The organism is Synechococcus sp. MIT S9451 (assembly GCF_047304725.1).
Classification (GTDB): domain Bacteria; phylum Cyanobacteriota; class Cyanobacteriia; order PCC-6307; family Cyanobiaceae; genus Synechococcus_C.
The window spans coordinates 948,495-1,179,180 of record NZ_CP138971.1 but is presented as its reverse complement, the minus strand read 5'-3'; the positions used below and the strand labels follow the sequence as shown (position 1 = coordinate 1,179,180).

Genomic DNA, 230,686 nt, shown 5'->3' with positions numbered 1-230,686 from the left:
AGTGGTTCAAGTCGGCGCCATTATCGACGCACACATCCGCAAAGGCAGGGTTGGTAAGGTCCAGCCATGCGGCTGTTCTCACCGTTCAACTGGTTGCGACCACGCAAGGCCCAGGCCCGATGTCGCACAGCGCTGTCCAGTCAGACCTCCCTGGATGCAGCCGTGAAGGAGGTCAGCACCGCTCTCGGACCGGCCAAAGCTGACCTGGCCCTGGTGTTTGTCTCCAGTGATTTCGCCAGTGATCTCCCTCGACTGCAGCCACTCCTTCAGGAGCGACTGCAGTCGGAGCACTGGCTGGGTTGCATCGGCGGCGGTGTCGTCGGCACCAACAGCAAAGGCAAAGCCTGCGAACTGGAACAAACACCCGCCCTGAGTGTCACCCTGCTCAACCTGCCTGGGGCGGTGCTTCAACCCTTTGCGGTCACAACCGACACCCTGCCCGATCTAGACGGATCCAATCAGCAGTGGCAGCAATGGCTTGGACTGGATCCTGCGGCGCTGCGGTCGCTCATCATCCTGATTGACCCGAGCAGCTCGAGCATCAACGACATGATGAGCGGCCTCGACTACGCCTTCCCCTCCGCTCCCTGCCTGGGAGGAATTGCCGCTCCTCATGCAGCACCCCATGGCTCTCTTCTGCAGGGACAGGCCGTGAGGAGTGGAGCCGTTGGCATTGCCATTGGCGGGGACTGGACGCTGGAACCGGCGGTAGCGCAGGGCTGCAAACCAATCGGCCCAGTGTTCTCAATCGAGCAAGCTGAACGGAACGTGCTGCTCGAACTCAGTCATAACCAGAAACGCGACACGCCTGTTGCCTGCCTGCAGCGGGTTCTTGCCGAGCTCAATGACGAGGAACGCGAACTGGTGAAAGACTCCCTCTTCCTGGGCATCGAAAGAGGTGCTCTGCTGATGGGAGCCAGCACTTCCCCAGAACCACGCAGTGCCTTCCTGGTGCGCAACCTGATCGGCGTCGATCCCCGAAACGGAGCAGTCGCGGTTGCCGAAAGGATCCGGGTCGGACAGAACGTTCAGTTTCAACTACGGGAAGCAGAAGCCTCCCGCAGAGAGGCCCGCCAGCTGCTCTGCGAGGCCCGAGAACGTTGTGATCAACAGCCACTGTTCGGCCTACTGTTCGCCTGCCTCGGGAGGGGGGAAGGCCTCTTTGGCAGCAAAAACGGGGATGTTGGGATCGCCCGTTCCGTCATCGCAGACCTACCGATCGCGGGTGCCTTCTGCAACGGCGAAGTTGGCCCTTTGGCCGGGAGCACCCACCTGCATGGATACACCGCCTGCTGGGGACTCCTGCGTCACGCCCCCCTGGCAACCTCAGAGGCTGATCCACCACCCTCTGCCTGATCTTGCGCCAGCACGTCAATCCCCTCAGCCGGTTTTTCCAGCTGCCCCGGGAGCTGCCCGGGCCGGATGCGCTGTTTGACGATCCGAGCAGACCCATCCACCTCGACATCGGCTCTGCCAGGGGCCAGTTCTTGCTAGCCCTGGCGGAAACCCAGCCACACTGGAATCACCTTGGCGTCGAAATCCGCAGGCCCCTTGTGGATGCAGCCCAACGCGATCGGGAGGCCAGGGAGCTGCACAACCTCCATTTCCTCTTCTGCAACGCCAACGTGAGCATGGAGGGCTGGATGGAGGCGCTACCAGCCGATCGTCTCCAGCGCGTGTCGATTCAATTCCCTGACCCGTGGTTCAAGAAACGGCACCAGAAAAGGCGGGTGCTGCAACCCTCCCTGCTGCTCGCCATCGCCTCCGCACTCCAGCAGGGCCGCGAACTGTTCATCCAGAGCGATGTCCTCGAGGTGATCAAGCCGATGGTGGCTCTCACCGAACTGAGTGGATGCTTTGCGCGCCCCAAGGAGGACACCCGTCCCTGGCGAGGGGCTAATCCGCTACCCGTGCCAACAGAACGAGAGCGTTACGTGTTGGAGCAGCAGCTGCCGGTGTACCGGGTGTTGTTCCGCCGCAACAACACGCCACTGCCATCCGTTGCAGAACTCGAACAATCCTGGGAACGGGTTGATAATTCAGCGGACACCACACCCTCCCCGTGATGGCTGACGCTGATGGCTGATGCGGTTGCCACACCTCCGTTATTGCTGCGCTGGCAGGGATGGCTCCCCTGCTCGAGCGGCCAGCAGAAGCGCCTACAGGCCACCGCCTGCCTGGTGCTGATGGCTCTGCTGGCCACTTTGCCCGTGATCAGCCGCACGGGTCTCAGCCTGGTGGTGATGGCCTGTGGTGCCCTCTGGCTGCTCTGGGCCCTCATCACCCCGCCCGGTCGACTTGGTGCGATCAGCGGCTGGATGCTGCTCTACCTGGCCATTGCCGTTCTGACCACAGGGTTTTCGCCTGTGCCCATCGCAGCTGCAAAGGGCCTGATCAAGCTCCTCAGCTATCTCGGGGTCTATGCCCTGATGCGCCAACTCCTGCAGGCGCGTCCGATTTGGTGGGATCGTCTCGTGGCAGCGCTGCTCAGCGGCAGTTTGCTCAGCAGTGTGCTGGCCCTGCGTCAGCTGTACGGACCGACCGAAGAACTCGCCGGCTGGGCTGACCCCAATTCCGTTGCCGAAGGCACGATTCGCATCTATGGCCCCCTCGGCAATCCCAATTTGCTGGCGGGTTATCTGGTGCCGATCCTGCCCATCGCCCTGGTGGCCCTACTGCGTTGGCGCACCTGGGGGCAACGGCTGTTCGCCGGCACGTCCCTAATTCTGGGAACGGGCGCGACGCTGTTCAGCTACAGCCGCGGCGGCTGGCTGGGAATGGTGGCGGCCCTCGGCCTTGTGCTCCTGCTCCTGCTGCTGCGGGGCATCCGCCATTGGCCGCCGCTCTGGCGGCGGCTCCTTCCTCTTGGCCTGCTCATGCTGGCAATCGCCCTAACTGCCGTAGCTGCAACCCAGGTGGAACCAATTCGCACCCGCGTCGCCAGCCTGCTGGCAGGTCGTGGCGATAGCTCCAACAACTTCCGGATCAACGTCTGGATGGCCTCGATCGAAATGGTTCAGGACCGCCCCTGGCTCGGCATTGGCCCTGGCAATAACGCCTTCAACAGCATCTACCCCCTCTATCAGCAGCCGCGATTCAATGCCCTCAGCGCCTACTCAGTACCTCTCGAGATCCTCGTAGAAACAGGAATTCCAGGCCTCATCGCCAGCCTTGGTTTACTTATGAGCAGTCTGCGCCGCGGCCTCATCGGGCTCGGAGGTGAAGGGCTGCTCAACTTGCCACGGCTGGCGAGCCTTGCCGCCATCGCTGGCTTGGTGGTGCAAGGCGCCACAGACACGATCTTCTTTCGGCCGGAAGTGCAGATCGTTGGCTTGTTCTGCCTCGCCACCCTGGCCCAACCCGTCACAACCGCTAACGAAACAACCCTCATCGACGCAAGGGAACAACCATGCTGATCGCCGGATTCGATGCCGGTCAAACCCACACCCGCTGCCGCCTACAACGCTGGCTCTGCAACCCTGAACCAGGGGCCGATGCAGGTGCTGGACCAATCGTTGGCGAAGGCGAGGGGAGTGGGGTCTGCCACCTCGCTGCCGACGGTGGCGAAGCCGCCTTTCAAGCCGCGATTCGCTCCAGCCTGAACGCTGCTCTCACAGAAGCCGCCCTGCCCCAAACCACCCCGATCAAGGCAGCCGTCGTTGGCGCCAGCGGCATCGAACAGGGCACGGCCCTGCAACAACGCGGGCATGCGTTGCTCTGCCAAGCCCTCCAACTCGACCCGGCCATGGCCCTTGTGAACGGCGACGAACGCACGGCCCTGCATGCCGCCTTTCCCCGTTCAGCAGGGATTGTGCTGATCAGCGGCACCGGCATGATTTGCCTTGGCCGCAATGCCGAGGGGCGAGAACACCGCAGCGGAGGCTGGGGCTGGCGGCTCGACGGCGCCGGATCGGCCTATGACATCGGCCATCAGGGCCTACAGCTGAGCCTGCGCATGGCCGATGGTCGTTTACCCAAGACCCGATTACTGGACCAACTCTGGACAGCTCTGGGGTGCAGCAGCCCCGAAGCGATCAAAACACTGGCAGCAGGCCAGGAGATGGGCGTGGCTGCCATAGCCCGCTTAGCCCCGCTGGTGGAAGCGGAGGCCCAGGCTGGCGACACACAAGCCCTGCAAGTACTCGATCACTCGGCCATGGCGTTGGCAGAAGCGGTGGCGGCGGTCGCCAAAGCTCTAGACCTTCCCTCGGCATCGATCAGTGCCCAGGGAGGCGCGATTACTCATCTTCATTTGCTCCGCAACCTGGTGGAGCAACACCTCACGGCCAAGCTGCCCCACTGGCAATGGGCCAGGAGCGACGGCGATGCCTGCGACGGTGCTCTGAGCCTGGCCCTAGGGCTACTCAGGCCGCATTGAGATGCTGATCAGCAGCAACGGCGAGACGCTCAGTCCAGAGGTCCACACTGGCTTGCTCTGCCGCCTCAACCATCACTCTCAACAGGGGTTCAGTGCCGCTGGCCCGTACCAAAACTCGCCCCTGATCAGCCATCGCTTCCTCTGCTTCACGCACGAGCGCATGCAAAGGCTCACAGCGATCCCAATGTTTGCGACGGCTCAGATCAGGCACCCGCACGTTCACCAACTTTTGCGGATAAGGCTGGAAACTTTGATCCAATAACTCGGCCAGGCTGAGCTCCCGCTGCTGGCAGAGGTTGGCGATCTGCAGAGCGGTGAGCACCCCATCGCCTGCCAGACCATGGGCCGAAGAGAGGATGTGACCCGATTGCTCACCGCCAAGGGCGGCGCCAGAGCTCACCATCGCCGCATGCACGTGCTGATCGCCCACAGCAGTGCGTTGGAGAACACCGCCTCGCGCCTGCCAGGCCCGTTCGAAGCCAAGATTTGACATCACTGTGGCCACGAGAAGCTGATCAGGCAGAGCCCCCTGATCCTGCAGTGCTGATCCCCAGAGATAGAGCACGTGGTCTCCATCAACCACCCGACCCTGACCATCCACAGCCAACATGCGGTCGGCATCGCCATCAAAGGCAAAGCCCATGGCGGCACCACTGGTCATCACCGCCTCCCGCAATGGCTCGAGATGGGTTGACCCGCAACCAACATTGATGCGGGTGCCATCCGGTTCTCCGTGCAGCACCGCGAGATCAGCACCAAGAGCCTGAAACACCTCCGCACCGAGAGCCGTGGCCGATCCCCAACAGAGATCCAGAACCAGCTTCACCCCCTTGAGTCCCTGCCCAGGCACGCTGGCCAACAAACCATCCCGGTAATGCTGGAGCAGTTCCGGCCGGTGGTGGGCGGGTGCACAGGCCGGCTCCACCTCGGCTGGAGCGGAGGTGGCTGACGCACCGCGCAGTCCTGACTCAATCGCCTGCTGCAACTCAGGGCGCACCTTGTTGCCATCCGCACCAAACACCTTGATGCCATTGTCATGTGGCGGGTTATGGCTGGCAGACACCATCAAGCCACCGGCGGCACCGCATCGACGGATCAAGTGGGGCACCGCCGGGGTAGCGCACAGTCCCAAGGTCCAAACCTCACGCCCCGCAGCGGTGAGACCGGCCGTGAGCGCCGACACCACCATGGCGCCACTGCAGCGTGAATCCATTCCGATCAACACCGGACCCTGCCGCGGGAACACGCGGCCGCACCAATAGCCCACCTGAAGCGCCAAAGCGGGCGTGATCGCAGAACCCACCCGTCCACGCAGACCATCAGTGCCGAAGGCCGCCTGGGAGGGATGGTGGGGCATCCCCAGGGGCGGAGTGGCGTGGTCGGCCATCAGGTCGCAGTTGAGAGAGCTGGAGGTTAATCCGCTTCCAGGCGTCTCACCGCCAGCGCTTCGCGGCCAGCAGCAATCCCGCCAGCTCCAGCACTGCCCAGACAGCGATGAGCACCACCACCCAGCCGGGTAGCCACAGCAGAGGCCACATCCATCGCCCCCCCCAAATCAAAAGCAAGAGCAACCACGCCAGTGCAATGCGTCGGCGCTGGAACTGTCCCGGATGCGACTCTCGCTTCACCCTCGCCATGCCAGAGGTCATGCCTCAGCAACAGAATGCCAGCAGTTCGCGCCGGCGGCTTGACTGAGCGTACTTCCCGCGGCCTGCTGCTACTCGGCGGCACAGTGATCGGCAGCGTGGGGCTGATCCTGGCCGGTCAGCAGCTGCTGCGACACCAGCACACCGTGCTCACCCCTGCCGCCAGCGAGGCAGTGCTGTGGAAGAACTACCGATGGTCATGGGATCCCGGCCAACGGCGCGAAGCCGCCTTGCTGCTAGCGACCGCCGATCAAGACTCTCAAAGGCGCCGGCAACGGTTACTGCAGGGACAGGCCTGGGGATCGGCACCGATTGCCGCTGCTGTCCTGCAACAACAAGCCAGTACGGCAAGCCAACTAGGCGACCTTGATCGCGCCAAGTCTCGCTGGCAGGCACTGGTGCTGCTCTTCCCTGACAGCCCGCTCAGTGCGGATGCTGCCTATCACCTCTCCAGGACAAACCCTGACCTCACACAACACCTGCTGAAGCAGCATCCAGCCCATCCCGCCAGCCTTGAACGTGCTGTGGAAACCAAGCAGGCGCTTCATCTAGCGCGCTGGGGCCCAGGCCACCATGGCGCCGGGGGGGTAATCCGTGAGGCCTGCCTCCTGAGCACCACTGCCGCAGCCCTCAGCAACGACGAGCGTCAGTTACTGGCCAGGGCCCTGGCGACCCTCGGGGATGGACAGGCAAGCCTCGACTGCCTGCAGGGAGCGCCCCCTCAACCCGCCACTGCCCTGAGCATCGGCCGAGCCTTGCTGCAGGGCACGCAAGAACAGCGGTCCAAGGGGGAACGCTTACTGGTGGCACTGACCCATAGCAGTGCCAATCCTGTTGGTGCCACTGGCCTCGAGGCGGCACGCCTCCTGAGCGAGCCGTTGTACCCGGAGGCAACGCTGCTAGCCCAACTGCCGCAATCGTTGCGCGATCAGTCCGCCGATATCGCAACAGCTGAGGTGCGCCTGGGGAAGCGCAAGGCTGCCTCTGTCTTCCAACGATGGCCGAAGCATCCAGCCAGTTGGCAGCTGCAGTGGGACCTAGCACGAGCGGAACTCTTGGCTGGTCGTTGGCAGCAGGCAGAAGGCTGGCTGCAGGCACTGGCCACCACCGTGCTGCCGGAACCGCTTGCAGCACGGCAGCGCTTTTGGCTCGGGCTCAGCCTTGCCAAGCAAGGGCGTGCTGCGGAGGCCAAACGCCAATGGCAAACGCTACTGAAACAGCATCCTCCGGGGTACTACACGTGGCGAGCCTCAGCCCGGCTTGGGCAAGACACGCTTCCCGGCCTGAATCAACCTGCTGAGGTCATGTTGAACTCTGGTGATCGGGACACAAGCCCTCCGAGCTTGAAATGGCGCCCTCTCAAAAGCGACGACGCCTTAGTCAACAACCTATGGCGACTGGGCATGGCGAAGGAGGCATGGGAAAGCTGGCGCAGCCGTCATGCCAGCCGCCTGGATCCCACCTCACTCAGCCCTGCACCCGATCACGCCGAGAGGATCACGACAGGACGCCTACGCCTCGCTGTCGGAGACCACTGGGGTGGGCTCGACACTCTTTGGCGCACGAGCCTGCGTCTCGTGGGTGAAAGCTGCAACACGCGCTGGACACTGCATCATCTCCAACATCCGCGTCCGTTCGCCGCTGTCTTTGCGGCGGCTGCGCACGAAGAAAACGTGCACGAAGCCCTGCTGCGAGCGATCGCCAAACAGGAATCCCGCTATTCACCCGGGGTGCGTTCGGTTGTGGGGGCCCAAGGGTTAATGCAACTGATGCCCGCCACAGCAACCGAATTGGCCGGACGCAAGCTCAATGACAAGGAGCTGAAGGATCCGAAGGCCAACTCCAGACTCGGAGCCCGCTACTTAGGCCAACTGTTGGACCAGTGGCAAGGCAACCCCTGGCTCACGGTGGCGAGCTACAACGCCGGTCCAGGCGCCGCCGGAGGTTGGCGCAGCGACGAACTAGAGCAGGACCCGGAACTCTGGAGTGAACGAATCCCCTACCCGGAAACGAGGATCTACACCAAAAAAGTGCTGGGCAACCTCTGGGCCTACCTGCAGAGCAACCAGGCCGCCTGCGCGCCGCGACACGCTGACACCGCAAACGATTGACCTGGGGGGATCTGTTTCAGATTCAGAAACTGATCGACGCTGAAGCCGCCAGTGGCCAAAGCGGGCTCGACAAGGAATGGCCCAGCCAGATCCCAGCCAGCACAATCATCGCCATCCAGAACGCCATCACGACAGGCGGCGGCACCACCCTGATTCGGGTGAGATCCAAACGAGCCAAAAGCACAGCTGAGGCAAGAATCAGCACATCAGCAAGCAACTTCAGCTGCAAGACATACAAACCACCTGTAATCACCAAAAGCAAGGTGACCACGAGGCTGAAGACCCTGCTAGAGGCCATCAGCATCGAGATTTGACGAAGCAGCAAATCCGGCATGGTGCAAATGATCACCACCACCAGAGACTGGACCACCTCCACCGTCCAATAGATCTGAGGATCCAGGCCTTCCCCTTGAATCAGCTCCTGTTGGAACACGGTCCAGTGGTGGCCCATCACCGTCGCTACCCCGAACAGGAGGAGCACCAATGGCGCACGAAAAGGCAGCAGCAAAAATCTCAGCAGCGGCATCGGCAGTCGCGCTTGATCAAACGCTAGCAACGCCGTTCACGAGAGCCTGCCAGAGTGACGTCCGTCTCTGAAGTTCGGCATGACCGGTCAGTCCGCGTCCGCGAGCCTGAGCGCACTGCAAAAGATCCTGCTTGTCATTAGCGCTGTGTTGTTGGCGGTGGTGCTCTTTTTGCTGCGCAATGGCATGTCGGCGGAATCACCGATGGATCAACTCGCGCGGCGATCACTTTCGCCGGAAGTGGCTCTGAGCAATCAAGCTCCAACCATGCTCGAGTTTTATGCCGACTGGTGCGAGGCCTGCCGGGAGATGGCACCAGCGATGCTGGACACCGAACGACGCACCAGCGGACGGATGGATGTGGTGCTGATCAATATCGACAACCCCCAATGGCAAGACTTGATTGACCGCTATGAGGTCAACGGCATTCCTCAGTTGAATCTGTTCGACGCCGATGGGGAGCTCCGCGGCAGATCGCTTGGTGTGCGCACACCCGCCGAACTTGAAGCCCTCAGCACAGCACTGATCGAAGCAACACCCCTGCCGCAGTTCTCAGGGATCGGCAGCATTAGCGCCCTAGAACCTGTCGATTCAATTGCTACAGCCACATCCGGCAGTGCCGGGCCTCGCAGCCACGGCTGAAAGAAACGGCCATGATCGGCCAAGACCCGTTTATTTCATTCCCATCCGCCATGGATCCTCGCTTCCGGGTCGACTTGATCGCCGCCACACCCAACCCTCAGCAGTGTGTGTATGCCGGCATGCATCAGGACTACAGCGAAGGCTTCGTGGCCGGGGATCGAGACCAGTGGCCGGATGAACGCCGTGCTGGCGAAGTTTGTGTGAAACGGCTCCTCGCTGGGGAACGTGGCCATTACGGCCCACTCGAACATGCCCAGATCGTGCTGAACGTGGGCTGGTTTCCCCATTCAGTGATGCAGCAGGCCCGCACCCACCGGGTAGGCGTGAGTTTCGACGTTCAATCCATGCGCTACACCGGCGATCGAATCTGCCGTGCAGCCAACGGTGAACTGGACCTCGAGGAAGTGTTCTACCTACGCCCCTTAGGCACCTACAGCGATCGGCAAGGCAAGAAATATGCCTACAGCGAGGAGCAACGAGCACAGGACCTCCAACTCTGTCGCCAGGGAGCTGAGCGCTATCGCGACCTGCTGCAGGGCGGATTTGCCGAGGAGCATGCCCGTGGAATCCTTCCCTTCGACTACCGCCAGCACTTTGTTGTGAGCTTCAGTCTTCGGGCTTTCCTTCACTTCATGGATCTGAGAGCCAAGCTCGATGCCCAGCAAGAAATCCGTGAGTTGTGCGATCTGATGTGGCCGCACTTGCAGCAATGGGCTCCGGAGTTCGCGGCCTGGTACGAAAAAACCCGATTACACAAGGCCAGACTGGCTCCCTGAAGGGGAGAGCCTTCAGACCTTTGCCAACGTCACCCTCTCAGGCTGGTGCTGATACTTGCCCTGCCGATCGCTGTAGGTGGTGTCGCAGGGGTCGCCTTCAAAGAACAACAGCTGACAGATGCCTTCGTTGGCATAGATGCGGCAATCCGCTCCGGAGCTATTGCTGAATTCCAGGGTGAGATGCCCCTCCCAACTGGCTTCAGCAGGAGTGGTATTCACGATGATGCCGAGCCGCGCATAGGTGCTCTTGCCAAGGCAAATCACCGTGATATTCGGCGGCACCTTCATCTTCTCGAGGGCAACACCAAGCCCATAGGAATGAGCCGGAAGGATGAAATAGGCGCCGTCTTCGTCGTGATGAAGCTCAGTCGGTTCAAGATTGGCTGGGTTGAACCGCTTGGGGTTCATCACCGTGCCAGGCACATGCTTAAAGATCAGAAATTCCTGGGGCGAGAGACGAAGGTCATAGCCATAGGAGGAACAGCCAAAACTGAGCACAGGGCTCTTCCGCTGTTCAGGGTCGAGATGGCGCACCAACCCTGACTGAAACGGCTCAAGCATGCCGCCAGAAGCCTGCTCGGTGATCCAGCGATCGTTCTTGAGCATTAGAAACCTCGACGCAATTCGGTGACCTGATCGGCCATGTCCATCAGGGAGTCTGGAATGGATGGGCCCGTCACGATCACATCCATAGAGCCAGGCCGCTGGTCGAGCGTGCTGCGAACCTCCTGTTCATCCAGGTAACCCAAAGCAACAGCAAGACCCAACTCATCCAGCACCAGATGATCCAGATCGCCTGCGAGCAGATGCTGCCGACACTCAACCCATAGGGCCTCCACAGCGGCCCTGACATCCGGGCTCTGATCGGCAGCGGGATCGGCCAGGCAGCAGGCCAAATCAGGGCGAAGCCACTGCAGCCGACCACAGAGGGTGAGGCGACGCTCCGGACCCTGGGCCACACCACCCTTCAGAAACTGCACCACCATGACGCGACTGCCGAGCCCAGCTGAGCGAAGCGCCTGACTGAGAACAGTGGCAAAACTGCCGCGATAAGGAGCGGTGTGGACTTGCAGCTCCCCTTCTGGTGAAACCAGATGCAAGGGTGGCCGCGGCGCGGGCAAAGGCAGCGGATGAAGCCCTGCACGCTCCAGAGTCCGATGATCCGCCAATCGGGAATCACCGGGACGATGGCTAGTGCTGAGGCTCGCTGTCATCAAGTTCTCGCGCGTCCGGGAGTATCCCGCTGAATTCAAACCTAGCGCCGCCGGCCAGGTTTACAAGCACTCTGACACTATCCCTGGTGTAAAGGTCCGCAGCGTCCCTCTCGCCCTGCCCGCACAAGACGCAGGTAGCGAGCTGGCCACCTGCCAGGCTCAAGCCACCCCCCTCTCCCCAGGCTCTGGCCATGACAGCTCCTACCAGCCATGGCGGCAACACCGAGCGTGCCGATGGCCGCACAGCCGCTGATCTGCGCCCGTTCTCAATCAGTTGGGATCCGATGGGCTTTGCCCTCAGTTCGCTGATTGTCCACACCGGAGAGACCGCCGTGCTTTGCAGCATCTGCCACCAGGAGGGCGTACCCCGCTGGCGAAAAGGTGAGGGAAAAGGCTGGTTGAGCGCGGAATACCGCCTGTTGCCAGGGTCTACCCCTGAACGCCAGAAGCGAGAGCTGATGAAACTCTCGGGCCGCACCCAGGAGATTCAGCGCCTGATCGGTCGCAGCTTGCGCGCCTGCATCGACATGGAAGCGCTTGGGGAAAACACGCTGCTGATCGATTGCGACGTGATTCAGGCTGATGCCGGAACCCGTACCGCATCGATCACAGGGGCCTGGGTCGCCCTCCAACATGCCTGCAACAAACTTCTGGAGACAGGGCTGGTGCAGCGACAGCCCATCACCCAACAAGTGGCCGCCGTTTCCGTCGGCCTTCTCGCAGGAAACGGTCTTCTCGACCTCGACTACAGCGAAGACTGCCGAGCGGATGTGGACATGAACGTGGTGATGGCTAGCAGCGGCAATCTGTTAGAGATTCAAGGCACAGCGGAAGGTGCGTCCTTCAGCCGGCAACAGCTCAATCAGCTGCTCGACCTTGCCGAACCGGGCCTGACCCAATTGATGGCAGCACAACGACTGGCGCTGAACGAGCGCTGAATTCCGTACCTGTTGCTACACGAGTCGACAAAGTTCATCCTTAACTTCTGGAGATCAGCAGTGTCTTCATGCCTGGAGTCATGCACGGTTTCAGCCGTACCGTCTCTCCACTTACAGGGCCGGTGAACCTCGCCAACGCCTCCGAGCAGAAGCCACGCACTTTGATGGACGTGATCCGTGGCCTTGATGGCGCCTCCACGGAAATGGTTGAGCGGGGCAAAACAATTTTCTTCCCGGGCGATCCTGCCGAACGTGTTTATCTGATCCGCCGAGGTGCAGTACGCCTCTCTCGGGTCTATGAGTCCGGCGAAGAGATCACGGTGGCACTGCTAAGGGAAAACAGCCTGTTTGGCGTCCTCTCCCTGCTGACTGGCCATCGCTCCGACCGGTTTTATCACTCAGTCGCCTTCACCAGGGTGGAAATGATCACCGCTCCAGCCGGGTCAGTACGCCAGGCGATCGAAGCCGACTCTGGCGTCGGCCTGCTGCTACTGCAGGGGCTTTCGAGCCGCATCCTGCAAACGGAGACCATGATCGAGACATTGACCCATCGGGACATGTCCTCCCGCCTGGTCAGCTTCTTGCTCGTTCTCTGCCGTGATTTTGGTGTTCCCAGCGATCGTGGTATCACCATCGACCTACGCCTATCTCATCAGGCGATCGCCGAAGCCATTGGCTCCACACGGGTAACGATCACACGGTTGCTGGGCGATCTGCGCAATTCAGGACTGGTTGAGATCGACCGCAAAAAGATCACAGTGCTCGATCCAATCGCCCTAGCGAAGAAATTCAGCTAGGGATTCAAAGGGTGAGAATGACTGTCGGTTGGCAAGGTCACCCCCCAACCACTAAGGAACGTTGACCGGCTGGCTGCTGATTCTCACTCTGCTCGTACTTGGTGGCGTACTCGCCACCCTGGGCGATCGTCTTGGCTCACGTGTCGGCAAAGCACGTCTGAGCCTGCTGGGTCTGAGGCCGCGCAGCACTGCCGTTGTGATCACAGTGTTGACCGGCAGCCTGATCTCCGCACTGTCACTGGGATTGATGCTGCTGGTCAGCAGACAGCTGCGCGTAGGACTGTTCGAACTGAATGCATTACAGGAGAAATTACGCTCAAGTCGCAAGGAACTGGAGCGCAGTCGTGATGCGCAGGCTGGAGCAACCAGGGAAGTGAAACAAGCCCAGGCGGAACGACAACGGGCCCGTCAAGAACTCGCCACCGCCCAGGCCAAAGCTGATGCGCTGAGAAAAACTCTGGTGCCCCTGCAACAGCAGCGGCAGAGACTGGAGGCCGAGCGTCAGCGCCTCAGTCGCGATGTGCAGGCTCGTGATGCCGAAATCCAACGCACAGAACAAGAACTGAACGATGTGCGCGAGCGCATCAACAAAGGGGAAGCAGAACTGCGGGAACTCGAGAAACAACGCCTTGCGCTGCGGCTTGGCAATGTGGTTCTCAGCAGCGGCCAGCCACTGGCCACCGCAACCCTTCGCCTCGACAATCCTGGACAGGCGAAGCAAGTGATCGATCAGCTGCTAAGAGAAGCCAATCAACAGGCCTATCAAAGAGTGCTGCCTGGCGAGAGTCCTGATCGCCAGATCCTTCTTGTTCCCCGCAACGACATTGAAGGCGTGGAATCCACCATCAAAAAACCGGGCACCTGGGTGGTGAACATTCGCTCGGCAGCCAATGTGCTTTTGGGCGAGAAAGTTGTTTACGCCTTCCCTGAGGTGCGGCCCAACACCACTGTGGTCGAACGAGATGCAGTGCTCGCCCGCACGGCCTTGGAGCGATCCGAAACCGACGCTGAAGCGATTCGCAACCGCCTCAACCTGCTGCTCGCATCGGCTCTGGCCGAAGCCCAGCGGCGAGGATCGCTCGTGCAGGGCCTGCAGTTCGACGCAAACGCCCTCAATCAGCTCGGCAGCACACTGCTCAGTCGTGCCCCCTCAAGGGTCGAACTTCGCGTGCTGGCATTGCGTCGCAGCGACACTGCAGATCCTGTGATGGTGACCATTGAACCGATGGGAGAGATCCCCCAGCCCAGAAGCAATGACCGCCGCTAATCCGTGTAGCGGTCTTGTCGTCGCCATCGACCCTGGTCGAAGCAAATGCGGCCTAGTTCTGGCCGATTGCACCAGAGGACATGTCCTCGATGCTCTCGTCATGGCAACGGAGCAGACCGTTGAGCAGCTCAATCAATGGCACCAACGCATGCACCTCTCCTCTCTGGTGCTTGGCAACGGAACATCCAGCAGCGGCTTGGATCAGCAGCTGCAGCATCTGGCCCCCATCGTGCGGGTGAATGAGGCCGGTACAACCCTCAGAGCAAGGGATCGGTACTGGCAGATCTGGCCAGCTCGAGGATGGAGGCGATTGCTGCCGCATGGCCTGCGTCTTCCACCATGCGAACTGGATGCCATTGCAGCCCTTGTTCTCCTGGAGGATCACCTTGGCCAGCAGCTCGAGTGGCCAAGACCACCATCAAGAGGGCCTGGCTTCAGAAACGTGACCGAACGGTGAAGGTGTAATCACCTCCTGCTTCAAGGTGGTAGTCAGCCTTCACCAAAAAGCGCAGCAACGCGTCCTGAATCAAGGCCCTTCCAAGCGAGGGTTCAACCGTCAGTTCTCCACGATCGAAAGACCAGCAGAACTGCCAGGAGAATCCTCCGGCACTCACCTCTCCCTCCAGGCACTTCTCCTGAAAGCTCTGACGCAGAACTCTCAGATGAGCATTCGTCACAGGAAGTGGCGTCATCCCTGCTCCTCCGTTGCGAGCTGCAAGCCATTGAGATGATTGCCAGCGCGATCGAGCCCCTGCTTCTGAATCAGAACGAGACCACGCAAGACCTCTTCAAGCACCTCGTCAAGCAGGGTCTGTTCCGCCTGATGAAAGCTGCCAAGAACGTGAGATACGGTGCGGGCCCGCCGCTCCTCCGCCGAGCGACCGGGAGCTCCGATACCGATCCGAAGGCGAGCAAAATCCTGAGTGCCGAGATGCTGAATCGTGCTTTTCAAACCGTTGTGGCCTCCAGCACTGCCCTTGGCACGCAGGCGCAATCGTCCCAGAGGTAGATCCATGTCATCCACGAGGACAAGCACCTGATCGACAGAGAGATCAAACCAATCGAGAGCTGCACGAATCGATCGTCCGCTCTCATTCATGTAGGTCTGAGGCATGAGTAGCCGCAGTCGGTTACTGCCTAACCCCACCTCCGCCAACTCCCCCTGGAGCTTGGTCATGGTGCGGAAGCGTACGTTCTCGCGCTGAGCCCAGGTCTCCAGAGCCATGAAACCAACGTTGTGCCGCGTGCCGGCATAACGCTTCCCCGGATTTCCGAGCCCCACCACTAAGCGGAGATCACCGCTTTGCATCACCCCTCTGACGACGGTGGCAAGGAGGACTGAACCACATCAGCGCCGTCCTCACTGGACTGGGACTGAGACAATCCGGTGTCGCCAGACGACTCTGAAGCATCCGAGGCTGTGACCTCAGGCTCAGCCATGGCTTTGTTGATCTCGCGTTCAAATTCCTTGGACGCTGACTGGAATCCCTTGAGCGTTTTACCAAGGGTGCGACCCAGCTCGGGAAGGCGTTTTGGCCCAAACACAAGCAGGGCCACAGCACCAATCACGGCCATCTCAGGAAGGCCGACCCCGAAAACGTTCATGAATCAGCTTCAGCCGAGGCCGTTCCAGTTGACGTTGATGCCCTCAAGAATCAGGGACTTGTTGTACAGCTGCAAGATCACGAGCAGGAACACAAGGAAAAGGGACATAAAAATGCCCATCACCGGTGTCGTTCCCCAGCCCGGCACCACCTTGCCGTACTCGGAGTTCAGGGGACGGAGGAGATCTCCCAGACGAGTGCGTTGAGCCATGGCAGCGCTTGGGTCTCGGGTGAGGTTAAGTCTCGGTACTGTAAAGGTCATGGCCCTGATTCAGGCCGAACCTGTCGAGAGATGTGATGGAAACCTCTTCACCAGCCCTATCCGTTGCCATTGGCGTACTGGCTGTCTTGCTCGGCCTGACCGGGTTCGGGGTTTACACCGCCTTCGGACCACCGTCCAAAAAACTGGACGATCCCTTTGATGATCACGAAGACTGATTCACCGGCTCAACGGTCTCGTCGTCAGGCGAAAGCTCCAGTTCCACCAGTTCGCCTGGCCTGAGAGTGATCGAGGCAGCCGGCTCCTCGTGCCGTCGCATCACAGTCCAGCCTTGCGGGTACCAGGTTTGGCGTCGGGCGCCAGGGTTGTGCACTCTGATCGTCAATCTGGAAGGGTCGCCCTCCGCTCGATCGAGTGGAGTGAGGACGGCCACAGGCACCAGCCCGACTGGGAGCGACGGCAACAAGACAGTCGGATCGGCCAATGATGAGGGCCGACACCAGCCGGGTTCGCGAAAAGCGATCGCCGCCTGAGGGATGCCATCCCTGCACCAGCCTGCAGGCGTTGGCATCAGTGCCACGCGCTGGCGATGCCAGCCACGGTCCGCACCAGGGTCAGGCCAGGTCGGACCTCGAAGCAGTGAGACACCCAAACGCCCCGGCTCGGCATCCACCCCCTGAGGGCCATCGAGGAGCAGCGCCAAGCCACCTCCTGGGGCCGCAGCCTCACTTGCACACCATGAAATCACTGGCACTTCCCATCGCACCCGCTCTCGAGGTGTGCAAGGCCTGGCTGGGCGTTCGATCACTCCGCCACTGGTGTCCGCCGCCCAGCGCACAGCGGACTGCGCCAAGGGGATCTCCAGCCTGAGCAACTCATGGGTCTGCTTCCAGTGCACACTGCAGGTGAGCTCCAGCCAGGGGCTGTCCGCCCTGAGCTGACAATCAAGCCGAATCCGACTGTGACCGGCACGAGCACGCACGAGCACCCGTGCCACCAGGGGGCCCGCCTCAACCAGCTGAAACGAGGCCGATTCCCACTCCACAGGCAACGGATGATCGCGGTAATCGGCTGCAAGATCCCAGGCATCCCAGAACTCGCCCTGATCTCGAAAACGTCGCAACGCGATTGGCCCCAGCAACTGCGGCACTCCTGCACCATCCCAAAGCTGATGCACTCCTTGCGCACCGAGTTCCGCAGACAAGCGGCCGTTGGTCAGCCGAAAGCCTCCGGTCGAGATGGATTCGACCTGCACAGCTCCCCGCACAACCCCCTGAGGGGCATCGACTTTGAATCGACATTCCAATGGCAACGCCGCCACCCCCTGGAGCACCGGCAGCTGCACCCATGTACCGCCAGACACCGCAGGCTGAATGGGCAATGGCTGCCCCATGGCAGCCCATCCTGCATGCGGCAACCGCAGCACCGGAGACCACCGTGCCAAGGGCTGAAGGCCCACCCATGCCCAGCCCTTGCCATCCACGCCACCATCCCCCAGAAGCTGGGCGAGATGTTGATCACGCTGTGCTGAAGCCTGGCGGCGATCCTGGCGCCACAGCGATTCGGCCTGGTCGAACACCTCCGGGATGGAGGTTCCAGGAAGGATGTCATGGAACTGCTGGAACAGCAGCGTGCGCCAATCCGCCGAGGCAGCTGGTCGAGCCGCACTGCGGCGACGAAGCAGCGCCGCCGTCAGATCCACCTCCCGCAGCAGACGCTCCAAGCTTCGGTTGTGGCGTTTCTGATCCGGTCGACTGGTTGAACATCCCCGATGAAGATCGAGATAGAGCTCATCACGCCAAACCGGCAAAGTCGCCGCCATCGGCTCCAGCTCCGCCAAAAAGTCGCGAACCGTGGAGGCAGACCGATGCGTCACCTGGGGGTGGCCATCCCATAGCTCCATCTGCTCGAGCATTTCCACAGTGGGGCCGCCGCCGTGATCTCCCACGCCTGGTGTCCAAAGCGCATGATTCAGCCCTGTGGCAGCGCCAAAGGCTCGATGTTCAGCCTGGATCGCAGCCGGATCGGCGTCAGTGCCGATCGGCGGCAGCATCAAGGCGAGTAGCTCAGCGCCACCGCGGCTACGCCAACGGAACAGACGATGGGGGAAGGGCTCACTGGCATTCCAGGCGAGCTTATGGGTGCAGAACCAGCGCACTCCCTCCGCCACGGCCACCGCCGGCACACCCGCTGCGAAGCCAAAGCTGTCGGGTAACCACGCCAGTTGATGCCGCCATTCAGGGAAGGCCCGACGGCTGTATCTCTGTCCGAGACAGAACTGTTGCCACAGAGATGCCGTGCTGACAAGCACGCAATCAGTCTCCACCCAAGGGCCGTTGATGGGTTCCCAACGCCCAGCAATGCTGGCCGCACGAATCCGTGCCCACAACGCCGGCCGAAAGCGCTCCATCCATTGATAGAGAGCGGGTGTGGAATGGGCAAAGCGCAATTCCGGGAAGCGCTCCATCAAATCAAGCGCCGAACGGAAGGTCCGTTCCGCCGCTTGCCAGGTATCCGCGACTGGCCAGAGCCAGGCCAGGTCAAGGTGTGCATGGCCAATCCAATGCAGCACTCCTGCAGGGGCAGGAGTGTTGAGAAGCACAGCCGCAACGGCCTCAGACGCCTGGGAGGACAGAGGATCCAGCTCCAACAATGCCTCAGGCAAGTCCGCAAGGGACGGGAGCGCCAAATCCAGCGCTTCGGGCAGAAGCAGCTGCGCTGCGTCATGAGCAGGCCGCAGCGGTTCACGCACCACCTGACTGGTGATCAGCGCGCCGTCGTCATGACAGGGACTGCGCAATTCCAGCAGGATCTCAAGCGGCGTCCCCTGACGCCAGGACGAGGGGAGCGGCCAGCGGCAGCGCGTATCAAACAGGTCTCCCTCGTGCACCAGCACCCCATCCACCCAAAGGCGCACCTGATCAGCCCACCAACTGAGCACCAAACGTTCGCGGCACTGCTCACCAGTGCGCCAGGCCTGCGGACAGATCAATTGAAGCGTGAGCCGGCGCCAGAGGCCTCCCCTAGGCCAGATCAACAAACCACGTTTAACCCAGTCAGGGCGGTGCATTTGACCCCACGGGTCATCAAGGGCAGGACCCCGGCCTGGATCCTCCATTCGACGCCACTGCGGCAGCAGATCCAGACGCGAGCGACTGCGAAACGTTTCAATCCACTCCGATCGCCGGGCCTGGAGACGGTTCTGCATCGTGTCTAGCAAACATTGCCCCATAAGATGATGACGCTGTCCCAGACGCCGGTCGGTCTCCATGCTTGCCCTCAAGATTTCCGTGTACTCGGTCGTCTTCTTCTTCCTTGGGATCTTCGTGTTTGGCTTCTTGGCTAGCGATCCCAGCCGCACACCTAGCCGCAAGGATCTCGAAGACTGACTCTGGCTGATCTGATCCAGGCTGTCGGTCACGCGCAGCACTGGTCAGCACCAGAGCATTCCAGCGATCTCACCATGGCAAGATCAGCGGCCTCAGGAGAGATCGCTTGCCAGGTCGATTCGCCCAGCCCCAACGCCATCAACTGATTGCGATCGGGTCACTTGGGCTGTCTGCGGCTCTGGCACTCACGAGCGGCGAGAAGGCTCTGGCCCAAAGCGAAGACATTCGTAGGCCATCAACCACTGGCCAGGTCAGTCAGTCAGCAGCGTCGCAGACGCCGCCCCTTGAGATTCAGCTCAGAGCAGATCAGCAGCGGTTCGACGGCGAACGTGACCTGTTTGTGGCCGAGGGCAACGTCAGTGCCCAAATCAATGGTGGACTGCTTCAGGCTGACAGAATTGAATTCGATTCAAATTTCAGTACCTTCGCGGCACAAGGCCGTGTGCGCTACCGCAGGGGTGCTCAATATTTCCAGGCCAGCACGCTTCGCTTCAGCCTGATTCAGAACGAAGGCATCCTTGAGGACGTCTATGGCGTTCTCGATCTCGACAGCGCCGCAATCGACCTCAATCCCACGAGCCCATCGGCACAAGGTGCTGCCGTTCGTTCCATCCGACCACTGCCAGTGTTGGAGAGCTCGGGGCTGGGATTTCCAACAGCGTTGCAGATCGAGCTGTCCGGCAGGACCGCTGAACGGATCAGCCCGCAAGGGGATACTGGTGAGTTCTGGACGCAGGAGCTTCCTGGCTCTGGGGACTGGGTCGTTCCAGGGCCGGTGCATGCCGAATCTGCCACCCATCTGGGCATGGCCTGTCCACCTGTTCTCCCCCCGATTCCTCAATGGCATCCCCATCCCTGGGCTGCCACTGCCTGGGGTGGCCAAAGCATCGACTCCAACTTTGGCGACACCTTTCTCTTCAATGGACGCATGCGTCCGGAATATCTGCTCGGTGTAACCCTGCAGAAACGAATCTGGAAAGCGGGCCCCCTAGCGATCGAACTCGAGGGCAATCTCTTCGGCCATCAGGCCTATCAACAGCCAGGAGGTGAATTTAATCAAGCGGTTCCCTATGCGGACACACCAGGGCAACAGTTCGGTGAAGGCATTCTCGGCATTGGGGCCAGACTTTGGCTCCAGCCTTGGCTGAGCTTCGGAGTGGTGGAAGGCGTCAGCTACTTCACAGCAGCCAGTAACTATGAACGCACCTACCGCGAAAACTACGCGCAGCTGCTCAACTATCTCGGCTTTGAGCTCGAGGCCGCAGTCTCGAAACAGCTCTCACTGGTAGGACGCATTCACCACCGATCAGGCGCCTTCGGCACCTACAGCGGTGTGCGAGAAGGCAGCAATGCCTACCTCATCGGTGCGCGTTACCGCTGGGGGCGAGATCGCGCTGCTGCAGCACAAAGCGAGGTGCCACCACCACTGGGTTGTCCAGACCCAGACCGCGCAAACCGCAGGCCCTCTCAAACCCTCAACCAGGAGCTCGAGGCCATCACACTGGATGGTGCGGGTACGCGGGTCACTGCAGGACACTCCTCTACCCAGCCGGAGCCCATCGCACAGACCCGATACTCCAGCCTCTCGCCATCGGAGCAAGAAGCGCTTCGTGCCAGCGCCATTGCCGCAATTGACCAACGAATCAGCAGCATCCAGATCCAACAATCCCTCACGATCGAACGGCGTCTCGGTGTCCCCGGCGGAGGCCAGAGGAAGCAGCAGACCCGCGAGCAAACCATCGAGGAAGAAAACGATTACGGCGGCATGAAACCCACCCAACTGAAACAGCTCGGACGCACGCAGCTGGTGACAGGTGAAATCAGCCGCTGGCGGATCCAGGCCAGCAAGATCCGCCTCACACCGGAAGGCTGGACCGCTGACCGCATGGGCTTCACCAACGATCCCTTCACCCCTGCCCAGACCCGCATTGACGCCGAAGATGTGGTCGCCAGACAGGAGCCCAACGGCGACATCCTGATCAAGGCGCGCCGGAACAGGCTGATCGTGGAAGAGCGGCTACCCATCAACGTCAGCCGCACCCAACGCATCCAGAAGCAAGAAGAAGTGGATAACCGCTGGGTGGTGGGGATTGACAACGATGACCGCGATGGCTTCTTCATCGGCCGCAACCTCAAGCCGATCAAACTCAGCAATGACTACCAATTGGATCTGCAACCGCAGCTTCTGGTGCAGCGGGCAATCGATGGTCAGACCGACAGTTACGTGGCTCCTGGCAGTGCAGTCGACAGCGGCAAAGTGGAGCAAGCGATCACGGCAGGCGATGCCTTTGGCCTTGAAGCCGAGCTCTCGGGTCAGCTGTGGGGATGGCAAACATCCTTGAACGCCGACATCAGCAGCTTGAATCCCTCCAACTTCGCGAATGCAAGCCGCTACTGGGGAGAACTGAAAAACCGCTTCAACCTGCCTGTCGTTGGCAACTTAAAGACACGCATGTTTGGCGCTTACCGCTACCGCACATGGAATGGATCCCTTGGCCAAACCGACGTGTATTCAGCCTTTGGCGGATTCGCTGAACAGAAAGGGGACTGGAACTGGGGCCAACTCACCAACACGTTCCTCTGGCGCATGGGCGTCGGCAACTATCAGGCGGAAACGTTTGAGAGCGAAAACCTTGCGGATCTGTGGCGCGCCAATATCTATGCCTCCCTCAACAGCAGCTATCCACTCTGGCGAGGTCAACCTGCAGCGCTCACACCTGAAGCGGCCTATCGCTACTCGCCAGTCGCCATCGTCCCTGGCCTCACGCTCAACAGCTATGTCAACACCCTGCTAGCGGCGTACGGCAACGGCACGCAACAGAACACCCTCTCGCTGAGTGGTGGCCCCACCCTGACCCTGGGGACCTTCAGCAAGCCATTCCTGGATTACACCCAGGTGTCGGTGATCGGTGGCGGCACCCTCAAACAGGGATCCAGTCCGTTTGATTTCGATCAGGCGGTCGACCTCGGCACGATTGGCATGGGTGTCACCCAGCAACTGGCCGGTCCCTTGATCATCAACGCCGGCCTGGCCCTAAACGTCAACCCGAATTCGGCGTACTACGGCAACGTGATCAACTCCAACCTTGAGCTGCGCTGGCAGCGGCGTTCCTACGACTTCGGTTTCTACTACAACCCTTATGAAGGGATCGGCGGCTTCCGATTCCGCCTGCATGACTTCAACTTCACGGGAACCGGGGTGCCCTTTGTTCCCTACACACCGACGAACCTGAACAACCCCGACAAGGGCCTGTTCTGATCAAGGCTCCATTCTCAGCCGCTCAATCAGGTCCACCGCCATAAATCAAGTGGCTACCGGTGAGGTCCGAGCCGGCGTACTGCATGCCATCGGTTTTCACTCCAGGGGCATAGGCATTGATCACCACCGCCTCCCGGAGATCAGCGCGACGCAGATCCGCTCCAGTGAGTTCAGCATTGCTGAGAACGGCCCTTTGCAGATTGGCACCATCCAAACGAGCCCCACTGAGGTCCGCTCCCTCCAGATTTGCACCTTCAAGGCGGGCACCACGCAGATCAGCATCACGAAGATCCACTCCAATCAAATGGGCACCGCCCAAATCCACCCCTCGCAGATCACACCCACGACAGTCACCTGTGGACTGAAGACGCACCACCGGATCGACCTTGATCGGAATCGGCTCCGCCGCCCGCAACGGGACAACCGTGCCAAGACTCAAAGCGAGCAACCCAGTCAGGGAATAAAAGGTGGGGAACAGTGGAAAGCCCATCAGCCGGATGCCTCTTCTTCATTCATAGACACTGAGGCAAGTGTCCGCAGCCCAGCTGACTTAAAAGCCGTTCAGATACGGGAGCGCAGCCATGGTTTGCTTCAGCTCAGCATCGCGGGCCACCAACTGAGAGGTGGCATCCCAGCGACCGCTCAGCAACATCTCGAGCGCTCCAGACTCAAAGCCAACAGCCCACTCTCCAGCCGCTTCACTGCGGCACTGACAGGTCTGCAGATCCAGGCTCCAAGATGCCGTGGCATCTGCTGAAACTGCTGCCTGCAGCTGCTTGATCTGATCAGAGCTCGCCGTAGCGCAAGGAATGCCAAGAGCCAGGCAGTTGCCGTGGAAGATCTCAGCAAAACTCACACCCACGAGCGCACGAATACCCCAGCGCATCAAGGCTTGAGGGGCATGCTCCCGGCTCGAACCACAACCGAAATTCCCATTGACCACAAGGATCGATGCTCCGACATGAGCTGCCTGATCAAAGGGATGGTCCCCAGCAAGCTCCTGACGATCATCAGCGAAGGCCTGGGAGCCAAGGGCATCAAAACTGACGCATTTGAGGAAACGGGCCGGAATGATCCGATCGGTATCGATGTCATCGCCACGCAGGGCAAAGGCCCGTCCATTGACGCTGGTGATCGTTCCCTGGGGGAAAGGGCCGGACTGGGTCATGGCTGACGTGGAAGAACAAAGAAGAAACGAACAACAGAAACGCAGCGCGGATGCATTCAGCCGTCGGCAGGAGCAAGGTTGCGCACATCGGTGACCGCACCATGGATGGCTGCTGCCGCAACCATGGCCGGGCTCATCAGCAGGGTGCGGCCAGTGGCTGATCCTTGTCGGCCTTTGAAGTTGCGGTTACTGGAACTGGCACTGATCTGACGACCTTCCAGCCGATCGGGATTCATGGCCAGGCACATCGAACATCCCGGCTCCCGCCAATCAAATCCGGCGGCGCGAAACACCTGATCAAGCCCCTCAGCTTCCGCCGCACGGGCCACCTGTTCCGAACCCGGCACCACAAAGGCCTTGATACCATCTGCGACTTGGCGACCACGAGCCACATCGGCAGCTGCCTGGAGATCGCTTAAGCGGCCATTGGTGCAACTGCCAATAAAACAGACATCCACGGGGACTCCAGCGATCGCAGACCCCGGGGCCAGATCCATATAGCGGTAGGCCTCCTCGGCAATCGGCCGATCTGCTGGATCCATTTGCTCGGTGGTGGGCACCGTCTCATCCACACCGATGCCCTGGCCTGGCGTGATACCCCAGGTCACGATCGGAGCGATCGCTGCGGCATCAAACCGCACCTCATCATCAAAGCGGGCATCAGCATCGGAAGCCAAAGAGCGCCACCACTGAACCGCCCGATCCCAAGCTTCACCCTCAGGTGCCTCCGGCCGACCAGCGAGGTAGTCGAAGGTGACTTGATCAGGGTTGACGTACCCGCATCGAGCGCCACCCTCGATGGCCATATTGCAGAGGGTCATGCGCTCTTCCATCGACAAAGCCTCGATCGCAGGCCCGGCGAACTCATACGCATGGCCCACCCCAGCCTTAACGCCGAGAGTGCGAATCACGTGCAAGATCAGATCCTTGGCAAACACCCCAGGGCTGAGCCTGTTTTCGAACCAAAGACGGCGCACCTTCAGCTTGTTCATCGCCAAGCTCTGGCTGGCCAACACATCACGCACCTGACTGGTGCCAATCCCGAAAGCGATGGCACCGAAGGCGCCATGGGTGGATGTATGTGAGTCACCGCAGGCGACCGTCATCCCAGGCTGGGTGAGGCCCAGTTCCGGGGCGATCACATGCACAATCCCTTGGCGGCCGCTACCCAGCCCATACAGGGTGATGCCATGGCGAGCGCAGTTGCGCTCCAGGGTGCTGAGCATCTCTTCCGCCAGGGAATCGGCGAACGGCCTTGCCTGACTCGTCGTGGGCACAATGTGATCCACCGTGGCCACGGTGCGCTCCGGACAACGCACGGGAAGGCCCTTGTCGTCCAGAGCCGCAAACGCCTGGGGGCTGGTGACCTCATGGATTAGGTGCAATCCGATCAGCAGCTGGGTGGGCCCACCAGGGAGATCCGCAACGCTGTGCAGATCCCAGACCTTGTCGTAAAGCGTGCCGCTGCTCATTCCGGCCAAGTGATCAGCCGCTCACCCTAAGCCGCAGCCTCAACCTGATGGAGAGTGCATGAAGAGACGCAGCCGCAGACGATCAAGCGCTTCGCCAACACTGAGACGACGAACCCAGTCGCGACCTCGCGTCTCTCCAAAACGGCAAGCACTGCTGATACAGCCATCCGGACCAGCCACTGCAATATGAACCAACCCCACAGGCTTGTCATCGCTGCCACCACCAGGGCCCGCAATCCCAGTGATTCCTAGGCCCCAATCAGCCCCTGTACAGCGGCGTACTCCTTCAGCCATCGCCGCTGCCACAGGGTCACTGACGGCGCCATGGCGATTCAACAGCTCTGCTGGAACGCGCAACAGCGACTGCTTGACCGCATTGGCATAGGCGATGACCCCCCCGAGCACAACCTCGGAAGAGCCCGGGACTGCTGTCAGTGCAGACCCCAGACCGCCTCCGCTGCAGGACTCCGCCACCGCAACGGTCTGTCCTCGCTGGCGCAGCAATTGGAGGACCACTGACGCGAGGCTGTCAGCATCAGTCCCAAAACAGTGATCACCAGTGCGACGACGTAGCTCCACCTCCAACGGCTCTAGAAGCCTGCGTCCTGCTTCAGGGTTGTCCGCGCAGGCAGTGAGTCTCAGCATCACCTCCCCACCACCGGCATAGGGCGCAACGGTGGGATTGGTGCCTGCGAGCAAATCATCGATCTGTTCAGCCAGGCTGGATTCACCAATCCCCCAGAAATGCAGAAGGCGACTGGTGAAGACCCCCTGAGTCAGTCCAGCCTGCTGCAACCAGGGAACTGCGGTGGCAGTCCACATGGCCCGCATTTCACTCGGCACCCCAGGAAACGTGAGCAGGGTGAACTGCTCCTGAGGTGACCAGATCATCCCTGGTGCAGTGCCAGTGGGGTTGGGCAACACCGTGGCACCCCTTGGGAGCAGAGCCTGTCGGCGAGTACTGAGGGACGGTTGACGACCACGACTGCGAGCCTTGGCGGTGATGTCAGCCCACACCTCCGGACGCTCCTCGAGCGGCACCTCAAACGCGGAGGCAATCGCCTCAGTGGTGAGATCGTCGGGTGTCGGTCCCAGACCACCGGTGGTAATGAGCACCCTGGAGCGCGTTGACGCTTCGCGCACGAAAGCAATCACCCTGTCGCGGTTATCCCCCAACACGGACTGGCGATAGTGCGGAAGACCAAGACCAGCGAGCTGCTCGCCAAGCCAACGGGCATTGCCATTGAGAATGTTCCCCAACAGCAACTCAGTGCCAACGCAGAGCAACTCGACACCTTGACCCGTTGCGGCATCAGCCGCACCCTCAGCCATGGTTGTGATGACAGGCTGCGAGGTTCTTGTCTGCATGGGCTCTTCGGCGTGCAGCCTTCCGAGCCGATTCTTCCATCTGACGACGACGCATCACCACGACGGTGGCCACCAAAATCGCCGTCGCTAAAGCCAACCAGAGAAAGCGGAGTTCAACGTTGGCCACCACCATTGCAAGAGCAGCCAACCATTGCGTGAAGACGTAAATGAGCAAAACCGTGCGTCGATGACTGAACCCCGCACGTAACAAGCGGTGATGCAGGTGGCGCCGATCTGGATAAAAGGGGGAATGGCCATCACTCAGCCGCCCCATGATCACGGCAGACATATCCGCTAGGGGCAGAGACAGGATCAGCAATGGCAGCAGAAGACTGACGGTAGTGAGGCCTTTGGCGGGGCCAACGATGCTGACGGCAGCCAGAGTGAAGCCAAGGAAATAGGAGCCACCATCGCCCATAAAGATGCGGGCGGGATTGAAGTTGTGGCGCAAGAAACCGAAGCAGCATCCCGCCAGGGCCGCCGCCAGCAAGCCAGCTGCCGCCTGGTTAAGCGAGAAACTCACCGAAAGCAGACCAACCGCTGCAATACCGGCCACTCCGGCAGCAAGGCCGTCAAGGCCATCCAGCCAGTTGATTGCATTGGTAATACCCACCAGCCAGATCACCGTTGCAGCGAGGCTGAAGAGTTCGGGCAAAACGATGACCGAGGCAGACCCACTCAGCCAGGGGAGGTCAATCGCACCGATGCGCACCCCCTGGGACCACACCACCATGGCCACGGTGATCTGGCCTGCGAGGCGCGGCCAGGGGGAAAGAGCGAACAAATCATCGGCCAGTCCGATGAAGAAAAAGCAGAGAGATCCGGCCAGCGTCGTCCAGATCAATTGGTCACGATCGGGGGCTAGCAGGCCAAAACCGCCAATCCCCCAGATGACGGCCAACGCAGCGCAGAAGCCCAAGACCATGCCCACACCACCCAGGCGCACCATCGGGGTGGAGTGCTGTTTACGCGGATCGGGTTGATCAATCAGCCCCAGTTGCAGACCAAGTCGTCGCACCAAGGGAACGACCAACGTCGTGATCCCTGCCGCGATCATCAGCGTGATCACGGCCACGGCGAGAGGGCTGCTCGCGAGGATCACAGAAGACTCCGGAGGCGGATCACCCAGATCGGATGAGATGGTTCCAATCTAGGCAAGCCAACCACATCGTTCCAGCCACCGCTAGGACAGTCAGGCAAGCGCCGGCACAGGCGAAGGATTGAGATACAGCGGGAAGCGCCGGCAAAGGTCGAGGACCCTCTCACGGCAACGACTTTGCACAGCATCGTCTTCGGGGTTGAGCAGCCGGTCTGCAATCACATCAGCCACCTCAGCGAAGGCGTCAGCATCAAATCCGCGGGTGGTGAGGGCTGCGGTTCCGAGCCGCAGACCACTGGTGACGAAGGGCGACTCAGGATCAAACGGCACGGTGTTCTTGTTGGCGGTGATATTGACATCACTCACCAGCAGATCGGCCACCTTGCCCGTCATACCGATGCTGCGCAGATCAAGCAGCACAAGATGGTTATCGGTGCCATCGCTGACCACATCGATGCCACGAGCCTGAATGCGCTGAGCGAGAGCCTGGGCATTCGCCACGACCTGAAGGCTGTAGGCCTTGAAGTCAGCCTGTAAGGCCTCACCAAAGGCCACAGCCTTGGCCGCGATTACGTGCTCAAGCGGACCACCCTGGGTGCCAGGGAAGACGGCCTTGTCGAAACGCTTGGCGAAGTCGGCATCGCGACAGAGGATCAAGCCACCGCGAGGCCCCCGCAAGGTTTTGTGGGTGGTCGTTGTCACCACATCACAGTGAGGCAAAGGACTGGGGTGCACTCCTGCAGCCACGAGCCCCGCGATGTGGGCCATATCAGCCAGCAAGAAGGCACCCACTTCATCGGCGATGGCTCGGAAGGCAGGGAAATCGATCGTGCGTGGGTAAGCGGAATAGCCGCAAACGATCAGCTTCGGTTTGTGCTCAAGCGCAAGTTGCCGGACCCGCTCCATGTCCAGGCGCTGGGTTGATTGATCAACTCCGTACTGCACCACGTTGAACCACTTACCGCTCACGTTCACGGGCGATCCGTGGGTGAGGTGCCCGCCATGGCTGAGGTCCATACCCATGATCGTGTCGCCAGGCTTCAGCAGCGCCAGAAAGACGGCGAAGTTGGCCTGGGCACCGCTGTGAGGCTGAACGTTGGCCCAGGCGGCACCAAAGAGCTGCTTGGCCCGCTCGATCGCCAGCTCCTCGATGGCATCCACGTGCTCACAGCCGCCGTAGTAACGCTTGTGGGGAAGGCCTTCGGCATATTTGTTGGTGAGAACCGAGCCCTGGGCCTGCATCACGGCACGAGAGGCAAAGTTCTCGGAAGCGATCAGCTCCAGGTGCGTTTCCTGACGGTTCTGCTCCTGAGCAATCAGGGCAGCGATCGCGGGATCGGCATCCACCAGAGCGGCATTGATCGGAGCGGAAGCGCTGTCTGACATCGGAGGAGGCCTGCTGTTGATGAATCGTAGGAAATGACTTCCAACGAATTGATTGCAAAAAAAAAACTGCCCTTGCGGACAGCTTTCAAGCGCGCCTGGAGAGATTCGAACTCCCGACCCTCTGATCCGTAGTCAGATGCTCTAATCCGCTGAGCTACAAGCGCTTGAGTCCGACTATCTGAGCTCATCGAGGCACCCGACGTCAACCATGCCTGCGGCCCTGTCGCATCAGCGGAGCTCCCAGGCGCTCGAAGCGAGCGCCACAATCAATGCATTGCACAGGCGCTGCTCCATGCCCATCCGCTGGTACGGCCCGGCCAATCCGGAGGATCCGATCTACCGGCACTTCAGCCGGATTGTGAATCTCACCCTGCACGCAGGTGTCTTTGCCGCCATCAACAGCGGGCTCTGGTTCGTGCAGGGCATGCGTCACCCTTGGGGGCATCTTGCTTGGTTCACAGACATCTGGTTCACGCTGTTGGTGGTGCAATTAATCACCGTGATTGCCCAACGACCCGGCCGAACAGAACCAGTGGCCACCACCCCTACGCATCCTCCACAACGCGATCAGCCATGAGCCTCGATGCTGCTGCCCTACGCGATCTGACCACCGCGCTCAGCGATCGTCTTTACCTACAAGTCGCCGGATGGCATCTCTATCTCGGCGATGCGGGCCTAGCGGAGGCTCTAGCGATCGAATGCAGCGCCCGACTGGATCAAGGTGCAGGGATTGCTGCCCGCCAAGCGCTCGAAGCCCTACAGGTTCCGATGGGTGGCGGCAGCACCAAACTTCCGCTGGCGCGTCTGATTCCTGCTGTACAGCTTCATGATCTCGAGGAGATCCTGGAGGAGCACTGCCGATAAGGTTGCTGCCAACCCGGACGTTCCCGTGCTGATCATCGAGGTCACTAATGCCCGCGAGGTGATGCGCCAACGCATCGGCAAGCTCGGAGAGCGCCTGATCGGCAAAGTTGTTGATTCCGAAGCTCAGGTGGAGAAAGCATTGATTCAGGAGCTCGAAAACGCTTTCAAGGAATTCGGGATTGAGGCCCGCATCTTGTCCGTGCAGGGGCCTCAAGTGGTGGGGCGACAGCAACTTGAGCTGCCCATCCAAGTGCGGGAAGACCGCAACGTCATTCTCAACGACGACTAAATCGGCGCGTGACGGTGCTTGTGATTTGGGCCACTTCCGGCACATCAAAGGCACGACCCAGAGCGAAGAAGACCAGACAACTCGCCGCCGTCGACAAGCCCACCTGGAACAGACGCCCCACCAAATCGTGGGGCCAGGCAATCAGAGCACTCAGTGCCCATGCTGCTGCACCTGAAAGCCCAGCAGACACCAACAGGGACAGCCCATCCATGGCCCAGTTCCGCAGGGGTAAAACCTGAAGTCGCGACTGCAACGCCAACAGCAGTGCGATGCAGGTGATCAGATTGATCGCCACCGTCGCAAGCACCAGACCCGGAGCACCGAGATTGAACGGAAGCTGAGGGCCCCAAGGCGTCGGGCCACCCACGAGAACCCAGTCGAACAAAACATTCATGCCGATCCCCGCCATGGAGAGACGGAAAGGTGTGGTGCCATCGCCCAAGGCGTAAAAAACACGCACGAGCACATCGCGGCCGAGATAGGCCGGCATGCCGACGCCATACGCCATCAGCAGTCCGGTGACCAACTGCACGGCCTGGGCATCGAAAGCACCACGTTCGTAAACCAGCGCCACGATTGGCCCACCGAGAGCCACAAACAGCGCGCCCAGAGGAAGCATGCTGGCCGTCGAAAGCATCAGTCCCTGACGGATGCGTGCCACCAGAGCGGGGCGATCCTCTGCGGCCGTCAACCTGGCAAAGGTGGGTAGGAGCGGCACCAGCAGAGCATTGGAGATCAAACCCAATGGGGTCTGCACCAGCAGATTGGCGTAGCCCAGACCAGCCGCCGCACCGAGAATTCCAGAGGCGAAGAACAGATCAGTGAACACATTGATCTGCAACATGCCCGAGGAGAGGGTGGCAGGGCCCATCACCTGCCAGACCTCACGCACCCCGGGATGGCGCCAGTCCCAGACGAAATGGAGCCGAGCCAACCCATGCTTCATCAACGCCGGGAGCTGGAGTAACCACTGGGAAAAGGCACCAACCAGGGTGGCGAGGGCCAACACCACTCCCCCCCGGATCGCGAACTCGGGCAATGCAATCGAGTCACCGAGCTGCCACCAGAGCAAACCAACGCCGAGAATCAAGGCCAGGCTTGACATCAATGGCGAAATCGCCGGGATCCAGAACTCATCAGCAGCATTGAGGGATCCAAAGCCGAGGCCGATCAAACCGGCCAGCAGAGCCATCGGTGCCATCACTTGCAGCTGAAGGACGGCGTTGTGGTGCAGCTCTGGAGGCAGTCCCGGCCCCACCAGGGTGATCAGCGGGTCGGCCGCAAGCACCAGTGCGAGGGTCACCACCAGCAACACAGCACTCACCATCGAGTTGAGCGTGGCGAGAATATGGGCACCCTCCTGCCGAGGGCGACGACTCAGAACGCTCACCATCGCACTGTGAAAGGGCCCATTGATGCCGCCGAGCAGGATGAGCAGAAATCCCGGCAGCACGTAGGCGTAGTTGTAGGCGTCATAGGCAGCCCCAACGCCGAAAGCAGCAGCAATCACCAGTTGTCGGGCGAGGCCACCCACCTTGCTGAGCAAGGTGCCATAGGTCACCACCAGAGCGATGCGCTTGAGGGATCTCGCCATGGAGGGACCGCAGGCAGTGAAGAGTCGGGCGGCATTCTCGGCCGCCTGGGGCTGAGCGGCACAGGCCAGGGGCCACCATGGCCACCATCCCCGGACTCTTCAGCTCACACCCATGGCGGATTTACCCCTCCTTCAGTTCGAGGCCTTACATGAAGGGGTACTGCTCAAGCGCTACAAACGCTTCCTGGCGGATGTTCGCCTGGATGACGGCACAGAGGTCACAGCCCATTGCGCCAACACCGGACCCATGACTGGCGTGCTCCTGCCAGGCCAAAGGGTGCGACTGCGCCATGCCCCATCCCCAACCCGAAAACTGGCCTGGACCTGGGAGCAAGCAGAAGTGCCTGGAGCGGACGGGAAAGAGTGCTGGGTTGGCATCAATACCGCACTCCCCAATCGACTAATCCGCGCCGCGATCGAAGCCGGCTGCCTCGATGCGCAGCTTGGCGAGATCGGCTCCATCCGCGCGGAAGTGCCCTATGGCAAGAACAAGAAGAGCCGCATCGACCTACTGCTCCAGCCGGCGGAACAGGCCGTTGATCAACGCCCGATTTACTTGGAGGTGAAAAACACCACCTGGTGCGAAGGTTCCCTGGCCCTCTTCCCGGACACCATCACCGAACGGGGGCAGAAGCATCTGCAAGAGCTAATCGACGTACTGCCCAGCGCACGGGCTGTTCTGGTGCCCTGTTTAAGCAGGCCGGATCTGACCTGCTTTGCTCCAGGCGATCGCGCAGATCCACGCTACGGCGAACTCTTTCGTGAGGCCCTTGATGCCGGCGTCGAGGTGCTGCCCTGCTGCTTCCGTTTTGAACGCGATCAGGTGAGCTGGCTGGGCTTAAGACCCGTGAAACGGCAGCAACCCAGCTAGAACCAGGGCTGTAGCGAATGTAACAATATGCACCTTTTGCAAATTCGGTAGCCAAAGACACTTGAAAAAAGTTCGCTAACGAGCATTTTTGATTTAGCGGTGGACCAAAACCACCGGCTTTGCAGCCCTGCTTTTCATTTATGACAACTGCTCTGCAGCCGCCATCGAGGCGGAGCAAGACGCGTCTCCAGGAGGCCAGCCTCCTGGATGGCCCCATGCTCCTCCTCCGCAGCATCCGCGGCTTTAGCTCCGATCGCTCCCGCCTCTGGCTGGCAACCGTTCCCCTCGCCCTACTAGGGCTAGGCATTTTCAATCTTTCCGTCCGAGCCGAAAGCGTCGGCCTCAGTGACCTCACAGGTGCACAAGCAGCGAAGTTCCTCGCTGACAACCTGTGGCTGCTGATCGCAGCAGTGCTTGTGATCTTCATGAATGCCGGCTTCGCCATGGTCGAAGCCGGCATGTGCCGTCAGAAAAACGCCGTCAACATTCTTGCGAAAAATCTGTTTGTTTTCGCACTGGCCGTCACCGCTTATTGGGTTGTCGGTTATTCCCTGATGTATGGGGATTCCATCGTTAGCGGTTGGCTTTCCTTCAAAGGATTCTTCTTCGACTGGAGTGCAGCTGATGCCTTGGCATGTGCCGCAAACCCTGATCCAGCAAAGGATTGTGTGCAGTTGGTGCCATCCATCGACTTCCTCTTCCAGGCTGCTTTTGCTGGTACTGCCGCAACGATTGTTTCCGGACTCGTGGCTGAACGCGTCAAGTTCGGTGAATTCGTGGTCTTCGCAATTGTGCTGACGGGTGTGATCTACCCCATCTCTGGCTCCTGGGAATGGAACAGTGGTTGGCTGAACGAAATTGGGGCCAGGGATGCTGATGGAGCCGTGATTCGACCCTTCATCGATTTTGCAGGCTCTTCAATCGTTCACTCAGTTGGGGCCTGGGCAGGGCTGGTTGGAGCCATGCTCCTCGGCCCTCGCATTGGCAAATTTGTTAGTGGCCGTCCCCAGGCCATCCCAGGCCACAACATGGCCATTGCCACTCTTGGAGCTCTGATCCTTTGGATCGGCTGGTATGGATTCAATCCAGGCTCCCAACTCGGCATGGATGAATGGGTGCCCTATGTGGCAGTCACCACCACCCTCGCGGCGGCAGGCGGTGCCATCGGCGCCACGCTTATCTCCACACTCACGTCGGGTAAGCCAGACCTGACGATGATCATCAACGGCATCTTGGCTGGTCTCGTCAGCATCACCGCAGGTTGCGCCAACCTCACCTGGGTTGGCTCCTGGCTTGCCGGTTTAATCGGAGGCATCATTGTTGTTTTCGCAGTCGCCGCACTCGATTCCGCCGGAATCGATGACCCGGTCGGAGCCTTCTCCGTACACGGTGTCTGTGGTGTTTGGGGAACTCTCGTCATTGGTCTCTGGGGCTACGACATCCAGGAGAGTGGCGATGCGCTCGGACTGTTCAACGGCGGAGGTATCGACCAGCTTGGAATCCAAGCCCTTGGCGCCGGTGCCTACGCACTTTGGGCCCTAGTGACCTGCTGGATCGCCTGGTCAGTGATCGGTGCCCTATTCGGTGGCATCCGCGTTACTGAAGCCGAAGAAACCGAAGGCCTTGACATCGGTGAGCACGGCATGGAGGCCTATCCAGACTTCGCCACCACCAACAACTAGACAGCCACTCTTGGCTGAACGCAACAAACCAGGTCCGGCCATCAGGTCGGACTTTTTTATTGGGCAGTGATGGCCAAACCATCCGCAACAACGACCCCTGTCACGTCAGACAGCCGGAGCTGCCCATAGAGTCATGCCACTGCTTTGCCGGATATGGATACCCACGCCTTCAAGCGTTCTCTGCACCATTCCGACCGCTACAACCGCCGAGGCTTCGGACGCGCCGACGAGGTCGCCGGCAGCCTGGAGCAGGCTTATCAGAGCAGCCTGATCGGCTCCATCCGTGATAACGACTATCGCCTCAGCCATGGACGCCTGAAAGTTCGTTTAGCAGAAGCCTTCGGCTTCTGCTGGGGCGTGGAACGGGCCGTGGCGATGGCCTACGAGACCCGCAAGCACTATCCCCATGAGCGGATCTGGATCACCAACGAGATCATTCACAACCCATCTGTGAACGACCACCTCCGTGAGATGAACGTGGAGTTCATCGCAGTCGACCAAGGCGTGAAGGACTTCTCCGGTGTCGACTGCGGCGATGTGGTGATCCTTCCCGCTTTCGGGGCAACGGTGCAGGAGATGCAACTGCTCAACGAGCGAGGGTGCCACATCGTTGACACCACTTGCCCCTGGGTCTCGAAGGTGTGGAACACGGTGGAGAAGCACAAGAAGCACACCTGCACCTCGATCATTCACGGCAAGGTGAAGCATGAGGAAACCCTTGCCACCAGCTCCTTTGCCGGCACCTATCTAGTCGTGCTCGACCTCAAGGAAGCGCAGATGGTGGCCGACTACATCCTTGGCAACGGCGACCGCGAGGCCTTCATGGCCAAATTCGCCAACGCCTGTTCCCAGGGATTCGATCCTGATCGCGACCTTGAACGACTGGGCGTGGCGAACCAGACAACAATGCTCAAAAGTGAAACCGAGGAAATCGGGCGCTTGTTCGAACGCACGATGCTGCGCAAATACGGCCCCGCCGACCTCAACGATCACTTCCTGGCCTTCAACACCATCTGCGATGCCACCCAGGAACGCCAGGACGCAATGTTCTCGCTGGTGGATGAGCCCCTCGACCTGATGGTGGTGATTGGTGGTTACAACTCCTCCAATACCACTCACCTCCAGGAGATTGCCATCAGCCGCGGCATCCGCTCCTTCCATATCGACACCCCGGAACGGATCGGAGCCGACAACAGCATCGAGCACAAGCCCCTGGACGAGGAAGAAGAGCTCAGAAGGGAAGACAACTTCCTTCCCTCCGGCCCTGTGACCGTCGGTATTACCTCTGGCGCCTCCACACCTGATCGCGTTGTGGAACACGTGATTCAGCGACTGATCGCGCTGAGCGAAATCTGACCCTGGGCACCTTTACATTGGTTGACACGCGGGGACCCTCCCCGGAAAGGGACCGCGATTCGTGCTGCTCTTGACGAGACATCCAGCTGACAGCCTGCGACATAGCAAGGACCCACAGGTCCGCTGCTACAGCAGTCATTTCTCCGATCAGATGGAGATGCGCGCCCCTATGGCCCAGGTCAGTTCGTACCTGGATCGTCATGAGGGCTGGTTCAGGCGTTGTGCCAAGCCGATGGAGGTCGAGGTGCTTGATCCACAGGCCTACGCCCTACGGCTCGGCCGCTTCGGCAACTTTGGCTTCGAAGTGGAGCCGACCATCGGCCTTCGACTTCTTCCCCAGCAACAGGGAACCTATGCCATCGCCACGGTGCCTGTTCCCGGCAGCGGCGATGGCCTCAATGCCCTCTACGACGTTGACTTTCAGGCCTCATTGCGACTTGAAGACACCGCCATCAGCAAGGCGGAACAGCCTGCGGCAGCTTCAGAGGTCTCGACGAATGTGAGCTGGGATCTTGATCTTTCTGTCTGGATCAAGCTCCCCAAAGTGATCACATTGCTTCCAGACGGTCTGGTGCAATCGAGCGGTGATCATCTTCTACGCCAGATCGTGCGCCAGATCTCCCGACGGCTGACTTGGAAAGTGCAGGAGGACTTCCACGCCACCCATCATCTGGTCTGTCCACCACGAAAAAGGGCGGCGTTTTAAACGCCGCCCAAAGTTGCCAAGGCTCTCTGCCTAGGTCAGCTGTTCGTCCAGATCTTGTTCACGATTTGCAGCCCACTCACGACCTGCCAGAGGAAGAGCGTGAGCATGCCCATATTGAGACCAACATGAACCTTGCGGGCAATCACATTGCCACGTTGCATCAGGGGTGACAGTGAGGCAGCTCCAGCAATCATTCCCGTCATCGCCAGGCCCACCAAGAGATGAGGGCCAACAAACAGTTTGCCGTTATTGAGGTAGGTGACGGCCATGCCTCCAAGGCTGCCAAACACCATCAACGCCAGCAGCATGCTGCCCCAGAAATAGTGACGCTGGGCAAACTTGCCGGGCAGCAGAGCCTTTCGCTGCTCAGCAGTGCCAGTGCGTACCTTCTTGGTCTTGATGCCAAGAAACATGGCATAGCCACCCATGGCAAGAAGCAGCCCCATCAGAAGTGGATGGACGAAGTTGAGGCTGAAAGGAAGAGTGGCCAGCATCGAGAGAAGCAGTTGCGTGGAAGGAATTTAGAACTGCACCCAACCCGTCGCTGACCAACACGGTCCAGCTGAAACCTGATTCAGTGAAGAAAATGCCGCCGACCGGTGAGCATCATCGCCAGCCCCAGTTCATCGCAAGCCTTAATCGAGTCGGCATCGCGCATGCTGCCGCCGGGATGAATCACCGCGGAGATGCCATGGCTGGCAGCGAGACGCACGGTGTCATCAAACGGGAAGAAGCCGTCGCTGGCGAGCACCGCATTGTTGGCTTGCTCCCCTGCAGCCTCAAGGGCCAACCGGGCTGAACCAACCCGATTCATCTGGCCGGCACCAACACCAAGGCTTTGACCCCCACGCGCCACCACAATTGCGTTTGAACGCACATGACGGACCAGCTGCCAGGCGAATTGAAGGTCAGCTTTTTCCTGCTCTGTGGGCTGGCGCTGAGTCGGCACCGTCCAAGTGGCGGGATCAATCGGCTGATCGTCGAGATCCTGGACAAGCACGCCACCCAGGATGCTGCGCAGGTGATCATGACCAGCCGCATCAATCGCGGCGGACGACAGCTCCAGCAGGCGCAAATTGGCCTTGGCGGACAGCACCTCGCGAGCCTCCGCAGTGAAGCCTGGGGCCACGACACACTCCAAGAAGAGACTGGTGAGCTCACGAGCCGCCTCCGCATCCACCTCCCCATTGATGGCAACAATGCCACCGAAAGCACTGACCCTGTCTGCATCGAGGGCGCGTTTGAGGGCATGAGCGACCCCATCGCCCACGGCAACACCGCAGGGATTGGTGTGCTTCACCACAACCGCTGCTGGCTGCTGGGCAGGATGACGACCATCGACACCAAAGCCGAATTCGCGCACTGTCGCCAGTGATGCCTCAAGGTCGAGCAAGTTATTGGTGCTCAGCTCCTTGCCCTGCAATTGGAGCGCACCACCCCAACCCTGGTTGGGCTGGCTGTACCAACGAGCCTTCTGATGGGGATTTTCGCCATAACGCAACGTCTGGCGCAGAGGCACGGCATCAAGCCAGGGAGCTGACTCAACATCCATCTGTCCAGCCATCCAGACACTGATCGCCGTGTCGTAAGCAGCAGTGTGCTGGAAAGCTTCGAGCGCCAACTGTCGGCGCATTGGAGCGGGCACACCCCCTCCTGAGTTCTGAAGAGCGTCCAGCACACGCTCGTACTGATCGGGGCTGGTCAGCACTGCCACATCGGCATGGTTCTTGGCCGCAGCCCGCACCATGGTCGGTCCGCCGATGTCGATGTTCTCGATCGCCTGATCCCAGGTCACATCCGGGCGGGCAACCGTCTCCCTGAAGGGGTAGAGGTTGACCACCACCAAATCGATCAGAGGGATCTGTTGCTGCTCAAGATCCTGACGATGGGCGGCATCATCGCGCTTGGCAAGGATGCCGCCATGCACACGCGGATGCAGGGTTTTGACTCGTCCGCCAAGGATTTCAGGCGCACTGGTGTAGTCCGCCACCTTGGTCACAGGCAACCCCGCGTCCTGAAGCACCTTTGCAGTGCCACCGCTGGAGAGCAGCTGAAAGCCATGCTGATGGTGCAACGCCTCAGCCAAAGGAACCAGGCCGGTTTTGTCAGAGACGCTCAGCAGGGCGAACGGAGCCATGGAATCGGGGCAAAATCAGGCCTGAGCCAACCTACGCAGCAACGCTCCAGCTCCCCTCATGCCCTTGGCCACCACCACCGCGCTCCGGCAGCAGCCGAGAGCTGACGCACAAGCCCGACTGGTGCTGCTCCACGGCTGGGGAGCAGATGCCGATGACCTACTGATCCTTGGGGAAGCCCTGGCGCGGCAGACGAGAACAGCTCTTGATGTGGTGGCCCTGCCCGCACCTGAGCTCCATCCCCAGGGCATGGGTCGTCAGTGGTATGGCCTTTTCCCTGCAGAATGGGAGGCTGTGCCCGCAGCACAGGAGCACCTCAAGGCCAGACTGCTCGAGCTGGCCAACGATGGCATCCCCCTTCAAGCAACAGTGGTGCTTGGGTTTTCCCAGGGAGCCGCCATGGCCCTAGCCACCGGCACCACTCTCCCCTTGGCCGGATTAATTGCTTGCAGCGGCTATCCCCATCCCAACTGGAACCCGCCAATCCAGCGTCCACCTGTGCTGCTCATTCACGGCCTTCAAGACGAGGTGGTACCGGCCTCAGCGGTTGATGAGCTCTCAAGACGCCTGGCCAAGAGCCAAGCTGAGCTGAACCTCGAGACCTTCAACGGGGGGCATACCATCCCCGAAAGGGTCTTTCCAACCATCTGCAAAACAATCGACACCTGGCTAAAAACTCCAGGTGTCGACGCTTGATGACCGCTGAAGGCGTCAGCGACCGGACTTAAACGAAGGCGTACTCGTACTCTTCCATTTCTTCCCAGTCATCGGAGGCCAGTTCAAGACCTTCGAACATCACCTCTTCGCCAACCTTGTCGACGATGGAGCGCAATGAGGGGAAGAGGAAGTGGTTCTCTTCGGCGTACTGGGCGCTGAACAAGCCCTTCTCACCCCAGAAGAAATGATCCGTGGTGTGCTCGTTACGGCGCACACGCAGGAGCGCAGGCGCGCTGATGCAGCTTTCAGCGATATAGCGTCGGGCTGCCGTCACCGGCTTGTGCTCGCCCGTCTCAAGATGAAAGGTGGCCACATGGGCCAAAACCCGCTGACCTGCCAGGCGGCGGCGACTAATGCGCTTGCGCTTCTTGGACATAAGACGATGACCCCCGGAGCGAGGGCAAGAGAAAGAGCAGGGAGGGACAGAACTGTCCAAACGTCAGCAGCAGAGGCGGCTAGAGGGAACTGAGTGAACTCAGCGCCGCACCAGAGCACGCATCACTATTCAGTCAACCGGAGTTGACGCAGACAGAGATGGTTAGTGGTCAAACTCTGCTGTAGCCTTGGCTGCAAGAAATGTGCAACCAAAAACTGGGCCCGATGACGTTTCGCACACGCCTTAGGGCGTTGCGATGTCTGTCGATCATCAGATCTTAAGACTTTTTCCCAATTTTTCAAGTCCCTGGGCAAAGCAGACCTTCAGGTCGTCTGTATGAAGGGGCACGATCGATGCCATGCCACTGTCGGAACGCTTCCTGCAACTGGCGCAGCAACAGCTCGAGAGCTTCGCTGCTGTGAATGCGCTGTCCCGTTTGGTTCTGTATGCAGCCCAAGGGCAGGAGGGCGAGAGCGCCAGCTTGGAGATGGTGCAGCAATGGCCCACAAGCGCCACATCCTTACCACCAGCCGAAGCCGATCCCAGCCTTCGCATACCGAGCCCTGAACGGCGCTGGTATCCCCTGCGCAACGGCAATCTTCTGCTCGGGGCCCTTCGAGCCGAAGCCATTCACGACCAGGCCTGGACAACCGATCTGGATCAACGCCTCCAGGCCAGTGCCAGCGCCATGGCCCAGTGCCTGAGCCTGGACGTCGAGCGAAGCCGTCTGATGGAGCAGCTCGAGCAACAGCGTCAGCAACTGAATCTGATGGTGCATCAGCTTCGCAATCCGCTTGCCGCTCTCCGCACCTACGCCCAACTGCTGCTGCGCCGGCTTGATCCCGACAGTCACCACAGGGCGCTGGTCGAAAATCTGCTGCAGGAACAAGGGCAATTGGATCGCTACATCTCCGCCCTCGACCGGATTGGCAACCCCGATGTACGCCTCGCCAGCAGCGGCAGCACTCCACTGCTGCTGCCTCCAGTGCTCCCCGACCACCCCGCAATCAGCCTTCAGACGCTGGTGGCGCCCCTGGCGGAACGCGCCGCCGCCACGGCCGCATTGCAGGGGCGTGACTGGCATGGACCGATGCAGTGGCCGGCATGGATGCAAGAACCCAGACCGGCTGCCGATGCAGTCGTGGCCGAGATCCTGGCCAACCTGATGGAAAATGCATTCCGTTACAGCCCATCCGGAGCAGCACTCGGGCTCAAAATTCTTGAGAAGGGTCTCTGCCTTTGGGACGAGGGAGACCCGATCCCTGAGCATGAACGGCAAGCGATTTTTAGCCGGGGCGTCCGAGGCAGCCGCAGCAAGGACCGCAGCGGCAGCGGAATCGGTCTGGCCCTCGCACGCCAACTCGCGGAGGAACGGGGCGGGAACCTTGTGCTAGCCGACAGCCCAGCCGCAGTCGATCCCCAATTACCAGCGAAAGGCAATGCCTTTGTGCTCACCCTGCCGCGCCATCCAGCAGAGGGAGAAGCACAGCAAGAGCCACCAAGGTGAAGCTCTCGGTCCACACAACCGATGCTCCGTAGCTGTCTCCGGTATGGCCACCAAGCCTGCGGCCGAGACATTCAGCCACAACTCCACTGATCACCACACCCACCGCCATCGTTAAAGCGATCAGAAGCCCCAACGGCTGAGCCAAAGCAAAGGTGAGCGCAAGGGTGATGGACGCCACGATCAGGGCAGGCACCCACTCCCTCAGGCCACGGGCCCTGGCCCGATGAAAGCCCGCCGTTCCATCCGGCCGCAGGTAGCGAAACCGCTGCAGGGCCCATAGCGGTGAGCATCTCCCCCAGAAACCAGCACTAAGCAACACCACAGGGATCCACGCCGGCAGGCGATCCGCAAGAGACCACAACGCAGCAACCTGCAGGATCAAGACCAAGGCAAACGCCTGGACGCCGCTGGCACCGACCCGACTGTCTTCCATCGCCTCCAAACATCGAGACGGACCGGCAGCCAAACCATCGGCACTATCCATCACCCCATCGACGTGCAACCCGCCGGTGATCCAAACCCCAACGCTGATCACGAGCAACACGGAAGCCGCCACAGGCCAGGCCAGAGCCTGCAGGAGAAGCCATACAGCAACCTGCAGCGCTGCAATCACGAGGCCAATCCAAGGGGCAAAGCGGGCGATGCGTTCAAATCCAGGAGCCACACCAGGCCAACCGGGCAACACGGAATAGAAGACCCAGGCCCCGGAAAGATCGCGCAACCAGCCAGGAGCGCTCGGCATCGACATGAGCGGCCACGCCGCAGCAGGAGATCCCGCTCACCGTAGGGTCAGGCATGGCCCCGGATTGGCCCGTGTTCCGCTTTCAGATCGACGCACACTGCAGCAACACCAAAGCGCGCTGCGGTTGTTTTCAAACGCCCCATGGCCCCGTCTCCACCCCGCGGTTCATGCCGGTCGGCACTTTGGGAACCGTCAAAGGAGTGACGAGCGCGCAACTGGCTGAGACAGGAGCGCAGATGGTGCTTTCCAACACCTATCACCTGCATCTACAGCCTGGTGAGCAGGTGGTGGCTGAAGCCGGCGGCCTCCACCGCTTTATGGGCTGGGATGGCCCGATGCTCACTGATTCAGGAGGGTTCCAAGTCTTCAGCCTGGCGGACCTCAACCGCATCGACGATCACGGCGTGGATTTCCGCAATCCCAGGGATGGAAGCCGCATCCTGCTCACACCGGAGCGCTCGATGGAGATCCAGATGGCCCTGGGGGCCGATGTGGCCATGGCATTCGACCAGTGCCCCCCTTATCCAGCTACCGAGAACGACGTGGAGGAGGCCTGCCGCCGAACCCATGCCTGGCTTGAGCGTTGTGCCACCGCTCACACCAAAACCGATCAAGCCCTGTTCGGGATTGTGCAAGGAGGCTGCTACCCCCATCTGCGCGAACAAAGTGCCCGTTCCATTGCCAGCTTCGACCTGCCCGGCATCGCTATTGGCGGGGTGAGTGTGGGGGAGCCGGTTGAAGACATGCATCGAATCGTCCGCCAAGTGACCCCCCTGCTGCCCAGCGACCGTCCCCGCTATCTGATGGGGATTGGCACACTCCCGGAGATGGCGATCGCTGTTGCAAACGGCATTGATCTGTTCGACTGCGTTCTACCGACACGCCTCGGTCGCCATGGCACCGCCCTGGTGAACGGCGAGCGCTGGAATCTGCGTAATGCCCGCTTCCGCCATGACCACACGCCCCTGGATCCAAGTTGCAGCTGCCCGGCCTGTCAAGGCCATACCCGGGCCTACCTGCACCATCTGATCCGCAGTGAAGAACTGCTGGGACTGACGCTGCTGAGCTTGCACAACCTCACCCACTTGATCCGCTTCACCACCGCCATGGGCCAAGCGATCCGCGAAGGCTGTTTTTCAGAGGATTTCGCTCCCTGGGATCCGAACTCTCCCGCCCATCACACGTGGTAGCGTCCGCTGAACGACGTTTTACATCGCCGGGATGGCCGCCACCACACTCGATCTGCTGGCCCAACTGCCCGAGGCTTATCAGGCCTTCGGTCCGCTGGTCGACATCCTGCCGATCATTCCTCTGTTGTTCCTGCTTCTCGCCTTCGTTTGGCAGGCCTCCGTGGGCTTCCGCTGATCAAGGCCCGAACAGAACGAAGACTTGAGATCCTCTCCGAGGCCCCAGAAGCCTTGTAGAGCACAGGTTTTATTTGGAGTGCAGCGATCGGCATTGATTGGCAAGCCCAGTCAACGACGACGCAACACTGCAAATGCAAAGGCAGGCAGGGACAACATCCGTCTCCAGCGACTCGGTTCCTGCACCAAGCGATAAAGCCATTCCACTTGGAAGCGGCTCATCCATTGTGGTGCCCTCTGCTTGACTCCGGCCCACACATCAAAACTGCCTCCTACGCCCATCCACAATCCAGGCTGCCCTTGACGCACCCGCTGTGACCAGGTTTCTTGGCGCGGTACGCCGAGGGCAAGCAGCACGAGGTCCGGAGCCTGAGCCCTGAGATTGGCTTCCAGTTTTGGCCAATCCGCAGCTGATTGGTAACCATGCTCTGCGATCACAACGTGCAGCTCCGGCAGTTCCCGGGCCAAACAATCGCGCAGACGGCCCATCACCTCCGGAGTGGCACCGATCAGCGCCACTCTCCAGCCATGACTCTGGGCATCGCTGAGCAGGGCACGAGCCAGCTCAATCCCGGGACTGCGGCGCACCTTGACACCCTGGCGAGCCAGAGCCCAAACCACTCCCGCACCATCTGGAATCACCAGCTCAGCATCAGCAATCGCAGCGCCCAGAGAGGGGTTGGACCTGGCCAACATCGTCATCTCAGCATTCAGGGTCACGATCTGACCACCTCCTCGAGCGTGCAGGCCAATGGCAGCGCTACGCACGTCTGCACAGGCATCCACCCCAATCCCCAGCACATGGCAACGGCGTTGATCAGAAGGATCGAGATTGACAGTGCCCATCCAGGTCGAGCCAAGAGAGGAGAATTTAGGTCCGGTCGGCCAGGAGGTCATGGTTCGGACGCAACCCACCCCCTTCGATCTCAATCAAGAAAAGCAGCGAAGGCAGCTGCTCCACAGCCTGGATCAATCAATTGAGCGGGTGGTCCTGAGCCGACAGCATCCGGTCACCGGTCTGCTGCCCGCAAGCACCGCTCACACCGTCCATGGCAACTATGGCGATGCTTGGGTCCGCGACTGCGTTTATTCCATCCAGTGCGTCTGGGGCCTGGCCCTCGCCCACCGGCGCCTCGAGGGGGTTGCCACAGCACGCTCCTGGGAGCTGGAGCAACGGGTTCTGGCACTGATGCGGGGCCTGCTCAACGCCATGATGCGCCAGGCCCACAAAGTTGAGCGTTTCAAAAAAAGCCTCCATCCGCTTGACGCCCTTCACGCCAAGTACGACACAGCCACCGGTGACACGGTGGTACCTGATAACGGCTGGGGGCACCTGCAACTGGATGCCACATCGCTGTTTCTGCTCCAACTGGCGCAACTCACCCGGAGCGGGCTGACGGTGGTGCGTAGCCGCCATGAAGCGGACTTCATCCAAAACCTGGTGTATTACGTCGCCAGGGCTTACCGCATTCCCGACTACGGCATTTGGGAGCGCGGCGACAAAGGCAATCACGGCTTACCCGAACGCAACGCCAGCTCGATCGGGATGGCCAAAGCGGCGCTGGAGGCCCTGGAGGCCCTCGATCTGTTCGGCACCAACGGTGACGGCAGCGTGGTTGTGCAGATCCCCCAGGGTTCATTGGTGCGTCTGCGCCGCGCACTGCAAGGGCTGCTCCCTCGTGAGTCGGCAAGCAAAGAATCTGATAGTGCTTGCCTCTCTGTGGTGGGCTACCCCGCCTGGGCGATCGAAGACCGGCAGCTGGTAGCCCGCACCTGCGACCGAATCCGCCGTGATCTCGGCGGACCCTATGGCTACAAACGCTTCCGCCGTGATGGTCACCAGACCGTGGTGGAAGACATCAGCCGTCTCCATTACGAGCGGGAGGAACTAGCCACCTTTGAGGGGATCGAATCGGAATGGCCCCTGTTCCTGGCCTACGAACTCATCACCGCCTGCTGTGAAGAACGCTGGGATGAGGCCAGGCAATGGCAGCAGCGGCTCCAACCGCTGGCCGTCGAGCACAACGGCGAGCGGCTTTATCCAGAGCTCTATGTGGTGCCAAAGGACGCTCTCAGCGCTGAACGTCGGCAAGCTGGAAGTCAACAGCGACACGCGAACGCCAACGTGCCGCTGTTGTGGACCCAAAGCCTCGCCTGGCTAGGGGAGATGTTGCTGGCAGGTCTGCTGCTGCCCGAAGACCTAGACCCCTGCGGGCGGAGGCTGCCGGCTGCGCTTGGCGCAGATCGGGTGTTGGTGACACTGGTGGCCAGCAACTCCAACCAGGCCAACATCCTCAGAGGTCGAGGCCTCCCAGTGTCTGACACAGGCTCAGGAGAGGTAACAGTGCAGCCATCGGCAGCCCTCAAACAACGGCTGCGCCCAATCGGTGCCAATCCAAGCCTCGGTCTCACTGGTCATCCACCGGTACGGACGGAATCGGCGGTCACCGCCCGTTTCTATCGGCAAGGGCAAAACCAGATGGTCTTCCCCCCCTCCGTACTGGAGGAGGACACGTTCTATCTCACGGATGACCCAAATCATCTGGTGGAAACCGTGTTGAACGAGCTCCACCTCCTGCAGCGTCACTGGCGAGGTGCAGGGGCTCCTCTGCTGGTGATCCCAATCTCGGAAACGGTGTTCTCAAGAGCACCGGAGACCGTGCTGGCCCTCGCAGAACGGTTGTGCACTGGAGAAATCGATGGCATCGCCGTGCACTATGCACACCTTGACGACCTGGCCAGTCAGGGCCAATGGGTCGATTTATCGGATCAGCGGCGCGGTACCTGCGCTGACCCTGCGGACCATGACCAGAGCACTGACCCGACACGCTTGTTGCAGGACTCAACCGATCTGGGCGATCTCACTGCCGCGCAGGAGCAAGAACTCGATGACATCTCTCCAGCCGAACTATGCGAACGCCTCTGGAGCAGTGCCTCCCTGCGCGAGCAAGCCGAAGTGCTCGAACAGCTGAACATTCGTCTCGGCGATGGGGCCCAACTACAGGGACCACAGGGCAGCAGCGTCACACTGCTTGCCCTGGTGGAGGAGATCTATCGCCGAGGTCTGCAACAACAAGACTGGAATGTGGTCAGACGCTGCGCGGGCGTGCTCGGTCTGGTGCACCCCCAGCTAGAGGACGCACTGATCGACCTGCTTGCCCGCCAGAAAACTGTTGTGGTGGGGCGCAACTACACCGCCGACTCGAGCCTCAGTCGCCCAGTCGGCAGTGGAACAATTGCGGGGCTCATTCGCCGTACCTGTGGCAGTGATGCCCGCGAAAGCAGCCTGCAACAAGAACTTTTACTGGCACTGGATGGCCTGGCCAGACGCCAACCCCAGCTGCTGAGCGGCACTCTCACCCTGCAACTGGGACAAATGCTGTTGCTGCTGACCTCCGAACTGGCCGCTGAACGACACTGCAGCCAAGACGAAGGCTTCGAGGCTCTCTGCAGCGAGCCTCCCCACGCCATCGGGCTACGCCTTCGGGCCGTGCTCAGCGACCTTGAGCACGCCCGAGCATCGTTGAAACGCAACGAACAGCTTCATCTCAGCGGCACGGTGCAATGGGCCGTCCCAGCCCCTATGGAAGAGCAACCCAGTGGTGGAGACTGGCTCCAGCATCGAATCCGACTCGGATCACTGCAGCGCGTACCCAAAGACTTCCATGCAGGAATCTGGTCACTGCTGCAACATTGCCGCGGCCTCGTCATCGGCGACAAGCTTGAACGGCGCAATCGACTGACCAGTGCACTGCTACTGGAGAAAACACCTGGCGAGCGAAATTTTGCCGTTCAAATCGAGCATCTACTCGGCAGAATCAGCGCACCGGAATACCGACAACTCTGCAGCGAATGCTTGTTGTCACTGATGGCCTTCACCGCCACCAATCCAAACGTTCGCTTCGACGATGACATTGCTCTCGATGTCGTGATCGGACATGCGGTGCGTGTCGGCTGGGGACTCACCCACCCCGAGCAAGACGTTGCCAGTTACTCCGAGCACAAGGCGGCTGCATGGGCTCAGTTCTATCGCGCCTCACCAGCGCAGTGTCGCCACTGGCAGATTGCTGCTCTTCGGGACTTGGCGGAACTGGAAGGCCTGGTCTGAACAGAGCGGAAGAGGTCAGATCGGATCGTTCAGAGGCACACCGATGCCTGGATGCTCAACGGCATGCTCGATCAGATCCGCCAGCCTCAAGGCTCTGGATGCCTGTTGACCATCAACAGCAGGCGTTTCCCTGCCTCGCACGCACTGAAGGAAGTGCTCAAGCTCGGCATACAGGGGCTCGATGGAGGTGGTACTCACCTCCTCGATGAAACCATCATTCCGATACAACAGCTCGCCATGGTCAGCCGAGTACCACTCGTGGGCACGGCGATGAATGTGGAGGTTGTGATTGAGGAAGTCAGTCTCCACAAGGCTTGCGCGGCAATGGGCACTCAAGCTGCGGATTTTGCGATGACTCATTTTGCTAGCCGTGAGGCTCGCCACCACACCGTTCGCAAAACCGAGTGTGGCGTTCACATAATCAATCGGGCCCTCAGCACTGCGGCCACCCGCGGCAGCGAGGCTGACCACAGGGGCCTGAGCAAGCTCTAAGACCAGGTCGAGATCATGGATCATCAGATCGAGAACCACCGACACATCGTTGGCCCGGTCGGCATGGGGACTATGCCGACGCGCCTCCAAAACAACCACCTCCTCATTGGCAACCACCTTGATCAGTTCGCGGAAGGCAGGGTTGAAACGCTCGATATGCCCCACCTGCAGCAAACGCCCGTTCCTGCTGGCAGCAGCGATCAAGGCCGATGCCTCCTCTTGGCTCGCCGCAATCGGCTTCTCGATCAGCACATGCAGGCCGGCATCGAGACAGGCGAGGCCAACGGCATGGTGCAGCAGCGTTGGTACAGCGATGCAAACCGCCTCAACCTCAGAGAGCATCTCGCGGTAATCGGCAAACCAACCGCAGCCGAACTGCTCTTTTGCCAGCTGGCCGCGGTCGGGGTCAGGGTCGGCGACCCCAACGAGCTCAGCATCTTTGAGCAGGCTCAGCACGCGAGCGTGATGCCAGCCCATGTTGCCAATTCCGATCACACCAACCTTCACCGGCACCATTGGTTCGGTCATGGGCAGGCGAAAGGGATCCGGCCAATTATCCCTGATTGCTCTTGATCAGACGAACTGAACACAGCTGTTAGGCATCGGAGATCTCAGGATTGTGGTCATCAGAAGCGGTGGGAGAGCCTTCTGGGCAGATCAACAACACACGGCCAATGCGGGGTCCGTCCATCGCCACGATCTCAAATTGCAGCCCGTGATGTCGCAGTGCTTCTCCTTCTGCAGGGATGTGTTGCAGCCGCTCCAGCAAAAAACCGGCAAGGGTGTGGTGCTCCGTGGCCTCGGGCAATTCAAGTCCCAGCTGACGATTGAGCTCAAAGATCTCCAAGTCCCCAGCCACCAGCCAGCTACCAGGGCTGTTCATCAAGGGCTGGAGATCCGGAATCTCCGAATCCGGCTCCGGCTCCTCCCCAACGATCTCACCGGTGAGGTCCGCTGCCGTCACCAGCCCCTCAGTACCACCGTGTTCATCCACCACCAGAAGCAAGGGGTGGCCATTACGGATCAGGGCCAGCAGCTCCGCCAGGGTGCTGGTTTCGAGGACACGTTCGGCAGGAAGTAGGTAAGGCTCGAGTGGCGAAGCCTCATCCAGCAGCCCGCCAGCAATCGGTTCGGCAAGCAAGCGCAGATCAAGGACTCCCCGCACGTCATCAAGCGATTGGCCAATCACCGGGAAGCGGGCATGACGGGTGCGGTGCACCGCCTCCATCAGCTCAGCAAAACGCACATCCACAGGAAGCGTGACCATGCCCGAACGAGGCACCATCACCTCCCGCACCTGGGTATCGCGCAACGCGAAAACCCCTTCAAGAATGTTGCGTTCGTCCGGCCGCAGGCCGGTGACATCGCCACTTTCGATCAGGGTTTCCAATTCACCCGCAGTCAGCGGTGAACCGAGGGAATCCCAGCGCGCTGGCAGGCCCATCAGTCTCAGCACTAAGGAGGCCAACGCCTCCAAAAGCGAGAGAATCGGCCTCAGCACCCGCATCACTGCCTCCAGAACCGGTGCCAAGATCAGCGCCGCCCGTTCCGGACGGCTAAGCACCCAGGCACGGGGCAACAAGCCCGCCACCAACGTGGCCAAGAGGGTGAGGAACAGGAACCAGACCAAAGTCCACCACCGGCTTGGCAGCGTCTGCTGAGGCCACCAATGCCACGCAAATCCACTGCCGGCCCAGCCGAGAGCGACCAGGGAGAGCGTGGCTCCGAGCTGACACATCAGCAGGGCCCGCCGCATGCGGCGCTGCAGGCGATGCACCGCATGAGCACCTGCCACGCCCTGCTCATCCAGCACCCGAACCCGACTGGTGCGCAAGCGCAGAAGAGATACCTCGACCGCTGCAAAGAACGCAGGCATCACCAACAAAACCAGCAGAAGCAGGATGCGCATCAGTTGGGGTGAATGGGGGTCGCGAGGATCGAACTCGCCTTAGGCGAATTATGAGTTCGCTGCATTCACCAGATTGCTAGACCCCCTTGGCATGAGGATTTACCACAGGCCGCGCACCGGGGGGCCAATGGTTTCACTGGGGAGGAGGTCCAGGTCCACCATCACCGTCTCAGTGGTGACTTCCTCCTCACTAGCCAGGCTGCTATCAAAACCACTTGAGATATCGACAGTGCGCCAAGGAATCGGCTTGCTCTGCTCCTCCAACAAGGACTCTGTGGTGTTTTGCAGAGCAGAGCCATCCCAGATGATCGTTTGATCCGGGAATCCGAAACCCATCAGGCGATTGCCCTCCGGACCGGCCATTGCGATGCCGAGCAGGTCTGTGACCTGATGGATCACATCCACGCCGCGGGCAAAGGGAGAAGTCCAGGTATAAAAACGGCGATCCATCATCGTGTCCGTACGCTCCACTGGCGCGCAGCGAGTGATTTCTACCGGCAGAGCAGGCCCGGAGGCTTGTATGGCAGTAGGCGCTTCAAGGCTGGTGGTACAGACCACAGGACGGGCGACCACCTGTCGCGCAGGATTCGTCACAGCCAACACCAACAACACAAGCGAAGAGTGAAGAAGGCGCGACACAACCCAGGACCCAGCTGAGCGCAAACTAGGCAGAAGATCCGTCCCGGACCAGTCCCCCTATGAGCCGCGACAACCTGTTGAACCGACTAGCAGCCGAGTGCTACCGCCATGGCGCCTTCACGCTCGCCTCCGGCCGCAACAGTGACCATTACGTGAACTGCAAACCAGTTGCTCTGAGTGGAACTGGCCTAGCCCTACTCAGCCCTGCCATGCTCGCTTGCGTGGAGCCTGACGCGGTCGCCGTTGGAGGACTCACCTTGGGGGCAGATCCATTGGTGAGCGGAGTGGCGATGGCTGCAGCTCAAGCTGGCCGCAGCTTGGATGCCTTGATTGTGCGCAAGCAGGCCAAAGGCCATGGCACCGGCGCATGGCTGGAAGGTCCTTTACCCCCCGCAGGCGCCCGGGTCACCGTGCTGGAAGACGTGGTGACTACCGGAGGATCGTCGATTCAAGCGGTGAATCAACTCAAACAAGCCGGCTATGTCGTGGCACGGGTGGTCACGATCGTTGACAGGGAAGAAGGCGGCCAACAAGCCATGGAAGCCGCTGGGCTGGAATTGGTCAGCTTGTTCAAACTGAGCGAAATCGCAGCCCGTGCCAAGGAGCTGAAGCCATGAACGATGGCGCACAAGCACTGCTCTGGGATGCCAGCTTCCCCTCTCTGCGCCTGAAAGGAGGCGGCAGTCGTCAGTTCTTGCATGGACAAACCAGTGCTGCGATTCAGCAGGCCCCCGACCATCAGCTCATCCGCAGCTGCTGGCTCACGGCTACAGGCAGGGTGCAAGCTCTCCTGGAGGTGCGCCTCGATCCAGAGGGCGCCGATGTGTTGGTTCTCTGCGGCGATGCAGAAGCCCTGCTCACTGGCTTCGATCGAGTGATCTTTCCCGCCGATCGCGTCAAGATCACCCAGTCAGGTCAACGGCGGCGGCTGCAACGACTCTGCCCTGCACACCAACCCCCACAGTGGGATCAGGAAGTCCTCTGGCTTGAGGGCACATCCCTACCCTCAGATTGGGAGAGCCTGAATTTGGCCAACCCAGACCAACTCGAGCACTGGCGTCTCAACCTTGGGCTGCCCTTCAGCAAGCAGGAGTTGAACGGCGACACCAATCCTCTGGAGCTTGGCCTCGGCGACTGGGTGAGCCTGGATAAAGGCTGCTATCTCGGCCAGGAGACCATCGCCAAGCTGGCATCCCGCGATGGCGTGAAACAAAAGCTGCGTTGCTGGACCGTTCAACCCTCCGAGGCCCTAGCCACCTCCCCAGCAATCGGAGACACCCTTCTGCACAAAGGCGATCGAGCAGGAACCATCACCTCTGCCGTTCAAGAGGGCAGCAGCTGGCGAGGACTGGCTTTAATTCGACGTGGCGCCTTACAACAGCCATCGCTTGAGCTATCGACCGGAAGCCAAGCCGTGCGCTTACAGGAACCGCCAGCCTTCCAAGAGTGCGGGAGTGCACAAACCAGCTAATTTTTTTGTCTCAAAATAGACAAAATTCCTGACTAGCGCCATAGTTCCGGCGAGTAATCCAACGACATCCATGGGACCGATTGAGGCGTTCACCACTGCATGGCGGAAATCCTTCACCTACGGCGGCAAAGCAACGCGATCTGAGTACTGGTGGTTCGCCCTGCTTGACACGATTATTTATTTGATCCTCCTGATCATCGGCACCACCATTTTCGCCAACACGGAAAATGGCATCCTCCTAGGCGTGGCCATGATCTATGCCATTGCCCAAATCTTTCCGTCCCTCTCAATCACCGTTCGCCGTCTTCGCGACAGCGGCAAGGAGTGGGTCTGGATTTTCATCAACTTGGTGCCCTTTATTGGCGGCTTCTGGTTTCTTTATCTTCTGGTGCAGCCCAGCGTGGTCGGCTGACGCCAACCCAGCTTGACCACAGAGATTGACCACTGAATATGCGAAGGGGCTCCACAGCCCCTTTTTTCATCTCTCCGACGCACCGGTGACGTCCGATCTCTCCTCATGGTTGTCTTGCTCCAACAACCATGAGGCCACCGCCCATGTCGCCAGGCAGTCATCTTCGTTGTAAGTAAAAATCCAGCGCAAGGTTTGGTGATGTCCGCGATCGAGAGGGCCGGATCCCCGCCACTGCCGCCACCACAGCAGCGCCCTGGCTCCGTCCACACTGCGTTGACGCCACTGAAAACCGCGCCATGCGGCGACGGACTTAAGGCCATAACTGTTGAGCGGTAATCGCCAGTGATGCCGCACCCGGGCATGCACATCCACTAACCGATGTTTATAGCTCTCTAACTGGCGATCACTAGCCCCCTGACGCTGCGCCATGCGTTTCAAAGCCAGCGATTCGGTCTCGCCGTAATGAAGAATCGGCCAGTCGGCGTAAGAAGCCAGCAAACGGCGCAACCTCAGCCAAGAACGCTTCTCACCATGTTCCTGAAGCACCAGAAGTGGGTGATAGCGGGCTCGACCAAGGTCCCAGCGGCCTGACTGGTCACGCGGCAGACAAACAAAACCATGCAGGAAGTCATCGCGAGCATCGGGATCCGACTCGATGTCGTAAAGCAGCACCCCTGGCGCCATCGCCAGCTCGGGAAGACTCGAAGCCTGATCAAGTCGCTCCACCAGACCATCACGTTGGGCCCGGGCTTGGACGACCAACGGAAGTGCCACCGCACCGTGCTGTTCGCCGTAGCGCTCGAGCTGAGTGGCCAACACCGCAGGATCGGCCGCCGCCAAGTCCTTGAGGCCATGGATCCCTAACTCCTGGAGCATCTCGCGGCGTTTCGCCCCGATTCCACTCACTTCGCTGAGATGACCTTCGGACGCTGCCTCGGCATTGCAGAGGCCTCTCCAGCTACAGAGTGTGCATTTGCGTCGATCGGCCGCTAGCGGAGGCGGATCCAAACGCTGTAAATCAGCCGCCAACTTGACCAATGCTTCATCCAACTGGCGCTGAAGGGCTGCATTGAGGGGTAGCCGTTCCTTCTCCAACCGTCGCCCAGCTCCTGCAACCGCGAGAGCCTCTCCCACCGGCGACTGCTGCAAATCCGCGAGCAATTGTCCACCCAGGGCAAGGGGGAGACGATGTTCACGGGTGAGCCTCCGTCCCTGACGAGCAAGCACTGGGCGATAGGCGAAGTCTCCCCAGCGACTGCTCCCGGCCACCCGTTCCAGCAGCGGCGGATGCGCCTCCAGGGGAAGGCCATCGGGCCCCTCTCCTGTCAAACGCACACCCACCACACCAGGAGCCCCCTCGGCCAAGCCGGAAAGCCCCGCTGCGGGTTTCCTCGGCAGCAACGCCACAAAACTGCGTTGTTGATCGTCGAGCTGGAGGGTGCGATGGGCGGTGTAGATCCTGGCGTGGGAATCACCATGCCGATCCAGCCAGGCCCGACGCCGGCAACGCACCCAGCTGCGCAACAGGCGATCAGTGAGTGGCTTGTCAGCAAAAGGGGTGTCACCCATCGCCCGACGTTACGGCGGCCCGCTGCTAGATCCTGAATCGAACGCCTGCTTCCCTCCAGCCGTCCATGGCTTCAGCTCCCCTACCTCTCGCTGCCTCGCCAATCCAGTTCGGCACCGACGGATGGCGGGGGATCCTCGGGGTCGACATCACTGTGGAACGCCTGCTGATGGTTGCTGCCGCATCAGCTCAGGAACTGGCGCATCGCGCTCCGCCTAGTAACGCGAGTGAAACGGTGGTGATCGGATACGACCGCCGCTTCCTTGCACCAGAACTGGCCGAGGCCATTGCCTCAGCAGTACGCGGCTGCGGCCTCAAACCGCTACTCAGCTCCACCGCCGTGCCCACCCCGGCCTGCAGCTCGGCAGTCGTGGAACGCCAAGCCCTCGGGGCACTGGTGATTACTGCCAGCCACAACCCACCGGAATGGTTGGGACTGAAGATCAAAGGCCCGTTTGGAGGGTCTGTGGAGGGTGACTTCACCACAGCAGTGGAGAAGCGCCTGGCGGCGGGAGGCATCACCGCAGCCAGCCAAGGTGATACGGAGCGATTTGACGCCAGAGCGGAGCATCTCGCATCGCTGCGAACCAAAGTCGACCTTGATGGCCTCCGCCGCGGCCTTGATGCCATGAACCTGAAGGTCATTGTTGATCCCATGCATGGCTCTGCCGCCGGCTGTATGGCCGAGCTGCTCGGTGGCCCGGATGGACCAGTCCGTGAAATCCGCAGCAGCCGCGACCCCCTGTTCGGCGGCAACCCACCTGAGCCTCTCGCCTCTTATTTGCAGGAATTGATCGCCACGGTGAAGGAGACGAGCGCGAGCGGTTCTCCAGCTGTGGGCCTGGTATTTGACGGCGACGGCGACCGCATTGCTGCCGTTAATGAGCAGGGGCACTTCTGCAGTACGCAACAACTGATGCCTCTCTTGATCGACCATCTAGCGCGTGCACGGCAACTTCCCGGCTCAGTCGTGAAAACAGTGAGCGGTTCAGACCTGATGCGTCTAGTCGCTGAAGACCTTGAGCGTGAGGTACTGGAACTGCCTGTGGGCTTCAAATACATCGCCTCCCAGATGCTGAACGGAGAGGTGTTGATCGGCGGCGAAGAATCGGGTGGCGTGGGCTTCGGCATGCATCTACCTGAACGGGATGCCCTGTTTGCGGCCCTACTGGTGCTCGAAGCGCTTGTCGAAGGGGGCAAACCGCTGGGCGCCAGAGTGACGTCGCTCCAGGATCGCTGCGGTGGCGCCAGCCATTACGACCGGGTGGACCTGCGCCTGGCCGACATGGCCTCCCGCCACCGCCTCGAGACACTGCTGTCGCAGAACCCGCCCAAGGAGGTTGCCGGCATCCCGGTGCAAGAGGTGATAACCATCGACGGCGTGAAGCTGCGGCTCGGCCCCAGCCACTGGCTCATGCTCCGATTCTCCGGCACCGAACCACTGCTGCGTCTGTACTGCGAAGCGCCCAGCTCCGAACAAGTCGAGACGGTGCTCGCCTGGGCCAAGAGCTTCGCCACCGCGATCTGAACCCGTCTCCGCAACTCTCCCTTTCGCCACGATGAGACCTCGCACCCTGGTCATCGCCAGCGGCAATGCCGGCAAGATCCGTGAATTCGCCCGCCTGCTGGCCCATCTACCTCTGAGCCTGACGCCCCAGCCCAGGGACATGGATGTGGAGGAAACCGGCACCAGCTTCAGCGAAAATGCCAGGATCAAAGCCATTGCCGTGGCCGCTGCAACCGACCATTGGGCTCTGGCCGATGATTCGGGATTAAGCGTGGAAGCCCTCGGAGGCGCTCCTGGCGTTTACTCCGCGCGCTATGCCGACACAGATGAAGCACGGATCACCCGCCTGCTCTTGGAGTTGGGCGCGAGCAAAAACCGTGAGGCGCACTTCAGTGCTGCCCTCTGCATCGCCGCCCCCGATGGCTGCGTGCTGGCCGAAGTCGAGGGCCGTTGCCTAGGACGCATCACCCAGGAACCACGGGGTGAAGACGGCTTTGGATACGACCCAATCTTCGAAGCAACCGGTACCGATCTGACCTTTGCCGAGATGCCGTCAGACACCAAAGAGCGCCTCAGCCATCGCGGCCTTGCCTTCATGCAGCTGGAACCAAAGCTGCGCGAGCTTCTTAAGGTTGTGTAGCGAGTCAGACCTGGGCAGCGCTGTACCGTGCAATCTGACGCTGACGAGGTCGATGGCCATCGCCATGACCACGGGTTACAGCGCACAGACCGAAGGAGCTCTGCTCTGCATCGAAGCTGCTTCGGACTGGGCCTTGACTTGTGTGGATTCCCTGGCTGCCCAAAACAGCCACGTGCTAATCGACTACGGAGCTGCCGATGGTGGCACCGCTGTTGGTCTCTGGAACCAGATTCTGGATCGCCTGCATGCCAACCAGCCGGATGCACATCTGACGCTGATCGGCAATGACCTGCCCAGCAACGACAACGTGGCCTTGGCGGAAAACTTGGCCCTCCAGATTCCCCGGTCCCCGAAACCGACCGTCTTAGTGAGTGCTCGCAGTTTCTATGAGCCCTCCGTCGCTCCAGACACGGTGAGTTTCGGATTCTCCGCCACAGCGATGCACTGGCTGAGCGCATCTCCAGGTCCGCTCAATACCCATACCCATGTGCTTGCCTCCGGCGATAGCGAAGCCTTGGAACGCTTCACTGCCCAAGCGCTGAAGGACTGGAACTACGTCCTTGAACTGCGCAGCCGCGAGCTCAAGGTGGGAGGGCGACTGTTAACCGTGAATCTTTCACGCGATGAACAGGGTCGCTATCTGGGGCACAACGGAGGGGAAACCCGCAATGTGCACGACCAGCTCCATCAGATCTGGCGCGGCATGGCCGACGAAGGACTGATTAGCGAGGAGCATTACCGCAATGGCACCGTCAACAACTTCTACAAGTCACCGACGGAGTTCATGGCTCCGCTCAAAGATGAGTCTTCACCGGCATACCGCAACGGTCTTCGCCTAGTGGATGAGCGGACGGCCTATGTGAAGTGCCCCTATCGCCGCCGCTGGAACGAGGACGGTGACACAGCCACGTTCGCTGCAGGACTGATGGCCACGATCCGCAGTTGGAGCCGTCACAGCTTTGCTTCCGCCGCAGGCGATCAAGCTGCAGACACGGTCTATCAACGCCTGCAGGAGCGAATTGCTTCTGCGCCGAGCGAGTGGAGTCTCGATTACGTCGAGCACCACCAAATGATGGAACGGGTGGGCTGATGGGCAGCACCACAAATCACACGCCGCCGGTGACGGTTCTGGCGGAACACGTCTCCGACCATCTCTCTGTCTTTGTGGTGGGCGAAGCCACGGATGCCAAGAGGCCGGCGAATGGTGGGCTTCGGCTGCTCAATTACCCGAGCGATGAAGCCTGCATCGCTGATGGACAGCGCCTGGCTGGTCTGATGACCCACAAACACGATCTCTACGGCACCGGTTTCGCAGGCGGGAAGATCGTTGCTCGCGCCTCCGACCCAGCAGCTGTGAAGGAGGAATTGATCAGCGTCACCGCAGAGCTTCTCGAATCTCTGGATGGGGCAATGATCACAGGCTGTGATCTCAACACCAGCCTCGAGGACATGGAGCGTCTGACCGCTTTGACACCCCATGTCCTGGCAGCGGTGGGCAGTCCGGTGGATGCCAGCGCTGCCACTGCCCACGGCACCCTTGGTGCTGTGGAAGCCGTGCTGGGCAACAAACTGGAAGATGCTGAACCAGGGCGTGCCCTGGTTCACGGCTGCGGCGCGGTGGGCGGCACGGTCGCCCGCACTTTGGTGGACCACGGCTGGACAGTGTTCACCGTTGATCTGAGCCGGGAGCGAGCGGGCTTCAAAGGCGCAACACCTCTTCCCAACGATTGTCCTTGGTGGGAACTGGAGCTGGATCTGTTGCTGCCCTGCTCGATCTCAGGCCTGATAGATGCCTCGATCACCGCGGCGCTGCGGACCAAGGCGGTGGTCCCTGCCGCCAATGCACCCTTCCAGGATCCCCAGCTGGCCGAAAGTCTGAGGGAACGTGACATTCCGGTTTTGCCCGACCCTCTGGTTAATGCGGGGGCCGTGATTGCCGACTCCATTGAACGCTTCTCGCCTGAAGCCTGGAAAGGCGCCGGTGCTGAGGACGTTTACACATTCGTTAGGGATGAAGTGCGCCAACGCGCCAGCAAGTATCTGAACCAACGCGATCAAGGCCTGTCTGTGGGAGCTGCCCTGAATGAAGTGGCTGCAGCCCCCCGCACGGAGCCCATCGGTCTCAGCTTCGGAGAAACGGAATGACCAGTCCTGCCTCCATTCCAGCTCAGACGTCTGTCGTCATCGTTGGCGGTGGCATGGCAGGCCTGAGCTGCGCGGCTTCCCTTGCGCGCAGTGGCATCACCGATGTGGTGTTGGTTGAGGCCCAGACCCTGGCCCATGCCAAAGCCAGCAGCTTCGGCGAAACCCGGATGTTCCGCGAGATGTACTCCGACCCGGTACTCTGCCGTCTCGCCCAGGAAGCGAACAGGCTCTGGCGAGAGGAAGAAACCCACGCCGGCGAGACACTGCGCCAAACCCACGGATTGCTCTTCTACGGCGAAAGCTGGGATGAGGAAACGATCGAGGGATCGATCCCTGGGGCGCGCAGGGTGATGGATGACCAGGGCATTCCTTACGAAGCACTCAATGCGGCAGAAATTGCAGCCCGCTTCCCGCTGAAACCCAAAGCGGAGTTCACCGGCCTGTTTGAGCCCACCGCGGGTGCAGTGCGCAGCGACAAAGTGATCGCCCATTGGATTCGCACCGCCCGCAACGCGGGTCATCAGCTGATCGAACACAGCCCAGTCAGCAGCATTGATGCTGATGGCGGCGGCGTCCGCCTAGAGAATGGCCATCACATCGCAGCCGGCCAGGTCGTGGTGGCTTGCGGAATCTGGAGCCAGTTGCTGCTCGCCCCCCTCGGTCTTGCTCCCAAGCTCGAGATCTGGCCGATGCTCTGGGCCCACTACACGGTGGATCCAAACCTCGCCGACCGTTACCCGCAATGGTTCTGCTTCCAGCAGGAGCGTGGCGATGACGGCGGGCTGTATTACGGCTTTCCCGTCTTGAGCCGAACAGAGGATGGCAGGCCAAGGATCAAAAGCGGGATCGATTGGGCACCGAAAGAGCTGCGCGTGGTTGAACCCAACGCCATGAGCAGCGAACCACCGCCACGACTGGTCGAGCTGCTGGACCATTTCCTGTTTAACAACCTCGAAGGCGTGCAGGAACGCGTTGAAACGGTGATCAGCCCGTACTCCATGACCAGCGATGTGAACTTCGTGCTGGATCGTCTCACCCCGAAACTGAGCCTGTTCGCAGGGGGGTCGGGGCAATCCTTCAAATTCGCACCACTCATCGGTGACTCACTCGCCCGACTAGCCCGTGGCGAACAACCAGCTGTGGATCTGAGCTGCTGGAGCCACCAACGTCAGGCAGTGCGCCCCTAAATCCACGTCCGCGCCACGCTCCCTCCCCAGAAATCCATGTCGCAATCCCCCCCTTCCCCTCGCCCCTGGTGGCGCCAACCACCGCTGTGGGTGGGAGCAGGCCCATTGCTGGTGTTCCTGGTGGTGTCAGCCATCGACCTGGCCCTGGCCAAAAAGTTCACCGATCAGGGCCAAGCACTGATCAGCACACTGCTCGGTGGACTCTGGCAGTGGATGGTGCTGCTGCTGTTCCTGATCGCGCTGGCCATCGCAGTGAGCCCTGTGGGGAAGCTCAGACTGGGGGGTGAGAACGCAAAACCAAGTTTCAAGTTCTTTGACTGGTGTGCAGTCTTGATCTGCACCCTGCTCGCCGGCGGTGGCGTGTTCTGGTCAGCAGCCGAACCGCTGTTTCACTACCTCACCCCTTCCCCTCTGTTCCAAGCAGCAGGGATTGAGGGGAAAACGGCTGCGGCCGTGGATCCAGCCCTGGCCGTGAGTTTTCTGCACTGGGGATTCCTCGCCTGGGCCCTGGTCGCCACCACCACCACCATCACCTTCTCGATTCTGGAGCGGCGTGGTGAACCTCTTCGCCCCCGCACCCTTTTGGTCACTGTGCTGCCAAGGGGGTGGGTGGACGGACCTATCGGCGATCTCGCCGATGGCCTTTCCGTGGTCGCAGCCATCGCCGGCACCGTTGGGCCGCTTGGGTTTCTCTCCCTTCAGCTCAGCGATGCTGCCGGCAAACTGCCATGGCTCACCAACAGTGCTGGTCTGCAATCGCTCGTGGTGGTCCTACTCACTGCCGTGTTCGCCACGTCAACCGTCAGCGGCATTCAGAAAGGCATCAAATGGCTGTCGGAGCTCAACGTATGGCTCACCATCGCCCTGGCGGCTGGGCTGCTGCTTCTGGGCCCTGGACTTTGGCTGATCCAACACTTCTTCAGCGCACTGCTGAGCAATGTGGTTCATCTCCCCCAGATGGCCCTCCTTCCTCGCAATGCCCAAACTGGCGAATGGCTCAACTGGTGGACGATCTTCTACTGGGGCTGGTTCCTCGGCTACGCACCCCTGATGGGCCTGTTCACCGCCGGGGTGAGCCGTGGACGCAGCATCCGAGAATTGGTGCTTGCGGTCGCCATTCTCTGCCCACTGGTCACCAATCTCTGGTTCACGCTGGTGGGTGGAACAGGCATGTATCTAGACCTGAACGGTGCTGACATCACCAGTGCACTTGAGAGCAACGGCATCAATGCCGCTGCATCCACATTGCTGACGATCCTCAGCCAGCTTCCGCTGTCGGGACTCCTGATTCCAATTGGTCTGTTGCTGGTGGTGCTGTTCATGTGCACCAGCGCCGACTCGATGAGCTATGCCGCAGCCATGGTGGTGAGCGGCCGGGATGAACCCCCAGCACCACTCCGCCTTTTCTGGGCTCTGATGATCGGCAGCCTCACGCTGGTGCTTCTTCGGGTCGGGTCCAGCCTGACCGATCCCACCTCCATCAACGCTCTTCAGGCCTTCATTGTGATTGCTGCGGTTCCTGTCACACCGCTTGTGCTCGCGACGCTATGGACGGCCCCACGGTTGGCTTGGAAAGAAGCGCAGCGCAGCGGTCAAGACAGATCTTGAACAACCGATGGCCTGAACACCAGCCCCAAAGCGATTGCAACGCCAAACAAGGCCAGCAGGCCATAGACCATCAGCACAGGCATCACATCGCCTGGGGCTGATGCCTGCAGGATCAACCCAGAGACAATCGCCATCACCCCACCCATCACCGTGCCTGTCGTGTTCACGATCGCCACTGTGAAAGCGGTGTGACCCTGCGGAGCCCCTTCTTCTGCCAATGGGAAGGCGAGCACTGCAGCACCTAGCCCCAAACCCAGACAGAGAGCGGACGCCCCCAGCGGCGCAGTCGCATGGTTGGGCAGCTGCAATAGAGCCAGAAGAGCCAAACCATTCAAAACGGTGCCTGTCAGGAGCACCCGCCCCCGACGCAGCGCACAGCTGCCGAGATATCCCGACAGCACCATGCCTAAGGCGATCCCCAGGGACATCGTCAGTGACATCCATTGCATGCGCTCACCGCTCCAACCACGCAGACCAGAAATCAATCCGTATTGGGCAAGACCGAAGACAAACCCACCGCCCCACGCATAAATGAGACAAGCGCGGATGACTTGGCCAACAGCTGTGGGGGTCCACGGAACAGCACTCTGCGAGCGGTGTCGATCAGGAGCACACACCAGAACCGTCCTGCCTTGCGTCAAGACAATCACAGGCACAACCACCAACACCGCCAACAACAGCGCCTGAACGATCACCAGATGCCTCCAGGCAGCCGACGGCAAAACCAACGGCACAAAGGCGGCGAAAGCAGCCCCCCACCCCAGCAGGCTGTCCGTGAGCCCCATCGCCAACGGGAAACGCTTCGCTGGCAGCGTCTTACGGGCGATCAGCGCTGAGGCAGGAAAAGCCACCGCACAGGCCATCCCCATCCCCATTCGGCTGAGCATCAGACCGGGCAAATCGTGACTGAAGGCAAAGGCCACACTGAATCCAGAGGCCAGCAGGGCAGCCATCCACAACCAACGGTCCAGGCGTCCCTGATCGAGAAGGCGACCCACAGGAATCTGCAGCAATCCATAGGGCACGAGAAAGCTGCCAGCAATCAACGAAACCCGACTCACCGACAAGCCCAGATCACGCCCGAGTGACTGCTCATAAAACTGAAAACTGGTCTCTGACCAGACCAACCAAGCGACAAACAACAAGCTCGTGAGCCAAAGCAAGCGATCGCGCATCCAACACACCTAGGGGTAGCCCCATTGTGTGAATCAGGTTCAGCTCAGGCAGTACGAGAGATCAAGGCTGAGCGTCTGGCTTGGCTTGGGCGCCTCATCAGGGTTGTAACCCTCACTGGCCTGGCGCGAGGCCATGGCCATCGGCTGGGCACCAAACCCTCGCTGATCAATTCGCAGCAAATCAACCCGCCGCAGGCCAAGGGCGTTGGCCGTGAGCTCGGCCCGTCCACGCCCGTTCTGCAAAGCCTGCTCCAACAACTGACCAGCCAGTGACGTGTTGCCACTGCTCGATGCGAGGGAGAGCATCCCCTGCAAACGCACCCCTTCAAGCCGAGCAGCGGTCTGAATCAGGGCGTCGTAACGATGGCGGCTCACGTCACCGCTGATGCTGGTGCTAGCCCGTTCGACACGGCGCCCAGCGCCACCACCACCAATGCGGTCATGACGGGGAGCGGGAATCGTGAGCCGGCCCATCGCCAACGGCTTGATCTCCCGACGAGCCTGATCAACCCGCTGATTGAGCAAGTTCATCGCTGCACTCTTGGTGCTGGCCTCCGCCTCCAGACGCAGCGAAAAGCGAAACCGATCACTCACAGCAGTGCCGCGTTCAAGCACCTTGATCTGGAGAAGGGTGCCGTTGCAAACGCGCTCCGCAGCCATCATCGGCGCCACAGGCAACATCTGCAGCCCAAGCCCAAGCGGAGCCAATAAAGCCCATCCAGCACAAGCACCCAGCGTGCTTCGAGACACGGCAGAGAGTGGACAGAAGCTCAGCATCGTCATCGAGAACGATCAGACCACATCCCCATGCTGGAGAACCCAGGCCAAACAATCCTGCTCAACCGTGACCGGGCTGCGTCAAACCATGACTAGGCACCCAGCTGCCATGCAAACCATGAGGGATCGCCAGGGGAAGCTCCAGCACGGCCTGCTCTTGGAGGTCGTCAGCCCTGAGAATCACTAGATCAGTGGCTTGGCGGGCACCGTTCCAAACAGGAACCAGCACCCAACCGTCGTCTTCCTTTGCACTGCCTGGGCGGGGCACCATGATCGGCTCACTCACAAACCCGCGCGGCGCGGCACTCCATCGCTGCGTTTCTCCGGTGTGAACATCCCGCTTTTGAATGGCCTGCAGGGGATCATTGCCCTGCTCCCGCTCCGCCACCGCCATCCAGGCGAAGCGTGCAGGCAGGCCTTGATGGTCGGGATGCACCATTGCGAACTCACAGCAACGGTCTCCAAGCAGCTCAGTGCTGCACTGACCACTCGGGAGATCGATGCGACACCGCTTCAACAGGCCGGCAGGAATGCTGTCGAAATCCACCTCACGGAAATCCACCTCCGGCCCAATCGAGGGGAAATCGCTGTAGTGGATGCTGTCGATCAGCAGAGCATCGTTCTCCTCCCAGGCGTTGACATGGTGAAAGACAAACCCTTCGGGCGCAGGCACCAGACGGGGAGGCTCTCCGGCATAAGCCCCTGACTCCCGCGGCACCAACCAGAACATCGCTTGGCCGCCGGTCTTGGAGGCTAAGCACTGCGCTGCACCCTTCTGGCCCATCACGAAAGGCAGAGGATTGAACGCCACGGCGTTCTGCAAAAACACTGCCCAGTTCGGCGTGATGGCGAAATCGTGGAGGAAGGCAAAACCGTTGAAGCTGTCGCGGCGATCACAGAGCAGATCTCCGGCCCGGATGGCCGCCGAGGGATCGTCTTGAGTGGCGAACTCCATCAAACGGATGGTGCTTCGAGGCCCGGTGCTCACCCCAAACGTGACCATGCGCGGACTGCCGTGATGACCGGGATCAAAGCGGGGGTGGGCACTGAAGGCCTCGCCCTGACTCAGCACCCCATCGAGCAGCGACAGCCCACGTGTCTCAAGGCTTTCAGGGTCTAGCGCGTGGGGTTCGGCCGCCTCCCAGAGGGCGAGGAGCTGATCGCCCAATCGCACCACATGGGTATTGGCAATGTTCTTGAGGCGCAGATCGAATGCATTGGCCAGTGCACCACCTGGCTTCTGAGTGCCGAAAACGCCCCGATAGAGAAAGCGACCGGCCTGCTCTTCCTCCTTCCAGCCTTTGGTGCGCACGAAGCGGTTGCTGCAGTGGGCTTCGCCGGCACCAAACTGGATCGCGGTGATCATGCCGTCGCCATCAAAGGGGTGATGCACGGAATGACCATCCCGTTCAAGCCGACCCGGCCCGTTGCGGTAAAGACAGCCATCGAGTTCAACCGGGACACTCCCGCTGGCCACCTGCACCCTCTCCCGCGTGAGCTCCTGCTCAACGTTGCGGAAGGCGCTGGCCCAGTCAGCCCTATTGAAACGGGCGGTGGCAGGAGCAACAGTCACAACGGCACGAGCATCAAGGCATTCATCCTCTCGTAACGGACTATGAAGCGTGGGCGTTAGCTCCCCGCCTGCTCCAGCACCCCCTTGCTGCTTGGCACTGCCCCTGCCCGACGAGGATCGATCTCGGTGGCGAGACGCAGGGCTCGGGCAAAGGCCTTGAAAGAAGCCTCCACGATGTGATGCGAATTCACTCCATCCAGCTGACGGATGTGCAAGGTGAGACCTGAATTGTTCACCACAGCCACAAAGAACTCCTTCACCAGCTCGGTGTCGTATGAGCCAATCTTCTGGGTCGGGATGTCCAGTCCGAAGCTGAGGTGGGGCCTGCCTGAACAATCCAGTGCCACTTGCACCAAGGCCTCGTCCAACGGGGCGACGAAATGTCCGAATCGATGGATGCCGCGGCGATCACCAAGGGCTTGGGACAGAGCCTGGCCCACAGCGATGCCCACATCCTCATTGGTGTGATGGTCATCAATATGCGTGTCTCCAGTGGCAGCAATCTCCAGGTCAATCAACCCATGGCTACTGATCTGGTGGAGCATGTGATCCAGGAAAGGCACACCAGTCGAGGCCGTGCAGCGTCCATTGCCGTCGAGGCCAAGCCTGACGCGCACATCAGTTTCACCGGTGACGCGATGGACTTCACCTGTGCGCATGGCCCTCTGCGCCCGAAGCGCATGATCAGTCAGTACTGACTGATCATGCCGAACAGAGCAAAAGGCACCAGCCTCCTTCAGCCGATGCCTGCTCGCTGGCAACGCATCACATGCCGTTAATGCAGTAGCCGGAGTCGACGTAGATGGTCTGGCCAGAGATCCCGCTAGCAAGATCGCTGAGCAGGAAGGCAGCGGTGCCACCCACCTCCATCTGAGTGACGGTGCGACGCAGAGGAGCTTTCTCCTCCACGTTGTGAATCATGTCGAGGATGCCGCCGATGGCCGAACTTGCGAGGGTGCGGATCGGGCCAGCACTGATGGCATTGACTCGAACTTGCTTCTCGGGACCCAGCTCCGCCGCCAGATAACGCACGGAGGCTTCCAAAGCCGCCTTAGCCACACCCATGACGTTGTAGTTCGGGATGGCCCGCTCAGAGCCCAAGTAGGAGAGCGTGATCACACCAGCTTTCTCACTGAACAGCGGCTTGGCATAGGCACAAAGAGGAGCCAGGGAGTAGGCGCTGATCTCCAGAGCACGGGCAAAGCCTGCAGCCGTGGTGGCGCTGTAATCACCGATCAACTCCTCCTTCCCCGCAAAGGCAAGGCAATGCACCAGCCCGTCCAGCTGGCCCCACTTCTCCTTGATCTCAGCGAACACCGTTTCCATTTGGTCAGCGTCCTGCACATTCAGTGGCAGAAAGAGGCTGGGCTCAAGCGGAGCGGTGAGCTCACGCACCTTCGCCTCGAAACGACCCTTGTCATCCGGCAGATAGGTGATGCCCAACTCGGCACCAGCGGCCTTGAGCTGCTGGGCGATCCCCCAGGCAATCGAACGGTTGTTGGCAATACCTGTGACGAGGATCTTCTTGCCGGTGAGATCGAGAAGCATCGAGCCGTGCCCGCGGGATAACAATTCGGGTGATTCTCCCCCACACTGCGACCATTCGCGCTTTCAACTGCAGAACGACAGAGTGAAAGCCAGTGTCAGGTGGATGACCCGGTGACCCAGCTGCCCGCTCCACCACCCCTGAACTGGGCAGTTGCAGAGGACGACCTGCCCCGGAAGTTCCCTAACCGAGACCTGTTCGCACAACATCTTGAGCAGCTGTTTCCGCAGACCGAAGGAGGCCTCAGCCCACTCCGCGGCGGACGTGATGCAGCCGAACAGCAGCTGGAACGGATGAATGCCAAGCGTTATGGGCGCAGCCGAAACCATCTCGATGGCGCCGTCACCCAGCTGTCGCCATACATCCGTCACGGCGTTCTCAGCCTTGCGGAAGTGCGTGAGGCGGTTTTTGACCAACTGCGCCAGCGCCGCCAGCAGCGCGAAGACGGAGCGACGCTGATCAAGGAGCTGGGCTGGCGGGATTTTTGGCAGCGGATGTGGACTGGCCTAGGTGATCAGATCAACGACAACCAAGAGGAACTCAACACCGGCCACGATCCGAACTCTTATGGCCGAAACGTGCCGGACGACATCCGCACAGGACGGACCGGACTGGCCTGTATGGATCGGTTCCAAGCAGACTTGGTTGAAACAGGCTGGCTGCACAACCACGCCCGGCTATGGCTTGCGGCCTACGTGGTGCACTGGCGACGGGTGCACTGGAAAGCAGGGGCCGACTGGTTCCTTAGGCATCTGTTGGATGGCGATCCAGCCAGCAACCACCTGAGTTGGCAATGGGTAGCCAGCAGCTTCAGCCACAAGCCCTATTTCTATAACCGCGAAAACTTGGAGCGATACAGCCAGGGCCGGTTCTGCACGGATTGCCCCAGCGCGGGCTGTTGTCCGTTTGAAGGCAGCTACGCACAACTCGAGAACCAGCTCTTTGCCACCCCAGCCGCCAGCCGCGACACCGGCGGAACGCATGGGAGGGGGCGAGGCGCCACCTTTGCCCGGCCCTCAGCCGCCACCGCCCGCCCAAAACGCTGACGCCACCATGCCCTTTCAACGTCCCGTCCTCTGGGTGCATGACGAGGCCCTTGGCCCCCGCAACCCAGCCCTGCTCGCCTGGCCCCAAGCCCCGGCCCTGTTCGTGTTCGACAGTGGCTGGATCCGGGAAGCCAGCATCAGCCGCAAACGCGTCGGCTTCCTCTATGAGAGCGCCCTGGCCCTGCCGCTGAGTCTTCGCAAAGGCGATGTCGCAGCCGAAGTGATGGCCTTCGCCAAGCGCCACAAGGCTGATGGCGTGGTGAGCAGCACCCCTGTCGATCCCCGTCTGGAGCGGATCGCCGATGCCATTGACGAGCAGCTCCCCCTCGAACTGCTCGATCCCGAACCCTTTGTGGCACTCCCGCGCCCACCCCGCCTCGGGCGATTCAGCCGTTACTGGCGTGAAGCTGAATCCGTGGTCTGGGAGGGATTTGTAAGCAGCGCCTCCTGACGCGCCTTCTCCTCAGCTGGATCGGTGAGCAGGTGGTACTCCTCTAGCGCCGGCAAGTGCAGAGGCTTCACGTCTGAAGCCTGGCGCGGAGGTTCGATCCAAAGCCAACGAGCCTGGGGCTCGCGTGCCATGCACAACGCCTTGAGCTGTTCCTCTAGGGCACTGCGCACATCCTTGCGACCCACAGCTGCAAAGAACTCCTGCCTTGTTGCCACACCTGACGAGAACGGATGGCTGCCATTGCCGTTAAACAGCCGCGCTGGATCGACCAACCAGCGCGGCTTGCAGACAGCCCTGTCGGTTGTATCCGTCTCGAGATAGAGATGGATGCCGTAGCCATCAGGCTGGTTGACCACCGCCAGTCCGTCGTGAGCTTGATGGCGTTGCAGCGGGAACACCTTCCAGGCAGGACGGGGCTCAGAGCTGTTGCAGGCAGTGAGCGCCAGCATCACCCCAGCCCCGAACAGCAAGGACGCCATGCGCATAGGGACGGCCACACCGGGTTGGGTTGGCGGGGTGATGCGCTGCACAGCCACGACACGACTCCAGCAGATTCCGGCCCATCCTGAGGGCAAAGCGCCGCCGTTTCATGGTTCTGACACCCTCCACCATGCTTCCACTCGCCAGTGCAATGCCGGCGTTCGCCCTGCCGGTGGCCGCAGGCACGGGGAGCGATGGGCTGATCAAGAGCAGCGATCTACCACAGCGTCCGGTGCTGCTGATGTTGCTGTGCAGTCACTGCCCGTTCGTGAAGCACATCGAAGCAGAACTGACCCGAATCGAACAGGACTACGGCCAGCAAGTGAGCCTGCTTGGGGTGGCCAGCAACAGCTGGATCACCCATCCCCAGGACGGAGCTGATGCGCTGGCAGACCAAGCCCGAAGGAACCACTGGCACTTTCCCTATCTGCTCGACCAAAAGCAGACTCTGGCGAAAGCCCTCCAAGCCGCCTGCACGCCCGAGTTCTATCTGTTCGCTCCAGATCACAAGGGAATCGAGACCCTGCGCTACCGAGGCCAATTGGATGCAAGCCGACCGGGCAATGACCGGGCTCTGGATGGCCACGACCTACGCGCCGCCCTGGATGCCGTGCTGAAAGGGAACGCTCCCAATCCGGAACAACACCCTTCGCTCGGCTGCAACATCAAGTGGCACCCTGGCGAGGAGCCCCAATGGTTTAGGTAGACGGCTTAAGGTTTCCCGCATGCAGGTGCCTCCCTTCAGTCTCAGTCAGCAGCTCGCCGATCTGAGGCCAGAGCTGGATGACGCCATTCTGCGCGTGTTGCACAGCGGCCAATACATCGGCGGCGGTGAGATCCAGAAGTTTGAAACCGACTTCTCAACCTGCGTGAGCACAGCTCATAGCGTGGGATGCAACAGCGGCACCGACGCCCTGATCCTTGCCCTGCGTGGCCTCGGCATCGGAGCAGGCGATCAAGTGATCACCGCCTCCTTCAGCTTTTTTGCCACCGCTGAGGCAATCAGTGCGGTTGGTGCCACCCCGGTGTTCGTGGATGTGGATCCCGTCACCTATCTGATTGATCTCACCAAGATCGAAGCCGCCATTACGCCGAACACCAAAGCGCTAATGCCCGTGCACCTCTTCGGCCGGCCGGTCGATATGGAGGCGCTGATGGCGATCGCTCAACGCCACAGCCTCCAGGTGGTTGAGGATTGTGCCCAAGCGACAGGTGCCTGCTGGAACGGCAAACCGGTGGGCAGCTGGGGCGATGCGGGCTGCTTCAGCTTCTTCCCCACCAAGAACCTGGGCGGAGCAGGCGATGGCGGCGCCGTCACTTGCGATGACGATGGTCTTGCTCAGCGCATTCGCGAACTGGCTGTGCATGGCATGCCTCGCCGCTACCTCCACACTGAACTTGGCTACAACAGCAGGCTTGATGCCCTGCAGGCAGCGGTGCTCAACGTCAAGCTGCCCCATCTGCGCACTTGGGTGGATAAGCGGGCTGCGATTGCCTCGCGCTACATCAAGGCGCTAGCAGACCTACCAGGCTTGGAATTACCCGATCCTGCCGCTGATCCTGCCGTGGGCCATGGCTGGAATCAATTTGTGGTGCGCGTCAATCTCAGCCCAGAGGCGCAGCAAACCGAGGCCGCTCTTGGCAGTAATGCAGCCAACAACTTTGGACTGCCCAGTAGCCATCGACGGGATTGGCTCAAGCAAAGCCTGCAAGAGCAAGGTGTGAACACGATCATCTACTACCCGATTCCAATCCACCGTCAGCCCGCCTATGTCGACCTCGGGCTTGCACCTGGCAGCCTGCCCATCACCGAACAGCTCTGTAGTGAAGTGCTGAGCTTGCCGATCTTCCCAGAACTGAGCGTGGAACAGCAGGATCGTGTCATCAGGGTGGTGAAGCGTCTTCTCAGCAGCAGCACACAAGAGCGCATGGTGGCCTGAGCTGCATCACCATTTCTGAAAAATCCCAAACCATCCGCCGTCAAGCGAGACCAATCATCTGTGGGCAGGACAGGAGCCCAATCAACGCACCGGCCATCGACTGAAAACAAAGGATGCGGCTCGTTGACTGAATCTTCAGACGGTTGTGTGGTGCTCCACCACCCCGATGTATGACGCACGAAAACAGGCTGTGAGCAAGATCACAGCCCGCCTCGATCTTGATCATCAAGTGCAATCAACAAATCGGAAAAGCTGAGTTCATCCAGAGGCCAGACCCCACTCCGGTCTCCAACGTTCTCACCTCCTCCCATGCTTGAGTTCAACCTCGACGGCGATCTCTTCACCGGTTTTGACGCCAGCAATGCTTATCAGCGCGTCGCTGGCGGAGACCCCTCCGCCTACGGCCTCTCCCAACAGAACAACGGCCAAGCAGGTTCTGCCTCCGATCCTCTAAGCGCCCAGGATCCGATCTCCGCTTTGGCAGACGACGATCAGAACCAACAAGCCGCCACACTCAAGCCCCATCGCCCTGCACTCTGGAACCAGGGCACACCCAGCCAGCACCACACCAGCCAGCCAGCAGGCGTTGCCGCTGATCCCTCCCAGGCCGATCAAGGCAGCGATCGCCAGCAAGACAACAGCGATCCAGCCCAGATCGATCAACTCACCGGTGGCCATCAAGACGGCCGCGCCATCGCGAGCGCACAACAGCCAGCCAGCGCTGAGCGACTTGAGCTCGATCCAGCCCATCCAGCTGATCTCAACACCGCACCACCGCAGCTCGATCCACTCACCGGAGACACGGAGGATGCGTCTTTTGGCTTCATTCCACTGCCAAGCGTCTTTGAGATTGATCCGGATTTCCTCTCCTATCTCGGCGAACGCGCGGAGGTGAACAACCTGCTCGCAGAAGACCGCTTTGATCGCGATCAATCCACCGGCACCGAAACCCACTACAACTTCACTTGGGGCAGCGGCTTCTCCGCCAATGAGGGCAGCGACTACGACGTCACCGACAGCTTCAACAATGCAGCTGACATCGGCACCGTCGCCTATCGCGATGACCAGCAGGTAATCGGCACCGTTGGTTACAGCAGCGGTAGGACTCGTGACTACAACGATTTCTTCTCCTTCCATGCCGGCAAAGCCGGCAACTTTGACCTCTCCCTCACCGGCCTCTCCGCCAATGTTGGCCTCGCTCTCTATGACGAAGCCGGCTCACTGGTCACCTGGTCGAACAAATCAGGAACCCAGAATGAAAACATCAGCACCTTCCTGAATGAAGGCCACTACACCAGCCGCATTTACAGCTACAACAGCTCAGCTTGGAACAACAACGGCGCAACAGCCTTCAATCTCAACATCAGCCGTCAAGCCGATTGCTTTGAACAGCTCACCAACGATTTAATTGATGACAACAGCGTTAAAAATGCCACGCTCAACTCAATCAAATTCGATAACAAATTCAGCCGCAATGACATCATTGGTATTCTCAAAAGTGCTGGAGATTACGGCTCTGTCACCGGCACCGAGCTAACCGATCTGCGCGAATTCTGGAACACCTTCAACTGCACCATGCGCGCCGACCTCTCGGTGCTGTCTGAGAAAGTGCTGTTCCACGACGACAGCAATGCCTGGTACACCGGTTACGACAGCATCCGCGATGATCTCGGCGATCTAGAAGCCGGCTCCAGCACCCAGGATCTCAATCTGCTGATTGGCAAACATATGCTGGGCACTGATAGGCCCATGATCCACAGCGACGTTGAGGGCAACGTGGTCGGCACCTACACCCAAGCTGCTGGGAGCCTGGAGATCGATGGTTTTGACGCCAGCGATATCGATCAGGGAGCGACAGGGTCCTGTTATTTCCTCTCCGCTCTTGCCGGCACGGCCAATGACAAACCTGAGCTCATTGAAGACATGTTCACCGACAACGGTGATGGCACCTACAGCGTTCGCGTCTACACCAACGGCAAGGTCGACTATGTCACCGTCGACAGCATGATGGCCACATCAGCCACAGGCCGCTACATCTATGCCAACTCAGGCAGCGACGGAGGAAACCAAAATATCGTTGCCGACGACAATGAACTCTGGGTCGCCCTTGCCGAGAAGGCTTACGCCCAAGTGAACGAGTCAGGCCGCATCAGCCAAAACGGGCGCAACTCCTACGCAGGAATCAATGGCGGCAACTCTGCAACTGCAATCACCCACATCACAGGGTTGAGCGCGACTTCGGAGGCCGTAAACCTCAGCGGATTTGGCGGTGTCAGCGAAGCTGAACTGATCAGCTATGTGAATGGCAATCGAGTCGTGACCGTCCGAGGTTTCAACGGTTTGGCGACAGGCTCTGGGAGCGGACCCACAAACATCAGCTCTGGCGTGCAAAGCCATGCATACTCGATTGTGGGCTATGACGATACAACCCAGCGATTTGACATTCGCAATCCCTGGGACAATCAACACCTCAGCCTGACCCACGCTCAGCTGAGACAACTCGGCGCCGACATTCGCTACTCCCTGAGCTGAATCATCACACAAAATCAATACTTCGAGAAGAGGCCTGATAGGCCTCTTTTTTCTCATCAATGACCTTGACCTAAGCATGCAAGCAACAACCATGCAGACGGATTTTATAGGCACGAAACTGTGTCCATTCCTAGACAACACCTTGAGCAAGACAAAACTAGGGTCTGTGAGCAAGATCACAGCCCGCCTCGATCTTGATCATCAAGTGCAATCAACAAATCGGAAAAGCTGAGTTCATCCAGAGGCCAGACCCCACTCCGGTCTCCAACGTTCTCACCTCCTCCCATGCTTGAGTTCAACCTCGACGGCGATCTCTTCACCGGTTTTGACGCCAGCAATGCTTATCAGCGCGTCGCTGGCGGAGACCCCTCCGCCTACGGCCTCTCCCAACAGAACAACGGCCAACCAGGTTCTGCCTCCGATCCTCTAAGCGCCCAGGATCCGATCTCCGCTTTGGCAGACGACGATCAGAACCAACAAGCCGCCACACTCAAGCCCCATCGCCCTGCACTCTGGAACCAGGGCACACCCAGCCAGCACCACACCAGCCAGCCAGCAGGCGTTGCCGCTGATCCCTCCCAGGCCGATCAAGGCAGCGATCGCCAGCAAGACAACAGCGATCCAGCCCAGATCGATCAACTCACCGGTGGCCATCAAGACGGCCGCGCTATCACGAGCGCACAACAGCCAGCCAGCGCTGAGCGACTTGAGCTCGATCCAGCCCATCCAGCTGATCTCAACACCGCACCACCTCAGCTCGATCCACTCACCGGAGACACGGAGGAAGGCTTCTTTGGCTTCAGGCCACTGCCACGCATCTCCTTCCCCACCATTGATCCAGACGTGCTCTCCTTCTTGGGAGAACGCGCGGAGGTGAACAACCTGCTCGCAGAAGACCGCTTTGATCGCGATCAATCCACCGGCACCGAAACCCACTACAACTTCACTTGGGGCAGCGGCTTCTCCGCCAATGAGGGCAGCGGCTACGACGTCACCGACAGCTTCAACAATGCAGCTGACATCGGCACCGTCGCCTATCGCGATGACAAGCAGGTAATCGGCACCGTTGGTTACAGCAGCGGTAGGACTCGTGACTACAACGATTTCTTCTCCTTCCATGCCGGCAAAGCCGGCAACTTTGACCTCTCCCTCACCGGTCTCTCCGCCAATGTTGGCCTCGCTCTCTATGACGAGGCCGGCTCACTGGTCACCTGGTCGAACAAGTGGGGAACCCAGGATGAAAACATCAGCACCTTCCTGAATGAAGGCCACTACACCAGCCGCATTTACAGCTACAACAGCTCAGCTTGGAACAACAACGGTGCCACTGGTTTCAACCTCAACATCAGCCGTGAAGCCGATTGCTTTGAACAACTCACCAACGACTTGATTGATGACAGCAGCGTTAAAAATGCCACGCTCAACTCAATCAAATTTGATAACGAATTCAGCCGCAATGACATCATTGGCATTCTCAAAAGTGCTGGCGATTACGGCTCTGTGAATGGCACCGAGCTAACCGATCTGCGCGAATTCTGGAACACCTTCAACTGCACCATGCGCGCCGACCTCTCGGTGCTGTCTGAGAAAGTGCTGTTCCACGACGACAGCAACGCCTGGTACACCGGTTACGACAGCATCGTCAATGATCTCGGCGATCTAAAAGCCGGCTCCAGCACCCAGGATCTCAATCTGCTGATTGGCAAACACATGCTGGGCACCGACAGACCCATGATCCACAACGACGATGAAGGCAACGTGGCCGGCACCTACACAAAAGCCGCTGGCAGCCTCTTTGTGGATGGTGTTGACGCCAGCGATATTGATCAGGGAGCGACAGGATCCTGTTATTTCCTCTCCGCTCTTGCCGGCACGGCCAATAACAAATCCGAGCTGATTGAGGAGATGTTCACTGCTAATGGCGATGGCACCTACAGCGTTCGCTTTCATACCGACGGCAAGGTCGACTATGTCACCGTCGACAGCAAGATGGCCACATCAGCCACGGGCCAATACATCTACGCCGATGCCGGCGATGGCACCGCAACCGATGCCGTGGTGGCAGACAACAATGAACTCTGGGTCGCCCTTGCTGAAAAGGCCTATGCCCAGATCAATGAATCTGGTCGCATCGGACAGGAAAACACCAACCGCTACGGCATTGCAGGCAACGAAGGCATCAGCTGGGGATCACGGCGAAAGGCCCTTGAGCATGTCACCGGTCTCTCTGCAACCTGGAGCACTCTCAACGCTTCTGGCGTCAATGGCGTCAGCTCCGCAGAACTCCAAGCCTTGGTCAATGGCGACAACGTCGTCACCGTGGGCTGGGGCGGCCATGCTCGCAGCATCGTCGGCTACGACGCGATCACAGGGGACTACGACATTCGCAACCCCTACGACGAGAACCACTCCTCGCTGACCCATGCAGAACTCATCGACCTAGGCGCTTCTGTCAGCTGGACCAACAGCTGAATCACGCAATCACCCCAACACAACCAACACAAAGGTGGCTACGGCCACCTTTTCATGGATGCCGAACGTGATGCACACCTCACTATTCTTCCTCATCCCCATCTTCTTTCCCATCCCTCTAATCACCATGCACAAACCACCCCAATGTCCCTCAGGAATCATTCATTCCGAGCTCAGACTGTGGGTGAATCCGGTTCCTCGCAGCCCTGGCGGCGCCTTACCCCACGGCCACTCAAATCCGCAGAAGCCGCGTAACACCAGCCACACCCATATCGCGAATGTAGAGCTCAGGCTACACAACACAACAACCGCTACGCACCAGGTAAAAGTTGTGAAAGCAGCCTGGAACCAATCGAGCCAACGCCAGGAATTCCGCTGGTCTAAACAGCCCGACCTCAGCCCTCTAAACCGATACAACACGATCGAACATCTCCCCTTGATTCTTTCCGAAAAAGCACCGATTGAAGTAGAGCTAGAACTCACAATTGATGGGCAAATTTGCACACTCAAAGGGTCAACAAATGTACCGCAACAAGAACCATGAAACGAAACACCTCAGGAGCGAATGGTGGCATAAAGCCCCTTGAATCGTGCCTGCTGCTGCTTGTGATCCACCAGCGGCTCGGGATAACCACGGCGCTCCAAGGCAGCAATCTGACCACTGAGTAGATCCTTGGTGTTCACATGCCTCAACTCCGGCAACCACTGGCGGATGTAATCAGCTTCAGCATCAAACTTGGAGGCCTGGGTGGACGGATTAAAGATGCGCAGGGGCTTTGGATCCATACCGCTACTCGCGCTCCACTGCCATCCGCCATTGTTGGCGGCCAGATCGCCATCCACCTCGAGTTCCATGAAGGCGCGCTCACCCCAGCGCCAATCACAAATCAGGTCTTTAACCAGATAAGAGGCCACGATCATGCGGCAGCGGTTGTGCATCCAGCCGCTCTGATTCAACTGACGCATGGCCGCATCAATCATCGGCATGCCGGTCTGACCCGTCTTCCAAGCCTCAAACCAGTCGTTGTTGTTCTGCCACGGGAAACGAGTCCACTGCTCGCGGTAAGGCCCCTGTTCCAGCTCCGGGAAATGGAACAACGCCTGCTGGTAAAACTCCCGCCAGCCCAGCTCCTGCTCCCACACCATGATCGCCTGGCGCTGCTCATCACTGCGGGCCATCTCTTTCATCTCCTGGGCCGCGCACCAGGCCTGGCGCGGGCTCACCGTGCCCACACTCAGCGCTGCACTGAGAGAGGACGTTCCCTCGACCCCAGGGAAATTGCGATCGGGTTCATAGGCCAGCAACGGTCCGTCCACAAAAGTGGCCAGCTGTTGCGCTGCTGCTGCCTCACCTGGCCGGCAGGGGCAAAGTTCCATGCCGCCGAAACCGTGCTCGGCCCGCAACCGCTCCAGCTCACCATGGCCGTAAGCGCATAAACGACCCAGCTCACCTTCCCCGCTGGTGAGCGCCTCGAGGGTGTCTGAGTCCAGGTCGCTTAATCCAACGGGGGCTTCAACGGTGCTGGGTTGTCTGCGCTCAACCTGTCCGCGCCAATTGCGCAGAAAAGGGCCATACACCCTGTAGGGGTCACCGCCTCCAGTCTTGATCAGCTCCGGGGCCACCAGGAGCTGATCCCAATCCACCAAAAGCTTGCGACCATCGGCCTGTAAAGCCTTGGCAACCTTTCGGTCACGAGCACGGGCATAGGGCTCCACATCCCGGCTCCACACCACCGTTGGGGCATCAAGCAGCGACGCCAAACGTGGCAGGAGCTCGACCGGATCTCCTGCAACCACCAACAGCCTGCTGCCGGCCTCTCGCCAACGCTGCTGCAGCTCGATCAGGGTTTCAATCAAAAACCACAGCCGAGCCGGAGCCATCGGCGGCAGTTGCTGCGGAGGGGTGATGAGCAATGGATCAAGCACATACACCCCAGTGACCGCAGGCCCCAGTGCAACAGCAGCCTGCAGGCCAGTGTTGTCAGCCAGACGCAGATCGCGACGGTGCCAGAACAAGGTGCGAGGTGATGACATCAACAAAGCAGAAGCAAGAGAGCCCCGATCAACACGATTCCTGCAGGATCAACAGGCAGGCCACAAGCAGAGGGTGACGCGCGCGATCCCGCTTAGAGCCCCAGCAATTGCTTGGCCCTGAACCAGGCCGTGACGCTCTTGCCATCCAGCCATTCCTCACCAGAGGCCAGTCGTGCATCCAACTCGGCCGGGCTCATCAGCACCACTTCAAGATCCTCATCGTCATCCCCAGCCGGAGGATTTTCAAGAGGACTCAGCTCCCTGGCCAGAAAGCAGTGGATCACCTCATCGGAATAGCCAGGACAGGGCAACATTGGCCCAAGCACGTCCCAGCGAGCAGCGCTGTAACCCGCCTCCTCGCCAAGCTCCCGCTGCATCGACTCCAGCGGATCTTCACCCTCTTCAAGGGTCCCGGCGGGGAACTCCAGCAAACGAGCCTGCACAGCAAAGCGGTACTGACGCAGCAACACCACCTGGCCATCAGCCGTGATCGGCACTGCCAGTGAGGCCCCGGGGTGGCGAATGATCCCGAAGGTGCCCTCAACCCCCATCGGAAGACGGATACGGTTGCACTCGAAGCGAATCTTGCGCGAGTCGAGTGCATCAATGGTCTCCAACAACTGGGAGGGTTCTGGGGGCGGCAAAGGCGCCATGGGCTCGCGGGGCATTGCTTAGGCCCAGCATGACGGTTGAGCAGCAGGATCGTTAGTGCAACATCGATCCTGCTGCGTTGGTGGGACTTTGCATTGTTGATGGCATCAGCACCCCGTGGCCTTCCCCGTCTGCTGCAGATCAAACTGCTGAAAGACCTTGCGCAGGAAGCCGGGTGGCGCCATCTGGTCTTACTGGGCTTGCTCAGCAGCATCAGCAGCCTGCTCGACATTGCCGGCCTCGGATTGGCGGTGACACTGCTGCTGGGATCTGGGTCTGCGGCCGCTGCATCACTACCGCTCGCCATCAGCCTGTCCTTGCCAGCAAGTCTGGCGCTGCTGGTGGGTCTGATCCTCCTGCGCGGTCTGATGCAAACACGCGTTGCCATCAGCCGAGAACGGTTGCGCTCCGGTTTCACCGATCGCCTGCGCCATCAACTCCTTCACCAGGTGTTCACCGCCTCCTCGTCGCAACTCGACCGACTTGGGCGTGGTGCCCTGCTCGCCCTCTTGATGGGCGACATCAACCGCACCACCCTCAGCCTGGACCAGGCCGTACGCCTGGTCCAGGCCCTTCTGGCCATGGTGATTTACCTCGCCAGCGTGTTACTCATTGGCCGCAGCGCTGCCTGGCCACTGCTGTTGGCGTTGCTGGCAACAGCAACAGCAGCGCTGCTACAACGCTCGGACAGCTGGGGACTAGGCCGCATCCAGAGCCGCCTCAATGCAGCGCTGCAGCGCACCGTGGGGGACAGCCTGCATGGTCTTAAAGCAGTACGCGCAGCAGCAGCGGAAGCCTGGCTCCTGGAGCGCTTCAGCAAGGAGACCGCACAAGGCCGCTGGCTTCTGAAAGAACGGGTGCGACGTCGAGCCGGCTACAACGCTTGGCGCGACACGCTGGTCGTGGCGATTGCGGGTCTGTGGATGCTCCTCCAAGGAGACGCGCTGACTGCGAAGGTGCTCACCACAACGCTGGTGCTCGCCTATCGGGCCGGCTCCTCCCTCAGCAACGTGGTCCAGGCCAGACGGCTCTGCCTTGGCAATCTGCCCGGATATGAAGCCCTATGCCAGCGGAGGCAACAGCTGCGACCCATCCCTCGACTGGAAGGCGAAAACACCCTGTCAGACCGTGACCTTGCCAGGCTGGGGCAGGCGCCATGGACAGCATTGCGATGGCAAGTGATGCCAACGGCTTCTGCCGCCGTGACCTCTCTCAGCCTGAAGCCGAACAGACTGATTGCCATCACTGGGCCCTCTGGCTGCGGCAAGACCAGCCTGCTCGATCAACTCTGCGGATTATTAAGCGAAGAGCACAGCGCCTGGGAGTTGGTCTGCAACACGGAGAGTTGGCACCTCTCCGGCCCAGCCGGTGCCGTGCAAATGCACCAATTGATTGGCTACGCACCGCAACATGCTGTGCTGTTTGAAGCCAGCTTGCGCGACAACCTGCTGCTGGGTGGAGAGCAGTCGAAAACAGTGATCGAAACCTGGCTGCAACGGCTTGGCCTGAGCCATCTACTGCTGCGCGAAGGCGGTCTGGATGCTCCCATGAGCCTGGCACAGGATCCCTTCTCCGGCGGTGAGATTCATCGGCTCGGCCTCCTACGCGCCTGGCTGCGGGATCGACCGGTGGAGGTGCTCGATGAACCGACTGCATTTCTGGATACCGCTGCTGCAGAGAGCGTGCGTGCGGTCATCCAGGAAAGGACGCAAGGCCGACTGGTTCTGGTGAGCACCCATGATCCACAGCTGCTTCAACAAGCCGATCAGGTGATTGCGCTCAACCACTCCAAAAGCAGTCCAAGTCACCCATCTGGCTCAGCAGCCATCCTTTGAGCACCGCTGGATTCAGACCGTCCAGTCGACGGATGACTGCATCGCCGCCAACAAAGGCTCCATCACGAAGGCACGCAGATGCATCCGAGGGTGGGGCAAGACCAAGCGCGGATGCTCAAGGCGTAGTTCATCCCAGAACAACAAGTCGAGGTCAAGCGTGCGCGGGCCCCAGCGCTGCTCCCGAACGCGATCACGCCCGAACTGCCGTTCCAGCGCATGGAGCGACACCAACAGCTCCAGGGCTGCATCCTGGTGCGGCACTCGGTTCAGACCCCGCACGATGACCACCGCATTGAGATACATCGGTTGTTGAAGCGGACCGCCCACCGGTGCCGTTTCGAGCAACGGTGACCAGCGGTAGTGCAAGGCTTCACCAGCCCAATCAGCAAGCAACTGCTCCAAGAGAGGACGCACTGCAAGCAGGGTCTGACGCGGATCCCCGACAGAGCTGGGCAGGTTTGCACCGAGGGCCACTGCCAAGCAACGGGGTTGATCAGCGAGACTGGCGCTCACGCAAGGACCTGGAAACGTTCATGGTGTCAGGAGGGGTGGCAGCAGCGGGTGGTGTGGCCAACAGTGCCGCCCAAGATCAGGCCAGCCGTGCCTTCCCACTGGCGGCGATCACCGGCCACGGCTCCCTCAAGCTCGCCCTGCTGCTGGCGGCCGTGGATCCGGCGCTCGGTGGTGTGATCATTGCAGGGGGTCGCGGCACGGGCAAATCCGTACTGGCACGCGGGCTCCATGCCCTTCTGCCGCCGATCGACGTGCTGGATGTGGAAGGCACAGCTGGCCGCAATCTCGATCCCCTACGGCCTGAGGAATGGGGCGCAGAGGAAGACGCAACCGCTGCCAATCTGCCCACCAAGGTGCTGCCAGCCCCTTTCATCCAGGTGCCGCTGGGCATCACGGAAGACCGACTCGTTGGCGCCGTCGACGTGACGGCCTCCTTGGCCAGCGGCAGTGCCGTGTTCCAGCCTGGCCTGCTGGCGGAAGCCCACAGAGGCGTGCTCTATGTCGATGAGCTCAACCTGCTTGATGACGGCATCGTCAACCTGATGCTGGCGGCCGTCGGCAGCGGCGAAAACCAGGTGGAACGCGAAGGCCTCAGCCTCAGCCACCCCTGCCGACCGCTCCTGATCGCGACCTACAACCCGGAAGAAGGTGCCGTACGCGACCACTTACTCGACCGCTTTGCGATCGCCCTCTCCGCCGACCAGCTGGTAAGCACAGAACAGCGTGTGGAGATCACCGAGGCCGTGCTCTCCCATGGCCAGTGCAGCCGCAGCTTCGCCGACAAGTGGGGGGAGGAAACCGAAGCACTTGCCACCCAGCTGTTGCTGGCGCGCCAATGGCTGCCGGATGTCCAGATCAGCACCGAACAGATTCAGTACCTGGTCACCGAAGCCATCCGCGGCGGCGTTGAGGGGCACCGCTCCGAGCTCTATGCGGTGCGCGTGGCCAAAGCCCATGCCGCTCTGAGCGGCCGAGACCGAGTGGAAGCCGACGACCTGCAAGTGGCCGTGCGCCTGGTGATCGCGCCAAGGGCCCTGCAACTGCCGCCCCAGGACGAGCAAATGGAACCTCCACCTCCGGAAGATCAACCGCCCCCGCCGCCGCCCCAGGGCGAGGAGTCGCCTGAGGACCAAGAGCCGCCGGACGACAACCAGGACGACAGTGAGGACGAACAGGACAACGACGAAGACGACACTCCAGACGACGAGCCCCCACCGTCGATTCCTGAAGAGTTCATGCTTGACCCGGAAGCTGTCGCGATCGATCCCGATCTGCTGCTGTTCTCATCGGCCAAGGCCAAGAGCGGCAATAGCGGCAGCCGATCGGTGGTTTTGAGTGATAGCCGCGGCCGCTACGTCAAACCGATCCTGCCCCGTGGCCCTGTCCGCCGCATCGCCGTCGACGCCACGCTGAGGGCAGCGGCGCCCTATCAGAAAGCACGGCGAGCCCGCCAGCCGGATCGCACGGTGATCGTGGAGGAATCGGATCTGCGCGCCAAGCTGCTGCAGCGTCAATCCGGGGCTCTCGTGATCTTTCTGGTGGATGCCAGTGGCTCGATGGCCCTCAACCGAATGCAAAGCGCAAAGGGAGCTGTGATCCGTTTGCTCACTGAGGCCTACGAGAACCGCGACGAAGTGGCCCTGATCCCTTTCCGCGGCGACCAGGCCGAAGTTCTGCTGCCACCCACCCGCTCAATCACCGCTGCACGCCGACGCCTGGAATCGATGCCCTGCGGCGGCGGCTCACCCCTGGCCCATGGCCTCACTCAGGCTGCCAGAGTCGGTGCCAACGCCCTGGCAACAAGCGATCTCGGTCAAGTGGTTGTGGTCGCCATCACAGATGGCCGCGGCAACGTCCCCCTCAGCACCTCTCTTGGCCAGCCTGCACTTGAGGGAGACGAGAAACCCGACCTCAAGCAGGAAGTGCTGGATGTGGCCGCCCGCTACCGAATGCTGGGCATCAAGCTTCTGGTGATCGACACCGAGCGAAAATTCATCGGCAGCGGCATGGGCAAAGACCTGGCCGAGGCTGCTGGTGGTAAGTACGTTCAACTGCCGAAGGCCAGCGATCAGGCGATTGCCGCCATTGCCATGGACGCCATCAACACCGTGACTTGAGACCTGAGCCTTTCGGAGCTCTCTCTGGCCCCGAGGCAACAATCAAAATCTCAAGCCAACGACAGGTTGTCGATTCGGAACAACAACACCATCAGCGCTCCCCCAGCACTCAGGGCTTACTGGTCTCGGCCGGATAGAGCTCCTGAAAAAAAGCACCCAGACCGATCGCCACATCCCGCACCGCCTTGATGAACTTCGGGTCGTCAGTGAGCTGCTCAATGTCCCCGCCAACAGCATCGAAGCGCTGCGTCAACGAACGGGCGTTCGAGACAGTTTGCTTGAGCTCCGAAACAGTTTTGGGGTTATCGAGTGCCGCTGACAAGTTGTTGATATGAGCAGCAGCCTCAACCGCCTCTGCCGTGGCCAGATTGAGGTTGGTGATCGTTGGCGCTGCCCGCTCGAGTTCATCTCCCAACTGACCGAGCACCGTCTTGGCCTCCTTGGCGACAGCATCGAATTCCTTGGAGGAATTCACCAGGCTGGAGACCAACTTCTGGTCTTCGGCTTCTTGGAGCAAACGTTGCATCGAAGCCGTCACCGTGTCGAGACTTGCACCTGCCTCGCCGCGAATCGTCGTGCCTGCACACAGCACCTTGCCCCCTCTGCACTGATCAGATTTCGGACCAGGCGTGGTCGCAGAGAGCAACGCGGCATTACCGCCACTAATCAAATTCACCTGAGCATCACCTCCCAACAACGAGCCTGAAGCCACCGTTGCCGTCACGGGGGTAGGAAGACGGAGATCTTCCTGATTGATTTCCAACACAACCTTGACGGCAGCTGGAGTGACTTTCACTTCCTGCACCACACCGACCACGATGCCGCGATAGGTGACAGGCGAACGCTCGGCCAGACCACCGGCATTGGCGAATTCCGCAGTGACCGTCCAAGTTTCAGCGCCGAGGCTATAGCCGCGAAGCCAAAGCATGGTGCCGGTGAACCCCACCAACGCTCCAACGAGGGAGAATCCGACAATCGCTTCACGGACACTGCGACGCATAGCAATCAGTGATCAGTGGGTTGCATCGGCCCGTGCAGGTTACCGGTCCTGAACTGTTGGACGTAAGGGTTATCGCTACGGCGGTACTCGTCGATCGATCCATCCCAGCGAAACTGACCGCCGTACAGCAGTACGACACGCTCAGCCGTGCGCTCAATCGTGCTGTGAACATGGCTCACCACAACCGAACAGCCGTTAGCAACAGCAGTGGTCTTCACAATCAGATCCTCAATCCGGGTGCAAGCAACAGGATCGAGACCGGCCGTGGGCTCGTCGTAGAGCATCAGCGGCATGGCCTCCGCATCCCGATCGGGATCATCCACAAGAGCCCGGGCAAAGCTGACGCGTTTCTGCATGCCACCGCTGAGCTGACCAGGGAATTGGTCTGCCACATCGTGCAGGCCCACCGCTTCCAGACAGGCCATCACCCGTTCGCGAATCTGACTGGGCTTAAAGCGCCCGAGCCGCATCAATAAAAAGCCGACGTTCTCCTCCACTGTGAGCGACGCCAAGAGCGCCGGGTTCTGGAACACCAGGCGCACATCCTTGGGATAACGCTGATCCAGGCGCAAATAATCCTGAGGCTCGCCGAACAATCGCAGCTCCCCAGCCGTGGGCAACTGCAGACCAGCCAATAAGCGCAACACCGTTGATTTGCCTGCGCCAGAGGGGCCAACAACCGCAAGCCGCTGTCCAGGCTCCATCCTCAAATCAACCTGATCGAGCACGGGCCGCGCTCCCCACTGCATCGTGAGTTTGCGCATCTCCACCACGGGATGGTGCGCTGAAGAAGTTGAGCTGGCCGTCAGGCTTTGCACGCGAAGAAGAAAACGGTGCTTGAGCCCCATCCTGCATGCTTTTGCAAGGGGGGTGATGGATCCTGGCCACTTCCGTACAGTTCAGGAAGCCCTGCCGATGCCGCCCAGCTGTTGAGCTCGCCTAACCCTTCATCACGGCCCAGGATGAGGCGCAGCAGCCGCACAGACAGGCTGCGTGGGCTGCAATCAGAACGGCAACGCGCTCTGATGAACCGGTCGCGCCGGGCCGTGCGCTGGCTACAACCAGGTCTGGTGGTGAAGCGCTGGCTGCTCACCTCCAGTGTTGGGCTGATGCTGGCATTGCTGGGTGCAGCAGTGTGGGCTGACCTGCAGCCGATTTACTGGATGCTGTGGGCCATCCAGGAATCACTGGGCTGGATCACGCGAGTCCTGCCGCGCGAAGTGACGGGTCCCCTTGTCGTGCTTATTGGCATCGGCCTGCTCTTATGGGGCCAGAGCCGCAGCTTCGGGTCAATTCAGCAAGCCCTTGCGCCCGAGAAAGACACGGTGCTGGTGGATGCGCTGCGGGCCAAAAGCCGACTTAACCGCGGCCCGAACATTGTTGCCATTGGTGGCGGCACAGGCCTTTCCACCCTGCTCAGCGGGCTGAAGCGCTACAGCTCGAATATCACGGCCATCGTCACCGTGGCCGATGACGGCGGCAGCAGCGGTGTGCTGCGCCGGGAACTGGGCGTGCAGCCACCCGGCGACATCCGCAACTGTCTTGCCGCCCTCTCGACCGAGGAACCACTGCTCACCCGCCTGTTCCAATATCGATTTTCGGCAGGCGGGGGCCTAGAAGGCCACAGCTTCGGGAACCTATTCCTTTCGGCACTCACAGCGATCACCGGCAGCCTGGAAACAGCCATCACCGCGTCCAGTCGCGTTTTGGCCGTTCAAGGTCAAGTCGTGCCAGCGACCAACGTGGATGTGCGCCTCTGGGCCGAACTGGAAAACGGCCAACGCATCGAAGGGGAGTCGGCCATTGGCCATGCACCAAGCCCAATCGTGCGGCTGGGTTGCCTACCGGAACAACCACCGGCCCTACCGCGAGCCCTCGAAGCCATTGCCCATGCGGATCTGATCCTGCTCGGCCCCGGCAGCCTCTACACCTCGCTCCTTCCCAACCTGCTTGTGCCCGAACTGGTGACGGCCATTCAGCGCAGCAGGGCTCCTCGTCTGTACATCTGCAATCTGATGACACAACCAGGCGAAACCGACGGGCTGGATGTGAGCGGCCACCTGCGAGCCATCGAAGCCCAGCTCGCAAGCCTCGGGGTGAGCAAACGCTTGTTCACGGCAGTGCTGGCTCAAGAAGACTTACCCGAATCACCCCTGATTACCCACTACCGATCCCGGGGAGCGGAACCCGTGCTGTGCAATCGCCGGGCACTGCAGACAGAGGGCTACGAGGTGATGGAAGCGCCACTTCAAGGCAGCCGGCCCACCGCCACGCTGCGCCATGACCCCCGCAGCCTGGCGCTTGGGGTGATGCGCTTCTACCGCAAACAAAAGTCCGACAAGCAAGCAGGACAAGGTCAATAAAAACGACCCGGCCCAAAAACAAGCGAGTGAACTAAACCGAAAAAACCTGCAAGAAAAAAGGGGGCAATGCGAATCACACCTGAAGCCCAAAGAGACCAAAAAGAAAACACCAGCCCCCCCTCAGACCCTGCCAAAAACTCTCGTGCCTTCTAGGCAAGAAGGATACAAGAAGAAGGAATACAGCGGCTGGGAGGAGATCAACACCTATCAATCACCCATTTCGCCCCTACCACAATCAATACTTAAATGATGATTTTACCGTAGCTATTTCTATCAACGAGTCCAGAGTATCAACGAGCTGCGAGTACTCTCCCTCTGCCGGCTCGAAAACATTCTCAACCAAGCAATCAAGTCGAACCCAATCAATAGGCGTCCTGCATTTCGTAAAAGTCAGGCTGCACATAATCCTTGCGCAGAGGCCAGCCCTTCCAATCCTCTGGCATCAATAAGCGCTTGGGATGGGGATGGCCATCAAAACGAATGCCAAACATGTCGAAGGTTTCACGCTCCTGCCAATCCGCGCCACGGAAGAGGCCGTAAAGCGTGGGCAGATGAGGCTCGCCTTCGCGGGACAGGAACACCTTGAGCCGCACTTCACGCACCTGGTCAACATTGCCCTCCACCACTTCGGCCATCGCCACCAAGTGATAAAAACAGACAAGCCGTTGCCCCGGACCTTCGTCGTAACCGCCCTGGCACTGGAGATAGTCGAATCCATACCCTTTCAAGGCTGCAGCAATCACAGGCAGAAACATCGGTTCAATCCCGATGGTTTCCACACCAACATGATCAGCTGGCAACAGCTCATGCTCGAAGCCTTGTTGCTGCAGCCACAAACTCACAGGGCCACGTTCGGGCGCAGCTGGAAGCTGGCTCTCTTCAGACGTGCTCGCGGCGGAAGACTTAGGCGTTTCACTCATGGCAGTAGCGCTCAGGAGGCAGAAGAGTCAGTCGAAGGCGATTCCGCAGGGGCGGACGCAGGGGTGGAGAGCGCTGGCATGGGGAGACCTGCGCCGGGCTGCAAGGCTGCAATTTGCGTTTCAGCTTGCAGGTATGCCCCGGTCACGATCGGCTCAACCGGCTTCATGGCATGTTTCACCGTGCAATAGCGATGCGTTTGCTCCAACTGGCGCCGATCACTCACTGACTCATTCGAAACTTTTTTGCGCAACTTGATCACCGCATCAAAGATCGCTTCCGGCCGAGGCGGGCACCCAGGCAGATAAAGATCCACGGGGATCAGCTTGTCAACACCGCGGACCGCCGTCGTGGAGTCGGCGCTGAACATGCCACCGGTAATCGTGCATGCCCCCATCGCAATCACATATTTGGGTTCTGGCATTTGCTCATAGAGCCGGACCAGAGCAGGAGCCATTTTCATCGTCACCGTTCCGGCCACGATCAGAAGGTCCGCCTGACGGGGTGAACTGCGAGGCACCAGACCGAACCGGTCAAAGTCAAAACGGGAGCCAATCAGGGCCGCAAATTCAATGAAGCAACAAGCTGTGCCATACAACAAAGGCCAAAGGCTGCTCAGTCGGGCCCAGTTATGCAGGTCATCAAGGCTGGTGAGAATGACGTTCTCACTCAGATCAGACGTAACAGCGGGAGCTGACTCAGCGGCTCCAGCCACAGGGCCACAGCTTGCAGCCCGCAGATCACGAACAGCTGAGATTGAAGGGGACGTTGATTCAGGCATCAGTCAGCTCCACTCAAGGGCGCCTTTGCGCCAGGCATAGGCCAGCGCCACCAGCAGGATGGCAATAAAAATGAGGGCCTCGATAAAGGCCAACAAACCAAGGCGATGGAATGCCACGGCCCATGGATACAGGAAGACGGTCTCAACATCGAAGATGACGAAGACCAGCGCAAACATGTAGTAGCGGATGTTGAACTGAATCCAGGCACCACCGATGGGCTCCATCCCCGATTCGTAGGTGATCTCACGCTCACCTTGCTGACTGCGAGGAGCGAGAAGCTTGTTGGTGATCAACGCCAACACTGGCACCGCTGCTGCAATCAGCAGAAAGCCCAGAAAGGCGTCGTAACCCGGCAGCGCAAACATGAATGAGCCCGACCTAAGCGTCAGTCTGGCATTCGCCTCCACCTGACTGCCGCCCCCGATAGAGTCTCCTGACCCAGAGAAGCAGCAGTGAGCGACGAGATTTCTGGACCCAAGGCTGCTGCTCCGGCTGAGGCATCCGGCACAGAAGCTGAGATGGTCAGCACAAGGGTGACTGCCACTGAGTCATCGACCACCGAGTCTTCAACCGCCGCCGAAGCATCGACCACCGATCCGCGCACCCATCGCTTTGAGTGTCGCAGCTGTGGCTATGTGTACGACCCCGCCGAAGGGGTGAAAAAGCTTGGAATCGATTCGGGCACAGCCTTTGAAGACCTCGACGCCATTCGTTTCCGCTGTCCGGTGTGCCGCAGCAAGGTGGGCGCCTTCCGAGATATTGGCCCTTCCACGAAGCCCAGCGGATTCGAGGAAAACCTCAATTACGGCCTTGGGGTCAATCGCCTCACACCAGGTCAGAAAAATGTGCTGATCTTCGGCAGCATGGCTCTGGCCTTTGCCTTTTTCCTGTCCCTTTATTCCCTGCGCTGATCGCATCACTGCCATCCAGCCTGCACTCCTGTTGTTCCCCATGAAGCGCCTGTTCAAACCCTTGATCCAGCTGCTGCTGGTGGCCTGCCTCGGCCTTGGCCTCGGAAGTTGCGTAGCAACACGTCTGGCAGCGGCGGAGACCAGCCCCTGGCAGGCCATTGCGCTCGACACCCAGTCCAATCCCCTGGATGTGGCGTTCACGGACGCCAACCACGGCTTCCTTGTCGGCAGCAACCGCATGATCCTGGAGACCCAAGACGGGGGTGAGAGCTGGAGCGAACGCAGCCTTGACCTGCCTGAAGAAGAGAACTTCCGACTGATCAGCATCGATTTCGATGGTCAGGACGGCTGGCTCGCTGGTCAGCCGGGCCTGCTGATGCACACCAGCGATGGCGGCAGCAACTGGACCCGACTCTTTCTTGACACCAAACTCCCAGGTGAGCCTTATCTGATTACCGCCCTTGGCCGTAATCAGGCTGAACTCGCCACCAACGTTGGGGCTGTTTATCAAACCTCTGACGGAGGCGGCAGCTGGGATGCCGAAGTCAGCGACGCCGCTGGAGCGGTCAGAGATTTGCGCCGCAGTGACGATGGCCGCTACATGAGCGTCAGCAGCTTGGGCAACTTTTACGCCAGCTGGGATCCCGGTCAGCCCGTCTGGCAGGTGCATCAACGGGTGAGCAGCCAACGCCTGCAGAGCATCGGGTATCAGCCAGACGGCCACCTTTGGATGCTGGCCCGGGGTGCGCAAATCCGTCTGAATGATGACGCCGACAACTACGAGAGCTGGGGCAAGCCCATCGTGCCAATCACGAATGGATACGGCTATCTCGATCTGACCTGGACTCCAGATGGCGCCATCTGGGCTGCCGGTGGCAACGGCACTCTGCTGGTCAGCAACGACGGTGGGCAGAGCTGGCAGAGGGACCCTGTGGGCGCAAAGCAGCCCAGCAACTTCACTCGCTTCGCGATGGTGGATGGGAAAGGTTTCGTGCTTGGCGAGCGAGGCATTCTGCTGCGCTGGGTGGGCTGATCCAACACCACCCAGCCCACAACTCTGTGTAACCAACAGAGGCAAGAGGCCCCGAGGATCGGACCCAGCCCTTAGGATCACCAAGCTGATACGCCCGAAGCCATGGCTGCCGGCTCCACCGGGGAACGCCCGTTTTTTGAGATCATCACCAGCATCCGCTACTGGGTGATCCACGCTGTGACACTGCCTGCGATTTTCCTCGCCGGCTTCCTGTTCGTGTCCACTGGCCTGGCCTACGACGCCTTTGGAACTCCTCGACCTGATGCTTATTTTCAGGCGAGCGAGAGCAAAGCTCCTGTTGTGAGCCAGCGATACGAAGGCAAGTCCCAACTCGACGTTCGCCTGAAATAAATCATGACGCAGTCCCCTGCCACCTCCACGCCGCGCAACTATCCGATTTTCACGGTACGTTGGCTGGCCCTTCACACCCTGGGCGTGCCTACGGTGTTTTTCCTTGGCGCCCTTGCTGCCATGCAGTTTATTCGCCGCTGATCACCTCACAGATCTGAGACACCAATGGAGCGCAACAACAATCCGAACAGCCTTCCTGTTGAGCTGAACCGCACCAGCCTGTATCTGGGCCTGTTGTTCATCTTCACCTGCGGGATTCTGTTCTCCAGCTACTTCTTCAACTGAGGAACTGATTCATGAGCGGCAAAAAATCCAATCTTCCTGACGGTCGCATTCCTGATCGCCTTCCAGATGGTCGTCCTGCGGTTGCATGGCGATCTCGCTGGACCGAAGGAACTCTTCCTCTTTGGCTAGTGGCCACAGCTGGAGGGATGGCTGTTCTTTTCGTCGTCGGCCTCTTTTTCTACGGTTCCTACACCGGGGTCGGTTCCGCCTGATTCATTGAGCGCAGACTGTCAAACATTGCGCATCCAACCCCCCAGTGCTGTTTCAGCCTGGGGGTTTTTGATGGGGGAGCGTTTTATGCGTATCCCGCATCGCCTAGGAAGCTCACCGTAGCGATGCACACTCTGGGAACCCTTAAGCCATACATTTAGAGAAGGCAGACCAGTGGATTCAATGGTTGATGCATCGACAGGTTCAATGCAAGCTTCAACCTCCGCACCAACCCAGCACCCCAAGCGCCGGCCCAAGAGCCGGCCCAAGCGGCGTGAACTGTTTTGCCCCGCCCATCCGGAGCAGCGCGTCGAAGGAAACGGCAAAAAATACTTTCTGCACCTGCTGCAGCCTGAGCAACTGCAGCAGCGGGGCATGTCGGCCAAGCGGGCCCGCTTGGTGATCAACGCTTATCCAGTGTTTGTACTGAGCGATGAGTGGTTGGAAGAGTTGTTTTGTCCAAAGTGCGGTTGCAGCCATTGGTGCCACATCACTAGGCACGACCGGGTGTCCCACAGCGTGCGCTGGGCGCCGCGGGATCTCTGGGAACAAGTCGCACACGTTGACCCCAGCGTGGCGAACCCCACCGTGAGTGAATACACGCGAAGGGAGGCACGGCGCCATCAACGCAAACGTGCGGATGGAAAACGTTTTTACGACTGAGCCTCAGAGCGCATAGAAACTCCGGTACCAATCAGCAAAGCGCTGAACCCCAGTTTCAATCGGTGTTGAGGGGCGGAAACCGACCCACTCCTCGAGTGCGGTGGTCTTGGCAGCAGTGGCCACCACATCTCCAGGCTGCATCGGCTGAAACTCCTTGATCGCATCGCGACCCAGAGCCTGCTCCATAACTTCGATAAAACGCAGCAGTTCAGTGGGCTGACTGTTGCCGATGTTGAACACCCGATGGGGTGCCGCCGCCGTCGCCGGATCAGGGGCATGGGGGTCGAAGTGAGGATTGCTAGTCGCCGGCTTATCGCAGCAGCGCACCACCCCTTCCACAATGTCATCGATATAAGTGAAATCCCGCTGCATCTTGCCGTGGTTAAACACACGGATCGGCTGACCCGCCAAGATCGCCTTAGCAAACAGCATCGGTGCCATATCGGGCCGGCCCCAGGGGCCATACACCGTGAAGAAGCGCAGACCGGTGGCCGGTAGACCGTAGAGATGGCTGTAAGTGTGAGCCATCAGCTCGTTGGCCTTTTTGCTAGCCGCATAGAGACTCACCGGGTGATTCACAGCCTGCCGCTCATCAAACGGCAAGTTGCGATTGCCGCCATAGACGGAGCTGCTTGAGGCATACACCAAGTTCTCCACACTGTGGTGACGACATCCTTCAAGGATGTGCCCGAAGCCCACAAGGTTGCTCTGGATGTAGGCCGCTGGGTTCTCAAGTGAATAACGCACACCAGCCTGAGCCGCCAAATTGACCACCACCCTGGGCTGTTCAGTCGCAAAGAGACCGAGAAGAGACTCTCCGTCTTCCAGAGCCAGGCATTCAAAGCGCCAGGCCTCAGCTGGAGCCATCGCCTTGATCTGGGCCAGCCTTGCCTGCTTCAGGGCCGGGTCGTAATAGGTGTTGAGGTTATCGATGCCAATCACACGATCGCCGCGTTCCAGCAGGCGCTGGCAGAGAGCGGCTCCGATAAAACCGGCTGCACCGGTGACCAGAATCGGACGGGAGGAAGACAAGGGCATCAGACCAACTGCTGAGAGTGAAAACGATCAGGCCTCAGACTCCACACCACCATCGCCCAAGCGCCAGAGCTTCAGGCCAGCAGCGGCGACGACTGCGGGGTCCACGACTGAGCGAGCATCAAATATCCAGGCAGGCTGGCGCAGAAGTGGGGCCAGAACGGTCCAATCGAGCTGGCGGTACTGCTGCCACTCGGTGAGAATCAGCACCGCATCGGCACCAGCAATGGTGGAAGCCTCATCGGCCCCTTTCCACCACGTGCCCTCGCCGCTGAGAGCGGCCCGGGACGGACCGGCGGCAGGGTCTGGAGCTGCACTCGCGGGGAGATGCAGATCGCGGGCGATCTGCTCCGGATCAACTTTGGGATCGTGAATCGCCAGCTGAGCCCCCTCCTCAAGCAGATCGCGACAGATACGGATCGCCGGTGCCTCGCGTGTGTCGTTCGTATCAGCCTTGAACGCAAAGCCAAGCACAGCAAGACGCTTGCCCGTCACCGTTCCGAACAGTTTCTGAACCACTAAACGAGAGATGCGGTGTTGCTGCCAGGTGTTCAAAGCGACCACGCTCTGCCAGTAATCAGCAACGTCTGGCAAGCCGAAATGGCGACAGAGGTAGACCAAATTGAGGATGTCTTTCTGAAAGCAGCTGCCACCAAAACCAGGACCGGCCTGGAGGAACTTGGGGCCGATTCTGCTATCTGTGCCGATCGCCCGCGCCACTTCGCGCACATCCGCACCGGTGGCCTCACAGAACGCCGCGATCGAATTGATCGAGCTGATGCGTTGGGCCAAGAAGGCATTGGCAGTGAGCTTGGAGAGCTCACTGCTCCAGAGATTGGTGCGCAGAATCTTGTCTTGGGGAACCCAGTGGGCATACACCGAAGCAAGCGCATTAATGGCTGCGGGTTCTTCTCCGCCGATCAGCACCCTGTCAGGGACCTCCAGATCACTAATGGCTGTGCCTTCCGCCAGAAATTCAGGGTTGGACAACACCGAGAAGCTGCGTGCTGCGTCACCTCCACCCTGAGCTGCGCTCAGGATCTCTTTGATCGCCTGGGCTGTTCGTACCGGAAGGGTGCTTTTCTCCACCACGATCGTGTGCCCCTGAGCCACCTTGGCCACCTGGCGAGCACAAGCCTCCACCCAGCGCAAGTCACTGGCCTGGCCAGCACCTAACCCCTTGGTTTTCGTGGGCGTGTTCACGGAAATGAACACCATGTCAGCCTTGGCGATGGCATCATCCACCGCCGTGGAGAAGGTGAGATTGCGACCGCGGGCCCTGCCGACCACCGCATCCAAACCAGGCTCATACACCGGCAACTGACTCAGATCCTGGTCGTTCCATGCCGCAATCCGCTGCTCATTGAGATCCACCACGGTGACCTGAAGATCTGGGCAGCGGTCGGCGATGACGGCCATGGTCGGCCCGCCGACATAACCGGCTCCGATGCAGCAAATTGAGCTGATTGCAAACACGGACATTCAGAGATCCTGAGGGGTATGAAGCGTGGAAAGGATGGGTCCGCTGATGCTGGAACCCTGTTGAGTCATGGTCGTGGTGACATCTGCTCCAATCGGCACCGAGCTTGACAGAGACGATTGCAAGCCGGTCCGACGATGGATCTCAGATGGATTGAACTTGGCCCTCAAAAGAGACCAATCAACATCATGGACATCATCAGGCACCGGACGTCCAAGAGCCTGATAAGCCCAGCTGTAGTGGGCAGTGAAGACCACACTGGGCAGATGAGTGCCTGCAAGGACAAGTCCGTAATCGTTGATCGCTTCACGAATAAAGCGATCACAGATCGGGCCTAAATACGGTGGCATCATCCCCCAAAGCGACAAAACACGGAAGGCCGAGGGATAAAAGACGTAGCAGGAGGTGTCGATATGGCGATGGGCAAGATCCTCTTCCGGCACGCCCCGAATGACAGTGCCATCAGGGAGGGCACACTCTCTGCCCATGGCCAGCACATCCGCCTTGGGATGGCGCTGTCTCAGCGCCATCACCGTGTTGAGGTGCCAGGGCTGAAACCAGTTATCAGCGTCGAGAAACAGAATGGGCCAGTAGCCCTGATTGATCGCCGAGATCGCGCCAAGACATCGGGGCGTGTTGCCGTTGTCGCCATGGGCCTGGGGCAGGACGATGTGATCCACATTCCAGCCAGCCAGCTCAGGGCGTGGATGACCATCCGCGACCATCACATGTCGGAGTGGCCAATCTCCCTTTTGCTCCTGACAGCTGCGATGACAGCGCTCGAGTACAGCAAGCGATTCCTTGTAATAGGGCGTGATAACGGCTGCGCCACGAGTACCAATCACTGCGCTGCAAGCGTCGGTCTGTGAAACGTTGCTGGCAGATGTCATCCCCTTCTCCTGCTCACCCCTACGTCCCCACCACCGGATCAGGCATCACTCCGGTTTGAAGAACGTCGACCAGTGGGCTTAGATCGTTGAGGCTCCAATCCTGCTGCTGCTCGTCCCCAGCATCCGGTGAAGCTGACTTCAGTGCTTTGAGCCGCACCACACGGCGTTCGGCCTCCTCATCCCCAATCACCAAGGCAAAGGCGGCGCCACTGCGGTCAGCTCGCTTGAACTGCTTGCCAAAGGCCGAGCCTGATTCATCACGCTGAACGGCCAAGCCGGCTCGTCGCAACTGCCTGCAGAGGACGAGGGCCTGGCGCTGAGCCTGTTCTCCACGATTCACCACATACACATCAGGGGAAGCCTCCTTCACGAGGCGGGCGGCACGACCGCTGGGGTTCGCGGTTGCCGCAGCCTCAAGCACCAAGAGCAGCCGTTCCATCCCCAAGGCCCAGCCAATCGCCGGGGTGGTGGCACCACCGAGCTGCTGCACCAGACCGTCGTAACGGCCACCACCACAGACGGTGGCCTGAGCACCGAGTTGATCGCTGGTGATCTCAAACGCGGTGTGGCCGTAGTAATCGAGACCACGCACAAGGCGAGGGTTCACGGCATAAGGAATCGAAAGATCATCGAGCCCCTGCAGCACAGCCTGATGGCGACTGAGACTTTCAGCAGCGAGGCTCTGCTCCAACATCGGAGCGTCCTGGAGTAGCTCGCGCGTCTGGGGATGCTTGCTGTCGAGAATACGAAGAGGGTTGGTGCTCAGCCGTTGCTGGGAATCAGCATCCAGCAGATCCTGGCGCTGCTCCAACCACGACACAAGGCGGCTGCGATAGACCTGGCGATCCTCCGGCGTACCGAGCGTGTTGATCTCAAGAGCCAAACCATCGACGCCCAGATCAGCAAGCAGATCCCAAGCGAGGGCGATCACTTCTGCATCGCTGAACGCTGAGGTCACCCCAAGCCATTCCACACCGATCTGATGGAACTGGCGTTGCCGGCCGGCCTGGGGCCGCTCATAACGAAACATCGGGCCGCTGTACCAAAGGCGCTGCGATCCCTGCGCAAGTAAACCGTGCTGCAGCGCCGCCCGCACCACTGAGGCCGTCCCCTCAGGCCGCAAGGTGCAGGACCGGTCTCCACGATCCTGAAAGGTGTACATCTCCTTGCCGACAACGTCGGTGGCTTCGCCGATGCCACGAGCGAACAACTCGGTGACTTCCAGCATCGGGGTTCGGATCTCTCGGCATCCCCAGCGCTGAAAATGCTGACGAGCCAAGGATTCAACCGCCTGCCAGCGGCAGGTCTGCTCCGGAAGCAGATCAACCATGCCGCGCAGGCTTTGCAGTTGCGTCATGGACACGGAGGAAGAACCAAAGTCAGTTTGCAGGGGAGCTGTCCGCTCCTTTACGCCGGGGCGATCGGCTTGGTTTTGCCGCAGGCTTGGCCTTGGCAGTTTTCGCTGCGGGTTTGGCCTTGGCCATCTTGGCTGCTGCCGTCTTGACCGCCGCAGGCTTGGCTGTGCTGCTCTTCCGGACTGGTTGTGCCGAGGAGGCAGCAACGGCTCCATCCGGCTCGGATGCCGATGATGTGGATGTGGAGGCAGACGGAGCACTCAAGGGTGAGGTCGTCGCTGTCGCGGCTGGAGCCGCCGTGAGCTGAGCACTCAGACGAGCGAGCAGATCGGCCTGGGAGGCTTCCGAGAAGGCATAGCTGCCCACATGGGTAAGAGCGAAGCGCTTGGAAATAAAAATTCGGCCCCCCAGTTCACGCCAGCGATTACAGAACAGCCAGTCTTCGCTCATAAATACTTTTTCGCCAAACAACCCGCACTCAAAGAAGGCATAAAGGTGTTCATTGATCGAGGGATCCAGACCACAATCATCGGTGTATTTAAGATCAGGCATCGCCTCGGCCATGCGACTAAACACCTCCCGCTTCAGCAAGAGGAAACCGGTGCCAATGCGTTCCACTTCTGCCTTGCCATCATCGGCCTCTCCATCCTTAATCGGATTGATCACATAATCGATTGGCAAACTTTTCTTGGGATAACCACCACCGATTACATCCACATCCTCTTGAAGCAGCATCAAGATGTAGTCAGGATCAAAGCCAATATCCGCATCCAGAAACATCAAATGGGTCGCACGGGGATTATGCATTGCCCTGGCCACCAGTGCATTTCGCCCCCTTGGAATCAGGCTTTCATTCACAAGCGTGTCCAGGCTCCACTCCAGACCCAACTGCGGAGCTCTGGCAATAAATCGCACAAAACTGGTAAAGGTGACTTCCGAAATCTGACCGCCATAACAGGGAATCAGAAAATGGATATGCACGCGATCATTGCCAAAGCCCACTGATCCTATGGGGATTTTGCAGAAGCAATGCCAGGATCTTCATCATTGCCTCTGCCTGTAACAGCATGGCCCTTCAGGATCTGGAGTCCTTCCTCGCCACAGTGGATCAGAATCCCGATCTGCAAGAGCAGCTCAGCCAGCTCGATCTCCAAGGGGTGCTAAAACTTGCCGCCGATAAGGGTTTTCAGCTCCGAGCAGCCGATCTTTTGCGTGCGCAAGCCGAGCAGATCCTGGCCATGAGTGATGACGAGCTGGATCTACTTGTGGAAGGGGGTTTGGACGACCTATTCGATATGAACGATTTCCAGGCCTATTTAGAACGCACTTGAGTTGCTAGGAACAGCGCCGCTGCAAGATAGCCCTCAGGGTCGGGGGCCAAGCTACCTTCCATCCGTCCCTTCCAAAGCCAGTGCACGTCTGCATCGGGGTCCAACTGGTCCGGTTGCGGTAGCTGCATCACCAACAGATCACGGAAATCCTCAGGGCGACGAATCAGAGTTGCCATTACGGCGTCTCCCTGCTGCTGTTCAGCAACAGTTCCGTGGCGTATCAGCAACAAGGCGCGGTTGAAGGCCTGGCAGCGCTCCGCATGCAACGGGGGCAAAGCCCTCTCGACAGCCGGGGACAATGACTGTTGGAGACAGGCCTTCACCACACCCCGAGGCAAGCTCCCCCGAGGCATGAGACTGAAAATCAAGCCATCAAGAGGCCACCAGTAACTGCGAAATCGGCCCTCGTTTAAACGATCACGTAAATGCTGTAAGGCAGCACCGGATTTAGGCATGCTGGGATCGGCAGCCCAGTTGATCAGCACACAGTCATGGGGAGCACACCACGCCGCCATCTCTACAGGCTGTCGCTGGATAAATGCCGCGATCGGCTGCGGATCTGAGTAAGTGCTGATGCCGACATCACGGCTCCAGCCTGATGCCAGAAAACGATCCAGTGAAGCCGATGACGGTCGTTGAAGAGACAGCAGGCAGCGGCGCAACCAAATGGAGCTGTCGAGATCAGCTGGTGTGACTCGGCTATAGCCAACAGGTTGAGGAGCTTGCAGCAAGGGCTCCAATGCATCGCGCTGCCTGGCATAAGCCTCCATGAGCTGCGGCTCATCCCGCCATTGCGCGAGCAAGGCGAGGCAAGCCAGCGGCACCCATTGATCAGAACGCCCAGGACTGAGTGCAAAACCAAACCATCCATCGGTCGCTTGGCTCAGCCACTGAATGGCATGGTCGACGGGTGAACTTCCTCTAGCCCGTTCAGGTACAGCAACCGATGCCGCTTGCGTTGTCTTCGCAGCTGTCACCATGACGCCCAGATAGGCCTTGTGATCGACAAGCTGCCCCTCTTCCACCACCAGCTTCTGGTGACTCAGACCACCACGCAGTGCGAGCTGCTGCGAGCCATACGCCACCGACGGCACATGCACGGAGGCTTGCATGAGCGCCTTGAGACGTGTCGGCGGTATCAAGGCTGGATGGGGCGTCCAGGCCGGCCATTGATCAACATCGGCCGGGATCTCGCCGGGGTAGCCAATGATTGTGTGGTCCTGGCGATAGCGCGGAAACACCTCCAGGCAGTAGCGGTTTGCAACCACTTGACGACTATCGAGAGCCAATGCCAGCGGGAATGCTTCCAAACCAGCCCCCAGAGGCGGCTCGAAGCCAAGCGCAGCCAGCAAAGCCTGAGGGTCCGTCACCCCAAAGAGGAAGCGCCAACCACCCTGCAAAGGATCGAGATCGATCCCTAGCTGATCAGCCCCAGCCTGTGGGATCTGCTGAAGTGACTGCCACCAGGCATCGGAGGGCAACGGCAGACGCTGCTGCAAGCGTGAACCCAATCGGCCATACAGGGATTCCAACTGCTGGCGCAACTCGTCAAGCCTGAGAGGCCGGCGTGTGTGGCGAAACAATAAAAAGGGCTGACCGCCCTGGCGCCGCAGTGGTTGGGTGTATTCAAGCCAGGTTTCCCGATCAAACAGATCCTGCGACTGAATGAACGGCTGGAGATCCTCCACCGTGAGCCCTGAGGCAAACGTGCCATCAGCACGAACGAGCGGCTGAAGCAAAGCAGACCAACGCTGCAGACGACCGCTCAATAGCCATGCCGCCATGTGCGGACGGCGACGCAAACCGCGACTCGAGAGCTCCAGCCCAATCGCAGGTGCATCGACAGGGGTGAGGCCCTGCAGAAACTGACGCTGCACAGCGGATGGAGCCAATGGGGCCAACATCGCCTCGATCAAGGAGTCATCGGTCCAGAACGTGTCCCAGCTCGGACGCATGCACAACTCCACACCAAGGGCGACATGATGGCAGCCACCACCGGAGAAGACCATGCCCCGGGCCGCCCATACCCCCTCAGCCTGCGGTGGCCTTCAGGGCATCGCCCATCGCTTTTGCGGCCAAGACAAGATCAACAGAGTCGCTGCACTGCTGGCTTCACCTTCTGGAAGAGAGAACAACAACGCGAGCACATCAGGGCTGGAGACCAGCGTTTTGGAGTACGGCCAACATTGGGATTTTCGCGAAAATCTGTGGAGGCAGAGTCCAGAACTGGAATGCTGGCTACTGGAGGAAGAGCCGGCCCAACTGGCCGCCAATCTCCTCAACAGCGACAAAATCTGGTTGCTGCGCGATCAGACCTATTTCAAACCGCCTGGCAGTGAGCACACCCCCTGGCATCAAGACGCTCTATTTATTCCTGTTGAAGGCTGTGACTTCCTGACCCTCTGGATCCCAATCACACCAATTGTCAACCAAAGCGATTCACCACTCGAATACTGGCAACCGCCACATCCCAGTTGCCATTTTCTGCAAGGCGGCAGTGCAATCGACAGTTTTCATGGTTACCAACAAGTCTGGCAACGGGAGGATTGGCAACACATCAGCACCCTGGGACTTCAACCAGGTGACTGTAGTTACCACGATGGCTGGACCCTGCACGGGAGCGAAGGGCAGCATGCAGACGTCGACCGCCTGGCATTTGTAGCGGTCTACGGCTGCGGCGAAGGCACTCTGAGCCTTTCTCCCTCCATGGGCCATGCTCCATCGTCTCTACGCAGTCAGGTACAACTGCTCCGGCAAGGCCTGCATCAGTCTTGTTTCCAAGGGTTGATGGAAGGAGATCCCGTTCCCGGCCATCACAATCCTTGGATCCGATGCCACCCAAATAGAACATTGCCCATACACTCAACCGATCGTGTCTCTGCAGAGAACTGATGAGCGACTTCATGCCCTCTCACATGGAAGATCAGAACCAGGAAGAAACTTCAGGCCAGGATCAAGTCACGAACGAAGACCAACAAACCCTCACCCTTGATGGTCGTGTTTATGCCATGAACGCTCTGCCTGCAGAAGCGATCAATGCACTGAACGATCTGATCCGATCTGAAAATGAGCTGAACGAGCATCGTTTCCGCATGCGTCAGCTTTCAGCTGCACAACAAACGCTCACCGCTGCCATTGGCCAGATCATCCAAGCCGCAGGAATTGAGCCAATTTCAGAAGTGGAAGTCGCTCAGTCTGAAGAAGCAGAAGCTGCCTGATCGGCAGGTTGATCGATCGGTGAAGCGATCGTGAGATTGCGTGCATCCTCACCCGACTCTTGGGTGAGGAACTGCACCATCTCCTGAAGTGAATAGGCCTTGAGCACAGTGGGTGATTGCGCATCCTGGTTACTGCGATTCACCAGCAGCGCCATCGATGTAAACGTGAAAGCGCAAGGAACAATGGTGGACGACTTCCCATCTTGCGTCTGGGTGATCCGCACCAAAGGGTCTGGACAGATCACATAGGGCTGCTGTTGAGCCAGACTGCGAGCCTGCTCAAGGGCAACCCCTTGCTGCAGCTGCAGACCTACAACAGCTGGGATTTGAGCTGGGTCAGGTACGTAGGCCTTGGTCAAACTTGCGTCGCTTTCCCGAGCCGTGAGGAAGGCAGCCTCGAATTGGGTCAAGGCCAACGGAGCAACACGAAACTCGCCCTTTTCACCTGTGCGTTGACGCCATTGCTGAGCAAAGAGATCAGCAGCGAGGGTCGAAAAAAATGCAACCATGCCGGCCTGCTTGAGCGGCTTTAGCTCTCCCGCTTCTGTCACGGGCGTCAACACAGTGACCGTTCGAAATTTGGCATCGACAGCATCAGGCTCGAGAGCCCTCGCGCAGGGAGCGAACAAAGACGCACAGGCCAGAGCAAGGGCGATTGCGAACGAGCGAGTTGCCATGTCAGATGCACAGATAAGGGGATTCAAGCAGTGATATGGACCAGTGATGACAACTGGCCGGAAATGATCAAAAAGCAGTTGTCGCAAAAGATGAGCGTACCTAACCTTTACCGGCTTGCTGTCTTTCGTGAAACGCCGCACCTCGTCTGCAATAGCCCTGCTACCTGCTTTCCTTCTGATGGCAGGACGGACGACGAGTGTGCTTGCCCAAACCCAGAACGTAGGTTCTGGGTCTTACAACTCACCTCCTTCGCAGCCCTTACTCCAAGGAAGCGGTGGCCAAGGCTCGCAACCAAGCTATGACCCATGGAGCACCACGGGGCGCACGGGTGGCACGGGTGGGCAAGGGCCCAATATCACCCAGACCGTTACAGGCTCCTATAGCTCACAAGTTGGATCGAAATCGGTTGGTGGCAAGGGCGGTACCGGCGGCGGTTCGATTGGCAACGGTGGCGCTGGTGGCACAGGTGGCTCCCCCGGCAATGTTCAAGTCACCTTTGCGAGCGGTGGCTCTGTCTCGATCAATACGTCTAGCAATAGCAATCTTTCTGGTGTTCAAGCATCGGCAATTTCGGGAGATGGCGGTAACGGAGCAGGAGCAGGTCTGGCAAGTGGTGGGCCTGGTGGAGCCGGCGGCAGCTCCGTCAACCAAAGCGTAGGGATCACCATTCAAAGCGGTGCCAGTGTTTCTGTCACAAACCGCTCGGGCGGCGACAGTGCTGGTGCCATTGGCGTGTTGTCTCAAAGCACCGGAGGCGTCGGAGGCGACGGAGGTAGCGGTACCTTCGGCTCAGGCGGAACTGGAGGCACTGGAGGTGTTTCAGGCCTCGCCACCGGTAGCAATGCCGGCAGCATCAGCGTGTCCAACAGCGGCAAGGCTGGCGGAGCTGGCATCCTGGTTCAATCCGTTGGCGGCCAGGGAGGCAAGGCAGGATCAGGTGGTGTGATTGTCACCTTTGGAGGCCTTGGTGGCACGGGCGGCGCTGCTGGCAATGTTCAGGCCAGCAACACCGGATCAATCGCGACGGTTGGGGCCAATATGCCTGGCATCAACGCCCAAAGCGTTGGTGGTGGTGGTGGTGCCGTACCTGCACAAATTTCCTTTGTCAGTCTTGGTGCTGCGCAAGGTGGGGCTGGCGGAGCCGGTGGCTCAGCCGAAGCCTCGATGTCGGCTGGCTCAATCACCACCAGTGGGAACAACTCTCAAGGCATCATCGTTCAATCCATCGGTGGCGGTGGTGGCGCGATCGGCACCAGCGCTGCTGCCATCAACCTCGGTGCCTCCTCTGAAGCAGGGGCTGGCGGCAATGCAGGCAATGCAACCGTCAATTTCACGGGTGGAACCATCACCACTGGCACCAGCGGGGACGCAATCCTGTCCTCAGGCATCCTGGTGCAAAGCATCGGTGGTGGCGGCGGTAGCGCAGGCACAAGCTATGGACTGATCAGTTTTGGAGCCAAAGGTGGACCAGGAGGCAATGCTGGAGTGGCGACTGCCAACCTGAGTGGCGGCTCAATCAACACATTCCAGGATTACGCGCCTGGTGTGATTGTTCAGTCCATTGGTGGCGGTGGCGGTAACGGTGGTGATGCCAGTTCCGCAGGACCTATCTCCGTCTCCGTTGGTGGAGATGGTGCGTCTGGAGGCGTGGGTGGTACAGCTGTCGTTAATTCACCCTCAGGAGCAGCTCCTGTCACGATCAAAACCGCTGGCTTCAGCGCGCCTGGCATTCTTGTGCAGTCCGTTGGTGGTGGTGGTGGCAACGGCGGCAGCTCAAGCAGCGGAGCGATCGGTGTAGGCATCAGCGTGGGTGTCGCCATTGGCGGCAAAGGCGGTTCAGGTGCCGTTGGAGGCACTGTGAGCGTTGGCGAAAGCGGCAATCCATTCAATGCCAATATCACTACAACTGGTGACTACGCCGCTGGTATTAGTGCAACCAGCATCGGCGGTGGTGGCGGCTCTGGCGGTAGCGCCAAGTCTGTCTCCGGTAGCGGCGGACTGAGTGTTTCCGTCGGTGTTGGAGGTGAAGGTGGCACTGGAGCGAATGCTGGAACTGTCAACCTCAATATGGGTGGCACGATCAGCACCGAAGGCTTTCAATCCCCAGGAATCAACGTGGCCAGCATCGGCGGCGGTGGTGGATCTGGAGGATCCAGCCTCAGCATGGCAGCGGGTACTGCATCAATTGCACCATCCATTGGCGGCAGCGGTAGTGGCGGAGGAGAAGGCAACACAGCGTCCGCAACATTTAGTGGCACGATCACCACGAAAGGCCTGTATTCGCCAGGCGTCAGCATTACCAGCATTGGCGGTGGTGGTGGTGCCGGAGGGAGCTCACTTTCGGCAACCGCATCACTCACTATTAGCGCCAGCGTTGCCTTAGGAGGGCAAGGAGCCAGTGGCGGGTCAGCCGGAACTGCTACTGGAAATATCAGTGGTGACATCTCTACCCACCAAAGTTTCTCGCCGGGCATCATCATCCAATCGATTGGAGGAGGAGGTGGTGCGGGCGGCAGCGCAATCTCTGGCGCAGTGAGTGCCAATCCGATTGGTAGTGCATCAGCAGCTGTGGGAGTTGGCGGCAGCGGCGGGGGTGCGGGAGATGGCCGTTCCGTCAACTTGACTTACGGCAGCGGATCGATCAAAACAGGCCTGGATAATTCCACGAACACGCCCGTTGATTTCTCGCCTGGAATCCTGGCGCAATCGATTGGAGGTGGCGGTGGTGCCGGTGGCTCTTCAACCACAGCCAGCGCCGCTGTGGGTGGTGCAGCAGGGGTGAGCGCCAACTTTGCGATTGGCGGCTCCGGTGGACGAGGTGGAAGCGCTGGGAGTGTGACTGTTGTCGCCAATCTTTCCGGCGACGATGTGATTGAAACGAAGGGCAAATTATCTCAAGGTATTTTCGCCCAATCCGTGGGTGGTGGCGGCGGCCAAGGCGGCTCCACCATCAATGCTCAACTTTCAGGAGGTGGATCGGCAGGCGTCAACATGGGTGGCTCCGTTGGCGCCATTGGAGGTGGCGGTGGTAACTCCGGATCCGTTTCAGTAACAACCACTGGCGGACAAATATCGACTTATCAAATTCAATCTGCCGGCATTTTTGCCCAATCTGTCGGTGGCGGCGGTGGCTCTGGCGGTGGAGCTCTCACCATTCAGGCTGGCGGTGGTGGAGCGGCTGGGGTGAATGCCGCAGCAACCATTGGTGGTGAAGGCGGTGAAGGTGGAAGTGCAGGAGCAGTGACAGTCACTTCTGGCAGTTCAATCATTACTAGAGAATTTCTCTCCTATGGCATTTTTGCCCAGTCCGTCGGTGGTGGCGGTGGCAGTGGTGGTAATGCAGTCACGGGTCAGGTAGCCCTAGGTGGCACTGCTGGGGTGAATGCAGGCGCCACGCTTGGCGGCAAAGGCAGTGGAGGAGGCAGCGGCAAGGACGTCACCGTCACCTCAACCGGCGACTTCATCCAAACGCTGGGTTCAAGCTATGCGTCAGCGATCTTTGCCCAGTCGCTTGGCGGAGGTGGCGGCACTGGTGGTTCATCCATGAACATCCAGGCCGCCGGAGGTGGCACTGCTGGAGTCAATGCTTCCGCAGTTCTTGGCGGCAGCGGCGGTCGAGGTGGCAGCGGTGGGAATGTAAAAGTAACCAACAGCTCAACATTGAGCACCCAAGGCGAAAATTCACCAGCCATCTTTGCTCAATCCGTTGGTGGTAGTGGAGGCAATGGCGGTAATGCGATCTCAGGGACGCTCGGATTTGGTGGAACTGCTTCAGTCTCAGCAGGAGCAACCATTGGTGGGGAAGCTGGATCTGGAGCTTCTGCAGGCAACGTCACCATCGTCAACACGGGTGCCTCAATCACCACAACCGAAGACAGTTCAGCTGGCATTTTTGCCCAATCCATTGGCGGCAGCGGCGGCAATGGCGGCAGTGCAATCAGCGCCACTCTGAACGGTTCCGGTACAGCTTCTGTCGGCCTTAGCGCAACAATCGGCGGCAAAGCAGGAAGCGGTGGAACCTCTGGCGACGTCAGCATTACCAACAGTGCAACGATCGAGACCGGATCGATCAACATCGAAACCCAAGAATTAACCGGCAACTATGGCTATGGCATCTATGCCCAATCGGTGGGTGGTGGTGGTGGTGCTGGTGGAAGCTCTCTGACTGCGGCTGTCTCAGGAGGAGGGAAAGCAGCAGTCACTGCAGGCGTCAATATTGGTGGGGCAGGCGGCTCAGGAAACAGCGCTGGATCGGTCTATGTCAAAAACACTGGTGTAAAAATCACCACACGAGGTGATTTTGCCACTGGAATTCTTGCTCAATCCATTGGCGGTGGTGGTGGAGCTGGTGGAACTTCTCTGAGCTTGAGTGGTGCTGCAGGCAGCAATGCAGTCAGTGCAGGTGTGAACCTCGGCGGCAGTGGAGGAACTGGAGGCACAGCAAGTGATGTCACAGTGATCAACGCGGCTGCGATTACGACTGGCACCAATCTTCTCGATCAGCTTTATGGCAACAATTCCTATGGCATTTACGCCCAATCTGTTGGCGGTGGCGGTGGAGCTGGTGGAGAAGCAATCACTGGACAAGTCAGTCTTTCCAAAGGTGTAAGTGCCAATGTTGGCGTCAGCCTCGGAGGATCTGGGGGTTCAGGCAACACTGGCGGCAATGTGTCGGTCAGCAACACCGGGAACATCCAAACGATTGGCAATAACAGTGCTGCCATTTATGCCCAATCTCTTGGCGGTGGTGGCGGATCCGGCGGTCGTGTGATCAACGCTCAGCTAGCCGGTTCCACTGGCGGGCCTTCCGTCAATGCCGGCGCCAGTGTTGGCGGTAGTGGAGGCACGGGCGGCAACTCTGGAAATGTCACGATCACCAACAGCGGAACCATCACAACCGGGACGCTGTTCGACGGTGAAATTTATGGCGACTTTGCCTACGGATTGTTTGCCCAATCGGTTGGTGGCGGTGGTGGTGCCGGAGGTAGCACCATCAACGGACAACTTGGAGCGAGCGCAAAAACATCTGTCAGTGCTGGAGTCAGCATTGGCGGAAGCGGCGCAGCTGGTGGTTCAGCAGGCAATGTCATCGTTACGAATACTGCGAGCTCGATTCGCACCTATGGGGATCATGCCAGTGGCATCGTCGCCCAATCCATTGGCGGTGGCGGTGGAAGCGGTGGCAGCACACTGAACATTCAGGCCACAGGCAGCACCGGAAAATCCGTCAGTGTCGGAGGGAGTGTCAGCCTCGGTGGCGAGGGTGGAGCCGGGAGCAGTGGTGGCAATGTCACGGTGACTTCAAGCGGAGACATCACCACGGGTGTCGTTGATGGGAATTCTGTGATCAGTGGTGATTTTGCCTATGGATTGCTGGCCCAATCCGTTGGCGGTGGTGGTGGTACGGGTGGTTCCACTAGCAATTATTCAGCCACAGTTTCTAAATCAGGAAGCCCCATTACTCTGGGCGCAAACATTGCTGGTTCAGGCGGCGAAGGTGGTCGTTCGGGCAATGTCATCGTCAATATTTCTGGAAACATCACCACTGTTGGCGCGTTGGCGCCAGGTGTTTTGGCGCAATCGGTGGGTGGAGGTGGTGGTGCTGGAGGCAGCTCCGAATCGCTTTCAGCCAACGCTTCACTCAAGGGTGACAAGACCATTCAAGGCAGCGCCAGCGTTGGCCTTGGTGGCAAAGGTGGTAGTGGCGGAGTGTCTGGGAATGTCACCGTCAATCCCGACACAACTGGAAGGAGCCTGACTATTTCCACCAGAGGGCATCTGTCCAAAGGCTTTGTTGCACAGTCAATCGGTGGGGGTGGTGGTACAGGTGGTGGTGCCAGTAGTACCAGCTACAACAAAAGCAAATCGAAGTATTCGTTTGGAGCAGCCGCTAACGCCTCAGGAGAAGGTGGAACTGGTGGCAATTCAGGCATCGTGACGGTTGGCAGCAGTGCATCGAACCCTCTGAGGCTGACAATCACAACCAAAGGTGATAGTGCAGAAGGCTTCCTCGCACAATCGGTCGGTGGTGGTGGTGGCACTGGCGGCGGCGCAAGCACCAACAATCAAGGTGGCGCCGTCAATGCCGCTTTCGCCATGGGAGCGAAAGGCGGTGCCGGTGGTAACGCCAACAATGTGATTGTTAATACCATCTCTACGATTACAACAAGCGGTTCAAATTCTCGCGGTTTTATCGCCCAATCCATTGGTGGTGGTGGTGGCACCGGTGGCAGCACAGTTTCTCAATCTGAATCAAGCGCACCAGATAGCAAAGATTCCAAATCCTCAACCTTCAGCCTTGGCGCATCAGCGGCAACAGGAGGAAGTGGAGGCGCTGGCGGTAGTGCTGGTGATGTTGATGTTTCCTTTGGCGGCTCGGTCACCACAAGTGGTGCGGCTGCTGATGGTATCTACGTGCAGTCCGTCGGCGGCGGTGGTGGTATTGGTGGCTCCACAATCAGCAGTGCTTCCGCATCAGGCGGTAATAAGTTTTCTGGCTCCCTTTCTGTCGCACTAGGCGGAAATGGTGGGGCAGGAGGAAGTGGAGGTGATGTCAGCTTCACGGCAATTTCGCCGATCACAATCATCACGAAGGGAGATTCATCAACAGGCATGACGCTGCAAAGCCTCGGTGGAGGCGGCGGCAATGCTGGCGAAGTCAAGTCAGATACAACGACGACATCAGCGGCCAATTCCTCATTCAACTTTGGTGCCTCAGCATCAGTTGGTGGGCAAGGTGGCAGCGGGGGAAGTGGTGGCGACGTCAACCTCGGTAGTGCCACAGACATTGCTGATCTCACGATTCAAACCAGCGGCGACAATGCCACCGCACTGTTTATTCAATCCCTCGGTGGAGGCGGTGGCGTTGGGTCCAATACCAATGCTGGTTCCTCTGGAGGCAACCTCTCCGTGTCGTTTGGCATGGGTGGATCCGGGGGCAACGGTGGTAATGCCGGCGATGTTTCCCTTTATGCCAACGGCACCTTCCAGACGACAGGACACTCATCGCATGGTGTGCTGATCCAAGCCATTGGTGGCGGTGGTGGACAAGGCGGCTCCGTCACCTCCAATGCCTCAGCGGATGCAACCGAAGCGAATTCGAAGTTTGCCCTTGGCGCTTCAGTCGGTGTAGCTGGCAAAGGTGGTGCCGGAGGATCGACCGGGGACGTCAGCGGCTCGATCGCAGGCTCGATCGTGACCCAAGGCGATAACTCCTATGGCTTCTTTGCCCAATCGGTTGGTGGCGGTGGTGGTGCCGGAGGCTCCGTCACAAACTCGTCGAAAGCCTCAGGCAATGTGAAATTTGCAGCCTCGGCCACCTTTGGCATGGGCGGTAAGGGTGGTTCCGGTGGATCTGGCCGCAACGTCTCCTTCCAAGTCCCCAACACCCTCACCATCTCCACCGGCAACGTCTCCCTTAACAGCGGCACCGGTTCCCACGGTCTCCTCCTCCAATCCATCGGTGGTGGTGGTGGACAAGGTGGCTCCATCATCGGCAGCAATGTCGCTACATCGGCCTCCAACGCCTCCTTCTCCTTTGGTGGTTCCGGTGCCGCTGGTGGTGCTGGTGGTGCTGGCGGCTCCGGTGGGTCCGTCACCCTTGGCTCCTCCTCGCAAATCGCTGATCTCGTCGTTCAGACCCGCGGTGATAACGCCAATGCCGTCTTCCTCCAGTCCATTGGTGGTGGTGGTGGTACCGGTGGGTCCGTCAACAACGCCGCATCAGGTGGCAACCTCTCCGCCACATTCGCCATGGGTGGTTCCGGTGGTTCCGGTGGTTCCGCAAGTGCCGTCAACTTCTACGGCAAAGGCACATACATCACCACAGGTACCTCCTCCTACGGCGTTCTCCTCCAGTCCATCGGCGGTGGTGGTGGACAAGGTGGTTCCGTCACCTCCAATGCCTCATCGGATGCCAAGTCCGCCAACTCCAACTTCTCCTTTGGTGCTACCGCTGGTGTCGGTGCCGATGGTGGCGGTGGTGGCCAAGCCGGTGCCGTAACAGGTTCCATCGCTGGTGCCATCACCACCGTTGGTGATGGATCCATCGGCTTCTTTGCCCAATCCGTTGGTGGTGGTGGTGGTGCCGGTGGCTCCGTCACCAATTCAGCCTCCTCCTCTGGCAACGTCAAAGTTGCAGCCTCCGCCACCTTTGGCATGGGCGGTCAGGGCGGACGTGGTGGCTCAGGTCGCAACGTCTCCTTCCAAGTCCCAGACACCCTCACCATCTCCACCGGCAACGTCTCGCTTAACAGCGGCACCGGTTCCCACGGTCTCCTCCTCCAATCCATCGGTGGTGGTGGTGGTACCGGTGGTTCGATCATCGGCAGCAATGTCGCTACATCGGCCTCCAACGCCTCCTTCTCCTTTGGTGGTTCCGGTGCCGCTGGTGGTGCTGGTGGTGCTGGCGGCTCCGGTGGGTCCGTCACCCTTGGCTCCTCCTCGCAAATCGCTGATCTCGTTGTTCAGACCCGCGGTGATAACGCCAATGCCATCTTCCTCCAGTCCATTGGTGGTGGTGGTGGTGCCGGTGGGTCCGTCAACAACGCCGCATCAGGTGGCAACCTCTCCGCCACATTCGCCATGGGTGGTTCCGGTGGCTCCGGTGGTTCCGCAAGTGCCGTCAACTTCTACGGCAAAGGCACATACATCACCACAGGCACCTCCTCCTACGGCGTTCTCCTCCAGTCCATTGGTGGTGGTGGTGGACAAGGTGGTTCCGTCACCTCCAATGCCTCATCGGATGCCAAGTCCGCCAACTCCAACTTCTCCTTTGGTGCTACCGCTGGTGTCGGTGCCGATGGTGGCGGTGGTGGCCAAGCCGGTGCCGTAACAGGTTCCATCGCTGGTGCCATCACCACCGTTGGTGATGGATCCATCGGCTTCTTTGCCCAATCCGTTGGTGGTGGTGGTGGTGCCGGTGGCTCCGTCACCAATTCAGCCTCCTCCTCTGGCAACGTCAAAGTTGCAGCCTCCGCCACCTTTGGCATGGGCGGTAAGGGCGGACGTGGTGGCTCAGGTCAGGCCGTCTCCTTCCAAGTCCCCAACACCCTCACCGTCTCCACGACAGGTACCGGTGCTCAAGGCATCCTTCTCCAGTCCATTGGTGGTGGTGGTGGACAAGGTGGTTCCATCATCGGCAGCAATGTCGCTACATCGGCCTCCAACGCCTCCTTCTCCTTTGGTGGTTCCGGTGCCGCTGGTGGTGCTGGTGGTGCCGGTGGCTCCGGTGGGTCCGTCACCCTCGGCTCCGCTCGACAAATCGCTGATCTCGTCGTTCAGACCCGCGGTGATAACGCCAATGCCGTCTTCCTCCAGTCCATCGGTGGCGGTGGTGGTGCCGGTGGTTCCGTCAACAACGCCGCATCAGGTGGCAACCTCTCCGCCACATTCGCCATGGGTGGTTCCGGTGGTTCCGGTGGTTCCGCAAGTGCCGTCAACTTCTACGGCAAAGGCACATACATCACCACAGGTACCTCCTCCTACGGCGTTCTCCTCCAGTCCATTGGTGGTGGTGGTGGACAAGGTGGTTCCGTCACCTCCAATGCCTCATCGGATGCCAAGTCCGCCAACTCCAACTTCTCCTTTGGTGCTACCGCTGGTGTTGGTGCCGATGGTGGCGGTGGTGGCCAAGCCGGTGCCGTAACAGGTTCCATCGCTGGTGCCATCACCACCGTTGGTGATGGATCCATCGGCTTCTTTGCCCAATCCGTTGGTGGTGGTGGTGGTGCCGGTGGCTCCGTCACCAATTCAGCCTCCTCCTCTGGCAACGTCAAAGTTGCAGCCTCCGCCACCTTTGGCATGGGCGGTAAGGGCGGACGTGGTGGCTCAGGTCAGGCCGTCTCCTTCCAAGTCCCCAACACCCTCACCATCTCTACCGGCAACGTCTCCCTTAACAGCGGCACCGGTTCCCACGGTCTCCTCCTCCAATCCATCGGTGGTGGTGGTGGTACCGGTGGTTCGATCATCGGCAGCAATGTCGCTACATCGGCCTCCAACGCCTCCTTCTCCTTTGGTGGTTCCGGTGCCGCTGGTGGTGCTGGTGGTGCCGGTGGCTCCGGTGGGTCCGTCACCCTCGGCTCCGCTCGACAAATCGCTGATCTCGTCGTTCAGACCCGCGGTGATAACGCCAATGCCGTCTTCCTCCAGTCCATCGGTGGCGGTGGTGGTGCCGGTGGTTCCGTCAACAACGCCGCATCAGGTGGCAACCTCTCCGCCACATTCGCCATGGGTGGTTCCGGTGGCTCCGGTGGTTCCGCAAGTGCCGTCAACTTCTACGGCAAAGGCACATACATCACCACAGGTACCTCCTCCTACGGCGTTCTCCTCCAGTCCATTGGTGGTGGTGGTGGACAAGGTGGTTCCGTCACCTCCAATGCCTCATCGGATGCCAAGTCCGCCAACTCCAACTTCTCCTTTGGTGCTACCGCTGGCGTCGGTGCCGATGGTGGCGGTGGTGGCCAAGCCGGTGCCGTAACAGGTTCCATCGCTGGTGCCATCACCACCGTTGGTGATGGATCCATCGGCTTCTTTGCCCAATCCGTTGGTGGTGGTGGTGGTGCCGGTGGCTCCGTCACCAATTCAGCCTCCTCCTCCGGCAACGTCAAAGTTGCAGCCTCCGCCACCTTTGGCATGGGCGGTAAGGGCGGACGTGGTGGCTCAGGTCAGGCCGTCTCCTTCCAAGTCCCCAACACCCTCACCATCTCTACCGGCAACGTCTCCCTTAACAGCGGCACCGGTTCCCACGGTCTCCTCCTCCAATCCATCGGTGGTGGTGGTGGTACCGGTGGTTCGATCATCGGCAGCAATGTCGCTACATCGGCCTCCAACGCCTCCTTCTCCTTTGGTGGTTCCGGTGCCGCTGGTGGTGCTGGTGGTGCTGGCGGCTCCGGTGGGTCCGTCACCCTCGGCTCCGCTCGACAAATCGCTGATCTCGTCGTTCAGACCCGCGGTGATAACGCCAATGCCGTCTTCCTCCAGTCCATCGGTGGCGGTGGTGGTGCCGGTGGGTCCGTCAACAACGCCGCATCAGGTGGCAACCTCTCCGCCACATTCGCCATGGGTGGTTCCGGTGGTTCCGGTGGTTCCGCAAGTGCCGTCAACTTCTACGGCAAAGGCACATACATCACCACAGGTACCTCCTCCTACGGCGTTCTCCTCCAGTCCATCGGCGGTGGTGGTGGACAAGGTGGTTCCGTCACCTCCAATGCCTCATCGGATGCCAAGTCCGCCAACTCCAACTTCTCCTTTGGTGCTACCGCTGGTGTCGGTGCCGATGGTGGCGGTGGTGGCCAAGCCGGTGCCGTAACAGGTTCCATCGCTGGTGCCATCACCACCGTTGGTGATGGATCCATCGGCTTCTTTGCCCAATCCGTTGGTGGTGGTGGTGGTGCCGGTGGCTCCGTCACCAATTCAGCCTCCTCCTCCGGCAACGTCAAAGTTGCAGCCTCCGCCACCTTTGGCATGGGCGGTAAGGGCGGACGTGGTGGCTCAGGTCAGGCCGTCTCCTTCCAAGTCCCCAACACCCTCACCATCTCCACCGGCAACGTCTCCCTTAACAGCGGCACCGGTTCCCACGGTCTCCTCCTCCAATCCATCGGTGGTGGTGGTGGTACCGGTGGTTCGATCATCGGCAGCAATGTCGCTACATCGGCCTCCAACGCCTCCTTCTCCTTTGGTGGTTCCGGTGCCGCTGGTGGTGCTGGTGGTGCTGGCGGCTCCGGTGGGTCCGTCACCCTTGGCTCCTCCTCGCAAATCGCTGATCTCGTCGTTCAGACCCGCGGTGATAACGCCAATGCCGTCTTCCTCCAGTCCATCGGTGGCGGTGGTGGTGCCGGTGGTTCCGTCAACAACGCCGCATCAGGTGGCAACCTCTCCGCCACATTCGCCATGGGTGGTTCCGGTGGTTCCGGTGGTTCCGCAAGTGCCGTCAACTTCTACGGCAAAGGCACATACATCACCACAGGTACCTCCTCCTACGGCGTTCTCCTCCAGTCCATTGGTGGTGGTGGTGGACAAGGTGGTTCCGTCACCTCCAATGCCTCATCGGATGCCAAGTCCGCCAACTCCAACTTCTCCTTTGGTGCTACCGCTGGTGTTGGTGCCGATGGTGGCGGTGGTGGCCAAGCCGGTGCCGTAACAGGTTCCATCGCTGGTGCCATCACCACCGTTGGTGATGGATCCATCGGCTTCTTTGCCCAATCCGTTGGTGGTGGTGGTGGTGCCGGTGGCTCCGTCACCAATTCAGCCTCCTCCTCTGGCAACGTCAAAGTTGCAGCCTCCGCCACCTTTGGCATGGGCGGTAAGGGCGGACGTGGTGGCTCAGGTCAGGCCGTCTCCTTCCAAGTCCCCAACACCCTCACCATCTCTACCGGCAACGTCTCCCTTAACAGCGGCACCGGTTCCCACGGTCTCCTCCTCCAATCCATCGGTGGTGGTGGTGGTACCGGTGGTTCGATCATCGGCAGCAATGTCGCTACATCGGCCTCCAACGCCTCCTTCTCCTTTGGTGGTTCCGGTGCCGCTGGTGGTGCTGGTGGTGCCGGTGGCTCCGGTGGGTCCGTCACCCTCGGCTCCGCTCGACAAATCGCTGATCTCGTCGTTCAGACCCGCGGTGATAACGCCAATGCCGTCTTCCTCCAGTCCATTGGTGGTGGTGGTGGTACCGGTGGTTCCGTCAACAACGCCGCATCAGGTGGCAACCTCTCCGCCACATTCGCCATGGGTGGTTCCGGTGGTTCCGGTGGTTCCGCAAGTGCCGTCAACTTCTACGGCAAAGGCACATACATCACCACAGGTACCTCCTCCTACGGCGTTCTCCTCCAGTCCATTGGTGGTGGTGGTGGACAAGGTGGTTCCGTCACCTCCAATGCCTCATCGGATGCCAAGTCCGCCAACTCCAACTTCTCCTTTGGTGCTACCGCTGGTGTTGGTGCCGATGGTGGCGGTGGTGGCCAAGCCGGTGCCGTAACAGGTTCCATCGCTGGTGCCATCACCACCGTTGGTGATGGATCCATCGGCTTCTTTGCCCAATCCGTTGGTGGTGGTGGTGGTGCCGGTGGCTCCGTCACCAATTCAGCCTCCTCCTCTGGCAACGTCAAAGTTGCAGCCTCCGCCACCTTTGGCATGGGCGGTAAGGGCGGACGTGGTGGCTCAGGTCAGGCCGTCTCCTTCCAAGTCCCCAACACCCTCACCATCTCTACCGGCAACGTCTCCCTTAACAGCGGCACCGGTTCCCACGGTCTCCTCCTCCAATCCATCGGTGGTGGTGGTGGTACCGGTGGTTCGATCATCGGCAGCAATGTCGCTACATCGGCCTCCAACGCCTCCTTCTCCTTTGGTGGTTCCGGTGCCGCTGGTGGTGCTGGTGGTGCCGGTGGCTCCGGTGGGTCCGTCACCCTCGGCTCCGCTCGACAAATCGCTGATCTCGTCGTTCAGACCCGCGGTGATAACGCCAATGCCGTCTTCCTCCAGTCCATCGGTGGCGGTGGTGGTGCCGGTGGTTCCGTCAACAACGCCGCATCAGGTGGCAACCTCTCCGCCACATTCGCCATGGGTGGTTCCGGTGGTGATGGTGGTGCGGGGGGCATCGTCTCGGCCTATCTGAAGGGCACATACATCACCCAGGGCGACGTCTCCTACGGCGTTCTCCTCCAGTCCATCGGTGGTGGTGGTGGACAAGGTGGTTCCGTCACCTCCAATGCTTCCGCTGATGCAACCTCAGCCAATTCCACTTTTGCGTTAGGCGCATCCGCTCCTATTGGTGGAGATGGTGGTGGTGGCTCATGGGGGCAAACAGTCCGAGGCAGTCTCTCTGGTGGGATTCAGACCTCCGGCGAAAACTCGATCGGCTTCTTTGCCCAATCCGTCGGTGGTGGTGGTGGTGTTGGCGGCTCCGTCACCAATTCAGCCTCCGCTTCCGGCAGTTCAAAACTTGAGGCTTCCACCTCCGTCGCCATGGGTGGTGCCGGTGGCACCGGAGGCTCCGGAGGCCAGGTGAATATCTCGGTACCGAGCAAACTGACGGTGATCACCGGCAACACCACGACTGGTGAAGGAGCAGGTGCTCATGGTCTCCTCCTCCAATCCATTGGTGGTGGTGGTGGTCAGAGCGGCTCGGTGTTGAGCAGTAATGTCGCGACCACTTCATCAAACTCCTCCTTCTCACTGGGTGCCTCAGCGGCACTCACGCGTCAGGGCGGTAATGGTGGTAGCGCCTCCTCAGTGACCCTCGGCTCTGCCGGACAGCTGGCCGATCTGACTGTTCAGACTGGTGGTCACGGGGCCCATGCCGTCTTCCTCCAGTCCGTTGGTGGTGGTGGTGGTGCCGCAGGTTCCATCAACAACTCTGCCTCCAGTGGCAATGTGTCGGCTTCAATGGGCATGGGTGGTGCAGGTGGAACCGGCGGCCGCGCTGGAGATGTTGACCTCTACGCCAACGGCAGCATCACCACAGCAGGGGAGAATGCATACGGCGTCCTGCTCCAGTCCATTGGAGGTGGGGGCGGTCAAGGCGGTTCGATCACCGCCAATGCATCCCCTTCTGCAACAGACGCCAACTCCAACTTCTCCTTTGGTGCAGACGGCACCAAAGCCGGGGATGGCGGCGCTGGCGGGCAAGCAGGTGAAGTCACCGCTCGCCTCTCTGGAAACATCGTCACCACAGGTACCCAGTCCACAGGTGTCTTCCTCCAGTCCGTTGGTGGTGGTGGTGGCGCCGGTGGCTCGATCACCAACACCGCGACCAATAGCGGCAACGCCACTTACTCCGCTTCCGCAACCTTTGCGATGGGCGGCAAAGGCGGTGGCGGATCCACAGCAGGCGACGTGTCTCTCACAACCAATCGCGCGAAAACCCTGCGCGTCTCCACCACTGGGGAGTCAGCCAAAGGCATCCTGCTCCAGTCCATCGGTGGAGGTGGTGGCCAGGGTGGTTCCATCCATAACAAAGCCGCGAACAGCACCACCAAGGCCACGCTTGGTGGATTAGCAGCCGGTGTCTCCGGCGGTGGCGGTGGCGGTGGTAACAGCGGCTCCGTCAGCCTGAACGCCGATGACCTCATCATCACTACCACTGGTAACAACGCCATCGCTCTGATGGCTCAGTCCATCGGCGGTGGCGGCGGTAGCGCTGGCAGCAACGTCAATAACGTTCAAGGTGGTGACGTCAGCGTCAACGTTGGCATCGGTGCCAGCGGTGGTGATGGCGGCAATAGCGGTGCTGTGTCGATCAACATCCAAGACGGCACCATCCTCACGTCTGGCGATAACGCCACTGCCCTTTACATCCAATCCGTGGGCGGTGGCGGTGGTAGCTCCAGCAGCTTTGTTGGCGGCACCTCCTCCTCCAAGATCTCCCTCAACGGAACCATCGGCGGCTCCGGTGGTTCCGGCGGCAACAGCGGCAGCGTCTCCATTACGAACGCCGCCGATATTCAAACCACAGGCGCCAACGCCATTGCCATCTACGCCCAGTCCGTCGGTGGTGGTGGTGGTGAAGCCTCCCTCGCCACGCCTTCATCCGCAGAAGGCAACACCATCAGCGGCACCCTCCAGGTCGGTGGCACCGCCGGTGGCGGCGGCAGTGCCGGCAATGTCTCCGTCACGAACAAAGGCATCGTCATCACCAAGGGGAGCCAATCCCATGGTGTCTTCTCCCAATCGGTTGGCGGCGGTGGCGGTCGTATCAGCATCGCCACCCCAAGCGCCAGCGCAGGCACTGATGCCTCTATCAGCTTTGGTGGTTCCGGCGGCGACGGTGGTAATGCCAGCAACGTCTCCGTCACTAACTCCGGGGTCATCGATGTCAGCGGCAATGCTGCCTACGGCATCTATGCCCAGTCTGTCGGTGGTGGTGGTGGCTCCCTCTCCAGCACTGCTGCCATGAGTGCATCTCTCGGCGGATCCGGCGGCTCCGGCGGTAACTCCGGCAACATCACCATCACCAACAACGCTGGTGCTGACATCGTCACCCGTGGTGACAACGGTATCGGTGTCTTTGCCCTCGCCATCGGCGGTGGTGGTGGCGACATCGGCAGCAGCCAAGACTCCCTCAGCCTCGGTGCATCCGGTGGTATAGGCGGCAGTGCGGGCAACGTCACACTCACCAATGCCGGCAATATCACCACCTATGGCACCGGCTCCTATGGCGTCGTCGCGAAATCCATCGGTGGCGGAGGCGGACGCGCCACCGCCAACATCAATCAAGGCACCCTCAGCCTCGGCGGCTCTGGCGGTTCAGGTGGTGGCTCAGGCAAAGTCACCCTGCGCAACAGCGGCAACATCCTCACCTTTGGCAGCTCGTCGATCCCCGTCTATCTCCACAGCGTCGCTGGTGGTGGTGGTGATGTCCAATCTGGCTTTGGCAACGCCACCCTCGGCAGCAATGGCGCCACCGGTCGCTCTGGGAAAACCGAACTCTTCAACACCGGCACCCTCCAATCCAACTCGGAGTTCTCCCCCGCGATCCTCTATCAGGCCATCGGTGGTGGTGGTGGTTCCGCGGACAGCGCTAAGGGCACCGTCCAAATCGGTTCAAGCAATGCCGCTGGGCTCCAATCCGCCCAGGCCATGGGCTTACGCAACGAAGGCAGCCTCATCACCCTCGCCCGCTATTCCCCCGCGATCTTCGCCCAGTCCATCGGTGGTGGGGGTGGTCGCATCGCCCAGACCTCTGGTGGCTCGGTCACCATCGGCAGCATTGATGCCGCAGCCTCTGCCGACCTCTCTGGCGGGGACATCAGGATCAATAACTTAGGAAAAGTCCTCTCAACCAAAGGCGATTACAGCCAGGCACTTTCGGCTCAATCCATCGGTGGTGGTGGTGGTTGGGTCGGACCCGTCGAAGGGAATCTGATCCTCGGCGCTCAAACCAGTGCTGCGCCCATGGATGGCGGTGACATTACAGTGACGAGCCGCTCTGTGATCACCACCACCGGCAACACCTCACCAGGCATCAGCCTCCAGTCCATCGGTGGTGGTGGTGCCTACACAGGGCAAGTTGACGGTTCCGCTCAGTTCGGCAGCAGCAGCAGCTCCGGTAGGCAAAACGCAGGCAAGGTCTCCCTAACCAACTCCGGCTCTGTTCAAACCAGCGGCAACTTCAGCCCTCTGATCAACGTTCAATCCATCGGCGGCGGTGGCGGCCGTGCTGGCGACATCGGCACCACTCTCAACCTCGGTGCGGTCAACCTCATCGGCGCATCCGCCAATGGTGGTGCTGTCACCGTGCGCAACAGCGCAAAACTGCTGATCAGCAAAGGGCTCAGCTCACCCGCTCTCCTTGCCCAATCCATCGGTGGTGGTGGTGGTGCCAGCGCTGAAGTCACAGGCAACGTGACGATGGGTGCCAGCGGCACCGGCAGCGCCAACGCTGGTGCTGTGAACGTCACCAGCTCCAGCCTCATCCAGACCACCGGTAACAATTCCATCGGTCTGCTTGCCCAATCCATTGGTGGTGGCGGTGGTGTGGCTGGTCTCTCCGTCGGTGATGCCGTCATCCTCGGCGGCTCCCTCGTGGGCAACGCCTCCGGTGGCACTGTCAACGTCACAAACACCGGTGACATCACCACCACCGGTATTAACGCAGCTGCACTCCTCGCCCAATCCATCGGTGGTGGTGGTGGTGCAGCCGCCAAGTCCCTTGGCACCCTCAGCAGACTCGGTGCCAGCGCTGGCAACATCGCCAATGCTGAAAACGTCACCGTCACCAACAGGGGCATCCTCCAAACCGCAGGCAATGGCTCCCCAGCCCTGATGGTTCAATCCATCGCCGGCGGCGGCGGATACATCGCTGAAACCAATGCCCTTGCCCGCTACAGCGTCACTCTCGCGGGGAGCAACCTCACCTCCGCCAACGCAGGTGACGTCAAGCTCACAAACACCGGTCGATCTCTTGTCACCGTGGGTGCCTACAGTCCCGCCCTCGTCGCCCAATCCATCGGTGGTGGCGGTGGTTGGTCATTGCTGCGCAGCACACCCAATGCCCAGCTCGGTAGTGAAGCTGGCACCAGCCTCAAAGGCGGCAATGTCACGCTGACAAGCACCAGCACGATCGGTACAGCAGCAAACTTCTCCACCGCTGCTGTGATTCAGTCCGTCGGCGGCGGCGGTGGAGTCACCGGCAATGCCCTCGGCAATGTCACCCTTGGCGCCTCCAAGGTGAGAGGCAACCTCAGCGCTGGTTCCGTCAACGCCAAACTCACTGGCAACGCCATCACTGAAGGGCAAAACTCAGCTGCACTGGTGGTTCAGTCGGTCGCAGGTGGTGGTGGATTTGGTGCGGAAGTCAAAGGAAATGCCGTTCTCGGCATGACGAGCACAGCCACCAGTACTGCCAACGCAGGTTCAGTGACCTTCTCAGGTTCTGGAGAACTGGTGGTGACCAAAGGCATCGATGCACCGGCGATTGTTCTTCAATCCATCGGTGGTGGTGGTGGTTGGATCGGCAATGTGGGTGGCAATGCCACACTGGGGGGGACTCAGATTGGAAGCGCAAACGCAGGCTCCATCCGGGCAACTATCAACTACAAATCCATTCAGACCATCGGAGAAAACTCCACCGGCATTCTGGCTCAAGCCATTGCTGGTGGTGGTGGATTTACCGGATCCACAAAAGGTAGCGTTCTGAATCTGGGTGGAACAATCTCAGGCAATAGCACAAGCAACGCAGGCGATGTGACGCTGACGAATAACGCCACAATCATCACTTCAGCTGGAACTGATAACATTTCAGGGATCAATTCAGCAGCCATCATTGCCCAGGCCGTCGGCGGTGGTGGCGGTGCGTCCGCCACAAGCAAGGGAGACTCCATCCGCTTGGGCGGTATTTCCACAGCCACAGAGCCGGGAAGCTTGCCAACAATCACAACAGGCAATGTGGAGGTCACCAATAAGGGAATCCTCAGCACAAGCTCAGTGGGCTCAGCGGGTCTGATTGCCCAGTCCATTGCTGGCGGTGGTGGCTATGTGTCACAAACCGGTGATTACGAAGAATACGCAGTCTCTTTTGGCAGCACTGGAGCGATCAATGCCAAAGCCGGAAACGTCAATGTCAATAACACTGGCGCTCAAATTGCAACATCAGCCAACTTCTCCCCCGCACTTGTGGCGCAATCCATTGGCGGTGGTGGTGGATTCTCACTGCTAACTGCAAGCGGGAATGGAACAACACAACTTGGAAGCATTAACAATTCAGGCACCGCCAGCTCTGGCGATGTGAAGATCACCGCTCGCTCCATTCTCTACACCCAAGGAGACTATTCATCAGCACTGACAGCTCAGTCGATTGGTGGTGGCGGTGGTTACACAGGAAGCGCCCTCGGAGATGCCAACTTCGGAGCAAAGAAAGTAAGTGGCAATCTCAGCTCTGGAAATGTGGTGGCCAACCTCACAGGAAATGTCGTCACGGAAGGCACGAACTCTTCCGGGATGGTGATTCAATCGATCGCCGGAGGTGGCGGCTTTGGAGCTGAAGTCATCGGAAACGCCACACTTGGGATGACAAGCTCAGGGCCGGGAACTGCCAACGCCGGTTCGATCACCTTTACTGGATCTGGCAAAGCAGTAGCCACGGAAGGGAATGACTCACCGGCACTCGTGATGCAAACCATCGGTGGTGGTGGAGGCTGGATTGGCAATGTGGGAGGAAATACAACACTGGGCGCCACACAAATCGGCAGTAGCAATGCCGGGTCAATCGAGGCCAATGTCAACTACACAGCCATCCAAACCAAAGGAGAAAACTCAACAGGAATCTTGGCGCAAGCGATTGCCGGGGGAGGAGGATTCACCGGCACGCAGACTGGCAATATTGCGACGATGGGCGGCACGATTGCAAGCAACAGCACAAGCATTGCCGGTGATGTCGAAGTAACCAACAAGGCAACGATTGCAACATTTGGAGTCAACTCTGCAGCGATCATTGCTCAATCCATTGGTGGTGGTGGCGGCTCCTCAGCCACCAGCGCCAGCAGTTCATTACGGATGGGCTCGATTTCCACTGCAGTGGCATCGAAAGACATCCCAGTCATCACAACAGGCAATGTCACCGTCACCAACACAAGCAATCTCAGCACAACAAAGGTCGGGTCAGCGGGCCTGTTCGCACAGTCCCTAGCTGGCGGCGGTGGATACATGGCTCAAACAGGCAGTGACAAAAAATACAAAATTACGTTTGGCAGCACTGGGGAGATCAACGCAACCGCAGGTGCCGTCACAGTCAATAACTCTTCGAAGGCAATTACTACAAAAGGGAATTATTCACCTGCTTTAGTCGCGCAATCGATTGGAGGAGGCGGCGGCTATGGCTTGCTGAATGCAAGTGGTTTGGGAGGAACTCGGATCGGGGCCATAAATAACAACAGCGGCAACGCCAACTCCGGCAACGTCACTGTTGAAAATAAGGCAATCCTCTGGACCACCGGTGAATTCTCCGCAGCCCTAACGGCCCAAACAATCGGAGGCGGTGGCGGTGTGATTAGCTCCGCCGCTGGAGATCTTGCTCTTGGCACGAAAAACCATCTCGCCGCTGCCGCATCAGGTGACATCAAGGTCACCAACACCAATCTTGTTCAGACCGATGGCAACTATTCGAGTGGCATCATTATTCAGTCGATTGGAGCCGGAGGCGGGTACATTGCTGGGTCCTCTGGCGGAAAAGCGACCCTTGGAGCAGTCAATGGCCTTAGCGATACGTTAGGTACATCGGGCAGCATCACTCTCTCTTCAACAGGACAGTCGATTCAAACTTCAGGGATTGGTTCAACAGCAATCCTGGCTCAATCCATTGGCGGCGGTGGTGGATTCATTGGCTCCTCCAAAGATGGGGTGACATTCGGAGGCACGAGTCTGAAGAACATCAACGCTGGCAATGTCAACGTCACCAATACCAGCCTGCTCAGCACAACAGGCGGTGCATCAGCTGCCCTTGTTGTTCAGAGTATTGGTGGTGGCGGTGGTGTCGTCAGCCTCACCAGCAATGAGACAATTCAGCTGGGGGGCGACAATATAGTTGACTCCAAAGCAGGCAATATCAATATCAAAAATAGTGGGAACATCGTTACCACAGGGATTACATCGCCTCTGATCATGGCGCAGTCCATCGGTGGTGGCGGTGGCTACACCACCCTAAACAATGAACTCGCGAAGGCTGACAATACACAAACTCTGCAGATGGGTGATAACGGCTCTCTTCGTGCACATAGCGGAGCGATCACCCTCAACAATTCGGGCAATCTCTCGTCCAAAGGCATCTCGTCCTCTGCGATGGTCGTGCAGTCGATTGGTGCTGGTGGCGGCAACGTGCGCCGGCTTGACCAAAAGGAGCTCGCATCCAATCTTCAATTGGGATCGAGTGCAACCGGCAATGGCTCAGGAGGAGATATCACGGTAAGCAACACCGGCAGCTTTATCACAACCGAAGGAGATTATGCCCGAGCCATGCTGATCCAATCCATCGGTGGTGGTGGCGGTTGGCTGGCAGGGAGCACAGCAGAAGATACAACTGTCCAACTCGGCTCCCTCTCACCCTATGGAACCGTCAAAGGCGGAAACATTGACGTCATCAACAGGGCCAACATCACCACTACCGGATTGAGTGCTGGTGCTATTACCGTTCAATCCATTGGAGGCGGAGGAGGCCTTCTGGGCAATAAAGCCGGCACGGTACAAATGGGTCTTAACAAAGGCTCTGGTTTCAGTGATTCAGGATCGGTCGATGTAACCAACTCTGGATCGATTAGCACCAAAGGCATCGATGCACCGGCCCTCTTACTTCAATCAATTGCTGGAGGAGGAGGTCGTGCCGACCAGTATTACGGCAATGTTCAACTGGGCCTCACAGGACGTGGAAATAAACTCTCAGCATCCAGCGGGCTCGTCAAACTGATTAATACTGGCAAGTCTATTTACACAGAAGGCAATAGCTCGCCGGGCATCGCAGCTCAGTCGATTGGTGGTGGTGGCGGCTTCATCGGAGAAAACAGATTCACAGAAACACCACCCAACTCATGGAAAGGACACATGGGCACTGGCAGCCAAAAATGGAACAAAAAAGGTTCTGTTGTTGCCGACGTGTTTGGAGACACCGATGATGCCGGAAATGTCGAGGTTACGAACCAAGCCTCCATCACCACGAAAGGAAAGATCTCTCCTGCCTTAGTCGCCCAATCCATTGGCGGCGGTGGAGGGTATGCCGGCAGCATGAATGCCGCAACCATTTCACTAGGCGCCAATGGATATGTTTCCAGCAATTCTGGCGATGTTGTAGTCAACAACAGTGGAGATATCAGCACCACCGGGCAAGCCTCCGGAGGCATCCTTGCCCAATCCATCGCCGGGGGCGGTGGCTTCATGAGTGCAAGAACAATCGACGAAATGTACATGGGTTCGCTTTACACAGCCAACTCCACGAGCGGGAACGTCACCGTCACAAACTCCGGAAACATCAGCACAACAGGCCGAGGCTCCATTGCATTGCTTGCACAAAGCGTGGGTGGTGGAGGGGGCGTTAACGCCTTCTCTCAATTAGATAAGAGTTTGCTCTCCAGTACGGAAGGGAGTTATCGCCTCTTCCTTTCTGGCCACAAAGCATTTAATTCAGGTTCAGAAAACATCACGGTTAAAAACACCGGTGAGTTCATTACAACCACAGGAAGAGGTGCTCCAGGCCTACTGATTCAAAGTGTTGGCGGTGGAGGCGGCTGGACAGACCTCCAATCTGCCAACAACAGCAACCTACGCCTCGGCAGCCAAGGGGGATCGATTGGCTTTGGTGGCGACATTGATGTCAACAACACAGCCAATATCTCGACTACAGGAAATTATTCGCAAGCCATCCGAGTGCAAACCGTTGGTGGCGGTGGTGGTGCGGTGAGCGCGAAAGCCAACTCTGTGCGGATGGGTGCCAAGGATATGGCCGGCAACAGCAGTGGCGGTGACATCACCTTCCGCAATAGCGGCAACATCTCCACAACAGGTGATGGCTCCACAGGCATCAACATCATGAGCCTGGGCGGGGGAGGCGGAACCATCTTCGGGACGTCAACCGACCTTGCGAAGATGGGAATTAACGCACCAGACCTCACCATTGACGCCAGTGGTGGTGACATCACTGTTGAGAATACCGGTAGCTTTATTACCACCACAGGTGAAGCGGCAACTGCCCTAACCGCTGTCAGCGGGGGTGGCGGCGGCGGCTTCATCGCTGAGATCGGCGGCGATCTCTTGGCTGGCGCAAACACCAAAGGCAACACATCAGCAGGTGACGTGTCCGTCACCAACACAGCCTTACTGAAGACGCTTGGTGACGGTTCGATTGGCCTTGCAGCTGTCAGCCATGGAGGAGGACAGGCCCTAACAGGACCTGTAACCAAAGGGGAGCAACTGATATCAGTGGGCAACATCGGCGGCTCTGATGGATCGGGTGGTGCAGTCACCGTGAATAACACCGGGATCATCACGACCACGGGAGATGCCGCACCGGCGATGCTTGTGCAATCGGCCGGTGGCGGTGGCGTCTACGCACCAGTGGCATCGGATCCAGAATTCTTCTGGCTTGGCAACGCCAGTACGAATACCGAAGCGAATGCTAATTCTGGCCAGACAATCACCATTAACACGAACGGCAATATCACCACCGAGGGCATAGGTTCACAAGCATTAATTGCCCAATCCATTGGCGGTGGTGGCGGCTTCTTAGGAGACATCACACCGAACAAAGGCGGACAGAGTGCTGCTCTTCTTGGAAGCCAAGGTCCGCAAGGGTTCGTGAAAAAAGAGACAGCTAGCTCATGGAACGAAGACTGGAAAGACATCATCGACAACAAAGTCGCGGGCGACAGCAACTACTTCCGCATCCTTGACAATCTCGACCATGTCGACGCAATGATCGTCAAGAACAAAACAGTTGGCATAGGCGGCGGAGGCAATGCCAACGCTGTCAACATCACGATCAATGCCGAACAATATTACACACAAGGAGATAATTCTTCCGTTGTTCTTGCACAAAGCATTGGCGATGGTGGCGGATGGCTACTACTCGATCAAGGCAACAATTACTCCTTCCTCGGAGCAATCCAATCTAACGGCGGCAAAGGCGGCGCCATTACCGTGAATAGCAATGCCAACCTATTTAGCTTGGGCATCAATTCGCCAGCCCTAGTGGCCCAATCGATTGGTGGTGGTGGCGGCGCCACAGGCGACTCTCAGAGATTTGCGAGAGTCGGCACCCTAAAAGGACGGGGTGACAACAGTGCAGGAGATGTATCGATTACGCAAACCGGAAACATCAGCACCAAGGGCATTTATTCCAGCGGCCTGCTGGCCCAATCCATTGGCGGTGGTGGTGGCCTCGTTGGCATCGTTTCAGGCGCAGTCAGCGTTGGATCCATACAATCTCTGGCCTCCCAGACATCCACCGCAGGAAAGGTTGATGTCACCACTCAAGGAACGATTCAGACGACAGGGAACAATTCGCCGGCATTAGTGGCGCAATCCATCGGTGGCGGCGGTGGCTGGATCGCCCAGGCGGCCGGCCAGGTTGACCTGGGTTCGTACAGAACCCTTGAAAGCAACAACCAAAGCAATGCCGTTGATGTCACCACCAACGGCTCGATTCAGACCTTCGGCAGCAACAGCACAGGAATTCTTGCCCAATCCATCGGTGGTGGCGGTGGATTTATCGGTATCAATACAGCCGTCGATTATCGAATGGTGCTTGGCGCCACTTATTCCGATGGATCCAACGACTCCTCTAATGTTTCTATCAACAACAAAGGTAAAATAACCACAACTGGCAACAACTCAGCCGCCCTCATCGCCCAAAGTATCGGTGGTGGCGGTGGCTCTGGCGCTATCAATTGGAAGCTAACAGATGATCGCGACGGATATGATTCGACCCCCGCTTTCCTACTAGGGGCGGTCGACACAACATTAGGCAGTTCAGGCGATATCACAGTCAAAAATCAATCCAATCTGACAACCACGGGACTGGGATCCCCTGCACTGCTGCTTCAAAGCATTGGTGGGGGCGGCGGCGCCATCCAGGCTTTAAATGATGCCTATACCGGAAACATCCAATTCGGGCACGAGTCTCAATCTGTTAACGCCACATCCAAACTGTCTGCGGGATCGATCAACTTCACCACCACAAATAGCAGCCTCATTTCAACATCTGGGGCACGGTCAGCGGCAGCCATCCTGCAGTCGATCGGAGGCGGCGGAGGTTGGGCGCTCGTCAATTCCAGAACATCTGCAATTCTGGGCCTTGAATCTGACGTCTCCAAATATTTTAGTGGCACAGCAACGGGTGGTCCGATCACCGCCAATGTCAGTGGCATCCTGCAAACCACCGGTGATAACAGCCCTGCTTTTGTCGTTCAGACCATCGGTGGTGGCGGCGGGTTTGCCGGCAATGCAACAACCAATGGCTTGTTAGGGGCTTACATCAATGCTGCCTCCGTCGGCATCACCGGCTCAAGCAATCTGCCAATGCCGATCGCCTGTCGCTTCGGGTCTTGCGAAATTCAACCGGTTGAGCAAGCAGTGCTGGCTGATATTGAAGGTGACCTGATCACGAAAGGTTCCACATCCCCGGTCATGCTTGTCCAGGCCATCGGTGGTGGTGGTGGCCGTCTTGGCACTGTTGGCGGTAACGCCACCCTGGGCCTCTCCAGCCTTGGTGTCAGCAATGGAGATGGCGGTGCCATCCGCGTGGTGAGCAACGCCGGTGCCTCTCTCACCTCCATCGGCAACGATTCCGCTGCTCTGGTGATTCAATCCATCGGTGGTGGTGGTGGCTCAGTCAATTCCATCGGCGGAAACGCCACTCTCGGCGGCTCTGGAACCGGTAGCTTCAAGGCCGGTGCCATCACCCTCAACGGACCCTTCACTGCGCTCACCAAGGGCATTAACAGCCCCGGTGTGGTGATGCAATCCATCGGTGGTGGTGGTGGCCTCGCTGGTGATGTGGATGGAGATCAAATCAATTTCGGCACCGTGAGCACGGGCAACACCTCAGCCAGTGATGTCACTGCTATTAGCCAGCGCTGGACTATCTCAACGGAGAAACGCAACTCACCGGGCCTCATCCTCCAGTCCATCGGCGGCGGCGGCGGCGTTGCCTATACCTCCAAATCCTCCGTCAGCCTTGGTGGCGATGTCGTAGGCCAAACCAGCTCTGGATCGATCAGCCTCACCTCCAAGAGCAACTCACGGATCCAAACCACAGGTGTTTCCTCCCCAGCGGTCATCGCCCAAACCATTGGCGGTGGCGGCGGTTACGTCGGTGGCGACGGCAGTGGTAATTCAGCTGCTGTGGAACTGGGCGGCAGTGGCCAAATGGTCGGCAATAGCGGCTCGATTGATCTTTACTTCAGCAGTGCCAGCAACCTGGTCACCACCGGCGTGCAATCGCAAGGGGTGATTGCCCAATCCATCGGTGGCGGCGGCGGTTTCACCTCCCAAAGCGGAGACACTATGCGCCTCGGCATGGATGGCGGTCTCGCCAATGCTTCCGATGTCCTCATCACCCAACAAGGCACGATCATCACCACCGGCAAAAACTCAGAAGGCATCGTCGCCCAGTCCATTGGCGGCGGCGGCGGTAGCGCTGGAGGCAGCAGCACCAGCCTTGTGATGGGAGCCACCAATGCCAGCGGTAATGCCGGCAACGTCAGCATCAACAACACCGGTGGAACCATTCAGACCACAGGCGATTACAGCATCGGTGTGGTCGCCCAATCCGTTGGCGCCGGTGGTGGTCGGATCGGCAGTGCCAGCGGCTCTCTCACCCTTGGTGCGAACGGAGCCAGCGGCAATGCTGGCAATGTCACCCTCAACAACACGGGTGGAACGATTGCAACCAGCGGCAATTACGCACCCTCTTACCTGATGCAATCCGTCGGTGGCGGCGGCGGCATGGTCGGCCTTGGTGACAGCAACGGCAGCGGTACCGTCATCCTCGGCGGTGGCAGCAACGGCACCGCTGGATCCGGCGGCACCCTCACCCTCGTAGAAGGCGGCGGCATTCTCCAAGCCACTGGGCAGTTCTCACCTGGCGTGATCCACCAATCCATCGGTGGCGGTGGTGGCTGGATCGGCAGCGTTCCCGCTGGCACCGTTCAGCTTGGTGGCCTCACCACCGGCACCTCCACCGGTGCTGACCTCGAACTCATCCTCCCCTTCCAAGTCATCACCACTGGTACCAACAGCCCTGGTGCCGTTCTCCAATCGATCGGCGGTGGTGGTGGCATCGTTGCCGATGTGGGCGGGAATGTGGTGGTAGGCGGCACGCAACAGGCCGGTGTTGATGCATCAGCCGGTTCGCTCAAATACACCCAACTCAGCCGCAGCATTCAGACAGCTAGTAACGACAGCCCAGGCGTCGTGCTCCAATCCATCGGTGGTGGTGGTGGTCTCCTCGGTGCCGTTGATGGCAGCGTCAGCACCGGAAGCAGCTCCTCTCTTCGCTCCGACATCCGCGGCGGAAGCATCACAGCCATCAGCGGCGCACCCATCACCACCAACGGCATCAGCTCCCCGGGCTTCACGATCCAGTCCATCGGTGGCGGCGGCGCCTTAATCGGCAGTGCTCCCACCTCCGTCAGCGTGGGTGGCAGTGGTTTTGGCGACAGCCGCTCGGGCGCCATCAACTTCACCAACTCCGGAAACATCATCACCACCGGTCTCAACTCCACCGGTGTGATCCTCCAGTCCATTGCTGGTGGCGGTCTCTACACCACCTCAGCTGGCGGCAACGCCATCAGCCTGGGTGGCTCGGTGATCGGCAACAACAACAGTGCAGCCATCACCTTCTCCACTAGCGGAGCAATTGCAACCTCAGGTAGTAATTCGGCAGCAATCGTCGCCCAATCCATCGCCGGTGGTGGTGGTGCCGTCTTTGGTCTCGAAAAAGCCACCGCCACCAGCATCAACCTTGGCGGCACGAAGGCCACAGACAACCAAGCCAATGCACTGAATCTGACAATCACTGGAGACCTCACCACCACTGGCAATCTCTCTCCTGCTCTGCTGGCCCAATCCATCGGTGGTGGTGGTGGTTATGCACCTCTCCCCTCTGCAACAGCAAGCGCCGGTGCCGTCAGCAGTCTCAACCTTGATGCCGGAAAAGTTGACCTCACCCTGAACGCTGATGTGGTGACGACGGGCTTCGGTAGCGATGGCGTGCTGCTGCAATCCATCGGTGCTGGCGGTGGTGTCACGGGCTCCACCTCAAGCTCCCTCACCATGGGCGCATCGACACTCGCCAACGGCGACGCTGCTGATGTCACCATCAACAGCACCGGCACGATCACCACAGCCGGGGCTCAGTCCATCGGCATCTCGGCTCAATCCATTGGTGGCGGCGGTGGACGGGCCGGCAGTGCCGCTGGCAGCGTCACGCTCGGTGCCAATGGCGCCATCGGTGATGGTGGCAAGGTCAGCCTTGATCTCGCAACGAACGGAGGCAATGGTTCGATCCAAACCTTTGGAGACCAATCACCCGCCTTTGTGCTCCAGTCGCTCGGTGGCGGCGGCGGCCTGGTCTTCCCCAGCACCGACACGAGCAGCGGCGATCTTCTCCTCGGTGGTGGAACAGAAGGCAGCGAAGGTTCAGGCGGTGTGATCAGCTTCACGGCCGGCAGCCGTAGCCGCGTGGTCACCACTGGTCAAGGTTCCAGCGGCCTCTCCTACCAATCCATTGGTGGTGGTGGCGGCTATACCGGCAGCACCAGTGCCAATGCCCAACTGGGCGGCCGATACCTCGGCACATCCTCCGCTGCTGCTCTCAGTCTCAGCAGTCAGATCAATGCCGCCACCAATGGCACCGATGCAGCTGCCTTGATGCTCCAATCCATTGGCGGCGGTGGCGGCCGCGTTGGCGACGTTGGTGGCAACGCCAACCTCGGCGGTACATCCGGCCTCCTCGGAACTCCGGAAGGCACAGGTGGTGCCCTCAATCTCACCATCGATTCCAACCTCACCAGCGCTGGTGATCGCGGCGCCGGTGCCATCGTTCAAACCATCGGCGGTGGTGGTGGTGTCGCTGGCGCCATCGGCGGCAATGCCACCCTTGGTGGACAGGGCCTTGGCAATCGCAGCGCAGGAGCGCTGACGCTCACAATCAACAACAAGGTGGGCTCCGCTGGTAGCAATGCAGCCGGCCTGATCGCCCAGACCATCGGCGGCGGCGGCGGCAGCGTCGACACCGTGGCAGGCAACCTCAGCCTCGGCCGCACCTCTGCGGTCGCCAACACCGGCAACACATCCGCCGCTGCCATCGAGCTCACGATCAACTCCGGGGCACAGCTGTTCAGCACTGGTAATACCAGCCCGGCACTGATGGCTCAGACCATTGGTGGTGGCGGTGGTTTTGCCGCATCCACCACCGGGACCGTGCAGCTCGGCAGCGGCGGCAGCGGCACTCTCAATGCCAATGCAAGCGCAAGCGGCATCACGTGGAGCAATGCAGCCGGAGGCGTCGTGACGGAAAACACAGCAACGGGCGTCACAGCTACCGAAGTGCCTGGAATCTCAACCAGCGGCAATTTCTCTCCTGCCGTTGTGCTCCAATCCATCGGCGGTGGTGGTGGCTACACCACCGGAGGCAGCAGCGTCAGCTTCTCCGCTGCTGACCATGGCGGCAGCTCCACAACCGCAGGTGACATCACAGTCACCAATAGTGGTGTGATCACAACCAGCGGTGACAACAGCTTTGGCATGCTGATCCAATCCATCGGTGGTGGTGGTGGTGTCGGCGGCTCCTCCTCGGGAGTGGTCAGTCTCAACAACACCAATAAAGACTCCGGCTCTGGCAACATCTGGCTCACCAACACCGGCACCATCCGCACTAGCGGCAAAGGCTCCCATGCTGTCGTGGCTCAGAGTCTTGCCGGTGGTGGTGGCTTCGTCTTTGGAGGCGTCAACAAGGCCAGTTCCCATAAAGCCCTGAGCACCCCAAGTGGGACCTCCGGCAACCTCACCTACAACAACTCAGGCACGATCAGCGCCACCGGCGAAAACGCAGTGGCCCTGCTCTTCCAAACAGCCACAGGCGGTGCCTACCTCTACCAAAACCCTGATGGCACGGTGAGCAACATCACTGAAGGCAGCACCGATACGGTGCAGTACACCGATGAGTTCACGTATGACGAACGTCAATACGTCGGTGCCCGTGCCGGTGAAGTGAAAGTGATCAACACCGGTGTGATCATCTCCAGCGGTGAAGGTGGCATTGGCATCACCAAGAGCACCAGCGCCATCAGCGGCAACTTGAACGTTGTCAATGAAGCCGGTGCTGTGATTCAAGGTGGCACTGGCAGCGATGCGGCCGCCATCGTGCTGCCCACAAACACCGTTGAACGCGTCACCAATTACGGCACCATCATTGGTGGCAGTAATGGCAGTGGTGAAGCCATCCGAGGACCAGGTGGTCCGGATGAAATCAACAACTACGGCGAGATCTCTGGAGACATCATCATTCCAGGGCTCACCAAGAACATCTACAACGCCCCAGATGCACGCCTTGAGTCCAACCTCGTGCAAGCCAACGGCAATGTCACCCTCTATCAGCGCGGCGTCATTAACCCCGGTGGTGAGTACCGCATCGGCGATCTCAAGGTCTACGCCAACTTCGAAACCACCAACACCTCCCTCTATGAGGCAGACCTCGTTCTCCGCTCCGGCAAGACTGACAACCTCACCACCCACTACCGCGCTGATCTCAACGGCACTATTGAGCTACTCGCCAACCAGGTGGGTGAGGCCATGCCTGGATCCTTCGTCTCAGAAGGCATCGTCAATGCCCAAGAAGGCGTCACCATCGGTGATCTCAAGCTGATCGCACCCAAGTCAGCGGTTGCCTCCTTTGACTTCGAGCTCACGAACAACAACACCGATCTCGCCTTCCACTACGACGTTGACTACGCACCAGGCGGACTGGATCCCAACTCCACCGCCGTTGGCAAGGCCGTCAACACCATCCAAGCCGCTGGCAGCACGGCAGACTTCAACGCCATTGCTGCGCTGATCTTTGCCCAAGAGACCAAAGGGGAGCTCAACAAGCTCTACCGTCAGCTCTCCGGCGCCACCTCCGCAGCCTTCCCACAAGTGGCACTCGCCACTGGCCAAGCCTTCCAGCAAGAAGTCAACACCAGCCTTGATTCCGCTGTGCTCTCCCAGCTGCAGCGCTGCATCCTCAACGTCCAAACGCTCCAGCCTGGTGACACCTATACGGGTGATCCCAACGACTGCGGTAAGTGGCGCACCTGGGTGGAAGCCGGTGGTTCCGATGCCGCAACACCTGGCAGCGGTAGCTCTGCGCAAGCCGGCTACAACACCACCGCCTTCAACACCTCCGTCGGTGCTGACACCCTCGTGGGTGACAACACCCTGATCGGAATCGCTGGACGCTTTGACAATCTCTGGACCACGACCGATGAACCCACCACCTTCGGGAAAACCGAGGGCTGGAGTGGCATGCTCTACGCCAAGCAGCGCCTGTCCTCCTCCACCTGGCTCACTGGTTCCTTCTCCGCTGGTGGTTTCTCAACAGACACCACCCGTCAGGTCAACATCAAGGGCTACCCCTCCACCGAGGAAGGCTCCTCCAGCAGCACCGCCATCGGCGGCAGCCTCCGCCTCAGCCATCGGATCAGCACCGGCAACCAGGGCAGCCTCACCCCAAGCCTCGGCCTCAGCTGGCTGCAGCTCAATCAGGCCAGCTACTCCGAAACCACCACCTCCAAAAACCGCGCCTATGTCCAGCCTGGTAATCCCCTGATCAAAACCGCCGATCCAGGCAAAGCCAGCTACTCCCTCAAGTACGACGCCGCCACCTACAACTCCGTTCCACTCGAGCTCGCCCTCGCCTTCAAGCAACCCTTTAAGACCGGTAGCACCACCTTCATCCCCCGCCTCAGCCTCGGCTATGCCTGGGATCTCGGTGATACCAACCGGGCCCTCACCGCCAGCTTCCGATCGGCTCCAAAGGGCTCCTTCACGGTGGATGGAACTCCAGCACCGACCTCCTGGCTCAACGTTGGGCTCGGCTTGGATGTTGCACTCAACAACCGCTTCTCGCTCTACTTCAATGGCCTCGGTCAGCTTTCACCAGGAAGCACCCAATCCATCAACTACAACGGTGGCTTTAGGTGGAGTTTCTGAGTCTGAGGCATAGCGAAGACATCACTATCACTCCACGCCTCAGCAGCAATAATCAGCGGGAATAACAAGTTCATGCATTTTTTGCATGAACTCAAATGACGCAATTGATACTTCGAGAGAAGATCTCAAGAAAGACTGGACGGATCAAAAACCGAACACAAGACTGGGGGTCATATGAATACAGCCTGATTAAATACTGAAAATTCCATGAGAACTAGAAAGACTCACCAAAATGCATAAAACCTTGAAATCAACTGCTCTCTATTTAGCACTAATTTCATCACCGTTACTTGGCCAACAAAAAGGTCAAGCCCAAGAAATCAACCCAGGAAGCAACAACCTTGGCTACTTCGTAACCGGAGTCAATACTGGAAGCAGAACAAGGCTTGATCTGTACAAAATGAATACTGGTGGTGTAGCAACAAACGTCTACGAAGATATATTCCCGGACAGCAATCTAGGAACATTTAGCGCCTCCGACTATACAGTTAATACCAAAACAGGAAAGATATACTTCCTTGAGGCACCAAGCGGCTCCGCCACTAGACGAGTCAGAATATGGGATATTGAAACAGAAAAATTTGAGGGTTTTACAGACATCCAAGGCCTTCCATCAAGCGGAAGTCCTTTATTCATCGAATACCCAACTAACCTCAATAACCTCGTCAAAAAAACTTGCGTCAGCAATTCAGATTCATGCGAAAACAACGACACAACAAAAGTCACCCTTGGAGCCGATGGAAACAGCTCAATCGCAGTCATTGACGACGAAGGCTTGTCAGTAGGAGGGAAAAGCATTGTACGTCGCAAGCTCAATGCGGCCGGGGAAGAAGAGCTCCACATTGGCGAGAACTCCCTGGTGACCGTTGAATCCAATGGCGTGCAAAAGCTCTACGCCACCGATGCGAATGGCAAGAAGATTCCCATCAACATCACCGAAGGCAGCGACCTTCAGATCAATGGTGTGAGTGTTCAGGGTCAGCTCGACAAGCACACCACTGACATCAACAAAAACAGCAAAGCGATCGACAGCCTTGAGGATGACGTCAATGCTCTCGGGTCTGGCGTTGCTGGCGCTGCAGCCCTCTCCGCCGCTCTATCAGCACTTCCCACCGTCTCTGACGATGCTCCCTTCTCCTGCGGCGTCGGCACTGGTGGATACAGCAGCCGCTACGCCATGGGTGTGGGCTGCGCAGCAAGGCTGAATGAGCGTCTATCTTTCAATGCCGGCGGCTCTGTTCTGTTCGGCGGGGCCAGCAATTACGGCAGTGGAAGCCTCGACACCGTTGCCGGCAGAGCTGGGTTCGTGTTCAAGCTTGGCCAGCTTGCTCCTTCGGGCACAGGTGATAGAAACGCACAGCTGCAATCAAAACTCAAGCAAGTGGAAAACCACAATGCCGAAATGGCGTACCAACTGGAGAGTCTTCAGCAACGCCTGAATCAACTCGAAGCCTTGGCGACTGGACTACAGCAACAAAAAGCTGTTGCCACAACTCTGGTTCCCTGAAGAACAGCAGCCCCTGATTACCAGGCCCTATAAACCAAACGACCCAACAGCTCCCGAATCGCACGGGAGCTGTCATTGAGGGCCTGTGGACTCGGAAACCACTGCGTTGGATCACGCCAAAGAGGGCCGGCCCAAGCAGCGCGGGTGTGAAAGTCAACCGGGAAAGGCACCACGGCAAGGCCCTGACGCTCAAACAAACGTTGCGCCCGGCGCATGTGGAAAGCACTCGTCACCAGCAACACTCTGGGATTGCGCCCATTGCTTTGATGCAGCAACTGACTGATCGCGACGGCTTCTTCCGCGGTGTTAACGACTGGGGGGGTACTGGCCATGGCAGTCGCTGGAATGCCCAATTGCTCTGCTTCCTGGAGATACAATTGCCCCTCAGGCGGCTGCCCCGGTCGATAAGGACTGGCACCACCGGTGAACAGCAAAAGCGGCGCCTTACCCGCCCGGTACAAATCCAACCCTGCCAGGAAGCGATCGGGGTCATTCCATTCGCTCACGCGCGCCGGACCAGGGGCGGGATGACGTCCACCACTCAAAACAACAATTGCATCGGCAGCCTGAGCCTGTGATGCAGTTGAGCGGATCAAAGGAGATTCGAGATAACACCATAAAAGCTGGCTGACAATACCAAGTGAAAAAAACCAAAGAAAAGAAATTGAAATAAAAAAGGGATAGCGCTTTTGCTTAAAGAGACCAAAAAGGTTGAGTAGGAGGCTGAACCCAAGCGGAAGAAAGCAGAGGGGAAGAACCTTGGAGAGAATATAAAGCATTAGGAAAAACAAAAAAGAAAAACAGACCTTAAGAAAAAGACTGCAAATATTTGATTAAAGCCAAGCAGTGAAAAGCAGGCTAGTAAGCAGACGAATCAAGGGGAATTAGGTGTCCACTCAGGGACAAGTTCAGATAGAATTTGAAGAGATTTAGAAACGTCATAATCCGAAAGAGAAGAATAGAGGGAGTCCAGCTTTTGCCATAAAAGTTGAGGAGAAATAGACCGTTCTTTTGCTCTAAAAATTAATGGGTGGCAAGTTGGCTCGGATTTAGCATCAATAAGCAACTCTTCATAAAGCTTTTCACCGGGTCTTATGCCAGTACAGATAATCTCAATGTCCCCATTAGGATTTCTTGAATCACGCAATGTAAGGCCACTGAGTTTAATCATTTGTTCTGCCAAGTCCTTAATTCGAACGGGTTGACCCATATCTAATAGAAAGACATCACCTCCTTGAGCCATTGGAGGCGTTTGAAGCACCAGCTGGGCAGCCTCAGGTATCGTCATGAAATATCTTATAATCTCTGGGTGAGTTAATGTAATAGGACCCCCCGATGCAATCTGGCGACGAAATAAAGGAACAACCGAGCCTGAAGAACCCAATACATTGCCAAAGCGAACCATGGCGAAAATAGTTTGTTGTTTTAAAGGGGTGGATTGAGAAAAGGCTTCTTCTGATGAAGCTTGAACAATTAATTCAGCCAAACGTTTAGAAGCACCCATCACATTAGTAGGGCGAACAGCCTTGTCAGTAGAAATCAGAACAACTTGGCGAACACCAAGAGAAGAACAAGCCAAACATATAGCTCTCGTGGAAAAAACATTATTAAAAATACCAGAGATAGGGTTTACTTGAACAAGGGGAACATGTTTGTACGCAGCTGCATGAAAAACAATATCGACGTTGTTTTGAGAGAATATGGATTTCAAAAAGTTAATATCACAAACGTTTCCAAGAACTGGAATGAGGGTGGTACCAGACGATAGGAGAGGCCTAAGTTCTGAATCGATTGTATAAAGGGATGATTCACTTCGTTCAATCAAGATAAGCTTACTTGGATTATAAAGAAGGATCTGTCTACAAAGTTCAGAACCAATAGAACCACCAGCGCCAGTAACACAGAGTACAGAACCTGTAATAAATGGACCTAAAAGATTAGGATCAGGAGCAACGGAATCTCTTCCAAGTAGATCTTCAATTGCAAGAGGACGGAGAGAATCAATACGAGCTCTCCCAGAGGTTAGATCGTCTACTGAGGGGATTTGAAGAACTGGAATAGACTGAAGTTGGAGGTGATCGACTAATGACCTGCGGCGACTACGCGTGAGTGAAGGTATCGCCAAAAGAACTTGATCTATTTCGTCGACTAGATCCGGAAGAATCTGAGGAGGCTTGATAGGAATACCATTAATAGAGCGATTCCAAAGATGGGGATCATCATCAAGAAAGACAGTAATTTGGTGATTACCGGCTAGACGGAGGGCTGCAGCTAATTGAGCGCCAGCTTCACCAGCACCATAGATAGCAACTCTTAATTGCCTGGAATAACGGATAGAACACAAGCTGAGCAACACATCTCGCATAGCGAAGCGAATTGCTCCTGTGAAACCGGTGAGAAGCAGCCACAAAAGGAGCCAGCTACTTCGAGGAGGCATGGGAAGGCGAAGAAGTACACCTAGTCCGACAAGTAGAAGAACAAGAAGACTATTGCGCCCAGCTAAACGATAGAAGGCTGAACTACCAACGTACCTGGTCAAACCTTTGTATTGACCCGAAAGCGCATATAAGGGAATACCTACTAAAACTGAGGCAGGTAGCAACCAAGTTGCAACTGGGGTAAAACCAGGATGCAAGGGATGAGCCAAACGCAACCAAGCACTTAACCAAACACTAGCTGGTAAAAGTATGGAATCTATACCTATTAAAAGGAAACGTCGTTGTAAAGGACCAAGGTCAATAAGAGAGCGAATAATATAGCGACCAAGACTGGGAAAAAACATTAGGAGGAGTGAACAGGCGGAAAAGGGTAAGCAGAGGTACGATCCAAGAAAAAAGCTAAGAAGATTTCAAGTAAAGCCAGAAGAATGACAAGATGAAAAAAACCAAAGAAGAAGGGTACAGAAAGTATAAGTGTAGCGGAGATATATAAGGTAGCTACAAGCGAATGAGACCAACCAGCCTGATTAAGACGTTGGTATAGATGCAGTCGATGTGCCTGGAAAATAGAATGACCTGCTAAAAAACGCCTAAATAAGCAGGAGAGCGAATCTGCTAGAAGAGGTGTAAGTATGAGAAGGAAAGCTATGGACTCTAAAAGGCCGGTGGAGTTCAAAACATAGGAAGCGAAAAGGGCACCTAGAAATGTACTGCCAGTATCACCCATGAAAACCTTCGCCGGACTCCAATTCCAAATCAAAAAACCAAAAAGAGAACCGACTAAACACCAACTAGTCCAGGGAAGATGGAAATATAGGTTAGCTGTAGCGAAAGCAACAAACATACAGCCAGCCACAAGACCATCAAGGCCATCCATGAAATTTACAAAATTAATAATTGTCGTACATGAAACCAACAATAGCAATAAAAATAAGATCGAATATATGTCATCGAACAAGTAGTCGAAGGGACTATATTTTAATATTGCAACGGAAGTCAAAAATTGAACAATATATCGAAGCGGAGAAGGCAAGTTGATTAAATCATCAATAAAACCTACAGCAGCAAGAGGTAAAAGTAAAGAAATAATAGCAAAAGTAGGAGATGTACCAGTGTGATTTGCAAAAAATAATGACAAAATCACAGGTGGAATGACAAAAGAAATTCCTCCAGCTGTGGGCGTAGCTAAGAGGTGAGAACTTCTATGATTTGGAGTATCTACTACAAAACGACGTAGTATAGGGATAAAATAAAAAAGAAAGGCACAAGAGAAGAAAAGGGACAATAAGAAGACAAGTAAAGACTTAAGAAAGTCCACAGCTACTAGATGATGGGGAAAGGTCTTGGTGAAACTCCAAGAAATTTGTGTGCTGGTGTGAATCCGGAGAGATTACTGCTTATGCGAAGGAAAGATTCGAACAATTTAGAGGAAGCAAAAAGCAAAGGCGAGGCGAAAAAGTAAAACAACCTATTAGGTATTCGAATAAATAGGCAATTTCTCGCAGAATGATTGATGGGAAGAGCTTGTTGAATAGCCTTTAGCATTTCATGGTAAGTGAGCTCGGAATCACCACCAACATTATATATATGACAAGAAGAATTATTAAAAAAATGATCCGAGGATGTCAAGTTATCAGATAAGGAAAGAAATACAGAAGCAAGCTGCGTTGCATGAATAGGTTGACGAAGACCGGTTTGACTCGGGAGAAAAAGAAAGGGTGAAAAACTCATGATTTTAGTCAATTGACTGATATTAGCATCAGAGTAGGGGCCAACAAGGCCATAAATCATACTTGGGCGAACGATGGCATGCTTAATATTATGCTTAGAACATAGTGAGACAACCAAATCCTCATGGTGAACTAACATGGCGGAAAGATGACGATCATAATGACTAAAGGAAAAGCGCTTTGTTATTGCTGAAGTTGAAGAACAAACTACAATAGCCTGAATATGTTTAAAATAGCCAGAAATATGTTCGTCAACATAGGAGAGGAAATTGGAAAAAGCCCATATAGGAGCAAAACTGATCAGGACAGAAAGTTTCCTGGGTAAAATAGAAGTATCAGGATTTGAAAGATCTAGAAATTTAGAATCAGGATAACAAGTCGAATTGTGGCGTGAATATGTAGTGGAAGAAGAAGACGGAAAAGTAGATGAAACTAGTTTGTGAAAAGCATATCCAGATGGAGAAGTAGAGCCAAAGATTTGAAAATGAGTCAAAATAAACTAAGCAGACGTCGGAAATAACGTAAAATGAAAGGAAGCCACCATAAATGTGAGAAGGAAGCAGTATAGGCTTTACGTACTTCGTTGAAGCGACGTTTACTATATTGTGCACTTACACCCCCATCAGAAATATATACAGTAATTAAATTAACAAACTGAATCAAAAAGGGAGCCTGCTGGTCCAGGTCTAAGTTAAGCTTTGATACTCGGAGAAAATAGTCTAAATCTGCTGATAAAGAGAAATCAGGAGAATATCTTAGGAAATTGAAAACACTGTGAACAGAAAAGAATGTAGCTTGATGCGGTGGAGTGTAACCGAATAATAAATAGCGTCGGAAATTAGATAGATCAATAAACTTACGTTTAGAAAAGGAGGTGATTCGACCTGTTTGGGAAGATTTATTGGAGACATATTGACCCTTAGTAAAAATCATATCAGGAAGCACAGAAGATAAGTCTAGTGAGTTAAAAGTATCGAATAAAGAAGTAGAAGAAAAAGCCCAATCGTCTGAACCCCAGAAAAGAATATAATCAGACTTGAATGGTTCACTCATTGATAAGTCAAAACCTTGATTCATGGCCCCAAATATTCCATGGTAATGAGAAGCTTGATTCACCCAATGTATACGAGAATCAGAAGCGCAACATTCATTGAGATAAGCAATATGCTCTGACGAAGACGATCCATCTATAAATAAAAGTTGCCAAGATGTGAATGTTTGTTGTTTAAGCGAAGAAACTAGTCGAGGCAGTAGTTGATAAGAATTGAGTGTTGGTACTATGATTAATAAGTTGATTTGTGAAAAGCCAGGGGGTGCAAAAGACATAGTGAAAGATTAAGTGGAAACAAAATAAGGTTCAATGGGATTCCAGTAATTCAATTAAATAAGCTTATTATGTGGCGGTTTCTCTTGACTGACGTAAGGAATATATGAAAATACAATAAGCAGACAATAAACTCCAAGAGGTTGGTGCACCCAAAGGACATGGTAGGATGATAAGTATGAGGACCAAATAAACAAAAGTGAATAAGTAAGGCAAGGGGATACTTAGTAATTTTAATTTAAAACCATAGACAGGAATAAAGGTAAGAAAAGAAAGCCCAATTAATCCAAAATCTTGAGTAAAATTAGCAAATGAATTGTGGTTGCGAGTTGAATTCCATTGAGAATCACACATAAGATTGAATGTGAGAACTATAGAATCAGTACATTTAGAAAAGAAAGTATAGTAGGAACCAAGACCAAAACCAGTGAAAGGCACTTTTGTGAGAGGGTATAACCCAAGAAAAAGAGAATTGAATCTATCTGCGCCTGATTGGTCTTTAATAAATATGAATCGGAGAAAATTTCCAAAGTCAGAAGTAAGTATGGTAAAAATCTTAAATAAACGTGTACTTTGTGGTAAAAGATTGATAGATAGAATCAATATAACAAGTAATATTAGTGAAGACAGAAGAAGGTAGAGGAAACTAGTGGAAAGCTTTAATCTAAGAATGAAGGATATAATTAAGGGTATGAAAAGAAGAATACATGGCAATAAAAAAGAGATGAGAGAGCTTATGCTTAAACTCAAAGCTACAGATAATAAAGAAAACAGGAATGTATATTGCACTCGTTTAGTAAGGAGGAAAGAAAATAAAAGAGATTGGTAAACTTGGATATTAAATATACGATTGAGATTACAATAAATATTGTGTGATGCGTATAAGTAGAAAGAAGTAACAAAAGAAGCGGAAAGAAGTAATCCTGAATAAGAAGGTTCTGGTAATAGGCCTGAACGGCCTCGATAAACAGTGGTTAAGGTAGCTGAATTTGAGATTTCGTCAGATTTCGATTTAATGATGTCGAATGCGCCAGGAAATAAATAGTCTATACAATATGCCAAGAAAATAACAAGAGGAAGAAAAAGTAAAACATTTTGAATATAGATACGAGGGGAAGATATATTAGTAAAGACACATTTCGAAAAAAGGGAAGAGAAAAATATAAATTGGAGTAATCCTATAAAATACGCAGCTACGATAGAGGTAGAAGATAATAAGGGGACAGTATAAGGACTGATAAGAAGGAGAGAGGATATAAGTAAATAACCAAAGAACACAGAAACGTATATCGTTAGAGATCGATTGAGATGAAGATGATATTTGTAGAAAATTATGGTCCAACTGAGCAAAACAGTGAGCGGCTGAACATAAGAAGAAGTATAAACCAATCCAGGCAAAGATATATAGGGAACAAATATGAGAAATACAAGTAACGAGATCATAGTGATTGTGTAGCAAACTTAACTATATTTGAAAAGAACAAGTAAAGAATACGTAGTAGAAAGGCAAAGTACGACAAAAAGGTAATATGGAGTGGTCGATGTTCTATCGTAGACAGATATCGTTCGCGAAAGACCAAGAATCTATTAATATCAGAAATACCTCCAGAAGATTGACGTGCCAAAGGAAATGATTCGACAGAGGTTAATCCCAAATTGGAACGAAGTACACTGGAGATGATATTAAAATCTGCAGAAAACTTAAAAGAAGAATTAAAAGGCGGGTGTGCTTCGGAAGCAATTAGTATATTTTGATGACCACAAGGCATGAGTTGAATAATAGTTGTGAAAAGAAATATTTGCCTGAAAGAAAGAAACAAGTTAAGTTTGTAAACCCAACGATGAAAAATAGGCTTAAAAAATATTATGTTAGTATTATGGCGTATAGAGTGAACAAGAACCTTATTTAATATGGAGAAATCAGTAATAAGAGAAATATCACCAGAATTAAGAAACCAAATATATTGACCTTTAGAAGATGCTAGACCGTCATTCATTGCTGAATAAACACCGTGAGATGAATCAGCTATATACTGTATATCTGTGTTAGATATCCTTTGACGGAGGGATGTGAAAATACTATCAGGTGCCACTATAAGATATTGCACCCATTCAGGAAGGGGCTGTGGCAAAGATAAGAAGGTAGTGCTTATGTCATCTATATCGAGTCCGATGGTGATTATAGAAAGTAATTTATCGGTTGTCACAGAGCCAAACGCAATTTAAATTCATCCCATGCAGTAGCCGTGGAGAGGGAGCTTTTAACAAGTTTAGCAGCTGATAGTGTAGAACTAGATGATATGTTCTTGATGACAGAAATTAAGCTGTCAATTGGTTGTGATGAATCATAATAATAAGGAGAATCACCTAAAAGTTCACGTGAATAATCAAGATCTGGACAAATGACTGGTTTAGAAAGTTGAGCTGCTTCTAGCAGGGGTAAACCAAGTGATTCAAAGAGTGAAGGGAATAGTAAAACGTCAGAATTTTTGAGTAATTTAGTACATTGAGTTCTTGATAAACGACCCCAGAGGGTGAATGTGGAGAGACTCCTAAAGGGTGCAATATCAGGTGAAATGGTCAAGTGTATATGGATTCGGTAAGAAATAAAGCAGGAGATTAAGTCTTCGTGCAAAAGTAATTCATGGTTCTTGTGTGGTAAATAGGATGCAGGATAGAAGAGCTGTAAAGGTTTATTTCTCATGAGATGTTGTGCAAAAAAGAAAAGCATCTGAGATTAGTAAATTTAGATGTAAAGGCTTTAGCCACATGGTTAGTTTGACAATAGACCATAGGAGAAGAAGATAAAAGTAATCTGAAGACAAAACGTTTGAACCGCCAAAAAATGGATTTACTTTTTAGGAGGTTAAGCTGATGAAAATATAGAACTTGATTGGATGACAAGGCAAAGGGATAGTCATCTAAGACAAGAAGAGAATGTGAAATTAGGTTGATAGGGATGATAAGTTTGAGGAAAAAATGAATTGGATAAAAGCGGAAAAAAGAGGGTAATTCAATGAAATAGTTTTTGGAATCTTTGAGAATACGATCTCGAAATCTGGATTTTCTGAGCTTTTGTGATAATAGAGATCCGCGAGAGCAAACAAAAAGAGTACGTTGAGAATTTGAAGATACTGTATCAAACCATTGATTGGCGATAATAGAAGAACCTTCACCGTTAATACCAAGTGCCCAAACAACAAGACGAAATCTCAGATTAAGTAAAACGTATAAGGGAGAAAACAAAGGTTTAAGGACGAGTTCAAGTAGATAGCGTCTGAAGCCAGCAGCTAATCTAATACCATATAGCAATAAGGCTTCAAAACTGCTTATAGATGGATCAATCAACAAACAAGATAAAACATCATTAGCTGATCTAAAAGGAAAGCGAGTAGAGATACCTCCGAGATAGAAATGGGCAATAGGATAGTTCAATATTTTTATTTGAGGACTAAAATTAGTGATAGCTTTCCAATAAAAAAGATGATCAGCAGAAATAGAATGGTTTAGAGTGAAACGTTGTGAGGTATATATATCCCTTGAAAAAAGCTGTGATTGGGCAACTGTTGGCATACGCCATTTTGAGAAATAATTGAGTGAAGTTGCTCCGACATTGACAAATCGTTTAATGGTATAACAATCAATCTCTATGTAAGGAGCCAGTAATAGCATTGGGGTGTCATCGACTTCTGAAATGGCTCTACATAACTTAGTTAATAAATCGTCAGAAGCGAGAGTATCTCCTCCATTGAGAAAAAGAAGAAACTTACCCTTTGCATAGTCTAGGGCTATATTCATACCATCGTATACAGAAGTGTCTTTAGTAGTTATTAATAGTGCATGTGGGTAAGATATATTTTTGATTTGGGCTAAAATGCAAGGAGAAGAACCCCCATCCTTGATAATCCATTGAATATCAGAATTAAGCTGTGGTATAACAGATTTGGATGTTCTAGCGAAGCCTTGAATATCGTTGTAAGTAACAGTAACAATAGTTATGGTATATGACATAGTTGAAGTTTGTAAAAATGATAGTATTAGCTAAAAAGGGGGGGGACCCTCACTCTAGATATAGTGTTGTTGGACAGTCTAGAGCGAGAGATGAGGGGAGGCAATACATATAAATCGGAAAAAAGGAGTAGAGAAGAAAACTTTTGGAAAAAATCTAGAAAAATAGATAATTAAAACAGCAAAGAATAGAAAGTTGATTAGTACCAACAACTACGTTTAATAGAAAACTTGGTGATAATTTCAGAGAGGATAGAAGATCTTGATATGGTGTTGATTTTACTGAGTTGCTCATAACCTGAGACTATGAGTCGTTTTCTAAGTGAGGTATCTGTGATAAGCAATTTTAAATGGTTGGCCAAAGAATGTGGATCATTGATGTCTATTAAAAGCGCAGCGTTACCTACTTGTTCTGCCATGCCATCAAGGTTGGGGTATAAGATTGGGACACCAAGTTCGAATGCTTCTAGAGGTGGTAAATTGGTAGGCCCAAAATAAGAGGGCATTACTAATGCTAAGGACTGAAGATAATAATATCTTAACTCATCATTTGGAACAAAACCTGCAAAACGTATACGTTTCTGTAAACCAAGTTTCATTGCATATTCAGTGACATGTTGTTGATTTGATTTATCTGAACCAGTAAAAACAGCTGATATTTTTATATTGTGCATGGATTCAAGCAGATGAATGCCATCGATAAGATAAATATGATTTTTATGGGGCCAGAATTGTGCGGGGTAAAAGATATACGGGTGGTCAAGGTTGTGTTTCTGAGTGACATTGACAGACTTGTTGTCATCAGCTGGATTAACAAGAGCGGGCGCTGGTTGAAAAGGTATGACATGTATACGATCTAAATCAATCCCGTAACGTTGGAATAATTTCTGCTTAGTCGAATAAGAATCTGAAATAGTTGCAATTGCACGAGGAATGGTAGAATTTATCAATTGTTCTCTATATTCAAATTCTCGATTAGAATAGACTTCAGGGAACTCGGGGTGATCTCTATGGCAGAGGTCCCATACAGTGAAGATATAACATAGGTTTTCAAGTGTCCTAGCCCAAGGAGAAGGAGAAAGAAAATATACTAAATCTATATTGTGCCTAATAAACTGTGCTTCAAGACAAGAATATTTAGATACGAGTTTAAGTATACGTAAAAGTAATGGTTGCTTGATTGAAGAGCGTATACGAGAATATATTTTATCAAAAAAGGATATATGCAGCATAAAGGGGTTTAGATCATAACTTTGGAGGATAGGTATATTTTCTTTGTGATAGGTAAAATACAGTATTGTGGCCAATTCTGAAGGTATCTTTGATGTGACAAGAGCTGCATTAAGTGCTTGTTGAAAGCCACCTCCGGCGTGAAGGCGCTGATCAAAAAATACAGCTAAGCGGATTTTCATGAATGGTACTTGGATAGAATACTACTCAATTTAGTAGACACTTCAAATATATCAGAATCAGATAGAGTTACTCCGCTGGGTATATAAAAGCCATTGGTTGCTAGTTTTTCAGAAACAGGTAGAGATATATTTTTGAAAAGACCAAGTTTTGTAAATACTGGCTGTAAATGTATGGGATAGAAAAAAGGTCGCGATCCAACATGGAGTTTACGTAATTCTGACATAATATCAGCAACATTTATGGAATAACTATCTCCAAGCACAAGGCCAAATACCCAATAGATATTGTTGGAGTAAGGTGTAGTAGTTGTCGGTAAGCAAATGTCAGGGATAGAGCAGAGTAGATCATAATATAATGAACCAATATGAGCTTTTTGTAGGAGAGTTTGGTCTAACTTTTCTAATTGCGCAATACCAAGCGCAGCCTGAATATTTGTGAGCCGATAATTCCAACCTATTTCCTCATGGATAAATCGAGATTCAGGTTTAAAGCACAGATTTCGCAACGATTGACACCGTGTCGCCAACTGATGATCATTGGTCAAAACCATACCACCCTCACCTGTGGTAATATGTTTATTAGGATAAAATGAAAAAGTACTGATGGTACCAAAAGATCCGCAGGGTTTATCTTTATAAGATCCACCAATTAATTCTGCAGCATCTTCTATAACAGCTAACGAATACTTAGTGGCAAGATTGAGAATTGGATCAATATCAACAGGTAGTCCGTAAATATGGACCATCATAATTGCAACAGTGTTGGAATTGATAGCTGGCTCAATATTTTCAGCTGTGATATTCCAAAGATTTGGATGAACATCTACTGGGACTGGGGTAGCACCAGTACGATAAATAGCGGAAGCACAGGATATAATTGTAAATGATGGAAGAATTACCTCATCACCAGGTCCAATACCTAAAGCTTGTACAGCTATATCCAAAGCTGCAGTTCCACTTGAACAAGCAATACCATAACTTCTATTAACTCTACCGCTCAACAATTCCTCAAATTGAGAAACAAAAGGCCCCTCGGAGGAAATCCATCCAGAATCTAGCGCCTGAAGGACAAGCTCTTTTTCTCTATACCCAATAGAGGGTTCATTAACAGGAATAAAATCGGTCATTTTTTTCTCAAGAGAAAAGTAATACCCCAAGTATCGAATGAGGGAACATTGCGAGTAAGCCATTCCTCTGTTTGGATTATTTCAAAGCCAAAATTAGTAGCTATATACTGGATTTCAGGAATTGAAAAATGCCTCATAGGGTGTACCTCTGTGAAGGTGGAGATTTCATGAGTATGTAAGTTTTCACAAAACATTGTATAATTTACGTCGACACGATTGAGATTGGGGTAAACAGTGGGTTCAGCGATGCGGGTGAATGCAATGTCAGATGTCTGAATTCTTTTAATACGAGTTTCTGGTTGCTGACAAAGCACAGCAGGTGTATACCAGACATCGAACAAAAATAAACCTCCATTATTAAGATGATTGTAAACTGTGTTGAAAGACGAAAGAAGATCATCGTTTGTTACTTGATAACTTATAACGTGAAAAAGTGATAGAATCGCGTCGAAGTTTTTGTTTGTGGTAAAATCGACAATATCACCATATTGACAGGTGAAACCAGAGACTAAGGGACAAGATTCAACCATAGCCTTGCTCCGATCTATGCCATGAACCTTATAACCTAGGGAAGCAAGTTGACGCGCATGTCGTCCAGTACCACAACCAAACTCAAGGATGGTATTACCAGAAATTTTGTTTTGCTGAAGATGCTGATGTACGTAGTTAGACTCAGCAATAGTGTCCTTGTCACTATATAGTAAGTCATAAAATTTGCTACTAAAATGAAAAGGGTTACTCATGACTTAATAACAGCCTCGACGCTAGAAATGCCAGTGAACCTTGTTTTGTCTTTATCACCAGCGTAAGGACCCTGTTTGATCTCTATAATCTGAGTATCCTCGAGCATTTCAAAACCATGACCACCATGAGCTAAAAGAATTATATCCCCGGTAGAAATGATACGACTTTCTAGATAGATTTGTTGGTCAGTATAAAAATCGACGCGAACTGAACCTGATTTAATTAGAAGTACTTCTTTGGTATAAAGAACATTTCGAGAGACAGGGTTGTGTACGTGAGGTGGAATTTTATAGCCTTCAGGTCTACGCATATAGCCGAGTTGTTGAGAAAACTCATCGGGAGTAACAAATTTGATCCCTTGCTCAAATGAAGTCTTACTGCGAAGAATAACTGCTAGGAGCAATTGACCAGAAAAGACCTCATCAATCATACAACAAGAAAAGCAATACGTATCTCGAAATTATAACTGACGATAGGGTGGAGGGGGAAGCACTCAAGGGATGGTGAACAGAACTAATATTACAACTTATGAATTAAATTACGAATGAAACGTTGCAATAATCGGAATATTCGAGTGGGCAATGAGAAAAAGGAGAGGGGAAATTTGCGGAAACGACCGCCGTAGTGGTGGTTGAAAGTGTATGAATCGGCTAATGAGTCTCTTAGGACAAACGAAGGGTGACGAAGAGGAGGAATGTCAGTTGGTAGAGAAGTGTCGATAGACATATTTTGTGTATGCGTGGCGTCTACTCCAAAACCAATGTTTTGGACAAGGTTGAAATTCGGAAGTATCACTAAACCACTATTCGAGAGGCAAGTGAAACACCATTGGTAATCCCATGTGTCCGGTACTCCATGTTTAACCAAAGATTCCCAGATACGTGACCAATATGATCTTTCAACCGATGTTTCGAAAACATTGGTGACGGAGCCAGAAGAACAAAAAGCGTCGTAATTAGTTAAATTGACGTTATAGTTTTTCCAACAACGTCGCCAGGATGCCCAACCCCAACAATGCATATATCGACTAAAGTAATATGTACCATCTCCACGCCAGATACCATTTTGGAAATTACTGCCACTAATACACCAAACGCGAGTGTCGTGGCGGTAGTACTGGAGTAATTCGGAGCAATAAGAATAAAAAGCGGGGTGTGGAACGCAATCATCCTCAAGAATTATACCCTCCTCAACATGATCAAAAAACCAATTTATAGCCGAGCTAACGCCTGTACGACAACCATTGTTAGTTTGAGAATAGAATTTAAAAATACTGCAAGGCCAATCAACAAAGTGATCAATTAGCTCTCGTGTTTTAGATACAAGATTTGATTCACCTAAACGATCAGAATTAGGGCCATCGGAGGCGACATAAAGGTATGTTGGCTTAAGTTCACGAAGAGACTCAAGAACAAGTCTCGTTGTATCAGGTCTTCGCCAGGTAATGAGTAAGATAGGTGTTTTGAATGACATGATAATGAATAGTTAATTAAAAATCAATATTTTTTGGTCCATGATACTGTATGACCTGAAAAAGAACCATGGGAAATTGAGTCTGTAGAACAGTGTAGACATTGGATATCGCTGCCGTAAAGAAGAAATACCAAATTTAAAAGAAAATCATTACCGATGAAACTCCGCAGGAAGGGATGTGAGAATAAAAGACGATGGGTTGATCTAGCAAATGACTTATCGAAAAGGTAGGCGCATGCTGTATTGGATTGCGGTGGGAAGATATGATAAATTGAAAGATTATCTGAGTCAAATATAGGATGGAGAGAAGAATATCTTAGATTGGAAAGATTATAGCCACCAGCAATATCTACAAAAAAGGGTGGCTTAAGGAACTTAAAGATGGTTTGAAGATGCAAAGCGAAAGAGTCTGCAGAAAGAAAATACAGATCATCTTCCAAGATGAGAGAATAGTCGTAATTACAAAAGGATGTGGATTCAATAGCATGATAGTGCTTGGAAGTTACAACCGTTCGTATTAAGATCTTTTGTCGAAATTTACTGTCAGTCAAGTACTTAAAAGATTCTGCAAAAAGAGAAACAAAAAAGATTTTGAAAGCTTTTAGACTAAAACGCGTTGCATGAGAGCAATTCCAAAATAAAGTGAAGAAATTCTCAAAAAGAACTCGGATATAACCTTTGAAATAATTTGAAGTATGAGAAAACTCCTGATTGGAAATTAAACTAAATGAGACTTCTAAGGGAAGATGGGCGCATAGATGATTAAACAAGGATAGGTAATAGTCTACATTTTTATTGTGAGTGATTAGGTATATGTGAAGAGAATCTCGGGTCATAAGGAAGTAAGAATAGAGAATTTAGATGGCAACATAGGCATGCCCATGGAGTATGAATGTGAAAGATCTGAGTCACATAAATAGTTCTTGAGGAAAAGTTCTTGGTCATATTTTAGTTTCTGAAGAAACTCAGATCCATATGTTACTAATTGATAAGCTTCAAGAATCTCGTCCAAAGTAGGGATCAAGAAATGAAGATGTGGATCTAATAAAGTAGGATCGTGGCCTGAAGTATCAGCAATCGAGTTATGCACGAAAAGTTGATCCTTTAAATTCAAGAATGTATTTGTGTGTTTGTTATAGATTAATGTAGGAACATTAATCGCTTGAGAAGAAATACAATTCATAAGTAAATGCCAGGAACCATAATAGACGTAAGGAATTTCCATAGTTGCGAAAATGGATTCACATCCAGAAGCATTAATAAATGCACATTTGGCACGAGAAGATACAAGAAGCTGATCTTTAAAAGAAACAGGACTCAGTAATGAAGGGAAGGCGGATCCGATTGTAAGATCAATGATATTAGTATTATCAGTTTGAGAACTAAGGGATTCAAAGTGAGAACCAATCTGTATGCCCTTGATACCTAATGTAGAAGAGACTAATTCGAAAAGTTTAACTTTGTCTTGAAGGGAATATGGAGTAGGAGTAGCATTACCTGAATATTGCTTAAATTGTATAATAAAATATTGCGATGGCAATAAACTATTTAGAGGTTTGTTTTTAGACAGTGCTGAAGATAAGTTATTACGTCTCTTGATTCGATGATTTATTATTTTTTGGTGATTTGATTCATAAAGATTGTTGAAGTTACGGTTAAAATTACGTAAATCATTATTAGTTCTTGATAGGAAAGGGAACAGGAACAATGATACGAGACTCTTTAAGGATGATCCATTGGAACTAGAAAGAGTGAAGTGGGCAATTGAAACAGGCTTGATGATATCCTGGTTCGAGAAGAAGAGAGGAAATAGTAATAAATATAAGTATTGATTGGTGTAGGATTTTGCTAAAGATTTGTCTTGATAAACTCTGGATACATCTGAGGATAAATGACTGCCGCTAAAAACAACTACATTTTGGTGGGGTGAGATATCATTTCCTAGAATTAAAGAAATCTCTAATAAATCTAATTCCCAAAGAACATGACCAACAGAGGAAGGTATGAAAAAGTAAAAGAATTTAATTTGAAATCTACGGAGAAAATATGCAAGGGGAATATAGACAGGGAAGAACAGTAAAAATAAGATTCGCCAGTATATAGGTAAGATAGGACAGCCTGCGAGCCCTTGCTTGAAATAGAAGAGAGATAAGAACCGACGTAGAGTACTATTTGTTACAAGTATATGTTTTAAAGTTTTAGTGAGAGAATGTATCATTACAATTTAAAGTTTGGGGCTGTAAAGTGGGTAATTAAGGATTAGTTATAGATGTGAAAGAGAGAAAACCCGTTAGTAAATAGAGATTAGATGGAGGAATTAAAAAATGAAAATATGTTAGGAAATCCCAACTCTCTTGAGCGTGATATAAGAGCTCGAGTGGAATCAACAGCACCTATTACAAAACTAGAGGGACTAGAAGGAGAAACTGAATGAGTTGATAAAGGTAAGATAGGAAGATTTAAATTTGGTAGATATTTACCTATTCTATCAGGATTATCATCTAATATAGAATTAAACTGAATGGTATTTTTTACATGATAATTGAGAATAGGTAACATCTGCGCTGCACCTAAGTAAGTAACATCTGATTTGTCAGGCAAAGAATTTTCTACGGACTTGATAGAGTTTTGAAAATATTTATATGATTCAATAATATTTGATTCATTATGCTTGATGGAATTATTTCTGATTTGATCAGAGGATGGGCTGGTTTTTTGTAAATCGAAGATTACTGTACCACCCCAGTATGTATAATTATATGTGATATTTAAAAGTGAGCAATTGAGCTGACTCGCTAGCTCTTGGATGGAAGATTCAGAAATATATTGCACATGTTGATGGAATACTTGATCAAATCGGGTTAAACGTATAAGTGTATCAAAGCTAGGCATTTCTATAATAATTCTTCCATCAGGTGCGGTTCTATTGACAAGTAAAGCTAGAGATGATTTTAAATCGACAACATGTTCGAAAGTATGAGCGCTAATAACAAGTGTCGGCTGGATATCTGGTATGTTCTTGTCAATGTCTTCAACGAAAGATCCATATACATTAAGGTGCCTATACGAAGGTGATTGATCTATCCATATAGGGTCAAAACCAAAGTATTGAGGCAAACTATCGTAATCATATAAGCGTTGAAGTAAGTAACAATCATTACATCCAGCCTCTAAGATAATATCTGAAGCAGAAAGGTTGACCGAATTAGTTATATAATTAAAAAGGAACTCATTGCCATTCCTGGATAGTGGAGAGTGGGAAGTGCGATGAGTATATGAGTCATCATAAACAATCGAAGGATCAATAACATTAGAAAGCTGACAATGTCCACAACTTGGACAATAACTGAGACCCTGATCAAACGTTGGCGATTCTAAAGCTAATGACAATGTGGGATAATAGAGACCTGTGAGAGGTAAATTTGGAAGATCAAGAACTTGCTTAACAGAAGAGCCGCAGACATTACAGTGTGAGATTGATTTTAACATAGTCAAAATGAAAGGGTAGTAAAAGAGTAGTGACCAGCGTATTTAGCCTTGCTCATTATTTCGAACCATTCATGCTTGGTAAGAATTGATTGAGAGGTAATATTCCAAGAATCTATCATTCGTTTTTCCGATTCGCTATTCCATGTCAGAAGATTGATATAAGAAGACTTAACGGATAGTCGGGATATAGAAGCTAGTACTGGCACAAGTAAGTCAGCAGGAAGTTCAGATATTGTATTAATAGCAAGTATATAATCATATTGGCACGAACAATCAAGAATTGAACTGATACATTTATTAATTAGCTTTGCATTTAATGGAGGGTGTTTATTATCAAGGGCATAAGTTGAAATATCAAGTCCTGTCAGTTGTACTTCAGGGATTAAAGTTTGGAGGTCATACAAAAGAAAACCTTTGGCACATCCAAGTTCCAAAATAGAATCTTGGTTGTTAATGCAAAAATAATCCTTAATATCGACAGCAACTTGAGTCCAAAACCTAGGATGGTAATAGTAACCACCATAACCATATAGTCTATTGCCATCAAAATACTCTTTCTCGTATAGACGTGCTTCACGAATCATTTTTTCTCTAATGACTATATCAGAAACGGAAAGAAGTGACTCTGATTGGAGGGTTGAAATTCTTGTAGAACGAGAAGATGTGGATTGAGGATAAGATAAGAGAAGATCTTTTTCAATGGCTTGAATTAATTTAAAATCAGATTGAAAAATATTAAGTTCGTTTTGGATGGATGAATTGAGAGGAGGGTCCATCAGCGTTAGGGGATTAGGTGAGTATTGACCATTGGTTTGTTTAAAACTTTGTCTTGGTTGAATCTCTTGATTTGGATCTGTTGGTATTTCGATAATATAAGGAGCTTCAAAATTATGTGAGGTTAGAAAAGATCTGAATTCTTGTAGTGAATCTACTTTTGAATATTGGATGGAGAAAGCTTCTGAGATGGATTTAATATCAAGAAGGTGAACATCAGGTGGTTTTGACCCAACATGACGTGAATCTAGGAACTGAGTTTGTGTTGATCGGATAGAAAGATAGGCATTATTAGAAAAGATTATGTAAAGTATAGGTAGGTTTTTATCATGAACAGCTTGTAGCTCTTGAACATTAAAAGGGAAGCTACCATCACCGCAGAATAGAACAACTGGAAGACCACTACGAGAAACTCCAAGGGCCTCAGGGAGTCCTGAACCCATTGAGCAGAGGCCAGTGGAAAGGATAAGCCTCCGTTTGGGGCTTGGCATAAGGCACTGAAAGGAGGAGTAGACGGAAGTTCCACCACCGTCTACAACAAACACCAAATCCTCAGGGCCATATTCATTAAACGAACGGAATATGTTGAATGGATGAACAAACTTAGAGGGAGGGGGGGCCTCATTGTACGACAAATGCTTACACTTATTGGAAAACTCTAACCATTTGAGGGATACAGAAAAATTATTGGATAAACCAACAAGGGACTGGAAGATTTGGGTAGCTGGAGCTTCAATATTGTAGTGAAAGAAATTAAATGTATGCGAAAAATCCTTAGGGTCGATATTAACATTGACTCTTATAGCATTAGGGGCAAAGTTACTGATTATCGTAGAGGTTACTGAATTAGAAACAGAAGAGCCTACGCAAATGAGAAGATCAGTATTCCCTACTAATAAATTTGCACCTCTCTGACCACTCATCCCGATATGACCCATATGCAAAGGGTGTTTAGTATCTACAAGATCATATCCAAGCCAAGTAGTTACAAACGGTATACCAATCGATGAAATGATAGAAGATAGATTGGGAATGACAGGATTACGACACCCACCACCCATTAGGAGTAAAGGACGACGGGATTTCTTAAATAGAGAAGGTAAGATATTATTGAAAAAATTAGCAGATATTAGTGGTGGAGATGGAAGTGATGGTGGTGGTGGTGCAAGAAGATGCTCATCATTCATTTCACTCCAAAGTACATCGACGCAAATATCTAACCAAATAGGTCCGGGTCTTCCGGTGTAAGCGTTATGAATATGGGCATCAAAAGAATCTACAAGTTGACGAATAGATGTAATTTGTTCGCAAGATTTGGTCATAGAACTGACCATCGATACTATATCAACTTCCTGGGTACCAACTTGTCTTAATGGTCTGCTAGATATAATATTATTCGATCTGGCCTGCCCACTGATAAAGATCATAGGTATCGAGTCAAGCCAAGCAGCTGCAAGACCTGTCAGAGCATTTGTAGCTCCAGGTCCAGTCGTAACAATACAGGCAGATAGAGTTGAGGAAAATTTAGAAAATGCCTCTGCTGCAAAAGAGGCGGATTGCTCATGGTTGAAGTAACTTACATTTACGGAAGGATTAATCTCAGCCGCATCAAATAAATGTACAACAGCACCTCCAGTTACGCCAAATACTTCTGTACACCCAAAACTATTAAGGCGTGAAATGATCCAATCAGCACAGCGCATCAATCTTCTACCCTTTGGAAATAGTGGCGAGCCTGTCCTCCTTCAACAGGAATAACAGAACCTACACAGAAACTGGCTAAGTCAGAACATAACAAAGCAACAATTGGACTGATTTCTTCAGGCAAACCAAATCGCTTCAAAGTGGTTCTCTCCGATAAGTACTTCTCGGCATGCTCAGGTCTGGTTTTCATAACATTCTGCCAATGACCGTTTTCGGTAATGACAACACCTGGTAAGACTGAAGACATTACAACATTATTAGATTCTAAGGCTAGAACACGAGCCATAGAACGTGAGTAAGCTGTGAAAGCTGCTTTGAAGGTGCAATATGGAACGGGTCCTGAATTCTCATACGCAGCACCAGCTGTGATATTAACGATACGTCCCCAATGATTACTTGACATATTAGGAATAAATGCATTATTTAAGCGAATGGCAACACCCATGATGAGGTCGAAAAGACGATGCCAATCTTCAATAGGGCAATAAGGATCAGTAATCCCAAGAGTATCGCCAATGTTGTTAACTAAAATATCTATAGAAGTTTTAGAAAGAAGATCTTTTGCTAGCTGCTCAGGAACACCATCTTCACAGAGATCTATTTTTAAAGGGAAATATTTAGAAGAAATAGGCTTAAGTTGCTGGCTAGCATGTTCTAGGCGCTCTGACGAACGACTCGTAAAATACACATTACAATCGTTGTCTAATAATTCTTTTACGATTGCAAGACCTATGCCGGAAGCCCCACCTGTGACAAGCGCAGTTTTTCCGGAAATTCTGAGATCCATACAAGTTATAGTTTGAATTGTCTTTTAGATTCTAGCATACGGGTTACATCGGAACCTAGAGATAAAAAATCAAAATTCTGTGAGAATAGAGGATATTCAGATTCAGATAAACAGACAGTTCCGACCTTCAAGCCAACGGAACGGAACTCCTGACTTAAGTCAATAAGCATAGAAATATATAGAGTAGAATCTATTGCACAATCAAGGGATCGTGAAAGATCATAGCGACCTATGAAAATAGAATCTACAGCATCTATCTTTTTGAACATGTCACGGTTATCGAAAGAAAGCTTTGATTCGAGTTGTAAACATAACTTAGTTGTGTTGAAATTGGATTGTTGAGAAACAATGGAGGAATATGAATAAGGGGAAAACCCTCTGCTGCCTTGAGGAGGCAAGGTATAATTATCTAATATATCTGACAATTGAGATGGAGATGAAACATCAGGTATCATTATTAAATCAGGGTTCAACTCAATAGAGTGGAGGATATGAGACTTTGTCTGACATGACAATCGTAAACAGATAGACTTACCATGAGAACGCGCAATATCTATACAGGAAGCTATATCAGGATATAGAAAATTAGAATGTTCTAAGTCAAAAAGAAAAAGGTCGTATTCAGAGGATGTACAAAGATACCTGAACATCTGAGGCTGAGAAGCTAAGATCCAAAGAGAATTAAGCATTGTTGTACTTTAAGGACTGAGCTATTTCAACAATAAGGTCTTCTTGTCCTGCTACAAGCTTATTATGACCACAGAGTTTAAATAACTCAACTGGACAAACGGAATACTGATCTGCTATACGAAGAATATGAGAAACAAACCCGGAGAAAACACCATTAACACCGCTTATAACATTCATCTCATTCGACTGAGGGAAAACAATTAAGCCAGAATCAATGAATTGTTGCATTATACTCAAATATTTTTGCCATTCAAGTTTCGAATTAGGGTTGATCTTGGATAATATCGCAAAAAAATGAGGAAGAGATAAGTTACCAGCTCCAGCACCAAAGCCAGCCAGTGATCCATCAATAAAAGTAGCTCCTGATTGAAGTGCTACAAGCGAATTAGCTGAAGCTAGTGTAAGGTTATTATGTGCATGAAAACCTGATTGAATTGATAGTAAATCATGGAACTCATAAAGAATATTTTTGACATCAATAGGAGTAAAAGTACCTGCTGAATCATAGAAGACGACACCTGAGGCTCCGTATGCCTCCATTTTCTGAGCTTGCTTTGCTAATTCGTTAGGTTCAATCATGTGGGACATCATTAAGGCTCCCCATACCTCTATATCCATAGCAACGAGCTTTTCAATCATAGTTTGAGTGATATCAGCTTCTGTACAGTGGGAAGCAACTCTGACATAAGAAACACCCTCTTGTATGGCTGGATAGACATCTTCAACAAATGTTGCAATACCCGGTATAACATGAACACCTATTTTTGAAGATTTGACAACTGAACGGGCTGCTTTTACGAGTTCTAAATCATGGAACTTAGAGATACCAATTTGAAGAGAACTTGCTCCTAAACCGTTTCCATGACCTATTTCAATAACATCTACATGTACTGAGTCAAGTAAAGAAGCAATATCAGCTACCTGTTGGGGCGAATAAGAGTGCTTATTGTAATGACTGCCGTCCCTTAGTGTGTTATCTAGAAAACGCATCAGAAAAAATTGGAGGAGATTTGCTCACAAAGCTCAACACAAGAGGAATTGATGATATCAAGATTACCAGCGTAAGTAGGTAAGTAATCACCAGCACCAGAGACCTGTAGCATTGTAACCAAACGCCCATCATTCATAAATACTGGAGGGACCTTGATGGAATAACCGGGACAATAGGCTTGTACTAGATTCTGGGTTTGATATGCCACTGATTTAATCTTATCAAGCTCATACTTCATTTCTCCTACCATACTTAGGGTTGTCTTCATTGTAACAGGTGGATTGGCAGGGTTGATGTTCAAAATAACCTTTACCTCAGGGCATGGTAATAGAGATTTGATGGCGCTTTGTGTTGTGTGGATATATTCATCAATATTTAGACGTGTACCGGGACCCACAGCCAGGGAAGCCATAGAAGAGACAACCTCAATATATTCAACATGAGTGAAGCATGAGGAAAGTTCGTAAAGAAGAGGGAGAGCTGTTTGACCTCCACAACTGACCAAACTAATGCTAGTGCCTTTGGGTGGAATATTAGGTGAGGCAAGAGGTGAATATATACTTCCGATACCACTAGGGGTTAAATCAACAATAAATGGATTAAAAGGCTGAAGCAATTTTAAATGATTTGAATGAAATTCTGCAGTCGTTGCATCTATAAAGATAGAAGTATCATGAACATGATCTAAATACTCGGATAAGCCAGCTCCATAATATGGAACATTATATTGTGTGGAGAATTTTTCACTGCTAGTCCCGTAATTTCGCCCTATAAGACCAATTAAATTAACTTTAGGTGATCTAAGTAGTTTAATTAGTAGATCACGTCCAATTTTGCCAGGACCAATTACAACTACGGTCGGAAGTGACATACTAAAAAGGGCCCGAAAACCAACTACCAGGTATGTCGTGAGGAACTGGTTCTTTTAGCGATTCCTCAAGATCAATGGATTGAGTGATGTTTGGATCACTATGTGAGCATAGATTAGCTATAGCCTTTGCTATCTCTGCAGAAGAGTGATAGAAGCCGCGAGTTAAAAAATAACTAGTAGGTTCTGGTACATCAGGCATGGCCAATAATTGAGGAGGTGCTTTGAGAGAACTCCAACATTTGGAAGTAACCTTAGCAATAATATCAGAACCTACGGAACAGGTTTCAAACCCAGGATCTAAAACAAGAAGCCTGCCGGTTTTATGAACAGATTGGAAAATACTTTCGATATCTAGTGGCTTAATGGTAAGTAGATCAATGTGATCAGAAAATATTGAAAAATTCTCTAAATACTTACAAGCTTTATATGCTTGTATAGTCAAATAAGAGCTTGATACAACAGTGACTGTAGAACCGGAAGAGATATAAGTTGAGTTACCAATGGATAATGGAGCTTTATTGAGGACAAGCTCATCAGTATTATTGTGGAGCCATCGATGTTCAAGAAACACAACAGGATTTGGGTCCTGAATAGATTCTTTTAGGAGATAATAGGCATCTAAGGGTGTAGTAGGTGCTACTACTTTAAGTCCTGGTATGTGAGCGAACCATGATTGAAGATTTTGAGAATGTGTTGGACCTTGTCCCCAACCTCGCCCGAGGATTAGTCGAATGGTAATTGGAACTGAGACTTGACCTCCAAACATATAGTGATATTTAGCTGCTGAATTAACAAGTTGATCCATTGCCAATAGAAAAAAATCTAATCTCTGATGTGTCATAACAGGTTTATAGCCGGCTAATGACATGCCTATTGCTACACCTGTCATGGCATTCTCAGAGGTTGGCATATCAAAAACTCTAACTGGACCATATTTCTGTTCAAGACCATAAGTGGTACCAAAAACAGCCTTTGGATCAGTAACACCTAAACCGAAACACAAGACATTTTGATCAGATGCCATTGAGTCATCAATAGCCCTATTAATTTGCTGAGAGAATGAAAGATCTTTCATAGAGCCAACTTAACTATTAGAAGCATATATATGCTTATATGCTGTATCGGGAGAAGGAGGCGGAGAAGACTCTGCGAAATCAAAAGCGTCGTTAATTTTACTTCGTATAGAAGTATATACATTGTCAAAGATAATCGGCTCGGTGGCAAACTGATTAATCATAAATTTACGGTGTTCTTCTATGGGATCATTCTCAGTCCAATGTTGGATCTCATCCTTAGGTCGATATTCAAGATGATCATCAAAATTGGGCCCACAGTGCTCTCGGTGACGGTAAGTAAAAAACTCCAGAAAGACTGGTTTAGCATCATTTTTGGCAGAAGATATAGCTAACTGAAGTTTATCAAAGGATTCGCGTACATTATTGCCATTGCCAACAACGATATTGGCACCGATTTCGTTGGCTAAAGCAGAAATGGATCTGCTCGGCGGCTGCCGGACAGTAAGAGGTGAATATACAGAATAAAAGTTGTTTTCACATACAAAAACAACTGGGAGATTTTTTAGTACGGCGAAGTTTAATGATTCATAGAATACACCCTCTTCAGTTGCTCCATCCCCTAAAAATATATAGCTTAAGTGCTCAGATTTTTGTAACATTAACGCATAAGCAAGACCAACGCCGAGAGGAATACTATTTCCCACTATAGCCGAAGTACCCATAAAGTTGACATTAAGGTCTATAAGATGCATTGATCCACCCTTGCCAATTGAACAACCAGTTGACTTGCCATAAATCTCAGCGATCATGGAGTTGAGATTGCCTCCTTTAGCGAGAAAATGCGCATGGCCCCTATGTGTACTTACAGCATAGTCATTTATATTGGATAGCTGGGAGAATGCAGCTGAGACTGCTTCTTGACCTATAGAAAGGTGTGTGGGGCAGCGCATTTTTCCATTTGCATAATTATCAGCAATGGAACGCTCAACCTCTCTAATGAGAACCATTTTCTCAAATAGAGCAAGTGATTGTGTGTAATTGGCTTTCATTTTTTAATGATCCAATTTGAGATTCTTCATTTGCTTAATGGTATAATATTCGTCACGATCCCTTAGCTCTCCAGATTCAAAAGCTATTTTAATCTCTTCAATTGCATCCTTAATTGAATATCGCGGCTGAAAACCAGTGTTAAGTAACTTTGATGAGTCCTGCCGATACGACCTAGGGTCATTTGAGGGTGTGACCTCAACTTCAGCAGGTATTGAATTGGTTATTAGGTTGGAAATCTCGAGAATAGAAATATTTTCGAAACCAGCATTATAACAGCCTGATGGAAGGTGGGGATTTAACAAAAAGTGTCTATATACATCTACAATATCTTTTATATGAATATTTGGGCGCGTTTGAGCACCACCAAATACCGTTATTTTCTTATTGGCTAGTGCCTGATAAGTAAGCATGTTGACACTAACATCAAGACGCATACGCGGAGATATGCCACATACAGTTGCTGGGCGAATACAATGAACATTCATAACATCTGAATAGGAGAGAAAGACCCTTTCAGCAACCATTTTTGTTTTATTATAAACGGATATAGGAACAAGTTCAAGTTCTTCAGTAACGTTAGGTTCGTCCTTAATTCCATATACACTGCCAGAACTAGCATACATAAAATGTTTGACTCCAGCTCTTACTGCACGATCTGCTAGCTGCTGACTAGCTAGGACATTGACTTCCCAACTGAGCGTTGGATTTAATTCAACTGCTGGGTCATTTGCAATGTTAGCTAAATGAATTATGGCATCGTATCCATCTAGAGGTAATTCGGATAGATCTAAAATATTTCCTTTAAGATTTGTTAAAGATGGGTGGGGATTTAAATGGTTGCCAAACCATTGAGTATCAAAGCTAGTGACAGTATGACCATCCGACAATAAAGCGGGGACGAGTACAGAGCCTTTGTAGCCACAGCCACCAGTTACGAGAATGTTCATGATTTGTGCTGATAAGTCCAAGGTAAGGATTTGAGCTTGTCCAGGTGATTGTCCACCCAGGCAATTGACTCCAAAAGGCCGTCATCGAGACTTATCTTATCACTCCAACTAAATCGCCTACGAATGGATGAGCTATCCAAGAGGTAGCTTTGGTCTTTGCCTAGACGTTCACCAGTATCTTCGACAAAATCATTAAAATCAGCACCACAGTAATCAGCAATCTTCTGAACTAAAGAACGGATACTTATCGGATTCTTAGTTGACAAATGCCAAGTAGAACCAGCCTCTGCGTTGAACGCAAGATTCAGAGTGGCCTGCATAGCATCCCTAATATGAATGAAGCAACGCTCTGAATAACCACCGCCATGCAAAGGTAGTGGTGTACCAGTACGAGCACTTAAAATTGCACGAGGAATAATACGATATAATTGTTGGCCTGGACCATATACATTTGCTGCCCGTGTAAATATAACAGGGAAATCATATGCTTTATAAAAGCTTAGCAAATGCAAGTCACAAGCAGCTCGGCTTACAGCATATGGAGTACTAGGCGCAAAATTATAATTTTCTGCGAGCCATCCTTCATCTGTACTGCCATACACTTCAGGAGTAGTGACATGTACATACTTATCTAGAAATTTCATATGACGAAGAGCATCGTGAAGTGCAACTTGACTTACAACATTCGTCTGGTACCAGTCAGTTGGATTCTGCCAACTTTCTGCAACCATGCCTTGAGCAGCAAAATTAACGATTACACTAGGCCGAACATGATTAATAAGATCAAGAAGATTTTGAAGCTGAGTGTTTAGATCTATAATGTTGAAATGGAAGTTCTCTTTTGTTGCAATAGAATCTGAGGATGAAATGGACCATCGATAGGGAAGAAATACCTTGTCTAATTCAGGAGACCTACTAACTCCCCATACCTCATGACCGGCGAGAAGTGCTTCATTGACAAAATGGGAACCACTGAAGCTGTTGCTACCGATTACAAGAATAGATATTTTGTTCATGATGATAAAACCTCCTTAAGGCTGTCAGAAAGAACTGTTGATGAAATGGGAGTATTACCCATTGTCTCGACTGCAAGAGCAGCCATACAACATGCGAGTGCCGCGGTAGGCATCATTCGTTGTCCGCTGGAAATTCCGGTAGCCATGACGGCTAAAACAGAATCACCGGCGCCCGCTACATCAAGTGGGTTAACGCTTAAAGCTGGAAACGCTTGAGTGATGAACCGATCATTAGTATCACGATCGTAAACAATAAATCCATCCGCCGCGAGTTTAACGATTAACCTCTCACAATTGGTGGACTTAAGCAGACCTTGACTGAGGCTCTCTATACCAGTGTCTTTGTCCTGAAGTGCTAGTCGTAATTCACGCTCATTAGGGCATAACAAAGAAAAATTCTGAAATCTTGTTATTGACCCAACTTGACTACTGCACTGAAGATCTCCAAATAACAGGAGTTTATAGCGACGTGCAAGAGATTGAACAATCTCTAATACACGAGGGGTTACAACTCCGTATACAAAATCTGAAATGACGATGCCGTTGACAAAGGGAGCTAACTTTTCTAAACGCTCAATAAGTTGATCCTCAATCGGTTGATCTAAATTATGTTGTTCTAATCGACTAACTCTGAAGAGTTTTTGGTTCTCGACAACATATCTCTTCTTAAAAGTAGTTGGTCGAGAGGGGTCTCTGATAAGCTCATTTCCTATTCCTTGTGATGAAAGTTCCTGGTTAACTAAATCTGCTGTACTATCATTACCAACTACAGACAACAGATCCACCTGCGCTCCGAGGGCGCGAATATGAGCGGCCACAACGGCAGCAGCACCAATAAAATTTCTATTTGCTAATTCCCTAACAACGACAACGGGGGCTTCTGCACTCATCCCAATTGCTTCGCAGGCAGCATACTGGTCGACAATAGTATCACCTAGTACTATTAATCGTGTATCAGACCATGCCTTCATAGAATCGAGTAAGTCTTTAAGAGCTAGACCCTGGCGCTGACATGAAAGACGAAATTGCAAAAGACGCTGTCGCTTCAAATCCCTCTCAGAATTTGTTAAAAGATCTGCATTTGCATAATGAACGTCACCTGCATGAAATTGAACGGTACCACCCTGTTCACGTAATAAAGACAAAGGTTGCTCCAACGCTGAAACACCCTGTAATTCTGTACCTAAAACCAGTATTGAAGGGCGAATAACACTTATAGCAGAACCTAATTCATCAGACTTTAATAAGACAATCTTGTCAGCTATTCCTAGCATATTTAGGGCTTCGGAGCGTTCTAGCTGACTAAACATATATGGAGACTGACTATCTGAAGTGAAGTCACCAATTAACGCGACAACAAAAGTAGAACCTAAACTACGCGCATGACGCAGATAACGAATATGCCCTGGATGAATAGTAGTGAAATGACCATAAGCCAAAACACAACCTTGCAGATTGCTGGCTTGTTCGAGAGTGATATATGGAAGAGTCACAGATCGATCATCACACGTCCAGCAGTAGAGCCGTTTCTCATAGCGTCAATTGCATCATTTATATCTTCTAATGGAAATCGTTGACTTACAAGACCATCTAGTCTCAGTGTACCATTATTCAATAGACGTATGTATCTAGGGATATCTAAAGAAGGACGACTTTCTCCACCATGGGATCCTGTGAGAATCTTGCCAAAATGCAATGGCAAAGAATGGAGGCTAATATTACTTCCATGACGAGGGACACCTACAAGTATAACTCGACCTTGACCGTGAGTTAAATTATATCCCATCTCGATGATTGAAGGAACACCAGTATTGTCGATGAAAACATCAAGTGGCATGTCCTGCAGAGCATTGACAATTGATTGAGAGGGATCAGTATTACGACTATTAATTACATGTGTCGCACCTAACCTTTTGGCAAGTTCGAGCCTACTATCGAATAAGTCGACAGCTATAATCTTTGATGCTGACAACAAAGATGCAGCTTGTATTATATTTAAGCCTATACCACCAGCTCCAAAGACAACCACAGTTTCACCCATACGAACAGCAGCATTATTTTCAACAACACCAAATCCTGTTGTAATGGCACATCCAAAAAGTGCTGCTGCATCAGGGTTAGTGTTAGCAGGTACACGAGTACATCGATTTTCACTAACTACTGCATGGTCATTGAAGGTAGTTACCCATCCAGCATTAAGAACATTACCTCTCCAACGATAACTTGGAGGATCAGCTTGAATACCTTCACCTTTCCGCCAATGTAAAACAACACGATCACCAACAGATATATGCTTAACACCTGGACCCACTGCAAGAACTTCCGCAAAACCCTCGTGACCCATTAAATGGGGAAGGTAGCGATCAGGACCTTTGACCCCATCAATCTCTCCCAACTGCGAGCCACATATGCCACTAACGTGAATTTTTACAAGTACCTGTCCAACATATAGCTCAGATGGCAATTCGATAGTATCGACTATAAGAGGCTGTTTTTGAGAAACAAGGATAGCCGCCTTGGTAGTACTTGGGAGTTGTTTTGAAGTAGTGGTCATTCGAAATAAATAAAAGAGTGATCACCTGTGTAGCCAGTGAGCTTGAACCACCATTGCCAAGCATCAGGTGTATTGAATGCCTCGCATGTGACTTGCCAATAAAGAAGATTAGCTTTTTCGGACTGATTTCTCCAGCTTTCAACGCACAGATATTTATTGTGCTTGCCAACCCTTTCCATCTCACGGAGAGCACTGTTAAGTTCATTAGCATGCAAGCAATGTAATGTATTTATAGAAATGACCAAATCAAAATAATTATCAGGCCATGGAAGGTTTACAGCATTACCTAGAGTCAAGCGATCACGAATTTCCTCCTTGCTATTAGAAATTGCATACTCTGAAGAATCAATACCATAGACCTGGCAGTCAGGCAGAACTTTCAGGAAATCATATAAGAGGTATGCTTTACCGCAGCCAATGTCTAAAATTTTAGGAGAGGATGGAAGATCATAATGATCTACCATAGAACGTGCTACTTTCTCCCATCTTCCAGCTAGGTAGCGATATCCTCCGTAACAGACACGTCTATCACCATCCCAATAATCATAGTCAAATCTTTTTGCTAGTTCTGCTGCTCTGGCCTTTGGATACTCATTGTCATTTACACGAGCAAGATAATCCCGTTGGGTACTTTTATGTAGTACGCTCATGAAATCGACTTCAGCCATCAAAATAGTGTCGAGAGAGATGAAGGTTTATTACTATTGAGCCATTGCATGCACATATGGCCCACTAATAACTGGGTGTCTTCTGCAACTTGCATATCATTTACAGGAAAATGAAGAGGAACGTCAGCTTTTTCAAGACAGAGTCCACCTGAGTATGCAAGAATCGCAAAAGACTTGATGTTCATCCTAGCAGCTGTATCGAGGGCATTGGCGATATTAGGAGAATTTCCACTACCTGAAAGAACGATCAAAATGTCTTCTGGACGGCCCTTAACTTGGAGTTGATGAGAGTAAATATTTTCATACCCTATGTCATTTGCCAAACAGGTAATTACTCCTTGATTCGCTGATAGGGCCTCAATGCGTAAACCAGGGAGACTAGGTCCCGGTCCACATGCTCCTATGCCAAAATGGAAGTCATTTGCTATGTGGATAGCATTAGCAGCACTACCGCCATTCCCACAAATGAATACATTTCGTTGTTCAACCCATGCTTCATACAAATCTTGAGCAAGAAGAGAGACAGATTCTAAAATCTCCTGATTAAAGGAGTTCTGCAAACGATTGAGATAATCACGTGACAAGGAGAGAAAGGTATTTTGATTAGAAGTCATGATTTAGTAGATAGAAGATGTTGTGCAATTGCAAGAGAAGTAGGTGTGCCAATATCTAAATATGGCTGGTGTGTTAACCAGGTCTGTATCCGACCCATCAAAGTAGGAATAACTTGAGTACTAAAATCTATTGAAAGAGGGTGATGTTCACAAATAAAATCGACGAACGAGGGATCGAACGCATAAAGAGCTCCGTTTGCCAAATTACCAGGTGGATCAGATGCTTTTTCGAAAAAGTCAGTAACTATACCAGAGTCATTCGTTTTAACTATTCCACAAGAATTGGGATCCTGCGTAATGAATGTCAGCATGGTCAAAAGGCAACTCGAATGGCGATGATAATGAGCATATAAAAAATCTGATAAACTCCCTACCATTAAATTATCTGCGTGGATTAGCAAACCAGTTGTGCCAGCGAAAAAGTCTTTGTTCGCAACAAGGGTACCTGCTGTTCCCAAAAGTTGTTTCTCGTAAACATATTGAATAGACATATCGCCTCTGGGCCAGTGTGAAATGAACTCTTCCACTTGCCCTGACAAATAATGGCCGTTAATTAATACAGATTCGCAACCGGTAGATTCTAATTGACGTAACCAGCGACCTAGAAGAGGTTCACCTCCAATAGAGACTAGACACTTAGGTGTATTCAAGGTCAAGGGACGTAAGCGAGTACCTAACCCAGCTGCCAGTAATAATGCGCGGAATGATTGCGTCATGACAAATTGTTAGCCAGAGAAGATTGATCAAGAATCAAATCAGCCAATGCAAAGCTTGCTGTAAATGCAGGCGAGATAGCATTCAGAACATGTGTACTGTGTGGCCCATCCAGGCATAAAAAATCATCTTCCAAGCGTTGGCCATCGCGATTGAAGAGTTGAGATCTGATTCCCACCTTATCACTTAGGCTGAAATATTCAGATTTAATTTCAGGAATTAGTTGTTGTGCAGCATTTAAAAGCAAAGGAGGTAAAGACAAGAAGGCTTGTTCGTGAACATAGCGACGGAAACCACCACGATTAGCAAGATATTGCCTAGCCAGAATAGATAAATTAGATGCAGCCATCAATGGTTCAATAGCTTGTAGACCACGATAATTTTCCCGACCCCAGGCTGGTGTTGCAGTAGGTCCAATACTGATAGTGGGCGTCGCTTCGGTGTTGGGAGTAAAGTGAACACCGAGAAAGGGTACATTCAGGTCAGGAACTGGATAGAGATTGCAACGAGGTTGTATAGGTGATTCTGGCTTAAGCTTCCAATACAATCCTTTAAATGGTAATAATGTATACTGAAGGCCAACGCCAAATAAATGTGCAACTCGATCTGCTTGTAAACCAGCAGAATTTATCAGATGACCATAAGAAATCGTCGATCCATCTGCGAGAGTGAGTTTGCATTGTTCAGGTGAAGCGAACCAATTGCGACAGCCCGACAAGAATCTTACTCCCTTTTCAATTAGTTCACTCTGGAGTGAATTTACGACTGATATAGGTTTTACTACTGCTGTATTTGGACTCCAAAGGGCACGTCCACTAGCAGTCCTTGCTTCAGGAATACATTGGTGCAATTGATGCTCATCCCAAAACTCCACTGTAGCCCCATTAGATTTGCCACGTTCGGCGAGCACTTCAAGCTGAGAGTCCAGGTCAATACGTTGAGGGACAATGACCTTTCCACATGCATTCAAAGGCAGATTACGTTCTTCTACCCATTCTCTGAGGCGTTTGGCACCATCGACACAAACCCTAGCTTTTAATGTTCCAGGTTTATAGTAAAGTCCGGCATGTAAAACACCACTGTTGCGTCCTGAGCTATGCACGCCAAACTTATCTTCTTTATCTAGTACGATAATATTTTTAGAAATTCCTCTCCCAAGAACCTGGTATGCAAGGGAAAGACCAACCATGCCTCCACCTACAATCAGTATATCGCAATTAAATGAAGTCATTAGCTAGATTTTTGATCTTTTGAAGAGATAATGCTAAGCGGAAAAGTCTTGAGGCTATTTAGGCAAGTCAAAATTGGTGGACTAATCCCACTTTGGTTGTCAACTGAGTTGTACCATGAGAGTACAGAAGGGCGTTCCTTAATGCCATGTCTGCTTAATACATGAAATATATATTTTACGGAAGCAGCACAGCCAGCTTGAAGATCTGACAAACGGTCACCAACCATAATTGATTGAGAAATATCTATATTCAAATATTTAGTGGCCTCTATGAGCATAAGTGGGCTTGGCTTTCTCCAACTTTGCGAAGGTGAACCGGGGGGCAAACCATTTGCAAAAATTGCTGAAATTGAAGCGCTAGTGCCCAACAGAGAAATCATACGCTCATTAACCCTATCAAAACTTGTCCAATCAAATAAACCGCGTGATATCCCAGATTGGTTAGTAACAACAACTACTGGCCATCTAGATTGATTGGCACAGTGAATAAGTTCGAAAGCTCCAGGACAAATCTCCACAAGTTCAGGGTCAGATATATGATGAACATCTTTAATAATCACACCATCTCTATCTAAGAAAAGTGCTGGTGTCTTTTGATTTGCTGGGGCAGCTAATATTTTAAATCTGTGAAGAGCAGAGTGGGATTTACATGGAATTGGGGATTTTGGCATCATAGCTAAGAACAACTATCAATATTTTTACCTAAAATGATGGCTGGTGGCCCATCAGCAATAACAGTGCCATTTTCGAGTCTGATAACTCGATTACAACTCTGTACTGTACTAAGGCGATGAGCAATTATTATAACAGTTAGGTCCTGACTAAGGGAATTAATTGCCGCCATTACTGACTTTTCTGTAGAATTATCTAGGGCACTTGTCGCTTCGTCGAATACAAGTATGCGAGCATTTTTATAAAGGGCTCTTGCTATACCAATACGCTGCCTCTGACCCCCGCTTAACCTTATTCCTCGTTCTCCAACAATAGTGTCGTAACCTTTTTCAGTAGAATTAATAAAATCGTGTAATTGTGCCTGACGTGCAGCAAGTTCAACTCTTTCGAAATTAATATCATGTTTCTCTAGGCCAAATGCAATGTTTTCAGTAATACTGCTATCTGAAAGATAGATAGCTTGAGGGACATGGGCGATTGCAGACCTCCATGAATGAATCAAATCTGGCCTATCGAGGGCGTGCATATTTACATTATCAACATAAATAACTCCTTCAGTAGGTTCTAGTAAACCCATGAGCAAATCTACAGTTGTACTTTTACCACTTCCAGTGCTCCCAATTAATCCTATTCGGTCACCTTTCTTGATATCCAAATTGATCTTATCGATCACATTTGGGAGGCTTTGCTCATACCTGAATGTGACAGAATCGAACAATAATCGGTCATTAAAAGATATTGGGCTTGGTCCAATAGTCATGTTGGGAACTTGCTGATTTAACATCTCTAATACACCTTGCATAGCGTCATTATATCCTTTAAGAGATGCCCAACCATTGTAAATTTGCTGTAAAGCAGGAAGCAATCTTTGCGCTCCGATTGCTAAGCCACCCAATACTGGGATAACCGAAGTGCCACTGCCTCTTTGGAAAACCAAAAGACAGCCCAACACTGCTATAGTGACCATCCCCAAGGCCTCTAACACGTACCGAGGAAAAGTACCCAAAAAACTATTTTTTGCCTCAAGCAGACGTTGCGGTCGATCAGCTTGTTTATAGATTTTTAAATACGTTGCTTGACTTCCATCAAGTAAAACTTCTCTGATCGCGCCAAGACCTTCCTGCAATGCCTTTAACTGTAGCGAAGTAGCAGAAGTAATTTTTTGACCATTCAGTCGAAGCTCCTTACGTGTAGCAAAGGCAACTATAATGTAAGCACTAACAAAGAGAATCGCAGCAGCTAAAGCAACTCCAGCATCGATTAGAAAGAGTCCGGTCAGCAAGCCTAATGCAACAATAGTAGATGTAATTAGTTGAAGAAATGCACTAATGGCCCCAACAGTTCGACTGATTTGAGATGTTGTTGTTGTTATAACTGCACTACTATTTCGCCTAACATGTACAGTGTAGGGCTGATATAGGGTACGCCTATAAGCTTCGCAGCTCAAATCAGAACCAATGGAAGCAGCCAAGCGTCCGTTTATCCATAAGTTAATTAACCTTATAGAGGCAGCTAATATAGCTGCTGACGCAAAAGCGATAGTCGCAAATATAATAAGACCATTGGAATCGTGAATTCCTAATTGAAGAGAAATTTGACTAAAGTATGGCTGATTTAATAATTCATCGGGATCGCTAAGTACAGCCAAGAATGGAAGTGCAGCCCCTAAGGAAACCAGCTCTGAAAGACCACTTATTAACATAACTGCTAACAAGGAAATCAATTGCAACTTCCTGATCCGAGTCAGGTGACACCAAAGCTTTAGTAAAAGTATCCTAGTGGATTCAGGATTACTCATTAGAACGATTTTGTTAGACTTTTAAGCGATCCGCAGTGCTTGCCTATAAACTAGGTGCGACCTTTGCCAATATACATACGGCTTAAGAAGGCAAGAGAATTCTGCATCGCAAAAAGAATAAAAGAGCTGAGAATGGGTCTCGATCATAATGCAATTGAGTTTAAAAGTTGTTTTAAGCGATATACCCTTTTCTCAAAAAGGGATTCTACATATTAAGGTACAGTGCCGATTGCTTCCGCCTGGGTCTTGGTCCAGGCGGAGGTGCAGAGAATGCGGTTGCGATCGCAACGGTCGGCGTAGCGCGTGGCGATTTCCATCACTTCCTTCAGCAGACCATCATCAAGGGTCGTGGGATTGAGGCCGAGCTCGAGGAAGCAACGGTTGTCCACGATCAGATCGTTTTCCACAGCCTCGTTACGAGGGTTGGGCAAGTTGTTCACCTGGGCTCCGGTGAGTGCGGCCACCTTTTTGGCCAGCTCGCCCACTTGATGGCTTTCGGTCATCTGGTTGAAGATCTTCACCCGCTCGCTTTTGCTGGGGGGGTTCTCCAGAGCGAGCTGCACGCACTTCACCGAGTCGCGGATGTGAATGAAGGCCCGGGTCTGGCCGCCCGTGCCATGCACGGTGAGCGGATAGCCGATGGCCGCTTGCATCAGGAAGCGGTTGAGCACAGTGCCGTAGTCGCCGTCGTAATCAAAGCGGTTGGTGAGACGCGGATCCCGGTCGGTGGCATCGGTATTGGTGCCCCAGACGATGCCCTGGTGCAGGTCGGTGATGCGGACGTTGTCGTTCTTGTTGTAGTAGAGGAAGAGCAGCTGATCGAGCGTCTTGGTCATGTGATAGACGCTGCCAGGGCTGGCGGGGTGGAGGATCTCTTCCTCAAAGCGGCTGCCGTCAGGCTGGGGAACCTCCACTTTGAGGTAGCCCTCAGGAATGGTGGCGCCGCGGTGCGAGCCGTAGCCATAAACGCCCATGGTGCCCAGATGCACCACATGGATGTCTTGTCCGCTTTCGACGATGGCGGCCAGTAGGTTGTGGGTTCCGTTGACGTTGTTGTCGACTGTATAGCGCTTGGTGGCGCTGCTCTTCATCGAATAGGGAGCAGCCCGTTGCTCGGCGAAATGCACCACTGCATTGGGTTTTTCTTCGATCAGCAGATCGAGCAGCCGTTGGTATTCGTGGGCGATATCCATGTGCAGGAAGCGCATGGGTTTGCCGCCGATTTCCTCCCACGCCTTCAGACGCTCGCCGATGCTGGTGATCGGGGTGAGCGATTCAACCTCGAGATCGATATCGATCTTGCGGCGACTGAGGTTATCGACGATCAGCACGTCGTGACCCTGGTCCGCAAGATTCACTGCACAGGGCCAGCCGCAGAAGCCGTCGCCGCCGAGAACGAGAACCTTCATATTATCAATTAATTTGTGAGAGAAAATTAGACAGAAAAAACAAAAGGGAAATGATCCACCTCCAAGAAGCGCAATCAACCATGATGAACTTTTCGGGTCTCGAGGGTCCTCATACAGAAACCATACGGCGATTGTACTTTAGGCTTGGGGGTAAAATAGCTGTTATTAGCATTCTCAAACAGAAAAGGCTCGGAAGACGATTTCTGGACCTAAGACTAATCGAATAGACCACCATAATGTGGCTATTATTCTACCAAAAGACCAAAGCTGTACTCAATCAAATCCAAATAGAGTGGTCAATAAGTCATTAAGCGGCAGGAGTAAGCTGATTAGAAGAATCCTTGTGAAAACTTAAGCCCCAGATACCTTGGGCCAATAAAATCTAGAGGCATATCTTAAGCGAGGTCTTATTATAGAAAGGCGCAGAGAAGACACAACATAAAGAAGGTAGGCAATATAGGTCCAGAGATGACAAAACAAAAAGAGAAGATAAAAAAGAACGTAGACTCCAGAATAATCAGTAATCCTTTGGAGTGCCAAAGGATTACTGATAAAACAATAGTAACGCCAAGAAGTTATAAAGCAAGAGTTAAGGGTTCTTGATGTCGAGAGCTCGCCTGAACCATTCTATGGTGTCGTCCAAACCTTGATTTAGCGAGACTCTTGGATTCCAGCCTAATTCACGGCGAGCCAAATCAATAACTGGTCGACGCTGCATTGGATCATCAGCTGGCAAAGGTTGCTCTATAAGACTTAGCCTTGGATTAATCTTTAATAGAATCAGCTCAGCCAACTCTCGGATTGTAAATTCCTCAGGATTACCAATATTAAACGGACCACAACAATCAGAATTCATAAAAGAGATCATCCCTTCAATAAGATCGTCAACGTAACAAAAGCTTCTTGTCTGGCTACCATCCCCATAGAGCGTTAGAGGCAAACCACGCAAAGCTTGAACAATGAAATTACTAACAACACGACCATCATCGGGAAGCATTCGCGGCCCATATGTATTGAAAATACGCATTACACGTATTTCAGTGGCATGCATTCTCTGATAGTCAAAACACAGTGTTTCAGAGATACGCTTACCTTCATCGTAACAACTGCGGGGCCCAATAGTATTTACACAGCCTCTATAATCCTCTGACTGTGGGTGTATCTCAGGATCACCATAGACCTCACTTGTACTTGCAAGCAAGATGCGGGCGCCGACACGACGCGCCAACCCCAACATGTTGTATGTACCTAAAAAGCTTGTCTTAGCAGTTTTAATGGGATTAAATTGATAATGTACTGGCGAGGCAGGGCAAGCGAGGTGCCAAATTCTATCAACCTCCAATTTTATAGGTTCAGTTACATCGTGACGAATAAGTTCAAAACGTGGATGGCCTATCCAATGCGATATATTTTCCTTGCGACCAGTGAAATAATTATCGAGACATATAACTTCCTCATCGGCCTTCATTAACCGGTCGACAAGATGGGAGCCCAGGAAACCGGCGCCTCCGGTAATTAAATTTCGCTTAACCAAGGGGGCCATAGGATCAGAAAAATTGTTTTTTTGGAAGCAAATAGTGTTTACCAACGATATGAACCAAGAAATCAACCACGGGATTTCCCCTGCCAATGCTAACAATTGACGGGGAGGATATTGCAGGGTATGTAATCTGAGAAATACACATCATAGCCTAAGAAGGTTGCTGTCAAACTGCTCTTTAAACAAGCGCACAGTAGAATTAATGCCTTCAGGAAGTGAAATTCGAGCCTTCCATCCCAATTGATTAATGCGACTTACATCAAGTTGTTTCTTAGGTGTTCCATCGGGCTTACTGGTATCCCAGACAATATCACCTTTATAACCCGAGGCTTTGGCTACCAACTCAGCCAACTCACGTATACTCAAATCCATGCCGGTTCCTACATTCAGATGGCTATGCTCACCATCAAGAGGAGACCAGTGCTCTAGTGCAAAAACACAAGCCTCAGCCAAGTCATCAACATGCAGAAATTCTCTTAAGGGATTGCCACTACCCCAGCATTGAACAGAGGCAGCTGATTCCGAAGCTGCCTCATGAAACCGTCTAATGAAGGCTGGAAGAACGTGACTATTAGTAGGATGATAATTATCACCAGGTCCATATAAATTTGTCGGCATTAAACTAATGGCATCAAAATCATGCTGAGAGCGAAGAGCTTGGCACAGTTTAATACCAGCGATTTTGGCAATTGCATACCATTCGTTCGTCGGTTCTAGCGCACCTGTAAGAAGTTCTTCCTCATTAATTGGTTGCCTAGCAAATTTAGGGTAGATACAGCTACTACCTAAGAAAAGAAGCCTTCGAACACCCGAAAGCCAAGATGCTTCAATGACGTTAGATTGAATCTTGAGGTTGCCTAAAAGAAAATCTGCTGGATAATCAGAGTTAGCCTGGATGCCACCAACAATTGCCGCAGCCAACACAACAACAGTGGGTTTACGATTATCGAACCAATTTTTGACAGCAGAGTAGTCAAGCAAATCAAGCTCTAAACGATCTGCAGTTAAAAGAGAGCCTCCATAAGCTGGATTACCATAACCTGCTTGACGAAGAGATCGGCAAATAGCACTGCCAGCCATACCACGATGTCCAGCAACAAATATTCGATCTTCAAAGGTTAGAAAAGTGCTCATAAAATAACCATAACTTATCAAGTCCACTCATTAAAGTCAGCTGTCTACAAGAGGTTGTGACGTCGCTGCGACCTCTGAGTTACTAGGTGGGGTTTCCATGGAACCAACAACTTTGAACCCCTGCTTTTTAAGATATGCTTCTTTAAGAGCCTCTTCCCGATCAACTAACACCATCTCAGAAACAAGTTCTTCCAAGGTAGTAGTTGGTGTCCAGCCGAGCTTCTTACTTGCCTTTGTCGGATCGCCGAGCAGAGTTTCAACTTCAGTTGGCCTGAAATAACGAGGATCGATACGTACGACTACAGAACCTGAGTCTGAGCGAAGTCCAATCTCGTCTAGACCCTTACCCTGCCATATAAAATCCTCCCAACCAAGTTCATGTGCCGCTATTTCAATAAATCGGCGTACGGATTCCTGTCTTCCAGTAGCGATCACAAAGTCCTCAGGGCAATTTTGCTGAAGCATCAGCCACTGCATTTCAACATAGTCACGCGCATGGCCCCAATCTCGCTTTGAATCAAGGTTGCCAACATAAAGACAACAATCTAATTTAGCGTCTATTCGCGCAAGACCTCGAGTAATCTTCCTTGTCACGAATGTTTCACCTCTTCGAGGACTTTCATGATTAAAAAGTATTCCATTGCAGGCATACATGCCATAGGCTTCTCTGTAATTCACAGTAATCCAATAAGCGTACAGCTTGGCGACACCATAAGGGCTACGAGGATAAAAAGGTGTGGATTCTTTTTGTGGAACTTCTTGAACCAAGCCATACAATTCACTAGTACTTGCCTGATAGATACGTGTTTTCTTGGCTAAACCCAAGATTCGAACTGCTTCAAGAATTCTAAGAGTGCCGAGACCGTCACTATTAGCAGTGTATTCTGGCGACTCAAAACTGACAGCCACGTGACTTTGAGCCCCCAAGTTGTATATTTCATCTGGGCGAACTTGTTGTATGATTCTTATCAGATTAGTGCTGTCTGTTAGATCACCATAATGCAGGACAAGGCGAGGGTCATTCTCGTGTGGATCCTGATAAAGATGGTCTATACGGCTTGTATTGAAGGAAGAGGCACGACGCTTAATACCGTGGACGATGTAACCCTTTTCCAGAAGAAGCTCTGCAAGATAACTTCCATCCTGACCAGTGATGCCTGTAACAAGTGCTGTTTTCCTGATGGAAGATGAGGTCATGAAGAAAGGAAGAGGGTATAGAAAACGTCGCTCAGACACAATAAGTATGTCTATTACCACGATGGACGAGAGCAGTGCTCAACCGTCACAATCGTGGATTGATCCACAGAGAGTGCTATGGATGCGAGGCAGAACGACCATCAAATCCAACCATTGCTGGCCAAAGCATACGGCCGTCGAGCTTTAACTTGTCATTATAACGCGCCTAGAGCCCTTAGGGGCATGAGGGGGCGCCACCCCAATACCTGTTCACAAATAGTCACTTACTCGCGTCGGGTGGTCTTAATCATAAAGCTGAGCACCGTATACTTTGAGAATAAACTAGATGGCCACACGATGGCTACCCTAGGAAGCAATTCAAGTTGATCTTCGTTAATCAGACACAATCAGCTAAAGCGAGATTGGCAATCATGAAGATTTCAGCAATTAAGCTTTTATCTCATTCCAGCAAAAGTCGAGCAAATAAATCAAAACGTTTAGACAACTGTGATTCAAAATTAATGCCCATATGGTCAATCTATAAATGGCTGAAGAGCTTGAAAAATCCTTGTCAGGAGATTATGGTGCAGAGGGTAAGCTTATTTAAAGAATAAGTCAGGTTCGCTGAGGCAGGAGGAAATATATCGGCAAATAACTGGTCAATACAATTCATTCTAGAGATTCCTTAAATGGCACACAAGGTCTCGGCCAGAAGAGAGGGTTGGTTCTCCTTAGGATGACCTCCTGAAGGCTCAGGTCAAGCTTCCTCATGAGTAGATCCGCTTCAATGCCTGACCACTCAGGGCAAAATCGACCCTAGGCATGTCATAAGATAATAATTATGGAACAGCTCATACGACCTGCTAAAAGAGCCGCTTTGCTGGCCATTTTGGCTTCGCTGGCCTTCGGCACACCCTCTAAGTCCATTGAGAGAAGACAAAATCCAGTTGCAAATGAGAAAATTGAAAGAAATATAATTTCAACGCTAGCAAGTACGATTCCTGCAGTAGCCAAGACACCTTCCACCTCAATACTTCATAACCAAATTAGAGATGGCTATATTCTTGGTCCTGGCGATGCACTCGTAATAGAGTTGCTAGACATCCCTGAATATTCAGGAACTTTTACAATTGGTCCCGACGGAACTCTATATTTACCCAGGCTTCGATCACTATTCGTTGAAGGCTTGACCATTGAAGAACTCCGCTACTTTCTAACACAACAATTCAGCTCGTATATAAAAAATCCAGAAGTGTTTGTGAGCCCTGTCGCTTATAGGCCAATTCGGGTTTATATAGGTGGCGAAGTTTTAAGGCCAGGATATTACCACCTCTCAGGTCAGCAAATGGTTGCAGGGTCAGACCAAGTTCCTGCTGACACAATTGGCTTGAGACAACAAGATGGCAATGGATCTATTTACAGCGTGACCAAGCAACAACCAGGTCCGAGGATTGGAGGTACAGAAATCAGTCCGACTTTACGTTTGCCAACTGTATTTGACGCTCTTCGTACATCTGGAGGAGTAACTCCATTCTCAAATCTTAGTGAAGTATATGTGACTAGAAAGCGTCCACTCAGCAGCGGTGGTGGAAAAATAAAAGCAAAATTAAATTTTCTCGCCCTTATTACAGAAGGAGACGAGTCTCAGAATATTCGCCTTTTCGATGGAGATACAGTATTTGTACGACGTTCTAAAGTTGAATTAAGAGAGCAAATAATTAAGGCTGGCCAAACTAATTTAAGCCCTGATTATGTATCAGTCTTTGTAACTGGGAGAGTCCGGGATAGCGGCAAAAAGATTCTTCCTCAGGGATCAAGCTTGGATCAAGCTCTTGCTGCTGCGGGCGGACAAAAACTTGTTCGTGGAAGAGTAGAATTTATCAGATTTAACCGCGATGGTACTACAGACCGACGTAAGTTTTTTATTACTGGATCAAATCCATCTGGTTCTTACAAAAACCCAATATTAATGCCTGGCGACGTTATAAGAGTCAATGATTCACCCCTATCTGCCACAATTACCATACTAGATGAAATAACGACTCCGGCATTAGGTATATACTCCATTTTCAGCCTCTTCAAGGACTTCAATTAATGAACAACTTACGCTCAGATGAGATTATTCAGGCTGTCTCCTCCAGAGATGAAGAGCTTGATTTGGGGCAAATATTTGCAGCACTCAAACGTAGATGGCCTTGGATCGCTGTAAGTGGTGCGATCAGTTTAATAATTTCTGGCGTTCAATTATTACAGACCAAGCCAGTATATCAAGCGCAATTTCAGATTGTACTTGCGAGTGAGCAATCAGGCGGCTTAAATTCATTATTTAATCAAAATTCGGCACTAGCTGCAGTTACTGGACTTGGTCTTTCAGGTCGCTCCGATTCAATAGCTACCGAAATACAAATCTTGACCAGTCCTTCAGTTCTACTGCCTATTTTTGAGGCGGTTAAGTCTCATAAAACACCGCCAGAAGCTAAAAGTATGCGGTTTCAAGCTTGGGCTCAATCAGCCATCACAGCTGAAGAACAACCTGGCACATCAGTACTTAACGTTGAGTTCAGAAACACAGATAAAGAACTTGTTTTACCAATTACACAAATGATCTCTAATGCCTATCAAAAATATTCAAATAGAGGACGTGATCGTGAGCTTTCGAATGTTATTTCCTATCTTAATGAGCAGATTGCTAAAATCAAGCCTAAATCAATTCAAAGTTCACGTTTAGCTCTCGATTACGGCTATTCGAACGGATTAGGTTTGCTTGATGGCCTACCCTTGGCTGGCAGCATCACTGGAGCTAGTGGAGGCGAAAATGCTGGAACTAAAATAACTGGTGGCGGGGGTAGTATTGAAAAAGCCCGCACAGCATCTATGCAAAGAGTGCGGGCTCTTAAAGTGCAAATAGAAGCAACAAAAAGAGCCGGAACTGGATCAATTTACTTTGCTTCGCAACTTGGCTCTCTTAATAATAAGTCTTCTACTTTTGACCAACTGACATCAGTAGAAACAAGACTTGCAGGTTTACGAAGTCGCTTCAAGGACAATGACCCACTGGTCAAAAAACTTGAACTCGAAAGAAAAACCTTAGTGTATTACATCAACGAGCAAACTCTTGCTTTGTTGAGAGGTGAGCTTGAATTGGCTCAAGCAAAACTTTTGGCTTTGAATAGACCCAAAGAAGTCATTTCAAGGCATCGTGAATTAACACAAGAAGCATTACGCGACGAAGCAACTTTAGTAAGTCTTCAAAATCGATTAAAGCAAGTTGAGTTAGAAAAAGCTAGAGCATCAAGCCCTTGGGAACTTATCTCTACTCCTACACAATTAGACTATCCAGTTAGTCCAAATAAAAAAAGAATTCTTGGCCTCGGGCTTCTTGTTGGTTTATCTATTGGTGGTGTGCTTGCACTAATAGTTGATCGTCGTAGTGACCTTATATTTAGCATTGACTCGTTATCACGAAATTTACCTGGACCTTTACTAGAACGTTTGCCTAGTCGAAATAAAATAAGCCAGGAAGCCTGGTTTTCATCCATTCAGCTCCTAGCTGATGGACCATTATCAAATAAAAAATCTGTCGCATTGATACCTGTAGGATCTCTTGACTCATCCTCCCTATCCACCCTGAAAACTTGCCTTAGAAATTCGCTCCCAGATGATTGCGAGTTGCTGGTTAGTTCAAGCCTGCTTGAAACTCGCCACTGTTGTACTCAGATACTCGTCACTTCCCCAGGTGCTGCTAAGCGTGAACAACTTATTCAATTGCGTGAACAACTTTCTCTCCAGAGCACTCCTATTGCTGGATGGATACTTCTTGACTGTAGTCTTCGAGTCTGAGAACTAAACAATGGCCAATATTCTAGTTACTGGAGGTGCAGGATTTATCGGTAGCCACACCTGTCTGGTGCTTCTTAGTCATGGCCATAACTTAGTAGTGATTGATGACCTCTCCAACAGTTCATCAGTAGCCCTAGAGAGAGTTGCAAAGCTTGCAGGAGTCGGCTTTGGCAAAGAACGTTTACAATTGATACGCTGTGACATTCGTGATCAAGCAAAGCTTGAAGCTGTATTCACTAGCAAAGCCAATTGTTCTAGCCAGCTAGAAGCAGTTATTCATTTCGCCGGCCTCAAAGCGGTCAGTGAATCTGTTGCTAAGCCACTTCATTATTGGGATGTAAACGTAAGCGGGTCTACAGCATTGTTGGCAGCGATGGAAGCTCATGAATGCAGAACAATCGTTTTTAGCAGCACCAGCACAGTTTACGGCGAGCCAGAATTCTTCCCTCTCACAGAAAGCACTCCTACCAACCCTATCCACCCCTACGCACAGACCAAGCTTGCAGTAGAACAGATTCTTGGCTCACTTGCCATTGCTGGCCCCTGGCGTTCAGCCTGCCTGCGTTATTTTAATCCCGTTGGAGCTCACCCCTCAGGCAGCATCGGTGAAGACCCTCTAGGAGTTCCCAACAATCTCTTCCCTTACATCACCCAAATAGCGGCTGGACGACACGAAAAATTGAGGGTCTTCGGTGATGACTACCTAACCGATGATGGCACCGGCATCCGTGATTATCTGCATGTCATGGATCTAGCTGAAGCCCATGCCGCTGCCTTAGATCACATGCTGCAGTCGCGCGCCCCCCTGAACCTCACTCTGAACCTAGGCACCGGGAAGGGTCTTAGTGTGATGAATGTGGTGCATGGCTTTGAAGCCGCCACGGGCGTCACCATCCCTTACGAAATGGTTGGGCGCCGTGCAGGCGATGTGCCCAAGCTTGAAGCATGCCCTAAGAAAGCCGAGAAAATCCTTGGCTGGAAAGCCAAGCGCTCCCTCGCCGACATGTGCCGCGACGGCTGGGCCTGGCAATCGGCCAACCCCAACGGCTATCGGGGTAGCAAATGAGTCGGAAACCCAAGATTCCTCTCCTTTCCAAGCCCATGTGGCTACTAGCCGGCCTGGCGCCGCTCGCCATCGCAGCGCCATTGCAGGGACGGGCACAAGAGCAAGTGATCTGGGAGCCGGTCACCGAAGAGCAGGCTGATCAGCTGCAGATCCTGGTGCCCTCCGTCGAGGGTGGAGCGACAAACGTCCCAACCTTTCCCTCTGAATCGCAAGCAACACCACAGTCAGCTGCACCCCAACCGATCGTCTGGGAGGTGGTGCCAGGCAGTGCAAGTCCCTCCACCACCAACCCTTCGCGCGCAACCGAGGTGGTGTGGGAGGTGGTGCCAAATAACCCATCCGTCGCGGGTGAAGGATCCAACAACGGCCCAGCCAACGCCATCATCTGGGAGGTACTTCCAGACACCATTCCTCCTCTCGCACCTGAACCCACAGACACGATCGCCGTGATCGACAGCGTTGAGCCCAATGGCGAATCCGTCACCAGCGAAGAGCCCCCAGCCGAGCTGATCGCCCAAGAAGAGGCCATGCCATCCCGCATCGTGCCGGGCCCACCACCGCCTCCTCCCCTTCAAGCGCTCAATCGCTCGATTGCTTATGGCGATGGATTGGTGGGGCCAGACATCAGCCTGCGTATCCCCAATGGCTTTCGATGGAGTCAGCGATGGTTTGGGGATGTGTCGTTGCTGGGCTACGACTATCAAAACGGTCGCAATCCCGGTGATCCATTTATTCCGGCCGGAGATTCAGGCGATCTCGATGGTTGGGCAATTGTTCACGCCAATATCCTCCAAACCAAGAACTGGAGTGTTGCTCTGAACACTTCTTTCCGCAGCCTACAGAACAACCCAGACATTCCTGGTGGCGGCACAGGCATTGAAGATGGCGTCAGCTCGGGGTTTCGCATCGCCCGCGCCATCGGTGACACCGGTGGCATTGCTTTCGGAGGCGAACAAGTCATTCAGTGGGACGACAACACCGACACCGGTCGCAATCTCTATCTGATGGCCTCAAAGGGTTGGTGGCTAGGGGATCACGGGAGGGACTATCCCCTCTTCATCGCCAACGGCGGCTTTGGAACCGGTCGTTTCGCCAGCCTGACTGACAAAGATGAATTCTTCAATTTCACTTGTATGCAGGTTGAACAGAACCGCAAAGTGGCTCAGATTGACGAAAACCTCTGCTGGGGTCCAATCGGATCTGTGAGCTTGGTCGTCAATGAATGGTGGGGAACCTTCATCGATTACGCCATTGGCAGGGCCACATTTGGGGTGTCCAGCAACATCACAGGTGGAATTCCATTGCGCTTAACCGCCGGGGTTCACTTCGTTGAAAATGATGAGGTTGTGAGTTTCGACGAGCTGCGCTGGATTGCTCAGTTCAGTCTTGGTTTCTGAGCATCTCCTGCTAGCCGGAGGTGGCCACAGCCATGCGTTGCTGCTGAAACGCTGGGCCATGCACCCACAAAAACGCCCCAAGGGACTGATCACCTTGGTCAGTAGCTCCAGTGCCTCGCTTTATTCAGGCATGGTGCCGGCATATATCGCTGGCCTCGACACTCTCAACGGCATCAACATTGACATGCGCTGGCTGGCGCAACAAGCAGGAGTCGCCTTCATTCAGGCCGAGATCACCGGGCTCAATCCTGACGGGACAATCCTGCTACTCAATCGCCCGGCCCTGCCTTTTGATCGGCTCAGCCTGAATGTAGGAGCGATCACCAAGCAACATGCGTTCCGGCACGCCATCCCGATCAAACCCCTGGGACCCGCCCTTGAAGCCATCGCCATCGCCGATGAGGAGGCAAATGACGCGGCCGTAGATCCCTTCCACATCGTCGGGGCTGGCCTCGCTGCTGTGGAAGTAGCCCTGTCCTTGCGACGCCGCTGGCCCGGTCGACGCCTGCACTTGTACATCGGAGAGCATCAGCTTCGCCCCTCCATGGGGCAACGCCTGGGCGAGGCCGGCATCGTGATCAAACGCACCACAGCTCCTGACACAAGCAGCACACTGCTATGCACCGGCAGCCATGCACCCCATTGGCTGGCAGCGAGCGGGCTCCCCTGCGACGCCCGAGGGAGGGTCCGCACCCATGCCAGCCTTCAGGTCGTAGGCCACCCCCAGCTGCTAGCTGCCGGTGATTGCGCCGTGATCGACGGCAACCAACGACCGCCATCGGGGGTGTGGGCTGTGCGCGCAGCCAAGCCCCTAGCTCGCAACCTCGAACGACTCAGCCACAACCAACGGCCCTTGTCGTGGACACCCCAGCGCCGGGCACTGCAGCTCCTGGGGTGTGCCGTTGATCGGAGACGCCCCTCCGCCTGGATGCTTTGGGGGCCATTCCTGTTCGGGCCCCATCCCTGGCTGTGGCGATGGAAACGCCATCTCGACCATCGCTTCCTGAAACGACTGCAACCTGATGCTTCCATGGCAGCGCACAGTCGCAACACAACCCAAAACGCAGCCATGGCGTGCCGGGGTTGTGCCGCCAAATTGCCCGCAGCCCCGCTTGAGCAAGCCCTACAACGCTGCGGTGTAGGCCAGCTGAGCCAACAACCGGAAGACGCCCAGACCCTGGGAACCACAGCAACCAACACCACGCTGCTCAGCTCCGTGGATGGATTCCCTGCGCTGATTTCCGATCCTTGGCTCAACGGGCGCCTCACAACCCTTCATGCCTGCTCCGATCTCTGGGCCTCAGGGGCTCGAGTGGCCACAGCCCAAGCCATCGTGACCGTGCCTGCCGTGGACAGTAGTCAGCAGGTGACGCTGCTCAGCCAAACCCTGGAAGGGATCCAATCAGCCCTAGCAGAGCAAGGAGCGACCTTGATTGGCGGCCACACCATGGAGTCTCGCCAGGCCTCCAATCCTCCAATGGCGCTGGATCTACAGCTCAGCCTCAGCGTCAGCGGCTGCACAGCTTCAGGCCAGGCCCCCTGGCGCAAAGGGCCGATCCAACGTGGCGATGTGCTGTTGCTCAGCCGCAGCTTGGGCAGTGGCGTTCTCTTCGCAGCCGCCATGCAAGGCCACTGCGCACCCCATCATCTTGATTCCGCCCTGCAACAACTGAGCTGCAGCCAGCATCCCCGGCTCAACGAGCTACTAGCCCTCAGCCAACAGCATCCAGAAGCCGTTCACTCCTGCACAGATGTGACCGGCTTCGGATTGCTGGGCCATCTCAATGAAATGGTGGCTGCCAGTGAGGCCATCAGCGTGAACCTCTTGGTGGATCAGATACCGAGTTTCGCCGGCGCCCTTGAATGCCTTGCGCAAGGGATCACCAGCACCCTGGCCCCCGCCAACCGCCGAGCTTTAGCCAGCTTGGGCACAAGCGTTCGCGTGCTGCGCGAGGGTCAAGACATCAGCTACAACCTCGAACCAGCTATCGAAGATTTACTAATCGATCCCCAAACCTGCGGACCCCTGCTGGTGAGTTGCTCTGCCCCAGCAGCAGCGACACTGCAAGACCTGGGATGGACGGCGATCGCCCGGGCTTAGCGACGCGCCCGGGGATGACAGGCCAGAAGGTGGTTTTTCAATTGCGCCTGCAGCAACGGCCTCCCCGCCAGACGGGTGTAGGGGATACCAATACGCTGAAACCAATCCGGCGAGTGCTGCACACATTCCGCCAGAATTGTTTCTTCATCGTGGCCATAGGGCATGAGCGCAGCCCGTTCCGCCATGACGTTGAACAACTGCTGCAGAGCACTCCAACGCAGCCTGGGGCCAGAAAGGTACGACGCGTTTAAAGGCAGGTGGCGGCCATAACGCCGCATCTCACTGCCGTAATGGCAAAAGCGATCAGGGTGATCAGCACTCAACCAAAAACGCCAATTCGATCGCCGCCCATTGAAACGCGCAATGGTGGCGTCAATCCACACCAAGTGGTCGTGGTCGACCTCTGAGGCCAGCGCTGTGATCAGATCAATCTTGCTGAGCCATACGGTGAGCATCTGGCGGAGCACCTCCGCACCGGCGCCCTTGTAATCGCGCCAGTAATGAATCACAGCTTTTTCGGCCCCAAACGCTGCAGGCTTCTCCAACAGATCCAGTTGCATGGCCCGACAGCCCTGCATCAGACGCTCCGCCAACGACCAAGCAGGAAGGCTGTGCAACAACCGCAGCTCCGCCTGCAACACAATCCCGTGCTGACGGCACAGCTGTTCCACCAGACTGAGGATCTCTTCAGACGAGGAGTAGAACACCAATTGCTCGCCTTGAATCAGCCGCAGGGTCTGGGGAAGCAGAGTGGTATAGTGAGAACCCGAGCGCTTTTAGTTACCCCGAACAGGCCAGTACCCAGAGGCGTACAGCTTGCTGCTCAAGGTCATCAAAACGCAGGGTTTGAGCGGAGCCTATTCCCCCTTCGACGAGGGAGCCAACGCCGTGCCTAGAAGCCATCACCACCCGCAAAAGCCCCGTTTCATCCTTGGGGTGGGGGCACAAAAAGCAGGCACGAGCTGGCTGCACAAGGAACTGAGCCGTTGCAAAGAGATCAATTTCGGATTTTGCAAGGAATACAAAGCCTTCCCACACCTCCAAGCCGCTCGCCCAACGTCCGCACCTGGATGGTTCAGCCGCCAAGGCCAGTTCGACACCACGACATTCGAGCAACTCGCCGATATAGAGAAGCAGCAGAGCATGAGGGAAGATCCGCGGTGTTACCTCCACTACTTCCGCAGCCTGATCACCAGTGATCCCACACTGCAGGCCACTGGCGATCTCTCCCCCCATTACGCAGAGCTCAACAGCCGGCAATTCCGGCAGGTACGCCGCTTGCTCAAAGCGGGCGGGTTCGAAGTGAAAGTGATTCTGCTGCTGCGCGATCCGGTAGAGCGCATCTGGTCGCAGCTACGCATGCTGCGGCGACAGAACCGCTTCCCTCAGCTCTGTGGTTACCGCCATGAAGAAACGGCTTTGGCCGTGCTCCATCACCACCCCCGTTTTGCCACCAAAACGCAATATCACCAAACCCTCAAGGCTCTGGAGCAGAGCTTTCCCAGCGACTGCATTCACGTGGAGTTCTACGAACAGCTCTTCACCACCGAAGCACACATCCGACTGCAACACTTTCTGAATCTTGAATTACCACCCGCCGAATTCGAGACACGGGTCAACGCCTCCCCGAAGCAAGCCAATCTGTGCCCAATGTTGGAGCAGACAGTGGTCCTGGCCTACCGGGAGGTGTACGAAGCGATGATCCATCGCTTCGGGAACACAGTGCTCGACCTTTGGCCCCACGCCCGGTGGCTGCAAGCCAACACCTGCCGCTGAGACGACTAACCCGGCTGCCCCTCCTCCAACGCGTCAAGACTTGGCAAAAGTTTCGCCAACACCAATAACGACGTTGCGGGGTAAACGGGCAACTGGGGCAAAGAGGAGCGCAACAGCTCCCGATAGCGATTAAAAAGCGCTCGGCACACCTGTTCCTGCTCCAGTGAAATCCACTGTCGCAAGATCAGCTCTTCCAGATCGCCCTCCACCTGTCCAGCCACACCATCAAGCACCGGTAGATACCCCTGCTGCAACGAGAGGTAAGCCAACAGGCGCAAACGAATTGGCAATTCACCCGCATTGATCAATGCCAGTGCCCGATCGCAATCGGCACTTTTGGCATCCTCAAACCGGTTAAAGAGTGTTTTGAGCAAACAATCGCGAAAACTACGGGCCCAGCGATGGGTCAATGCCAAACCAAATAGGCCCACAGGCGCAGAAGCCTGACGATGGCTGGCCTGAGGATCATCCACGGCAAATCCGTGATCGAAAGCAATCGAGGCCATCCGGTTTGAACGCACCAGGGGCTTGCCGATATGTCCCCAAAACCCCAGCCGCTGAGCATCGGCAGCATCAACCAACGGGTGCATCAACCAAGGCAAAAACAGCTGGGCCACATCTGGGAACAGGGCAAACAACTGCTCGATCGACACATCGGTGCGCAAAGGTTGCAGATATTCATCGGCATCCACCAGCAAGGTGAACGGTGCCCGAGAGGCCAACAACTGCAGATCCAGGGTTTTCAATGCAGCCGCGGGAGTCAAGCTGGCGGGAAACCGATGCACCTCACAGATCAACCCATCCGGGGTTGGCATGTGTCGCAGCACGTGCTCATCTGCTTCGCTCTGAACACACACATGCATGAGGCGCACGCCAAGTGATGCGTAATGACGAAGAAAAGCGGCCCAATAAGGCTGCTCGATGCAGCAGTAGCGGGTAATCAGCTGCACATCCCGCAACAGATCGGTGCAAGAAGCCGCGACAACACCCAAGGGTTGCTGGGAGCGCAACAGTTTCTGACCACCGAAACCGTTGCCGCCGTCGACCCCGACCCAGGGGTCTTTGAAACAAAGCTCTTCAGGTGCTGGGCGACGGCCAAGTAGGCGCCCGATCATCCGCCCCATCACCCCGCGCCGTGCCATTGGCTTCTCCCTAAATCGGTTCAATCGGAGCCAAACGCGGATCAAGAATTTTGGGCCCCATCCCTGGGAACTTCACCGCGATCGACACCTTCTCGCCGCTGCCAAAGGTGTGGGTGATCTCGCCGATGCCAAAACTGACATGGCTCACCTGATCGCCCACAGCCCAGCTCTTACCAGGGGCAGGACCGGCCTGTCGGCGACGAACTGCATTGGCAGGCGCACTACCCGGTTTGGACCGATCAACGCGGGTCAGCCGCTCCAACCGCTGCTCCCGCCGGATCGCCGCACCACCGGACCGGGGGAGGTCTCCCTGCACCAGCGCTTCTGGCAACTCAGAGAGAAAGACACTCGGCACAGCTGGTTCGCGCATCCCACCCCAGAGCCGACGCTCACTCGCATGCGACAGAAACAGGCGCTCCTTGGCGCGGGTGATGCCCACATAACAGAGGCGACGTTCTTCCTCCAACGACGCCGGATCATCCAGAGACCGATAGCTAGGGAATAATCCCTGCTCCAACCCCACCAGGCACACCACCGGAAACTCCAGGCCCTTGCTGCTGTGCAAGGTCATCAAGGTGACGCGATCGGCCTCGGTGTCCTTGCTATCAGCATCACTGGCTAAGGCAGCAGAAGCGAGAAAGCCCTCGAGATCACCCTCGTCGTTTTCTTCCTGGTATTGGAGAGCGGCATTCACCAGTTCCTGCAAGTTGCGGCGGCGTTCTTCAGCCTCATCGGTGCCCTCCGCAATCAACTCACTCACATAACCGCTCTTCTCCAGCACCTGTTGGATCAGCTCCGACGGCATCGTGTCGTGGATGTGCTGCTTGAGATCGTTGATCAGCTCACAGAACTGAAGCAGCCCTCGAGCAGAGCGACCACCAAGCGAACGTGCTGCTTCCGGATCACTCACCACATCCCACAGGGGAATGCCCAGCTGATTGGCAGCATCAGTGCAGCGTTGGATCGTGGTCTTGCCAATGCCTCGCTTGGGCACGTTGATCACCCTCAGCAGGCTGACGGTGTCGGCCGGGTTAATCAGCAAACGCATGTAGCCGAGAACATCCTTAATTTCGCGCCGGTCGTAAAAGCGCAGGCCTCCCACCACCACATAGGGGATGCGCCAACGCACCAGCGATTCCTCGATCGCCCGAGACTGGGCATTGGTGCGATAGAGCACGGCCATGTCGCCCCAGCGCAAGTCGGGGTTGGCTGCCTCCATCATTCTGAGCCGGTGCACGACCGCTTCGGCTTCGGCGATCTCATCATCACAGCGAGTGAGCGTGATCAGCTCGCCCTCGCCACGGGTAGGCCGCAAGACCTTGTCGATCCGCTCACTGTTATGAGCTATGAGCGTGTTGGCCGCCTCCAGAATCGTGGCGGTGGAGCGATAGTTCTCCTCCAGCTTCACCATCGTGCGCGTGGCGTCATCAGGCGCCTTGTCACCAAAGTCGTCCTGGAAACCCATCAGGATCGTGAAATCTGCAGCTCGGAAGCTGTAAATGCTCTGGTCGGCATCACCCACCACAAACACTGAGCGTCCCGCCCAGTTGTCGTAGACCTGGGGATCCTTGCCATCGGTGACCAGCAGCTTGATCAGGTCGTACTGAGTGCGGTTGGTGTCCTGATACTCATCCACCAACACATGGGCAAAGCGACGGTGCCAATAAGCGCGCACTTGCTCGTTCTGCTGCAACAGCTGCACCGGCAACAGCAACAGATCATCGAAATCGAGGGCATTGTTGGCTGCGAGGGCCTTGCGGTAGCGGCGGTAGACATCGGCAGTGAGTTTGCCGCGCTGCCCCTCAGCATTGGCCTCCAACTGATCCGGCAGCCAACCCTGGTTCTTGGCATTACTAATCGCCCAGCGCACTTTCTTGGGTTCGAAGCGCTTGGGATCGAGCTGCAGCTCTTGGGTGACGATCTCCTTCACCAGGCTCTGGGCATCGGCCTCGTCGTAGATCGAAAACTGCTTGGTCCAGCTCAGCCCCTCAACATCCTTAAATTTGTCGATGTCGAAGCGGAGCATGCGCGCGAAGAGGGCATGGAAGGTGCCGATCCATAGCTCCTTGGTCACCTCCCTATAGATACGGGAGCGCAGCTGGCGCTGCTCAACTGGCGGCAGGGTGCTCCAGGGCTGCCCAAATTGACTCTGGGCCAAACGCTGGGCCAGCAAGAGCTCCAGCCTCTCCTTCATCTCCCGGGCCGCCTTATTCGTAAAGGTGACTGCCAGGATCTGAGCCGGATCGGCGCCATGCTCGCCAATCAAGTGGGCAATGCGATGGGTGAGTGCCCGCGTCTTGCCACTACCAGCTCCCGCCACCACGAGCAACGGCCCCTCGTGATGATCGACCGCCCGGCGCTGGGCATCGTTGAGGCCGGCGAGAAAACTCATGGCAAGAGGCTATCGCTCATGCCCCGCAGTGGAACCCGGCGTAGCCTCCTGCTCACCCAGGCTGCACGAAAAGGCTTTCTGTGCACATTCCTCCTTCGCTGCAACCACCGCAATCGATGCGCTGGCTTCTGGTGAGCTGCGGGCTGATTGGTTTGGCCGCCATTGCCATCACGTTTGGGCTGATGGTTGGCTTCAGCGCGCTTCCCGCACCGACTTCCTCGGCAGGTCAACAGCTGCTGCGCAACTACAACCACCTCTCCCACGGAGTGGTACTTACCAGCGTCGCTCTAGGCCTGATCGGTCTTTTGAGATGGGCACTGAGCCAACCAGCAGACAGCGCAAAGCCGCCATCTCAGGCACACAAACCGCTGGGCACACAAGCCATGCGCTGGTGTCGCCACCACCCGCTGCTGCTGATCGTGTTCATCGCCTACGGGGTGGTGATGGTGCAACACACCTCTGGCTTCTACCCGGAATTGCAGGGCTGGTTGAGAGACATCCACAACGGCCAACTGATCAACCCCTTCCAGCTACGCGATGGCTTGATCAATGAAACGATGCGGGCCAATAGCTTTCGCTTCTTTCCGCTCGCCCACCAGGACCTGCACCTCCTTAGTTGGCTCACGCCCTAGGTGAAGGTATGGAGTCTGGTGAGCGCCCTGGAACTAGTGGCGATCGTGCTGCTGGCCAACCGAGCGGTGACCACTCTGAGCGGAGGGAGCGAATGGCCTGGACAGCTTTGGCTGATCAGCTTGCTGCTGCTGTTCCATCCCGCCACCGGCTGGGCCTTTTTCCAACTGATCTACAGCGAACGGTTGCTCACCCTGTTGTTCAGCCTGTTCATCTGCGCGGTCCTGGAGCATCAACGCACTGAAAGTCGCCAGTCTTTCGCGCTTGCTTTTGGCTGTGCGCTAGTGGGGCTATTCGTCAAAGACATCGCCGTCATTCTGTTCGTAGCACCTGCGATCTTCACGCTGATGCTGGCTGCCAGCAGGCGAGACCCTGGGAAGCGACAGTCTTACGCCCTGGAGTGGTGGCTATGTGGTCTCAGCGTCGTGACCATCGCCGCCTACCTAGTGCTCAGCCTGCTGCCAAGCCTGTATGGAGGAAGCCATGGCTTTTCCAACAGCGACCGCCTAACGCTGATCGCTGATTGGCGCCTACTGGCGCTGAGCCTATTCAGCCTCACTCGCTGGCTGCTGATCGTGCGTGACCGCTGCAAGGCCAACGTGCTCGATGCACTCAACCTCGGAGCTCTGGCTTACGCCGCCGCGCTATTCCTCAGTGTGGGCTACCCCTACGAGAGCTTCTGGACCCTGCCAGTGCAGCTGGTCACCGTGCTGGATCTGGCTTTGATCTGGAGCCGATGGGCTGCACCGGCGCTGCACCGCAAAACCACACCAGCCTTCGTGGGTGCTTTTGGCATCACCCTCAGTGCCGGGGTGCTGGCGCTGGAGAGCGGGCAAGCGCAAACCTTCAGCAAACGGATCGGCAAGATTCAGGTGAACCAGCAGAAATGGCGCACCACCTTCGAAGAGCTGGAAGCGCTCCTCAACGAACGGCGCAGAGCCGGAGAACCGCGCAACCTGATCTTCATGCAAACCTGGTTCGGACGTGCCGAATATGAGCGCCTTCCCTATGAAAGGCTGATCGAACTCGACCCAGTGACCCGCACCTATTTCGTGGTGGATGGCATCGGTCGTGGAAGGCGATACCGACCCCAGCCTGGGGATCTACTGGCCAACATCGACAAACGCAAGCTCACGGTGCTGGGAGACGAAAGTAGCCGTTACGCAGAGGTTTATCGCTTCCGGCCCGGGATGAACTACGGAGCCATTTATGAACGCCAACCCTGAACGAGGCTGGTCGCTCAGGGGAAGGGAGACACCCCCGGCTTGATCCAGAGCCGCAGCCTCCGAAACAGCCAGGCGGAACGCAGACGCACAGGCAACGTCCATACCAACACCCCCATTTTCTGGGAGAACGAGAGTTGCCGGCGCCAGCTCTGATCCAGCCGAATCTGATCGGAATGACCAAACCGCATGTCATTGCCGTGAATGTCACGGCGAATCCCATCACGCCACTGGAACTGCCCCTCTTCAAGAGGAAGCCCAAGCCATTCCATCACCCGCGCCATTTCTTCACGCGGTTTTGCAGCGAGCCGCTCGTAATACACCCTGAGCGCCTGAACACCATGCAGCCTTTCACGGGTGAGAAAAAACAAGCGGGTGTAGTTGTAAGCCGCGCTCCTGAGCTGATCTCCACGTTTCCGAGCACTGTTCATCGAGCCAAAGGGACCGCGATGAAGATGCACTGGATACAAGACAAAATCAGCGCCCTGAGCATTGGCGGCGAGCAGGCGCGACAGTCGCGGCAGCGATTTGGAGGAATCAACGATCAATCCGCTACCACTCACCGCCGCGATCGCAGTGAATAACGCCTGGTTGTGGCGGAGGAATGTGGCGTCATCCCCGTCATCCCCGAGCACAAGCTGATCTAAAGGACGACCCACTGCCTCGATCACGTGCTGCTGTACCTGGCTCCAAAAGGGGCACTGATCCGGCGCCAAGCGATGGCAGCTACACAAACGCCTCGTGGGATCTGGATTCGTGAGCATCTTCAGCTCACCGGCACTCACCACCTGGCTGTGACCACTCACCAGCAACGACAACAGCGTGGAACCGCTGTGGCCTCGACTCGTGATGTAAAGCACTTGAGGCTTCTGGGGCTGCTGGCGCAGCGGCGGCGTCACTTCCGGCATCGTCAGCGCTGCTCTGAATGTAGAGGTGTGACTAGGCGGCAACGCTGCACCTGGGCATAGGGCGAGGCACCGACGTCGGAGATCTCTGCCGTTTGGCAACGGTAGCCAGCACCTTCAGCCCGCCTCCGCAACACGGTCAGCCGCGGCCGCGCCCCCTTGGCATCTCCACTGTCTGCCAGCCAGAGGTGGTGCGGCAATGCATCTGAGACCAGCAATTGATCCAACTCTGAAGTCCCACCCCAGGAGCGCGCGGGCTGGGCCATCCGACCAGCCGCCACCTCCATCTGGTCACTGAGATTGAACAGCCGCTCGCGCCGGGAGAAGCGATGGGACTCTTGAGCCAAAGCACGACTGACCAGTTGAAACTGATCGGCTTCCCTCGCTCCATGGCCATTCAGCGACGGATCCAACTCAGAGAAGCTGTGCCACCACCAACTGCACAACAATGCCCCCAGGGCGACAAAGGCGCCAACCCGCCCGCGAGCGTTGAACGGCAACGCCGCCAGTCGCACCGCAAGCCAGGGCACGAACGCCGGCAACAGCACCACGAAATAACGGCTGAAAGCAAGCGGTTTCCAGAAGGAGATCATCAGCACAGCCACCACCATCAACATTGATGGGATCAAGCCACTGGAATCCGCTAAGCCGATCTTCTGCCCAGCGTGTTTTTCCTGCTTCGGATCAGCCAGCTCTCGCTGCAATCCAAAACAGGCAATTACAGCAGCCGCAAGCACCAATAGGGCAAGTTTGGGCAGAGGCCAGAACCCGAGTGCTCGAGCCAGGGTGTCTTCCAGGAGAGCGAAATCCGGTCGACCGATCCAGGCACCTGTGCCACTGCGCATCAGATAGGTCGATGCCTGCAGCATCCAGACCAGCGCAGGAATCAGTGCCAAGGCTGCGGTGAAGGCGGCACGGGGCCGTCGCTGCCAAGCATCCCAGCAAACGGTGGCGGCGAAGAGAAACAGACCGTAGTAGTGGGTGAGTGCCGCCAAGGCCACGCTGAGGCCATAGGCCAGCCATTGGCTGCGCTGACGCCACCACCAGGCCAGGGCCACGAGCAACACCAACAGGGCATACCCCTTGCCCTCGATTGCAAAACGCACGGGGTAAGGAGAGCAAAAGACCATCAGAGCCGCCGCGGCCAGCGCCAACCGTGGCCTTGCCCATGCCTGCTGGCGAGCCAAGGCACCTGCCTGGGCCGTGATCACCAAACCCCCGAACACATAGGCCAGCCAAGAAAAGAGGCGAAGCGTGACCGCTGAAGGCGGCAGCAACTGGCCCCATAACCAGATCAACGTGTAATAGAGGGGGGGATGCGTGTCCTGACGGAGCATCGCCAGCAAAGCCTCATAACTGGGCTGAAAACTTTTGCCGATGGTGTAAAGCTCGTCGCTCCACAAGCCAGTGGAATCAATCAGGGCCAGAGCTCTCAAAGCAAAGGCGCTGCCGATCAGCACCACCAAACTCGTCCCCCAACGCAGCAGACCAGGGCGCGATGACCTCGTCATCGCATCGCCTCCAATCGCTGCAAACGAGACCGACGCAGCGCCTCCCCCAATTGAGGGCCAGGCTGCAAGCCGGATGCGATCAACTCCCGGGCCGTCTGCGGCGGTTTCACATGGCGCCAGCGCCCCCACCAACGCAGCAACGGTCGCCAGCACGTTCCAGCCCGGGCCACCTCCAAGGCAACCACCTCCGGGCTCCACGGTTTCGCCTCCAGCGCTTCGCTCCATTGCGCAGCGCTCCAGCCTTGCCAAGGCTGTTGCAACACCTCCAGCGTCAACCAGTCTTGCAAGTGCTTCAGTTGCTCGAGCCAGCGTTGCTGTTGCAGGGGCAGTTGCAGGCGCTGGGCCAGGGCCAGAGGGGTCTGGCTAGCAGCGACGAACACGCACAACAACGGCAACCCCAAACGATCGGCCCTGTGCAAACGCCGCAGCAACAAGCCATCGCTCTGCAACTGCGAATCCAGCAAAGTCAGAGCGCCCCAGCTCTGCAAATGCATCAGCGCCTGACGCCAGGGTTCGCGGCCAAACAACACATCAAGCTCCATGCGCAGGCGCGTGCCGAGGGCCGGCGGCACAGCATCAGGCCTGTCTCCAGGGCGCCAGGACCAGGGCCACTCCGCCACGGTGCGCTGCAGCTGTTCGACCGCCTGCGGCGCCAGGCGAAAGTTGAGACGGGCGGCATAACGCGCTCCTCGGAACACCCGGGTGGGGTCGTCCTGCACACTTCCTGCATGTAGGAAGTTCAGCTGCCGGATTGCCAAGTCACTCTGACCGCCATGGAGATCAAGCAGCTCCGGTTCAGCTTCTGCCAGCGGCAGCACGAGGGCCATCGCATTCACGGTGAAATCCCGGCGGGCCAGGTCATCACACAACAGCCCGGGCTCGACCAACGGATTCTCCCCAGGCGCGGGATAGCACTCACGACGGGCACGGGCCAAATCCAATAACACTCCATCCAGCACCATCTCGACCGTGCCGAAACTGCCATGCACCCGAAGCTCCGACACCCGCGCCTCGCCGAGGCGCTGACGCAGAGAGGTCGCCAATTGCTCACTGCAGCCTTCCACCACCAGATCAAGGTCCGGGAGGCTCCGCCATGGTTCAAGGTGGTGGTGATGCAACAGAGCATCACGCACAGCGCCCCCCACTAAAGCCAGACGTAAACCACCGAGAAGACGGGCTTGCTCTTGTAAGGCGTCGAGCACGCTCTCCGGGATGCCAGGCAAATGCACAGGCGGTTGATCAGCCATCCGATCGCTCCATGCTGCCGCCTATCAAGGATTGATCACAGAGCTGGCGGAGTTGCAAAGCCAAACGCTCAAACTGAGCCGCCTCCAGAAAAGCCTGGCGTGCAGGGGAACAGACTCCACTCCCCAAGTCTGGATCGGCTTGGGCAGCCAGCAAACAGGCCTGAATCTGCTCGCACCAGAGCGGCGCCTCTGCCTTCAGTGGCAAATGCCAGATGCCATCCACACCGGACTGAAAGTCAGCGGCAAATCCTGTGGCCACTGAGAGCATCAAACATCCACTGACCAGACCCTCCAGAAAGGACACAGGCCCCCCTTCTTGGGCCGACACCGAGCAGACCCAGACGGGTCTGGCGATAAACCGCGCCGTAGTCGCTGTGGGGAGCATCGATCAGCTCAAGCGCAGCAGGCAGAGGATATTCACAGGCCTGCCAACCATTACCCAGCACAGCCACACGCAGGCCCTGGTGGCTCAGCAGACCAATCAGGTCACAAAGCAGCGCATAGCGCTTGCGCTGGTGGTAGTTGCTGTTGCTGGAACCTACGTAACGACCCACAAACAGCACATCAAAGCGACGCTGGGCCAGGGGCCGGCCAGGGAAAAACAAACGGGGGTCGTAACCGGCTGGAAAGCGATGCAAGCGCTCTGACTCCACCCCTTGCATCCTGAGCAACGCCTCCTCATGGGCATTGAGCGCCAGCACCCCATGCAGACGACTGAGATCAGGCAGACCAAGACCGATCCGCACATGACTCATGTAGAGGATCACGCGCTCCGCTGGAATGCCGTCTCGCAACAAGCGCGGGAGATGCCCTTGGAACATCACCAACACAAAGGCATCCGCGCCCTCCATCATTGACGCCAGGCTGTTGCGATCCGAGGCCACCAGCAGCTCAGGGGCCTCGCCATCTCGCCAAACGCTGGTGGCGGTGAGATCACGCCAGAGGAAGTCGAGGATCCAACCCTGAGACCCTCCGGTGAGATAAGCAATCAAGCGACGGGGACCGGTGCCGGCCAATGCGCACTGCACCAGCGGTGGTCTGCGCGGCGGGGCAGGGCAGCCCAAGGCAAGCCGCAGCAGAGCACGCAATCCCATTCAGCGATGACCCCTCACCCAACTGGTCCGCCCAGACTCCCTGGCCACAGACTTGAGAGCCTGGTTCACGATCACAGAGGAGCTGATCAGAAGCCTAGAGGCTGCCTCCAGGGCCCAGAATCAACGGAAGCTCCGCTGATTAGCCGTTGTCTGCCCTCACCCGCTGCCTGCAAGAGGAAGCAGCCGCTATCTCCGCCGCTGCCGATCGTCTCAGCAGCCATGAGGTGGAACAGGCGCTGAACCTTCTGGAGCAGTGCGCCGATCGCAAAGCGAAGCTGGTGATTACCGGCGTGGGCAAAAGTGGCATCGTTGCTCGAAAAATCGCCGCCACCTTCTCCTCGATCGGCCTCATGGCCCTCTATCTCAATCCCCTCGATGCCCTGCATGGGGATCTCGGGGTGGTCGCTCCTGACGATGTTTGCCTACTTCTCTCCAACAGCGGAGAAACAAGCGAGCTCCTCGAGGTCCTCCCGCATCTCAAGCGCCGAGGCACCGCCCGCATCGCTCTTGTAGGCAGGGCAGATTCCTCCCTAGCGCGTGGCAGCGATGTGGTGCTGGAGGCGGTCGTGGACCGAGAGGTCTGCCCCCTCAACCTCGCACCAACCGCCAGCACGGCGGTTGCCATGGCGATTGGTGATGCCCTTGCGGCGGTATGGATGGAACGACGAGGTATCTCGCCCGCCGACTTCGCCATCAACCATCCAGCGGGCTCGCTTGGCAAGCAGCTCACCATGACCGTGGCAGATCTCATGGTGCCGGCCACCAAACTTCCCGCCCTGCAACCCACAACCCCCCTACCGGAGGTGATCAGCCAGCTCACCCAGGGAGCGATTGGCAGTGGCTGGGTCGAAGATCCCACCAAGCCTGGATGTCTGGCGGGCCTGATCACGGACGGTGACCTACGCCGAGCTTTGCGAGATCACAGCAGTGATGCCTGGGCCAGCCTCAAGGCCACCGACCTGATGACAGTCGATCCGATCACGGTGACGGCCGAGTTGATGGCGGTCGAGGCCATTCAGCGGATGGAGCACAACCGCCGCAAACCGATTTCGGTACTGCCGGTGGTGCATCCTGACGGCACGTTAGATGGATTGCTTCGCCTCCATGACCTGGTGCAGGCAGGGCTGGCCTGATGAGAGCACTGCTGCGCTCCCTTCAATGGCGACGCCAGCGCCAAGCCCTGGGCCAGATCGAACTACTGGTCATGGATGTGGACGGTGTGCTCACCGACGGCGGCCTTTGGTTTGATCCCAACGGTCTGCTGCAAAAACGCTTTGACGTGCGAGACGGGTTGGGCATCCGCCTGCTGCAACAAGCCGGGTTGCAATTGGCCTTCCTCAGTGGCGGCAAAGGCGGCGCCACGGAAGTACGAGCACGGCAGCTGGGGATCAACCACTGCATGGTGGGCATCAAAGACAAACCCGCCGCCCTCGAGCGACTACAAAAGCAGCTCAATGTCACCGCCGCGGTCACGGCCTTCATCGGAGATGACCTCAATGATCTGGCCGTGCGCCATCAAGTGGGGCTACTGGTGACCCCATCAGATGCCTGTCGCGCGGTTCAATATCAAGCCGATGCTGTACTCAAGAGCCGCGGCGGCCATGGGGCCGTTCGCGAGCTGGCCGAGTACATCCTCAAGGCGAAAGGGCTCTGGAAGGAACTAAGCCGCAATGGCTGGAGAGACCGCAATGACTGACGGTTGCCCGCAGACACCAGGCGTCTTTCTACTGGGGGTCGGTGCCCAGAAGGCCGGAACCTCCTGGCTGTATCAACAACTGCACAGCCGCCGTGATGCAGATTTCGGCTGCCTGAAGGAGTATCACGTCCACGACGCTCGCACCGTGCCGGAACTGGCCCGGTTCCGCAACATCCGGATCCAGCCCAAACAACCCAAAACCTGGATTCAGCCCCGCAGCTGGCTACGTCAGTGGTTCATCCACAACCCCGAGCGCTACACCGACTATTTCGCCTGGCTGTTGACGCGCCCCCACCTCAGGGGAGCTCAGATCCACCTCACTGGCGACATCACCCCCTCCTATGCCCTGCTCAGCGCAGAGACCCTGCAAGAAATCAAAACCAGCTTTGAGCAGCGTGGCATTCCTGTAAAACCAGTGTTCCTGATGCGCGATCCAATCGAGCGCATCATCTCCAGTCAGCGCATGAAACTGCGCAAGCAAGGCCTCCGAGATGCCGGCTTGGAAGTGGAGACCCTGCGGAAGAGAGTGGCCAAAGGGCGAGGTCTACGCAGCAACTACGGCCAGACCCTCGATGCACTCGATCAAGCCTTCGGGTTAGAGCACTGCTTCATCGGTCTCTTCGAAACCCTGTTCACCCCTAAGACCTACGCCGACCTCTGCCGCTATCTGACAATCCCCTACCAGGAACCGGCGTGGACTGAGAAGGTGAATGTGAGTGCCACGGCCACGGTGATCCCCGATGACCTGCTTGCCCAGATAGGCCAGCTCCAGGCCAAGGATCTACAAAGGGCCACCAAAGTGCTTCCCGCTCTCGATTTCAATCACCTGTGGCCCACCGCCAGCCGCTGGTGCAAAGGGTGAGTCCTCAGCCGTGAGACGCCATCTGCCGGGCTTGCTCCAGCTGCTCCGCAGTATCCACCGACAACGACGTGCCTTCCACCGAGAAGGTAGCGATCGTGTGACCAGCTTCGATCAAGCGCAACTGCTCAAGCCGCTCTAAATCCTCAAGAGGCGAGGCAGGCAACTGATCCCAAGCAGCGAGCACATCGCCGCGGAAGCCATACATGCCCACATGGCCCCAGTAGTGGGTGTGCTGATGCCAAGCGGCGGGATCAACATCGCGAACGTGAGGGATGGCGGAGCGTGAGAAGTAGAGAGCCCGACCGTCATGGGCCAATAGGGTCTTCACCACAGCTGGGTTATGGATAGTGTCGGGTTTAAGCCGGTACACCGGTGTGACAACAGCTGGCACCGGATCGAGCCGCACAAATTCGGTCGCCATCGCACTGACCACTTCAGGATCAAGGAACGGCTGATCCCCCTGCACATTGATCACCGCCGTGCTGACCAAACGCTCAGCTCGAGTGGGGAGATCCCAGCGATCAGCCACCTCACCCCAAGCCATCGCCACCAGCTGATCAGCCACCGACGCGATCCGCTCACTGCCGGAACTGCAATCTTCTGACGTCATCAACACAGGGAAACCCCAGCCTTCTGCCAGAGCCTGCAAACGCTGGCTATCGGTGCACAGCACCACAGCCGCAGGCCCATTGGCCTTGGCGCATTGCTCCAGCACCCGCTGAATCATCGGCTTGCCACCGATGTCGGCCAGCACCTTGTCGGGCAGACGGGAGGAGGCCAACCGCGCCGGCACAGCGACCACAGAACGCTGAATCGTCATCAGTCCCACAGCTTCATGGCGTCATCTCTGGCGGAAAACCACTCAGCCGCCAAGGGACCTCCCATCGTGCGCTGCTCTCGGAACCAGGGTCCACCCAGAGTCCAATGCAGCATCGGCGATGCCTCCTCGGTCTCTGGTGGTGATTGCACATCAACGAGGTGATTCCAACCGCCATCAAGAGCACCGATCTCATGGTCACCTTCCAGCCAATAAAAGCGGTGCAGCTCCAGACCAGAGGCAGTATTCACGTAATCAACTGTGAGCTTGGTGCAACGGCTGCAGTTGAGCAGCATCAACGAGCTCCAGTTCTTCTTGGGGTAAGCGCTCTGCACCTCCCCGAGAAATTTCACCGTCTCCCCAGGCACGTGTTCGTGCTGCACACACATGGCGCCGTAGCGGTCATCCCGCTGATCCCAGAGCGCCTTGATGTCGGCGCGGCAAAGCATGTCGCAATCCATGAACAGCGCCCAGCCCTGGTAGCCCATCAGATGGGGCACCAGAAAACGGGTGAATGAAAAGGCCGTGCTCTGCTTTGGATCGCGCTCGCGCCGATACAACCCCTGGGCCTCCAGCTGCGGGGTCACCAGCGGCGTGATCGCCAGTGGCATCGAACTGTGCTGATACAGGCTGTCAATCAGCACATTGGTGGCCGCACGCTCACGCGGGTCGTATCCGATAAAAATCGGGATCGGAGCGATCGCCATTCGCCTGCACCAGGGCCAATGGAGGCAGCCTAAAGCCGCTCCAGGGGCCAGCCCTAGGCTTCAATCCACCTGAGCTCCACCCCCATGGCCGCCCGCAGCGTTGCGTTGGGCAACATCCACTTCGCCAACGATGCACCTTTCGTACTCATCGGTGGAGTCAACGTGTTGGAGTCGCGCGACTTCGCTGTTGATGTGGCCGGCCACTACAAATCGGTGTGCCAAGCCCTGGGCATTCCCCTGGTGTTCAAGGCCTCCTACGACAAGGCCAACCGCTCATCGATCCATTCCTATCGGGGCCCGGGCCTAAAGGACGGTCTCCAGATGCTCCAAGCGGTGAAAGACACGCACGGCATTCCGGTGATCACCGACGTGCACAGCCCGGAGGAGGCAGCACCGGCCGCTGCCGTGTGCGACATCATCCAGCTGCCGGCCTTCCTCGCCCGCCAAACCGACCTGGTAGAGGCGATGGCCCGCACCGGAGCCGTGATCAACATCAAGAAACCCCAGTTCCTCAGCCCATCGCAGATGGCGAACATGGTTGAGAAGTTTCGGGAATGCGGCAACGAGCAGCTTTTGATCTGCGAGCGCGGCAGCAACTTCGGCTACGACAACCTCGTGGTGGACATGCTCGGCTTCGGGGTGATGAAGCGGTGCTGCAGCAACCTGCCGCTGATCTTTGACGTGACCCATGCCTTGCAGTGCCGCGACCCAGGTGGTGCCGCCTCAAGTGGCAGGCGCAGCCAAATCATGGACTTGGCCAGAGCGGGCATGGCCGTGGGCCTGGCGGGGTTGTTCCTGGAATCCCATCCCAATCCCGACAAAGCTCGCTGCGATGGCCCCAGTGCCCTGCCCCTGGAGCAACTGGAGGCCTTCCTCACCCAGGTGAAAGCCATCGATGACGTGGTGAAAGCAATGCCCGCGCTTGAGATCAACTGAACCATCGATGAACACTGACGACAGCCGTCGGCCGCTGCCCCTTCTGGCCTGGATCAATACCATCGCCAGCGTGCTGATCGGCCTAGGGCTCGGCGGCTGGCTGTGGCTGATGCAACACCGCAATCTCTTGCCCTCACCAGAGGTGAGCGCGGGTAAAACGCTGCTCAAGCAATACCAAGCCACCTCCCACGACCTGTTTCTGGCGCTGCTGGCCCTCAGTGTGCTCACGCTGGTGGTGCTGATCCGCCGTGCCCAGCATCAGCAAGAGCATTCCCAAGGAACAACCGACCAAACATCGCGGCCCAACCAGCTACTGCGCTTCACCCGTCAGCACCCCCTGGTGCTCGCTCTGTTCGCCGGCTACACGGTGGCGATGGTGCAGGGCACCACCTGGATGTATCCCGAACTGGTGGGCTGGTTCAAGGACATCCCCGAAGAGCATCTCCTCAACAACTTCTCGTTCCGCCACGACTTCCTGCGCGAAACGATGCGACGCGACGACTACCGCTTCTTCCCGCTCGCCCATCAAGATCTGCACATCCTCAGCTGGTTCACCGGTTACGTGAAGGTGTGGATGCTGGTGAGCGCCGCTGAGCTGTTCACCATCGTGGTGGTGAGTGCCCGGTTTGTACGCAGGCTCAGTGGACGTACCCAGATTCCGGCGCTGCTGCTGATCACCAGCTTGCTGCTGTTATTCCATCCCGCCACCGGGATGGCCTTCTTTCAGTTCTCCTATTGCGAACGCTTCCTCACGTTCGTCCTTGCCCTCTACTGCGGCGCCTATCTGCACCATCACCAGCACCGCGACAAGGCTTCGTTTTATGCCGCCCTACTTTTCGGTCTCATTGGCATCTTCATCAAAGACATCGCCGTGGTGCTGTTCGTGGTGCTGTTCGTGGTGCCGCCCGCGGTGATGCTGATCGCTGGCAGCCTGGGGTTGGTGGAGGGCCGTCCCAGCTGGACCAGCAGCTCACGAGCGGAATGGGTAGAGGCCTATCGCCTCGAGCTCTGGCTTTGCTCCCTGGCTCTGATCTTTCTGCTGGCCTATGTGGTGCTCTCCCTGCTGCCCAGCGCCTTTGCCAACAAGGGCTCCTACAACAAAAACAAGGGCTTCCTGTTCGCCCCCGACTGGCGCTTCTGGTGTCTGATCGGCTTTTGCCTGGTTCGCGCCGCGTCCATCAGCCTGGGGCGCAGCCGCGTCACCCTGCTGGATGGTCTCAACCTGGCAGCTCTGAGTTATGGCGCCGGCTTACTGGTGTTGATCGGCTTTGAGTCGCACAAGTACCTCAGCCTGCCCGTGCAATGGGTGACGGTGCTGGATCTTTGCTTCGTCTGGACCTGTTGGATCAGCCCTGCGCTTGAGCGTCGCAGCTCAGCAAGGCTGGCTGGTGCTGTCGGATCGGCGGTCGTGCTGGGAAGCATCGGTCTCGACCACCTCCAGCCGCCAAACGTCGCGGCCAGCGTGAGCACCATCAAGGTGCGTCAACAGTCGTGGCTGGAGGCATACCAAGCCATTGATGCCACCACTGCTCCGATCCGCACCCAAGGCGAAGCCATCAACCTGATCTACAGCAAACAATCGTGGTTCTCGGCCAAACGCCACCTTGGCCGCCTTCGCTTTGATCGCCTGATCGAATTCGACCCGCAGCGCAACCGCTTCAGCGTCGAGGAAGGCACAGGCAAAGGCGAGCCCTACACACCCCAAGTGGGCGATCTGCTGTTCACGATCGACAAAGACGCCAGCACGCTTCAACCGCTGCTCGAACGCTGGCCCACCCAACTGCTCTACCAAGACAACAACGGCCAGAAGAACGGCCGCATTTTCCGGATTCAGCCATGACGATGGCCATGGTGAACCGGCTGATGCTTTGGCTGGCGCGGATCTCCGGCGGAGTTCTGCTGATCGGGCTTGGCTTGTGCAGTTGGCTCGTGCAACACCGTCTGCAACTCCCTGATCCCCTGCTCCCCGAAGGATCTGCACTACTGGAGAACTACAACGGCCTGGCCCACGAACTCTGGCTGGTGGTGCTGCTGCTTCTGATCGGCCTCCTGATTCTGGCCATCAATCAAGCTCCTGCTCCAGCAGAGGCATCGAGCCATCCCAACAGCCTGCTCAGCCAGGCCTGGACGTTCATCCGTCGCCACCCGATCGCCTGCGGTCTGCTGACCGTCTACGCGCTGCTGATGGTGAGCGAGAGCAGCTGGTTTTACAAGGAGATCGTCACCTGGTTCGACGACATCCACAACGGTCTGCTCGTCGACAACTTCAGCCCTCGGCCCAGCTTCATCGGTGAAGCGATGGGCCGCAACGACTTCCGCTTCTTTCCCCTCTCCCACCAGGACCTGCACATCCTCAGTTGGTTCACGCCCTATCCCAAGGTGTGGGCACTGATCAGTGCCGCCGAACTCGTGGCCACCATTGGCCTGAGCGTGGCCGTGGTGCAGCAAAGCCTCAGGCCCACCAAACCTCAAGCTGCCAAGGCTCCCGCAGTCCTACTGATCGGCTGCAGTCTTTATCTGTTCACCAGCTCAGCGGCCTACAACTATTTCCAGTTCATCTACAGCGAAAGGCTTCTCAGCCTGCTGCTGGCGCTGTTCGCCTTTCACTGGCTCCAGCATCGCCAAACAGGAGACCGTCGCTCCGCCCTACTGGCCCTGATCTGGGCCCTGATCGGCAGCTTTCTCAAAGACACCGCCATCGTGTTGTTCGTGGTGCCAGCGATGGCGTCCTTGCTCACCCATCCACCACGCCAATGGACAAATCAGAGGCGACTGGAACTCAACCTGCTCTGCCTGGTGCCCTTTTTTCTGGCGAGTGCCACCTGGTTGAGCCTGCTGCCGAGCCTTTACCTCGGCGTTCAGCGCTACGACTCCAGCCTGCGGTTCTCCGCCTTTGAGCTCGACATCCGCACCTTTGTGGTGCTGATCTTCATCGTGGTGCGTCTGGTCCAGTGGAGCCGCCAGCGCAGCGACTTCTCGTTCTCGGTGATCGACGGCCTCAACCTCGGAGCCCTCGCCTATGCCCTGGCCCTATGGGCCCTGGTGGGATTCAAAAGCACCAGCTATATGGCGCTGCCGGTGAATTTGGTGGCGGTGATCGACCTGCTGATGGTCTGGGCCGTGGTCATCAGCCCGTGGCTGCTGAGCCGTTCCAGCCGCAGGATCACCGGGGCCATCGGCATGGGCCTCAGCCTCTCGATCGTGGCGGTGGAACACCGTTTCGCCCATCACTTCCAAGAGCGCTTCACCTCAATCCGCAACACCCAACGCTCCTGGCGCGCCACCTTTGATCAAGCCCAGGTCCTGGCGCGCCAGACCAAGCGGCGCGGTGAGCCGGTAAACCTGATCTTCTCGAAGTCGTGGTTCAAACACTCCGACTACCTGCGCACCCTCCCCTATGACCGCTTGATCTACCTCGACCCCGATACTGGCCTCAGCAAGGTGATCGATGGCATCGGCCGGGGCGAGCGTTATCAAGCGCAGCCGGGAGACCTGCTGTTGGATCTCGACTCAGGCAAGAAGCTCAAGAAATACGGCATTGATCTCAGTGGCTACCGGCAGATCTACAACTTCGATCCCGCCGTCAGCAACGGCCACATCTACCGGCGAGAAGTGGAGTAAACCAGCCGCCGATTGAGGGCCGCCAGGGGCGGCCAAGCCAAGGCGAGCTGGGCGATCCCGGCCCCATGGCTCATCCAAGCAGCGTCGTAGTGAATCGCCGCCCCTTTCTCGGCATCGAAGCGCACACGATTACCCGAGAGGATGTGGCTACCCGACTGAGCCACCGGAGCCAGCATCGCAGGAGCGAAATCCAGCTCCAACCAGTCACAGAGGCGACGCAAACTCTGCTCCGGCCGCAGGGCCAGCTCCTCGTAGCCGAGACGGAACACTGGCTTCCCGCACCTCTGCAGCTGCCGTTCATGGCGTGCACTAAGACGCCACCAGCGCAGCAAAGGCTGAAGACCAGGCAGCCAGCGACCCCTTTGACGACCATCGCGAGAGCGGGAATGCACCCAACTGCGCACATCCCTCGTGAGATGAATCACCCGGATCTCCAGAGCCGGATCCTCAAGCAAGGGCAGCACGAAATCGTCTTGATACGACTCCACCACCCATGAATTCATTCCTGGACCAGCCGCTGAGGGTTCGAGCGCCGCCAGCAAACGCTTGAGCTTCGCGGGTAGGGGTTGATCGTCATGGGCGGGGAGCCAGCGCAGGATCGGCCCCCACACTGGGCAGGCATCTGCCACCAGGCCGCAGGTGCAATGGCGCTGATAACGCAGATCCCCGCGCAACTGGGCGGGCCCACGGTGGCTGTCTTTGGCTGCAGGTTTCTCCAGCAATCGCACCGCCTCACCCAGCCCAGTGATCTGGGGATGGGCACCCAAGGCCAAGTCGAGAATCGTGGTGCCGCTATGACCCAAGCCCCGGATCAAAAGAAGCCGTTGTTTGCCGCCGCTCATGCAACCCTCTCCGCCTTGGCATGGGTCTGGATCAAAAAGCGACTGAGATCCTCCAGATGCTGCTCCAGGGTGAACCCCTGCTCCACATGGCAACGGCCTGCAGCGCCGAACTGGGCGCACAACGTTGGATCCTGAAGCAACCGTTCGATCGCCTCGGCCATTCCCCTCACATCGCCTTCCTCCACCAGCACGCCGGTCTTGCCATCGATCACCACCTCAGGGATCCCGGCGTGGCGCGTGGCCACCACCGGCAAACCACTGAGTTGCGCTTCCATCACCGCCACGGGATTGCCCTCACTGTCGCCATCCGCTGCCACCAGGGAATGTTGGACGAACACCCGCACTTGCCGCATCAAGACCGCCACATCAGCCTGACTGTGCACACCGAGGAAACGGATCCGCGGCCCCAGATCCAGCTGCTCCGCCAAGGCTTTCGCTTCCGCCAGTAACGGCCCCTCCCCCACCATCCAGAGCTGGCCCTGAGGCTGGGCAGCAAAGGCACGGATCGTGTGCAACGGGCCCTTCTTGGCCACAAAGCGCCCCACCGATAGACAGACAGGAGGCGCCGCTGCCGGCTCACTGCTGTGGAACAGGTGGGCATTCGCTCCGGATGCACTGATCAAGATGCGATCTGCAGGCGCGCCCAACGCCTGCAGTGTCTCGGCCATGGGCTGGGATTTACAGATCAATCCTTCCGCCAAACCCATCAAGCGGCGGTAGCGGCCGCGCAACACACCGAGTTTGCTCTGCGCAGAGAGGTCCGAGCCGCGGAAATGCACCACCAGGGGCACCGCCATCACCGGGGCCGCCTCCATCACCCGCACGGCATGGAAACCAAACTCCGCCAAGACCAGATCGGGCCGATGGCGGGCGATCAAGCCTCGAGCCACCATGGCTGCCGGCCAACCCGCCAGGCGCAACAGTCCTAGGCGCGTGCAGACCTTGCTCAACATCACCGCCAGGCCATAGGCCAGGCGAGCCGGTTGGTTCCAAGGGCGTTCATCACCGAAGTAGGCCTGCACCTCGAACGGCAACCCCGCCAGATTGGCGCGCACGAAGGTTTCCGATGCCGCCCTGCGGGTGGGGGCAAACACCAGCAACCGTTGCAGGGTCATGGCTGATCCACCAACGACTCCCAGATCGGACCGACCACAGGCCAATCCAACTGGCGCAAGGTGTCTCGCGCCGCAGCGCCTAAGCGCTCCCGCAACTCGGGATCAGCCCCCAAGCGATCAAGGGCTTCGGCCAGGGCGAACGGGTCATCGCTGGGGACCACCAATCCGCTGACACCGTCCTCCACCACCTCCAGCGGCCCGGGCGACGCATCAGTGACCACCACCGCAAGTCCCGCGGCCATCGCTTCCAACAAAGCATTCGGCATGCCCTCGAAGCGGGAGGGCAACACAAACACGCCGGCCTGCAAAAGAAACGTCTGCGGATCCGAGCGAAAACCGAGGAACTGCACCCGCTCCTGCAAACCGGCCTGCTGCACCTGCTGCTCCAACGCCTCCCGTTCCGGCCCATCCCCCACAAGGGTCAGCGTCCAGTTCCGCGCCGCGCCAGCGGTTTGAGTTAGAGCGCGAATCAGCACATCGATGCCCTTTTGCGGCACCAGCCGCGCCACGGTCACAAACCCTTGGCGATCTCCAGCCGACCCCACCGCAGCAGGCACCACCGGCATGGGAAGCGGGTTGGGAAGTAACGCCAGCTGACGGGCCTGGAACAACGGCACCAGGCTGTCCATCACCCCAGCCGTGTTGGCCGTGAGCACGTCCGCCCTTCGGTAGAGCAAGCGGCGAAAGCGCGGCCAGGGGAACGGCAACTGTTGCTTGCGGAGGTCATTCCGTTCCGACACCACCAAATGACAATCTCGCCACCACAGGGCACTGCAGATCCGCATGTTGGTGCGGCTGAGAAATGACACCACCCGTGTGGGGCAGTGGCGATGCAGCAACCGCTCCAGCTCCCAGGAGGGCGGGCCGTCAATCCCATTCACACACCAGCGCAGCAGCTGAGAGCGCCAGTGGCGCTGGCCGGGCTGCACTGGCTCCAGCACCCCCAGCAGAGGCCCCATCAAAAGACGTGCAAGCAAGCGATGCAGCCGTCGCTTCGGGGCCAGAAAGCGGCGACCGCGCGCCAAGAGGGAACGGTTCCAGTGATCCCGCTTCCAGAGAGCATCCACCGCAGGCGCAAGATCGGTGACCAACAGCCCCTCTGGGATCGCATGGGCTTGGGCAGGACCGGGCAGCATCGTCACCAGGCGCACGCGCCAGCCTTTGGCCATAAAAAAGCCGGCCGCAAGCAACGCCACTTTCTGAGCTCCTCCAGGTCCCAAGTGAGGCAACACCAGCCAAAGGTCATCGGCGTTCTCTTGCGCGGCTTGCTGCATGTCAGTTCGCTGCCGCCTCCTGCATCACGCGTTCAAGAGCTTGCATCAACCGCTGTTGCAACGCCGCTGGGGCATACACCTCTCGCACGTCCACCGCTTGCGCGGCTAAGCGTTGCCGCTCCCCAGCATCCGCCAACAAGCCCGTCAGCACCTGCAGCCATTGGGCATCAGATGCCGTATCAGGCATCAAACGACCGTTCACGCCGTCTTGAATCAGATCAGCAGGCCCCTGAGGGCAATCGGCGGCCACGCAACAGCACCCCGCGGCCATCGCCTCCAACAACACATTGGGGAACCCCTCGTAGCGGGAGGAGAGCACAAAGAGCTGAGCTCGCGCGTACCAATCTGCCAAGTTGCCGACTCGGCCAGGGAAATGCAACCGCGCCTGCAAATCAGGCTGATCAACCAGCAAGGTGCGCAGATCCGCCTGCTGATCGCGGCCGTGATACGGCGCATCATCTAAGCCCACGATCACCAACTGCAGCCGGGCATCCGCCTGCGCCAGAGACATCCACCAACGCACCAGACGATCGAAACCCTTCTGATCCGCTTTGGTGCCCACAGCCAACAGCAAAGGATCGGAGGCCTGGCAGCCGCGTTGCGCAAGCCAGTGCTGAGGCTCAAGGCTGGGATGGAAACGGGTCAAAGGCCACTGCACGGGATTGGGCAGCAACAACTGGCGATGGGCGCCCAGATGGGCTGCCATCCAGGTCCCAACAGCACGGGTCTGAACCAGGTGGAGAGCCGCCCAGGGATAACTGAGCCGGCGCAGCCCACTCCAGAGCCGTCCAATCCGCTTCAGCGGGGGATAGTTGCGCTCCGACACCACACAAGGCACTCCCAACAGTCGCGCTGCAAAGAGCAACTTGATGGCTGGAAGCGACGTGACGCCAATCGCAAGCCCCACGTTCTGATCATCCAGCCAGCGCTGCAGACGCAGCACCCGGAAAGGGAATGCCAACAGGCCCAACCGCCGCATCCAGGAGGCATCCGCAGGCTCCACCGCCCGCACCACGCCAGCGGGCAGTGGATAAAAATCCCAGCTGACGGGCTTGCGGGTCAGCACCAAGGGCTGCCATCCCGCCTGATGCAGCCAACGGGCCCAGGTCAGGGTGACCCGTTCGGCCCCTCCGAGTTTGAGGCTGTCGATGTAAAGCACCACGCGCCTCGGGGGACTCAAAGCGGCACTCCAGCGAGATAGGGCCTGAACAGAGGCAACACATGGTTCAAACGCTCCTGACGAATCGCTTCACTGGCCAGCTCCCGTTCGCTCTTGAGCATGAGCAACATCAGGCTGGGCAGCGCCTCCTCAGCCGCTACTACCGGTTGGCCCTGCAGCTGAGCGTGCTCCAAGCGCTGCACCCTCTCCAGCACAGCATCGGCAAAACCGCGGTGATTCTCCTGGGCCGATTGCTGGTCAAACAGGCCGCGATGGCAGTGGTGGTGTAAGCGCTCAATCACGCGTGCTGTGCGTTGCATCAGCGCGGAATCACGCTGAGTCCACGCTTCCAACACGTTGATCAACAACACCCGCAGGATATTGCGGGTGAGCCGATAGGAGGTATCGGCATCAATCGCTTCCAAATCCAACCGCTCGGCCCAGTCCAGGCAGCGCCGGCCCAGGACCGCCAGGTCGTCAAACTGTTGCAGCCCAAGCTGTAAGCGCAGAAGCGTGGCGTAGCACGACACCAACAGCTTGCTGCGGTTACGGCGATTCGAACGCAAGCACAGAAGTGTGCCGGGATCCTGCTCGAGAGCGGAGGCCATCGCAGCAATCGCCAGGGCCGACTGGCGCATGCGCGCTTCATCCTTCACATCCACGCAGCGATGCGCCAACACCACCTGGCAGTAGTTGAGGGCATAGAGAGGGAGCACCGTGCTGGTGACCAGTTCCTCAAACAGCAACACCTGCTCATAACGCTCCGATGGGCGATTGCCACGGCGAAACAACAGCTGCTTGAGCTCCCCCACATGGCCATAGCCATGCCAGAGCTGCTCCATCACCAATCGGGCCTGGCGGTACTCGCCGCAGCGCACGAGCGGTAATACGAGCCCTCCTTTCAGAAGGCAATCGCCCCATCGGCTCTTGGCTAGCCCCTGCAGCACCTTCACTGCAGCACGAGGGTGGCCGGCACGCATCAGGCGATGACTGATGGCCACCAACACCCGACTGCCAAGGCCTCTCACCAAGAGCCCTAAACGCTGAAGCAACGAAGGCTCGATGCCCAGCGGATCAGATTGATTGCGCTGGGCTTCCGCCAGAAGGCCCACACGATCCAAATAGGCCAACATCGAAGCGGTGCGCGCTTTATAGGTCTGGGTTGCCGCCCGCTCCAGACGCTGCTGGAGGCTCGGACCGTCTCCTGCTAAGGCCGCCTGGATCGATTGCTCAAACATCGTTGTCTCAGGCGGGCACAGCCAGGCCACATCACCGTGAGCATCAAGTGCCGGAATCGCGGTGGCCACCACCGGCAGGCCCGACGAGAGGTATTCGAAAAACTTCATCGGGAACATGTGGCGGGTGTAGCCATTCAGCTGCAACGGCAGCAGAGCCAAGTCGGCATGCGCCAGCCAGCCAGGCAACTCGCCGTAAGCCACAGATCCCACCAACTCCACGTTTGGGCAAGCCTTCAGCGCAGCCACATCAGTGGAGGGATCGCACTCCCCCACAGGGCCGATCAGCACAAACGTCCATTCGTGGTGGCGCTGGGCGAGCTGAAGCAGCAAGGCCAGATCGAGCTTGTAAGCATCGATCGCCCCCATGAACAAAAGCCTCGGCCGGGGGAGCGCCTGAAGTCGCTCAGGACAAAGCAAAGGGCCGTTGTCATCGCCCAGGCGGGCACGACTGAAATGGGAGTGGTCCGCCACATTGCCAAACAACAGGGTGTGGTGGTTCGAGTGCTTGTGACTGATCTGCAGTTGCGGCGATGTGGCAAACACCACATCCACAGCACGCGACAGAGCCTGCTCATTGGCCTCGATGCGCGCCACGGGCATCCCGGGCTGATCCTGAATGCGATCAACGCAGTGATACACGCTGCCCGCGAAGCTCTCGGGGTCGAGATAAAGGGTGGTGAGGGGGTTGTAGGTCCAGAGGATCGGGTTGCTGAAGCCCAACCAACGGCAAGCCAACTCGAGCCCGCCTTGCAGAAACTGGCGATTGAGCTTGAGAGCCGTGCCGCTGTGGCCACCAGGCAACACAGGTGGCGACCATACCCACAGCCGTTCACGCCGGTGACGGGGGAGTTGCAGCAATCGCCGAAGACGCCGGACGATGCGTGTGCGATCAGCAGAGCCCACCCGCGGCGGGCGAATGCCGAGCGATTCCACATAAAGCACGCGGTGTCCAGCCTCCGCCAAAGACAGTGCGGTGTGCTGCTTGTTCGTCCAGAGCGGATGGTCCCAGTCTGCAGTGGCGAGAACGATGAAATCCGCCATTGCTCTCTTATTCGCCCTCAATCAAGGCCATCTCACGGAACGAAGAAGAACGTTCCTGCAACTGCTGAAAATCACCGCTGGCAATGATTTCACCTGCTGCCATCTCATAAATCAGATCACACTTTTTCACCGTGGAGAGACGATGGGCAATCACGATCGTGGTGCAACGGCGACCGACGATATCGAGAGCCTGCATCACATCATGCTCAGTCTTGTTATCAAGCGCACTGGTGGCTTCATCCAGCACCAACACCTTGGCACCCCGGAAGAAAGCACGAGCCAGCGAGAGCCGCTGACGCTGGCCTCCAGACAACTTGATGCCGTTCTCTCCGATCATCGTGTAGAGGCCATAGGTCATACCCGCGACGTACTCATCAAATTGAGCAGCCTCCAGAGCACTCCATACAAGATCATCATCAATCGTGTCGCTGTCGCATCCGAAGGCAACGTTGTCACGAATGCTTCCATCAATTAAACGAATCGTTTGAGGAACAAATGCACAATTGGCCTGCCATGCAGGAACCTCCTGATCAGTCACTTCAATACCGTCGAGTAGAAGTTGGCCTGAGGTGGGCTGAAACAGTCCCAGCATTAAATGCGCGAGCGTGGTCTTACCACTACCAGTGCGACCAACCAAGGCGATCCGGGCACCGATTGGGATCGAGAGATTGATACCGCTAATCACAGGGTTGGAATCTGGCGCATAGGCAAAACTCACATCCTTGAGCTGGATATAACGACGGGGCATCACACCCTCGGGAGTGGGTACTCCTGGGGAACTGATCAGATAGCGCTCGGGTTTGAGACTAAGGAGCTCGAGGGCATCGGCAATCTCAGGCAGTCCTCCGCGAAGACGATTAATGCTGCGGAACATCGACTGCAATGGCCCAGAGATACGCAGCAATGCCACAAGCACCGCCGACAGAGCAGGAATGGCATTTTTGACTCCCTGGGAATCACCACTCAGCAAAGCAGGAACGATTCCGACGACAAACAAAATCGTGATGCCAGCCGGTTCGATCACGAGTCGCGGCACATCTGGGAGCAAACGACCAATGCGGTCGTAGCGCTTGGCAATCACGCCGTCGCGAGCAAATCGGGAAACAAAATAATTTTCAGCTGAATAAAGCTGAACCTCGCGCATCGAGCGTAGAGATTCCATCAGCAACAGATTAATCCTTCGCCCATAGCGAATACGCTGCTTCGTGGCAAGGCGTAGATAGGGAGTAATAATCTTAGAAGCCAACACATAGGCCAGAAGCATCAAAGCAAATACAGCCAATGCCTTCGTGCCAAGCACCAAAACTACCCCGATTAAAAGCGAACTAATCGAAACCACATTGCCCGCGATCAGAATGATCGGACTAATCACTCCCGTAGACACACTATTGAGGATACGGTTAAACTTTTCAGACAGATTAGCCGTGCGCTGACGAATAAAGAACCCATACTTCTGACGCATCAGATTGTCATACACCTTGTTGACAAGATCATTCCAAACCTCAGCACTGAGCAGGCTTTGCATCAATGCCACAGCAAAACGGATCCCCGATGCCAACCAGAAGGAACCGATCAGCAATGCCACCAACCAACCAGATTGATCAAGCAAACCGCCGCCGAACACCTTGATGCCTGGCAGATAATCCTCTAATCGCGCTCCCGCCAGTAGACCAACAAGACGCGCCAGCAGCGCCACCAGAAACACATCCAGCAAACCCTGAAACAGGGATGCAATCAAAACGATCACCAACAACCGAAGACGCCGTCGTGGCAACTCGCGAAGCAGCTGGCTGAGATTGCTCCAGGTCTGACTTTGCAAGGGCATGAAGGCCGTCAGAGACTGACCTTGCAGCTCACAAGGCAGTCAGAATTCAGATGAAATGACCTTAGACCGCTCGCACCCTCAGGGTTTCCGCCCCACAGGCCAGCCAGGCAACCGATTGACCACCCGCCTCAACCCCCGCCACTGACGACTGAAGCGCAGACGCCAGAGCGGACGAGAGCGCAACACCGACTGCTGCTGCTGGGCCGGCAACAATCGATCCAGCGTGACCAGCAACGCCTGCCAACGCTGCTTGAGGGCCGATTCCGAATAAGCAATGAGGAATTGATCAAGTGCAGGCCCGGAGCAGCGCCAAGCAGCCTGATCTGCCACAGCAGCAGAGATCCTCTCCAGATCATGCTCAAGGCTGCCGCAACCGATCTGATGGCCGAGCTCACCAGGGGTGAGGGTGTCGGCGAGGGCGTGATTCAGGCTGCTAAACACCACGCAACCGCAGGCCATCGCTTCAAGAGGCGGCAAGCCGAAACCCTCACTCACACCAGCAGCACGCCAGTGTTCTGCGGAGTCATAGAGATAAACGCTGGCACTGTTGAACAAATCCACCAGATCCTCCACCCAGCCGTTCTGCACCTCCACCCGCAAGCCACGAGCATGCAGTGCTGGGACTAACTGCTTAAGCACGTAATCACTGCTCTTGCGCTGCTGCACCAGTACATCAATCACCCTTGGGCCACCGGCCCCGTAGCGATCTCCTCGCTCGAGCCACTGAGCTTCCAGGGCATTGGGCAACAGAAACAAAGGGTTTCTTGGGGCGCGATCCCCCCAGTAGCCGAGAGTGTTGCGACTGACCGCGAGCACAGGCACCCCTGGCGGCAGATCAAAGCCATAGCCGCTGCTATGGGCTTGATAAATCACTGAACGCCCCCGAAGCCGCCGCAACAGCACCGGCACATCAAAACCCCAACTCACCAGCCAGAGGGAGGAGCCTGGAACCTTCTCCTGCCGAAGCAGGTCATCCAGAAAAGGATGATCATCCTGCCGCTGGCGATAGGTGACCACTTCAGTGGGACGCAATGTGGAAAGCAGACGGGCTGTCTGCATGGCCACACTCAAACCACCACAACGAAAACGGGTTCCGGTGCCTGGCACCAGAACCCTGATCGGAGAAAGGCCAACGCCTGAGGGCTCAGAGCCGTTAGCAATCAGCACTGCATCACAGAAGGGGTGGATTCAATCCAGAGGAATCAAGCCGCAGCCGCCTCAGTACTCCCTGTGCGCTCACGACGGGTCAGGAAGCCGAACAGAACCTTGCCAATCGCAGCCACAAGATTGCCCTCAAGTTCCTTGAACATGTTCATATTCAGGTGGAAGGCATGGTTGGCTTCCTCAACAATGCGATCGGCCGTGGCCTGGTCGATCGGCAGCTCGTCCATGGTGGCCCGATAGGTGGTCTTAAAGGCCTTCTCATCGGCGATGTCATCAAAGACGTAGAAGCGCAGGCCGTCGTCGCCCTTCATATTCATCGCTTTCTGGGCGATGTTCTTGAGGATCTGACCACCAGAGAGATCACCCAAATAGCGGGTGTAGTGATGTCCCACCAGCAGTTCAGGGGACTCCTTGGCAACAGCGTGAATGCGCTCGACGTAAGCGGCAGCAGAGGGTGAAGGCTGAATCTGTTCCTTCCAGCCCTCGCCGAAGTAGTAAGTCAGATCCTGCTCAAGAGACTCACGGCGGTTGAGCTGCTCCATCGCCACAGGACCAACCACGGGATGGTCCTCCAGCTTGCCGATCTCCTCCTCCATGGCGGTGTACACGAAGTAGAGGTCAGTCACCAACTTGCGGTAGCTGCCCTTGTCAACAACACCTTTGAGGAAGCAGCTCACAAAGCCGGTGTTTTCGGCCATGGTGTGCGACTTCTTGGTGCCTTCACGGAGCTGGGCAGCAAGAGCGACAGACATGGGTAAGAAAGGCGTAGCACAGACGAGAACCATAAAAGCCCTCTCCGGTCTGAGGGCCTCAGGGGTTGCGAAGGGTTACGAGACGGTGCTGAACAGAGCATGCAAATCACGACAAATCTGCTGTAAATGCAGCACCTGATCGGGCTGAGGCAGGTGCCGTCCACTGGGCTGCCAGTCCCCGACGGTGGCTAGGCGCCAGCGTTCGCCGTCGTAGGTCATTCCTCGCATCAGCACACCAAGAAGGGGTGAACTCTGCTCTCGCGGATCGGCCTGTAGGCGCAATTGCAACAGCAGGCTGCGGCACTCCAGCCGGGGACTCCAGCCGGGGAAATGGAAGGAGAAATCCAGGGTTTCCTGCTCGGTCCACTGACGGGTCTGAGGGTCGTCCCGCCAAGGCCGAAGGTTGGGCTTGGCAGCAGGGAAGTGCTGACGCACCAAGGTCACCGATGAAGCCAAGGCCTGGGCCTGAGGCACGCTGTGAATGGCTTCAGCTGCGTTCACACCACCGTCCAATCACCTATCGGTAAGGATGAATGCTTCCTGGTCTGTCTGCCAGCGGCCGTTACGGTTGCGACCGAGGTGTTCAGACCATGGCTTTCCGCTCGATCAGCACCCGCCTCAGCCTTTACGGAATGGTGGGCATCGTCGCCGCTGCTGTGCATTACGGCGTGCTGATTGCACTGCGATGGGCCATGCCCATCTGGCTAGCCAATCCTCTGGCGTTCTTGGCGGCCTCGTTGACGGGATATCTAGGCCACGCCCGCTTCACCTTCCGGCCGGAGACAGGCGGGGCCCGGTTTGCCCGCCGCTGGTTGGTGGTGCAGTACGCCATCAATCTCACCGTTTGCGGACTGCTACCGCTTGCACTGCCCGCAGCAACCTTGGCAACCCTGATCGGGACCAACGCCTCGACAGCAGTGCTGGACACCATTTTTGTCTTCACTCCCACGGTGCTCAATGCTCTGATCTGGTCGAGAGCGGCACGCTTCACTCAACGAAGGCGAAGCCATGGCCAGCGCCCGCGCCTGCATGCCGACGACCTCGGACTAAGTCAGGCCACCAACGAAGCAATCCTGGGCCTGATCGAAGCCGGACAGCTGGATGGTGCCAGCCTGCTAGTCAACGGTCCGGAAACAAGGTCAGCCCTGGAGCGCTGGCATCAACTCGCAACCCTGAAACCAAACCAGCAGCTCTGCCTCCATCTCTGCCTCACTGAAGGGCCGTCGAGTGCTCCATGCGATGCCGTTCCAGACCTGGTCAACAACCACGGCCATTTCAATCTCTCCTTCGGACAATGGCTGCTTCTATCGCTCCTGCCGCGGCGCCATCGTCGCCGCCGCCGCGTGACAACACAACTCCGCCTCGAAATCTCAGCCCAGATCCAACGCTTCCGTCAACTCTGTGGATCCGATGCCATTGCCCTCGACGGCCACCAACACATCCATCTGGTGCCCCTAATTCACGACACGCTGCTCAGCCTCGCCGCTGAGCAGCGGATCACCTGGATGCGTAGCACCGCCGAACCACTGCCCACAGGGCTACCCCTGCGCTGCTGGTGGGACGCCATCCGCGGCGCAGGGTTACTCAAGTGGAGCGTGCTGCAACTGCTCAGCGCAAAGGCCAGCAGACGACAGCGCCGACAGGGCATTGCCAGCAACAGCGGCTTTGCCGGAGTGCTCTTCACAGGCCAAATGAGTGGGGCACCTCTGCAAGCCTGCTGGCAGGAGCTGTGCAGCCGCAAGCTGCCTGACGACAGGTTGCAGACACCAGCGCAGCTGCTCGTGCACCCTGGTGCCCCGCTTGATTGTGATCTCAACGTTGCCGGTTTTGCCGTCTCAGCTCCTTTCGCCAGCTCCCCCTGGCGACAGCGGGAGTGGAGAGCGATTCAGCAGTTGATGCAGACCACAGGCACAGCCAACTGAAACCATCGCCAACCCCACTCAGCCATCGCGGTGGATGGTGCGGATGAAGTAGTGGGGACGAGCCTTCGCCTCGACATAGATCCGACCGATGTATTCACCGAGCACACCGATGCCGATCAGCTGAATCCCGCCAAGGAAGAGAATCGCCACGATCAGCGTGGCGAAACCTGGGGCATCCACTCCTGTGAAGAGGGTGTCGAGAACGATCACCAGGGCATAGATCAAGCTCAGAAGGGAAACCACAATTCCGATCCCGCTCCAAACCTTCAACGGCAGCACCGAAAAAGAGAAGATGCCGTCAAGGGCATAGCTCCAAAGTTTGAGGGGACTCCAGGAGGTGGTGCCACCGCTGCGACTCACCCGCTGATAGGGCATTTCCAGACTGCGAAACCCGGTCCAAGGCAACAAGCCCTTAGAGAAGCGGCTCGACTCACGCAAACTGGTGAGCGCCTCCACCACCGGTGCATCAAGCAAGCGGAAATCACCGGCCCCTTCCTTCAACTGGATCGAATCCACCAGCTTGTTGAACACCCGATAGAACCATGAGGCACTGGCCACCTTCAAGCGTGACTCTTGATCCCGGTCATCACGCACGGCAGTGACAACCTCCGCACCCTGACGCCACGCCTCGATCATCCCCTCAATCAACTCAGGTGGATGCTGAAGATCGGAGTCGATCAGCACCGCTGCAGAGCACTGACCACAGGCATGGTCGAGACCCGCGAGCATTGCCGCCTCCTTGCCGAAGTTGCGAGTGAGTTCCAACAGGGTCACTGACCCATCACCCTCGCGCTGCCGGTCTTGCCGCTGAAAGGCTCGAATCTGGTCGACGGTGCCATCGCGAGAGCCGTCATCAATCAGCACCAAACGCTCCACCCCCGGAACTGCCAACACCCGTTCAATGAAATGGGTGATCACGGCCTGTTCGTTGAAACAGGCAGCCACCACCCAAACACCTGCAGGTTTGGCCATGGGTCGTGGGGGCGGATCAGATCGAACTTTAGAGATCCCCCCCCGAGTCATAGGCTCGCCCCAGCACAACGTCGCCATGCGGCACACCCCATCTATGGCCCAGTTCGAGAAGCTCACCGCCCCCACTCAGGGCACGCCAATCCGCTTCGAGAACGGCCAGCCAGTGGTAGCCAACAACCCGATCATTCCCTTCATCCGCGGCGATGGCACCGGCGTGGACATTTGGCCGGCCACCCAGAAGGTGCTGGATGCCGCCGTAGCCAAGGCCTATGACGGCAACAAAACGATCGAATGGTTCAAGGTCTATGCAGGCGATGAGGCCTGCGACCTCTACGGCACCTATCAATACCTGCCGGAGGACACCCTTGAAGCGATCCGTACCTATGGCGTAGCGATCAAAGGCCCCCTCACCACACCTGTTGGCGGCGGCATCCGCTCCCTGAACGTGGCCTTGCGTCAGATCTTCGATCTGTATTCCTGCGTGCGCCCTTGCCGCTACTACGCGGGCACCCCTAGCCCACACCGGCGTCCTCAGGATCTAGACGTGATCGTCTACAGGGAAAACACAGAAGACATCTATATGGGGGTGGAATGGGAGGCCGATGATCCTGTCGGGCAAGAGCTCCGCAAACACCTCAACGACGTCGTGATTCCCGCCAACGGCAAGCTGGGGAAACGCCAGATCCCTGAGGGTTCTGGCATCGGCATCAAACCAGTGAGCAAGCACGGCAGCCAGCGCCATATCCGCAAGGCGATTCAGCACGCCCTGCGCCTCCAGGGCGATAAGCGCCACGTCACCCTGGTGCATAAGGGCAACATCATGAAATTCACCGAGGGGGCGTTCCGCGACTGGGGCTATGAACTTGCCACCAGTGAATTCCGCGATGTGTGCATCACTGAACGGGAAAGCTGGATCCTCGGCAACCTCGAACAAGATCCAAACCTGAGCGTGCAGGCCAATGCCCGCATGATTGAGCCTGGCTACGACAGCCTCACCCCTGAGAAGACAACCGCCATCGACGCCGAAGTGCAGAGCGTGATCGACGCCATTGGCTCCAGCCACGGAAACGGCAAGTGGAAGCAGATGGTGATGGTCGATGACCGCATCGCCGACAGCATCTTCCAGCAGATCCAGACCCGTCCCCAGGAGTATTCGATCCTCGCCACCCTCAATCTCAACGGTGACTACATCTCCGATGCCGCCGCGGCCATGGTGGGAGGGCTTGGCATGGCACCCGGTGCCAACATCGGTGAAACAGCGGCCATCTTCGAGGCCACCCACGGCACAGCACCGAAACACGCCGGCCTCGACCGCATCAATCCCGGTTCCGTCATCCTCAGTGGCGTGATGATGTTGGAGTTCCTGGGTTGGCAGGAAGCCGCGGACCTCATCACCAAAGGCCTAAGCACCGCGATCGCCGACAAGCAGGTCACTTACGACCTGGCCAGGCTGATGGAACCTCAGGTGGAGCCGGTGAGTTGCAGCGGCTTCGCCGACGCCATCATCAACCGATTCTGAACGAGGCGTCCCGCCCGCGACGTTTCACCAGTCATGTCAGCCCCGATCCCAACACGCTCAGCAGCCCTTAAGGCCGTGCTGGCGGGGGATCTGGCACTAACCCGCTGGCATCCCAAGCTCGACCATCTCGCCATCTCCGAGCTCTGCCGACAACTAAGAGAGCCGAGTCACGACAAGGCCTGGGCCACCACACCCTGGGGCCGCACCCTGCCACGCAGCTGCGTGGGCACGGCCCCAGATCGCTACCGCGGCACTTTGGCGCTGCAGCCCATACCTTTGCTGCAACAGATGGAGGAGCTGTTCTTTCAACCGATCGCAACTCTCTTCAGCGATCACTTCGGCACACCGCTCAAGGAGCTCGAACTTGAAGATGGCACGCGTGTTCCGGGCTGGGCTCTGCGGGAGATGGCCAACGGAGGCGGCATCCCCGAACACTGCGAACGGGACTGGAATCCTGTGAACCTGATTGAAAATGGAACCCTGCTGCCTGCAGCCTTCGAACCACGCTTTCAAATGAGCTTTCTCTATGGCGTGGATTCAGCCACTAAGGGCGGCGAGTTGCAGATCAGCAGCAGTGGCGATCAGGTCAAACTGAACCCTGGAGAACTGCTGCTGTTCAACGCCGGCTACCACCGACATCGGGTGTGTCCCACAGGCGGCCCGAGCCAACGGGTGGTCCTGGGAGGATTCCTACGTCTTCATCGCAGACACACGCACCTGCATTGCTACGTCTGACGCCACCAATCGGCGCGGTCGCTCTATGCGAATACCGCCTCAACGATCCAGAAGGAGGTGTGGATCTATCAGTCCCCCTTCCCCCGCCTGGCCAACGCCAGCAGTGGGAGCAATGGCAAGACGTCTGCGCACGCATCGACCGTGCCCTGCGAGGGGCAAAGGGGGTGCTGCGGGAACCCTGGCTTGAATTCGACCATCCCTTCCAAGACGCCCCTGGTGTGTTTTTCCGTTTGGATCACCGGCGCGGACCACGCCAGCAAGGGGTGCTGGAAGCGCGCCGACAGTTGCTACCAAGTCTGACGACCACCTGGCTCATACCGGAGCCAGGCGGAGGCGATCTGGGCATCAGCCATTGCGGTTTTTTCCCAGGCCGTCCCAGCCATCAGCAAGGCAGGATCCGACTCAACCTCACCGGACCCCACCAATGGTCCTGGCTGCAGAAGCAGGCTTCTGATCTGTGCACGCCAGGCCTGCATCGCTTGCTCAATCAGGCCAGCCTCTGCTGGTCAGCCACCCTCGATTGGGGGGGAGAAGGCCTCGACCAACTCGGGTTTGAACTGTTCCCTGCCGGACGACTGCAACGAGGAAGCGCCGCTGATGCTCCGGAAGTACAGGCCCTCCTCCACACCCTGGCTCCCTGGTGCCCTGCAGCGGCAATCGAGCACTGCCGTCGCCGCCATCACAACTGGCATCAAGAGGTGGCACCGGGCCATACCGAAGGATTCAGCCACATCAAACTGAGCCCCCATAGCGATGGCACCTGGTCCATGAAGCTCTATCTGCTGAGCCATGCAACTGGCTGACGCCACATTTGAACGCGATGGTTTCGCGCTGGTGCCCCAACTCCTCGATGGCGCAGCATGCAACCAATTGCTTGCACTCATCCCGAAGATCTTGAAGGCGGCCGAACGATGGCAGAGCGCAGGTGTGCCGCTCTGGTTTCTGCAGGATGACCTACCCGAACTGACGGCCCTGCTCCAGCAGCCCACTCTGACCACAAGGCTTCAAGCATGCTGCGGTCTCGATGACACCGCCCTGCACCTGCTGGCGGTGACGCTCTACAACAAACGACCCGGAGACCCTGGCACCGCCTGGCACCAGGACGCCCGTTACATCCCAGCGGATCAGCTGGCCGCCCTGACCCTCTGGCTGCCGCTGCAGGCGATCGACTCCAGCAACGGACCGATCCAATTCGTGCCGGGAAGTCAGAACCACTGTCTGATGTCACAACCGCAACCCGCCAGAACCACTCCGACCGGACTGCCCCAGGCCAATCCCAGCGTGGCGGCACCGATGGCCTTCGGGGATGGCACCGTGCACACGCCATGGACGCTGCATGGATCCAGAAGCAATCGCTCCGCAGCCACACGCCGCGCCCTGATCGTCAATTACCTCAGCGCCCCACTCCGACTGAATCGCCAGCCAAAACTGCATGGACAGTGCCATCCAGAGGTCGTGAACCAGCTGAGGGAAATCAACCACCAGACCCTCTCGCAGCGGCTCCAACGCCCAGAGATCCAGCCCAGCCCATCAGAATGGCGCTATGGCCAGCTCTGATCCCACCGACCCCTGCGTGCATTGCGGCTTCTGCCTGCCGACATGCGCCAGTTACCGGGTGATGGGAACGGAGATGGACTCTCCCCGCGGCCGCATCCATACCCTCAAAGCGATTGACGCCGGGGAACTGGAGCTGGATGCCACTGTGGCCTCCCATTTCGACAGTTGCCTCGGCTGTTTCGCCTGCGTCAGCGCCTGCCCATCGGGAGTGCGCTACGACCAACTGATCGAAGCCACCCGTCCCCAGCTCAACAAACCCGAACTGCGCAGCTGCTGGCAGACCCGGTTTCGCCAACTGCTGCTGCAGGTGCTGCCCTATCCGAAACGCCTGCGGGCCCTGCTCACTCCCCTACGGGCCTACGCCGGCACTCCTATCCAAGACCTCATGCGCCGCAGCGGTTTCGTGCGCCTGCTTGGGCCGCAGCTGGAAGCGATGGAGTCGCTCTTGCCCAAGTTGGCAGAGGAAGGCTTCCGCGATCAGTTCCCTCACATCAACCCGGCCCAGGGAGAGCAACGCGGTCGTGTCGGCCTAGTGCTTGGCTGCGTTCAACGCTGTTTTGACCCGGCAGTCAATGCGGCCACCGTGGCTGTGCTCCAGGCCAATGGCTACGAAGTCGTGATCCCCTCCAATCAAGGCTGTTGCGGTGCGGTGAGCCATCACCAAGGCCAGATGGAACAGACCAGAGATCTGGCAAGCGCCCTGGTGGAGAGCTTCACGAGCGACCAGATCGATCCACCACTCGATGCCGTGCTGGTGGCCGCCTCCGGCTGTGGCCACACCATGAAGGCCTATTCAGAAATCTTGGACGGTGGATCTCAAACCGATGGCTTTCACTGCCCGGTTCAAGATGTTCACGAGTTCCTCTTCACCAAGGGACTCTCCAAGCCATTCCAGCAATCCCTGCAACCTCTGTCCCATGCCAACGGGCAAAAGGCCAGTGCCGATCAACCGCTCTTGGTGGCGTATCACGATGCCTGCCACATGATTCACGGCCAAGGCATCAGCCATCAGCCTCGCCAGCTCTTAGAAACCATTCCCCACCTCCAACTGCGCGAAGCCACAGAGGCAGGCGTCTGCTGCGGCAGCGCCGGCATCTACAACCTGGTTCAGCCGGATGAAGCCGCCGAACTGGGCCGGATCAAGGCTGCTGATCTCAGCGGCACCGGCGCCAGTGTGATCGCCAGCGCCAACATCGGTTGCAGCCTGCAGCTGCGGCGTCATCTACCTGCCACAAGTCAGACAGCGGTGGTCAACCACCCGATGGAACTGCTGGCCCGCTCCGCCTCCCTGATCGGAGCCAAGCCTGAAGGTGTGGTTTAGGCGTCGCCTTGCATCAGTCTCCAGGCCTCGAAAAGGGTGTTGTCATCACCAAGATTCCCAGGGAAGGTCACGATCGGCAAACCTGCGACAGCGCTGGAGGCCCCGTCCTTCATCGGACGCACGAGCGACAAGCCTGGTAAGAGCTGGCCCTCCAGCTGCATGGCAGGCAACTGCAATCCCTCTGCCAGCAAAGTGCCGGTCGTGATGCCCCCCTTGCTGATGACATACCCGAGCTGGCTTACCACGGCGGCCACCAGGCGCCCCATCAATCGGGCAAGAGCCATCCCGAAGTGCAATCTGCGAGCGGCGGCGGCCTCTCCTGCGCCGAAGTGCAACTCACCACGGCTGGTGTAGAGCACCGGCGTACACCCCGAGAGCAAAATCTGCTCTAACTGATCTCTCCATTCCGCCTCGAGGTCAGCCAGCAGCCATTCGGCCTGCCCCCCCTCCAACACACGGGCAATCCTGGCGACAGGAAGCTCCACACCAAAGCAGCCCGACTCCTGCAGCAATCGCCGAAGCTGCCGATCAGCCAAAGGCACATGGGAACCGAGCAAGACCAAGCCTGGAAGTGCGCCACCATTGGGTCCTGACGCGACCCGTCGCAGTCCGGCTAGCCCGACTGCATCCATCGGTTGCGGCCCTAACGGCTTAGGGCCACCATCCACCAGACCATTGAGCAAACTGGCAGCAGAGCGGAACAAAAAGCGTTTGCGACCTTGCAACTGGCGCACCGCCACTCCCAGTGCCTGCAAATGTTCCGGCCGAATCGCATCCACCACAACCGCACGGTTGTGCTCCATCCCAGTCAGCCGAGCCACCAAGGCCCTTAAGCCGGAGGGACCCCCTTCAGCACAGACGGAAGCAGCGGCGCCATCCAAAAGCTCCAAATCCAGCCGAACCACGGAGGCTGCCGAGATCCGTCCGGCGCTCTTCTCCTCCAACCAAGCCGCCAAATCGCTGGTGCTGTAACCAAACAGCCGATCCTGAGCGAAGGCGGTCGTATGCACAGGCTCACCATGGAGCAAATGCACACCATTGATGGTGGTGCGTCCCCCCGGCAGGAAAGCAGGGACATGAAGGGTGGCATCCACAGGTTCAAAGCGGGCCTGCCATTCCTGTGCCAGCACCTGTGGCTCCAGCACCCCATGGCCCCGCAGCGTGGAGTCACCGCGGCTCACCAGCAACACCTCCTGGGCAGCCAGGTTTTCCAACTGCATCGCCTCCGCCAAAGCCACCACAATCTCCCGATTTCGAGCCTCTGCCTCTGGGGCCGTCAGAGCCCGGGTGTTCGCCAGGACAAACAACAACGGCGAAGGGTGGCGCAAACCACGCCGCAGCGTCTCCACATCCCAACGCAGCAGCAACGGACAGCTGTGCACCGTTTGAGATCCGGTGGGATCATCATCGATGACAACGATCGTTCCAGCTGGCCGCGGTGGCACAGGCGAGGTCATGGCAGCGCCCATGGCACGATCATCTTCCGCACCACCCCAGCACCATCAGCCGTTCCGCCGCTCACCACGAACCCACCGCTTTGCCAACACCGCTGACACCAGACAGCCTGGCGGACTTGCAGACGATGGTGCGAGAGCTCCATGCCACCAGCAGCCCCTGGATCCCCTCCGGGCTGGGCACCCGGATGCACTGGGGAGCAGCCCTGCAGCCGTCTCCTCTGATCAGCCTGCGCCAGTGCAACACAGTGCTGGACCATGCCATTGATGACCTCACGATCAGTGTGCAGGCAGGCCTGAGCCTGACGGATCTGCAAGCAGTGCTGGCGGAACAGAACCAGTGGCTGCCCATCGACTGGCCCTGGGGCAGTAGCCACCAGCCCACGACAGCCGGCACGGTGGGGGGGCTGGTGGCTAGAGGTCTGACAGGGGGCCTGCGCCATCGACATCTTGGTGTGCGTGATCAAATCATCGGCATCGGCCTGATCCGCAGTGACGGTGTCGAAGCGCATGCCGGCGGCAGGGTGGTGAAGAATGTGGCTGGCTACGACCTGATGCGCCTGCTCTGCGGCAGCTGGGGCAGCCTTGCCCTGATCAGCGAACTCACCCTGAGGGTGCAGCCGATTCGACCAGCGCGGGCCCTCCTCAACCTCAAGGGGGATCTGGATGCCCTCGAAGCCTGGCGAGCCGAGGTGGTCGCGAGCACGCTCACCCTCGAACTGCTCAACTGGCAGCAAGATCCCATCCAGGGGCTTGGCATCCAAGCGGGGATTGCGAGCGTCAGCGATGCAGCGGTCACAGACCAGCTCAACCGCCTCGAGTCGCTCGCAGAGTCCCACCGATTGAAAGCGGAACGACACCCCTGGGATGGACCATTGCCACCGCCTGCGGCACGACCAACTGACGCAGGCGATCAAGGTTCTCAGCAGTGGCTGCTGCGCATCAGCCTGCCTCCCAGCCAAGCGCAAGCTCTGTTCAGCAGCCGGGAAACGCAAGCACTGAGAGATTGGCATTGGCTCCTAGCTGCAGGGGCTGGATGCGGCGATGCCTGGAGTGATCAAGCGAGCACAAGGGCGCAGGTGCAGGCCCTGCGCAGGCGCGTGGAAGCTCTAGGCGGCCGGCTCAGCGTTTTGATTCAGCCCGCCAGCCAGCCTCCAGAAGAAACGCTGCCGGCATGGACGGATGCCCCATCACGGCCCCTGATCGAAGCGGTGAAGCGCCAGTTCGATCCCCGCCTGCAACTCAGCCGCGGCCGCCTACCCGGCGTGGCCAAGCCTGTCACCATCGCTTGAGCCTTCAACCCTCACTGACCCTGTAGGTGCAGCGAAGCTCCAGGCTCTCACCTGCCGCAAGCTGCAGTTTGCGGTCACCACTGAGCAGCGCCTGCCGAGGTCCAGTCCAAGGCTCCAGACAAATCATGGGTCGAGGTGGCTCAGTCCAGATCACGGTGAGGTCCATCGGTGCAGGCTGATCAAGCTGCACCTTGATACCAGCCCGTTGATCGATGAGAGTCACCGGACCCTCTGCGTCGCGACAGAGGAAATCCACACCCTCAGGCAGGCGGGCCAGCTGCGAGGCCGTGTCCTCCTCCGCCATCTCCAGATGATTCAGGCAGCGAGGGGGCAGGCCCTCGAGGCGGGAACAGCCCAGATCAGTCACCTTGAAATAAGGATGGAGACCGAAGCTAAAAGGCATCACCCCAGAGCCATTGCCCGTATGGGTCACCGTGGTTCTGATCTCCAGCGCCTGAGCTAACGGCCGAAGCGCCATCACCACCTGAAACGGGAAGGGAAATGCCGCTCGCGTTTGCTCGGTATCCGTGAGCGTCAGCTGAATACCGCTCTGATCATCAAGCAGCTGGAGCTGCCAGGGCAAATCCCGGGCAAAGCCATGCTGTTTGAGGGTGTGATTCACCCCATCCACCGGAAACACATCCCCGGGAAGATTGCCGCAAATCGGAAACAACACCGGAATGCCACCCCGAATGCTCTTGCCAGGATCGGCGAAGCGGGTCTGATCGAAATACAGCAACTCCCGACCATCGCAACACCACGCGGTCACCAATCCGCCCCGTTCAGGAACAATCCGCAGGCGATCACCGCTGCTGGGATGGACAAACTCCCAGTGGGGATAGGGCAGGGACTGCTGAATCAGCGTCATGGCCATCAGCTTGGGCCATCCAAGTGTGGCGCGGCCGTTCGTTCCAATGACAGACCCTGCAACCAGTCCAGCATTGCCCGATTCACCTGTTCTGGCACCTCGTCATGGGGGCAATGACCAGCCTCCAACACCACTTCAGTGGTGGCCGCAGGCGCATGGCGCTGAAAACTGGCTCGCCGCCCGGCGGCGTTGATCCAGGGGTCGCGGATGCCCCAAAGCAGCAAGAGCGGCGCTTGCAGCTGGGAGAAGAACGCATCCAGCGGCTGGCCCTTGGGGATGTCAAAGACGGTGCGAAAGACCCCGAACGCCCCAGGGTCACAGGAGGGCACCCGGATCGCCTCGACCAGCTCATCATCGACATTGGTGGGGTCGAGATACACCTGATTCAGGGTGCGCCTGATCGTGGCTGGTCGACGCATGTTTTCAAACAGCACCCTCTGAAGCAAGGCACTGCGCAGTAAGGCCATGCCAATGGTCTTACGGGCAATCGCACCCCACCCCTCGGGCTGCCTCTGTTCATCGCTGAAGGGGCCGGCCGCATTCAGCAGCACCACACCAGCGCAGTCGTCACCAAGGGCAGCACCGGCGGCAAGAGCCGCAAAGCCCCCGAGAGAATTACCCACAATCACGGTGGGACGGCCAATCCGCTCGCGGATGTAGGCGATCAGCTGATCACGCCAGAGCGCACCGCCGTAGGTGAGACCGGCTGGCTTGGCACTGCGACCAAAGCCAAGGAGATCCAGGGCATGGACCTCATGTGTTCGAGCGAGGACGGGAACGTTATGGCGCCAATGGTCGGTGGAGGCACCGAAGCCATGCACCAACAGCACAGCAGGATTCTGTGCAGCAGCTCCTGCAAGCTCTGAATCCCTCGGGCCACAACACAGGCAATGCACTGCATAGCCGAGGTGAGACCAGGGATCGCGGCGGACATCCGGAAGCCGCAGGCTGACCAGATCCTCATGGTGACCATCGCCAGCAAGGTCGTGCACTTGATCCGGAACCCTTTCTGGAGCCATGGTCACGTCAGATCCCACCTGGGGCAGTGATGCTATAGAGCCTCTCCAGCACTTGTGCCGTGGACGCGTTCACCCTTGGCTATGGCCCCCTCAACGATCCGGCCATCCTGCGAGGCTCGCTGTTCTGGGCGTTAGCTCTGTATCTCCCTCTGAGCAGGCCACTCGGCCGCTTTGAGTCCAGCCTGATTGATGGCCCACTCAATAGCCGCTGGCAACAGGTGGCACTCGTGGCGAGCAGCCTGCTGCTAGCTCTCGCTGTCGGATTAGGCGTACAGCTGCTGCTCAGCTGGACCCTTGGGCCAGGGTGGGGCTCCAGCCTGGCACTGATCACCGTGGGTTGGAGCCTGTTTCTGCTGGTAGCGAGCAGCCAACAGCAAGATGAGCGCTGAGGATTAGACCAAGCCGACGGGATCAGCGGCCACCGTGTCATCGACTGTGTCACCACCGTCGGGCTTGTCACCACCGAGTACCAGCCGCAGCAGGACCGGAGCCAGAAAAGTGGTGCCAATCACCATCAACAGGATGGCGGCCTCCAGCGAAGGGGAGAGCAACCCAGCGCTCGTACCTAAGCCAAGAAAAATCAAGCCCACCTCGCCTCGGGGCATCATTCCCAGGCCAACCACCAGACGCTTCGTGGGCTGATCGCTCACAAAAGCCCAGCCGGCCGCAATCTTGCCAACGATGGCAATCACGAGGAGGAAACCTGCAACGACGAGTGCCGAACGACTTGCGGGATCGAGCGGATTGATCACTGAGAGATCCATCCCAGCACCAACCAACACGAAGAAAATGGTGGCGAAGAGGGTGACGATCGGCAGCACTGCCTGCTGAATCGCGTGATTGTGCTTCGACCCACTGAGGATCAGACCGGCTGCGAAGGCTCCCAATGCCGCTTCCAAACCAATCGCCGTGGCGGCGAAGCAGCTGAAAGAGAGAATCACAAAGGAAGCCACCAGAACCTCGCCTGGGGCTTTGAGCTGGTCGATCAACCAGTCAAAGGCTGGTGCTGCGGTGCGGCTGAGGCCAACGGCAGCCACCACAAAAATGATCGCCGCCGCCACCAGCTTCAGGATCGGTGCGATTGAAAAGGAACCGCCGGCCGCCAGTGATACCACCACCGCCAAGATGACGATGCCGAGGATGTCATCGAGCACAGCAGCACCGATCACGATCTGGCCCTCTCGCGTCTTGAGGTAACCCAGCTCACCGAAGACACTGGCAGTAATCCCAATGCTGGTGGCAGTCATCGACGCACCTGCAAAGACCGCCGGGATCAGATCGACATCGAAGAAGACCATCAGACCAGCGGTACCCAAGGCGAAGGGCAACACCACACCGGCCACCGCCACAGTGAAGGCCTGACCGCCAACCGCCACCAACTCATCCAACTCACTTTCGAGACCGGTGAGGAAGAGCAGGGCGTACAGGCCGAGAGTGGCCACCGCCTGCAGCGATGGGAATGTTTCGTTGTAGATCTCAGGGATGGATTCCGGTGGAATCGAAGCCAAGCCAGCGATCAGGGCATTGAAACCCTCACTGAGATGAACCTGGGTTTCCGGAGGCACAACCAAATGGAGTCCGGACGCACCAATGATCACGCCTGCGACCAGTTCCCCCAAGATCGTGGGCAACTGAAACCGCACCAGGATCTCTGCCAGTGTGCGGGCCGCCACGAAGATGAGCAGAAAGCGGATCACCCCGATCAACGTCTCCGCGACCTCGATGTCGTGGCTGCTGAGATCGCTCAGCTGCGCCGAGAGCTGGGCCAGCTCAAGCGGGATCAACATCAATGAAAGACTCCTGAATGATTGGGAGATTAAGGGAAGTCCTGGCCGCCAACTGCTCTCGATGGGCAGCCCAGGGAGACGAATCAACCATGGCTCCGTTCCGCACAGTGGACAAGATGCCTGGGCCAGATACTCACGACTCGGTCACAGTTCCTGCACCGTCTGAAGCAGGCATCGTCCAGGGCCTTCACACTTGGGTCATCTCTCGACCAAGTGATATTCCCAACCATGACGATCTCCGAGCCCCTCGATCTACGTCTGCCGACCCCAAGTTGCTACGCCGACCCTGAACGTGCCGGCCTGGATGCCGACGCCGTCTTCGCTGGCATGACCGAGCACCTGTTTTTCACGCTCGGGAAATTGGCGCCGACCGCCAGCCGCCATGACCTCTACATGGCGCTGAGCTATGCAGTGCGCGACCGACTGATGACTCGGTACCTGGCCAGCCTGGAGGCCATCAGGGCACGACCGCAAAAAACGGTGGCGTACCTCTCGGCGGAATTCCTCATCGGTCCACAACTCAACAACAACCTGCTCAATTTGGGCATCCAGCAGGAAGCGGAGGAAGCGGTGCGCCGCTTCGGGGTTGAGTCGTTGCAGCAGATTCTTGACGTCGAGGAGGAGCCCGGACTGGGCAATGGCGGGCTAGGGAGACTGGCCGCCTGTTACATGGAATCCCTCGCCAGCCTGCAGGTGCCGGCCACGGGCTATGGCATTCGCTACGAATTCGGGATCTTCGACCAACTGATCCGTGATGGCTGGCAAGTCGAAGTCACCGACAAATGGCTGAAAGGCGGATGGCCCTGGGAACTACCCCAACCGGACGAGGCCTGCTTTGTGGGCTTCGGTGGCCGCACCGAGAGTTACACCGACGACAAGGGCAACTACCGCTCCCGCTGGATTCCGGCAGAGCACGCGATTGGAGTGCCCCACGATGTACCAGTGCTGGGCTACAGGGTCAACACCTGCGACCGCCTACGTCTCTGGCGCGCTGATGCCACGGAAAGCTTCGACTTCTATGCCTTCAACATCGGCGATTATTACGGCGCCGTGGAAGAGAAGGTTGGTAGCGAAACCCTCTCCAAGGTGCTCTACCCGAACGATGGCACGGATGAAGGCCGCCGCCTGCGCCTGAAGCAGCAGCACTTCTTCGTGAGCTGTTCCCTACAGGACATGCTGCGCAGCCTCGATCAGCGCGGGCTGGCCGTGGAGAACTTCGCCGACTACTGGACGGTGCAGCTCAATGACACCCACCCCGCAATCGCCGTGGCCGAGCTCATGCGGCTACTGATCGACGATCGCCAC

General features: G+C 56.0%; 186 protein-coding genes and 2 tRNA genes (1 of these 188 running past the window's edge). 80 read left to right on the top strand and 108 right to left on the bottom strand.

Annotated features, from left to right (window positions below):
• The first annotated feature begins 66 nt into the window (after positions 1-66).
• From SIB72_RS05845 to SIB72_RS05830, 4 genes are read left to right on the top strand one after another with little or no spacing between them, the layout of a single operon-like run.
• Positions 67-1,356, top strand: a complete 1,290-nt coding sequence (locus SIB72_RS05845; RefSeq protein ID WP_413744939.1) for an FIST N-terminal domain-containing protein — start codon at positions 67-69, stop codon at positions 1,354-1,356.
• Positions 1,357-1,358: 2 nt separating this feature from the next.
• A complete protein-coding gene (gene trmB, locus SIB72_RS05840; protein WP_413744938.1) occupies positions 1,359-2,066 on the top strand; it encodes a tRNA (guanosine(46)-N7)-methyltransferase TrmB in 708 nt (235 codons plus the stop codon).
• A 12-nt stretch (positions 2,067-2,078) separates the two neighbouring features.
• Positions 2,079-3,416, top strand: a complete 1,338-nt coding sequence (locus SIB72_RS05835) for an IctB family putative bicarbonate transporter (protein WP_413744937.1) — start codon at positions 2,079-2,081, stop codon at positions 3,414-3,416.
• Complete coding sequence (locus SIB72_RS05830) at positions 3,410-4,378, top strand: BadF/BadG/BcrA/BcrD ATPase family protein (protein ID WP_413744936.1); 969 nt, start codon at positions 3,410-3,412, stop codon at positions 4,376-4,378. Before SIB72_RS05835 ends, SIB72_RS05830 begins: the two co-directional genes overlap by 7 nt.
• On the opposite strand, the gene glmM is transcribed toward SIB72_RS05830, so the two are convergent.
• Positions 4,365-5,765: a phosphoglucosamine mutase gene (glmM, locus tag SIB72_RS05825; protein ID WP_115119999.1), complete on the bottom strand. Its 1,401-nt coding sequence runs from the start codon at positions 5,763-5,765 to the stop codon at positions 4,365-4,367. The genes SIB72_RS05830 and glmM overlap by 14 nt on opposite strands.
• 46 nt (positions 5,766-5,811) lie before the next feature.
• Positions 5,812-6,027: a hypothetical protein gene (locus SIB72_RS05820; RefSeq protein WP_413744935.1), complete on the bottom strand. Its 216-nt coding sequence runs from the start codon at positions 6,025-6,027 to the stop codon at positions 5,812-5,814.
• A gap of 14 nt (positions 6,028-6,041) precedes the next feature.
• Here SIB72_RS05820 and SIB72_RS05815 point away from each other — a divergent pair, with 14 nt between their 5' ends.
• Positions 6,042-8,135: a transglycosylase SLT domain-containing protein gene (locus SIB72_RS05815; RefSeq protein ID WP_413744934.1), complete on the top strand. Its 2,094-nt coding sequence runs from the start codon at positions 6,042-6,044 to the stop codon at positions 8,133-8,135.
• Positions 8,136-8,157: 22 nt separating this feature from the next.
• On the opposite strand, the gene SIB72_RS05810 is transcribed toward SIB72_RS05815, so the two are convergent.
• A complete protein-coding gene (locus SIB72_RS05810; protein ID WP_413744933.1) occupies positions 8,158-8,661 on the bottom strand; it encodes a hypothetical protein in 504 nt (167 codons plus the stop codon).
• A 79-nt stretch (positions 8,662-8,740) separates the two neighbouring features.
• Here SIB72_RS05810 and SIB72_RS05805 point away from each other — a divergent pair, with 79 nt between their 5' ends.
• Both SIB72_RS05805 and thyX read left to right on the top strand, forming a co-directional pair.
• A complete protein-coding gene (locus SIB72_RS05805) occupies positions 8,741-9,301 on the top strand; it encodes a thioredoxin domain-containing protein (RefSeq protein ID WP_413744932.1) in 561 nt (186 codons plus the stop codon).
• Positions 9,302-9,351: 50 nt separating this feature from the next.
• Positions 9,352-10,077, top strand: coding sequence for an FAD-dependent thymidylate synthase (gene thyX, locus SIB72_RS05800; RefSeq protein ID WP_115119990.1), 726 nt, complete (start codon positions 9,352-9,354; stop codon positions 10,075-10,077).
• Positions 10,078-10,089: 12 nt separating this feature from the next.
• Here thyX and dcd read toward each other — a convergent pair whose 3' ends face one another.
• Both dcd and SIB72_RS05790 read right to left on the bottom strand, forming a co-directional pair.
• Entirely contained in the window at positions 10,090-10,683 is a 594-nt protein-coding gene (dcd, locus tag SIB72_RS05795) for a dCTP deaminase (RefSeq protein ID WP_115119988.1), read from the bottom strand.
• Positions 10,683-11,291, bottom strand: coding sequence for a cob(I)yrinic acid a,c-diamide adenosyltransferase (locus SIB72_RS05790; protein ID WP_115119986.1), 609 nt, complete (start codon positions 11,289-11,291; stop codon positions 10,683-10,685). Before SIB72_RS05790 ends, dcd begins: the two co-directional genes overlap by 1 nt.
• 191 nt (positions 11,292-11,482) lie before the next feature.
• Here SIB72_RS05790 and rph point away from each other — a divergent pair, with 191 nt between their 5' ends.
• From rph to SIB72_RS05770, 4 genes are all read left to right on the top strand, one after another.
• Entirely contained in the window at positions 11,483-12,229 is a 747-nt protein-coding gene (rph, locus tag SIB72_RS05785; protein WP_413744931.1) for a ribonuclease PH, read from the top strand.
• Between the two features lie 68 nt (positions 12,230-12,297).
• Complete coding sequence (gene ntcA / locus SIB72_RS05780; protein ID WP_115015822.1) at positions 12,298-13,026, top strand: global nitrogen regulator NtcA; 729 nt, start codon at positions 12,298-12,300, stop codon at positions 13,024-13,026.
• A gap of 61 nt (positions 13,027-13,087) precedes the next feature.
• Positions 13,088-14,293 carry a DUF3084 domain-containing protein gene (locus tag SIB72_RS05775; protein ID WP_115119980.1) on the top strand — a complete coding sequence of 402 codons (1,206 nt, stop codon included), beginning with the start codon at positions 13,088-13,090 and terminating at the stop codon, positions 14,291-14,293.
• A gap of 100 nt (positions 14,294-14,393) precedes the next feature.
• Positions 14,394-14,750, top strand: a complete 357-nt coding sequence (locus SIB72_RS05770; RefSeq protein ID WP_413744930.1) for a resolvase — start codon at positions 14,394-14,396, stop codon at positions 14,748-14,750.
• Here the strand turns inward: SIB72_RS05770 and SIB72_RS05765 are convergent.
• From SIB72_RS05765 to psbH, 4 genes are read right to left on the bottom strand one after another with little or no spacing between them, the layout of a single operon-like run.
• Positions 14,728-14,985: a DUF3146 family protein gene (locus SIB72_RS05765; RefSeq protein WP_115015815.1), complete on the bottom strand. Its 258-nt coding sequence runs from the start codon at positions 14,983-14,985 to the stop codon at positions 14,728-14,730. The two genes, SIB72_RS05770 and SIB72_RS05765, sit on opposite strands and share 23 nt — an antisense overlap.
• Positions 14,982-15,602: an aminoacyl-tRNA hydrolase gene (gene pth / locus SIB72_RS05760; RefSeq protein ID WP_115015813.1), complete on the bottom strand. Its 621-nt coding sequence runs from the start codon at positions 15,600-15,602 to the stop codon at positions 14,982-14,984. The genes SIB72_RS05765 and pth overlap by 4 nt, the downstream gene beginning before the upstream one ends.
• Positions 15,602-15,898: a TatA/E family twin arginine-targeting protein translocase gene (locus tag SIB72_RS05755; protein WP_413744929.1), complete on the bottom strand. Its 297-nt coding sequence runs from the start codon at positions 15,896-15,898 to the stop codon at positions 15,602-15,604. The genes pth and SIB72_RS05755 overlap by 1 nt, the downstream gene beginning before the upstream one ends.
• 9 nt (positions 15,899-15,907) lie before the next feature.
• Complete coding sequence (gene psbH / locus SIB72_RS05750; RefSeq protein ID WP_115015809.1) at positions 15,908-16,108, bottom strand: photosystem II reaction center phosphoprotein PsbH; 201 nt, start codon at positions 16,106-16,108, stop codon at positions 15,908-15,910.
• An 86-nt stretch (positions 16,109-16,194) separates the two neighbouring features.
• On the opposite strand from psbH, the gene psbN reads away from it, so the two are divergent.
• Positions 16,195-16,335, top strand: a complete 141-nt coding sequence (psbN, locus tag SIB72_RS05745; protein ID WP_115015806.1) for a photosystem II reaction center protein PsbN — start codon at positions 16,195-16,197, stop codon at positions 16,333-16,335.
• Here the strand turns inward: psbN and SIB72_RS05740 are convergent.
• On the bottom strand, positions 16,323-19,325 hold the full coding sequence (locus tag SIB72_RS05740) for an alpha-mannosidase (protein WP_413744928.1): 3,003 nt from the start codon (positions 19,323-19,325) through the stop codon (positions 16,323-16,325). The genes psbN and SIB72_RS05740 overlap by 13 nt on opposite strands.
• 61 nt (positions 19,326-19,386) lie before the next feature.
• On the opposite strand from SIB72_RS05740, the gene SIB72_RS05735 reads away from it, so the two are divergent.
• Both SIB72_RS05735 and SIB72_RS05730 read left to right on the top strand, forming a co-directional pair.
• Complete coding sequence (locus SIB72_RS05735; RefSeq protein ID WP_006042333.1) at positions 19,387-19,506, top strand: photosystem II reaction center protein I; 120 nt, start codon at positions 19,387-19,389, stop codon at positions 19,504-19,506.
• Between the two features lie 205 nt (positions 19,507-19,711).
• Complete coding sequence (locus SIB72_RS05730) at positions 19,712-22,765, top strand: DUF3769 domain-containing protein (protein WP_413745056.1); 3,054 nt, start codon at positions 19,712-19,714, stop codon at positions 22,763-22,765.
• A gap of 22 nt (positions 22,766-22,787) precedes the next feature.
• Here the strand turns inward: SIB72_RS05730 and SIB72_RS05725 are convergent, their stop codons facing one another.
• From SIB72_RS05725 to SIB72_RS05695, 7 genes are all read right to left on the bottom strand, one after another.
• On the bottom strand, positions 22,788-23,255 hold the full coding sequence (locus SIB72_RS05725) for a pentapeptide repeat-containing protein (RefSeq protein WP_413744927.1): 468 nt from the start codon (positions 23,253-23,255) through the stop codon (positions 22,788-22,790).
• Positions 23,256-23,315: 60 nt separating this feature from the next.
• Complete coding sequence (locus SIB72_RS05720) at positions 23,316-23,933, bottom strand: 3-isopropylmalate dehydratase small subunit (protein WP_413744926.1); 618 nt, start codon at positions 23,931-23,933, stop codon at positions 23,316-23,318.
• Between the two features lie 56 nt (positions 23,934-23,989).
• Positions 23,990-25,405 (bottom strand): 3-isopropylmalate dehydratase large subunit, encoded by a 1,416-nt coding sequence (gene leuC, locus SIB72_RS05715; protein ID WP_413744925.1) that lies wholly within the window; start codon positions 25,403-25,405, stop codon positions 23,990-23,992.
• 39 nt (positions 25,406-25,444) lie between these two features.
• Entirely contained in the window at positions 25,445-26,737 is a 1,293-nt protein-coding gene (locus SIB72_RS05710) for a competence/damage-inducible protein A (protein WP_413744924.1), read from the bottom strand.
• On the bottom strand, positions 26,730-27,875 hold the full coding sequence (locus SIB72_RS05705) for an MraY family glycosyltransferase (RefSeq protein ID WP_413744923.1): 1,146 nt from the start codon (positions 27,873-27,875) through the stop codon (positions 26,730-26,732). The genes SIB72_RS05710 and SIB72_RS05705 overlap by 8 nt, the downstream gene beginning before the upstream one ends.
• Positions 27,876-27,965: 90 nt before the next feature.
• A complete protein-coding gene (gene glyA, locus SIB72_RS05700; protein ID WP_413744922.1) occupies positions 27,966-29,258 on the bottom strand; it encodes a serine hydroxymethyltransferase in 1,293 nt (430 codons plus the stop codon).
• A 90-nt stretch (positions 29,259-29,348) separates the two neighbouring features.
• Positions 29,349-29,422 (bottom strand) — tRNA-Arg (locus SIB72_RS05695).
• Between the two features lie 128 nt (positions 29,423-29,550).
• Here SIB72_RS05695 and SIB72_RS05690 point away from each other — a divergent pair.
• The 3 genes from SIB72_RS05690 to SIB72_RS05680 are packed head-to-tail and all read left to right on the top strand — an operon-like array spanning position 29,551 to position 30,411.
• A complete protein-coding gene (locus SIB72_RS05690) occupies positions 29,551-29,835 on the top strand; it encodes a hypothetical protein (protein WP_413744921.1) in 285 nt (94 codons plus the stop codon).
• A complete protein-coding gene (locus SIB72_RS05685; protein ID WP_115119955.1) occupies positions 29,832-30,122 on the top strand; it encodes a DUF3181 family protein in 291 nt (96 codons plus the stop codon). Before SIB72_RS05690 ends, SIB72_RS05685 begins: the two co-directional genes overlap by 4 nt.
• Positions 30,123-30,147: 25 nt before the next feature.
• Complete coding sequence (locus SIB72_RS05680) at positions 30,148-30,411, top strand: cytochrome-c oxidase (RefSeq protein ID WP_413744920.1); 264 nt, start codon at positions 30,148-30,150, stop codon at positions 30,409-30,411.
• On the opposite strand, the gene murJ is transcribed toward SIB72_RS05680, so the two are convergent.
• Positions 30,398-32,005 carry a murein biosynthesis integral membrane protein MurJ gene (murJ, locus tag SIB72_RS05675; RefSeq protein ID WP_413744919.1) on the bottom strand — a complete coding sequence of 536 codons (1,608 nt, stop codon included), beginning with the start codon at positions 32,003-32,005 and terminating at the stop codon, positions 30,398-30,400. The genes SIB72_RS05680 and murJ overlap by 14 nt on opposite strands.
• 112 nt (positions 32,006-32,117) lie before the next feature.
• Between murJ and sfsA the strand changes: the two genes are divergently transcribed.
• From sfsA to SIB72_RS05655, 4 genes are all read left to right on the top strand, one after another.
• Positions 32,118-32,876 carry a DNA/RNA nuclease SfsA gene (gene sfsA / locus SIB72_RS05670; RefSeq protein ID WP_115119951.1) on the top strand — a complete coding sequence of 253 codons (759 nt, stop codon included), beginning with the start codon at positions 32,118-32,120 and terminating at the stop codon, positions 32,874-32,876.
• Between the two features lie 140 nt (positions 32,877-33,016).
• On the top strand, positions 33,017-34,558 hold the full coding sequence (locus tag SIB72_RS05665) for an ammonium transporter (protein WP_413744918.1): 1,542 nt from the start codon (positions 33,017-33,019) through the stop codon (positions 34,556-34,558).
• 153 nt (positions 34,559-34,711) lie between these two features.
• Entirely contained in the window at positions 34,712-35,914 is a 1,203-nt protein-coding gene (locus SIB72_RS05660) for a 4-hydroxy-3-methylbut-2-enyl diphosphate reductase (protein WP_115119947.1), read from the top strand.
• Positions 35,915-35,975: 61 nt separating this feature from the next.
• Positions 35,976-36,620 carry a DUF1997 domain-containing protein gene (locus tag SIB72_RS05655; RefSeq protein ID WP_115119944.1) on the top strand — a complete coding sequence of 215 codons (645 nt, stop codon included), beginning with the start codon at positions 35,976-35,978 and terminating at the stop codon, positions 36,618-36,620.
• A 35-nt stretch (positions 36,621-36,655) separates the two neighbouring features.
• Here SIB72_RS05655 and SIB72_RS05650 read toward each other — a convergent pair whose 3' ends face one another.
• Positions 36,656-37,114, bottom strand: coding sequence for a DUF4079 domain-containing protein (locus tag SIB72_RS05650; RefSeq protein ID WP_115015766.1), 459 nt, complete (start codon positions 37,112-37,114; stop codon positions 36,656-36,658).
• Between the two features lie 80 nt (positions 37,115-37,194).
• The gene (gene purH / locus SIB72_RS05645) at positions 37,195-38,757 is read right to left on the bottom strand and encodes a bifunctional phosphoribosylaminoimidazolecarboxamide formyltransferase/IMP cyclohydrolase (protein WP_115119942.1); all 1,563 of its coding nucleotides are present in this window, start codon (positions 38,755-38,757) and stop codon (positions 37,195-37,197) included.
• 58 nt (positions 38,758-38,815) lie between these two features.
• On the opposite strand from purH, the gene SIB72_RS05640 reads away from it, so the two are divergent.
• A complete protein-coding gene (locus tag SIB72_RS05640; RefSeq protein WP_413744917.1) occupies positions 38,816-39,451 on the top strand; it encodes an alpha/beta hydrolase in 636 nt (211 codons plus the stop codon).
• Between the two features lie 28 nt (positions 39,452-39,479).
• Here the strand turns inward: SIB72_RS05640 and SIB72_RS05635 are convergent, their stop codons facing one another.
• A complete protein-coding gene (locus SIB72_RS05635) occupies positions 39,480-39,848 on the bottom strand; it encodes a DUF3155 domain-containing protein (protein WP_115015760.1) in 369 nt (122 codons plus the stop codon).
• Between the two features lie 358 nt (positions 39,849-40,206).
• Here SIB72_RS05635 and SIB72_RS05630 point away from each other — a divergent pair, with 358 nt between their 5' ends.
• The gene (locus tag SIB72_RS05630; RefSeq protein WP_413744916.1) at positions 40,207-41,355 is read left to right on the top strand and encodes a sensor histidine kinase; all 1,149 of its coding nucleotides are present in this window, start codon (positions 40,207-40,209) and stop codon (positions 41,353-41,355) included.
• On the opposite strand, the gene cobS is transcribed toward SIB72_RS05630, so the two are convergent.
• Entirely contained in the window at positions 41,300-42,097 is a 798-nt protein-coding gene (cobS, locus tag SIB72_RS05625; RefSeq protein ID WP_413744915.1) for an adenosylcobinamide-GDP ribazoletransferase, read from the bottom strand. The two genes, SIB72_RS05630 and cobS, sit on opposite strands and share 56 nt — an antisense overlap.
• A 71-nt stretch (positions 42,098-42,168) precedes the next feature.
• Here cobS and tgt point away from each other — a divergent pair, with 71 nt between their 5' ends.
• Both tgt and SIB72_RS05615 read left to right on the top strand, forming a co-directional pair.
• Entirely contained in the window at positions 42,169-43,287 is a 1,119-nt protein-coding gene (tgt, locus tag SIB72_RS05620) for a tRNA guanosine(34) transglycosylase Tgt (protein WP_115120091.1), read from the top strand.
• Between the two features lie 31 nt (positions 43,288-43,318).
• The gene (locus tag SIB72_RS05615) at positions 43,319-43,462 is read left to right on the top strand and encodes a photosystem II reaction center protein K (RefSeq protein ID WP_115015753.1); all 144 of its coding nucleotides are present in this window, start codon (positions 43,319-43,321) and stop codon (positions 43,460-43,462) included.
• A 110-nt stretch (positions 43,463-43,572) separates the two neighbouring features.
• On the opposite strand, the gene SIB72_RS05610 is transcribed toward SIB72_RS05615, so the two are convergent.
• Positions 43,573-44,307, bottom strand: coding sequence for a WecB/TagA/CpsF family glycosyltransferase (locus tag SIB72_RS05610; protein ID WP_413745055.1), 735 nt, complete (start codon positions 44,305-44,307; stop codon positions 43,573-43,575).
• Positions 44,308-44,356: 49 nt separating this feature from the next.
• Between SIB72_RS05610 and SIB72_RS05605 the strand changes: the two genes are divergently transcribed.
• Positions 44,357-47,569, top strand: a complete 3,213-nt coding sequence (locus tag SIB72_RS05605) for a glycoside hydrolase family 15 protein (protein ID WP_413744914.1) — start codon at positions 44,357-44,359, stop codon at positions 47,567-47,569.
• 15 nt (positions 47,570-47,584) lie between these two features.
• Here SIB72_RS05605 and SIB72_RS05600 read toward each other — a convergent pair whose 3' ends face one another.
• The 4 genes from SIB72_RS05600 to SIB72_RS05585 all read right to left on the bottom strand — a co-directional run bounded on the left by SIB72_RS05600 (position 47,585) and on the right by SIB72_RS05585 (position 50,609).
• A complete protein-coding gene (locus SIB72_RS05600) occupies positions 47,585-48,589 on the bottom strand; it encodes a Gfo/Idh/MocA family oxidoreductase (protein WP_413744913.1) in 1,005 nt (334 codons plus the stop codon).
• A gap of 67 nt (positions 48,590-48,656) precedes the next feature.
• Positions 48,657-49,970 (bottom strand): hemolysin family protein, encoded by a 1,314-nt coding sequence (locus tag SIB72_RS05595; protein WP_115119934.1) that lies wholly within the window; start codon positions 49,968-49,970, stop codon positions 48,657-48,659.
• Between the two features lie 13 nt (positions 49,971-49,983).
• Positions 49,984-50,056: transfer RNA gene (locus tag SIB72_RS05590), tRNA-Ile, on the bottom strand.
• 13 nt (positions 50,057-50,069) lie between these two features.
• Positions 50,070-50,609: an occludin/ELL family protein gene (locus tag SIB72_RS05585; RefSeq protein ID WP_413744912.1), complete on the bottom strand. Its 540-nt coding sequence runs from the start codon at positions 50,607-50,609 to the stop codon at positions 50,070-50,072.
• 59 nt (positions 50,610-50,668) lie between these two features.
• On the opposite strand from SIB72_RS05585, the gene pyrE reads away from it, so the two are divergent.
• From pyrE to SIB72_RS05570, 3 genes are all read left to right on the top strand, one after another.
• Positions 50,669-51,226 carry an orotate phosphoribosyltransferase gene (gene pyrE, locus SIB72_RS05580; protein ID WP_413744911.1) on the top strand — a complete coding sequence of 186 codons (558 nt, stop codon included), beginning with the start codon at positions 50,669-50,671 and terminating at the stop codon, positions 51,224-51,226.
• On the top strand, positions 51,223-52,080 hold the full coding sequence (locus SIB72_RS05575) for a YgfZ/GcvT domain-containing protein (RefSeq protein ID WP_413744910.1): 858 nt from the start codon (positions 51,223-51,225) through the stop codon (positions 52,078-52,080). Before pyrE ends, SIB72_RS05575 begins: the two co-directional genes overlap by 4 nt.
• A gap of 70 nt (positions 52,081-52,150) precedes the next feature.
• Positions 52,151-52,492, top strand: a complete 342-nt coding sequence (locus SIB72_RS05570) for a DUF805 domain-containing protein (protein WP_413744909.1) — start codon at positions 52,151-52,153, stop codon at positions 52,490-52,492.
• Positions 52,493-52,558: 66 nt separating this feature from the next.
• Here the strand turns inward: SIB72_RS05570 and SIB72_RS05565 are convergent, their stop codons facing one another.
• Positions 52,559-54,061: a TM0106 family RecB-like putative nuclease gene (locus tag SIB72_RS05565; protein ID WP_413744908.1), complete on the bottom strand. Its 1,503-nt coding sequence runs from the start codon at positions 54,059-54,061 to the stop codon at positions 52,559-52,561.
• 65 nt (positions 54,062-54,126) lie between these two features.
• Here SIB72_RS05565 and SIB72_RS05560 point away from each other — a divergent pair, with 65 nt between their 5' ends.
• From SIB72_RS05560 to SIB72_RS05535, 6 genes are read left to right on the top strand one after another with little or no spacing between them, the layout of a single operon-like run.
• Positions 54,127-55,587: a phosphoglucomutase/phosphomannomutase family protein gene (locus tag SIB72_RS05560; RefSeq protein WP_413744907.1), complete on the top strand. Its 1,461-nt coding sequence runs from the start codon at positions 54,127-54,129 to the stop codon at positions 55,585-55,587.
• A 31-nt stretch (positions 55,588-55,618) separates the two neighbouring features.
• Entirely contained in the window at positions 55,619-56,206 is a 588-nt protein-coding gene (gene rdgB, locus SIB72_RS05555) for an RdgB/HAM1 family non-canonical purine NTP pyrophosphatase (protein WP_413744906.1), read from the top strand.
• Positions 56,207-56,258: 52 nt separating this feature from the next.
• Entirely contained in the window at positions 56,259-57,296 is a 1,038-nt protein-coding gene (locus tag SIB72_RS05550) for an SAM-dependent methyltransferase (protein ID WP_413744905.1), read from the top strand.
• Positions 57,296-58,351 (top strand): Glu/Leu/Phe/Val dehydrogenase dimerization domain-containing protein, encoded by a 1,056-nt coding sequence (locus SIB72_RS05545; RefSeq protein WP_413744904.1) that lies wholly within the window; start codon positions 57,296-57,298, stop codon positions 58,349-58,351. Before SIB72_RS05550 ends, SIB72_RS05545 begins: the two co-directional genes overlap by 1 nt.
• Positions 58,348-59,538, top strand: coding sequence for an FAD-dependent oxidoreductase (locus SIB72_RS05540; RefSeq protein WP_115119914.1), 1,191 nt, complete (start codon positions 58,348-58,350; stop codon positions 59,536-59,538). Before SIB72_RS05545 ends, SIB72_RS05540 begins: the two co-directional genes overlap by 4 nt.
• 36 nt (positions 59,539-59,574) lie before the next feature.
• Complete coding sequence (locus tag SIB72_RS05535; RefSeq protein WP_413744903.1) at positions 59,575-61,146, top strand: BCCT family transporter; 1,572 nt, start codon at positions 59,575-59,577, stop codon at positions 61,144-61,146.
• Here the strand turns inward: SIB72_RS05535 and SIB72_RS05530 are convergent.
• The 5 genes from SIB72_RS05530 to fabI form a co-directional block, all read right to left on the bottom strand.
• On the bottom strand, positions 61,131-62,321 hold the full coding sequence (locus SIB72_RS05530) for an MFS transporter (protein ID WP_413744902.1): 1,191 nt from the start codon (positions 62,319-62,321) through the stop codon (positions 61,131-61,133). The two genes, SIB72_RS05535 and SIB72_RS05530, sit on opposite strands and share 16 nt — an antisense overlap.
• A 39-nt stretch (positions 62,322-62,360) precedes the next feature.
• On the bottom strand, positions 62,361-63,104 hold the full coding sequence (locus SIB72_RS05525) for an SIMPL domain-containing protein (protein ID WP_413744901.1): 744 nt from the start codon (positions 63,102-63,104) through the stop codon (positions 62,361-62,363).
• A gap of 55 nt (positions 63,105-63,159) precedes the next feature.
• Entirely contained in the window at positions 63,160-64,671 is a 1,512-nt protein-coding gene (locus SIB72_RS05520; protein WP_413744900.1) for a carotenoid oxygenase family protein, read from the bottom strand.
• A gap of 56 nt (positions 64,672-64,727) precedes the next feature.
• The gene (hisB, locus tag SIB72_RS05515; protein ID WP_413744899.1) at positions 64,728-65,330 is read right to left on the bottom strand and encodes an imidazoleglycerol-phosphate dehydratase HisB; all 603 of its coding nucleotides are present in this window, start codon (positions 65,328-65,330) and stop codon (positions 64,728-64,730) included.
• Between the two features lie 106 nt (positions 65,331-65,436).
• Positions 65,437-66,219 (bottom strand): enoyl-ACP reductase FabI, encoded by a 783-nt coding sequence (fabI, locus tag SIB72_RS05510; RefSeq protein WP_115015715.1) that lies wholly within the window; start codon positions 66,217-66,219, stop codon positions 65,437-65,439.
• Between the two features lie 111 nt (positions 66,220-66,330).
• Between fabI and SIB72_RS05505 the strand changes: the two genes are divergently transcribed.
• Together SIB72_RS05505 and SIB72_RS05500 are read left to right on the top strand one after the other, a co-directional pair.
• A complete protein-coding gene (locus tag SIB72_RS05505) occupies positions 66,331-67,263 on the top strand; it encodes an FAD-binding domain-containing protein (protein ID WP_413744898.1) in 933 nt (310 codons plus the stop codon).
• 7 nt (positions 67,264-67,270) lie between these two features.
• Positions 67,271-67,714: a hypothetical protein gene (locus tag SIB72_RS05500; protein WP_413744897.1), complete on the top strand. Its 444-nt coding sequence runs from the start codon at positions 67,271-67,273 to the stop codon at positions 67,712-67,714.
• Here SIB72_RS05500 and SIB72_RS05495 read toward each other — a convergent pair.
• Entirely contained in the window at positions 67,657-68,163 is a 507-nt protein-coding gene (locus tag SIB72_RS05495; protein ID WP_413745054.1) for a hypothetical protein, read from the bottom strand. The genes SIB72_RS05500 and SIB72_RS05495 overlap by 58 nt on opposite strands.
• A gap of 140 nt (positions 68,164-68,303) precedes the next feature.
• Here SIB72_RS05495 and SIB72_RS05490 point away from each other — a divergent pair, with 140 nt between their 5' ends.
• From SIB72_RS05490 to SIB72_RS05470, 5 genes are all read left to right on the top strand, one after another.
• Complete coding sequence (locus tag SIB72_RS05490; RefSeq protein ID WP_413744896.1) at positions 68,304-68,900, top strand: thioredoxin family protein; 597 nt, start codon at positions 68,304-68,306, stop codon at positions 68,898-68,900.
• 19 nt (positions 68,901-68,919) lie between these two features.
• Entirely contained in the window at positions 68,920-70,134 is a 1,215-nt protein-coding gene (locus SIB72_RS05485) for a DegT/DnrJ/EryC1/StrS family aminotransferase (RefSeq protein ID WP_413744895.1), read from the top strand.
• A 309-nt stretch (positions 70,135-70,443) separates the two neighbouring features.
• Positions 70,444-72,666, top strand: a complete 2,223-nt coding sequence (locus SIB72_RS05480) for a C2 family cysteine protease (RefSeq protein WP_413744894.1) — start codon at positions 70,444-70,446, stop codon at positions 72,664-72,666.
• 285 nt (positions 72,667-72,951) lie between these two features.
• Positions 72,952-75,138, top strand: coding sequence for a C2 family cysteine protease (locus tag SIB72_RS05475; protein WP_413744893.1), 2,187 nt, complete (start codon positions 72,952-72,954; stop codon positions 75,136-75,138).
• A gap of 58 nt (positions 75,139-75,196) precedes the next feature.
• A complete protein-coding gene (locus SIB72_RS05470) occupies positions 75,197-75,682 on the top strand; it encodes a hypothetical protein (RefSeq protein WP_413744892.1) in 486 nt (161 codons plus the stop codon).
• 11 nt (positions 75,683-75,693) lie between these two features.
• On the opposite strand, the gene SIB72_RS05465 is transcribed toward SIB72_RS05470, so the two are convergent.
• Positions 75,694-77,172: a cryptochrome/photolyase family protein gene (locus tag SIB72_RS05465; protein ID WP_413744891.1), complete on the bottom strand. Its 1,479-nt coding sequence runs from the start codon at positions 77,170-77,172 to the stop codon at positions 75,694-75,696.
• 92 nt (positions 77,173-77,264) lie between these two features.
• Positions 77,265-77,825 (bottom strand): NUDIX hydrolase, encoded by a 561-nt coding sequence (locus SIB72_RS05460; RefSeq protein ID WP_413745053.1) that lies wholly within the window; start codon positions 77,823-77,825, stop codon positions 77,265-77,267.
• Positions 77,826-77,924: 99 nt separating this feature from the next.
• Here SIB72_RS05460 and SIB72_RS05455 point away from each other — a divergent pair, with 99 nt between their 5' ends.
• Complete coding sequence (locus tag SIB72_RS05455; protein WP_413744890.1) at positions 77,925-79,658, top strand: ATP-binding cassette domain-containing protein; 1,734 nt, start codon at positions 77,925-77,927, stop codon at positions 79,656-79,658.
• A gap of 12 nt (positions 79,659-79,670) precedes the next feature.
• Here the strand turns inward: SIB72_RS05455 and folK are convergent, their stop codons facing one another.
• Positions 79,671-80,171, bottom strand: coding sequence for a 2-amino-4-hydroxy-6-hydroxymethyldihydropteridine diphosphokinase (folK, locus tag SIB72_RS05450; RefSeq protein WP_413744889.1), 501 nt, complete (start codon positions 80,169-80,171; stop codon positions 79,671-79,673).
• Positions 80,172-80,191: 20 nt separating this feature from the next.
• On the opposite strand from folK, the gene bchD reads away from it, so the two are divergent.
• On the top strand, positions 80,192-82,288 hold the full coding sequence (gene bchD / locus SIB72_RS05445; protein WP_413744888.1) for a magnesium chelatase ATPase subunit D: 2,097 nt from the start codon (positions 80,192-80,194) through the stop codon (positions 82,286-82,288).
• 109 nt (positions 82,289-82,397) lie between these two features.
• Here bchD and SIB72_RS05440 read toward each other — a convergent pair whose 3' ends face one another.
• Together SIB72_RS05440 and SIB72_RS05435 are read right to left on the bottom strand one after the other, a co-directional pair.
• Positions 82,398-83,288 (bottom strand): MlaD family protein, encoded by an 891-nt coding sequence (locus SIB72_RS05440; RefSeq protein WP_170953858.1) that lies wholly within the window; start codon positions 83,286-83,288, stop codon positions 82,398-82,400.
• Between the two features lie 5 nt (positions 83,289-83,293).
• Positions 83,294-84,037 (bottom strand): ABC transporter ATP-binding protein, encoded by a 744-nt coding sequence (locus SIB72_RS05435; RefSeq protein WP_413745052.1) that lies wholly within the window; start codon positions 84,035-84,037, stop codon positions 83,294-83,296.
• Between the two features lie 213 nt (positions 84,038-84,250).
• On the opposite strand from SIB72_RS05435, the gene SIB72_RS05430 reads away from it, so the two are divergent.
• Complete coding sequence (locus SIB72_RS05430) at positions 84,251-85,651, top strand: gluconeogenesis factor YvcK family protein (protein WP_413744887.1); 1,401 nt, start codon at positions 84,251-84,253, stop codon at positions 85,649-85,651.
• A 362-nt stretch (positions 85,652-86,013) separates the two neighbouring features.
• Here the strand turns inward: SIB72_RS05430 and SIB72_RS05425 are convergent, their stop codons facing one another.
• Genes SIB72_RS05425 through SIB72_RS05415 form a run of 3 tightly spaced genes read right to left on the bottom strand, consistent with a single transcriptional unit; the run spans position 86,014 to position 87,716 of the window.
• Positions 86,014-86,571, bottom strand: a complete 558-nt coding sequence (locus SIB72_RS05425) for an NAD(P)H-quinone oxidoreductase subunit J (protein WP_413744886.1) — start codon at positions 86,569-86,571, stop codon at positions 86,014-86,016.
• Between the two features lie 11 nt (positions 86,572-86,582).
• Positions 86,583-87,350, bottom strand: a complete 768-nt coding sequence (nuoB, locus tag SIB72_RS05420; RefSeq protein ID WP_413744885.1) for an NADH-quinone oxidoreductase subunit NuoB — start codon at positions 87,348-87,350, stop codon at positions 86,583-86,585.
• A gap of 3 nt (positions 87,351-87,353) precedes the next feature.
• Entirely contained in the window at positions 87,354-87,716 is a 363-nt protein-coding gene (locus SIB72_RS05415) for an NAD(P)H-quinone oxidoreductase subunit 3 (RefSeq protein ID WP_115018877.1), read from the bottom strand.
• A 153-nt stretch (positions 87,717-87,869) separates the two neighbouring features.
• On the opposite strand from SIB72_RS05415, the gene SIB72_RS05410 reads away from it, so the two are divergent.
• The 7 genes from SIB72_RS05410 to SIB72_RS05380 all read left to right on the top strand — a co-directional run bounded on the left by SIB72_RS05410 (position 87,870) and on the right by SIB72_RS05380 (position 90,804).
• Positions 87,870-88,262, top strand: coding sequence for a rubredoxin (locus SIB72_RS05410; RefSeq protein ID WP_413745051.1), 393 nt, complete (start codon positions 87,870-87,872; stop codon positions 88,260-88,262).
• A gap of 40 nt (positions 88,263-88,302) precedes the next feature.
• Positions 88,303-89,295: a photosynthesis system II assembly factor Ycf48 gene (locus SIB72_RS05405; protein ID WP_413744884.1), complete on the top strand. Its 993-nt coding sequence runs from the start codon at positions 88,303-88,305 to the stop codon at positions 89,293-89,295.
• A gap of 102 nt (positions 89,296-89,397) precedes the next feature.
• On the top strand, positions 89,398-89,646 hold the full coding sequence (psbE, locus tag SIB72_RS05400; protein WP_115018872.1) for a cytochrome b559 subunit alpha: 249 nt from the start codon (positions 89,398-89,400) through the stop codon (positions 89,644-89,646).
• Between the two features lie 3 nt (positions 89,647-89,649).
• Complete coding sequence (gene psbF / locus SIB72_RS05395) at positions 89,650-89,787, top strand: cytochrome b559 subunit beta (RefSeq protein WP_048347768.1); 138 nt, start codon at positions 89,650-89,652, stop codon at positions 89,785-89,787.
• A gap of 24 nt (positions 89,788-89,811) precedes the next feature.
• On the top strand, positions 89,812-89,931 hold the full coding sequence (locus SIB72_RS05390; protein ID WP_115018870.1) for a photosystem II reaction center protein L: 120 nt from the start codon (positions 89,812-89,814) through the stop codon (positions 89,929-89,931).
• An 11-nt stretch (positions 89,932-89,942) separates the two neighbouring features.
• Positions 89,943-90,143, top strand: a complete 201-nt coding sequence (locus SIB72_RS05385) for a photosystem II reaction center protein J (protein ID WP_006042408.1) — start codon at positions 89,943-89,945, stop codon at positions 90,141-90,143.
• Between the two features lie 205 nt (positions 90,144-90,348).
• Positions 90,349-90,804: a hypothetical protein gene (locus SIB72_RS05380; protein WP_413744883.1), complete on the top strand. Its 456-nt coding sequence runs from the start codon at positions 90,349-90,351 to the stop codon at positions 90,802-90,804.
• 3 nt (positions 90,805-90,807) lie between these two features.
• Here SIB72_RS05380 and SIB72_RS05375 read toward each other — a convergent pair whose 3' ends face one another.
• The 5 genes from SIB72_RS05375 to SIB72_RS05355 are packed head-to-tail and all read right to left on the bottom strand — an operon-like array spanning position 90,808 to position 96,566.
• Complete coding sequence (locus tag SIB72_RS05375; protein ID WP_413744882.1) at positions 90,808-91,842, bottom strand: NAD-dependent epimerase; 1,035 nt, start codon at positions 91,840-91,842, stop codon at positions 90,808-90,810.
• A 27-nt stretch (positions 91,843-91,869) separates the two neighbouring features.
• Positions 91,870-93,321 (bottom strand): nucleotide sugar dehydrogenase, encoded by a 1,452-nt coding sequence (locus tag SIB72_RS05370; protein WP_413744881.1) that lies wholly within the window; start codon positions 93,319-93,321, stop codon positions 91,870-91,872.
• The gene (locus SIB72_RS05365; protein ID WP_413744880.1) at positions 93,322-94,209 is read right to left on the bottom strand and encodes a glycosyltransferase family A protein; all 888 of its coding nucleotides are present in this window, start codon (positions 94,207-94,209) and stop codon (positions 93,322-93,324) included.
• Positions 94,210-94,228: 19 nt separating this feature from the next.
• Entirely contained in the window at positions 94,229-95,566 is a 1,338-nt protein-coding gene (hisS, locus tag SIB72_RS05360) for a histidine--tRNA ligase (RefSeq protein ID WP_413744879.1), read from the bottom strand.
• Between the two features lie 22 nt (positions 95,567-95,588).
• Positions 95,589-96,566 carry a glycosyltransferase family 2 protein gene (locus SIB72_RS05355; protein WP_413744878.1) on the bottom strand — a complete coding sequence of 326 codons (978 nt, stop codon included), beginning with the start codon at positions 96,564-96,566 and terminating at the stop codon, positions 95,589-95,591.
• A gap of 65 nt (positions 96,567-96,631) precedes the next feature.
• On the opposite strand from SIB72_RS05355, the gene SIB72_RS05350 reads away from it, so the two are divergent.
• On the top strand, positions 96,632-96,895 hold the full coding sequence (locus SIB72_RS05350; RefSeq protein WP_413744877.1) for a Nif11-like leader peptide family RiPP precursor: 264 nt from the start codon (positions 96,632-96,634) through the stop codon (positions 96,893-96,895).
• Here SIB72_RS05350 and SIB72_RS05345 read toward each other — a convergent pair.
• Positions 96,877-98,904, bottom strand: a complete 2,028-nt coding sequence (locus SIB72_RS05345; RefSeq protein ID WP_413744876.1) for a hypothetical protein — start codon at positions 98,902-98,904, stop codon at positions 96,877-96,879. The genes SIB72_RS05350 and SIB72_RS05345 overlap by 19 nt on opposite strands.
• Here SIB72_RS05345 and SIB72_RS05340 point away from each other — a divergent pair.
• Positions 98,903-99,787: a phytanoyl-CoA dioxygenase family protein gene (locus tag SIB72_RS05340; RefSeq protein ID WP_413744875.1), complete on the top strand. Its 885-nt coding sequence runs from the start codon at positions 98,903-98,905 to the stop codon at positions 99,785-99,787. The genes SIB72_RS05345 and SIB72_RS05340 overlap by 2 nt on opposite strands.
• Positions 99,788-99,798: 11 nt before the next feature.
• Complete coding sequence (locus SIB72_RS05335) at positions 99,799-100,113, top strand: hypothetical protein (protein ID WP_413744874.1); 315 nt, start codon at positions 99,799-99,801, stop codon at positions 100,111-100,113.
• Here SIB72_RS05335 and SIB72_RS05330 read toward each other — a convergent pair.
• Positions 100,086-100,790, bottom strand: coding sequence for a hypothetical protein (locus tag SIB72_RS05330; RefSeq protein WP_413744873.1), 705 nt, complete (start codon positions 100,788-100,790; stop codon positions 100,086-100,088). The two genes, SIB72_RS05335 and SIB72_RS05330, sit on opposite strands and share 28 nt — an antisense overlap.
• 178 nt (positions 100,791-100,968) lie before the next feature.
• Between SIB72_RS05330 and SIB72_RS05325 the strand changes: the two genes are divergently transcribed.
• Positions 100,969-132,954, top strand: coding sequence for a hypothetical protein (locus tag SIB72_RS05325; protein WP_413744872.1), 31,986 nt, complete (start codon positions 100,969-100,971; stop codon positions 132,952-132,954).
• Between the two features lie 232 nt (positions 132,955-133,186).
• On the top strand, positions 133,187-134,461 hold the full coding sequence (locus SIB72_RS05320) for a YadA-like family protein (protein ID WP_413744871.1): 1,275 nt from the start codon (positions 133,187-133,189) through the stop codon (positions 134,459-134,461).
• Positions 134,462-134,478: 17 nt separating this feature from the next.
• On the opposite strand, the gene SIB72_RS05315 is transcribed toward SIB72_RS05320, so the two are convergent.
• From SIB72_RS05315 to gmd, 35 genes are all read right to left on the bottom strand, one after another.
• Entirely contained in the window at positions 134,479-135,057 is a 579-nt protein-coding gene (locus SIB72_RS05315) for a YdcF family protein (protein ID WP_413744870.1), read from the bottom strand.
• Between the two features lie 278 nt (positions 135,058-135,335).
• A complete protein-coding gene (locus SIB72_RS05310; RefSeq protein WP_413744869.1) occupies positions 135,336-137,243 on the bottom strand; it encodes a polysaccharide biosynthesis protein in 1,908 nt (635 codons plus the stop codon).
• Positions 137,243-138,184, bottom strand: coding sequence for an MraY family glycosyltransferase (locus SIB72_RS05305; RefSeq protein WP_413744868.1), 942 nt, complete (start codon positions 138,182-138,184; stop codon positions 137,243-137,245). The genes SIB72_RS05310 and SIB72_RS05305 overlap by 1 nt, the downstream gene beginning before the upstream one ends.
• A 38-nt stretch (positions 138,185-138,222) precedes the next feature.
• Positions 138,223-139,122 (bottom strand): hypothetical protein, encoded by a 900-nt coding sequence (locus SIB72_RS05300; RefSeq protein WP_413744867.1) that lies wholly within the window; start codon positions 139,120-139,122, stop codon positions 138,223-138,225.
• Positions 139,119-139,955 (bottom strand): glycosyltransferase, encoded by an 837-nt coding sequence (locus tag SIB72_RS05295; protein WP_413744866.1) that lies wholly within the window; start codon positions 139,953-139,955, stop codon positions 139,119-139,121. The genes SIB72_RS05300 and SIB72_RS05295 overlap by 4 nt, the downstream gene beginning before the upstream one ends.
• A 1,437-nt stretch (positions 139,956-141,392) precedes the next feature.
• Positions 141,393-142,160, bottom strand: a complete 768-nt coding sequence (locus SIB72_RS05290; protein ID WP_413744865.1) for a hypothetical protein — start codon at positions 142,158-142,160, stop codon at positions 141,393-141,395.
• Positions 142,157-142,537, bottom strand: coding sequence for a glycosyltransferase (locus tag SIB72_RS05285; RefSeq protein WP_413744864.1), 381 nt, complete (start codon positions 142,535-142,537; stop codon positions 142,157-142,159). The genes SIB72_RS05290 and SIB72_RS05285 overlap by 4 nt, the downstream gene beginning before the upstream one ends.
• 116 nt (positions 142,538-142,653) lie before the next feature.
• Positions 142,654-143,964, bottom strand: a complete 1,311-nt coding sequence (locus SIB72_RS05280; RefSeq protein ID WP_413744863.1) for a glycosyltransferase — start codon at positions 143,962-143,964, stop codon at positions 142,654-142,656.
• Between the two features lie 197 nt (positions 143,965-144,161).
• The gene (locus SIB72_RS05275; protein WP_413744862.1) at positions 144,162-145,373 is read right to left on the bottom strand and encodes a glycosyltransferase family 4 protein; all 1,212 of its coding nucleotides are present in this window, start codon (positions 145,371-145,373) and stop codon (positions 144,162-144,164) included.
• Positions 145,370-146,530 (bottom strand): DegT/DnrJ/EryC1/StrS family aminotransferase, encoded by a 1,161-nt coding sequence (locus SIB72_RS05270; RefSeq protein ID WP_413744861.1) that lies wholly within the window; start codon positions 146,528-146,530, stop codon positions 145,370-145,372. Before SIB72_RS05270 ends, SIB72_RS05275 begins: the two co-directional genes overlap by 4 nt.
• On the bottom strand, positions 146,497-147,243 hold the full coding sequence (locus SIB72_RS05265; protein ID WP_413744860.1) for a class I SAM-dependent DNA methyltransferase: 747 nt from the start codon (positions 147,241-147,243) through the stop codon (positions 146,497-146,499). The genes SIB72_RS05270 and SIB72_RS05265 overlap by 34 nt, the downstream gene beginning before the upstream one ends.
• On the bottom strand, positions 147,240-147,674 hold the full coding sequence (locus SIB72_RS05260) for a hypothetical protein (protein ID WP_413744859.1): 435 nt from the start codon (positions 147,672-147,674) through the stop codon (positions 147,240-147,242). The genes SIB72_RS05265 and SIB72_RS05260 overlap by 4 nt, the downstream gene beginning before the upstream one ends.
• A 1,875-nt stretch (positions 147,675-149,549) precedes the next feature.
• Positions 149,550-150,425, bottom strand: a complete 876-nt coding sequence (locus tag SIB72_RS05255) for a hypothetical protein (RefSeq protein ID WP_413744858.1) — start codon at positions 150,423-150,425, stop codon at positions 149,550-149,552.
• Positions 150,426-151,021: 596 nt separating this feature from the next.
• Positions 151,022-152,206, bottom strand: a complete 1,185-nt coding sequence (locus SIB72_RS05250; protein WP_413744857.1) for a class I SAM-dependent methyltransferase — start codon at positions 152,204-152,206, stop codon at positions 151,022-151,024.
• A gap of 2 nt (positions 152,207-152,208) precedes the next feature.
• Positions 152,209-154,683, bottom strand: coding sequence for a thiamine pyrophosphate-binding protein (locus SIB72_RS05245; protein WP_413744856.1), 2,475 nt, complete (start codon positions 154,681-154,683; stop codon positions 152,209-152,211).
• Positions 154,683-155,471 (bottom strand): SDR family NAD(P)-dependent oxidoreductase, encoded by a 789-nt coding sequence (locus tag SIB72_RS05240; RefSeq protein WP_413744855.1) that lies wholly within the window; start codon positions 155,469-155,471, stop codon positions 154,683-154,685. Before SIB72_RS05240 ends, SIB72_RS05245 begins: the two co-directional genes overlap by 1 nt.
• A gap of 5 nt (positions 155,472-155,476) precedes the next feature.
• Positions 155,477-156,160, bottom strand: coding sequence for an aldolase/citrate lyase family protein (locus SIB72_RS05235; protein WP_413744854.1), 684 nt, complete (start codon positions 156,158-156,160; stop codon positions 155,477-155,479).
• The gene (gene dmpG, locus SIB72_RS05230; RefSeq protein ID WP_413744853.1) at positions 156,153-157,151 is read right to left on the bottom strand and encodes a 4-hydroxy-2-oxovalerate aldolase; all 999 of its coding nucleotides are present in this window, start codon (positions 157,149-157,151) and stop codon (positions 156,153-156,155) included. Before dmpG ends, SIB72_RS05235 begins: the two co-directional genes overlap by 8 nt.
• Positions 157,151-158,023 (bottom strand): hypothetical protein, encoded by an 873-nt coding sequence (locus SIB72_RS05225; RefSeq protein ID WP_413744852.1) that lies wholly within the window; start codon positions 158,021-158,023, stop codon positions 157,151-157,153. Before SIB72_RS05225 ends, dmpG begins: the two co-directional genes overlap by 1 nt.
• Position 158,024: 1 nt before the next feature.
• Entirely contained in the window at positions 158,025-159,098 is a 1,074-nt protein-coding gene (locus SIB72_RS05220) for an alpha-ketoacid dehydrogenase subunit beta (protein ID WP_413744851.1), read from the bottom strand.
• 9 nt (positions 159,099-159,107) lie between these two features.
• Positions 159,108-160,088: a thiamine pyrophosphate-dependent dehydrogenase E1 component subunit alpha gene (locus SIB72_RS05215; RefSeq protein WP_413744850.1), complete on the bottom strand. Its 981-nt coding sequence runs from the start codon at positions 160,086-160,088 to the stop codon at positions 159,108-159,110.
• Between the two features lie 3 nt (positions 160,089-160,091).
• A complete protein-coding gene (locus SIB72_RS05210; RefSeq protein ID WP_413744849.1) occupies positions 160,092-161,036 on the bottom strand; it encodes an NAD-dependent epimerase/dehydratase family protein in 945 nt (314 codons plus the stop codon).
• A complete protein-coding gene (locus SIB72_RS05205; protein WP_413744848.1) occupies positions 161,033-162,052 on the bottom strand; it encodes a GDP-mannose 4,6-dehydratase in 1,020 nt (339 codons plus the stop codon). The genes SIB72_RS05210 and SIB72_RS05205 overlap by 4 nt, the downstream gene beginning before the upstream one ends.
• Positions 162,049-163,545 (bottom strand): PfkB family carbohydrate kinase, encoded by a 1,497-nt coding sequence (locus SIB72_RS05200; protein WP_413744847.1) that lies wholly within the window; start codon positions 163,543-163,545, stop codon positions 162,049-162,051. Before SIB72_RS05200 ends, SIB72_RS05205 begins: the two co-directional genes overlap by 4 nt.
• Positions 163,542-164,606, bottom strand: a complete 1,065-nt coding sequence (locus SIB72_RS05195; protein WP_413744846.1) for a zinc-binding dehydrogenase — start codon at positions 164,604-164,606, stop codon at positions 163,542-163,544. Before SIB72_RS05195 ends, SIB72_RS05200 begins: the two co-directional genes overlap by 4 nt.
• Complete coding sequence (locus tag SIB72_RS05190) at positions 164,603-165,274, bottom strand: class I SAM-dependent methyltransferase (protein WP_413744845.1); 672 nt, start codon at positions 165,272-165,274, stop codon at positions 164,603-164,605. Before SIB72_RS05190 ends, SIB72_RS05195 begins: the two co-directional genes overlap by 4 nt.
• A complete protein-coding gene (locus SIB72_RS05185) occupies positions 165,274-165,888 on the bottom strand; it encodes an SIS domain-containing protein (RefSeq protein WP_413744844.1) in 615 nt (204 codons plus the stop codon). Before SIB72_RS05185 ends, SIB72_RS05190 begins: the two co-directional genes overlap by 1 nt.
• Positions 165,885-166,604, bottom strand: a complete 720-nt coding sequence (locus tag SIB72_RS05180) for a nucleotidyltransferase family protein (protein WP_413744843.1) — start codon at positions 166,602-166,604, stop codon at positions 165,885-165,887. The genes SIB72_RS05185 and SIB72_RS05180 overlap by 4 nt, the downstream gene beginning before the upstream one ends.
• Positions 166,601-167,833: an NAD(P)/FAD-dependent oxidoreductase gene (locus SIB72_RS05175; protein WP_413744842.1), complete on the bottom strand. Its 1,233-nt coding sequence runs from the start codon at positions 167,831-167,833 to the stop codon at positions 166,601-166,603. The genes SIB72_RS05180 and SIB72_RS05175 overlap by 4 nt, the downstream gene beginning before the upstream one ends.
• Complete coding sequence (locus tag SIB72_RS05170) at positions 167,833-168,507, bottom strand: D-glycero-alpha-D-manno-heptose-1,7-bisphosphate 7-phosphatase (protein ID WP_413744841.1); 675 nt, start codon at positions 168,505-168,507, stop codon at positions 167,833-167,835. Before SIB72_RS05170 ends, SIB72_RS05175 begins: the two co-directional genes overlap by 1 nt.
• Positions 168,508-168,509: 2 nt before the next feature.
• Positions 168,510-170,234 (bottom strand): ABC transporter ATP-binding protein, encoded by a 1,725-nt coding sequence (locus SIB72_RS05165; protein ID WP_413744840.1) that lies wholly within the window; start codon positions 170,232-170,234, stop codon positions 168,510-168,512.
• Between the two features lie 281 nt (positions 170,235-170,515).
• Complete coding sequence (locus SIB72_RS05160) at positions 170,516-171,712, bottom strand: NAD-dependent epimerase/dehydratase family protein (RefSeq protein WP_413744839.1); 1,197 nt, start codon at positions 171,710-171,712, stop codon at positions 170,516-170,518.
• A 589-nt stretch (positions 171,713-172,301) separates the two neighbouring features.
• Complete coding sequence (locus tag SIB72_RS05155; RefSeq protein WP_413744838.1) at positions 172,302-173,255, bottom strand: UDP-glucuronic acid decarboxylase family protein; 954 nt, start codon at positions 173,253-173,255, stop codon at positions 172,302-172,304.
• A 141-nt stretch (positions 173,256-173,396) separates the two neighbouring features.
• The gene (locus tag SIB72_RS05150; RefSeq protein ID WP_413744837.1) at positions 173,397-174,386 is read right to left on the bottom strand and encodes a GDP-L-fucose synthase family protein; all 990 of its coding nucleotides are present in this window, start codon (positions 174,384-174,386) and stop codon (positions 173,397-173,399) included.
• A 36-nt stretch (positions 174,387-174,422) separates the two neighbouring features.
• The gene (gene gmd / locus SIB72_RS05145; protein ID WP_413744836.1) at positions 174,423-175,583 is read right to left on the bottom strand and encodes a GDP-mannose 4,6-dehydratase; all 1,161 of its coding nucleotides are present in this window, start codon (positions 175,581-175,583) and stop codon (positions 174,423-174,425) included.
• Between the two features lie 820 nt (positions 175,584-176,403).
• On the opposite strand from gmd, the gene SIB72_RS05140 reads away from it, so the two are divergent.
• The 5 genes from SIB72_RS05140 to selD are packed head-to-tail and all read left to right on the top strand — an operon-like array spanning position 176,404 to position 183,966.
• On the top strand, positions 176,404-177,657 hold the full coding sequence (locus SIB72_RS05140) for a polysaccharide biosynthesis/export family protein (protein ID WP_413744835.1): 1,254 nt from the start codon (positions 176,404-176,406) through the stop codon (positions 177,655-177,657).
• Positions 177,657-179,402 carry a GumC family protein gene (locus tag SIB72_RS05135; RefSeq protein ID WP_413744834.1) on the top strand — a complete coding sequence of 582 codons (1,746 nt, stop codon included), beginning with the start codon at positions 177,657-177,659 and terminating at the stop codon, positions 179,400-179,402. Before SIB72_RS05140 ends, SIB72_RS05135 begins: the two co-directional genes overlap by 1 nt.
• Positions 179,403-179,412: 10 nt before the next feature.
• Complete coding sequence (gene galE, locus SIB72_RS05130) at positions 179,413-180,468, top strand: UDP-glucose 4-epimerase GalE (protein WP_413744833.1); 1,056 nt, start codon at positions 179,413-179,415, stop codon at positions 180,466-180,468.
• Positions 180,465-181,865, top strand: coding sequence for a hypothetical protein (locus SIB72_RS05125; protein ID WP_413744832.1), 1,401 nt, complete (start codon positions 180,465-180,467; stop codon positions 181,863-181,865). Before galE ends, SIB72_RS05125 begins: the two co-directional genes overlap by 4 nt.
• On the top strand, positions 181,840-183,966 hold the full coding sequence (selD, locus tag SIB72_RS05120; RefSeq protein WP_413744831.1) for a selenide, water dikinase SelD: 2,127 nt from the start codon (positions 181,840-181,842) through the stop codon (positions 183,964-183,966). The genes SIB72_RS05125 and selD overlap by 26 nt, the downstream gene beginning before the upstream one ends.
• On the opposite strand, the gene SIB72_RS05115 is transcribed toward selD, so the two are convergent.
• A complete protein-coding gene (locus tag SIB72_RS05115; RefSeq protein WP_413745050.1) occupies positions 183,963-184,673 on the bottom strand; it encodes a hypothetical protein in 711 nt (236 codons plus the stop codon). The two genes, selD and SIB72_RS05115, sit on opposite strands and share 4 nt — an antisense overlap.
• 139 nt (positions 184,674-184,812) lie before the next feature.
• On the opposite strand from SIB72_RS05115, the gene SIB72_RS05110 reads away from it, so the two are divergent.
• Positions 184,813-185,742: a sulfotransferase gene (locus tag SIB72_RS05110; RefSeq protein WP_413744830.1), complete on the top strand. Its 930-nt coding sequence runs from the start codon at positions 184,813-184,815 to the stop codon at positions 185,740-185,742.
• Positions 185,743-185,747: 5 nt separating this feature from the next.
• On the opposite strand, the gene SIB72_RS05105 is transcribed toward SIB72_RS05110, so the two are convergent.
• Positions 185,748-186,884, bottom strand: a complete 1,137-nt coding sequence (locus SIB72_RS05105; protein WP_413744829.1) for a hypothetical protein — start codon at positions 186,882-186,884, stop codon at positions 185,748-185,750.
• A gap of 10 nt (positions 186,885-186,894) precedes the next feature.
• On the bottom strand, positions 186,895-189,276 hold the full coding sequence (locus SIB72_RS05100) for a UvrD-helicase domain-containing protein (protein ID WP_413744828.1): 2,382 nt from the start codon (positions 189,274-189,276) through the stop codon (positions 186,895-186,897).
• A 116-nt stretch (positions 189,277-189,392) separates the two neighbouring features.
• On the opposite strand from SIB72_RS05100, the gene SIB72_RS05095 reads away from it, so the two are divergent.
• Together SIB72_RS05095 and SIB72_RS05090 are read left to right on the top strand one after the other, a co-directional pair.
• Positions 189,393-189,908, top strand: a complete 516-nt coding sequence (locus SIB72_RS05095; RefSeq protein WP_413744827.1) for a hypothetical protein — start codon at positions 189,393-189,395, stop codon at positions 189,906-189,908.
• A gap of 18 nt (positions 189,909-189,926) precedes the next feature.
• Positions 189,927-191,132, top strand: a complete 1,206-nt coding sequence (locus tag SIB72_RS05090) for a hypothetical protein (RefSeq protein ID WP_413744826.1) — start codon at positions 189,927-189,929, stop codon at positions 191,130-191,132.
• A 14-nt stretch (positions 191,133-191,146) separates the two neighbouring features.
• On the opposite strand, the gene SIB72_RS05085 is transcribed toward SIB72_RS05090, so the two are convergent.
• Genes SIB72_RS05085 through SIB72_RS05065 form a run of 5 tightly spaced genes read right to left on the bottom strand, consistent with a single transcriptional unit; the run spans position 191,147 to position 195,886 of the window.
• Positions 191,147-192,037, bottom strand: coding sequence for a sulfotransferase (locus SIB72_RS05085; protein WP_413744825.1), 891 nt, complete (start codon positions 192,035-192,037; stop codon positions 191,147-191,149).
• 2 nt (positions 192,038-192,039) lie between these two features.
• A complete protein-coding gene (locus SIB72_RS05080) occupies positions 192,040-193,545 on the bottom strand; it encodes a hypothetical protein (RefSeq protein ID WP_413744824.1) in 1,506 nt (501 codons plus the stop codon).
• Positions 193,542-194,792, bottom strand: a complete 1,251-nt coding sequence (locus SIB72_RS05075) for a CCA tRNA nucleotidyltransferase (RefSeq protein ID WP_413744823.1) — start codon at positions 194,790-194,792, stop codon at positions 193,542-193,544. The genes SIB72_RS05080 and SIB72_RS05075 overlap by 4 nt, the downstream gene beginning before the upstream one ends.
• Positions 194,785-195,051: a hypothetical protein gene (locus tag SIB72_RS05070; protein WP_413744822.1), complete on the bottom strand. Its 267-nt coding sequence runs from the start codon at positions 195,049-195,051 to the stop codon at positions 194,785-194,787. The genes SIB72_RS05075 and SIB72_RS05070 overlap by 8 nt, the downstream gene beginning before the upstream one ends.
• Positions 195,029-195,886: a hypothetical protein gene (locus tag SIB72_RS05065; RefSeq protein ID WP_413744821.1), complete on the bottom strand. Its 858-nt coding sequence runs from the start codon at positions 195,884-195,886 to the stop codon at positions 195,029-195,031. The genes SIB72_RS05070 and SIB72_RS05065 overlap by 23 nt, the downstream gene beginning before the upstream one ends.
• A gap of 146 nt (positions 195,887-196,032) precedes the next feature.
• On the opposite strand from SIB72_RS05065, the gene SIB72_RS05060 reads away from it, so the two are divergent.
• Genes SIB72_RS05060 through SIB72_RS05050 form a run of 3 tightly spaced genes read left to right on the top strand, consistent with a single transcriptional unit; the run spans position 196,033 to position 198,444 of the window.
• Positions 196,033-197,019, top strand: coding sequence for a KpsF/GutQ family sugar-phosphate isomerase (locus SIB72_RS05060; protein ID WP_115118625.1), 987 nt, complete (start codon positions 196,033-196,035; stop codon positions 197,017-197,019).
• Entirely contained in the window at positions 197,019-197,582 is a 564-nt protein-coding gene (locus tag SIB72_RS05055) for a KdsC family phosphatase (RefSeq protein WP_413744820.1), read from the top strand. Before SIB72_RS05060 ends, SIB72_RS05055 begins: the two co-directional genes overlap by 1 nt.
• Positions 197,575-198,444 (top strand): sulfotransferase family protein, encoded by an 870-nt coding sequence (locus SIB72_RS05050; RefSeq protein WP_413744819.1) that lies wholly within the window; start codon positions 197,575-197,577, stop codon positions 198,442-198,444. The genes SIB72_RS05055 and SIB72_RS05050 overlap by 8 nt, the downstream gene beginning before the upstream one ends.
• 4 nt (positions 198,445-198,448) lie before the next feature.
• On the opposite strand, the gene SIB72_RS05045 is transcribed toward SIB72_RS05050, so the two are convergent.
• Positions 198,449-199,264, bottom strand: coding sequence for a 3-deoxy-manno-octulosonate cytidylyltransferase family protein (locus SIB72_RS05045; RefSeq protein ID WP_413744818.1), 816 nt, complete (start codon positions 199,262-199,264; stop codon positions 198,449-198,451).
• Positions 199,264-199,968, bottom strand: coding sequence for a hypothetical protein (locus SIB72_RS05040; RefSeq protein WP_413744817.1), 705 nt, complete (start codon positions 199,966-199,968; stop codon positions 199,264-199,266). The genes SIB72_RS05045 and SIB72_RS05040 overlap by 1 nt, the downstream gene beginning before the upstream one ends.
• Positions 199,969-200,052: 84 nt before the next feature.
• Between SIB72_RS05040 and kdsA the strand changes: the two genes are divergently transcribed.
• Genes kdsA through SIB72_RS05025 form a run of 3 tightly spaced genes read left to right on the top strand, consistent with a single transcriptional unit; the run spans position 200,053 to position 204,525 of the window.
• On the top strand, positions 200,053-200,904 hold the full coding sequence (kdsA, locus tag SIB72_RS05035) for a 3-deoxy-8-phosphooctulonate synthase (protein ID WP_413744816.1): 852 nt from the start codon (positions 200,053-200,055) through the stop codon (positions 200,902-200,904).
• 7 nt (positions 200,905-200,911) lie between these two features.
• Positions 200,912-202,744, top strand: a complete 1,833-nt coding sequence (locus SIB72_RS05030) for a hypothetical protein (protein ID WP_413744815.1) — start codon at positions 200,912-200,914, stop codon at positions 202,742-202,744.
• On the top strand, positions 202,741-204,525 hold the full coding sequence (locus SIB72_RS05025; protein WP_413744814.1) for a hypothetical protein: 1,785 nt from the start codon (positions 202,741-202,743) through the stop codon (positions 204,523-204,525). Before SIB72_RS05030 ends, SIB72_RS05025 begins: the two co-directional genes overlap by 4 nt.
• On the opposite strand, the gene SIB72_RS05020 is transcribed toward SIB72_RS05025, so the two are convergent.
• From SIB72_RS05020 to SIB72_RS04980, 9 genes are all read right to left on the bottom strand, one after another.
• The gene (locus tag SIB72_RS05020) at positions 204,504-205,367 is read right to left on the bottom strand and encodes a sulfotransferase (protein ID WP_413744813.1); all 864 of its coding nucleotides are present in this window, start codon (positions 205,365-205,367) and stop codon (positions 204,504-204,506) included. The two genes, SIB72_RS05025 and SIB72_RS05020, sit on opposite strands and share 22 nt — an antisense overlap.
• The gene (locus tag SIB72_RS05015; RefSeq protein ID WP_413744812.1) at positions 205,364-206,482 is read right to left on the bottom strand and encodes a glycosyltransferase; all 1,119 of its coding nucleotides are present in this window, start codon (positions 206,480-206,482) and stop codon (positions 205,364-205,366) included. The genes SIB72_RS05020 and SIB72_RS05015 overlap by 4 nt, the downstream gene beginning before the upstream one ends.
• The gene (locus SIB72_RS05010) at positions 206,479-207,756 is read right to left on the bottom strand and encodes a glycosyltransferase (RefSeq protein WP_413744811.1); all 1,278 of its coding nucleotides are present in this window, start codon (positions 207,754-207,756) and stop codon (positions 206,479-206,481) included. Before SIB72_RS05010 ends, SIB72_RS05015 begins: the two co-directional genes overlap by 4 nt.
• A 1-nt stretch (position 207,757) precedes the next feature.
• The gene (locus SIB72_RS05005; RefSeq protein ID WP_413744810.1) at positions 207,758-208,936 is read right to left on the bottom strand and encodes a glycosyltransferase; all 1,179 of its coding nucleotides are present in this window, start codon (positions 208,934-208,936) and stop codon (positions 207,758-207,760) included.
• Complete coding sequence (locus tag SIB72_RS05000; protein WP_413744809.1) at positions 208,933-211,194, bottom strand: glycosyltransferase; 2,262 nt, start codon at positions 211,192-211,194, stop codon at positions 208,933-208,935. Before SIB72_RS05000 ends, SIB72_RS05005 begins: the two co-directional genes overlap by 4 nt.
• A gap of 7 nt (positions 211,195-211,201) precedes the next feature.
• Positions 211,202-213,019: an ABC transporter ATP-binding protein gene (locus tag SIB72_RS04995; RefSeq protein ID WP_413744808.1), complete on the bottom strand. Its 1,818-nt coding sequence runs from the start codon at positions 213,017-213,019 to the stop codon at positions 211,202-211,204.
• 78 nt (positions 213,020-213,097) lie between these two features.
• On the bottom strand, positions 213,098-214,186 hold the full coding sequence (locus SIB72_RS04990; protein ID WP_413744807.1) for a glycosyltransferase: 1,089 nt from the start codon (positions 214,184-214,186) through the stop codon (positions 213,098-213,100).
• Positions 214,187-214,221: 35 nt separating this feature from the next.
• Complete coding sequence (locus SIB72_RS04985) at positions 214,222-214,935, bottom strand: heme oxygenase (biliverdin-producing) (protein ID WP_413744806.1); 714 nt, start codon at positions 214,933-214,935, stop codon at positions 214,222-214,224.
• Positions 214,936-215,010: 75 nt separating this feature from the next.
• Positions 215,011-215,436, bottom strand: a complete 426-nt coding sequence (locus SIB72_RS04980; protein WP_413744805.1) for a hypothetical protein — start codon at positions 215,434-215,436, stop codon at positions 215,011-215,013.
• Between the two features lie 32 nt (positions 215,437-215,468).
• On the opposite strand from SIB72_RS04980, the gene SIB72_RS04975 reads away from it, so the two are divergent.
• Positions 215,469-216,857: a ChbG/HpnK family deacetylase gene (locus SIB72_RS04975; protein ID WP_413744804.1), complete on the top strand. Its 1,389-nt coding sequence runs from the start codon at positions 215,469-215,471 to the stop codon at positions 216,855-216,857.
• Positions 216,858-216,875: 18 nt separating this feature from the next.
• Here the strand turns inward: SIB72_RS04975 and SIB72_RS04970 are convergent, their stop codons facing one another.
• Positions 216,876-217,829, bottom strand: a complete 954-nt coding sequence (locus SIB72_RS04970; RefSeq protein ID WP_413744803.1) for a glycosyltransferase family 2 protein — start codon at positions 217,827-217,829, stop codon at positions 216,876-216,878.
• A 94-nt stretch (positions 217,830-217,923) separates the two neighbouring features.
• Between SIB72_RS04970 and SIB72_RS04965 the strand changes: the two genes are divergently transcribed.
• Genes SIB72_RS04965 through SIB72_RS04945 form a run of 5 tightly spaced genes read left to right on the top strand, consistent with a single transcriptional unit; the run spans position 217,924 to position 222,961 of the window.
• Positions 217,924-219,348, top strand: coding sequence for an NADP-dependent isocitrate dehydrogenase (locus SIB72_RS04965; protein ID WP_413744802.1), 1,425 nt, complete (start codon positions 217,924-217,926; stop codon positions 219,346-219,348).
• A 33-nt stretch (positions 219,349-219,381) separates the two neighbouring features.
• Positions 219,382-220,083 (top strand): 2OG-Fe(II) oxygenase, encoded by a 702-nt coding sequence (locus SIB72_RS04960; RefSeq protein WP_413744801.1) that lies wholly within the window; start codon positions 219,382-219,384, stop codon positions 220,081-220,083.
• On the top strand, positions 220,071-220,886 hold the full coding sequence (locus SIB72_RS04955; RefSeq protein WP_413744800.1) for a hypothetical protein: 816 nt from the start codon (positions 220,071-220,073) through the stop codon (positions 220,884-220,886). The genes SIB72_RS04960 and SIB72_RS04955 overlap by 13 nt, the downstream gene beginning before the upstream one ends.
• Positions 220,873-221,640 (top strand): phytanoyl-CoA dioxygenase family protein, encoded by a 768-nt coding sequence (locus SIB72_RS04950; RefSeq protein WP_413744799.1) that lies wholly within the window; start codon positions 220,873-220,875, stop codon positions 221,638-221,640. The genes SIB72_RS04955 and SIB72_RS04950 overlap by 14 nt, the downstream gene beginning before the upstream one ends.
• Complete coding sequence (locus tag SIB72_RS04945) at positions 221,627-222,961, top strand: (Fe-S)-binding protein (RefSeq protein WP_413744798.1); 1,335 nt, start codon at positions 221,627-221,629, stop codon at positions 222,959-222,961. The genes SIB72_RS04950 and SIB72_RS04945 overlap by 14 nt, the downstream gene beginning before the upstream one ends.
• Here SIB72_RS04945 and SIB72_RS04940 read toward each other — a convergent pair.
• Positions 222,958-224,418, bottom strand: coding sequence for a four-carbon acid sugar kinase family protein (locus SIB72_RS04940; protein ID WP_413744797.1), 1,461 nt, complete (start codon positions 224,416-224,418; stop codon positions 222,958-222,960). The genes SIB72_RS04945 and SIB72_RS04940 overlap by 4 nt on opposite strands.
• Here SIB72_RS04940 and SIB72_RS04935 point away from each other — a divergent pair.
• Positions 224,400-225,707 carry an FAD-binding oxidoreductase gene (locus SIB72_RS04935; RefSeq protein ID WP_413744796.1) on the top strand — a complete coding sequence of 436 codons (1,308 nt, stop codon included), beginning with the start codon at positions 224,400-224,402 and terminating at the stop codon, positions 225,705-225,707. The two genes, SIB72_RS04940 and SIB72_RS04935, sit on opposite strands and share 19 nt — an antisense overlap.
• A 4-nt stretch (positions 225,708-225,711) precedes the next feature.
• On the opposite strand, the gene SIB72_RS04930 is transcribed toward SIB72_RS04935, so the two are convergent.
• The gene (locus SIB72_RS04930; RefSeq protein ID WP_413744795.1) at positions 225,712-226,581 is read right to left on the bottom strand and encodes a galactose mutarotase; all 870 of its coding nucleotides are present in this window, start codon (positions 226,579-226,581) and stop codon (positions 225,712-225,714) included.
• Positions 226,581-227,612, bottom strand: coding sequence for an alpha/beta fold hydrolase (locus SIB72_RS04925; protein ID WP_413744794.1), 1,032 nt, complete (start codon positions 227,610-227,612; stop codon positions 226,581-226,583). The genes SIB72_RS04930 and SIB72_RS04925 overlap by 1 nt, the downstream gene beginning before the upstream one ends.
• Before the next feature lie 41 nt (positions 227,613-227,653).
• On the opposite strand from SIB72_RS04925, the gene SIB72_RS04920 reads away from it, so the two are divergent.
• A complete protein-coding gene (locus SIB72_RS04920) occupies positions 227,654-227,983 on the top strand; it encodes a hypothetical protein (protein ID WP_413744793.1) in 330 nt (109 codons plus the stop codon).
• Positions 227,984-227,986: 3 nt separating this feature from the next.
• On the opposite strand, the gene SIB72_RS04915 is transcribed toward SIB72_RS04920, so the two are convergent.
• Positions 227,987-229,381 carry a cation:proton antiporter gene (locus SIB72_RS04915; RefSeq protein WP_413744792.1) on the bottom strand — a complete coding sequence of 465 codons (1,395 nt, stop codon included), beginning with the start codon at positions 229,379-229,381 and terminating at the stop codon, positions 227,987-227,989.
• 228 nt (positions 229,382-229,609) lie between these two features.
• Here SIB72_RS04915 and SIB72_RS04910 point away from each other — a divergent pair, with 228 nt between their 5' ends.
• On the top strand, positions 229,610-230,686 hold the 5' end (the start) of the coding sequence (locus SIB72_RS04910) for a glycogen/starch/alpha-glucan phosphorylase (protein ID WP_413744791.1). Its footprint extends 1,446 nt past the window's final position; only the first 1,077 of its 2,523 coding nucleotides appear in the window; it begins with the start codon at positions 229,610-229,612; its stop codon lies beyond the right edge, outside the window.

Coding starts and splice junctions, on each gene's coding strand:
- SIB72_RS05845 (WP_413744939.1), top strand. CDS start 67: ATGCGGCTGTTCTCACCGTTCAACTGGTTGCGACCACGCAAGGCCCAG.
- SIB72_RS05835 (WP_413744937.1), top strand. CDS start 2,079: ATGGCTGATGCGGTTGCCACACCTCCGTTATTGCTGCGCTGGCAGGGA.
- SIB72_RS05830 (WP_413744936.1), top strand. CDS start 3,410: ATGCTGATCGCCGGATTCGATGCCGGTCAAACCCACACCCGCTGCCGC.
- glmM (WP_115119999.1), bottom strand. CDS start 5,765: ATGGCCGACCACGCCACTCCGCCCCTGGGGATGCCCCACCATCCCTCC.
- SIB72_RS05820 (WP_413744935.1), bottom strand. CDS start 6,027: ATGACCTCTGGCATGGCGAGGGTGAAGCGAGAGTCGCATCCGGGACAG.
- SIB72_RS05815 (WP_413744934.1), top strand. CDS start 6,042: ATGCCAGCAGTTCGCGCCGGCGGCTTGACTGAGCGTACTTCCCGCGGC.
- SIB72_RS05810 (WP_413744933.1), bottom strand. CDS start 8,661: ATGCCGCTGCTGAGATTTTTGCTGCTGCCTTTTCGTGCGCCATTGGTG.
- SIB72_RS05805 (WP_413744932.1), top strand. CDS start 8,741: ATGACCGGTCAGTCCGCGTCCGCGAGCCTGAGCGCACTGCAAAAGATC.
- thyX (WP_115119990.1), top strand. CDS start 9,352: ATGGATCCTCGCTTCCGGGTCGACTTGATCGCCGCCACACCCAACCCT.
- dcd (WP_115119988.1), bottom strand. CDS start 10,683: ATGCTCAAGAACGATCGCTGGATCACCGAGCAGGCTTCTGGCGGCATG.
- SIB72_RS05790 (WP_115119986.1), bottom strand. CDS start 11,291: ATGACAGCGAGCCTCAGCACTAGCCATCGTCCCGGTGATTCCCGATTG.
- rph (WP_413744931.1), top strand. CDS start 11,483: ATGACAGCTCCTACCAGCCATGGCGGCAACACCGAGCGTGCCGATGGC.
- ntcA (WP_115015822.1), top strand. CDS start 12,298: ATGCCTGGAGTCATGCACGGTTTCAGCCGTACCGTCTCTCCACTTACA.
- SIB72_RS05770 (WP_413744930.1), top strand. CDS start 14,394: ATGGCAACGGAGCAGACCGTTGAGCAGCTCAATCAATGGCACCAACGC.
- SIB72_RS05765 (WP_115015815.1), bottom strand. CDS start 14,985: ATGACGCCACTTCCTGTGACGAATGCTCATCTGAGAGTTCTGCGTCAG.
- pth (WP_115015813.1), bottom strand. CDS start 15,602: ATGCAAAGCGGTGATCTCCGCTTAGTGGTGGGGCTCGGAAATCCGGGG.
- SIB72_RS05755 (WP_413744929.1), bottom strand. CDS start 15,898: ATGAACGTTTTCGGGGTCGGCCTTCCTGAGATGGCCGTGATTGGTGCT.
- psbH (WP_115015809.1), bottom strand. CDS start 16,108: ATGGCTCAACGCACTCGTCTGGGAGATCTCCTCCGTCCCCTGAACTCC.
- psbN (WP_115015806.1), top strand. CDS start 16,195: ATGGAAACCTCTTCACCAGCCCTATCCGTTGCCATTGGCGTACTGGCT.
- SIB72_RS05740 (WP_413744928.1), bottom strand. CDS start 19,325: ATGCAGAACCGTCTCCAGGCCCGGCGATCGGAGTGGATTGAAACGTTT.
- SIB72_RS05735 (WP_006042333.1), top strand. CDS start 19,387: ATGCTTGCCCTCAAGATTTCCGTGTACTCGGTCGTCTTCTTCTTCCTT.
- SIB72_RS05725 (WP_413744927.1), bottom strand. CDS start 23,255: ATGGGCTTTCCACTGTTCCCCACCTTTTATTCCCTGACTGGGTTGCTC.
- SIB72_RS05720 (WP_413744926.1), bottom strand. CDS start 23,933: ATGACCCAGTCCGGCCCTTTCCCCCAGGGAACGATCACCAGCGTCAAT.
- leuC (WP_413744925.1), bottom strand. CDS start 25,405: ATGAGCAGCGGCACGCTTTACGACAAGGTCTGGGATCTGCACAGCGTT.
- SIB72_RS05710 (WP_413744924.1), bottom strand. CDS start 26,737: ATGGCTGAGGGTGCGGCTGATGCCGCAACGGGTCAAGGTGTCGAGTTG.
- glyA (WP_413744922.1), bottom strand. CDS start 29,258: ATGTCAGACAGCGCTTCCGCTCCGATCAATGCCGCTCTGGTGGATGCC.
- SIB72_RS05690 (WP_413744921.1), top strand. CDS start 29,551: ATGCCCATCCGCTGGTACGGCCCGGCCAATCCGGAGGATCCGATCTAC.
- SIB72_RS05685 (WP_115119955.1), top strand. CDS start 29,832: ATGAGCCTCGATGCTGCTGCCCTACGCGATCTGACCACCGCGCTCAGC.
- murJ (WP_413744919.1), bottom strand. CDS start 32,005: ATGGCGAGATCCCTCAAGCGCATCGCTCTGGTGGTGACCTATGGCACC.
- sfsA (WP_115119951.1), top strand. CDS start 32,118: ATGGCGGATTTACCCCTCCTTCAGTTCGAGGCCTTACATGAAGGGGTA.
- SIB72_RS05665 (WP_413744918.1), top strand. CDS start 33,017: ATGACAACTGCTCTGCAGCCGCCATCGAGGCGGAGCAAGACGCGTCTC.
- SIB72_RS05660 (WP_115119947.1), top strand. CDS start 34,712: ATGGATACCCACGCCTTCAAGCGTTCTCTGCACCATTCCGACCGCTAC.
- SIB72_RS05650 (WP_115015766.1), bottom strand. CDS start 37,114: ATGCTGGCCACTCTTCCTTTCAGCCTCAACTTCGTCCATCCACTTCTG.
- purH (WP_115119942.1), bottom strand. CDS start 38,757: ATGGCTCCGTTCGCCCTGCTGAGCGTCTCTGACAAAACCGGCCTGGTT.
- SIB72_RS05640 (WP_413744917.1), top strand. CDS start 38,816: ATGCCCTTGGCCACCACCACCGCGCTCCGGCAGCAGCCGAGAGCTGAC.
- SIB72_RS05635 (WP_115015760.1), bottom strand. CDS start 39,848: ATGTCCAAGAAGCGCAAGCGCATTAGTCGCCGCCGCCTGGCAGGTCAG.
- SIB72_RS05630 (WP_413744916.1), top strand. CDS start 40,207: ATGCCACTGTCGGAACGCTTCCTGCAACTGGCGCAGCAACAGCTCGAG.
- cobS (WP_413744915.1), bottom strand. CDS start 42,097: ATGCCGAGCGCTCCTGGCTGGTTGCGCGATCTTTCCGGGGCCTGGGTC.
- SIB72_RS05615 (WP_115015753.1), top strand. CDS start 43,319: ATGGCCGCCACCACACTCGATCTGCTGGCCCAACTGCCCGAGGCTTAT.
- SIB72_RS05610 (WP_413745055.1), bottom strand. CDS start 44,307: ATGGGCACTGTCAATCTCGATCCTTCTGATCAACGCCGTTGCCATGTG.
- SIB72_RS05605 (WP_413744914.1), top strand. CDS start 44,357: ATGGTTCGGACGCAACCCACCCCCTTCGATCTCAATCAAGAAAAGCAG.
- SIB72_RS05600 (WP_413744913.1), bottom strand. CDS start 48,589: ATGACCGAACCAATGGTGCCGGTGAAGGTTGGTGTGATCGGAATTGGC.
- SIB72_RS05595 (WP_115119934.1), bottom strand. CDS start 49,970: ATGCGCATCCTGCTTCTGCTGGTTTTGTTGGTGATGCCTGCGTTCTTT.
- pyrE (WP_413744911.1), top strand. CDS start 50,669: ATGAGCCGCGACAACCTGTTGAACCGACTAGCAGCCGAGTGCTACCGC.
- SIB72_RS05575 (WP_413744910.1), top strand. CDS start 51,223: ATGAACGATGGCGCACAAGCACTGCTCTGGGATGCCAGCTTCCCCTCT.
- SIB72_RS05570 (WP_413744909.1), top strand. CDS start 52,151: ATGGGACCGATTGAGGCGTTCACCACTGCATGGCGGAAATCCTTCACC.
- SIB72_RS05565 (WP_413744908.1), bottom strand. CDS start 54,061: ATGGGTGACACCCCTTTTGCTGACAAGCCACTCACTGATCGCCTGTTG.
- SIB72_RS05560 (WP_413744907.1), top strand. CDS start 54,127: ATGGCTTCAGCTCCCCTACCTCTCGCTGCCTCGCCAATCCAGTTCGGC.
- rdgB (WP_413744906.1), top strand. CDS start 55,619: ATGAGACCTCGCACCCTGGTCATCGCCAGCGGCAATGCCGGCAAGATC.
- SIB72_RS05550 (WP_413744905.1), top strand. CDS start 56,259: ATGGCCATCGCCATGACCACGGGTTACAGCGCACAGACCGAAGGAGCT.
- SIB72_RS05545 (WP_413744904.1), top strand. CDS start 57,296: ATGGGCAGCACCACAAATCACACGCCGCCGGTGACGGTTCTGGCGGAA.
- SIB72_RS05540 (WP_115119914.1), top strand. CDS start 58,348: ATGACCAGTCCTGCCTCCATTCCAGCTCAGACGTCTGTCGTCATCGTT.
- SIB72_RS05535 (WP_413744903.1), top strand. CDS start 59,575: ATGTCGCAATCCCCCCCTTCCCCTCGCCCCTGGTGGCGCCAACCACCG.
- SIB72_RS05530 (WP_413744902.1), bottom strand. CDS start 62,321: ATGCGCGATCGCTTGCTTTGGCTCACGAGCTTGTTGTTTGTCGCTTGG.
- SIB72_RS05525 (WP_413744901.1), bottom strand. CDS start 63,104: ATGACGATGCTGAGCTTCTGTCCACTCTCTGCCGTGTCTCGAAGCACG.
- hisB (WP_413744899.1), bottom strand. CDS start 65,330: ATGCGCACAGGTGAAGTCCATCGCGTCACCGGTGAAACTGATGTGCGC.
- fabI (WP_115015715.1), bottom strand. CDS start 66,219: ATGCTTCTCGATCTCACCGGCAAGAAGATCCTCGTCACAGGTATTGCC.
- SIB72_RS05500 (WP_413744897.1), top strand. CDS start 67,271: ATGCCCTTTCAACGTCCCGTCCTCTGGGTGCATGACGAGGCCCTTGGC.
- SIB72_RS05495 (WP_413745054.1), bottom strand. CDS start 68,163: ATGCTGGCGCTCACTGCCTGCAACAGCTCTGAGCCCCGTCCTGCCTGG.
- SIB72_RS05490 (WP_413744896.1), top strand. CDS start 68,304: ATGGTTCTGACACCCTCCACCATGCTTCCACTCGCCAGTGCAATGCCG.
- SIB72_RS05485 (WP_413744895.1), top strand. CDS start 68,920: ATGCAGGTGCCTCCCTTCAGTCTCAGTCAGCAGCTCGCCGATCTGAGG.
- SIB72_RS05480 (WP_413744894.1), top strand. CDS start 70,444: ATGCTTGAGTTCAACCTCGACGGCGATCTCTTCACCGGTTTTGACGCC.
- SIB72_RS05475 (WP_413744893.1), top strand. CDS start 72,952: ATGCTTGAGTTCAACCTCGACGGCGATCTCTTCACCGGTTTTGACGCC.
- SIB72_RS05470 (WP_413744892.1), top strand. CDS start 75,197: ATGCCGAACGTGATGCACACCTCACTATTCTTCCTCATCCCCATCTTC.
- SIB72_RS05465 (WP_413744891.1), bottom strand. CDS start 77,172: ATGTCATCACCTCGCACCTTGTTCTGGCACCGTCGCGATCTGCGTCTG.
- SIB72_RS05460 (WP_413745053.1), bottom strand. CDS start 77,825: ATGGCGCCTTTGCCGCCCCCAGAACCCTCCCAGTTGTTGGAGACCATT.
- SIB72_RS05455 (WP_413744890.1), top strand. CDS start 77,925: ATGGCATCAGCACCCCGTGGCCTTCCCCGTCTGCTGCAGATCAAACTG.
- bchD (WP_413744888.1), top strand. CDS start 80,192: ATGGTGTCAGGAGGGGTGGCAGCAGCGGGTGGTGTGGCCAACAGTGCC.
- SIB72_RS05440 (WP_170953858.1), bottom strand. CDS start 83,288: ATGCGTCGCAGTGTCCGTGAAGCGATTGTCGGATTCTCCCTCGTTGGA.
- SIB72_RS05435 (WP_413745052.1), bottom strand. CDS start 84,037: ATGCAGTGGGGAGCGCGGCCCGTGCTCGATCAGGTTGATTTGAGGATG.
- SIB72_RS05430 (WP_413744887.1), top strand. CDS start 84,251: ATGAGGCGCAGCAGCCGCACAGACAGGCTGCGTGGGCTGCAATCAGAA.
- SIB72_RS05425 (WP_413744886.1), bottom strand. CDS start 86,571: ATGAGTGAAACGCCTAAGTCTTCCGCCGCGAGCACGTCTGAAGAGAGC.
- nuoB (WP_413744885.1), bottom strand. CDS start 87,350: ATGCCTGAATCAACGTCCCCTTCAATCTCAGCTGTTCGTGATCTGCGG.
- SIB72_RS05415 (WP_115018877.1), bottom strand. CDS start 87,716: ATGTTTGCGCTGCCGGGTTACGACGCCTTTCTGGGCTTTCTGCTGATT.
- SIB72_RS05410 (WP_413745051.1), top strand. CDS start 87,870: ATGGTCAGCACAAGGGTGACTGCCACTGAGTCATCGACCACCGAGTCT.
- SIB72_RS05405 (WP_413744884.1), top strand. CDS start 88,303: ATGAAGCGCCTGTTCAAACCCTTGATCCAGCTGCTGCTGGTGGCCTGC.
- psbE (WP_115018872.1), top strand. CDS start 89,398: ATGGCTGCCGGCTCCACCGGGGAACGCCCGTTTTTTGAGATCATCACC.
- psbF (WP_048347768.1), top strand. CDS start 89,650: ATGACGCAGTCCCCTGCCACCTCCACGCCGCGCAACTATCCGATTTTC.
- SIB72_RS05390 (WP_115018870.1), top strand. CDS start 89,812: ATGGAGCGCAACAACAATCCGAACAGCCTTCCTGTTGAGCTGAACCGC.
- SIB72_RS05385 (WP_006042408.1), top strand. CDS start 89,943: ATGAGCGGCAAAAAATCCAATCTTCCTGACGGTCGCATTCCTGATCGC.
- SIB72_RS05380 (WP_413744883.1), top strand. CDS start 90,349: ATGCAAGCTTCAACCTCCGCACCAACCCAGCACCCCAAGCGCCGGCCC.
- SIB72_RS05375 (WP_413744882.1), bottom strand. CDS start 91,842: ATGCCCTTGTCTTCCTCCCGTCCGATTCTGGTCACCGGTGCAGCCGGT.
- SIB72_RS05370 (WP_413744881.1), bottom strand. CDS start 93,321: ATGTCCGTGTTTGCAATCAGCTCAATTTGCTGCATCGGAGCCGGTTAT.
- SIB72_RS05365 (WP_413744880.1), bottom strand. CDS start 94,209: ATGACATCTGCCAGCAACGTTTCACAGACCGACGCTTGCAGCGCAGTG.
- hisS (WP_413744879.1), bottom strand. CDS start 95,566: ATGACGCAACTGCAAAGCCTGCGCGGCATGGTTGATCTGCTTCCGGAG.
- SIB72_RS05350 (WP_413744877.1), top strand. CDS start 96,632: ATGGCCCTTCAGGATCTGGAGTCCTTCCTCGCCACAGTGGATCAGAAT.
- SIB72_RS05340 (WP_413744875.1), top strand. CDS start 98,903: ATGCCCCGGGCCGCCCATACCCCCTCAGCCTGCGGTGGCCTTCAGGGC.
- SIB72_RS05345 (WP_413744876.1), bottom strand. CDS start 98,904: ATGGTCTTCTCCGGTGGTGGCTGCCATCATGTCGCCCTTGGTGTGGAG.
- SIB72_RS05335 (WP_413744874.1), top strand. CDS start 99,799: ATGCCCTCTCACATGGAAGATCAGAACCAGGAAGAAACTTCAGGCCAG.
- SIB72_RS05330 (WP_413744873.1), bottom strand. CDS start 100,790: ATGGCAACTCGCTCGTTCGCAATCGCCCTTGCTCTGGCCTGTGCGTCT.
- SIB72_RS05325 (WP_413744872.1), top strand. CDS start 100,969: ATGGCAGGACGGACGACGAGTGTGCTTGCCCAAACCCAGAACGTAGGT.
- SIB72_RS05320 (WP_413744871.1), top strand. CDS start 133,187: ATGCATAAAACCTTGAAATCAACTGCTCTCTATTTAGCACTAATTTCA.
- SIB72_RS05310 (WP_413744869.1), bottom strand. CDS start 137,243: ATGTTTTTTCCCAGTCTTGGTCGCTATATTATTCGCTCTCTTATTGAC.
- SIB72_RS05295 (WP_413744866.1), bottom strand. CDS start 139,955: ATGTCTTTTGCACCCCCTGGCTTTTCACAAATCAACTTATTAATCATA.
- SIB72_RS05280 (WP_413744863.1), bottom strand. CDS start 143,964: ATGTCATATACCATAACTATTGTTACTGTTACTTACAACGATATTCAA.
- SIB72_RS05275 (WP_413744862.1), bottom strand. CDS start 145,373: ATGAAAATCCGCTTAGCTGTATTTTTTGATCAGCGCCTTCACGCCGGA.
- SIB72_RS05265 (WP_413744860.1), bottom strand. CDS start 147,243: ATGAGTAACCCTTTTCATTTTAGTAGCAAATTTTATGACTTACTATAT.
- SIB72_RS05260 (WP_413744859.1), bottom strand. CDS start 147,674: ATGATTGATGAGGTCTTTTCTGGTCAATTGCTCCTAGCAGTTATTCTT.
- SIB72_RS05250 (WP_413744857.1), bottom strand. CDS start 152,206: ATGTTAAAATCAATCTCACACTGTAATGTCTGCGGCTCTTCTGTTAAG.
- SIB72_RS05245 (WP_413744856.1), bottom strand. CDS start 154,683: ATGCGCTGTGCTGATTGGATCATTTCACGCCTTAATAGTTTTGGGTGT.
- SIB72_RS05240 (WP_413744855.1), bottom strand. CDS start 155,471: ATGGATCTCAGAATTTCCGGAAAAACTGCGCTTGTCACAGGTGGGGCT.
- SIB72_RS05235 (WP_413744854.1), bottom strand. CDS start 156,160: ATGCTTAATTCTCTTTGGATCTTAGCTTCTCAGCCTCAGATGTTCAGG.
- dmpG (WP_413744853.1), bottom strand. CDS start 157,151: ATGCGTTTTCTAGATAACACACTAAGGGACGGCAGTCATTACAATAAG.
- SIB72_RS05225 (WP_413744852.1), bottom strand. CDS start 158,023: ATGTCACTTCCGACCGTAGTTGTAATTGGTCCTGGCAAAATTGGACGT.
- SIB72_RS05220 (WP_413744851.1), bottom strand. CDS start 159,098: ATGAAAGATCTTTCATTCTCTCAGCAAATTAATAGGGCTATTGATGAC.
- SIB72_RS05215 (WP_413744850.1), bottom strand. CDS start 160,088: ATGAAAGCCAATTACACACAATCACTTGCTCTATTTGAGAAAATGGTT.
- SIB72_RS05210 (WP_413744849.1), bottom strand. CDS start 161,036: ATGAACATTCTCGTAACTGGTGGCTGTGGCTACAAAGGCTCTGTACTC.
- SIB72_RS05205 (WP_413744848.1), bottom strand. CDS start 162,052: ATGAACAAAATATCTATTCTTGTAATCGGTAGCAACAGCTTCAGTGGT.
- SIB72_RS05195 (WP_413744846.1), bottom strand. CDS start 164,606: ATGACCACTACTTCAAAACAACTCCCAAGTACTACCAAGGCGGCTATC.
- SIB72_RS05190 (WP_413744845.1), bottom strand. CDS start 165,274: ATGGCTGAAGTCGATTTCATGAGCGTACTACATAAAAGTACCCAACGG.
- SIB72_RS05185 (WP_413744844.1), bottom strand. CDS start 165,888: ATGACTTCTAATCAAAATACCTTTCTCTCCTTGTCACGTGATTATCTC.
- SIB72_RS05180 (WP_413744843.1), bottom strand. CDS start 166,604: ATGACGCAATCATTCCGCGCATTATTACTGGCAGCTGGGTTAGGTACT.
- SIB72_RS05175 (WP_413744842.1), bottom strand. CDS start 167,833: ATGACTTCATTTAATTGCGATATACTGATTGTAGGTGGAGGCATGGTT.
- SIB72_RS05170 (WP_413744841.1), bottom strand. CDS start 168,507: ATGATGCCAAAATCCCCAATTCCATGTAAATCCCACTCTGCTCTTCAC.
- SIB72_RS05160 (WP_413744839.1), bottom strand. CDS start 171,712: ATGAAGGTTCTCGTTCTCGGCGGCGACGGCTTCTGCGGCTGGCCCTGT.
- SIB72_RS05155 (WP_413744838.1), bottom strand. CDS start 173,255: ATGGCCCCCTTGGTTAAGCGAAATTTAATTACCGGAGGCGCCGGTTTC.
- SIB72_RS05150 (WP_413744837.1), bottom strand. CDS start 174,386: ATGAGCACTTTTCTAACCTTTGAAGATCGAATATTTGTTGCTGGACAT.
- gmd (WP_413744836.1), bottom strand. CDS start 175,583: ATGACCTCATCTTCCATCAGGAAAACAGCACTTGTTACAGGCATCACT.
- SIB72_RS05140 (WP_413744835.1), top strand. CDS start 176,404: ATGGAACAGCTCATACGACCTGCTAAAAGAGCCGCTTTGCTGGCCATT.
- SIB72_RS05135 (WP_413744834.1), top strand. CDS start 177,657: ATGAACAACTTACGCTCAGATGAGATTATTCAGGCTGTCTCCTCCAGA.
- galE (WP_413744833.1), top strand. CDS start 179,413: ATGGCCAATATTCTAGTTACTGGAGGTGCAGGATTTATCGGTAGCCAC.
- SIB72_RS05125 (WP_413744832.1), top strand. CDS start 180,465: ATGAGTCGGAAACCCAAGATTCCTCTCCTTTCCAAGCCCATGTGGCTA.
- SIB72_RS05105 (WP_413744829.1), bottom strand. CDS start 186,884: ATGGCACGGCGCGGGGTGATGGGGCGGATGATCGGGCGCCTACTTGGC.
- SIB72_RS05100 (WP_413744828.1), bottom strand. CDS start 189,276: ATGAGTTTTCTCGCCGGCCTCAACGATGCCCAGCGCCGGGCGGTCGAT.
- SIB72_RS05095 (WP_413744827.1), top strand. CDS start 189,393: ATGCGCTGGCTTCTGGTGAGCTGCGGGCTGATTGGTTTGGCCGCCATT.
- SIB72_RS05085 (WP_413744825.1), bottom strand. CDS start 192,037: ATGCCGGAAGTGACGCCGCCGCTGCGCCAGCAGCCCCAGAAGCCTCAA.
- SIB72_RS05080 (WP_413744824.1), bottom strand. CDS start 193,545: ATGACGAGGTCATCGCGCCCTGGTCTGCTGCGTTGGGGGACGAGTTTG.
- SIB72_RS05075 (WP_413744823.1), bottom strand. CDS start 194,792: ATGGCTGATCAACCGCCTGTGCATTTGCCTGGCATCCCGGAGAGCGTG.
- SIB72_RS05065 (WP_413744821.1), bottom strand. CDS start 195,886: ATGGGATTGCGTGCTCTGCTGCGGCTTGCCTTGGGCTGCCCTGCCCCG.
- SIB72_RS05055 (WP_413744820.1), top strand. CDS start 197,019: ATGAGAGCACTGCTGCGCTCCCTTCAATGGCGACGCCAGCGCCAAGCC.
- SIB72_RS05050 (WP_413744819.1), top strand. CDS start 197,575: ATGACTGACGGTTGCCCGCAGACACCAGGCGTCTTTCTACTGGGGGTC.
- SIB72_RS05045 (WP_413744818.1), bottom strand. CDS start 199,264: ATGACGATTCAGCGTTCTGTGGTCGCTGTGCCGGCGCGGTTGGCCTCC.
- SIB72_RS05040 (WP_413744817.1), bottom strand. CDS start 199,968: ATGGCGATCGCTCCGATCCCGATTTTTATCGGATACGACCCGCGTGAG.
- kdsA (WP_413744816.1), top strand. CDS start 200,053: ATGGCCGCCCGCAGCGTTGCGTTGGGCAACATCCACTTCGCCAACGAT.
- SIB72_RS05030 (WP_413744815.1), top strand. CDS start 200,912: ATGAACACTGACGACAGCCGTCGGCCGCTGCCCCTTCTGGCCTGGATC.
- SIB72_RS05025 (WP_413744814.1), top strand. CDS start 202,741: ATGACGATGGCCATGGTGAACCGGCTGATGCTTTGGCTGGCGCGGATC.
- SIB72_RS05020 (WP_413744813.1), bottom strand. CDS start 205,367: ATGAGCGGCGGCAAACAACGGCTTCTTTTGATCCGGGGCTTGGGTCAT.
- SIB72_RS05015 (WP_413744812.1), bottom strand. CDS start 206,482: ATGACCCTGCAACGGTTGCTGGTGTTTGCCCCCACCCGCAGGGCGGCA.
- SIB72_RS05010 (WP_413744811.1), bottom strand. CDS start 207,756: ATGCAGCAAGCCGCGCAAGAGAACGCCGATGACCTTTGGCTGGTGTTG.
- SIB72_RS05000 (WP_413744809.1), bottom strand. CDS start 211,194: ATGGCGGATTTCATCGTTCTCGCCACTGCAGACTGGGACCATCCGCTC.
- SIB72_RS04995 (WP_413744808.1), bottom strand. CDS start 213,019: ATGCCCTTGCAAAGTCAGACCTGGAGCAATCTCAGCCAGCTGCTTCGC.
- SIB72_RS04985 (WP_413744806.1), bottom strand. CDS start 214,935: ATGTCTGTCGCTCTTGCTGCCCAGCTCCGTGAAGGCACCAAGAAGTCG.
- SIB72_RS04975 (WP_413744804.1), top strand. CDS start 215,469: ATGCTTCCTGGTCTGTCTGCCAGCGGCCGTTACGGTTGCGACCGAGGT.
- SIB72_RS04970 (WP_413744803.1), bottom strand. CDS start 217,829: ATGGCCAAACCTGCAGGTGTTTGGGTGGTGGCTGCCTGTTTCAACGAA.
- SIB72_RS04965 (WP_413744802.1), top strand. CDS start 217,924: ATGGCCCAGTTCGAGAAGCTCACCGCCCCCACTCAGGGCACGCCAATC.
- SIB72_RS04960 (WP_413744801.1), top strand. CDS start 219,382: ATGTCAGCCCCGATCCCAACACGCTCAGCAGCCCTTAAGGCCGTGCTG.
- SIB72_RS04950 (WP_413744799.1), top strand. CDS start 220,873: ATGCAACTGGCTGACGCCACATTTGAACGCGATGGTTTCGCGCTGGTG.
- SIB72_RS04945 (WP_413744798.1), top strand. CDS start 221,627: ATGGCCAGCTCTGATCCCACCGACCCCTGCGTGCATTGCGGCTTCTGC.
- SIB72_RS04940 (WP_413744797.1), bottom strand. CDS start 224,418: ATGACCTCGCCTGTGCCACCGCGGCCAGCTGGAACGATCGTTGTCATC.
- SIB72_RS04930 (WP_413744795.1), bottom strand. CDS start 226,581: ATGGCCATGACGCTGATTCAGCAGTCCCTGCCCTATCCCCACTGGGAG.
- SIB72_RS04915 (WP_413744792.1), bottom strand. CDS start 229,381: ATGTTGATCCCGCTTGAGCTGGCCCAGCTCTCGGCGCAGCTGAGCGAT.